We start from the raw sequence: 223,532 nt of genomic DNA on the forward strand, positions 1-223,532 counted from the left end.
ATCGCCACCGTCGTGCTGCTCGTGCTGCAGTGGACGCTGTCGGACGAGGACTTCCTCGGCTGGGGCTGGCGCATCGCCTTCTGGCTCTCGGTCGTGATCGTCGCGATCGGCTACTACATCCGCACGCGCGTCACGGACGCCCCGATCTACCAGCAGGTGCGCGACGAGGTCGCGGAGTCGAAGGCGCAGTCCTACGGCGTCCTCGAGGTCCTCAAGCGCTACCCGAAGGGCGTGCTGACGGCCATGGGCCTGCGCTTCGCCGAGAACGTGCTCTACTACCTCGTCGTCACGTTCTCGATCGTCTACCTGCGCACCTACCTCGAGTACGACGTGTCGCGCATCCTCGGCCTCATGGCGATCGCGCACGTCGCGCACTTCATCTTCGTGCCGATCGTGGGCCGCTTCGTCGACACCGTGGGCCGCAAGCCGATGTACCTCATCGGCGTGCTGCTCGGTGCGACGTGGGGCTTCATCGCGTTCCCGATGTTCGAGACCGGCAACGACATCGTCATCCTCGGCGGGATCATCCTCGGCCTCGCGTTCCACGCGCTCATGTACGCGGGTCAGCCCGCGATCATGGCTGAGCTGTTCCCGACCCGCATGCGCTACTCGGGCGTCTCGCTCGGCTACCAGGTGACGTCGATCGTCGCGGGCTCGCTCGCGCCGATCATCGCCACGGCGCTCCTCGGGCAGTTCGGCAGCTACATCCCGGTCGCGATCTACCTCGTGATCGCGTGCGCCATCACGCTCGTCGCGGTGCTCGCGCTCAAGGAGACCAAGGGCATCTCGCTCCACGACGTCGACGACCTCGACCGCGAGCGACTGCTCGCCGAGAAGGGCAAGCTCTGATCCCCTGACAGGATCCCGACCGCGAGGGGCGGCGAGAGCGATCTCGCCGCCCCTCGCCGTTCCGGGCCGCTAGCGTTGGCCCAAGCACTACGGAAGGAATCGACGATGACGTCAATCGCCTGGATCGGGCTCGGCAACATGGGCAGCCGCATGTCCGCCCACCTCGTGACCGCGGGCCACGAGGTGCGGGGCTTCGACGTGGTGGATGCGCTGCGGCAGTCGGCGGCCGAGCACGGGATCGTGCCGGTCGCCTCGGTCGCGGAGGCCGTCGAGGGCGCCGAGGTCGTCATCCTGAGCCTGCCGAAGGGCGAGCACGTGCGCTCGGTGCTCGCGGGCCCCGACGGCGTCTTCGAGCACGCGGCGCCCGGCACGCTCATCATCGACACCACCACCGTCGACCTCGACACGTCGCGCTGGAGCCACGGCGAGTCGGGCTCGCGCGGCCTCCGCTTCGTCGACTCCCCCGTCTCCGGCGGCATCCAGGGCGCCGCGGCCGGCACCTTGACGTTCATGCTCGGCGGCGAGGAGGACGACGTCGCGCGAGCTCGCGAGATCGTCACGCCCATGGCCGGCAACGTCTTCGCGGTCGGCGGCCCCACGCACGGCATCGCCGCGAAGCTCGTGAACAACATGATGCTCGGCGTCTCGATCCTCGCGATCTCGGAGGGCTCGCAGCTCGCCGAGCAGCTCGGGCTCGACCCCAAGGCGTTCTTCGACGTCGCGCGCGTCTCGTCCGGCGACTCGTGGGCGCTCCGCACCTGGTACCCGGTGCCGGGCGTCGTGCCCGGTGCCGCCGTGAACAGCAACTTCGACGCATCCTTCTCGGCCATGCTGTGCCACAAGGACGTCTCGCTCGCCGTCGAGGGCGCTGAGGCCGCGGGCGTTAAGGTGCCGGCGGCGAGGCTCATCCGCGACCAGCTGCAGCGGCTGCTCGACGACGGCTTCGGGGGCAAGGACTGCACCCTGGTCGTGCGCGAGGCGAGCCCCGACGGCACGGTCGCCGGTTGGGACGGCCGCTGATGCGCGTGCGCGGCGCGGTGCTGCGCCGGATCGGCGCCGAGCGTCCGTTCGCGCAGTCGCGGCCGCTCGAGCTCGTCGACCTCGAGCTCGACGCGCCCCGCGAGGGCGAGCTGCTCATCCGCATCGAGGCAGCGGGCCTGTGCCACAGCGACCTCTCGGTCGTCGACGGCGCGCGCCCGCGGCCGGTGCCGATGCTGCTCGGCCACGAGGCAGCGGGCATCGTCGAGGTGGTCGGCGAGGGCGTCACCGACGTCTCGGTCGGCGACCGCGTCGTGACGACGTTCCTCCCCCGCTGCGGCGAGTGCGCGGCGTGCGCGACCGACGGCCGCCTGCCGTGCGAGCGCGGCTCGGCGGCGAACGGCGCGGGCGAGCTGCTCGGCGGCGGTCGCCGCCTGCACGAGGCGGCGCTCGAGGGCCGCAGCGGCGAGGTGCACCACCACCTCGGGGTCTCGGCGTTCGCGACGCACGCGGTCGTCGACCGCCGCTCGGTCGTGCCGGTCGGCGCCGACGTGCCGCCGCAGGTCGCCGCGGTGCTCGGCTGCGCGATGCTCACGGGCGGCGGCGCGGTCGTCAACGCCGGCAAGCCGCGCGAGGGCGACGAAATCGTCATCGTGGGGCTCGGCGGCGTCGGCATGGCGGCGCTCCTCGCCGCCCGCTCGCTCGGCCTCGGCCGCGTCATCGGGGTGGATGCGGTGCCGGCGAAGCTCGACCGGGCTCGGGAGCTCGGCGCCGACGTCGCACTCTCCCCCGACGACGCGCTCGAGCAGGGGCTCCGCGCGCCGGTCGTGATCGAGGCGGCCGGGCACCCGAAGGCGTTCGAGACGGCGTTCGCCCTCACCGCGCCCGGCGGGACGACCGTGACCGTCGGCCTCCCGCATCCCGACGCCCGCTCGTCGCTCTCGCCGCTCGCGTTCACCGCCGAGGCGCGCACGGTGATCGGCTCGTACCTCGGCTCCGCGGTGCCGTCGCGCGACATCCCGCGCTACGAGCAGCTGTGGCGCGAGGGCCGACTGCCGGTGGAGGAGCTCGTCACGAGCGAGATCGCGCTCGACGACCTCAACGAGGCGCTCGACACGCTCGCCGACGGCCGGGCGATCCGGCAGGTCGTGCGCTTCTAGCCTCCCCGCTCGTCGAGCGGGAGGAGAGGCGGGCTCAGCGGCGGCGGCCCTTGCGGGTCTTCTCGTCGTCGCCGCTCGTGAGCTTCTTGACGATCATGCCGACGAGTGCGGTCGCGACGGTCGTGATGAGCCACCTGCGCATGGTGCGGTCCTTCCCTCGGTGTCCGGCCGTGCCGGCGGACGCCCATCCTGACCGGCGTCGCTGGACGCGCGGTGGACGCGGTGCTCAGGCGAAGGCGCCGAACCGGCGCAGCGGCACGCGCAGCTCGTCCTGCGTGAGCGAGCCGTGCTGGCCCACCATGCCGCGGCCGGGGTCGGCCTCGTCGACGTAGATCGCGAAGCGCTTCCGCGCGGCCACGAACACGTGGCCGAGGCGCGGCTCGACCTCCGCGTCGACCTCGCCGAGCCAGCCGGCGGCGGCCACCTCGGCCCGGGTCGCGACCCACGCCGCATCGCCGAGCCATGCCCGCCAGGCCTCGGCCACCGCATCCGCATCGCCCTCGACCTGCAGCTGGAGGCAGCGCGGCTCCCCCGCGACGTGCGCGACCGGCTCGAGCAGCTCGTGGGGCACGACGAGGTGACCCGTCGGGTCGACGTCGACCATGCCGTGGTCGGCCGTGACGATGAGGCCGACGTCGCGCGGAAGCGCTGCCGCGAGCTGCGTGACCGCGCCGTCGAGCTGCTCGAGCTCGTCGGTCCACTCGGGCGACTGCCAGCCGAGCTCGTGGCCGGCGCGATCGAGCTCGGGCACGTAGAGGTAGACGAGCGACCGCTCGCGCGCCGCGCCGCGAGCGAGCGCGAAGCGGTCGGCGACCGAGCGGCCGCCGCGGTAGTCGGCGCCGCGCAGCACCGCGTGCGTGAACCCGCTCGCGGCGTGCTTCGGCTCGCCGATCGCGATCGCGGGGACGCGCTCGAAGATCGTCGCGGCGCGCTGCCAGGTGGCCGGGTCCATCGCGCCGCCCCAGTCGCGCAGCTGGTTGCGCACGCCCGCGCCCGGCACGAACGCGTCGTAGCCGACGATGCCGTGCGACCCGGCGAGCTCGCCGGTCGTGAGCGACGCGAGCGCCGTCGCGGTCGTCGACGGGAAGCCCGCGTCGATCGAGCCGCCCGGCGCCCCCGCGAGGGTGCGCGCGTGCCCCGCGCGCTGCCCGAGCTGCGCGGCCCCGAGCCCGTCGACGAGCAGCACGATCGCGCCCGCGACGGGCGGCAGGCCGAGCGCGTTCGGCTCGCCGCGCATCGCGAGCGACGAGCTCGCGAGAACGTCGGCAAGGCTCCGGGATCCGGGCGCCCTCGTCGGTAGCATTCCGTCAGCCTATGACTGCCACGCCTCCCCCCGACCCCTCCGCCGCGATCGCCGAGCGGATCGACGACGTCGACGTCGCGAGCGAGATGCAGGACTCGTTCCTCGAGTACGCCTACTCCGTCATCTACGCCCGCGCCCTGCCCGACGCCCGCGACGGCCTCAAGCCCGTGCAGCGCCGCATCCTCTTCCAGATGTCCGAGATGGGGCTGCGGCCCGAGAAGGGGCACGTCAAGAGCGCGCGCGTCGTCGGCGACGTCATGGGCAAGCTGCACCCGCACGGCGACACCGCGATCTACGACGCGCTCGTGCGCCTCGCGCAGCCCTTCAGCCTGCGGCTGCCGCTCGTCGACGGGCACGGCAACTTCGGCTCGCTCGACGACGGCCCCGCCGCTCCCCGCTACACCGAGGCGCGTCTCGCTGCGGCAGGCCTCTCGCTCACCGAGGGCCTCGACGAGGACGTCGTCGACTTCGTCCCCAACTACGACAACTCCTACCAGCAGCCCGACGTGCTGCCGGCCTCGTACCCGAACCTGCTCGTCAACGGCGCGAGCGGCATCGCCGTCGGCATGGCGACGAACATGGCGCCGCACAACCTCGTCGAGGTCGTGCAGGCGGCCAAGCACCTGCTCGCGCACCCCGACGCATCCGTCGCCGACCTCATGCGCCACGTGCCGGGGCCCGACCTCCCCGGCGGCGGCGTCATCGTCGGCCTCGACGGCGTGCGGGATGCGTACGAGAGCGGCCGCGGGTCGTTCAAGACCCGCGCGCGGGCGTCGATCGAGCGCCACGGCCGCAAGACGCAGATCGTCATCACCGAGCTCCCCTACCTCGTCGGCCCCGAGCGCGTGATCGAGAAGATCAAGGACGGCGTGCAGTCGAAGAAGCTGCAGGGCCTCACCGAGGTGCAGGACCTCACCGACCGCAAGCACGGCCTGCGGCTCGTCATCAGCATCAAGACGGGCTTCGACCCCGAGGCCGTGCTGCAGCAGCTCTACCGCTACACGCCGCTCGAGGACGGCTTCTCGATCAACAACGTCGCGCTCGTGCACGGCAAGCCCGAGACGCTCGGGCTCAAGCAGCTGCTGCGCGTCTACCTCGACCACCGCGTCGGCGTCGTGCGGCGGCGCAGCGAGTTCCGGCTGCGCAAGAAGCGCGAGCGGCTGCACCTCGTCGAGGGCCTGCTCATCGCGATCCTCGACATCGACGAGGTCATCCAGGTCATCCGCACGTCCGACGACTCGGAGCAGGCCCGCTCGCGGCTGCAGAGCGTCTTCGACCTCTCCGAGCCGCAAGCGGAGTACATCCTCGAGCTGCGCCTGCGGCGGCTGACGAAGTTCAGCCGCATCGAGCTCGAGGCGGAGCGCGACGAGCTGCTCGCGCAGATCGCCGAGCTCGAGCGCATCCTCGGCTCCGACGCCGCGCTGCACGAGGTGGTCGCGGCCGAGCTCGACGAGGTCGCCGAGCGCTTCGGCACGCCGCGCCGCACGGCGCTCACCGAGGGCAACGGGCAGCCGACGACGGGCCGCGCGAGCGCGAAGGCGGCCGTGAGCCTCGAGATCGCGGATGCGCCCACGCGCGTCGTGATGTCGGCGACCGGCAGGCTCGTGCGCGTCGACGGCGAGGAGCCGATCCCCGTGCCCGCGCGCCGCTCGCGCCACGACGCCATCCGCTCGACGATCGCCACGACGACGCGCGGCGCCTTCGGCCTCGTCACGTCGACGGGGGCCGTGCTGCGCCTCACCCCCGCCGACCTGCCGTCGGTGCCGCCCGCATCCGTCGGCCTCACCGCGGGCGTCAAGGTGCGCGACCTCGGCGCCTTCGAGCGCGGCGAGGAGGCGGTCGCGCTCATCGACCTCGCATCGAGCGAGCCGTGGCTCGTCGCGACCGCGCAGGGCGTCGTCAAGCGCGTGAAGCCCGCGGAGCTGCGCGACCGCGACCGCGAGAGCGTCATCGCGCTCAAGGCCGGCGACCGCGTCGTCGGCGTCGCGCCCGCGCCCGACGAGTCGTGGGTCGTGCTCGTCACGAGCGACGCGCAGCTGCTGCGCTTCCCGGCCGCGGCGATCAACCCGCAGGGACCGGGCGCCGGCGGCATGAAGGGCATCGGGCTCAAGGCGGATGCGTCGGTGCGGTTCGCGGGCGCGGTCGCCGACGGCGCCGAGGTCGTCACCGTCACCGAGGCCGCCGAGACGCTCGCGGGCCTCGACGAGCCGCGCGTGAAGGTCTCGAGCCTCGAGGAGTTCCCCGCGAAGGGTCGCGGCACGGGCGGCGTGCAGGCGCACCGGCTGCTGAAGGGCGAGGTCGGGCTCGCGCTCGCGTGGGCAGGCCCCGCGCCGCTCGCGGTCGGCGCCGACGGCTCGCAGCGGCAGCTGCCGCCGGGCGGCGCGCCCCGCGCGGGCTCGGGCGTCGCGATCGACGGCGCGATCGGGGCGATCGGCGCGCGGCTCGGGACGCCGGTCGACTGACGGCGGCCGGGGCGGCGCTCAGGCGTCGATGCGCTCCCGGTCGACCTGCGAGGTCTGGATGAGCTCGCGGCGCGGGGCGACGTCGTTGCCCATCAGCAGCTCGAAGATCTCGCTCGCGCGCTCCGAGTCCGAGATCGTCACGCGGCGCAGCGTGCGGCGCGAGCGGTCCATCGTCGTCTCGGCGAGCTGGTCGGCGTCCATCTCGCCGAGGCCCTTGTAGCGCTGCGGCGGCTCGACCCAGCTCTTGCCGCTCTTCTTGAGCTTCGCGAGCAGCCGGTGCAGCTCGGCGTCGGAGTACGTGTAGACCGCCTCGTCGGGCTTGCCGCGGTGCTTCACCATCACGCGGTGCAGCGGCGGCACCGCGGCGAAGACGCGGCCCTCCTCGATGAGCGGCCGCATGTAGCGGTGGATGAGCGTCAGCAGCAGGGTGCGGATGTGGGCGCCGTCGACATCGGCGTCCGAGAGCATGATGATCTTCCCGTAGCGGGCGGCAGAGATGTCGAACGAGCGGCCCGAGCCCGCGCCGATCGACTGGATGATCGCCGCGCACTCGGCGTTGCCGAGCATGTCGCCGATCGACGCCTTCTGCACGTTCAGGATCTTGCCGCGGATGGGCAGGATCGCCTGGAACTCGCTGTCGCGCGCGGGCTTCGCGGTGCCGAGCGCGCTGTCGCCCTCGACGATGAAGAGCTCGGTCTGCGCGACGTCGTTCGAGCGGCAGTCGACGAGCTTCACCGGGAGCGACGACGACTCGAGCGCGCTCTTGCGCCGCGCGGTCTCCTTGAGCGAGCGCGCCGACAGGCGCGCCTTCATCTCGCTCACGACCTTCTCGAGCAGCTGCCCCGCCTGCGCCTTGTCGTCGCGCTTCGAGGAGGTGAGGATGCCGCCGAGCTCGCGCGCGACGACCTGCGAGACGATCTGGCGCACGGCGGGGGTGCCGAGCACCTCCTTCGTCTGGCCCTCGAACTGCGGCTCGGGCAGGCGCACGGTGACGACGGCGGTGAGGCCCGCGAGCACGTCGTCCTTCTCGACCTTGTCGTTGCCGGCCTTGAGCTTGCGCGCGTTCGCGGCGACCTGGTCGCGCAGCAGCTTCAGGAGCGACTGCTCGAAGCCGGCGAGGTGCGAGCCGCCCTTCGGCGTCGCGATGATGTTGACGAAGGTCTGCACGACGGTGTCGTAGCCCGTGCCCCAGCGCAGCGCGATGTCGACCTCGCACGTGCGGTCGACCTCGCGCGTGACCATGTGGCCCGTCGCCTCGTCGAGCACCGGGATGGTCTCCTGGAACGCGCCCTCGCCCGTGAGCCGCCACGTCGCGGTGAGCGCCGGGTCGGGCGCGAGGTACTCGGCGAACTCGCTGATGCCGCCGTCGTACTTGAAGTCGTGGACGACGCGCTCGTCGCCGCGCTCGTCGATGATCTGGATCGCGAGCCCCGGCACGAGGAACGCCGTCTGCCGCGCGCGGCGCGCGAGCTCGTCGGCGAGGAAGTCGGCGCCCTTCGTGAACACCTGCGGGTCGGCCCAGTAGCGCACGCGCGTGCCGGTGACGCCCTTCGCGACCTTGCCGACCTTCCGCAGCCTCGACGCATCCGTGAACGGCAGGAACGTCGAGCGCGGCGAGGGCTCTCCCTCGCCGAGGAACTCGCCCGGCTCGCCGCGGTGGAACGACATCGCCCACGTCGCGCCGTCGCGGTCGACCTCGACGTCGAGGCGCTCGGAGAGGGCGTTGACGACGGATGCGCCGACACCGTGGAGGCCGCCGGAGGACTTGTAGGCGCCGCCGCCGAACTTGCCGCCCGCGTGCAGCTTCGTGAAGATGACCTCGACGCCCGTGAGGCCCGTGCGGGGCTCGACGTCGATCGGCAGGCCGCGGGCGCGGTCGCGCACCTCGACGGAGCCGTCGGCGTGCAGCACGACCGCGATCTCGTCGCCGTGGCCGCCGAGCGCCTCGTCGACGGAGTTGTCGATGATCTCCCACAAGCAGTGCATGAGCCCGCGCGAGTCGGTCGAGCCGATGTACATGCCGGGGCGCTTGCGCACCGCCTCGAGCCCCTCGAGCACGGTGAGGTGCCGAGCCGAGTAGTCCGATGCCGCAGTCGCCAACCGATCCCCCTTCGCGTGACACGCCCGGGGTCTGCAGTCATCGGGCGGTCGACGCTCCAGCCTACGGCCGCCGATCCCCGCCCGGCGGCAGGCGGCGCGGCCCGTCGCCGCGTTGCGCCGCTGGCGAACCACGCCCCGCGTGATGCGGTATTGACAGGATGGCGTGCCACGATGGACACCAGACGTGATGAAGGAGGGCACCGTGAACGACACCCAGACCGCGACGCTCGAGACCGACGAGGCGAACGCGCCGCTCAGCGCGCTCGACCGCTGCGACAGCTGCGGCGCCCAGGCATACGTCCGCGCGACGATGGAGAGCGGCACGCTGCTCTTCTGCGCGCACCACGCCGCCAAGCACCGCGAGGCGATGCAGCCGCTCGCCACCGCGTGGCACGACGAGACCGCGAAGCTCACCGAGGCGTAGGCCCCGGCGCGACTTCGACAGCGGCCCGTCCCCGATCGGGGGCGGGCCGCTCCGCTGTCGCTAGGCGAAGGGGCCCTGCAGCCGCTGCAGGAAGCGCTTCGTGCGCTCGTGCCGCGGATCGCCGAAGACCCGCTCGGGCGCGCCGCGCTCGACGACGACGCCCTCGTCGAAGAACGACACCTCGTCGGCGACCTCGCGCGCGAAGCCGAGCTCGTGGGTCACGACCGCCATCGTCCAGCCCTCGGCGGCGAGCTCGGTCATGACCGCGAGCACCTCGCCGACGAGCTCGGGATCGAGCGACGACGTCGGCTCGTCGAACAGCAGCATCGACGGATGCAGCGCGAGCGCGCGCACGATGCCGACGCGCTGCTGCTGGCCGCCCGAGAGCGACGACGGGTAGGCGTCCGCCTTCTCCCGCAGGCCGACGCGCTCGAGGAGCGCGAGCGCATCCGCCCTCGCCTCCTCCTTCCCCCGCCCCTGCACCCGGATCGGGCCGACGGTGACGTTGCCGAGCACGGTCAGGTGCGGGAAGAGGTGGTGCTGCTGGAAGACCATGGCGGATGCGCGGTGCAGGGCCGCGCGCTCGCGTCGCCCGAGCGGGCGGGTGAAGTCGAGCTCGAGCTCGCCGATGCGGAGCGTGCCGGCGTCCGGGGTCTCGAGCCCGTTGAGCGAGCGCAGCACGGTCGTCTTGCCCGAGCCGGACGGGCCGATGAGCGCGTGCACCGTGCCGGGCGCGACGTCGAGGTCGACGCCGCGCAGCACGTGGTTGTCGCCGAACGACTTGTGGAGGCCGCGGGCGGCGAGGAGCGGCGCGGGCGCGATCGGTTCAGACGGCATAGCGGTCGAGCCTCCGCTCGAGGCGGTCCTGGCCGCCGGCGAGGGCCAGGCAGATGACCCAGTAGACGCCGGCCGCGACCGAGTAGATGAGGATGAACTCGCCGCTCGGCGCCGCGATCCGCTGCGCGACGCGGAAGAGCTCGGTGACGAGGATGAGCGACGCGAGCGACGTGTCCTTCACGAGCGAGATGAGCGTGTTCGACAGCGGCGGCACCGAGACGCGCGCGGCTTGCGGCAGCACGATGCGGCCGAGCGCCTGACCCCGCGACATGCCGATCATCGCCGCCGCCTCCCACTGGCCGCGCGGGATCGACAGGATCGCGGCGCGGATGATCTCGGCCGCGTAGCCGCCCACGTTGAGCGAGAGCGCGATGATCGCGCTCGGCCACGGGTCGAGCGTGATGCCGATCTGCGGCATGCCGTAGAAGATCACGAACAGCTGCACGAGCATGGGCGTGCCGCGGATGATCGAGATGTAGGCGCGAGCGAGGCCCGAGAGCCACGCGATGCCGGAGATGCGCGCGAGCGCCATGCCGATCGCGATCACGAGGCCGAGCGAGAACGACGCGAGCGTGAGCGGGATCGTGCCGGTGAGCCCGCCGAGGGCGATGGGCCCGATCGAGTCGAGCACGAGCTGCCAGTCCACGCGCGGAGCCTACGTCGGGAGCCTGCGCGGAAGCGGCCCCGGCACTCGCCGGGGCCGCTCCATCGAGACGCGCGTCACGGCTGGGAGACGTCCTCGCCGAAGTAGACTTGCGAGATCTCGGCGAGCGTGCCGTCGGCGGCGAGCGCGGCGAGCGCCTCGTCGATCGCGGCGAGCAGCGATTCGCTCCCCTGCCGCATCGCGACGGCGCTCTCGCTCACCTCGTCGGTCTCGGCGACGGCCTCGAGGCCCGTCTCGCCGCCCTGCGCCTGCTCGTAGTCGAGGAACGTGAGGGAGTCGTTGATCGTCGCGTCCACGCGGCCCGAGCGCAGCAGCTCGGCCGCCTGGGCGAAGCCCTCGACCTCCTCGACCTCGGCGCCCGCGCCGCGCGCGACCTCGGCCCAGTTGCTCGTGAGCGACTGCGCGCTCACGCGGCCCGCGAGGTCGTCGAGCGAGGCGATGTCGCTGCCCTCGGGCACGACGAGCACGCCGGTCGAGTACGTGTACGGCTCGCTGAAGAGGTAGCGCTCCTGGCGCTCGGGCGTGATCGAGACCTGGTTCGCGATGACGTCGATGCGGCCCGAATCGAGGGCGGCGAAGATCGCGTCCCACTGCGTCTCGACGAACTCGACCTCGACGCCGAGCTGCTCGCCGACCGCGGTGATGACCTCGACGTCGTAGCCGGTCAGCGCACCGGCGCCGCCCTCGTGGAACGAGAACGGCGAGTACGTGCCCTCGGTGCCGACGACGAGCACGCCCGCCTCCTGCACCTGCTCGAGCGTCACGCCCGACGACTCGGCCTCCCCGCTCGCGCCGGGCTCCGCGCTGCTCGAGCACCCGACGAGGACGACGGATGCGGCGGCGACGGCTGCGAGGCCGGCGAGGGTGGAACGACGGGGCATGACTTCTCCTTCTCGGGGACAGAACATCATCTTAGAACGACCGCGGCGCATCCGATCGCATGGAGGAGTGCGAAGGGCCGCCCCTCGCGGGGCGGCCCTGGGTCACGCGTCGATCACTCGAGGTAGTCGCGCAGCTGCTGCGAGCGCGACGGGTGCCGCAGCTTCGCCATCGTCTTCGACTCGATCTGGCGGATGCGCTCGCGCGTCACGCCGAACGTGTCGCCGATTTGGTCGAGTGTCTTCGGCATCCCGTCGCCGAGGCCGAAGCGCATGCGGATGACGCCCGCCTCGCGCTCCGAGAGGGAGTCGAGCAGCGACTCGAGCTGGCGCTGGAGCATCGTGAAGCCCACCGCGTCGGCCGGCACGACCGCCTCGGTGTCCTCGATGAGGTCGCCGAACTCGCTGTCGCCGTCCTCGCCGAGCGGCGTGTGCAGCGAGATCGGCTCGCGGCCGTACTTCTGCACCTCGATGACCTTCTCGGGGGTCATGTCGAGCTCGCGCGCGAGCTCCTCGGGGCTCGGCTCGCGACCGAGATCCTGCAGCATCTGGCGCTGCACGCGGGCGAGCTTGTTGATGACCTCGACCATGTGCACGGGGATGCGGATCGTGCGGGCCTGGTCGGCCATCGCGCGGGTGATCGCCTGGCGGATCCACCACGTCGCGTAGGTCGAGAACTTGAAGCCCTTCGTGTAGTCGAACTTCTCGACCGCACGGATGAGGCCCAGGTTGCCCTCCTGGATGAGGTCGAGGAACTGCATGCCTCGGCCCGTGTAGCGCTTCGCGAGCGAGACCACGAGGCGCAGGTTCGCGCCCAGCAGGTGGCTCTTCGCGCGCTGCCCGTCGCGGGCGATGCGCGTGAGGTCGCGCTTGAGCTGCCAGTCGAGGTCGTCGCCCTCGAGCGAGAGCTTCTCCTCGGCGAACAGGCCCGCCTCGATGCGCATCGCGAGGTCGACCTCCTGCTCGGCGTTGAGCAGCGCGACCTTGCCGATCTGCTTGAGGTAGTCCTTGACCGGGTCGGCCGTCGCGCCGGTGATCTGCGTGGCGGCAGGCTCGTCGTCGTCGCCCGAGAGGCGCAGGGCGCCGGTCGGGAGCTTCTCGACGTGGACCTCCTCCTCTTCCTCCTCGGGGGCCTCGGCGGCGGTCTCCTCCTGCTCCATCACCTCGGCGACGGGATCGGCGGCCTTCCGGCGACCGCCGCGCGCGGGCTTCGCCGGGCCGGTCGACGGCGCGGCGGCCTTCTTCGCGGCAGCGGTCTTCGCTGCGGTCGTCTTCGCCGTCGTCTTGGCGGGGGCCTTCGCGGCCGTCTTGGCGGCGGTCGTCTTCGCGGCCGTCGACTTCGCGGCAGGCGCCTTCGCCGCCGTCGTCTTCGCGGTCGTCGACTTGGCCGCCGTCGACTTCGCGGCGGCGGTCTTCGCGGGTGCGGCCTTGGGCGCGGCAGCGGTCGTGGCGCTCTGCTCAGCGTCGGCGGCCGCCTTCGTCGTTCGGCTCCGCGGGCTCGTGGTCTTGTCAGCTGGCATGCGTCCTCCGGTCGGTCATGCGTCCAGACTCGGTCCAGTCGCGCTGAGGGCAGTCGAATGACCCATGTCAAGTCCGGGCGCTGGCACGATCTCGACTGGGTCGGTCTTGACAGTATAGCGCCGGATGTGGCATGAGCATTCCCAGGTCGTCGGATCGACCGCTCACTCGGGGCGTCGACGCATGCGACGGGCGATGGCCGCCCACAGCGGGCCCACCTCGATGCCCTCCTCCTCGCGCAGCCTCGAGCGGGTGATGCGACGCATCCGCACGACCATGAGGAAGCCGAGCGCGAGCAGCACGAACTGGAACGAGAGCGCGAGCCGGAAGCCCTCCCAGTCGTAGAGGCCGACCGCCTCGCCGCCCGCGACGCGCGCGGAGTGCACGAGGTCGAGGATGATGCCGACGGCCGGCATGGCCGCGAACGTGGCGATGAAGCCGCCGACGTTGACGATGCCGTTCGCCGAGCCGAGCACGCGCAGCGGGTTGGAGGTGCGCGCGAAGTCGAAGCCGACCGTCGAGCCGGGGCCGGCCGCGCCGAGCACGATGAGCAGCAGCACGACGAGCCAGGTCGGCGGTTGCGTCGGCCACGCGAGCACGGCGGCCCACGCGGCGATCACGAGGGTGACGAGGGCGAGCACGAGGGTCGAGCGCCGGAGCGGGAAGCGCGCGGTCGTGATGCCGACGATCGGGCCGACGACCATGCCGGTCACGACGACGACGCTCATGAGCGCGGCGGCCTCGGGCTGCGAGTAGCCGAGCCCGTCGACGAGCATCGGGAAGCCCCACAGCAGCAGGAAGAGGTTCGTGGAGCCGAGGAGCGAGAAGTGCGTCCAGAAGCCGAGCCGCGTGCCGGGCGTGCGGAAGGCGCTGCGCAGCCGCGGCAGCCAGCCCTCGGGCACGTCGATCGACCCGGTCGGCGGCGCGCCGCCCGGGGGCGCGTCGAAGACGATGAGCAGGACGAGCACGAAGGCGACGGCGCCGACCGCCGCGAGCGTGCCGAACGAGAGGGTCCAGCCGGCCGCCGAGAGCAGCCAGACGAACGGCACGGCCGAGAGCAGCTGCCCCACCTGGCCGCTGATCGCGGTGTACTGCGACATCTGCGCGAGGATCGGCCCCCGGAACCAGCCCGACTGCAGCCGGATGACCGAGATGAACGTCGCGGCGTCGCCGATCCCGACGAGGATGCGGCCGAGGATCGCGAGCGGCATGTCCTCGGCGATCGCGACGAGCAGCTGCCCGCCCGCCATGACCGCCGCACCCGAGGCGATGAGCACGCGCGGGCCGAGCCGGTCGAGCAGCACCCCGACCGGGATCTGCATCGCCGCGTAGACGCCCACCTGCACGGCGCCGAGCGTCGAGAGCTCGGTCGCGGCGACCTCGAAGCGCTCGGAGGCCGCGGGCCCCGCGACGCCGAGCGACGAGCGGTGCAGCACCGCCGCGATGTACGCCAGTGCCGCCACGCCCCAGACCAGCCAGGAGCGCGCGCTGTTCATCCGAACGGGTCCGAGCCCGGCTTCCGCCGCTCCTGCAGGTAGCGCTCGAGCTCCTCGGCGATCTCGTCGGCGCTCGGCAGCGAGCCGTCCTCATCGGTGAGCGGCGACTTCACCGAGGCCTGCGCCATGAACGCGTCGTAGCGCGCCTCGAGCGTGCGCACGACGCGCTGGAGCTCCTCGTTCGACTCCATCTGCTGCGCGACGAGCTGCTGGAACTCGCGATCGGCCTGGCGCAGCTCCTCGGTGCGGAACGCGAGCGACGTCGCGCTCGTCACGCCCTCGAGCGCGGCGAGCGCGGGGCCGGCCGAGCCCGACTCGCCGACGTAGTGCGGCACGAGCACGGTGAAGGATGCGACGGGCGACGTGGGGTGCAGGCGGTGCTCGATGCGGTGGATGACCGAGGCGGGGACCGACGAGACGGGCCGCCACGCCGAGTACTGCTCGATGAGCTCGGCGCGATTGCCGGAGACCGTGGAGACGAGCGGCCGCGTGTGCGGCACGGGCATGCCGATCGAGCTGATGATCGTGGTCGACGCGACCTCGAGCTCCTCGTGGAGCTCGAGCAGCGCATCCGTGAACCGCTCCCACATCCAGTCGGGCTCGGGCCCCGTGAGCAGCAGGAACGGCGCGCCGGCGTCGTCCTCGACCTGCAGGAGCGTGAGCGAGTGCGGCAGGTACTCCTCGACGTGGTCCTCGTTGAAGAGCATGCGCGGGCGGCGCGAGCGGTGGTCGATGAGCACGTCGGTGTCGAACGCGACGACCGGTCGGTGCGGGAGCGTGTCGAGGATCGCGGCGGCGGCGGCCTCGGCGGCGGCGCCCGCGTCGACGAAGCCGTGGATCGCGATCACGAGGTCGAGCCCGCGCGGCACCGTCTCGAGGTCCTCGAGGTGCAGGGTCAGCGAGCGCGGATCGAACACGCTCCCAGCCTAGTGACCGTCGCCCCGCCGGTATCCTCGTGACCCATGCCCATCCCCGCACTCTCCATCATCGCCCGCCCCGAGGACGCCACCGCCGAGCTCATCGTGCACGGCGTGCACCCCGGCGAGCAGCCCTCCGCCGAGGGCTTCGACCCCGAGCTCCTCCGCGGCATCGGTGCCACGGGCGAGCGCGAGCAGGTCGTGCGGGCGGTCGTCGACGGGCGCCGCGTCGCCTTCGTCGGCCTCGGCCACGACACCGGCTCGGTGCGCCTGCGGCAGATCGCGGGCGCCGCGGTGCGCGCGCTGCGCGACGTGCCGACGCTCGCGCTCGCGCTCCCGGTGCGGACGACCGACGACGTGCTCGCTGTGCTCGAGGGCGCGGCGCTCGGCGCCTACCGCTTCGACGGCCTCAAGCGCGAGCCGAAGCCCGGCGTCGTCGAGATCGCGGTCGTCGCGGGCGAGGCGGAGGTGACCGAGACGGTCGTCGCGATGGCCAAGGCCGCCTCGGCCGCCGTGTGGCTCACGCGTGACCTCGCGAACACGCCCCCGAACCTCCTGAGTCCCGTGCACTTCGCCGACCGCGTCGCCGCCGAGGCGCAGCAGGCGGGACTGAGCGTCGTCGTGCGCGACGAGGAGCGGCTGCGCCGCGAGGGCTTCGGCGGCATCGTCGGCGTCGGCCAGGGGTCGAGCCGCCCGCCGCGGCTCGTGACGGTCGAGCACGCTCCCGAGAACGCGACGCGCCACGTCGTGCTCGTCGGGAAGGGCATCACCTTCGACTCGGGCGGCCTCTCGCTCAAGCCCGCCGGCTCGATGCAGCACATGAAGTACGACATGACGGGCGCCGCGACCGTCTACGCCGTGACCGCGGCCGCCGCCGCGCTGCAGCTGCCGATCCGCGTGACCGCGCACCTCGCGCTCGCCGAGAACATGGTCTCGTCGACGTCGACCCGGCCCGACGACGTCATCGTCATCCGCGGCGGCACGAGCGTCGAGGTGACGAACACCGACGCCGAGGGCCGGCTCGTGATGGCCGACGCGCTCGTGCTCGCCTCCGAGGCGCAGCCCGACGCGATCATCGACGTCGCGACCCTCACGGGCGCGCAGCAGGTCGCGCTCGGCGACCGCGTGAGCGGCGTGATGGGCAACGACGACGCGTTCGTCGACGCGCTCGTGCGCGCCTCGCGCGAGGTGGGCGAGCTCATCTGGCCCATGCCGATCCCCGAGGAGATGCGCTCGATGCTCGACTCGGAGGTCGCCGACCTCCAGAACGCGAAGGTCGGCAACCGCTCGGGCGGCATGCTGCTCGCCGCCGCCTTCCTCAACGAGTTCGTCGGCGAGCGCGACGGCTCCCCCATCCCGTGGGCGCACATCGACATCGCCGGCCCGTCGACCAACACCGGCAAGCCCTTCGGCCACACGCCGGTCGGCGCGACGGGCGTCGTCGTGCGCGGCGTGCTCCGCATGATCTCGAAGATGTCGCGCTCAGCCGAGTGACACCGATCCGTCAGGGGTGAGCGACTAGGCTGGCTCGGGCAGGAACTGCCGTGCACCGCTGCGCCCACCGGCGCGGCACAAGAGACTCATGAGGAGCAAGTGCGTGTCCGATCAGAGCTTTGACATCGTCGTCCTGGGTGGAGGCAGTGCCGGCTACGCCGTCGCGCTGCGCGCCGTGCAGCTCGGCAAGACCGTCGCGATCGTCGAGAAGGACAAGCTCGGCGGCACGTGCCTCCACCGCGGCTGCGTGCCCACGAAGGCGATGCTGCACTCGGCCGAGGTCGCCGACGAGGTGCGCGACGCCGGCCACGCCGGGGTCGACGCCGAGCTCAAGGGCATCGACATCGAGCGCGTGACCGCCTTCCGCGAGGGCATCGTCTCGAAGAAGTACAAGGGCCTGCAGGGCCTCATCAAGGCCAAGGGCATCGAGGTCGTCGACGGCGAGGGCAAGCTCACCTCCCCCACGACCGTGCAGGTCGGCGACCGCACCCTGACCGGCAAGAACATCGTGCTCGCGACCGGCTCGTACGCGAAGACGCTGCCGGGCCTCGAGATCACCGGCAACGTCATCACGAGCGAGCAGGCGCTCCGCCTGGACTGGATCCCGCAGCGGGTGGCGATCCTCGGCGGCGGCGTCATCGGCGTCGAGTTCGCGAGCGTGTGGCGCGCCTTCGGCGCCGAGGTCACGATCATCGAGGGCCTGCCCCACCTCGTCGCGAACGAGGAGGAGTCGGTCTCGAAGCAGTTCGAACGCGCGTACAAGAAGCGCGGCATCCAGTTCAAGCTCGGCGCGCGCTTCTCGGGCGTGACGCAGGACGACTCGGGCGTGCACGTCTCGCTCGAGACGGGCGAGACGATCGACGCCGATCTCCTGCTCGTCGCGGTCGGCCGCGGCCCGAACACCGCCGGGCTCGGCTACGAGGAGGTCGGCGTGCAGCTCGACCGCGGCTTCGTGACCGTCGACGACCGCCTGCAGACCTCGGTGCCCGGCGTCTACGCCGTCGGCGACATCGTCCCGGGCCTCCAGCTCGCGCACCGCGGCTACCAGCAGGGCATCTTCGTCGCCGAGGAGATCGCCGGCCTCGAGCCGCGCATGGTGCAGGACATCAACATCCCGAAGGTCACCTACTCCGACCCCGAGGTCGCGTCGATCGGCTACTCCGAGGCCAAGGCCAAGGAGCAGTTCGGCGAGGACAGGATCGAGTCGTACGAGTACTCGCTCGGCGGCAACGCGAAGAGCGAGATCGTCGGCACGACCGGCTCGGTCAAGGCGGTGCGGGTCAAGGACGGCCCCGTCGTCGGCGTCCACATGATCGGCCGCCGCGTGAGCGAGCTCATCGGCGAGGCCCAGCTCATCGTGAACTGGGAGGCCTACCCCGAGGACGTCTCGCAGCTCGTCCACGCCCACCCGACGCAGCACGAGGCGCTCGGCGAGACCATGATGAAGCTCGCGGGCACCCCGCTCCACGCACTCTGATCGACAGCCACAGGAGATCCCAGAATGACTGACATCAAGCTCCCCGAGCTCGGCGAGAGCGTCACCGAGGGCACGATCACCCGCTGGCTGAAGGCCGTGGGCGACGAGATCGCCGTCGACGAGCCGCTCGTCGAGATCTCGACCGACAAGGTCGACACCGAGGTGCCGTCGCCGATCGCCGGCACGCTCACCGAGATCCTCGCCGACGAGGACGACACCGTCGAGGTCGGCGCCGTCATCGCGCGCGTGGGCGACGCGGGCGACGCGCCCGCCGAGCAGGCGCCCGAGACCGACGCCGAGGCGGCGACCGAGGGCACCGACGCCGAGCCCGAGCAGGAGGCCGACGACGAGTCGGCCGCCGAGGCGCAGGAGTCGCCCTCGAAGGAGGCCGACGAGCAGCAGGAGGCGGCGCCCGAGCCCGCGCCGCAGGCCGAGGCGCAGCCCTCGAGCGGCGGCGGCACGGACATCAAGCTCCCGGAGCTCGGCGAGAGCGTCACCGAGGGCACGATCATCCGCTGGCTCAAGGCCGTCGGCGACGAGATCGAGGTCGACGAGCCCATCGTCGAGATCTCGACCGACAAGGTCGACACCGAGGTGCCCTCCCCCGTGGCCGGCACGATCTCCGAGCTGCTCGTGGACGAGGACGACACCGTCGAGGTCGGCAGCGTCATCGCGCGCGTCGGCGGCTCGGCGAGCGCGCCCTCGGCCGGCGAGCCGACGACCGACGACGCCGAGACCGACGAGCCGGCCCCGTCATCGAGCTCCGCCGAGGAGCAGGACGCGACGCCGACCGAGCAGCCCGAGCCCGCGAAGCCGTCGACCGAGCAGCCGGAGCCCGCGAAGGCCCCCGAGGCCGAGGAGCAGGAGGCGGCGCCCGCTCCCGAGGCGCCGAAGCAGGAGGCGCCGAAGGCCGAGGCGCCGAAGCAGCCGGCCCCGCCTGCCCCCTCGAAGCCCGCCCCGTCGGACTCCGCAGCGCAGGCACCCGCGGCCCCCTCGGCGTCGGCGTCGCCCGCGCAGCCCGCCGCGCAGTCCGCGCCGGCCGGCGTCTACGTGACCCCGATCGTCCGCAAGCTCGCGAACGAGCGCGGCGTCGACCTCGGCGCGATCACCGGCACGGGCGTCGGCGGCCGCATCCGCAAGGAGGACGTGCTCGCGGCAGCCGAGGCGAAGCCCGCCGAGGCCGCTGCCGCGGCGCCCGCAGCCGCTGCCGCACCGGCGCCCGTCGAGGTCTCGCCGCTGCGCGGCACGACCGCGAAGATGTCGCGCCTGCGGAAGGTCGTCGCGAAGCGCGCGGTCGAGTCGATGCAGGAGCTCGCGCAGCTCACCACGGTCGTCGAGGTCGACGTGACGAAGGTCGCGCAGCTCCGCGAGGCGAAGAAGGCCTCGTTCCAGCAGGAGACCGGCAACAAGCTCACCTTCCTGCCGTTCTTCACGCAGGCGGCGGTCGAGGCGCTCAAGGCGCACCCGCTCATCAACGCGACGGACGACGGCGAGACGATCACCTACCCCGAGACCGAGAACCTCGCGATGGCGGTCGACACCGAGCGCGGCCTGCTCACGCCGGTCATCCGCGACGCGTCGTCGAAGAGCATCCGCGAGCTGACCGCCGAGATCGCCGACCTCGCGCAGCGCACGCGCGACAACCAGCTCAAGCCCGACGAGCTGGCCGGCGGCACCTTCACGCTCACGAACACCGGCTCGCGCGGCGCGCTGTTCGACACCCCCGTGGTGTTTCAGCCCCAGCGCGCGATCCTCGGCGTCGGCACGGTCGTGAAGCGCCCGGTCGTCGTCTCGGTCGACGGCCAGGACTCGATCGCGATCCGCTCGATGGTCTTCCTCGCCCTGTCCTACGACCACCGGATCATCGACGGCGCCGACGCCGCCCGCTACCTCGCGGCGGTCAAGCAGCGCCTCGAGTCGGGCGCGTTCGAGGTCTAGTCCGACCACGCGTCCCTGAGGGTCCAGCCTGCCTCGATGCTCATGACGAGCACCGAGGCAGGCTCGTCTCCGGACACGACGCGCAGCAGCCACGCGTCGCCGAGGTGCTGCACGACCTCGAGCACGCCGTCGTCGGGCATCCGCCACGGCGCGGCGGCGGTGAGCTGCGGGCTGCCGGGCTCGTGCAGACCGACGAGGCATGCCGCGTCGCCCGCGTCGAGGCACGCCTCCCGCTCGGCGAGCAGCGCGGCTGCGCCCGCGACCGGATCGCCCGGCACCCCGATCACCACCGGGGTCTGCGCCGCGGGGCTCGTGGGCGGCGGGACCGCGCCAGCGGTCGGCGTCGGCATCGGCTCGGCGTGGGGCGCACCCGCGTCGGCTGCGCCGGCTCCCGGTGGACCGCTGCCGCCCAGAAGCGTCGCCGCCACGACGAGCGCGACGCCGCCGGCCCCGCCGACCGCCCAGTAGCGCGGCCGCACGGCGCGGGCCGCCTCGAGGAGCCGCGCCGTGACCGGCGCGCCGCGCGGAAGCCGCTCGAGCAGCAGCGCGACGCGCGACCACACCGCCTCGAGCCCGCTCGGCCGCTCGCGCCGACGCATCCGCACCGGCGCGGGCACGGCCGCGGTCTCGGCAGGCGGATCGAGCGCGAGGGGCAGGGCCGGCCACGCGGCGATGAGCGCGGTGCCGGCCGCGGCGAGGTCGCGGCGCTCGAGCGCCGCCTCGACCGCCGCCGGCAGCGGCTCGCCGCTCGCGTCGGCGAGCAGGAGCGCGAGTTCGCGCCAGCCGAGCGCGTCGGCCGCGACGCCCTCGCTCGACTCGCGCCACGCCTCGGTCGGCCGCTCGGTCTCGCGGTGCGCGCCCTCGCCCGCGAGGAGCGGTGCGCCGTCGTCGTCGATGCGCACGTCGTGCGCCGTCACGCCGCCCGCGACCGCCCCGATCGCGTGGAGCGCCCCGAGCGCCGCCGCGATCGGTGCGAGCGCCGTGACGGCCTCCCCCGGCTCTGGCTCGCCGCGCTCGAGCAGCCAGTCGGCGAGGTCGCGCGGCACGAGCTGGCGCACCACGACGACGCCCACGTCGGTCGCGACGTCGACGACGGGCAGCAGGTGCTCGTGCTCGGCGAGCAGGAGCGCCTCGGCCTCGCGCGCGAGCGGCGCGTCAGCGCCTGCGAGGGCGCGGTGCACCTCGACGCCGTGCCCCGACGCATCCGCCACCCAGACCTCGCGCTCGGCCGTGCGCCGCACCGCCCGCACGAGCGGGTAGCCGGCGATCGACGCAGCATCGGGATCCACGCCGCGACGATGCCACGGCGACGGCGCGCCGGGTGCGGATCCCGCACCTCGCTGTGGAGAGCGGAGGGCCCGCGCCCCGGTATCCTGGGGAGCATGGCGCGCGAGACCGAGAAGGAGCCCGGCCGGCTCAAGACGATGTGGTCCATCTTCCAGATGACCCGCAAGAACGACAAGGCGGCGCTGCCGCTCATGCTGCTGGCCTTCTTCGGGCCGATCATCGTCGTCGTCGTGCTCGCGATCGTGACGCAGCAGGACGTGCTGTGGTTCGTCCTCTGGGTGATCTCGGGCGTGCTCATCGGCCTGATGCTCATGATGATGACGCTCACCTGGCGCGCCGAGAAGATCGCGTTCTCGCAGATCGAGGGCCGCCCCGGCGCCGTCGGCGCCGTGCTGAAGAGCGGCCTGCGCGGCAACTGGTCGACGAGCGAGATGCCCGTCGCGGTCAACCCGCGCACGCAGGACGCCGTCTACCGCGCGGTCGGCAAGCCCGGCGTCGTGCTCATCGCCGAGGGCCCGCGCGAGCGCGTCGCGCGACTCGTGGGCGAGGAGCAGCGCAAGCTCAAGCGCATCGTGCCGAACGTGCCGGTCAACGTGCTCGAGATCGGTCCCGACTCGTCGCTCGAGCTGCGCAAGATGACGAAGTCGATGCGCCGCCTGAAGAAGGTGCTCAGCCGCGCCGAGGTGATGGCGGTCGCGAACCGGCTCACCTCGCTCGGGCAGTCGAACCTGCCCATCCCGAAGGGCATCGACCCGAACCGGGTGCGCCCCGGCCGGCCGCGCTGACGTAACACCGCCGAAACATCGGCGTCACGGTCGGGCAACGGCTCCCGCGTAGCGTCGAGGCAAGGCATCCGCTCAACCGAAACGCCAAGTCAGGAGCACCATGTTCAAGGACCCGTCCGAGGCCCTCGCCTTCATCAAGGACGAGGAGGTGAAGTTCCTCGACATCCGGTTCACCGACCTGCCCGGCGTGCAGCAGCACTTCAACATCCCCGCGTCGACGGTGGACGAGGAGTTCTTCTCGGTCGGCCAGCTCTTCGACGGCTCCTCGATCCGCGGCTTCGCGACCATCAACGAGTCCGACATGCAGCTCATCCCTGACGTGTCGACCGCGTACCTCGACCCGTTCCGCGAGCAGAAGACGCTCGTGATGATCTTCGACATCTACAACCCGCGCACGGGCGAGATCTACCACCGCGACCCGCGCCAGGTCGCCCACAAGGCCGAGCAGTACCTCGCCTCGACCGGCATCGCCGACACTGCGTTCTTCGCGCCCGAGGCCGAGTTCTACATCTTCGACGACGTGCGCTACTCGGTCACCCCCAACCAGTCGTTCCACTCGGTCGACTCGGAGGAGGGTGCCTGGAACACCGGGCGCGTCGAGGAGGGCGGCAACCTCGGCTACAAGACGGCCTTCAAGGGCGGCTACTTCCCCGTCTCCCCGGTCGACAAGCAGGCCGACCTGCGCGACGACATCTGCCTCAAGCTCGAGGCGATCGGCCTGCAGGTCGAGCGCAGCCACCACGAGGTCGGCACGGGCGGCCAGGCCGAGATCAACTACCGCTTCAACACGATGGTGAAGGCGGCCGACGAGATCCTCGCCTTCAAGTACATCGTCAAGAACACGGCGCTCGAGTGGGGCAAGACGGCGACGTTCATGCCGAAGCCCCTCTTCGGCGACAACGGCTCGGGCATGCACACGCACCAGTCGCTGTGGCTCGACGGCAAGCCGCTCTTCTTCGACGAGAACGGCTACGGCAACCTCTCCGACACGGCCCGCTGGTACATCGGCGGCCTGCTCGCGCACGCGCCGGCCGTGCTCGCGTTCACGAACCCGTCGATCAACTCCTACCGCCGCCTCGTGAAGGGCTTCGAGGCGCCGGTCAACCTCGTCTACTCGGCGGGCAACCGCTCGGCGGCGATCCGCATCCCGATCACGGGCTCGAACCCGAAGGCGAAGCGCATCGAGTTCCGCGCGCCCGACGCGGCGTCGAACCCGTACCTCGCGTTCGCGGCGCAGATGATGGCGGGCCTCGACGGCATCCGCAACCGCATCGAGCCGATGGACCCGATCGACAAGGACCTCTACGAGCTGCCGCCCGAGGAGGCCAAGGGCATCCCGCAGGTGCCGGGCACGCTCGAGGAGGCGCTCGTCGCGCTCGAGAACGACCACGAGTTCCTGCTCGAGGGCAACGTCTTCACGAAGGACCTCATCGACACGTGGATCTCGCTCAAGCGCGAGACCGAGATCCTGCCGATGGCCCTGCGCCCGCACCCGTACGAGTTCGAGCTCTACTACGGCGTCTGACGCACCCAGCTCGAGAGCCGGTCACCCGCGGGTGGCCGGCTCTCGGCGTTCACGGGCGGATGCGTTCGGTCGCGCTCAGGCGGGGACGGCGTAGCCGCAGATGGGGCACGCCTCGAACTCGCGCTTGCCCCAGCGCGCGATCGGGATGAAGAAGAGGGTGAAGCGCTTCGACTCGCGGATGCGACGCCACACCGCGGTGTTGCCGCAGTTGACGCACGTGCGGGTGAGCCCGGGCCCGAGCTCCTCCTGCTTGGGGCCGAAGCCGAAGATGAAGAACATCGCGCCAGCGTAGGGAGGGAGCCTGCGAGCTTCCCTGGCCACCGGTCGCCTTGGGTGGCACCGAATCGTCGCCTGGCTCCGACACGAGCGACGAATCGGTACCACCCCGCCGAGTGACACGCTCGGGGAGGTACCGGATGGTCGCCTCGGCTCGCGCCAGGCGACCAATCCGCACCACCCGCGAGAGCGCCGGTCAGGCGTCGTAGAAGAGGCGGTCGAAGACTCGGCGCGAGCGGCGCGTGACGGCGAGGTAGTGCTCCTCGAGCGCGAGCGCCGAGTGCGCGGGCATGCCGATGAGCCGCGCGACCGCCTCGAGCTCGGTGCGCTCGTTGGGCAGCACGTCGATCGTGCGCGCGCGAGCGAGCGCGAGCCCGTTGCGGAGGCGCGTCGCGAGGGCCCACGCCTCGCGGAGGATCTCCGCGTCGCGCTCGCCGATGAGGTCGGCGCGCGCGGCGGCGGCGAGCGCCTCGAGCGTCGAGGGCGTGCGCAGGCTCGGCTCGCGACCCGCGTGCTGCAGCTGCAGCAGCTGCACGAGCCACTCGACGTCGCTCAGCGCGCCGTCGCCGAGCTTGAGGTGGCGCCGCCGGTCGGCGCCCTTCGGCAGCCGCTCCGACTCGACGCGCGCCTTGATGCGCCGCACCTCCCGCGCGGCCGACGCCGGCAGCTCCGCCGGATACCGGCGCTCGTCGACGATGGCCATGAGCTCGTCCGCGAGCTCGGCGTCGCCCGCGAACGGCCGCGCACGCAGGAGCGCCTGCGCCTCCCACGGCTCCGACCAGCGCTCGTAGTAGGCGCGGTAGCTCTCGAGGGTGCGCACGATCGGACCCTGGCGTCCCTCGGGCCGGAGCGCCGCATCCAGCTCGAACGGCAGCGTCGGGTCGGCGAGCGTCTCCTGCACCTTGCGGATGACGGTCGTCGCGACCGCGATCGGGTCGCCCTCGCCGGCCGCGACGTGCATGACGTCGATGTCGCTGCCGAAGCCGATCTCGCGACCGCCCGTGCGGCCGAGCGTGATCGTCGCGAGCCGGAGCCCCTCGGGCGTGTGGAGCTCGAGCGCCGCGTCGACGAGCGCCGCCGCGATCGCGGTGAGCGCGACGCCGACGGTCGACTCGTCGATGCGCTGGAGCGCGCTCGCCATCGCGACGCGCAGGTGCTCGCGGCGGCGGAGGGATCGCAGCGCGCTCCGCACGGCATCGGGGTCGCCGCGGTGCCGGCCCAGCACGGCGGCCGCCTCCTCGCGCAGCGACTCCTCGGAGCGCGGCCGCAGCTGCTCGTCGCCGTCGAGCCACGACGCGGCCTCGGGGATGCGCTCCATGAGGGAGCCGATGAGGCGCGACGACGAGAGCAGCCGCGTGAGCCGGCGCGCGGCGACCGGTGAGTCGCGCAGCATGCGGAGGAACCACGGGCTCTCGCCGAGCGCCTCGCTCAGCCGCCGGAACGCGAGCAGCCCCATGTCGGGGTCGACGCCCTCAGCGAACCAGCCGAGCAGCACCGGCAGCAGCAGCCGCTGGATCTGCGCGCGGCGCGTCACGCCGCCCGTGAGCTCGGCGATGTGGCCGAGCGCGCCTCGCGCGTCGGCGTAGCCGGACGCCTCGAGCCGCTTCGCCGCGTGCTCGGGCGTGAGCCGCACGTCGTCGTGGCCGAGCGAGGCGACGGCGCCGAGCAGCGGGCGGTAGAAGAGCCGCTCGTGCAGCGACCGCACCGCGCGCCGCACCGCTTGCCAGCGCTCGGTGAGGGTCGCGGCATCCGGCAGCCCTGCCGAGCGCGCGAGCCGCCGCAGCTCGTCGGGATCGACCGGCATGAGGTGGGTGCGGCGCATGCGCCAGAACTGGATGCGGTGCTCGAGCACGCGCAGGAACCGATAGTGGTCGCTGAACTCGTCCCGGTCAGCGCGGCCGATGATGCCGAGCTCGGCGAGCGCGTCGAGCGCTTCGAGCGTGCCGCGCTGCCGCACCGACTCGTCGTCGGCGCCGTGCACGAGCTGCAGCAGCTGCACCGTGAACTCGATGTCGCGCAGGCCCCCCGGCCCGAGCTTCAGCTGCCGCGCCACCTCGTCGGCCGGGATGTGCTCGCTCACCCGCTCGCGCATCCGCTGCACCGACTCGACGAAGCCCTCGCGGCTCGACGACTCCCACACCTTCGAGCGCACAGCGGCCTCGTAGGCCGCGCCGAGCTCGGCGTCGCCCGCGACGGCGCGCGCCTTGAGCAGCGCCTGGAACTCCCACGACTTCGCCCAGCGCTCGTAGTAGGCGACGTGCGAGGCGAGCGTTCGCGTGAGCGCGCCGTCCTTGCCCTCGGGCCGCAGGTTCGCGTCGACCTCCCACAGCGGCGGTGCCTTCTGGAACTGCGCGCACGCCGCGGTCGTCTCGCGCGCGAGCAGCGTCGCGATCTGGGTCGCCCGCGGGTCGTCGACGCCGTCGGCCTCGTGCACCCAGATGACGTCGACGTCGCTCAGGTAGTTGAGCTCGCGCGCGCCCGTCTTCCCCATCGCGATGACCGCGAGCCGCACGCGGTCGGCGTCCTCGCCGTAGCGCTCGCGCGCGGCGGCGCGGGCGATCGCGAGGCCTGCCTCGAGCGCGGCGGCGGCGAGGTCGGCGAGCGCGGCCGAGACGACGTCGACCGAGGCGCTCGGGTCGTCGAGGCCGAGGTCCCACGCGACGAGCTCGGTGAGGTGGCGGCGGTATCGGCCGCGCATCGCGGCGATCGCCTCGTCCCTGGGCTTCCTCGCCACGCCGGCGGATGCGTCGACCGACTCGAGCAGGCTGTCGACGTAGCGCTCGGCGGGCGCGGGCGGCAGCGGCCGGGCGGCGACGTCGAGGTCCTCGGCGTGCCGCTCGAGGTGTTCGGCGATGCCCATCGAGCCGCCGAGCACCCGCAGGAGCGACTCGCGCGAGCCCGCGTCGGCGAGCGCCTCGTCGAGCGAGACGCCGGCGCGCTCGAGCCGCACGGCCGACTCGAGGGCCGTGTCGGGGTCGGCGGCGCGCGCCGCGGCCTCGACGAGGGCCGTCCTGCCCGTGCCCCGCCACGCATCCGGGAGCTCCTCGAGGCACGCCGCGGCGCGGCTCGGCTCGCGGAACCCGAGCTGCGCCAGTCGAGCGCGCGGCGACGGGATGCGCATGGGCTAGAGCGAGAGCAGGTTCGACTCGAGCTCGACGCGCGTCACCTGGGCGCGGTAGCGCTGCCAGTCCTCGCGCTTGTTGCGCAGGAAGTACTCGAAGACCTGCTCGCCGAGCGTCTCGGCGACGAGCTCCGACTCCTCCATGTGCTGCAGCGCCCGGTCGAGGCTCGCCGGCAGCGGCGTGAAGCCGAGCGCGCGGCGCTCGCGGTCGGAGAGCGCCCAGACGTCGTCGGTCGCCTCCTCGGGCAGCTCGTAGCCCTCCTCGATGCCCTTGAGCCCCGCCGCGAGCAGCACCGAGAAGGCGAGGTAGGGGTTGGCGGCCGAGTCGAGCCCGCGGTACTCGACGCGCGCCGACTGCGCCTTGTTGGGCTTCGAGAGCGGCACGCGCACGAGCGCGGAGCGGTTGTTGTGGCCCCACGAGACGTAGCTCGGCGCCTCGTCGCCCGACCACATGCGCTTGTAGGAGTTGACGAACTGGTTCGTCACCGCGGTGAACTCGGGCGCGTGGTGCAGCAGGCCCGCGACGAACTGCCGGCCGACCTTCGAGAGCTGGTACTGCCCCGCGGGGTCGTGGAACGCGTTCCGCTCCCCCTCGAACAGCGACATGTGGGTGTGCATGCCGCTGCCGGGCTGCCCCTCGAAGGGCTTCGGCATGAACGTCGCGTAGACGCCCTCCTGGATCGCGACCTCCTTCACGACGGTGCGGAAGGTCATGATGTTGTCGGCGGTCGAGAGCGCGTCGGCGTAGCGCAGGTCGATCTCGTTCTGGCCGGGGCCCGCCTCGTGGTGGCTGAACTCGACCGAGATGCCGATGTCCTCGAGCATGCGCACGCTCGCCCGGCGGAAGTCGTGCGCGGTGCCGCCCGGCACGTTGTCGAAGTAGCCGGCGCGGTCGACGGGCTCGGGGTGGTGCACGTCGGCGGACTTCAGCAGGTAGAACTCGCACTCCGGATGCGTGTAGAAGCTGAACCCGAGGTCGGCCGCCTTCGCGAGCGTCCGCTTGAGCACGTGCCGCGGGTCGGCGGCCGCGGGCTGCCCGTCGGGCGTCGCGATGTCGCAGAACATGCGCGCGGTCGGGTCGATCTCGCCTCGCCACGGCAGCACCTGGAACGTCGACGGGTCGGCCTTCGCGATCACGTCGGCCTCGGAGGAGCGCGAGAGCCCCTCGATCGACGAGCCGTCGATGCCGAGCCCCTCGGTGAAGGCGCCCTCGACCTCGGCGGGCGCGATCGCCACCGACTTCAGCGTGCCGAGCACGTCCGTGAACCACAGCCGCACGAACTTGACGCCGCGCTCCTCGATCGTCCGGAGCACGAAGTCCCGCTGCTTGTCCATCCGAGTCCCTCCTGAAGGCCTGCCCTCAGGCTAGTGGGCGCGCGGCTGTCGATAGGCTCGGCCGCATGGCATTCAGCGAGAGCGCGCAGGAGCCCGCAGCGCCCTACGGCGGCGCGGCGTCGAGCCCCAAGCGCGTCAGGATCCGGCACTTCCAGCAGGCGAAGCGCGACGGGGTGAAGATCGTCGGGCTCACGAGCTACGACTACCTCTCCGCCGGCATCTTCGACCGCGCTGGCATCGACTTCCTGCTCGTGGGCGACTCGGCGGGCAACACCGTCTTCGGCTACGACACGACGCTCCCGGTGACGGTCGACGAGCTCATCCCCCTCACCCGCGCCGTCGCGCGCGGCGCGAAGCGGGCGCTCGTCGTCGCCGACCTGCCCTTCGGCTCCTACGAGACGAACCCGCGCGAGGCGGTGCACACCGCGATCCGCTTCATGAAGGAGACGGGCGCGCACGCCGTGAAGCTCGAGGGCGGCGAGCGCTCGGCCGAGCAGATCCGCCACATCGTGGAGGCCGGCATCCCCGTCATGGCGCACGTCGGCTTCACCCCGCAAGCCGAGCACGGGCTCGGCGGCCACGTCATCCAGGGCCGCGGTGAGGAGGGCGCCGAGAAGCTGCTGCGCGACGCGAAGGCCGTCGAGGCGGCCGGCGCGTTCGCGGTCGTGCTCGAGATGGTGCCGTCGGAGTCGGCGCGCGCGGTGACCGAGGCGCTCACGATCCCGACGATCTCGGTCGGCGCGGGCCCGCACTGCGACGGGCAGCTGCTCGTCTGGACCGATTGGGCGGGCTTCACGACCGGGCGCATCCCGCGCTTCGTCAAGCAGTACGCGCAGATCGGCAAGGACCTCGAGGACGCCGCGAACGCCTTCCGCGAGGATGTCTCCTCGGGCGCCTACCCGGCCCCCGAGCACGAGTACGAGTAGCCGGGGCGGCACCGTGCGCATCGCCCTGCTCCTCCGCGGCGTGAACGTCGGCGGCGTCACCGTGCGCTCGGCCGACCTCAAGGCGCTGCTCGAGGACGCGGGGCTCGACGACGTCGTGACGGTGCTCGCGAGCGGCAACGCCGTCGTGACGGCGACGGATGCGTCGGGCGCGGCGCGGGGGGCGGAGGCCGCGCTCGAGGCGCGGTACGGCAGGCGCATCCGGGTGCTCGGCATCGCGATCGACGACCTCGAGCGCATCATCGCCGACTACCCGCACGGCGAGGACGACGACCGCACGCCCTACGTCGTGTTCGAGCTCGAGCCGGGGATCGCGGCGGAGCTCGCCGCGCTCGAGCCGGGCGAGGGCGAGACGATCGCCGCGGGCGACGCGGTCGTCCACTGGTCGAACCCGAAGGGCACGACGCTCTCGAGCCCGTTCGGCAAGGCGCTCGAGCGGCAGGCGAAGGATCGCGTCACGACCCGCAACCTGCGCACGCTGCGCCGCATCGTCGCGGTCGCCTGACGCTGCGCGGCCCGGTCAGCGGGAGTTGCCGCCCCAGTCGTCCTCTGCGGCCTCCTCAGCCGCCCACTTCCGCGAGCGCTCCTTGATGATCTCGGGGGCGCGTGCCGCCTCCTCGCGAGTGGCGAAGGGGCCAGCGCGGTCGTAGCCGGGCGAGACCATGCCCTCCTCGACGACGCCGGTCTCCAGGTTGTACCAGTACTCGGTCATGCGCGCCTCCTCGGGATCCGCCGCGGGTCGGTCTGCCTCGGCCGTCTGCCTCGGCCGTCTGCCTAGGATGGAGCCTATGCCGAAGGACGTGAGAGGTCACCTGATCCCCGGTCGCATCTCTCCCCAGAGGCCCGTGGACGCATCCATCGCCCGCCCGGAGTACGTCGGCAAGCCGCGCCCGGCGAAGCACGTGGGCGGTGACGTCTACGACGAGGCGACGATCGACCGCATCCGCGCCGCCGGCACGATCGCCGCCGACGCGATCGCCGCCGTCGGCGCGGCCGTGCGCCCAGGCATCACGACCGACGAGCTCGACCGCATCGGCCACGACTTCGTGACGAGCCACGGCGCCTACCCCTCGACGCTCGGCTACCGCGGCTTCTCGAAATCGGTGTGCTCGAGCGTCAACGAGGTCGTCTGCCACGGCATCCCCGACGACACGGTGCTCGAGGCCGGCGACATCGTCAACATCGACATCACGGCGTTCAAGGACGGCGTGCACGGCGACTCGAACCGCACCTTCATCGTCGGGCAGGCGGGCGACGAGGTGACGCAGCTCGTCGAGCGCACCGAGGAGGCGCTGCGCCGCGCGATCAGGGTCGCGCTGCCGGGCCGCCGCGTCAACGTCATCGGCCGCACGATCGAGCAGTACGCGAAGCGCTTCGGCTACGGCGTCGTGCGCGACTTCACCGGCCACGGCGTCGGCACGTCGTTCCACTCGGGGCTCATCATCCCCCACTACGACACCGAGCAGTACGACACCGAGATGGTGCCCGGCATGGTCTTCACGATCGAGCCGATGCTCACCCTCGGCACGCACGAGTGGGACGGCTGGGACGACGGCTGGACGATCGTCACGCGCGATCGCTCCATCACCGCCCAGTTCGAGCACACGATCGTCGTGCGCGAGGGCGGCGCCGAGATCCTCACGCTGCCCTCGGCCTGACGGCCAGGGGCGGGAACCGTGGCAGGATCGTCGATCGTGGTGAAGTCCAAGCACAAGGCAGTCGGCGTCGACATCGGCGGCACCGGCGTGAAGGCGGCGCTCGTCGACGTGCGCACCGGCGAGCTGCTGAGCGATCGCGTGAAGGTGCCGACCCCCGCGGGCGGCGAGCCCGACGCGATCCGCGACGCGGTCGTGGGCCTCGTCGGGATGCTCGAGATCGACGACGAGACCCCCATCGGCGTCACCTTCCCGGCGATCGTGCGGCACGGCCGCACGATGAGCGCCGCGAACGTCTCGAAGTCGTGGATCGGGCTCGAGGCCGAGCAGCTGTTCGAGCGCGCGCTCGGACGCGACATCCACTTCGTCAACGACGCGGATGCGGCGGGCTTCGCCGAGGACCACTACGGAGCGGCGAAGGATGCGTCGGGGCTCGTCATCCTGACGACGCTCGGCACGGGCATCGGCGGCGCCCTCATCTACAACGGCACCCTCATCCCCAACGCCGAGCTCGGCCACCTCGAGCTCGACGGCGTCGGCGCCGAGACGCGCGCGTCGAACAAGGCGCGTGAGCGCGAGGAGCTGAGCTGGGAGGACTGGGCGGCACGGCTGCAGCGCTACTACAGCCACCTCGAGTTCCTCTTCTCCCCCGACCTCTTCGTCGTCGGCGGCGGGGTCTCGAAGTCGTCGGAGAAGTTCCTGCCGCTGCTGCGGCTCGAGACGCCGATCGTGCCTGCGGCGCTCCGCAACAACGCGGGGATCATCGGCGCCGCCGCGCTCGCGCGCGGCGTGTGAGCGAGCGCCGCGTGAGCGAGCGGCGGGAGCGGCCCGGTCGCGAGCCTCGCGCCCGGCATCGCAAGCACGCCGACGAGCGCCGCCGCGCGCAGCCGCGCACCGAGTGGCGGATGTTCCGCCGCGCCCCGTGGGGACCGGCGAGGGTCGAGCTCGACGGCGCCCGGGTGCGCGCGAGCGTCGGCGACGCGGTCGTCGAGCTCGACCGCACGGATCGCCGGAACCTCGCGGCGCAGCGCGCGGAGCCGTGGCGGCGGCCGGAGGCCGACGGCGTGCCGGTGCTGCTCGGCGGTGAGCGCGTGGCCACGCTCGTGGACGAGCACGATCGCGGGGGCATCCTGCGCCACGCGTCGATGCGCGTGACGGGTGACGCGGCGCTCGTCGGCACCGGGCTCGAGCTGCGCTACCGGGTGCTGCCGTTCGCGCTGACGCTGCGCTCGGAGCGCGGCGTCCTCGTGGCGACGCGCCCGTGGTTCGCGCCGCTGAACGCGCTCGTGAGCGAGTACTCGCTCGTGCGCGACCACGACCTCGTGCCGCCGAGGGTCTCGCGCGAGGCGAGCGACGCGCACATCGCGCTCTGGCTCGCGGTGCGATGGAGCCTCATCGCCTGACAGCCGTGGGGTGAACCGGCCGGCCGATACGCCGGGTTCTGTCGTGGACGGTCATCTCTCTCGGGGATGCATTGCTGCAGCCCTCCAGCGACCTACCCGCGGACGGGACGAGCAGCCCCATGGTCCGCTGTCTGGTCTTGCTCCGGGCGAGGTTTGCCTAGCCGCCGCGCTCGCACGCGACGCTGGTGGGCTCTTGCCCCACCGTTTCACTCCTGGCCGATCGGTCGCCCGACCGGTGGACCTGCTCTCTGTTGCACTTTCTCGCGGGTTGCCCCGGGTGGACGTTATCCACCGCCCTGCTCTGCGGAGCCCGGACGTTCCTCGGCGCCGCTCCCGAGGGAGCGGCGACGCGACCGCCTGGCCGACCGGTTCACGCCCTCAGGGTACCGCTCGAGCCGACCAGAAGCATCCGCTCGTCACCGCTCGAGCGCCTTGCGGTAGTAGGCGGTCGCGTGCAGCGGCCGGCCGCCGAAGCGCGTGAACTGCCGCACCGAGCCGGGGTTCATCCGGCCGACGAGCGTCGAGCGCAGCGTCGTGCAGCCGAGCTCGGCGAGGTTCGCGTGCAGCCGCCGGCTGAGCAGCGTCACGATGCCCTTGCCCTGCGCGTGCGGCCGCGCCCCCTGCATGACGAGCACGGCCTCGCGCCGCAGCGCGCCGCGGCGGGCGACGAGCTCCCAGCGCTCGCGCATGCCGAGCCTGCCGCCCGAGCGCTGCAGCACGCGCGAGGGGTCGAGCACCGCGAGCACGAACGCGACCGGCTCCTCCTGCTCGTCGCGCGCGATGAGGAAGAGCCCCTCCTCGTGCAGCCACCACAGCCCATCGGTCTGCGCGCGCAGCTCCTCGCGCGAGTAGGGCGTGAAGGTCGGCAGCAGCGCGAACGAGTCGTTGAGCAGCGGCAGGAGCGCCCGCAGGCCACGGCCGAGGCCGAAGCGCGTGACCTCGTCGATGCGGATGCCGGCGCGATCGAGCTCCGCCTCGGTCGGCCCGTCGTCGTCGACGACCTCGACGATCCACGTGTCGGCCTCGTACCAGCGCTCGAAGCCGCGCGCCTCGAGCGCGTCGGGGAGCCACGGCGGGTTCCACGCCGAGTCGAGGAAGCCGCGCTCCTCGAAGCCGCCCGTGATGACCCCGCCCGCCTGGTTCGGCAGCAGCTGCGCGGGGCCGAAGAGCTCGGTCGCACCGGCACCGGCGGCGCGTGCCTCGAACTCGTCGACCAGGGCGTCGACGACGGTCGCATCGGGCGCGACGAGCGCGCCGAAGACGAGCGCGCGCGTGCTGAGCCGGGCGTCGAGCCGGTCGTCGCGATGCACGACGGCGCGGCCGACGGCCTCATGGCCGCGGCGCGCGACGAGCAGCGTGATGGGGTGCGGATGCGGGTGCCAGCCCTTGAACCAGCTGCGCACCGTGCGCTCGGGCAGGGGCACCGCGAGCCCGCCGTGGGTGTCGTGCCCGAGGCGCAGGAAGGCATCCAGGCCCGCCTCGTCGGCGACCTGCTCGACGCGGAGGCCGCTGCCCATGCCCCGCATCGTACGGGGACGGACGAGCGGCTCGCGCTAGATGCCGCTCTCCTCCGTGCGCACGAGGATCGCGGAGGAGTTGGGGTCGAGCAGCACGTCGTCGTCGGCAGCCGACTGGATCGTGTAGAGCTCGGCGGCCGTGAGCTCGACGCCCGAGGCGACCGAGGTGCGCCGCTGCAGGAGCGTCGCGCCGATCCCGTAGCGGGCCCGTTGCCGCTCGTAGAGCGCGAGCAGCTCGGGCGAGATGACGGCGGTGCGCTGCTCGCGCTCGGCTCGGGCCTCCTCGAGCTCGCGCTCGATGCCGGCGGCCTCGGCCGCGCGCTCGGCGTCGACGCGATCGCGCTCGGCGCGAGCCTCGCCCGCGGCTGCGCGAGCCTCCTCGAGCGCCGCTGCGGCATCCTCCTGCGCCTGCATGGCCTCGAGCTCGAGGTCCTCGAGCTCGCTGCGCCGGCGCTCGAGCGTCACGATCTCGTGCTCGGTCGCGGTCGCGACCTTCGCGTCGGTGATCGACGGCAGCCGATCGCGGTTGCGCTGGAGCCGCGCCTCGACGACCTTGACGTCGCTCTCGGTGCGGGCGACCTCGGCGGCCGCGTCGTCGTGCGCGCCGAGGCGCTCGAGCACCTCGCGGTCGAGCTCCGCGAGCCGCGCGTCGAGCTCGGCGATGCGCTTGGCCTGCGGCAGCGCCTTCGCCTTCGCGGTCAGCCGCACGATGCGGGTGTCGACGTCCTGCAGCTCGAGCAGCCGGCGCTGCTCGTGGTTCGAGGCCTTCAGTGCCATGCGTGCTCCTCCTGGGGGACGGCGAAGTCCCATGGGTCGGTCCTGATCTCGCTCACCTCGACGGCGACGCCCGGCAGGGCGGCGCGCAGCTGCTCGGCCGCGGGTCGCAGCCACAGCGATTCGCTCGCCCAGTGCGAGACGTCGATGAGCGCCGGCCCCTCGCCCGCGACGTGCCGCTCGCGCGCGTCGGAGGCCGGGTGGTGGCGCAGGTCGCTCGTGATGTAGACGTCGGCGCCGAGCACCGCGGCCTCGCGCAGCAGCGAGTCGCCCGCGCCGCCGCAGATCGCGACGCGGCGCACCGAGCGCTCGGGATCGCCCGCGACGCGCACGCCGCCGGCGACGGCGGGCAGCAGCCCGGCGATCGTGCGGGCGAGGCCCGAGAGCGCGACGGGCTCGGGCATGTCGCCCACGCGGCCGAGCCCCTTCGCGTCGTCGACGCGGTTCACGACGATGGGCTCGGCGCCTTCGAGGCGCAGCATCGAGGCGAGCTCGCCGCTCGTGCCGCGATCGACGGCGTCGGCGTTCGTGTGCGCGGCGAGCAGCGCGACGCGCTCGCGCACGAGCCGCGTGATGACGCGGCCGGCAGGGGTCGTCGCGGCGACGCTCGAGACGCCGCGCAGCAGCAGCGGGTGGTGCACGAGCAGCAGGTCGGCACCGCGCTCGACGGCCTCGGCGGCGGTCGCCTCGATCGCGTCGACGGCGAGCAGGATGCGCTCCACCCCGTCGGCGGGATCGCCCGCGACGAGCCCGACGGCGTCCCAGTCCTCGGCGGTCGCGGCGGGCCAGAGCGCCTCGACGGCGCGCTGCACATCCGCCACGGTCGTCATGGCCCCATCCTAGGGAAGCGGTGCGGCGTCGGACGCCGACCGGGACGGTGCGATGATGGTCGAGGGCGGTTGGCGCAGCTGGTAGCGCACTTCGCTTACACCGAAGGGGTCGCCGGTTCGAGCCCGGCACCGCCCACGCTGCTGCTCGCGCGACGGTGACGACGACGTCCTGCGAGTCCGGTGCGCAGTGCCCGCCGTATCAGGACGACGTCACAGTGTTTCTCCTTTGACGAGCCCCTTGCGTCGTCGCCCATCCGAGTGAACGCCTCCGGAAAGCCTTCGTTGACTCGCGGAGCTCCACGGTTCAGCGGACATCGTCTTCTATCGCGGCACGTCGGTCGTGCAACAGCGGATCAACGACCTAAGCGGTTTCATAGAGCACTACACCGGCTATCGCAGCACGTCGTGGCGAGTCACGACCACGGGAAGCATCTCAGGCGTCTGGGACGGCTGCGCAGCCGACCCTGCGAGGGTCGCTCCATGACAGGTCCAGACTGGCACCCCATCTTCGAAGCGGCCCTGGCCAACGCTGTGATACCCCCGGTTCGGACCGGCTCGAGGCTTGAGCGGCACGAGCGGGTCGCGAACGTGCTCAGATCGCTCGACATCGATGCCACCGCCCACGAGGCGGGCGTTCGATTCGGGTCAGCCACAACGGAAGAGCAACAGGCGCTGATCTTTGCTGCCCTCGCCCTAGCGGAACGTCGCTTCCCCGCGTAGACCTTGTCCGAGGCAATAGCGCGGGCGCAGGCTCACGTGCAAGTCCAATTCTCGGCCGCCGAGCCGCTTCCGCGGGGTCAGGCGACCTTCGCGAGCGCCTCGCGGTACGCGTCGAGGTCGCGCGACTCCGAGGTCGCGACGCGGAAGTGGTCGGCGATGCGGCCCTCGCGGTCGATGACGTAGGTCGCGCGCGTCGCGACGCCGCGCTCGGGCAGGAACGCGTCGTAGGCCTGCGCGACCGCGCCGTGCGGCCAGAAGTCGCTCAGCAGCCGGAAGGAGAAGCCCTCCTGCTCGGCGAAGACGCCGAGCGACGCTGCCGTGTCGACCGAGATCGCGAGCACCTCCGCCTCCGAGCCCTCGAAGTCGCCGATCTCGTCGCGGATCGAGCACAGCTCGCCCGTGCACCGCCCGGTGAACGCCGCCGGGTAGAAGACGAGCACGACCGGGCGGCCGCGGAGCTCCGAGAGGGTCACCGCTTCCCCCGTGTGATCCGTGAGCGTGAAGTCGGGCGCCTCGTCGCCGATCTGCAGTGCCATGCGGGCCTCCTCAGGTCTCCTCGCGCATCCGCTCGACCATCGTGCCAGAGCGCTCTCGCGCGCGCCCGCCCGGGACCGCCCGGTGGATAGAGTGGGGTGGCTGCGCCCGCCACCCAGGAGCGCACGCGCCCAATCGACGTCAGGAGCTTCGGTGCTGAACGACCAGGACCCGTACTCGCCCCACGTGAACGACCCCGACCCGAGCGAGACCGCCGAGTGGCAGGAGTCGCTCTCGCAGCTCGTCGAGGCGAACGGCCACCAGCGCGGGCGCGAGATCATGCTGAGCCTGCTCAAGCGCTCGAAGGAGCTGCACCTCGGCGTGCCGATGGTGCCGACGACCGACTACCTCAACACGATCGCGCCCGACGCCGAGGCCGAGTTCCCCGGCGACGAGGCGCTCGAGCGCACCTACCGCCGCTGGATCCGCTGGAACGCGGCCATCATGGTGCACCGCGCGCAGGCGCCCGGCATCGGCGTCGGCGGCCACATCTCGACGTACGCCTCGTCGGCGTCGCTCTACGAGGTCGGCCTCAACCACTTCTTCCGCGGCCAGGACGCGCCCGGCGGCGGCGACCAGATCTTCTACCAGGGCCACGCCTCCCCCGGCATGTACGCGCGCGCGTTCCTCGAGGGCCGGCTGAGCGAGGCGCAGATGGACGCCTTCCGCCAGGAGAAGTCGAAGGCGCCCAACGGCATCCCCTCCTATCCGCACCCGCGGATGATGCCCGACTTCTGGCAGTTCCCGACCGTCTCGATGGGCCTCGGCCCCATCAACGCGATCTACCAGGCGCAGGCCAACCGCTACCTCGTCAACCGCGGCATCAAGAGCGAGCTCGACTCGCAGGTGTGGGCGTTCCTCGGCGACGGCGAGATGGACGAGGTCGAGTCGCGCGGCGCGCTGCAGCTCGCCGCGAACGACGGCCTCGACAACCTCAACTTCGTCATCAACGCGAACCTCCAGCGCCTCGACGGGCCGGTGCGCGGCAACGGCAAGATCATCCAGGAGCTCGAGTCGTTCTTCCGCGGCGCGGGCTGGAACGTCATCAAGGTCATCTGGGGCCGAGAGTGGGATGCGCTGCTCGAGCAGGACCACGAGGGCGCGCTCCGCGACCTCATGAACCGCACCCCCGACGGCGACTACCAGACCTACAAGGCGGAGTCCGGCCTGTTCGTGCGCGAGCAGTTCTTCGGCCGCGACCCGCGCACGCTCGAGATGGTCAAGCACCTGACGGACGACGAGATCTGGGCGCTCAAGCGCGGCGGCCACGACTACCGCAAGGTCTACGCGGCATACAAGGCGGCGACCGAGCACAAGGGCCAGCCGACCGTCATCATCGCGAAGACGGTCAAGGGCTACGGCCTCGGCAAGAGCTTCGAGGGCCGCAACGCGACCCACCAGATGAAGAAGCTCACGCTCGACGACCTGAAGTCGTTCCGCGACGCGATGCAGATCGACATCTCCGACAAGCAGCTCGAGAGCGACCCGTACCACCCGCCGTACTGGAACCCCGGGATGGACTCCCCCGAGATCCAGTACATGCTCGAGCGTCGGCGCGAGCTCGGCGGCTTCACGCCCGAGCGCCGCTCGAAGCACACGATCATCCCGCTGCCCGAGGACAAGACCTACGACATGCCCAAGAAGGGCTCGGGCAAGCAGCAGGTCGCGACCACGATGGCCTTCGTGCGGCTCCTCAAGGACCTGCTGCGCGACAAGGGCTGGGGCGACCGCTTCGTGCCGATCATCCCCGACGAGGCGCGCACGTTCGGCATCGACGCGTTCTTCCCGACCGCGAAGATCTACAACCCGCAGGGCCAGAACTACACGTCGGTCGACCGCGACCTGCTGCTGAAGTACCGCGAGGCGCCCGACGGGCAGATCGTGCACGTCGGCATCAACGAGGCCGGCGCGATGGCCGCGTTCACCGCCGCCGCGACGTCGTACTCGACGCACGGCGAGCCGCTCATCCCGATCTACGTCTTCTACTCGATGTTCGGGTTCCAGCGCACCGGCGACTCGATCTGGGCGGCTGCCGACCAGATGGCGCGCGGCTTCCTCATCGGCGCGACCGCGGGGCGCACGACGCTCGCGGGCGAGGGCACGCAGCACGCCGACGGCCACTCGCCGCTCCTCGCGTCGACGAACCCGGCCGTGCTCGCCTACGACCCCGCCTACGGCTACGAGATCGCCCACATCACCCAGATGGGCATCGAGCGCATGTACGGCGAGGAGCCGGAGGACGTCATCGTCTACCTCACGGTCTACAACGAGCCGATGGTGCAGCCGGCCGAGCCCGAGGGCGTCGACGTCGAGGGCATCCGCCGCGGCATCCACCGCGTCTCGACGAGCGACCACCACCCGATCAAGGTGCAGCTGCTCGGCTCGGGCGTCGCGCTGCCGTGGCTCCACCACGCGCAGGAGCTGCTCGGCACCGATTGGGGCATCTCGGCCGACATCTGGTCGGTCACCTCGTGGAGCGAGCTGCGCCGCGACGGCCTCGAGGCCGACGAGCACAACCTGCTCCACCCGCAGGAGCCCGCGAAGGTGCCGTACGTCACCCAGCGCCTGTCGGAGGCCGACGGCCCCTTCATCGCGACGAGCGACTACATGCGCGCGGTGCCCGACCAGATCCGCGAGTGGGTCCCGGGCGACTACGCGACGCTCGGCGCCGATGGCTTCGGCTTCGCCGACACCCGCGCCGCCGCTCGCCGCTTCTTCAAGATCGACAGCCACTCCGTGGTCGTGCGCGCGCTCGACGCGCTCGCGAAGCAGGGCAAGGTGCCGCTCGGCATGGTGCAGCAGGCGATCGCGAAGTACAGCATCCACGACGTGAACGCGGGCGTGTCCGGCACCGTCGGCGGCGACTCCTAGGCGGCCGCCGCTGACCGCTGACGCCGAGCTGAAGGCGCAGCAGCTCGCGTGGCTGCGTCGCACCTCCGGTGACCTCGCGACGCAGGTGATGCGCGCGCTCGACGACCGGCTGCCCTGGTACCGCACGATGCCGCCCTCGCGGCGGAGCGCCGTCGGGCTCGTCGCGCAATCGGGCATCACGTCGTTCATCGCCTGGCACGAGGACCCGGAGGCGCAGCCGTGGATCGCGGCTGACGTCTTCGCGGCCGCCCCGCGCGAGCTGCTGCGGAGCGTGAGCCTGCAGCAGACGCTGCAGCTCATCCGCACCGTCGTGTCGGTCTTCGAGGAGCGCATCGGCGACGCCGACCCGGCGATGCGCGAGCCGATCCTGCGCTACTCGCGAGAGATCGCGTTCGCGGCCGCCGACGTCTACGCGCGCGCCGCCGAGTCGCGCGGGCTGTGGGACGCGCGCCTCGAGGCGCTCGTCGTCGACTCGATCCTCACGGGCGAGCACGACGACGAGCTGCCGAGCCGCTCGGCCGCGCTCGGCTGGCACGGCCGCGGCGAGTGCGCCGTGCTCGTGGGCGTCGCGCCGCGCATGCTCGACGTCGACGTCGTGCGCCGGAAGGCGAGGCATGCGGGATGCGACGTGCTGGTCGGGGTGCAGGGCACCCGGCTCGTCGTCGTCATCGGCCGCGAGGCCGCGCGCGAGGACGAGCGCGAGCCCGAGCCGATCGAGTTCCTCGCGATCGCCGCGCAGCTCGCCGAGGGATTCGGCGAGGGGCACCTCGTGCTCGGCCCCGCGGTGCCCGGCATCACCGACGCGGCCAAGAGCGCGAAGGCCGCGCTCGCGGGCTTCGCCGTCGCCGACGCGTGGCGGCGCACGCCGCGGCCCGTGCGCGCCGACGACCTGCTGCCGGAGCGCGCCCTCGCGGGCGACCCGCTCGCCCGCCAGCAGCTCGTGCGCACCGTCTACCAGCCGCTGCGCGACCACTCCTCCGACCTGCTCGCGACGCTCGCGTGCTACCTCGACACCGGCCGCTCGCTCGAGGCGACCGCGCGCGAGCTCTTCGTGCACCCGAACACCGTGCGCTATCGGCTCAAGCGCATCAGCGAGATCATCGGCTGGGACGCGACGGGCGCCCGCGAGGCGCTCGCGCTGCACACGGCGATCATCCTCGGCGCGATCCACGACGCCTCGCGCGAGCGCGGCCAGCGGCCGCCGCCGCCGAGCCCCCATGCCTCGCCGGGCAAGGGGACGGTGGGAGGATGAGCGACGTGATCGTCATCGTCGCTCCCGGGCAGGGCTCGCAGAAGCCCGGCTTCCTCTCCCCCTGGCTCGAGCAGCCGGGCGCCAGGGCGCGGCTCGCCGCGCTCGGCGAGGCCGCGAGCATCGACCTCGTCGAGCACGGCACCGTGAGCGACGCCGACACCATCCGCGACACGCGCGTCGCCCAGCCGCTCATCGTCGCGGCGGGCATCCTCGCGCTCGACGCCCTCGGCGAGCGCGCGAGCCTCGCGAGCGGCGTCGCGGGCCACTCGGTGGGCGAGATCACGGCTGCCGTCGCCGCGGGCGTCCTCGACGCGGAGGACGCGATGGCGCTCGTCGGCGAGCGCTCGCGCGCGATGGCGGATGCGGCCGCGCAGACGCCGACCGGCATGGCCGCCGTGATCGGCGCCGACGAGACGGAGCTCGAGACGCGGCTCGCGGAGCTCGGCCTCCAGCCGGCGAACTACAACGGCGGCGGCCAGGTCGTCGTCGCCGGCCCGCTCGACGCGCTCGCTGCGCTCGGCGAGGCGCCGCCCGCCCGCGCGCGCGTCATCCCGCTCCAGACTGCCGGCGCCTTCCACACGAGCTACATGGAACCCGCCGTCGAGCGCTTCCGCGCGAAGGCCGCATCCACCCCCACCGCCGACCCGACCACGACGCTGTGGACGAACCGCGACGGCAGCGCCGTCACGAGCGGCGCGGAGTTCCTCGAGCTCATCGTCGGGCAGCTCTCGAGCCCCGTGCGCTGGGACCTGTGCATGGCCGCCTTCCAGGAGGCGGGCGTGACCGGCATCATCGAGCTCGCCCCCGCGGGAGCGCTCGTCGGGCTCGCGAAGCGCGGTCTGCGCGGCGTGCCGGCCGTGGGCGTGAGCTCCCCCGACGACCTGGAGGCAGCCGTCCGGCTGCTGGAGAGCGGAGCCGCAGCATGACGAGCACCACGGGCAAGCCCAACCTGGCGAGCCTCCCCACCCGCGCGGGCGCGCGCATCCTCTCGGTCGGCGCCGCGCGCGGCGACCTCGAGGTGCCGAACGACGACCTCGTGGGCCCGATCGACTCCTCCGACGAGTGGATCCGGCAGCGCACCGGCATCATCAGCCGCGTGCGCGCGTCCGAGGGCGTCGAGGCCGTCGACCTCGCCGAGGCGGCGGCGAAGGAGGCCCTCGAGCGCGCCGGCATCGACGGCGAGACGATCGACGCGGTCATCGTCTCGACCATCAGCAACACCGTGCAGACGCCCTCGATGGCGGCGCTGCTCACCGAGCGCATCGGCGCGACCCCCGCGCCCGCGTTCGACATCTCGGCCGCGTGCGCCGGCTACGCCTACGGCGTCGCCCAGGCCGACGCGCTCGTGCGCAGCGGCATGGCGGAGCACGTGCTCGTCGTCGGCGTCGAGAAGCTCTCCGAGATCGTCGACCCGACCGACCGCTCGATCAGCTTCCTGCTCGGCGACGGCGCGGGCGCCGTCGTCATCGGCCCCTCCGACGAGCCCGGCATCAGCCCCTCGGTGTGGGGCTCCGACGGCGGCCAGTGGGACACCATCCGCATGACGAACACGCTCGGCTCGATGCGCGAGGGCGCCGCGTGGCCGACCCTGCGCCAGGACGGCCAGAAGGTCTTCCGCTGGGCCGTGTGGGAGATGGCGAAGAAGGCGCGCGAAGCGCTCCACGCCGCCGGCATCGAGCCCGGCGACCTCGCCGCGTTCATCCCCCATCAGGCGAACATGCGCATCATCGACGAGTTCGCGAAGCAGCTGAAGCTGCCCGACTCGGTCGTGATCGCCCGCGACATCGCGACGACCGGCAACACCTCTGCCGCGTCGATCCCGCTCGCGATGCACCGCATCCTCGAGGAGAACCCCGAGCTCTCGGGCGGCCTGGCGCTGCAGATCGGCTTCGGCGCCGGTCTCGTGTACGGCGCCCAGGTCGTGGTCCTCCCCTAGACTTCAACCCGTCCGACCGACAGAAGGAGACATCCCGTGGCCTACACCAAGGACGAGGTCCTCGCAGGGCTCGCCGACCTCGTGAACGACGAGACCGGCATCGCTACCGAGAACGTCCAGCTCGAGAAGTCGTTCACCGACGACCTCGACATCGACTCGATCTCGATGATGACCATCGTCGTGAACGCCGAGGAGAAGTTCGACGTCAAGATCCCGGACGACGAGGTCAAGAACCTCAAGACCGTCCAGGACGCGGTCGACTACATCACGAACGCCCAGGCCGCCTGAGGCCTGTGACGACTGCGCGTGCGGCCGGGTGGACCGGCCGCACGCGCGATCTGTGAGGAGAGCCATGACGAAGAAGATCGTCATCACCGGCATCGGCGCCACGTCGCCCATCGGCGGCACCGCTCGCGAGAGCTGGGAGGCGCTGCTCGCCGGCGAGCCCGGCGCGCGCTCGCTCGAGCACGAGTGGGTGCAGGAGCTGCAGCTCCCCGTCACGTTCGCCGCCGAGGCGAAGGTGCGCCCCGACACGGTGCTCGAGCGCCCGGTCGCGAAGCGCCTCGACCCCTCGAGCCAGCTCGCGCTCGTGGCCGCGAAGGAGGCGTTCGCCGACGCGGGCTCCCCCGAGGTCGACCCCGAGCGCCTCGGCGTCGACTTCTCGACCGGCATCGGCGGCCTGTGGACGCTGCTCGACGCATGGGACACGCTGCGCGAGCGCGGCCCCCGGCGCGTGCTGCCCATGACGGTGCCGATGCTCATGCCGAACGCGCCTTCGGCGGCGATCTCGATGCACTTCGAGGCGCGCGCCTACGCCCGCACCGTCGCCGCCGCGTGCGCCTCGAGCACCGAGGCGCTCGTGAACGCCTACGAACACCTGCAGGCGGGCCTCGCCGACGTCGTGCTCGCCGGCGGCAGCGAGTCGGCCATCCACCCGCTCACGCTCGCCGCCTTCTCCTCCATGCAGGCGCTCTCGCGCCGCAACGACGACCCGGCCACCGCATCCCGCCCCTACGACGTCTCGCGCGACGGGTTCGTCATGGGCGAGGGCGCCGCGGTGCTCGTCGTCGAGACCGAGGAGCACGCGCTCGCGCGCGGCGCGAAGATCTACGCGGAGCTCGCGGGCGGCGGCGTCACGGCCGACTCGTACCACATCACCGCGCCCGAGCCCGAGGGCCTCGGCGCGAGCCGGGCCGTGCACATGGCGCTCGAGGCCGCCGGGGCGACGCCCGACGAGGTCACCCACATCAACGCCCACGCGACGTCGACGCCCGTCGGCGACGTCGCCGAGGTGCGCGCGCTCGAGCGCGTGTTCGGCGAGCGCGTGCGCGAGATCCCGGTCTCGGCGACGAAGGCGGCCCACGGCCACCTGCTCGGCGGCACGGGCGCGCTCGAGGCGATCTTCACCGCCCTCGCGGTGCAGGAGCGCCAGGCACCGCCGACGATCAACGTCACGGAGCAGGACCCGGACGCGCCGCTGCGCATCTCGAACGCCCCGATGCCGCTCGGCGACGAGCCGCAGCTCGCGGTGTCGAACTCGTTCGGCTTCGGCGGCCACAACGCCGTCATCGCGATCCGCTCGGTCTGAGCCGCGAAGCACCGAGGCCCCCGCTGTCCGCAGCGGGGGCCTCGGTGGTACTCGGGTGCGTCAGCCGACGCGGTGCAGCCACGCGACGGGCGATGCATCGGAGGCGTGCCGGTAGCCCTCGAGGTCGCGGTCCCACGGGCCGGCCATCGCCTCGTCGAGCTCGGCGAGCAGGGCGCGCGAGTCGGGCCCGGCGGCCTCGATCGCGCTGCGGATGCGGTCCTCCGGCACGAGCAGGGAGCCTGCGGCGTCGATGCGGCGCGCCGCGATGCCGAGCTGCGGCGAGTGCATCCAGCGCATGCCGTCGCTGCCGGGCGTCGGGTCCTCGGTCACCTCGAAGCGCACGTCGCGCCACCCTGCGAGCGCGCTCGCGATCGCGGCGCCCGTGCCCGCGGGGCCGGTCCAGTGCACCTCGGTGCGCTCGGCACCGGGCTCGGCGGGCTGGGGCTGCCAGACGAAGCGCAGCGCGTCGCCGACGGCCTGGCCGATCGCCCACTCGAGGTGGGTGCGCATGGCGCGCTGGGACGCGTGGATCCAGACGACCCCCGCGGTGGTCGCGGGACGTCGCCTGAGCATGTTCGCAGCAGTCATCGTCTCTCCCTCGTTCGATGCGACTTCCCCATCGGTCGAACGAGCCCGAGTCGATGCCTCGAGTGTGGCACACGCCGCTCGCGAACTCCAAGCGTGTGATTCCGCCGCCTACTCAGCCGGCGGAGCGCGCGGCCGCTACTCGGCCGGCGCGGAGTCCGCGAAGATCGGCCGCTGCTCCCCCGCCTCGATCGGGAAGGCGAGGCGGTTGCCCGCGGGCGGCAGCGGGCAGTTGAACTGGTCGCTCATCGCGCACGGCGGCACGATCGCGCGGTTGAAGTCGAGCTCGACCGTGCCGTCGTGCCGCGGCTTGACGAACAGGAAGCGGCCGACGTCGTAGGTCGCCTCCCCCGTCGTCGCGTCGGCGAAGACGATCTGCAGGCTGTCGCCGTCCGGGAGCGCGACGAGCTCGACCTGGGCGCCCTCGTGCTCGAAGCGGATCGTGCCGGGCGAGACGCCCTGCCGCATCGAGCCGCCCTGCGACTTGCCGTACTCGAAGGCGACGCCGCCCTCGACGGGCTCGAACGTGCCCCGCTTCACCCACGCGGGGTCGTAGTCGTAGGTCGAGATGCCATCGAAGCCGCGCTCGTCGCCGGCCTCCGCATCCCACACGCGGAGCGCGAAGCGGCCGTGGAAGTCCGGCCCGATCACGAACGCGGTCCGGCGGTCGTCGAAGCGCACCGAGCTCGGCGTCATCGAGTCGTGGCTGTAGACGATCGCGGCGCCGTCGACCGTCTGGCCGTCGACGACGATCTCGGCCGACGCATCCGCCGTCACTTGCAGCCCGTCACCGGCGGGCGAGGGCGCCCACGTGCCGGGCACGCCCTCGATCTCCGTCGGCTCGGAGACCCACGCGGTCGTGACGAGCGCGACCGCGCCCTGCGGGCCGCGCACGCTCGCGTCGCGCTTGCGGCGGAAGGCGAGGTGCGACTCGGGCACGGTGGCGTCGGGGCTCGTGACGGCGGCGTCGGTCATGGCTCCAGCCTATCGATCGAGGATGCGCGACCGCCTACCGTGGGGCCATGGACGCGATGCCGCAGCTGAGCCTCATCATCCCTCCCGACGTGGCGCCCGAGCGCTTCGTCCCGATCGGCCGCGCCGCGGAGTCGGTCGGCGTCGACGAGCTGTGGGTGTGGGAGGACTGCTTCGCCGAATCGGGCTCCGCGACCGCTGCGGCGCTGCTCGCCGCGACCGAGCGCGTGCGCGTCGGCATCGGGCTCATGCCCGTGCCGCTCCGCGCGGTCGCGCTCACGGCGATGGAGATCGCGACGCTCGAGCGCATCGCGCCCGGTCGCGTGCTGCCGGGCGTCGGCCACGGCGTGCTCGAGTGGATGGGCCAGGCAGGCGTGCGAGCCCAGTCGCCGCTCACGCTGCTGCGCGAGCACGCGGAGGCCCTCCGGCGGCTGCTCGCGGGCGAGGCGGTGAGCGTCGAGGGCCGCTACGTGCAGCTCGACCGCGTGCAGCTGCGCTGGCCGCCCGCGGATCGCCCGCTCCTCTACCTCGGTGCGCAGCGGCCCAAGACGCTCGCGCTCGCCGCCGAGCTCGCCGACGGCGTCATCCTCGCGGGCGATGCGACGCCGGAGTCGACCCGTGCCGCGGTCGACGCGATCCGGTCGGTGCGCGCCGAGCGGGGGCTCGACGCGCCGTTCGAGGTCGTCCAGTTCCGAGGCGTGCGGGCGGATGCGTCGGCGGCCGAGGCGACGGACCTCGCGGCCGCGCTCGCCGACGCGGGCGCGACGAGCGTGCCGATCTTCGCGCTCGATCGCGGCGGCCGCATCGACGCCGGCGACGGCATCCTCCGGCTCGCCGAGACGATCGGCTCGCTCGGCGCGTGAAGGCCTGACCCGAGCCGTCAGTCGTTGCGGCCGCGAGCCGCGACGCGCCAGCGCGTCGATGGCAGCTCGTCGTCGCCGCGGTCGAACACGTGCAGCTCATCGACGAGGTTGACCGCCATGCACACGTGGTTCGGCACGACGCGCACGCGTGAGCCGAGGGGCGGGAGCTCGCCCGGCAGCTCGACGACGGCGTGGTGCTCGCTCAGCTGCACGATGCGTGCCTCGGGATCGTCGAGCAAGCGACCGTGACCGCTCGCCCACGCGGCCCGATCGGGGCCCAGCACCTTCGAGCCGGCATCGAGCACGAGCCGGCCTCCCGCGTGCGAGACAACCGTCGCGTGCGCGGTGAGCGCGATCGCGGCCGGAGGGGTCGCGCCGAGCTCCCACTGCTGCGCGTCGCCGAAGACGCTGACGCCGGGCCGGAGCTCGGTGATCGGCGAGCCGAGCTCGAGCGACGCCGCGAAGCTCGGCGTCGAGCCGCCCGAGACGATCATCGGCTCGACGCCTTCCGCGCGCATCGCGTCCGCGGCGATGCGGAGCCCCGCCGCCTCCTGCCGCGCCGCCTCCGCGCGCGCATCGGGCGCGTACGCGTGCCCCGGGAAGGCGAAGACGCCCTCGACGTCGATGCCCGCCCGCGCGGCGGCGACCGCGACGTCCCCCGCGCGCTCGGGCGCGCATCCGGATCGGTGATGGCCCACGTCGACCTCGACCCGGGCCGCGACCCGACCCGCGAGCCCGGCGCGCGCCATCCGCTCGGCGCCCTCGACCGAGTCGACGCCGATCGAGATCGCGGCGCCGGCGGCGACGAGATGGCTCAAGCGAGCGGCGCGCTCGCCGTCGATCCACAGCGGGAACGCGATGAAGAGGTCGTCGAGCCCGGCGGCGGCGAACGCCTCGGCTTCGCCGATCGTCGCGACCGTGAGCCCGTGCGCCCCCGCCGCGACCTGCATCCGCCCGATCTCGATCGTCTTGTGGGTCTTCGCGTGCGGCCGGAGGGCGATGCCGCGCGCGGTCGCGGCCTCGGCCGCGCGCGCGATGTTCGCCTGCATCCGCTCGAGGTCGACCGCGAGGTAGGGCGTCGAGGGTGCCATGCCTCGGAGCGTATCGGCCGCCGCTCCCGGCGTTCCCGCAGGGGCTCCGACCTAGCCTCTTCCTATGAGCGTGGACGAGCAGACAGCGGCGAGGAACGGCGAGATCAGCACGAAGCTGAAGCGAGGCATCACGGGGCCGCTGCTGTTCCTGTTCATCCTCGGCGACGTGCTGGGCGCCGGCGTCTACGCCCTCACGGGCACGATGGCCGCCGAGGTCGGCGGGGCGCTCTGGGTGCCGCTCATCGTGGCGCTCTTCCTCGCGCTGCTGACGGCCGGCTCCTACGCCGAGCTCGTGACGAAGTACCCGCAGGCGGGCGGCGCGGCGGTCTTCGCGCAGCGCGCCTTCAAGAGCCCCATCGTGTCGTTCCTCGTCGGCTTCAGCATGATGGCCGCGGGCGTCGTGAGCGCCGCGGGGCTCGCGCTCGCGTTCGCGGGCGACTACCTCGCCGAGTTCGTGCCGGTGCCCGCGGTGGTCGCCGCGCCGATCTTCCTGCTGCTCGTCGCGGCGCTCAACGCGCGCGGCATCCGGGAGTCGATGGCGGGCAACGTCGTCATGACGGTCATCGAGCTCTCCGGCCTCCTCATCATCATCATCGCCGTCGGGCTCATGATGGGCGGCGGGGGCGGCGACGTCTCGCGCGTCGGCGAGTTCCCCGATGGCGTCAACCCGGCGCTCGCGACCCTGTCGGCGGCGATCATCGCCTACTACTCCTTCGTCGGCTTCGAGACCTCCGCGAACGTCATCGAGGAGGTGCGGAACCCCCGCCGCGTCTACCCGCGCGCCCTCTTCGGCTCGCTCATCGTCGCGGGCGTCGTCTACGTGCTCGTGGGGCTCGCGAGCTCGATCGCGCTGCCGGCCGACGAGCTCGCCGACTCGAGCGCGCCGCTGCTCGAGGTCTTCGAGGCGACCGGGCTCGCTGTGCCGGGCTGGCTCTTCAGCGCGATCGCGCTCATCGCCGTCGCGAACGGCGCGCTGCTGACGATGATCATGGCGAGCCGGCTCGCGTACGGCATGGCAGAGCAGGGCCTGCTGCCCTCCGTGCTCGGCCGCGTGCTGCCGAAGCGCCGCACGCCGTGGGTCGCGATCCTCGTGACGACCGCGATCGCGATCGGCCTCACCTTCATCGGCGACCTCGGCACGCTCGCCGAGACCGTCGTGCTGCTGCTGCTGTTCGTCTTCCTCAGCACGAACGTCGCGGTGCTCGTGCTGCGCCGCGAGCAGGTCGAGCGCGAGCACTTCCGCGTGTGGACCTTCGTGCCCGTGCTCGGGATCGCCTCGTGCGTGCTGCTGCTCACGCAGCAGGACCCGCACGTGTGGCTCCTCGGTGCGATCGCGATCGCGGTCGGCCTCGTCGCCTACGCGGCGACGCGGTTCGGGATCACGAAGCCGGCGCCGGCTCCCGCTGCCGATCGTGCCGGAGACGAGTGAGCAGGTAGAGCCGGTGGGCGGTGATGACGATCGCGAGCCATGCCGCGCCGAGCAGCCAGCCTGCGACGACGTCGGTCACCCAGTGGTGCCCGAGGTAGACCCGGCTCGCCGCGACGAGCAGTGAGGCGACCACCGCGATGGCGATGATCCCCGCCCGGGCCCACACCGAGCGGCGTCGGAGCACGAGCAGGTAGGCGATGATGCCGAGGATCGCGACCGCGTTGAGCGTGTGCCCGCTCGGGAACGAGGCGGAGACCTCGTAGGGCGGCACGGCGTCGGTGAGCGGCGGGCGGTCGCGGCCGATGAGCACCTTGCCCGCGACCGTCATGAGCAGCGAGCCCGCACCCGCGGCGACGACGAGCACGAGCGGCGTCCACGAGCGGCGGCGGAGGCTCAGGGTCACGAGCGACACGATCGCGATGAGCGGCATGCCGATCGTGCCCGCGAGGTCCGTGAACCCGGTGATGAGCGCATCCGCCTGTGGATCCCGGATGGTGAGGATCGCGTCGAGCAGCGGGCGGTCGATGCCCGCGACGCCGTCCTCGTCGGTGACCGCGTCATAGACGCCGACCGCGCCGAGGGCGAGCGCGAACGCGATGACCGCGCCGATCGCGAGCGTGAGGATGAGCGTGCCGTAGGGGCCGACGAGCTCGCCGAGCCTCGCGGCGAGGCCCGAGATCCCGCGCGCGATCGGCGAGCTCGAGCGCGCGACCGCGACCTCCGGCTGGCCGGCGTCGTGGACCCGCTCTCCCGTGGTGCCGTGCTCGTCCGGCGTGCCCTGCGCTCGCATCGTCGTCTCCTCGCCGTCGCCCGCTCGTGTGCGCCGACGCTAGCGCGCGGGTCCTCCCGGGCCGCTGTGCACGAGAGGCGATTGCGCCGACCGCCATGCTCTGCAAGCGTTGCGGCTGACCGAGGGAGGTCGCATGGACATGCTGTCTGGCGAGGAGATCGCCGCCGCTGACCTGGCCGACTGGCGCAAGCTCGCGCAAGGGCTGCACGCTCGCTACCGCATCGACGGCTTCGGTGCCGGGGCGCGCTTCCTCGTCGCGGTGGGAGACGCGGGGGATGCGCTCGGTCACCATCCGAGCGTCGCCCTCGGCGACGGGCACGTCGACCTCAAGCTCCTCAGCGACGACGCGATCTACCGCGACGACGCCGGCAGCGAGCACGTCGTGCAGTGGGTGACCCAGAAGGATCTCGACCTCGCCCGGCGCATCTCCGAGATCGCGGCCGAGCAGGGACTCACGGCCGACCCGGCTGCGGTCACGGCTATCGAGCTCGGACTCGACGCGGCAGACTCCGCCGCGATCGCACCGGTGTGGGCGGCGCTCCTGACGGGCGACCCGGCGGCGCAGGGCCTCGGCTCTCCGAGCGACGAGATCCGCGACCCCACGGGACGGGTGCCGAACCTGTGGTTCGGGGACGCTGCGGAGCGGAACCAGGAGCGCTTCCACATCGAGGTCTACGTGCCCCCGGAGGTCGGCCCGCAGCGGATCGCGGCCGCGCTCGCCGCCGGCGGGACGGTCGTCGACGACAGCAAGGCTCCGTGGCTCACCGTGATCGCCGACCGAGAGGGCAACCGGGGCGTCGTCTGCGTCGACCCCTCAGCCGTCAAGCAGGGATAGCGAGGATGAGTGACGCGCCCGAAGAGCGACCACGTCAAGCTCGACGAGCTGCTGCACCGCTTGCACCAGTCAGCCCACCAGCAGCGCCGCCCGTGCCCCGTGGGGCCTCGCCGGCGCCCGAGCGCTCGTCGCCCTCGAGGTCCCGATCGCGCTGAGCCGCCGACGCGCACGGCGCGGCCGGACCCGCGACGGCTCGCTCAGCGGAGGTCGTCGTCCACCGAGATGAGCACCTTCCCGGTGACGCCGCCCTCGACCGCGTCGTGGGCAGCTGCCGTCTGCTCGAGCCGGAACCAGGTCAGAGGCAGGCCAGCGGCCTCCCCCACCGGAAGGGCGCCGGCTTCGAGCGCGGCCGTGACGTCCTCCGCGGCGGCCGCGAGCGCCTCCCGACCGACGGTGTAGAGCAGCAGTCCCTGCCAGCGCGCGTTCTTCGCGAAGCTCGCCGCGATCGGGGCAGTGAACTCGTCGCCGTTGTTGTTCGCGTAGTACGCGATGCTGCCGTGGTTGGCGAGCACCTCGACGTCGAGCGCGGCGTTCTGCGCCGGTGCGACCTCGACGACGTGGTCGACGCCGTCCGGAGCGACAGCGCGCACCTTTGCCGCGAGCTCGTCATCCGGGTACTGCAGCACGAGGAGCGCCCCCGCCGCGCGCGCGAGCGCGGCCTTCTCGTCGCTGCTGACCGTCGCGATCACGGTCGCGCCCGCCCAGGCTGCCAGCTGGATCGCCGCGTGGCCCACCGCGCCTGCGCCACCCTGCACGAGCACGACGCGCCCGTCGAGCGCCCCGGGCGCGAGCCGCGCCGGCCCGAGCTCGTGCACGGTGAGCGCGCGGTGGGCGGTCATCGCGGGCACGCCGAGGCTCGCCGCGACGTCGAACCCGATGCCGTCGGGCAGGCGGACGACGCGGTCTGCAGGCACGACCGTGAGCTCCTGCGCGGTCCCCGTCGGTCGCTGATGGGCGGCGAGGTGGATCCAGACGCGATCGCCGACCTGCAGATCCTCGACGTCCGAACCGACGGCATCGACGACGCCGGCGCCGTCCTGGTTCGGGACGACCTCGGCGAACTCGAGCGGCCTGCTGCCCGCGCGCGCCTTCCAGTCGGTCGGATTGACGCCCGACACGGCGACACGGACTCGCACCTCGTCCGGACCCGGCACCCCGGGCTCGCGGTCGGTGAGCCCGAGGACGGACGAGGATCCGTGCTGGGAGTAGACGATGGCTCGCATGAGGGGTGCAAGGTGCGAGCGGCCGCGAGCATTCCCCTGGCCAGTGCCAGGTCGCCGTGGGAGAGGTCCGCCGCTCAGCGCCCGTGCTTCGGGCAGAGGTGCGCGAATGAGGCGCGGCGACAGCGATCGCAGTGCCGACTCAGAATCACATGCCGCACAGCTCGGTCTCCGCGGCCTCGGCGATGACGCGATACTCGTCCGCGGTCCAGCCGTAGAGCTCAGCCTGCTCGGCGTGCTCGTCGGCGTCGCCCCTTCGCTCCTCGTCGATGTAGAGGCGGTCGCACCACTGGTAGCCGGCGCCGATGACGACGTGCCGGAACGCTTCGATCGGCTCGCCCTCGGCGGGCGGCAGCTCCGAGCCGATCAGGCGGAGCTCTTCGGCGACGGAGGCGGCGAAGTCCCGCTCCCACGTGCGGTGCTCCTCCTGGTACATCTCCTCCTCGGCCGGGTCGAACCCGTCGTCGCTCGACGGGTCGTAGGGGCCGTAACCGCCGACGAAGCCGTAGCTGAACGGGTCGGCGAACGGCGGGATGATGACGCAGCCGGTGAGTCCGACCGCTGCGGCGGCGCTGATGGTGAGCGCGGCGAGCGTGCGTCGCATAGACGAGCCTCTCGAGAGGGACGATCGGGCGGCCGCGCTGGGGTGCTCGTCGCTCCGAGGAGAGTGTTGCACGAGGAGCCGCCCATCGCGGACTCTGCCCGAACGCCTCTCGTAGGGCGGACGGGACTTGAACCCGTGACCGAGGGATTATGAGTCCCCTGCTCTGACCAGCTGAGCTACCGCCCCGCGGGCGCGAGGCCCGACCGGTCGAGCCTAGTCGCTGAGCTCGACCCGGGTGTCAGGGTCGCGGATGTCCTCACCCCGGTAGAGGCGCTCGAACGCGGTGATCGTCCGCTCGATGTCGTGCGGCGCGACCATCTCGAGGCTGTGCTGGCGGTACTTGCCGTACTCCTCGTCGCTCAGGCGCAGGATGCGCTCGAGCTTCTCGGCGAGATCCGCGGCGTCGTCCGGCCGGAAGAGCCAGCCGTTCGCACCGTCGCGCACGAGGTGCGGGAGCGCCATGGCGTCGGCGGCGACGACGGGCAGCCCCGTCGCCATCGCCTCCATCGTCGCGATCGACTGCAGCTCGGCCGTCGACGGCATCGCGAAGACCTCGGCGCTGCGCAGGCGCTCGCGCAGCTCCTCGTCGCTCACGTAGCCGGTGAGGGTCACGCGGTCGGCGACGTGCAGGTCGCGCGCGAGCGCCGCGAGCTCGTCGATCTGGTCGCCGCCGCCGACGATGTCGAGGTGCCAGTCGAGGTCGGCCGGCAGCTTGGCGACGGCGCGGACGAGGGTCTCGAGCCGCTTCTCGCTCGTGACGCGGCCGACGAACACGATCCGGCCGTGCTGCCGCTCGGGGTTCGGGCGGTACTCGTCGCCCGGCAGGCCGCACGAGATGGCGTGCACGCCCGTGAGCCCCGTCATCTTCTCGAGGTAGTCGGCGCTGCGTCGCGTCGGCGTCGTGACGACGTCGCAGCGGCCCAGCACCTTCGCCGCGTCGCGCCACGCGACGTCGACGGTCTTCGCCTGGAGGGCCCGCGGGATGTTCGAGTGGTCCATGAGGTTCTCGAACATGAGGTGGTTCGTGCCGATGACGCGGATGCCGCGCTTCTTCGCCTCGATCGAGAACGCCCGGCCGAGCACGATGTGCGACTGGAAGTGCACGACGTCCGGCCGCAGCGCGTCCAGCAGCGACGCCGCGTTCGAGAACATGCGCCACGGCTCGGCGAAGCGCAGCCACTCGTGCCCCGGGTAGAGCAGCGAGCGGAGCCGGTGCACCGTGAACCGCTCCCCCTCGTGCTCCTCGACGTGCGTGCCGTGCCGGCCGCGGCCGAGCGAGGAGGCGACCACGTGCACCTCGTGCCCGCGCCTCGTGAGCCGGGCGGCGAGGCGCGTGGTGAACTTGGCGGCGCCGTTCACGTCAGGCGCGAAGGTGTCCGTCGCGATCAGGACGCGAAGCGGTCGGTCGGTCATGGAGTCTCCTCGGGCGCCTCGGCGAGCGGGCGGATCTGGGGATGGTGCCGCGCGAGCTGCAGCACGCCGGTGACGGCGATCGCTCCCGCGGCGGCGAAGACGATGATGGCCCACGGCGGCGTCGCGGCCGCCTCGCCGAGCACCGTGACGCCGATGAGCACGGCGACGAGCGGGTCGACGACCGTGAGCCCGGCGATGACGAGGTCGGGCGGGCCGGATGCGTGGGCGAGCTGCACGGCGTAGCTGCCGGCCACGAGCGCGATCACGACACCGATGCCGCAGACGATCGTGAGCCACTCGAACTGGCCGGAGATGATCCGGTTGATGACGATCTTCGAGAGCGTGACGACGAATCCGTAGAGCACGCCGGCAGTGACGATGTAGAAGATCGCGTTCGCGCGCTTGCGGTAGAACCACCACGCGACGCCGACGCCCGCGAGGCCCACGACGAGCAGCGCGAGGACCGTGAGCAGCTGCCGGTCGCTGATGGGCCGCTCGACGGCGAATATCGCGGCGACGCCGACGAAGATGCCGATGCCGACGAGGCACAGCGCGATCGCGCGGATCGTGCGGTGATCGAGCTTGATCTTCGCGAGCCGCGCATTCAGGATCGCGGTGACGACGAGCGCGACCGCGCCGAGCGGCTGCACGACGATGAGCGGCGCGAGCGCGAGCGCACCGAGCTGCATGACGACTGCGAGGCCGAGCAGCAGCGTGCCGACGACCCACGCGGGGTTCCGCAGCAGCCGCAGCACGGCCGAGCCGCCGAGGTGCGCGCCGCGCTGGTCGCCGCCCTCGAACTGGTCGACGCCGCGGTGCTGGAACTGGGTGCCGACCGAGAGGAAGACGGCGCCGACGATCGCCACCGGGATCCCGAGGGCCTGCATCGGCGTGAGCGAGATCTCCGCCGCCAGGTCGTCGAGAGAGGTGAACAGCACCTAGCGAACCTACCGTTCTGGCCGCCGATACCCTGGAGGACATGACCGTTCTGCCCATCCGCATCACGGGCGAGCCCGTGCTGCACACCGTCGCCGAGCCCGTCACCGACTTCGACGAGGAGCTCCGCACACTCGTCGCCGACATGTTCGAGACGATGGAGGCCGCGCCCGGCGTCGGCCTCGCGGCCCCGCAGATCGGCATCGGCACGCGGCTGTTCGTCTACGACTGGACCGACTCCGAGGGCGTGCGCACGCGCGGCGTCGCGGCGAACCCCGAGCTGTGGATCTCGCCGCTCCCCATAGGCGTGCCTGAGGAGGACGAGGAGGAGGGCTGCCTCTCCATCCCCGGCGAGCGCTTCGCCCTCAAGCGCGCCGAGCGTGCGATCCTGCGCGCGCAGGACGAGCACGGCGAGCGCTACGAGCTCGAGGCCTCCGGATGGCTCGCGCGCATCCTGCAGCACGAGTACGACCACCTCGACGGCATCCTCTACGCCGACCGATTGGATGCGTTCGGCACGAAGGGCGTGCAGAAGGCGATCAAGCGCAACAAGTGGGGCGTCGAGGGCCTGAGCTGGACGCCGGGGGTCGACGACCTCGACGCCTGAGCGGGAACGCGTCTGCCCGGCGATCCTCCAGGAGGGGGCGCTACGTTCCGTGCACCGACACGAAGGAGCGTGCACGATGAACTTCCTCTCCCAGCTGCGCAACGCCGTCTCCGGACGCCGCTCGAGCGGCTCTGCCCGCGGCAGGCGCTCGACCGGCATGGGCGGCGCGGGCGGCGCTCGCAGACGCGGCTCACTGCTGAGCTCGGCGCTCGGGTGGATCAGCGGCCGCAACCGGCGCCGCTGAGTGCCTCCGGCGCGCACGAAGAAGGCCCTCACCCCGAAGGGTGAGGGCCTGTCGCTCCCCGAGATGGACTCGAACCATCAACCTGCCGGTTAACAGCCGGCTGCTCTGCCAATTGAGCTATCGAGGATCGCTGCGGGAGCGACGACCATCGTAGCATCCCGCGCGGGCCGGGGTCACATCGGCCGACCCCGACCGGCACGCTGGCCGCCAGAAGGAGGGCTCCATGACCGTCACCCAAGTCTCGCCCAAGCTCTACAACTGGGCGTCGATCATCGACGATCAGACGCTCGAGCAGGCGAAGCGGACCTCGGAGATGCCGTTCGTCCAGCCGCACCTCGCCCTCATGCCGGACGCGCACCTCGGGAAGGGCGCGACGGTCGGCTCGGTCATCCCCACGCGCGGCGCGATCATGCCCGCCGCCGTCGGCGTCGACATCGGGTGCGGCATGATCGCTGTGCTCACCTCGCACACCGCGGATGCGCTCCCGGCCGACCGGTCGATCGTGCGGCAGGCGATCGAGCGCGCGGTCCCGCTCTCGGCGGGCCACTACAACAAGCGCCTCACGCCGAGCGCCGCCGATCGCGTCGCCGAGCTCGAGGCGCTCGCGCAGCGCGCCGGCTTCGACCCCGCCGAGTACGCCAAGAACTGGCGCCTGCAGCTCGGCTCGCTCGGCTCGGGCAACCACTTCATCGAGATCAGCCTCGACGAGCAGGACCGCATCTGGCTCTTCCTGCACTCCGGCTCCCGCGGCGTCGGCAACAAGATCGCGCAGCGGCACATCGCCGCCGCGCAGGCCTTCGTCAAGGAGCAGCGGATCGACGTCCCCGACCGAGACCTCGCCTACCTCGAGGAGGGCACGCGCGAGTTCGACCGCTACATCGCCGAGCTCGAGTGGGCGCAGCGCTTCGCGCTCCTCAACCGCGAGGAGATGATGGACCGCGTCATCGCCGCCTTCGAGGCCTGGATCGGCGCCGAGGCGGGCGAGCGCGAGCGCATCAACTGCCACCACAACTACTCGGTGCGCGAGCACCACGCGGGCGCAGACGTCTGGCTCTCCCGCAAGGGCGCGATCGACGCGGCCGAGGGCGTCGCGGGCCTCATCCCCGGGTCGATGGGCACTCGCTCGTACGTCGTCGAGGGGCTCGGCAATCCCACCGCGCTCGACTCGGCGCCGCACGGCGCGGGCCGCGAGTACTCCCGCTCGAAGGCGCGGCGCACCTTCACGCGCGCACAGCTCGAGGAGGCGATGCGAGGCATCGAGTGGCGGCGGACGGATGCGTTCCTCGACGAGATCCCACAGGCCTACAAGGACATCGACACCGTCATGGCCGACGCATCCGACCTCGTGCGCGTGCGGCACACCCTGCGGCAGATCGTGAACGTGAAGGGCGACTGACCGCCGACCTCAGGATTCGATCCGGATTGCGGCAATCGCAGCTCGCCGCCCGACCGCGCGCGAGAGCAGGGCAGCCCACAGAACGAGGGGGCAGGCCGATGAGCGACGAAGACACCGGTTGTCCGGACCTCGAGCCCGGCGAGCTCGAGGCGATCCAGGCGGAGGACCGGCGGAAGGAGCGCGCGGTCTCCGGCGACGCGAAGGGCTGACGGAGCGCGCATCGTCGTCGATGCTCCGCCGAGCCGTCGCGCGATAGCGTTCGACGCACCACCGCCACCGCTCGACTGGAGTCACGATGCCCCGCTCGACAGCCCGCCGCTCGCCGATCGCGCCGCTCGCCCTCGCGGCCGCGGCCCTGCTCTCGGTCACCGGCTGCGTCGTCGGTCCGCCGCCGCCCGTCGAGCACGGCGAGCCGGAGCCCTCGCTCGAGCCCTCCCCCGACGCATCCCCCGACCCGTCGCCGAGCGCCGACGAGCCGCAGCCCGGCGCGCTCCCCGACGTGCTCGAGCTCGGCATGATCGCCGCCGAGGGTGCGCTGCCCGGCTGGGAGACGAGCATCATCACCGACGGCGACTTCGAGCCGCAGCCCGACTCGGACTTCCCGATCGGACCGACGATCAGCGTCGTCGAGACCGCGACCGGATGCACGTTCTGGGCCTACCAGGGCCAGCAGGACAGCGCCGACCCCGACGAGGTCGCCAACACGCAGGCGACGCTCGCCGCGATCACCGGCACGGCGCCGGGCGACTGGGAGGCCGACGAGTTCGTGCTCGAGCCGTCGGCGTCGCAGGGCGTGAGCGTCGTGCTCCTCTCGATCTTCAGCGAGGCGGACGACGGCGCCGTGCAGGCGATCTACGCGCGCAACTTCCAGTCGAGCCAGACGACGAGCGCGATCCGCGCGGAGTGCGGGCCGGACGCGGGCGGGATCGACCACATCGACGACGTCGTCTCGGAGCACTTCCAGATCAACTTCCTGCTCCCCTGACGCTGCCGCGCTACAGCTCCTCGCGCAGCGACCGCCGCTCGCGCTCGAGCTCGAGCAGCTGCTCCTGCAGCCGCTTCGAGCCCTCGGGGTCGGTCGAGCCCAGCCGCTGCAGGCTGCCGAGCATCTCGGCCTTCCGCCGCAGGATGTCGCGATCGACGAGCGAGCCGACGATGCCCTGCACGTAGGCGCGCACCCCCTCGCGCGACGACTGCGGGATGGGCGCCATCGCGAGCGTGCGCACGAGCGGCACGATCTCGGCCGGCACGGTCTGCGCGACGTGCTCCGAGAAGTCGGGCGCCTCGATGCGGTCGAGCGATGCGAGGATGCCGTCGCGCACGACCGCGAGCGAGGGGTTCGCGACGTACGCCGACGCACCGCGCGCGGCGAGGTCGCGCCCGACGACCGCCGGCTGCTGCAGGAGCGCCGCGATCGCGTCGCGCTCGAGCCGCGACGCGGGGTCGCGCTCGAGCTGCTGGAGCGCGACATCGGGGGGCGGATGCGCGGGGCCGGCCTCGGCGGGCCGGTCCCCCGGCGTCGGCGCGGGCCGGGGCGCCGCGTGCCGCACCGCGCGCCGGACCTCGTCGGGACTCACGCCGAGCCACCCCGCGACCGTGCGCACGTAGCCGTCGGCGAGCGCGCGGTCGCGGATCGACAGCAGCACGGGCGCGGCCCGGCGCATCGCCGCGACCCGGCCCTCGACCGTCTCCAGGTCGTGCTCGGCGACGATGCGACGCAGCATGAACTCGAACAGCGGCCGCCGCTGCTGCACGAGCTTGCGCACCGCGTCGTCGCCGCGCTCGAGCCGCAGGTCGCACGGGTCGAGCCCTTGCGGCGGCACCGCGACGAAGGTCTGGGCGGCGAAGCGCTGCTCCTCGGCGAAGGTGCGCGCCGCGGCCTGCTGGCCGGCCTCGTCGGGGTCGAACGTGAAGATGACGCGGCCGAGCGAGCGGGTGTCGGTCGTCGAGACGTCGCCGAGCACGCGCCGCAGCACCTTGATGTGGTCGACGCCGAAGGCGGTGCCGCACGTCGCGACCGCGGTCGTGACGCCCGCGAGGTGGCACGCCATCACATCCGTGTACCCCTCCACGACGACCGCCTCGTGGCCGCGGGCGATGTCGCGCTTGGCGAGGTCGAGGCCGTAGAGCACCTGGCTCTTGCGGAAGATGGGCGTCTCGGGCGAGTTGAGGTACTTCGGGCCCTTGTCGTCGTCGGCGAGCCGGCGCGCGCCGAAGCCGACCGTCGCGCCCGTGACGTCGCGGATCGGCCACACGAGCCGGCCGCGGAAGCGGTCGTAGCTGCCGCGCTGCCCCTCGCTCAGCAGGCCCGCGCCGAGCAGCTCGGCCTCGGTGTAGCCCTTGCCGCGGAGGTGCTGCTTCAGCGCGTCGAACGACTGCGGCGCGAAGCCGACCCCGAAGCGCTCCGCGGCGGCGAGGTCGAAGCCGCGCTCGCCGAGGAATCGCTGCCCGAGCGCGGCGGCGGGCGTGAGCAGCTGCTCGCGGAAGAACGCCTCCGCGTCGCGGCTCGCGGCGAGCAGGCGCACGCGGCCGCTCGTCTCCTCCTGCGGCTTGCCGTCCTCGTAGTGCAGCGTGTAGCCGAGCTGCGCCGCGAAGCGCTCGACCGTCTCCTGGAACGACGTGTGGTCCATCGCCATGACGAACTGGAAGACGTCGCCGTCCTCGCCGCAGCCGAAGCAGTGGTAGCGGCCGACGGCGGGCCGCACGTGGAACGAGGGCGTGCGCTCGTCGTGGAAGGGGCACAGTCCCTTCATGCTGCCGACGCCCGCCGACTTCAGCGTGACGTGCTCCCCGACGACGTCGACGATCGAGATGCGCGATCGCAGCTCGTCGATGTCGCTGCGCCGGATCCTGCCCGCCATGGCCGCTTCAGTCCCCCACGTAGCGCTCGTGCCACGCGAACGCGCCGCGATCGGTGAGGCTCGCGACCTGGTCGACGACCACGCGAGCGCGCGCCGCGTCGTCGGGCGCCGCCGCCCAGTCGTCGGCGTAGGCGCGATCGAGCGCCGACGGCCCGAGCCGCACGAGCGCGTCGCACAGCTCCTGCAGGATGCGCCGCTGGCTCGCGTAGATGGGCTGGCGCCGCTCGGCGAGGATGAAGCTCGCCGCCGTGCCCTTGAGCACCGCGATCTCGGCGCGCACCTCGCGCGGCACCTCGATCGTGCCGCCGAAGCGCGCGAGCGGCCCCTCGTGGGTCTCGCGCGTGAGCCGGATGGCGGCGTTCGCGAAGCGCCCGATGAGCTTCGACGTGAGGTTCTTGAGCCGCGCGTGGTCGGCGCGCGAGCCGTCGAACGAGCGCAGCCACGTCTCGAGGTCGTCGAGCCTGTCGAACGCGGCGAGCAGCTCGTCGCGCGTGTACTCCGGGCCGACCCACGTGAGCATCATCGAGACGAGCTCGTCGTGCCCGACGCGGCTCTGCAGCTTCGCGACGTCGACGTAGCCGCCCACGACCGCATCCTCGAAGTCGTGCACCGAGTAGGCGATGTCGTCGGCGAGGTCCATCGCCTGCGCCTCGATGCTCGGGCGTCCCTCGGGCGCGCCCTCGCGCATCCACTCGAACGCCTCGCGGTCGTCGTCGTAGTAGCCGAACTTGATGCGGCCGGATGCGTCGTGGACGTCGGATGCGGCGGCCCACGGGTACTTGCAGGCCGCGTCGACGCTCGCGCGCGTGAGGTTGAGCCCGTAGGGCTGCTCGCGGATCACCTTCGGCTCGAGCCGCGTGATGACGCGGAGCGTCTGCGCGTTGCCCTCGAAGCCGCCGATGCCGAGCGCCCACTCGTTGAGGCCCTTCTCGCCGTTGTGGCCGAAGGGCGGATGGCCGATGTCGTGCGCGAGGCACGCGGTGTCGACGACGTCGGGGTCGAGCCCGAGCTCGCCCGCGATCTCGCGGCCGATCTGCGCGACCTCGAGCGAGTGCGTCAAGCGCGTGCGCGAGTCGTCGAAGCCCATCGTGGGCGAGAGCACCTGCGTCTTCTGCCCGAGCCGGCGGAACGCGCTCGAGTGCGTGAGCCGCGCGCGGTCGCGCGAGAAGTCGGTGCGCGACGAGGAGTGCGTCTCGGGCAGCCGGCGCTCGACGTCGTGGTCGCCGTAGCCGCGCGCGTCAGCCGCCACGGGTGTCGCTCTCGTCCTCGATGAGCGCCTCGCGCTGGGCGGGCGTGAGCTCGGGGCTGTCGAGCCAGCCGTCCGGCAGGGCGGGCGTGCGGGGGCTCCCGGCGCGCCCGCGCTGCCCCTCGATGCCCTCGGCGACGTAGGGGATGTCGCGGTCGAGCCGGCCGAGCAGCTCGTCCATGTGCGCGAGCGACTCGACCGCCGCGAGCTCGCGGCGCGCGTCGCCGCCGACCGGGTAGCCCTTGAAGTACCACGCGACGTGCTTGCGGATGTCGCGGCACGCGCGATCCTCCTCGCCGAAGAACTCGACGAGCAGCTCGGCGTGGCGGCGGAACGCATCCGCGACCTGGCCGAGCCCAGGGCGGAACCGGGTGTCGGAGCCCGCGAACGCTGCGGCGAGGTCGCCGAAGAGCCACGGCCGGCCGAGGCAGCCGCGGCCGACCACGACGCCGTCGACGCCCGTCTCGTCGACCATGCGCAGCGCATCCTCTGCCTGCCAGATGTCGCCGTTGCCGAGCACGGGGATCGAGGTGACGGCCTGCTTGAGCTTCGCGATCGCCGTCCAGTCGGCCTTGCCCGAGTAGTGCTGGGCGGCGGTGCGGCCGTGGAGCGCGACCGCGGCGACGCCGGCGTCCTCGGCGATGCGGCCCGCGTCGAGGTAGGTGACGTGGCGCTCGTCGATGCCGATGCGCATCTTGACGGTGACGGGGATGTCGCCCGCTCGCTCGACCGCGCGGCGCACGATCGCGCCGAAGAGGTCGCGCTTCCACGGCAGCGCGCTGCCGCCGCCGCGGCGCGTCACCTTCGGCACGGGGCAGCCGAAGTTCAGGTCGATGTGGTCGGCGCGGTCCTCGTCGACGAGGATGCCGACGGCCGCCTCGACCGTCTTCGGGTCGACGCCGTAGAGCTGCACCGAGCGCAGCGACTCCGAGGGATGGTGGCTGATGAGCCGCATCGTCTCGGGCGTGCGCTCGACGAGCGCGCGCGAGGTGATCATCTCGCTCACGTAGAGCCCCGCGCCGTACTCGCGGCACAGCCGCCGGAACGCGGTGTTCGTGATGCCGGCCATGGGCGCGAGCACGACCGGCGAGTCGAGGCCGATGGGCCCGATCGACAGCGCCGGCGTGCTCACGGTGGTCGTCACGCTCCGACGAGCCCCTGCGCGAGGTGCGCCTCGAGGTCGTCGATCGCGACGCGCTGCTGCTTCATCGAGTCGCGCTCGCGCACCGTGACGGCGCCGTCCTCGAGCGAGTCGAAGTCGACGGTGACGCAGAAGGGCGTGCCGACCTCGTCCTGGCGGCGGTAGCGGCGGCCGATCGCGCCGGCGTCGTCGAAGTCGATCGCCCAGTGCTTGCGCAGGCGCGCGGCGATGTCGCGCGCGAGCGGCGAGAGCTGCTCGTTGCGCGAGAGCGGCAGCACCGCGACCTTCACGGGCGCGAGGCGCGGGTCGAGGCGCAGCACCGTGCGGGTGTCGGTGCCGCCCTTCGCGTTCGGCACCTCCTCCTCGACGTAGGCGTCGACGAGGAACGCCATGAGGCTGCGCGTGAGGCCGAACGACGGCTCGATGACGTAGGGCGTGTAGCGCTCGCCGGTCGCCTGGTCGAAGTAGACGAGGTCCTTGCCCGACGCCTCCGAGTGCGACGAGAGGTCGAAGTCGGTGCGGTTCGCGATGCCCATGAGCTCGCCCCACTCGGAACCCTGGAAGCCGAAGCGGTACTCGACGTCGATCGTGCCTGCCGAGTAGTGCGCGCGCTCCTCCTCGGGCACGTCGAAGCGGCGCATGTTCGCCGGGTCGACGCCGAGGTCGACGAACCAGTCCCAGCACGCCTCGACCCAGCGGTCGAACCACGCAGCCGCCTCGTCGGGGTGCGTGAAGAACTCGATCTCCATCTGCTCGAACTCGCGCGTGCGGAAGATGAAGTTGCCGGGCGTGATCTCGTTGCGGAACGCCTTGCCGACCTGGCCGATGCCGAACGGCGGCTTCTTGCGCGAGACGGTCAGCACGTTCGCGAAGTTCACGAAGATGCCCTGCGCGGTCTCGGGGCGCAGGTAGTGCTGGCCGGCCTCGTTGTCGACCGGGCCGAGGAACGTCTTCATGAGGCCCGAGAAGAGCTGCGGCTCGGTCCACTTGCCGGTCGTGCCGCAATCGGGGCACGTGATGTCGGCCATCGACTCGGGCTTGCGGCCCTTCTTCGCCTCGAACGCCTCCTCGAGGTGGTCCTGGCGGTGCCGCTTGTGGCACTGCAGGCACTCGACGAGCGGGTCGGTGAAGGTCGCCACGTGACCGGATGCGTTCCAGACGGCCGAGGGCAGGATGATCGACGAGTCGAGGCCGACCATGTCGTCGCGGCCCTGCACGAACGTCTTCCACCACTGGCGCTTGATGTTCTCCTTGAGCGCGACGCCGAGGGGCCCGTAGTCCCACGCCGAGCGGGAGCCTCCGTAGATCTCGCCCGCCTGGAACACGAAGCCACGGCGCTTCGCGAGGCTGATGACGGCGTCGAGACGGTTCTGGACCACGGATGCTCCTCGAGGATGCGGCTGCGCGCGCCTGCTGGATCGCGGCGCGACACGTGAACCTCGATTCTACCGAGCGCGGCGGGCGCTGCCGCCCGCGCTCGAGGTGGGCTGTGCAGGGTGTCGCCATGCGTCGCTGAGATAGTGTCTTCTCTCGGGGCGCGGGCGCCCCGACGTGTGCGAGGAGGTCGGATGCAGAGCGAGGAAGGCCGCGAGCTCTACGGCGCCTGGGCTGAGCGCTGGCCGTCCGACGTGGCAGAGCTGCTCGACGGCTACTCCGGCTCCTGGTGGATCGGCGGCAGCTGGGCGATCGGCGCCGCGACCGGCGTCGAGCGGCCGCGCACCGACATCGACATCGTCATCCCGCGCAGCGAGCTGAGCCTGCTGCGCGGCTGGCTCGGCGGCCGCTGGCAGCTGTGGTCGGCCTTCCAGGGCGCGCTCAAGCCGCTGCGCCCGCACGACTCCGACGTGCTGCCGATCGGCACCACGAGCATCTGGCTGCGCCGCAGCGCCTACGGCCAGTGGGAGTACGAGATCCTGCTCGACCCGAGCGACACCGAGTCGTGGCGCTTCCGGCGCGACACCGCCGTCACGATGCCGCTCGAGGATGCGCTGTTCGAGAAGGACGGCATCCGCTACGCGAAGCCGCAGATCGTGCTCGCCTACGCCGCTGCCGAGCGGGCCGACGTCTCCTGGCTCGAGGACGCGCTCCCCGCGCTCGACGACGAGGCACGCGCCTGGGTCGTCGACCGCCTCGCCGACGACCACCCGTGGCGGCAGCGGCTCGAGTCGGCGCCCGCCGCCGCCCCCGCCGAGTAGCCGATCCGGCTCATCGAGTAGGCCCGCAGGGCCATATCGAGACGGAGCTGTCGATCGACGGGGCCTCAGCGCGAGGGGGCGTCGACCGCCGCGCCGAAGCGGCGGTCGCGGCCCGTGTACTGGTCGAGCGCGTGCCAGAGGTCCTCGCGGGTGAAGTCGGGCCACAGCCGATCGAGGAAGACCATCTCGGCGTACGCGCCCTGCAGCGTCAGGAAGTTCGAGATGCGCTGCTCGCCCGACGAGCGGATGTAGAGGTCGACGTCGGGGATGTCGGGGTTGTACATGCGCCGGCGCACGAGCTTGTCGTCGATGCCCGACGGCTTGAGGCGCCCGGCCGCGACGTCCTCGGCGATCGAGCGCACCGCATCCGCGATCTCGTGCGTGCCGCCGTAGTTGACGCACATCTGGAGCGTCATCGCGCGGTTGCCGGCGGTGCGGCGCTCGGCCTCCTCGAGCTCGCGGATGACGCTCGGCCACAGCCGCGGGCGCCGGCCGGCCCAGCGCACCCGCACGCCCCACGCATCCAGCTGGTCGCGCTGGCGCCGCAGCACGTCCTTGTTGAAGCCCATGAGGAAGCGCACCTCGTCGGGGCTGCGCTTCCAGTTCTCGGTCGAGAAGGCGTAGACCGAGAGGTGCTGGATGCCGACCTGGAGCGCGCCCGCGACGACGTCGAGCAGCCGCTCCTCCCCCGCCGCGTGGCCCTGCGTGCGCGTGAGGCCGCGCTGGTTGGCCCAGCGGCCGTTGCCGTCCATGATGATCGCGACGTGCGCCGGCAGGCTGCCGTGCGGGTACCGCGGCGGCTGCTGGCCCGTCCAGTCGATCGGCTTGACCTCGCTCACCGCGCTCCCCGGTCGACGTGCTCGAGCGAGCGCAGGCCGCGCTCGAGGTGCCACTGCACGTAGGCCGCGACCGCGCCGGAGGCGCGCGTGCGCACGCCCGGGGGCGACGCCTCCGCGAGCGCCCACTCGCCCGTCAGCAGCGCCCCGAGCAGCTCGAGCGTCGCGGGATCGATGCGGAGCGCGCCCGGCGGGGCCGCCTCGTCGGACACCATGCCGCCGAGCTGCGGCACGAACGCCCGGTGCGGGCCGGGCTCGCCGGTGACGGCGCAATCGCCGAACGACGGCGCCCAACCCGCGATCGACAGCGCCCGCAGCAGGTAGGAGTCGAGCGTGAGCGACGGGTCGTGCTCGGCGCGCGCGAGCGAGCGGAGCGCCCCGACGAGCAGCAGGTACTGCTGGCGGGAGCCGTCCTCGTCGGTCAGCCGGTCGGCCGTCTCGACCATCGCGGTCGCCGCGGTGTAGGAGCGGTAGTCGGCGACGATGACCGGCGCGTACGCCCCGAGCGTCACCGCTTGCGTGATGATGTCGAGGCTGCGCCCGACCGCGAGCTGCAGGTCGGCGACCATGAACGGCTCGAGCCTCGCCCCGAACCGCGACGACGTGCGCCGCACGCCCCGCGCGACGGCCCGCACCTTGCCGTGCTCGCGCGTCAGGAGCGTGACGATGCGGTCGGCCTCCCCCAGCTGGTGGGTGCGGAGGACGACGCCTTCGTCGCGGTAGGTGGGCACGGCTCAGCCGACCGGCTGCGCCCTGCGGTCGTGGATGCGGAGGCCCCGGTTGACGCCCGAGACGATCGCCTTGAGCGCCGCGGAGGTCGAGCTCGGGTCGAGGCCGACGCCCCACACCGCGTTGCCGGCGACGTCGAGCTCGATGTAGCACGCGGCGGTCGCGTCGGAGCCGGCGCTCATCGTGTGCTCGACGTAGTCGGTGAGGGTGACCTCGACGCCCTCCGCGCGCAGCAGCTGGAGCATCGCGTCGATCGGTCCGTTGCCGCTCGCGGCGACGTCGCGCACGCACTCGCCGTCGCGGAGCCGCGCGTGCAGCTGCGCCGACCCCTCGTGCGACGAGGTCGTCTCGAAGGTGACGAGCTCGAAGCGGCCCCACTGGTCGGCGCCCGTGACCGGGTCGCTCGGCAGGTACTCGTCGCCGAAGATCGACCAGATCTCGTCGCTCGAGACCTCGCCGCCCTCGCTGTCGGTGCGCGCCTGCACGACGTTCGAGAACTCGATCTGCAGCCGGCGCGGCAGGTCGAGGCCGTGGTCGGTCTTGAGCAGGTAGGCGACGCCGCCCTTGCCCGACTGCGAGTTGACGCGGATGACCGCCTCGTAGGTGCGGCCGACGTCCTTGGGGTCGATCGGCAGGTACGGCACAGCCCACGGCATGTCGTCGACGTGCTTGCCGGCGGCGGCGGCGTCCTCCGCCATCCGCTCGAAGCCCTTCTTGATCGCGTCCTGGTGCGAGCCCGAGAAGGCGGTGTAGACGAGGTCGCCGGCCCACGGGCTGCGCTCGTGCACGCGCAGCTGGTTGCAGTGCTCGGCGACGCGGCGGATGCCGTCGAGGTCGGAGAAGTCGATCTCGGGGTCGATGCCCTGGGTCAGCAGGTTGAGGCCGAGCGCGACGAGGTCGACGTTGCCAGTGCGCTCGCCGTTGCCGAACAGGCAGCCCTCGATGCGATCGGCGCCGGCCATGTAGCCGAGCTCAGCGGCGGCCACGCCCGTGCCGCGGTCGTTGTGCGGGTGCAGCGAGAGGATGACCGACTCTCGGCGCGCGAGGTGGCGGTGCATCCACTCGATCGAGTCGGCGTAGACATTGGGCGTCGCCATCTCGACCGTCGCGGGGAGGTTGATGATGACCGGCCGCTCGGGGCGCGCGTCGAGCGTCTCGATGATCGCGTTGCAGACCTCGAGCGCGTAGTCGAGCTCGGTGCCCGTGTAGGACTCGGGGCTGTACTCGTAGTAGACCTTCGTCTCGCCGAGCATCCCCTCGAGCTCGAGGCACAGCTTCGCGCCGTCGATCGCGATCTGCTTGACGCCCTCGCGGTCGGAGCGGAAGACGACGTCGCGCTGCAGCACGCTCGTCGAGTTGTAGATGTGCACGATCGCCTGCTTCGCGCCGTCGATCGCCTCGAACGTGCGGCGGATGAGGTGGTCGCGGCACTGCGTGAGCACCTGGATCGTGACGTCATCGGGGATGAGGTCCTCGTCGATGAGCTTCCGCACGAAGTCGAAGTCGAGCTGGCTCGCGGAGGGGAACCCGACCTCGATCTCCTTGTAGCCCATCCGCACGAGCAGCTGGAACATCTGCAGCTTGCGGTCGGGCGTCATAGGGTCGATGAGCGCCTGGTTGCCGTCGCGCAGGTCGACGGCGCACCAGCGGGGCGCGCGCTCGATGCGCTTCGAGGGCCACGTGCGGTCGGGCAGCTCGACCCGGATCTGCTCGTGGTACGGGGTGTAGCGGTGCGCCGGCATCCCAGACGGCTGCTGCATGTTCTTCATCGATCGCTCCTGTCGCTTGCTCCTGAGGTCCGGGCAGGACAGCCTCCGCGACGAGGGAGCCCGGGGTTCAGGCCTCGCCGCGGCGACGAAGGAGCAGCACGCTCTGCATGCGATCAGACTACACCCGGCGCCCGAGCGGCGCCGGGCGCGTCGATCCGGAGCGGCGGGCGCGTCACTCGGCGGCGACCGCGGCGAGCGGCGCGATGCGCGCGGCCCGCTGACCGGCGGGGACGCTCGTCGCGACCGCGACGGCGAGCCCGACGGCCGCGAGCGCGAGCGGCAGCTGCCACGGCAGCGACGGCGCGGTCGAGACGACGCCCTGCACCGACGAGAGCATCGCGTGCGCGCCGATCCAGCCGTAGAGCGTGCCGACCGCGAACCCGGTCGAGACCGCGACGATCGTGACGGCGCCCGCCTCGGCGAGCAGCATCGAGCGCGTCTGGCCGCGACGGAGGCCGAGCGTGCGCAGCAGCCCGATCTCGCGCGTGCGGCGGCGCACCGACAGCAGCATCGAGGCGACGAAGCCGAGCACGCCGAGCAGCGCCGAGAAGCCGACGATGCCCGCGAGCACGCTCGTGACGCCCGTGAGCACGTCGCGCAGCTGCTGCTGGAAGTAGGGGTCGCGCTCGATCGTGTGGGCGGCGGTCGTGAGCGACGAACCGGCCGCGATCATCATCGTGACGACCGCCGTCCCCGCGAAGAGCGAGAGCACGAGGGCCGACGTGCGGCCCGGATGCGTCGCGAGCGTCCCCGCGGCGGCGCGCGCGGGCACGCTCCGGCCGAGCGCCCGCGACGCGAGCGCGACGAGCGGCGGGGCGATCGCCGGCGCGAGGGCGACGATCCCGGCGGTCGCGACGACGCCGCCGGCGAAGCCGACGAGCACCGCGAAGGGCGAGACGGGGCCGAGCAGCACCGCCGCCGCGAGCAGCGCGGCGCCCGAGACGAGCGTCACGACGCCTCCGGTGCGGCGGCGCTCCACCGTCGTCTCGACGTCGACACCTGCACTGCGGAGCGCCTCGAGCGGCGAGACCGAGAGCACCGAGCGCGTCGCGAGCAGCGCTGCGAGCACCGCGGCGGCCGCGACGACCGCGGCGGGCACCGCTGCCCACGGCTCGACGACGGGCAGGCCGCGCAGGTCGAGCCCCTCGGGCAGCGCCGCGAAGGCCTCGCTCGCGAGGACGGCGCCGCCGACCCCGAGCGCCCAGCCCACGGCCGCGCCGCCGATGCCGACGAGCGCGAACCCGCCGAGCAGGCGGCGCCGCTCGGCGCGGGAGGAGGCGCCGAGCAGCCGGCGCAGCGCGATCTCGGCGCGGCGGTCCTCGACCGCGCCGGTGAGCGCCTGGCGGGTGACGATCGCGCCGACGACGACCGAGACGCCGATCAGGAGCGATTGGGCGAGCGCGAGCAGCAGCCGACCGGTCTCGCTGCCCGCGATGAGCGCCTCGCCGTAGAGCACGAGCGCCGCGTGCTCCATCACGGTCGAGAGCGCGGTGCCGAAGCCCGCGGCGAGCGCGGAGACGGCGAACGCGAGCCACAGCCCCGAGCGCGAGGCGCGGCGGTCGGTGCCGCTCATCGGGCGGCCTCGAGCATGCGCTGCGCGACCGTCGCGGCGTCGGTCGCGGGCAGCTCCTCCTCGATGCGGCCGTCGCGTAGCAGCACGATGCGCTCCGCGCGCGCGGCGACGGCGGGGTCGTGGGTGACGACGACGATGGCTTGCCCCGCCGCGGCGCTCGCTACCAGGATGTCCTGCACCTCGCGCGACGTCGCGGAGTCGAGCGCGCCGGTCGGCTCGTCGGCGAGCACGATCGCGGGCCGCTGGGCGAGCGCGCGAGCGATGGCGAAGCGCTGCTGCTGGCCGCCCGAGAGCTCGTGCGGGCGGCGCTCGGCGAGCGCGGCGACGTCGAGGTCGGCGAGCAGCGCCGCGATGCGCTCGTGGTCGGGCGCGCGCCCGGCGAGCCGCGCGGGCAGCTCGACGTTCTCGAGCGCGGTGAGGCTCGGCACGAGGTTGAACGACTGGAAGACGACGCCCACCTCGTCGCGACGCAGCGCCGTGAGCGCGTCGTCGTCGAGGCCGACGACCGATCGGCCGCCGATGACGACGTCGCCCGAGCTCGGTGCGTCGAGGCCGGCGGCGAGGTGCAGGAGCGTGGACTTGCCGGAGCCCGACGGGCCCATCACCGCCGTGATCGAGCCGGGCTCGATCGCGAGGTCGATGCCGTCGAGCGCGGTGACGGCTGCGGCGCCGGCGCCGTAGCGCTTGGTGACGCCGCGCAGGAGGAGGGCGTGCGAGGACGGGGAAGGGTGGCTGTGCATGCTCCCAGTCAAGGCGCGCGGCGCCCGCGCGTCGTCAGCCGCGAGCCGGAACCGCGGTCATCCGCCGGGATGATCCGCCCGGTCGACCGAAGCATCCGCCCGTCACCGATCGAGCCGCGCGAGCCGCTCGTCGAGCATCGCCGCCATGCGCTCCGGGTGCTCGAGCGGCAGCCCGTGCCCGGCGCGCGGGACGACGCGCAGCTCGCTGCCGGGATGCGCGTCGTGCAGGAGCCGGGCCGAGTCGCGCATGACCCGGCGCTCGGCGCCGCCGACGACGACGAGCGCGCTGCCGCTCTCGCCCCAGCCCTCCGGCACCGCGAAGCGCAGGTTCTCCCCCACGCTCGCCAGCAGCGTCTCGCGCGTGATCGCGGCGCTGCCCGCGAGGTACTCGGGCAGCAGCTCGTCGGGCACGAGGAGCTCGCGCGCCTGCAGCCGCGCGAACCAGGGCACGCGCGCGAGCGGGGCGGTGAGCCCGAGCAGCGCGAGCGTCGGCCCGGCGAGCGGCAGCGGCGCCGCTTGCGCGCTCACGACGACCGCGTCGGCGACGAGCTCGGGGCGGCGCGCGGCGAGCAGCACCGCGAGCTGCGCGCCGAGCGAGAAGCCCGCGACCACCGCGCCGCTCGACGCGCGCTCCTCCAGCAGCGCCTCGAGCCCGGCGAGCGTCTCGGCGTGCGAGCGGTAGGGGTCGGATGCGCTGCGCCCGTGCCCGGGCAGGTCGGGCACGAGGGCGCGCACGGGGTGCCGGAGCGCCGCGAGCGTCGGCCGCCACATCCAGCCGCCCACTCCGCCGCCGTGGAGCAGCAGGAGCGGCGGCGCGCCCGCCGGTCCGGTCTCGTCGACGTGCATGCGGCCGGACGCCTCAGCGCGACTCGCCCGCGAGCCCGTGCTCGTAGGCGAAGACGACGAGCTGCACGCGGTCGCGCAGGCTCAGCTTGCCGAGGATGCGCGAGATGTGGGTCTTGACGGTCGCCTCCGAGACGAACTCGCTGCGGGCGATCTCGGTGTTCGAGAGCCCCCTCGCGGCGAGCGCGAAGATCTGCCGCTCCCGCTCGGTGAGCTCGGCGAACGCCGCGGGCGCCGATCGCTGCTGGCGACCGAACGCCTTGAACAGTTCCCGCGTCGCGCTCGCGGCGACGACCTCGTTGCCGGCGTGGACCGTGCGGATCGCGGCGAGCACGAGCTCGGGCTCAGCGTCCTTGAGCACGAAGCCGGATGCCCCGGCCCGGATGGCGCGCGCCGCGGCCTCGTCGAGGTCGAAGGTCGTGAGCACGACGACCCGCACGTCGGGCTGCGCGCGCACGATGCGATCGGTCGCCGAGATGCCGTCGAGCACGGGCATCCGCACGTCCATGAGCACGACGTCGGGCTGCTGCTCCTCGGCGAGGCGCACGGCCTGCGCGCCGTCGGCAGCCTCGCCGACGCACTGCAGGTCGGGCTGCGACTCGATGAGCATGCGGATGCCGCTGCGGAACAGCGCCTGGTCGTCGACGATGAGGACGCGGATCATGCGAGCCCCGCCGGGAACGCCGCGCGCACGCGGAACCACTCGTGCTCGATGCCCGTCCAGACGTCGCCGCCCGCGAGCCGCGCGCGCTCGTGCATGCCGCTCACGCCGTGCCCGGCGGGGCCGGGGGCGGCGACGAGTCGGTTGTGCACGTCGATCACGATGCCAGGCCCCGCGCTCCTGAGCCGCACGTGCACCGGCTGGTCGCGATCGCCGTGGCGCAGCGCGTTCGTGAGGGCCTCCTGCAGGATCCGGTAGGCGGCGATGTCGGCCGTGCGCGGCAGCGGGGGCCGGCCGCCCACCCGCTCGAGCCGCACGTCGAGGCCGCTGCCGCGCATCCGCTCGACGAGCGCGTCGACGTCGTCGAGCGACGCGACGGGGTCGGGCGCCTCGCTGTGGCGGAGCTGCGCGAGCAGCAGCCGCACGTCGCCGAGCGCTTGCTTGGCGGTGCCGGCGATCGTCTCGAGCGTCGCGTCCTTGACGGCGGGGTCTGGCGTGTAGCGCGCGCCGTTCGCCTGCGCGATGACGACGGCGAGCGAGTGGGCGACGACGTCGTGCATGTCGCGCGCGAGGGCGGCGCGCTCCTCCTGCTCGGTCGCGCGCCGGTTCGAGACCTGCGCGACCTCGACGGCCGCCTCGGAGCGCGCGACGGAGGAGACGCCCCAGCCGATGAGGATCGTCATCGAGAACAGCAGCATGGGCGGCACCCAGACGAGCACCACGAACCGCAGCACCTCGTCGACGGGCACGAGCTCGCCGGGCGAGTAGCCCGCGAGGCCGCCGGTCGTCGTGATCCAGTAGCCGGCGAGCACCGAGGCGACGAGCGAGAGCCCGGCGGCCGCGAGCCGGCCGGGCCAGCGGCAGAAGCGGCCGGCGGAGTAGAGCGGCACGAGCACGCCGAACCAGACCGGGAAGAGCGGCGCCGCGAGCACGACGTGCACGGCGGCGAGCGCGACGAGCCCGGCGAGCCCGAGCACGGGCCGGCGGCGGCGCACGACGATCGCGGCGCCGATCGCCGCGGTCTCGATCGCGCACAGCAGCCAGTGCCAGCCCCAGTCGAAGAAGAGCGCGCCGATGAGGAGCGTCGGCACGGCGAGCATCCCGAGCGTGACGGCGGCGATGATCGCGTCGGTGCGGAGCGCGTCGCGATCGAGCGGGGCGCGCGCCGGCACGTCGGCGGGCTGCGCGTCGGGCGCGAGGGTGTCGGCGGTCACGCGAGCCAGCGTATGGCGGCGGGCGGATGCGTCGGCGTGCGCGGGCGCGGAATCATCCGACAGGGGGACAAGGCTGCTGCGGCGCTGCGCTCGCGTGAGCGCTGCGGGCTCAGAACCCGAAGCGGCCCAGCTGCTTCGGATCGCCCTGCCACTCCTTCGCGACCTTCACGCGCAGGTCGAGGTGCACCTGGGTGCCCACGACGCGCTCGATCTCGCGCCGCGCATCCGCCCCCACCTGCCGCAGCCGCGAGCCGCCCCTGCCGATGATGATGCCCTTCTGGCTGTCGCGCTCGACCCACAGGTTCGCGTAGACGTCGGTGAGCTCGCGGTCCTCGCGCTGCACGATGTCGTCGATCGTCACCATGATCGAGTGCGGCAGCTCGTCGCGCACGCCCTCGAGCGCCGCCTCCCGCACGAGCTCGGCGATGCGCACCGAGAGCGGCTCCTCGGTCGTCGTCTCGGCCTCGTAGAGCGGCGGCCCCTCGGGCAGCAGCGCGACGAGCGCGTCGACGAGCACGTCGAGCTGGTGGCCCGCGACCGACGAGAGCGGCACGATCGCGTCCCACTCGCGCAGCTCGCTCACCGCGAGCAGCTGCTGCGCGACGCGCTCCTTCGAGGCGGCGTCGGTCTTCGTCACGACCGCGACCTTCTTCGCGCGCGGGAAGCCCTCGAGCTGCTGGTCGATGAAGCGGTCGCCGGGGCCGAGCGGCTCGTCGGCGGGCACGCACAGGCAGATGACGTCGACGTCGCCGAGCGTCGTCTGCACGACGGCGTTGAGCCGCTTGCCGAGCAGGGTGCGCGGCTTGTGCATGCCGGGGGTGTCGACGATGACGAGCTGCGCGTCGTCGCGGTGCACGACGCCGCGGATCGCGTGCCGGGTCGTCTGCGGCTTCGACGACGTGATCGCGATCTTCTCGCCCACGAGCGCGTTCATGAGCGTCGACTTGCCCGCGTTGGGCCTCCCGACGAAGGTGACGAATCCGCTCCGGTGCTCGGTCATGCCTCGGCCTCCGCCGTCGTCTCGGCCTCGACGATGCGCGAGACCTCCATCTCGCCCGCGCGGCGGCCGCGGCCGTCGAGCGAGCGCACCTCGATGCGCAGTCCCGCGACGTGCACGACGTCGCCGACCTCGGTGATGCGGCCGAGCTCCTTCTGCACGAGCCCGCCGACCGTGTCGACCTGCTCGTCGTCGAGCGAGAGGTCGAACAGGTCGCCGAGCTCGTCGATCTGCAGCCGCGCCGAGACGCGCCACGAGCCGTCGCCGACCTCGACGACCTCGCTGCGGCCGCGGTCGTGCTCGTCGTGGATCTCGCCCACGAGCTCCTCGACGAGGTCCTCGAGCGTCACGAGCCCCGCGATGCCGCCGTACTCGTCGACGACCATCGCGACGTGCACGCGATCGGCCTGCATGAGCGCGAGGGTGTCGTCGGCCTTCTTCGACTCCGGCACGAGCACCGCCGGGCGGGCGAGCTCCTCGGCGGTCTCGGATGCGTCGGGGCGCCACGTGCGGGAGCGCACGACGTCGCGCAGGTAGAGGATCCCGAGGATCTCGTCGGTCGACTCCCCCACGACCGGCATGCGCGAGAGCCCGTTGTCGAGGAACTGCCGCAGCGCGTCCTGCGCCGTGACGTCGCGCTCGACGACGATCATGTCGGGGCGCGGCACCATGACCTCACGCACGAGCGTGTCGTTGAACTCGAAGATCGAGTGGATGAGCTCGCGGTCCTCGTCCTCGAGCACGTCGCTCTCGGCGGCGGCGTCGACCATCGACAGCAGCTGCGCCTCGGTCGTGAACGCCGTCTCGCGCTGGCGGCCGGGCGTGACCTTCTCGCCGACGGTCGCGACGAGCATCGCGATCGGCCCCATGAGCACGCGCCAGAAGCGGAGGAAGCCGGCGGAGGCGCGCAGGAGCGCGACGGCGTGCTGGCGGCCGACCGCGCGCGGGCTCGTGCCGACGAGCACGAACGAGACGACGATCATGACGCCGCCGGCGACGAGCAGCGTGATCCACCACTCGGTGACGAGCGAGTCGACGGCGAGGGCGACGAGCACCGCGGCGATCGTCTCGCACATGATGCGCCCGAACTGGAGCGTCATGACGTGCCCGCGCAGGTCGTCGGCGATCGCGAGCATCTTCCGGCCGCGGCGGGCGGCGACGGCGGCCTCCTGCAGCTCGGCGCGCGAGACGACGCCGAGCGCCGCGTCGCACGCGGCGAGCCAGGCGCCGAAGACGATCAGCAGCCCCGCGACGACGAAGAGGACGACCTCGAACATCAGCGGACGCGGCCGGGCGTGCCGCTGTCGGCCGCCTCGAACGCCGCGAGCAGCGTGTCCTGCAGCTCGAACATCTCGGCGCGCTCCGGGGGCTCGGCGTGGTCGAAGCCGAGCAGGTGGAGGAGCCCGTGGGTCGTGAGGAGCCGCAGCTCCGTCATGAGCGAGTGGCTCGCCTCGAGCGCCTGCTGCTGCGCGACCTCGGGGCACAGCACGATGTCGCCGAGCAGGCCCGCGGGCGCGGGCCGGTCGTGGCTGCCGGGCCGCAGCTCGTCCATCGGGAAGGAGAGCACGTCGGTGGGGCCGGGCTCGTCCATCCACTGCACGTGCAGCTGCTCCATCGCGGCGACGTCGACGAGCGCGATCGACACGTCGGCGTCGGGGTGCACGAAGAGCTTCTCGAGGTGGTGCGCGACGAGCCGCACGAGCTGCGCCTCGTCGACCGACGCATCCGTCTCGTTCAGGAGGTCGATCGACATCAGTGCCTCCCTCGCCGCGCGTGGTGCGACTGCTGGCCCTGGCGGGCCTGCCGCGCCATGACCCGCTGGTCGTGCGCCGTGTAGGCGTCGACGATCTCGCCGACGAGCGTGTGCCGCACGACGTCGGCGCTCGTGAGCATCGCGAAGCGGATGTCGTCGATCTTGCCGAGCACCTGCTGCGCGACCTGCAGGCCCGAGGTGCCCGCGGGCAGGTCGACCTGCGTCGCGTCGCCCGTGACGACCATCTTCGAGCCGAAGCCGAGGCGCGTGAGGAACATCTTCATCTGCTCGGGCGTCGTGTTCTGCGCCTCGTCGAGCACGATGAACGAGTCGTTGAGCGTGCGGCCGCGCATGTAGGCGAGCGGCGCGACCTCGACGACGCCCGTCGCGAGCAGCTTCGGCACGAGCTCGGGATCCATCATCTCGTTGAGCGCGTCGTAGAGCGGCCGGAGGTAGGGGTCGATCTTGTCGGTGAGCGTGCCGGGCAGGAAGCCGAGCCGCTCCCCCGCCTCGACAGCGGGGCGCGTGAGGATGATGCGGTTGACCTCCTTGCGGTGCAGCGCCTGTACCGCCTTCGCCATCGCGAGGTAGGTCTTGCCCGTGCCGGCGGGGCCGATGCCGAAGACGATCGTGTGCGCATCGATCGACTCGACGTAGGCGCGCTGGCCCTCGGTCTTCGCCCGGATCGACTTGCCCTTGCTCGTGAGGATCACCTCGCCGATCGCGTCGGCGAGGCTCCGCGAGGTGTCCTGCCGCAGGATGCGGCTGCCCTCGGCGACCTCCGTCTGGCTGAGGGCCGCGCCCTGCCGGACGAGGTCGACGAGCTCCTGCACGAGCCGGCCGGCGACCTCGACGTCGTGCTCGGGCCCCTCGAGCGTGACGAGGTTGCCGCGCACGGCGACGCGCACGTCGGGGTGCTCGTGCTCGAGGCGCGTGAGGAGCCGGTCCTGCGGCCCCAGCAGCCGCACCATCTCGATGCCGTCGATCTCGATCGAACGGGTTGCGTCAGGCAAGCGATCCCTCTCTGAGTGCGCCGGCGAGCACGTGCGCGTGGACGTGGAAGATGGTCTGGCCGGCGAGCTCGCCGGTGTTGAACACGAGCCGGAAGTCGCCGTCGGCGCGCTCGCGGGCGATCGCCTGCGCGGCCTGCACCATCTCGGCCATGAGGTGGGGGTCGCCGGCAGCGAGCTCGACGACGTCGCGGTACTGCGGCGACTTCGGCACGACCACGACGTGCATCGGCGCTTGCGGCGCGATGTCGGTGAACGCGATGATGCGGTCGGTCTCGAGCACGATCTCCGCCGGGATCTCGCGCGCGACGATCCGTTCGAACACGGTGGGCTCAGCCATGGTCGTCAGCCTACTCGCGCCCGGCTCACCAGCGCCCGAGCCGCAGCGAGAGCGCCGCGAGCCCCGCGAGCCCGGCGGTCGACGTGCGCAGCACGTGGTCGCCCATGCGCGCGCGCACGGCGCCGGCCGCGTCGAGCGCCTCGAGCTCCCCCGGGTCGATGCCGCCCTCTGGCCCCACGACGAGCAGCGCGTCGCGCTCGATCGGCACCTCGGCGATCGAGGCGGGCGCGGTCGGGTCGAGCACGACGAGCTGCCAGTGCGCGCCGAGGCCCGCGAGGCCCGCGCTGTCGACGACCCCGACGACCTCGGGCAGCCGCGCCCGGATCGCCTGCTTGCCCGCCTCGCGCACGATGCGCCGCCAGCGCTCGAGCGCCTTGTCGCCGCGGTCGCCCTTCCACTGCACGACGCTGCGCCTCGCCTGCCACGGCACGATGACGTCGACGCCGAGCTCGGTCGAGGCCTGCACGGCGAGCTCGGCCCGATCGCCCTTCGCGAGCGCCTGGGCGAGCGCGATGCGCGGGCTCGGCTGCGGCACCGCCTCAACGCGCTGCAGCACGACGTCGACGCCGTCGCGCTCGACGCGGTCGATGATCCCCTCGGCGAGCGTGCCAGCGCCGTCGCTCACGAGCACGCGCTCGCCGCGGCGCATGCGCGAGACGACGGCGGCGTGGTGCGCCTCCTCGCCCGCGAGCGTCACGACCGCGCCCGGCTCGGCGCCCGCGAGCGCGTCGTGCCAGTAGCAGTGGGCCATCAGAGCCGGAGGCGGTCGCGCATCTTCGCGAACAGCCCCTGCTTGAACTGGGCGAGCTGCGGCGCGGGCGCCTTCGTGCGGTCGCGGAGCTCGCGCAGCAGCTCCTCCGTGCGCCGGTCGATGCGCTGCGGCGTGACGACCTGCACGCCGAGCTTGAGGTCGCCGCGGCCGGCGCCGCGGAGGCGCGTGACGCCGCGCTCCCCGATCGTGATGACGTCGCCCGACTGCGTGCCGGGGCGCACCTCGACCTCGACGGGGCCGTCGATGCCCTCGACGGTGCTCCGCGCGCCGAGCGCGGCGTCGGAGATCGACACCTCGAGCGTGCCGAGCAGGTCGTCGCCCGAGCGGGAGAAGACGTCGTGGTGGCGCACGTTGATCTCGAGGTAGAGCGTGCCGGCGGGGCCGCCGGCCTCGCCGACCTCGCCCTGGCCGGGCAGCTGGATGCGCAGGCCCGTGTCGACGCCCGCGGGGATGTCGACGGGGATCGTGCGCTCGGCGCGCACGCGGCCGTGGCCCGCGCACGTCGGGCACGGCTCGGGGATGATGCTCCCGTAGCCCTGGCACGCCGCGCACGGCTGCGAGGTGACGACGTTGCCGAGCAGCGACCGCACCTGCCGCTGCACGTGGCCGGAGCCGCCGCACATCGTGCAGCGCTGCGGGCTCGATCCGGGCGCGGTGCACGCGCCGTCGCACGTCTCGCACAGCACGGCCGTCTGCACGCGCAGCTCCCGGTGCACGCCGAAGACGACGTCGGCGAGGTCGAGGTCGAGGCGCAGCAGGCTGTCCTGCCCCGGCTGGCGCCGCGAGCGCGGCCCGGCCGAGCGGCCGCCGCCGAAGAACTGCTCGAAGATGTCGCCGAACCCGAAGCCCCCGGCCCCGCCGAGCGACGGGCCGCGGTCGTACTCCGCGCGCGACTGCGGGTCGCCGAGCACGTCGTACGCGTGCGTGACGTCCTTGAATCGCTCGGCCGCGTCCTCGCTCGGGTTGACGTCGGGGTGCAGCTCTCGCGCGAGCCGGCGGTACGCCTTCTTGATCTCGTCCTGCGTGGCGTCGCGCTCGACGCCGAGTGTCTCGTAGTGGTCGCTCACTCAGTCCTCGCTCAGCAGCCGCGTGAGGTAGCGCGCCACTGCGCGCACCGCGGCCATGTTCCCTGCGTAGTCCATCCGGGTCGGGCCCAGGACGCCGACGTGCCCCTCGCTGCCGTCGGCCGTGTAGGTCGAGGCGACGACCGCCGCCTCGCCGAGCGGCCCCGAGAGCTCGCGGCCGATGCGGGTCGCGACCTCCCCCTCGGAGCCCATCTCGTCGAAGAGGCGCAAGAGGGTCACCTGCTCCTCGATCGCGTCGAGCACGGGCGTCACGGTGCCCTGGAAGTCGCGCTCCTCCCGCACGAGGTTCGCGGCGCCCGCCATCACGATGCGGTCGCCGCCGGCCCCCTGCAGCATCTCGGTCAGCGCCTGCGCGACCGCGCCGGTCGCGGTCGCGATCGAGGCGGGGGCGGATGCGGCTGTCGACGAGAGGCGCTGGACGGCCTCGGCGGGCGCGAGCTCGGCGATCGTCTCGGTGAACGCCCGGCCGAGCACCGATGCCTGCTCGGGCTCGATGCGCTGCCCGACGTCGAGCAGTCGCTGCTCGACGCGGCCCGAGTCGAGGATGAGCACCGCGAGCACCTTCGACTCGGTGACCGCGACGAGCTCGACGCGGCGCACGGCGCCCGGGCGCCGGAGCGGCACCTGCACGAGCGCGACCTGGTTCGTGAGGCTCGAGAGCAGGCGCGCGGTGCGCGCGAGCACGTCGTCGCGATCGACCGACTCGTCGAGGAAGCGCGCGATCGCCTGGCGCTGCGCGGGGGTGAGCGGCTGCATGCGCTGCAGGCGGTCGACGAAGACGCGGTAGCCCTTGTCGGTCGGCACGCGGCCCGACGAGGTGTGGGGCGCGACGATGAGCTCCTCCTCCTCGAGGAGCGCCATGTCATTGCGGATCGTCGCCGCGGAGACGCCGAAGGCGTGCCGCTCGACGATCGACTTCGACCCCACCGGCTCCCGCAGGGCGACGTAGTCCTCGACGATCGCCCGGAGGACCTCGAGACCGCGATCCGAGACCATCCCGCGCTCCTTCCCCCCTGCTGGCACTCTCCAATGCTGACTGCCAATCCTACCGCGCCGCGACGCGCCGCGCCCGATCGCTCACCCGTTCTCCAGCCATCCCGGCGCACAATGGCCGTGCGGAACGTCCGCAGATCCTGCGGACCACTCACGAAAGGCACTCCCCATGTCCGACCCCAACGTGCCCCGCCGAGACGACCAGCACGAGCCGACCGACCCCTCGAGCGAGGGCTTCTCGGTCACCGACGAGCAGCACGCGGCCCCCAGCGCGCCCGCCGCTCCGGCGCTCGGCCAGCCGGCCGAGCCCTTCTCCGCTCCCGCGGGCGGCGCCGTGCCGAGCGCGCCCGGTCAGCCCGCGTTCGACTCCGACGCGAGCCGCGACTGGAGCCAGCCGCAGCCGGGCCAGCAGGGCAGCGCTCCCTTCGACCAGCCCGGGTACGGCCAGGGCGGCTACGCCCAGCCGGGCTACGGCCAGCCGGGGGGCCAGCAGCATGGCGCCCCCCAGTACGGATCGCCGCAGTACGGATCGCCGCAGTACGGATCGCCGCAGTACGGATCCCCGCAGCATGGCGCTCCGCAGTACGGCGCGCCCGGCCAGCCGCAGTACGCGGCCGGCGCCCCCATGTCGCCCGTCGACGAGAAGAACGCCGGCATGTGGGGCCACCTCTCGGGCCTCTCGACGATCGTCACCGGCGGCTGGGGCGGCTGGATCGGCCCGCTCATCGTCTTCCTCATCTACAAGGACCGCAGCGCGTTCGCGCGGCAGGAGTCGAAGGAGGCGCTCAACTTCGGCATCTTCATGACGATCCTGACGATCGGCCTCATCGTCGTCGGGACCATCCTGTCGTTCGTCGGCATCGGGTTCCTGCTGCTGATGATCTGGTGGGTGCCGGGGCTGCTGCAGGTGATCTTCTCGATCATCGGCGGCGTGCGCGTCAACGCCGGCGGCTCCTACCGCTACCCGTTCAACTGGCGGCTGGTGAAGTAGCTCAGGGCAGCAGGCGCCGCACGACGGCGTCGGCGAGCAGCCGCCCTCGCGGCGTCGGGATCACCCGGCCGGCGAGGGCGGCTCTCCCGTCCACGAGGCCGTCGGCGACGAGCCCCGCGACGGCGCGGCGACCCTCGGCGTCGAGCACGTCGATCGCGAGCCCCTCGGCGATGCGCGACTCCAGCAGCACGCGCTCCACGCGCCGCGTCTCGGCGTCGAGCACCTCGCGCGCGAGCGCGGGCGAGGCGCCCGCGACGAGCCGGTCGCGGTAGGCGGCGGGGTGCTTGACGTTCCACCAGCGCACCCCGCCGACGTGGCTGTGGGCGCCGGGCCCGAAGCCCCACCAGTCGTGCCCGCGCCAGTAGGCGAGGTTGTGCCGGGCGACCCGGTCGCCCTTCGCCCAGTTGGAGATCTCGTACCAGGAGTAGCCGGCCCGGCCGAGGGTCGCATCCGCCGCCTCGTACATCGCGGCCTGCAGGTCGTCGTCGGGGGCCGCGAGCTCGCCGCGGCGGATGCGCCGCGCGAGGGCGGTGCCGTCCTCGACGATGAGCGCGTAGGCCGAGACGTGGTCGGGCGCCATCGCGACGGCCGCGTCGAGCGATCGCTGCCAGTCGGCGAGCGACTCCCCCGGCGCCCCGTAGATGAGGTCGAGGCTCACCTCGAGCCCCGCCTCGCGCGCCCACTCGACGACGAGCGGCACGCGCTCGGGGTCATGGGTGCGGTCGAGCGCCGCGAGCACGTGCGGCACCGTCGACTGCATGCCGATCGACACGCGCGTCACGCCGCCCGCGCGCAGCTGCACGAGACCGGCGAGGTCGATCGAATCGGGGTTCGCCTCGACCGAGACCTCCGCGCCCTCGGCGAGCCCGAACGCATCCGTCACGGCCTGCAGCATCGCGACGAGGTCGCCCGACGGCAGGAGCGTCGGCGTGCCGCCGCCGAAGAAGACGGTCTGCATCGGGCGGAGCGGGCCGAGCTCGCCGAGCACCGCGCGCGCGAGGCGGATCTCGGCGGCGACGTCGCCCGGGTAGCCCGCGCGGGTCGCGCCGCGCAGCTCGTCGGCCGTGTAGGTGTTGAAGTCGCAGTAGCCGCACCGCACCGAGCAGAACGGCACGTGGATGTAGACGCCGAAGGGCGCATCGGCCGCGGTGCCCTCGGGCAGCCGGCCGTCGGCGGGAGCCGCCTCGCCGTCGGGCAGGCGACCCACGTCAGCGCACGTCGATCGAGCGCAGCACGTCCATGTAGCGGTCGTGGTACCTCGAGCGCAGCGCCTTGGAGACGGGAGCGCCGAGCTTGGCGTACCACGCGGCGTTGCGGACGATCGCGCGGAAGTGGAGGAAGACGGTCTCGTCCTCGGCGATCTCGACCGTGAAGCGCTCCTCGCCGGCCTCGGGGTGGCCCTCGAGCGAGCCGAGGATCACGCCGTGGCTATTGGGCTCCTCCTCGACCGCGATGACCCGCATCGGGCCGTGGAACTGGATGCCGAGGAAGCGGATGCGCTGGTCGACCGAGTCGCCCGGCTGCAGGAACGGCTCGCCGTCGGGACCGAAGTCCTGCTGCGGCTCGACGCTCGCGGCGCGGGTCGCCTCGCCGTCCTGGAAGCCGACCGGGCGGTAGACGGTGCCCTCCTCGGTGCCGACGACGTCGACCTCGATGCCCGCGAGCCGCTGCACCTTCCACGTGCGCAGCGCCGCGACAGCGGCGTCGAAGCGCGGCCGGCCGTGGCCGATGCGCGAGCGGCGCTGCACGACCTCGAAGCCCTTCGGCGGGAAGCGCGTGAAGTCGAAGTGCGCCGTCGCGCCGACCGCGCCGTAGTTCGTGGCGCGCTCGCGGATGGGCTTCACTTCGCGTCCTTCTTCGACTCGCCGCTCGAGAGGGCGGCGATGAACGCCTCTTGGGGCACCTCGACGCGACCGACCATCTTCATGCGCTTCTTGCCCTCCTTCTGCTTCTCGAGCAGCTTGCGCTTGCGGGAGATGTCGCCGCCGTAGCACTTCGCGAGGACGTCCTTGCGGATCGCGCGGATCGTCTCGCGCGCGATGATGCGCGCCCCGACGGCGGCCTGGATCGGCACCTCGAACTGCTGCCTCGGGATGAGGTCCTTGAGCTTGCCCGCCATGAGCACCCCGTAGGCGTAGGCCTTGTCGCGGTGCACGATCGCGCTGAACGCATCCACCTGCTCGCCCTGGAGCAGGATGTCGACCTTGACGAGGTCGCCCTCCTCCTCGCCGTCGAGCTCGTAGTCGAGCGACGCGTAGCCCTGCGTCTTCGACTTGAGCTGGTCGAAGAAGTCGAAGACGATCTCGCCGAGCGGCAGCCGGTAGCGCAGCTCGACGCGGTCCTCCGAGAGGTACTCCATGCCGCCGAGCGTGCCGCGGCGCGACTGGCACAGCTCCATGATCGCGCCGACGTAGTCCTTGGGCGCCAGGATCGTCGCGCGCACCATCGGCTCGACGATCGAGTGGATCTTGCCCTCGGGGAACTCGCTCGGGTTCGTCACCGTGTGCACGACGCGGTCCTCGGTCTGCACCTCGTAGACGACGCTCGGGGCGGTCGCGATGAGGTCGAGGTTGAACTCGCGCTCGAGCCGCTCGGTGATGATCTCGAGGTGCAGGAGGCCGAGGAAGCCGCAGCGGAAGCCGAAGCCGAGCGCGACCGAGGTCTCCGGCTCGTAGACGAGCGCCGCATCCGACAGCTTGAGCTTGTCGAGCGCCTCGCGCAGCACCGGGTAGTCGCTGCCGTCGATCGGGTAGAGGCCCGAGAAGACCATGGGCTTGGGGTCGGCGTAGCCCTTGAGCGGCTCGGTCGCGGGTGCGCGGTAGGTCGTGACGGTGTCGCCGACCTTCGACTGGCGCACGTCCTTCACGCCCGTGATGAGGTAGCCGACCTCGCCCGCGGCGAGCCCCTTCGCGGGCACTGGCTCGGGGCTCGAGACGCCGATCTCGAGCAGCTCGTGGCGCGCGCCGGTCGACATCATCTGGATCTGCTCGCGCGGCTCGAGCCGGCCGTCGACCATGCGGACGTAGGTGACGACGCCGCGGTAGCTGTCGTAGACCGAGTCGAAGATCATCGCGCGGGCGGGGCCGTCGACGTCGCCCTGCGGCGCGGGGATCGTGCGCACGACGCGGTCGAGCAGCGCGTCGACGCCGACGCCCGTCTTGCCGCTCACGCGCAGCACGTCGTCGGGGTCGCCGCCGATGAGGCCGGCGATCTCGGCCGCGAACTTGTCGGGATCGGCGGCCGGCAGGTCGATCTTGTTGAGCACCGGGATGATCTCGAGGTCGTTGTCCATCGCGAGGTAGAGGTTCGCGAGCGTCTGCGCCTCGATGCCCTGGGCGGCGTCGACGAGCAGGATCGCGCCCTCGCACGCGGCGAGCGACCGGCTCACCTCGTAGGTGAAGTCGACGTGGCCGGGGGTGTCGATCATGTTGAGCGCGAAGGTCTGCCCGTCGACCTCCCACGGCATCCGCACGGCCTGCGACTTGATCGTGATGCCGCGCTCGCGCTCGATGTCCATGCGGTCGAGGTACTGCGCGCGCATCGAGCGGTCGTCGACGACGCCCGTGAGCTGCAGCATCCGGTCGGCGAGGGTCGACTTGCCGTGGTCGATGTGCGCGATGATGCAGAAGTTGCGGATGCTCGCGGGATCGGTCGAGGCAGGCTCGAGTGCCTTGGTCGCTCTGGGGCTCACGGGTCCTTCTCGATGGGGGTCTCGATGGAGTGGTGCGGAATGGTCCATTCTCCCACAGCGGATGCGTCGGGCCGCGTTGCGACCGCGGGCCGCGCGCTGGTAGAGTCGTTCGTTGGCTTCCCCTTCTTCTGCGCGCCCGTCGCGCGAGGGCGGGTCGCGGCGGGGCTCATCGGAGCGCAAGCCGCCGCCAACCATCTTCCGAGCAGAACAGGACCCCACGTGGCGAACATCAAGTCGCAGATCAAGCGCATCCTCACCAACCAGAAGGCGACCGACCGCAACCGCGCCGTCAAGAGCGAGGTCAAGACCGCTGTGCGCGAGGCGCGCAAGGCGATCGCCGCGGGCGACAAGGCCGTGGCGCAGGAGAAGGTCGCCATCGCGGCGCGCAAGCTCGACAAGGCTGCCTCGAAGGGCGTCATCCACAAGAACCAGGCCGCGAACCGCAAGTCGTCGATCGCGAAGCAGGCCGCTGCGCTCTGATCCGAGCCGCACACCTCGAAGGCGGGGGCCCCGACGGGCCCCCGCCTTCGTCGTCCTGCCGGGCGGCCACTGCGCGCCCGAGTGGTCACCCGCGCGCCTGAGTGGTCACTTCTGCGCCTGAGTGGTCACTTCCGCGCCTGAGCGGTCACTTCCGCGTTTGCGCGGTCACTTGCGCGCCCGAGTGGCGCCCGCCAGCCACCTGCGGAACGCGCCACTCACCTACGCTAGGGGCTCAAGTCAGTCGAGGAAGGCGACCGCGCGGACCGGGGCGCCGTCGCCGGCGAGGCGCAGCGGGAAGAACCCGACCCGCACCGTCGCCGGCAGCGCCTCGAGGCCCCGCACGTTCTCGACGATGAGGCCATCGGCGCCGAGCACGACCTCGTGGACCGGGAACGACGCATCCGTCGACCCCGTCGGGTCGGGGCTCAGGGTGTCGACCGCGAGCACCCGCATGCCGCGGCGCACGAGCTCGCGCGCGGCATCCGCGTCGAGGGCGGGGTGGCGCAGCGCGCGCTCGGCGCCGAAGTGCGCGGCCCAACCGGTGTCGACGAGCACGATCGGCGGCACTCGCTCCGGCAGCTGGCCCGCTGCCTCGAGCTCGCGCCAGCCGTACACGTCGCCGTCGGCGAGCCCCGCGACGCGCACGACGAGCGCCGCCCCCACGAGCTCGTCGAGCGCGACGTCGGCCATCGTGCGGCCGCCCTCGATCGAGTGGGAGGGCGCGTCGACGTGGGTGCCGGTGTGCGAGCCCATCCGGATGCTCGCGACGTCGACGCCGTCGGCCGCGACCGTGAGCGCGGGCTCGATGCGCACCGCCGGGTCGCCGGGGTAGACCTGCATCCCGTCGACGACGGGATGGCTCAGGTCGACGAGCGTGCCGCGACCCTCCCCCGTGGTCTCAGCGCGCATCCGCCGTCTCGGCCAGGTGCGGCGCGGGCTCCGGGGCTCCCTTCGCACGGCCGGGCAGCGAGAGCGCGAGGTAGAGCACGAACGTGACGACGAAGCTCGGCACCGTCGCGCCGAACGGCAGCGGCCACACGTACGCCCACGCGTACGCGAGCGCGGCGCCGACGAGCCACGAGCCGACCGCGATCCAGTTGACGCCGCCCGTGTACCAGTAGCGGCCGCCGCGCGCCTTGAGGATGTCGGCGGTGTAGCTGCGGCGCTTGAGCAGGTAGTAGTCGACGATCATGATCGCGAACACCGGTGCGAACAGCGCGCTGATCGTGACGAGGAACGTCGTGAACTGGTCGAGCAGGCCGAAGAAGGTCGCGCCGATGATCGAGATGACGCCGAGGATGAGCGCGCTCGCGAGGAACGGCACGCGCTTGCCCGGCAGCGCGTTCACGACCGTCGTCACCATGCCGTAGACGACCATCGTGTTGGTGGCCATGACCGAGAGGAAGATCGCGACGGCGAAGAGCGCGCCGAAGGGCTCGATGATCGCCGTCGGGTCGAACGCGACGGCCTCGCCGCCGCTCAGCACGACGTAGCCGATCGCGGTCGCGCCGACGGTCATCGCGGTGACGGTCGAGAGCGTGTAGCCGACGCCCGAGCCGATCGCGCCGCCCTTCGTCGTGCGGGCGAAGCGGTTGAAGTCGGCCGACAGGACGGTCCACGAGATCGCGGTCGCGAGCACGACGTCGAACATCAGGCCGGGCGTGTAGAACGGCTCGGCGCTCGCGGGGATCTCGGCGAACTCGGCGGGCGTGAAGGTCGTGAACGCGGTGATGAAGACGTAGGCCGAGATCGCGAGGATGACGGCGGCGAACCACGGCTCGATGCGCGCGACGCCGGCGTGGCCGAAGATCGCCAGGATGACCACGATCGTCTGGCACAGCACGGCGAAGATCACCGGGCTCGAGAAGCCCGTGAGCGCCTCGACGATGTAGTTGAGCGAGATGCCGGCGAGCATCGCCTGCACCCAGCTCCAGCCCATGAGGATCACGAGGTTCGCCGCGGCCGGCAGCAGGCTACCGCGCGTGCCGAAGGGGCCGCGCGTGAGCGCCATCGTCGGCAGGCCCGTGCGCGTGCCGATCGCGCCGATGAGCACGAGCACGCACGCGCCGAGCAGCGTGCCGCCGACGATGAGGCCGAGCACGAGGCCGTAGGGCACGTCGGGCACGAAGAGCGTGCCGGTGAGCAGCGTGGTCACGACGAGGTTCGCCGCGAGCCAGATCATGAGCATGCGGCCGGACGAGTAGGTGCCGCGGACGGGGCCGGCGTCGTCGGCGCCCGCCTCCAGTCGGCGTTCGAGGCGGGAGTAGAGCGACATCGGTCTCCTTCGACGGGTGGGGCTGGGGACGGGACTGGGATTCAGGCGAGCGGTGAGAGGTGCTCGTGCACGGCGACCAGGCGGTCGCCGTCGACGGCGAAGACGATCGACTCGCGCTCGCGGTACGACTCGCGACCCTCGCCGGTCTCGACCGTCGTGTCGACGGTGTGGCTGAAGACGGCGCCGCCGGGCAGCGGCTGCACGAGCCGCTCGCTCGACGCGCACGAGACGACGCGCCAGCCGCTCTCGACCCACGTGCTCCACAGCCGCTCGTACGCCGCGCGGCTGTCGAGCCGGCTCGGCTCGGTGTGGAAGACGAAGGATGCGTCGTCAGCGAAGCGCGCGAAGTAGCGCTCGCCGTCGGTGGCGGCGAAGGCGTCGACGATCGAGGCCGCCGCGGCCTCGACCTCGGCGGCGTCAGGCGTCCGCACTGCCGTCACCGGAGGCATCCGCCGCCGGCGCCATCGCGCTCAGCAGCTCGTAGACGACGTGGCTCGCGGCGATCGCGGTGAGCTGGGCGTGGTCGTAGGCCGGGGCGACCTCGACGACGTCGGCACCGACGATCTGCAGGTCGGAGAGCGCGCGCAGCATGCGCAGCAGCTCGCGGCTCGTGAGGCCCCCCGCCTCGGGCGTGCCCGTGCCGGGCGCGTGCGACGGGTCGAGCACGTCGATGTCGATCGAGATGTAGAGCGGGGCGTCGCCGATGCGGGCGCGCATGCGCTCGATCGCGGCGGCGACGCCGTGCTCCTCGACGAACTCGCTCGTCACGACCGCGAAGCCGAGCCGCTCGTCGTCGACGAGGTCCTGCTTGTCGTAGAGCGGGCCGCGGGTGCCGACGTGCATGCTCGCGGTGAGGTCGATGAGGCCCTCCTCCGACGCGCGGCGGAACGGCGTGCCGTGCGTGATGGGGGCGCCGAAGTAGGTGTCCCACGTGTCGAGGTGCGCGTCGAAGTGCAGCACCGCGACCGGCCCGTGCTTCGCGGCGATGTCGCGCAGCAGCGGCAGCGCGATCGTGTGGTCGCCGCCGATCACGACGATGCGGTCGGCGCTGTCGTGCAGGGCGCGCGAGCCAGCCTCGATGTCGGCGACCGCGGCTTCGAGGTCGAAGGGGTTCGCGACGATGTCGCCGGCGTCGGCGACCTGCTGCGCGCCGAAGGGGAAGACGTCCTGCGCCGGGTTGTAGGGGCGCAGCAGCCGCGAGGCCTCGCGCACGTGCGAGGGGCCGAAGCGCGCGCCCGGGCGGTAGCTCACGCCGCTGTCGAAGGGCACGCCCGCGACGGCGATGTCCGCGCGCCCGACCTCGTCGAGCCGCGGCAGCCGGGCGAAGGTGGCGATGCCGGCGAAGCGCGGCACCGCGCTCGCGTCGATCGGTCCGCGCGGCGCAGAGGGACGATTCTCGGTGGGTTGCATATTGGACAACTTTCGATACGCTTCGTGCAACTAGTGTCGTCACCGTACGCCCGTCCCGAGGCGTCCGTCAAGGCGAGCGAGCGAGAGCGAGGACCGAGATGCGCCCCATCCACCCCGACGCCGACGAGAGCTCGATCGCCCTCGGCGCGAAGCTGCGGTCGGCGCGCACCGCGCAGGGCATGTCGCTCAGCCAGGTCGCCGCGACCTCTGGGCTGTCGAAGGGCTTCCTCAGCCGGCTCGAGCGCGACGAGACCTCGCCGAGCGTCGCGACGCTCGTGCAGCTGTGCCAGGTGCTCTCGCTCCCGGTCGGCGCGCTCTTCGAGGAGCCCGACGTGCAGCTCGTGCAGTGGGCCGATGCGCCGCGCATCAACCTCGGCGGCGTCGGCGCCGACGAGCGCATGCTCTCGCCGCGCGGGCAGGAGCAGCTGCAGGTGCTCCGCTCCGAGCTCGAGCCGGGCGCGCACGGCGGCTCGGAGCTCTACACCATCAGCTGCGAGGTCGAGGTGCTGCACGTCGTCGCGGGTGCGGTCGAGGTGCGCTTCGCGGATCGCGCCGTGCTCGTCGGCGCGGGCGATGCGCTGACGCTACCGGGGCGCGAGCCGCACACGTGGCGCGTCGCGGGCGACGAGCGGGCGGTCGCGATCTGGGTGCTCGCTCCCGCCCCGTGGAGCGGTTCGGCGTAGCCGTCAGGAGCGCGCCGCGAGCTGCCGCACGAGCCGCTCGACCGCGTAGTGCGGATCGCGCTCGGCGCCCTTGACCGCGTGGTCGGCGTGGGCGATCGCCTCGATCGCCTCGCACAGCGTCGCGTCGGTGTAGCCGCGGAGGTCCTTGCGGGCGTTCCGCACCTGCCAGTCCTGCATCCCGAGCTGGCGCGCGGCCTGCGAGTCGCCGCCGCCCGCGCCCGAGACCTTGGCGAGCTGCCGGAAGCGCATCGCGAACGCCGCGACGATCGGCACGGGATCGGCGCCGGTCGCGATCGCGTGCCGCAGCGTCACGAGCGCGGTCGCGACGTCGCCGGCGATCACGGCGTCGACGACGGCGAAGGCGGTCGTCTCGACGCGGCCCGAGTAGTAGGTGCGCACGACCTGCTCGGTCACCTCGCCCTGCGTGTCGAGCGCGACCTGGCGCACCGCGTTCGCGAGCTCCGCGATGTCGGAGTGGAACGCATCCACGAGTGCCGCGATCGCACCGGGCGTCGCCTCGCGCTCGAGCAGCCGCAGCTCGCCGCGCACGAACGGGACGAGCTCGTCGCGCTTGAGCGACTGGCACACGACCTCGATCGCGCCGGGCGTCTTGCGGATCGCGTCGAGCATCTTCTTGCCGCGCACCGTCGAGCCGTCGTGGCGGATGACGAGGGTCGTGCCGTCGACGGGCGACGCGAGGTAGCGGAGCACGTCGGCGATGAGCGCGTCGGTCGCCTTCACGCCGTTCTCGACCCGCACGAGCCGCGGCTCGTCGAAGAGCGAGGGGCTCGCGATGAGCTCGAGCGCGCCGTCGACGTACTGACCGGCGTCGACGTCGTGGATCTCGAGCTCGGGATCCTCCATGAGCAGGAGCGCGCGCAGGCGCTGCATCGCTCGGTCGGCGAGGAACGACTCCTTGCCGAACACGAGCACGACGGGCGCAGGAGACACCTGCTCCCAGCCGATCTTGGGGATGCTCGCTGCCACGCTCCCAGCCTACGGCGGGCCGCCGACGCGCTCCGACCACACGCGGACGCCGCCCTGCGCTCAGACCTCGAGGTGGCGCATCCACGCGAGGTGGTAGGCGGCCGAGTGGTGGCGCGCAGATCCTTCGCCCGCCGCGACCACCCGTCGGTAGAGGGAGACCAAGCCGTCCCACGGTTCCGCATCGAGGATCCGATCCGGAGCGGGCAGCGCGTCTCGCGGCGCATCCGCCTTCCGGGCGTTGCACATCGTGTGGAGCGTCGTCAGGTTGTCCTCGGTGCTCGTGCCTCCTCCGCGGTGCGCGAGGACATGATCGGCTTCCGGTGCGAGCGCCCAGTACACCGGATGGATCCGACCGCGCGCGTAGTTCGGGTGGTAGGCGAGCGCATCGGGGAAGACGTCGCTCATGGCGACCAGGATGCAGCGCGGGACCACGCGCCCGCCGCAGTAGGTGCACCGGAAGCGATCGCGCATGAAGACGCGCGCCCGCGTCGGATCCGGCACGCGCCTCGAGACCCGCTCGCCGCTGGGAGCGCGCGATCCGGTGAAGAGTCGCAGCGTGCCGTTCCAGCGCTCGCCGGCGAACGGCGAGAGGAGCGCCGCCGCGAGCTCCAGGTCGGGCCTTGCCATCGCCTCGGCAGTGCGAGCGACGACATCCGCATACGTCTGGACCGAGTCGTCCGAGAGCTGCGTCACGTCGAGCATCGATGGCCTCTCCTCCATCGGCCTCGTCGGTGAGGCCCCTGCTGGCCGAGCCTATGGTGGCGCCTGGCGCTCCGACCACACGCGCACGCCGCCCTCGTCGACGGCGAGCGCGATCGTCCCCAGCTGATCGGTGCGGAGCGGCTGGCCGCCGGCCTCCCGCACGAGCCGCAGCGACGCATCCGTCGGGTGCCCGTAGTCGTTCTCCCCCACACCCACGAGCCCGACTGCGGCACCGATGCGGCGATAGAGCGCCGGCAGCTGATCCGCGGAGCCGTGGTGCGCAACGACGACGACGGATGCGCTGGGCACGCCCGCGCGCAGGAGCCTCGACTGCGCCTGCGCGCCCAGGTCGCCGAGCACGACGAGCTCGAGCCCGCCGCCCGGCGCATCGATCGCGACGGCGACGCTCGCGTCGTTGCCCGGCTCCTCGTCGCCGCTAGGCCAGAGCGCCTCGACGCGCAGCTCGCCGAGCTCCCACGCGTCGCCGCGACGCGCCTCGTGCGTCATGGCGCCGGCCGCGGCGAGCTCGCCGACGAGCGCCTCCGAGCGCTCGTCGACCGGCCCGTGGACGAGCAGCCCGACGCGTCCGAGCAGCGCGCTCGCGCCGCCCGCGTGGTCGACGTCGAAGTGCGTGAGCACGAGCAGGTCGACACGCCGCACGCCGAGCGTCGTGAGGCAGCCGTCGATGCGCGAGGGCTCGGCGCCGGCGTCGACGAGCACCGTCGCCGCGCCGTGGCGCATGAGCGTCGCGCTCCCCTGCCCCACGTCGCACTGCGCGATGCTCCAGTCGGCGAGCGCGCCGAGCCGCACGCTCGGCCACGCGCCGGTGCCGGCCGCGACGAGCCCGAGCACGCCGGCGATCGCGACGCCGCGGGCGATGTGGCCGCGGGCCTGGCCCACGAGCACCGCGGCGAGCATGGCGGATGCGGTGAGCGCGCCCCAGGGCGCGACCGGCCACGGCACCTGAGCGGCGGGCAGCTGCTGCGCGACCATCGCGACCTGCGCGATCCAGGCGGCCGGCAGCCACGCGATCCACGCGAGACCGGCTGCGACAGCGGGCGCGAGCGGCGACGCGAGGCATGCCGCGAGACCGACGACCGTGACGATCGGTGCCGCCGGTCCGGCGAGCAGGTCGGCGAGCACCGAGACGGCGCTCACGCTCGCGTCGAGCCCGACGAGCACCGGGAGGCACCAGAGCTGGGCGGCGAGCGGTACCGCGACGAGTGCCGCGATGGGCATCGGCAGCGCGCGGGAGAGCACCTCGGCGATCGGGCGCCCGTGCACGATGAGCCCGCACGTCGCGAGCGCCGAGAGCGCGAAGCCCGGGCTCGTCGCGAGGTGCGGCTGCGCCACGAGCACGAGCAGCACGGCGAGCGAGAGCAGCGCGACGGCACCCGCGCGTCGGCCGGTCACCATCCCGACGAGCGCGATCGCCGCCATCGCTCCCGCTCGCACGACCGACGGCTCGGGCGTGACGAGCACGACGAAGCCGCCGAGCGCGGCGGCCGCGACCGCGACGCGGACCCTCCGTCGAGCACCGATCGCAGCCGCGAGCTGGAACGCGGCGCCGACGACGATGACGCAGTTCGCGCCCGAGACCGCCGTCAGGTGGCTGAGGCCGGAATCGAGCATCGCCGTCCGCAGCGTCGCGCTCACGCGTCGCTCGTCGCCGATCGTGAGTCCCGGCAGCAGCTCGCCGCCCATGCCGGGCAGCTGCGCGGACGCCGCGAGCAGCCCGTCGCGCAGCGTCCCTGCCCACGACGCCCAGCCGGCCGGCTCGCCGACCTCGAGCGCGTCGCACACCATCAGCCAGCGCGAGCCGTCGAGCCACGCGTCGCAGCGGCCGATCGCGGTCGCGCCGATCGCGAGCGGCGTGTCGGGCGCGCGCAGCAGCATCGCGCTGCGCGCCGTGCCGGCGCCGTCGCACTCGGTGACGACGACCTCGGTCGGCGCCGTCTCGCCGAGCAGGAGCAGGCCGAGCGCATCGCAGCGGTCGAGGGCGCTCGAGGCCGCCGCGTCGGCGCCGAGCAGCAGCGGGCATGCGAGCCCCGCGCCCACCGCGACCGTCCGCAGCAGCGCGGCCGGCCGCTCGCCTCGACGCGCGACGAGGCGGGCGAGCAGCAGGCCAGCAGCAGCGCTCGCGCCGCTCGCGATCGCTCCGGGCCCGAGCACCGCCGGGTGCGGGCCGAGCGCCGCGAGTGCTGCCCATGCGATCGCGACCGGCAGGGCGAGGCGCAGATCGCGCATCAGAGCGTCACGAGCGGCGTGAGCGTCGCGAGCAGCGCGGGCCCGATGCCGGGCACGTCGTCGAGCTGCGCGAGGTCGGTGAAGGGCCCGTGCTCGTCGCGGTGAGCGATGATCGCGAGCGCGAGCGACGGACCGACGCGCGGCAGCGACTCGAGCGCCGCCTGGTCGGCGCGATTGAGCGACACGAGCCCGTCGGCACCGACGCCGCTGCCGGGCGCGCCGGGCGGCGGAGCTGCCGCCGCCTCCTCGGCGGTCGGCACGATGAGCTGCTCGCCGTCGACGACCGGCCTCGCGAGGTTCAGCGCGCCTGGCGCCGCTTCGGCGCTCGTGCCGCCGGCTCGCGCGAGCGCGTCGAGCACGCGCGAGCCGCTCGGCAGCCGATAGACCCCCGGCCGAGCGACCGCGCCCTGCACGTCGACGACGAGATCCGAGGCGGCGGTCGCGACCGGCTCCGCGACGATCGTCGCGGGTGCGGCGTCCTGCACCATGCGCTGCGCGACGCCGCCGGCGACGGCACCGAGCACGAGCAGCACAGCGGCCCCCGCGCCCAGCCGCCAGCGCGCATCCGTCCCGGCCATCCGGGAACGGTAGGGCGGATGCGTCGGCGCTGGTGCCGGGGCGGGGAGCGTCTGTGGATCAGCGAGGCTTCGACACGGTCAGCGCGCTGCGCGCGCGGACCGGCTCAGCCAGCGGCCGGTCGGGTCAGCCGACGACGAAGTTCACGAGCTTCGGCGCCCGCACGACGACGTGCCGCACGACCCCGTCGCCGATCGAGCGCGCGACGCCCGGCAGCTCCCGGGCGCGGCGCTCGAGCTCGGCATCGGCGATGTCGACGGGCACCTCGGCCCGGTCGCGCACCTTGCCGTTCACCTGCACGATCGCGGTCGTCGACTGCTCGACGAGCAGCGAGCGATCGGGCTTGCGCCATCCCGCGTTCGCGACCGAGGGCTCGTGGCCGAGGTTCGCCCACATGTCCTCCGCCGTGTACGGCGCGAAGAGCGACAGGCCGAGCGCGATCGTCTCGACCGCCTCGCGCACGGCGGGGTCGGCCGCGCCGGCGCCGGAGTCGACGGCCTTGCGCGTCGCGTTCGTGAGCTCCATGAGGCGAGCGACGACGACGTTGAACTTGAGCGACTCGACGAGACCCGGCGCATCCGCCAGGAACCGGTGCGTCTCGCGCCGCAGCCCCCGGTCGCCGCCCTTGGGGTCGGTGCCGCGCTTCGCGAGCGGCTCCTTCGAGAGCCGCCACGCGCGCGCGAGGAACTTCTGCGCGCCCGCGGGGCTCACGTCGCGCCAGTCGATGTCGTCCTCCGGCGGGCCCGCGAAGCTCATCGCGAGCCGCACCGCGTCGACCCCGTGCTTCTCGAGCTCGTCCGAGAGCTCGACGAGGTTGCCCTTCGACTTCGACATCTTGCCGCCGTCGAGGATCACCATGCCCTGGTTGAGCAGCGACTCGAAGGGCTCGGTGAAGGGCACGTGGCCCATGTCGAAGAGCACCTTCGTGATGAAGCGCGCGTAGAGCAGGTGCAGGATCGCGTGCTCGACGCCGCCGACGTAGCGGTCGACGGGCGCCCAGCGCTCGACCTGCTCCTTGTCGAACGGCTGGGTGTCGTCGCTCGGGCTCAGGAACCGCAGGTAGTACCAGGAGGAGTCGACGAACGTGTCCATCGTGTCGGCATCGCGGCGCGCGGGAGTGCCGTCGATCGGCGAGGGCACATTGACCCAGTCCTCGGCGGCGCCGAGCGGGCTCGAGCCCTTCGGCGACAGGTCGAGGCCGTGCGAGTCGGGCAGCGTGACCGGCAGCTGGTCATACGGCACCGGCACCTCCTGCCCGTCGGCCGTGTGGATGATGGGGATGGGCGTGCCCCAGTAGCGCTGGCGGCTCACGAGCCAGTCGCGCAGCCGGAACGACTTCGCCGCGCGGCCGACGCCCTTGCGCTCGAGCAGCTGGATCATGCGGCCGATCGCGTGCTGCTTCGAGAGGCCGTCGAGCTCGCCGGAGTTGATCATGCGGCCCTCGCCGGGCAGCGCGACGCCGGTCGAGGCCGGGTCGAGCGGAGGGAGATCCTCGGGCAGCACCGCGTTGCCGTGCTCGTCGAGCGGGATCGTCGGCATGACGCCCGTGACGGGCGCGAGCGTATCGACGACGACCTTGATCGGCAGGTCGAACGCGCGGGCGAAGTCGAGGTCGCGCTGGTCGTGGGCCGGCACCGCCATGACGGCGCCGTGGCCGTAGTCGGCGAGCACGTAGTCGGCGGCCCACACGGGCATGCGCTCCCCGGTGAGCGGGTGGATCGCGAAGCGGCCGAGGTCGACGCCCGTCTTCGGGCGCTCGGTGCTCTGCCGGTCGATCTCCGTCATCCGCCCGACCGACTCCAGGTAGTCCTGGAACCGCATCCGCACCTCGGGGCTCGCGCCCGCGGCGAGCTCGGCGGCGAGGTCGGAGTCGGGCGCGACGACCATGAACGTCGCGCCGTAGAGCGTGTCGGGGCGCGTCGTGAAGACGGGCACGCGCGAGTGGTGGCCCTCGATCTCGAACTCGACCTCGGCGCCCTCGGAGCGGCCGATCCAGTTGCGCTGCATGCGCAGCACCTTCTCGGGCCAGCGGCCCTCGAGCTGGTTGAGGTCATCGAGCAGCCGGTCGGCGTAGTCGGTGATCTTGAAGTACCACTGGGTGAGCTTCTTCTTGACGACCGGGGTGTCGCAGCGCTCGCACAGCCCGCCGATGACCTGCTCGTTCGCGAGCACGGTCTGGTCCTTCGGGCACCAGTTGACGTTCGAGGGCTTCCGGTAGGCGAGCCCGGCCTTGTACATCTCGAGGAACAGCCACTGGTTCCACTTGTAGTACGAGGGGTCGGAGGTGTGGAGGATGCGGTCCCAGTCGAACGCGGTCGCGTAGAGCCGCATCGAGCGCTTGTGCTGCTCGATGTTGGCCTCGGTCCACTCCTTCGGGTCGGCGCCGCGCTTGATCGCGGCGTTCTCGGCCGGCAGGCCGAACGAGTCCCAGCCGATCGGGTGGAGCACGTTGAAGCCCTGCTGGCGCCAGTAGCGCGCGAGCACGTCGCCGTACGCGTACGACTCGGCGTGCCCCATGTGGAGGTCGCCCGACGGGTAGGGGAACATGTCGAGCACGTACTTGCGCGGCCGGGTGTCGGTCTCGTCGTCGGTCGCGAAGGGGCGCAGCTCGTCCCACACCGGCAGCCATCGCTGCTGGATGCGGGCGAAGTCGTAGGTCTCGTCGGTCACATGGGCTCCTGGGTGTCGTCGGCCGGAGTCGGCACGACGGCTTCCCAGTCTACGGGCGCTCGTGCGGAGGCGCCGCGTGGCACAATCGGGGCAGCCGGAGGGAGGCCCAACGGTGCCGGAGTTCGAGAACCCGCCCGCGACGGTCGATGTGCCAGGCGTGCGCGTGACGCGCATCGTCGCCGTCGACGCGGACCGCGGCACGGTGTGGCGCTGCCTGACCGAGCCCGAGCTGCTCGCGCGCTGGCTCGGCGACATCGCCGCGTTCCCCGACGGCGTCGTCGCCGGGGCGACCGGCCGCTTCGCCTGGACGGGCGAGGTCGTGCTCGCCGCGCGCATCCGCGAGCTCGAGCCCGGCTCGCGCTTCGTCTTCGACTGGGCCGAGGGCATCCTCTCGGACAAGGCGTCGACGGTCGAGATGACGCTCCGCGACGTCGACGGCCAGACGCAGGTGCACCTCGTCGAGTCGGGATTCCCGCTCGAGGGCGACGACGCGTCGAAGCGGGAGTCGCTGCGCGCGCTCGCCGCCGGCTGGACGGTCGAGCTCGACGAGCTCGTGGATCTCGCGGAGCACCTGGAGTCGGCGAGCAACTGATGCAACCCTGTGGTTGCACTTTCTTCCTCGCCGGGCTACCGTGGCCTGCAACCAACCGATTGCAGGAGGAAGCATGCCGCACACGGACCCTGCCGAGCACCGGCACGACGCCCAGGCTGCGATCGACGAGCCGGGCGCGCGCGTGACGCGCACGATCGCCGTCCGCGCGCCGATCGAGGTCGTGTGGGAGTGCCTGACCGACCCCGCCTCGCTCGCCGACTGGTTCGGCGACACCGCTACCTTCCCCGACGGCACCGGCGAGGGCGCCACCGGCTCCTTCGGCTGGAGCGACGCCGACGAGTTCCCCGCCCGCATAGAGCGCGCCGAGGCGCCGCACGTCTGGGCGTTCCGCTGGGGCCGGCGCGGCGAGCCGCTCCGCGACGAGCGCAGCACGCTCGCGACCTTCACCCTCGAGCGCGTCGACGGCGGCACGCGCGTCACCGTGATCGAGACCGGCTTCGAGCGGCTCGGCGACGAGGTCGCCGTGCGCGCGGCGCTCGAGGACAACCGCGAGGGCTGGACCTCCGAGCTCGACGAGCTCATCGCGCTCCTCGCGCGCCGCTGGACGCCCGCCGCCATCGACCCGCTCGCAGGCACGATCACGCGCTCGCTCGACGTCGCCGTTCCCGTCGCGCTCGTGTGGCGCCACCTCACCGACCCCGCCTCGATCGAGGCCTGGTGGGGGCATCCCGCCGTCTTTCCCGGCGGCCTCCGCGAGGGCGTCACCGGCACCTTCGAGCACGAGGGCGAGCGGTGGCCCGTCGCGATCCGCGTGCTGCGGCCCGAGCGCACCTTCGCGTTCCGCTGGGGCGAGATCGGCGAGGCCGAGCCCGGCCCGACCGCGTGCGACGTGCGCTTCGACCTCGAGCCGCTCGGCGACGGCACGCGCGTCACGGTCGTCGAGTCGGGGTGGATGCGCGTGCCCGGCGACGTGCGCGACGACCGGATGCGCGGCAACGCCGGCGGGTGGGAGATGGTGCTCGACGGGCTGCGGCGGCACGTGCTCGAGGCGGCGCGGTGAGCGGATCCGCCCCCGCGCCCACGCAGCAGCTCGCCGCGCTCGCCGACGACACGCGCTGGGCGATCCTCGAGCTGCTCGGCAGCCGCGCGCGATCCGCGAGCGAGCTCGCCGTGGAGCTGCCCGTCTCCCGGCAGGCGATCGCGAAGCACCTCGCGGTGCTCGAGGCGGCGGGCCTCGTCGAGTCGGCGCGCGAGGGCCGCTCGGTGCGGCACCGCGCGATCGGCGCGAGCCTCAGCGCGCTCGCCGACCGGCTCGATGCGATCGGGCGGCAGTGGGAGTCGCGGCTCGAGCGCGTCGCGCGCATGGCCGAGGAGCGCGCGGCGAGCGAGCGCAGCTGAGCCGCGGGCGCGCGATCGTCACGCGGGGACGAGTGACGCGAGCATCGCCGCGGCCTTCACGTGCAGCTCATCGACCTCGAACGCCGGCTCGGAGAGCGCGGTCACGCCCCCGCCGACGCCGATGTGCGCGCCGTCTGCGTCGGCGACGACCGACCGGATGACCATCGCGAGCTGGCACGACTCCCCCGCGACGACCCCGAAGCATCCGCTGTACACGCCCCGCGGCGCGCCCTCGAGGCCCTGCAGCAGCTCGACCGTGCGGCGCTTGGGAGCGCCCGTCATCGAGCCCGCCGGGAAGAGCGCGCGCACCGCGTCGAGCGGGCCGAGGCCCGGCAGCAGCCGCGACCGCACGGTCGAGACGAGCTGGTGCACCGTCGGGTAGGTCTCGACCGCGAGCAGCCCCGCGACCTCGACCGAACCGGGCTCGGAGACGCGCTGCAGGTCGTTGCGGCACAGGTCGACGATCATGACGTTCTCGGCGCGCTCCTTCTCGCTCTCGAAGAGCTCGCGCGCGAGCGCGGCGTCGTCGTCGGCGCCGCGGCGGCGCGTGCCCTTGATGGGGCGAGTGGTCGCGACGCCGCCCTCGACGCGCAGGAAGGTCTCGGGGCTCGCGCTCGAGACGGTGACGCCCCCGATGCGCAGCAGCCCGCCGTGGTGCACGGGGCTCGCGGCCCGCAGCCGCGCGTGCGTCGCGACCATGTCGAGCGGCGGCGCCTCGATCGCGGTCGTGAGGCACAGCACGTACGAGTCGCCGTCGCGGATGTGCTCGCGGCAGCGCTCGACCTTCGCGGCGTAGCCTGCGTCGTCGTCGCGCCAGCGGAGGCTCGACGGGTCGATGCGCGCGTTCGAGGGCACGCGCGGCGCGGGCATCGCCGGGATCGCCCACGGCTCGCCGTCGCGCGACTGCAGCTGCGCCTCGCCGCCCGAGACGACGATCCACCGGTCGAGCAGCAGCCAGGCCGCCTCGGAGAAGCGCCCAGCCGGCGGCTGCAGCCCGAGCATCCGCACGCCGGCCTCGAACCCGAGCCAGCCGACCCACGCGCCGGGCGTCGCGGCGCGCGCGGCCTCGAGCGCCGCGAGCGCGTCGCCGTCCACCGGGCGGCCGTCGAGCGTCGCGCGACCGTCCTCGACGAGCAGCACGTGCCGGCCCGTGCCGATGACGTGGTCGCCGCTCGAGGATGAGTCGAGCCACACGACGTCGCCGCCGGCGGCCTCGAGCGCCGCGAACGCCGACTCGGGCGAGACGTCGACGGGGAGCGACCAGCGAGCGCCGAGGTGCGGCAGCAAGTGCGCAGAGGTCGCTGGCATAGGGTGCATCCTATGAGCGCCGAGCAGCCCGTCCGCGCGTGGTCGGCGGGCGGCTTCGCGCCCGTCGACGAGCCGGTCGGGGCGACGATCGCCGCGGACTCGTGGCTCGTCGCCGACGGCCGCGTGCTCGCGTGGCAGCGGCACCAGCTGCGCTTCGCGGATGCGGTGGCGGAGGTCGGCGGGGATCGGCTCGACGCGATGGCGGCCGTCAGGAGCGCCGTCGAGCTCGCGCCGGGCGAGGGCCGCTGGTCGCCGCGCGTCGACCTCACCCCGGCGGGCATCCGGCTGCGGATGCGCCCGGCCCCCGCGCCGAGCGATCGCGTCGAGGTCGTCACCGCCGCGCGCGACCCGCGGCGCGCGCCGCTGCGAAAGGGTCCCGACCTCGAGGCGCTCCAGGCGCTCCTGGAGGACGAGTCGGCGAGGGCCGGGCGCGAGGTCGAGCCGGTCCTGTGCTCGGACGGCGTCGTCGCCGAGGGCTCGCGGTCGGCGCTCCTGTGGTGGCAGGGCGGCGTCCTGCACGTGCCCGCCCCGCGCATCCCCCACATGGCCTCGGTGACCGCCGCCGTGATCGCCGAGCTCGCCCGCCTCGACGGCATCGAGCTGCGCCAGGTCGCCGCCCGCCCCGACGAGCTCGAGGGCGCCGAGGTGTGGCTCGCGAACGCGCTCCGCGGCATCCGCGGCGTCACGTCGTGGCACGGCGGCCCGGAGCTCGCGACCCCCTCCCGCGTCGACGCGTGGCGCGCGCGCCTCGACGCCCTCCGCGTCCCGGCGACGGCGGCCCGCTCGTGATCGATGACGTCATCGACGTCGTGCTGGAGACCGTCGGATCGATCGACCCGTGGCTGCGCACCCTGCTGGCGTTCATCGCGATGGCGCTCGAGACGAGCGTGCTGCTCGGGCTGCTCGTGCCGGGCGACACCGTCGTCATCATCGCCGCCCTCGCGGTCGAGGAGTGGCCGTGGTGGCTCGCGCTCATCGCCGCGACGGTGCTCGGCGCGATCGCAGGCGAGTCGATCGGCTTCGCGATCGGCCGCTGGCTCGGCCCGCGGATCGATCGCTGGCTCGCGCGCCGCTGGCCGGCGGCGTCGAAGCGCTGGCGCCGCACCGAGCGCTACCTCGCGCGGCGCGGCGGGATCGCCATCTTCCTCTCGCGCTTCCTCCCCGTCGCGCACTCGCTCGTCCCGCTCATCGTCGGCGCCTCCCCCATGCCCTACCGGCGGTTCCTCGCCTGGACCCTCCCCGCGTGCGGGCTCTGGGCGACCGCCTACGCGAGCGCGGGCTGGGCGGCCGGCGGCAGCTACCGCGAGCTCGCCGACGAGCTGCACGGCGCGGGCTACGTGCTCGTCGCCGTGATCGTCGCGTTCGTGCTCGCCGTCTGGGGCGTCAAGCAGCTCGTCTCGCGACTCGAGGCGCGGCACATGCGCGAGGACGACGAGGAGGAGCGCTCGGAGGAGGAGCGATCGGCCCAGGAGCGCTCGGCCCAGGAGCGCTCCGGCGAGGAGCGCTGAGCGCTACGCGCCCTCGGCGAGCTGCGGCAGCGCCGCGACGATGCGCTCGCGCATGACCTGCACGCCGAGCTGCAGGTAGCGCGGGTCGCCGTCGGGGTCGTGCAGGAACGCGTAGGTCACGAGCGCGTCGAGCGCACCGATCGCGAGCTCGAGCGCCTCCCGCTGCTCGTCGTCGAGCTCGATCTCCCAGCGCTCGCGCAAGTGGGCGGCCATGTCGTCGACGAAGGTCGGCGCGACCGGCGGCCGCTCCGACGGCCCGAGGTCGAGCCCCTCGCCGCCGCGCAGCGAGCGGAACGAGGGCACCGTGCGGAAGGTCTCGACCATCGCGTCGACGACCGCCTCGATCGTCGCCATGAGCGAGGGGTGCTCGGCGAGCAGCACGCGCTCGATCGCGAGCCGGATGCGCTCGAGGTTGCGCTCCGCGAGCGCCACGAGCACCGCGACCCGGTCGGGGAAGTAGCGGTAGACGGTGCCGATCGAGGCGCCCGCGCGCTCCGCGACGAGCGCGGTCGTGAGGTGCTCGATGCCGTGGTCGACGACGACCGCCGCCGCGGCGTCGAGGAGCGCCTCGATGCGGAGCGCGGCGCGTGCCTGCACCGGCTCGTGGCGGACCGTGACGGAGGAGCCGCTGGCCTGACGATCGTTCATGGGCCAATGATGACGCACGTCCGCTCCGAGCGGTGCGATCATGTTCGGCATGTGCGGACGCTACGTCATGGCCACGCCCGCGAGCGACCTCGTGGCGCTGTTCGAGATCGACGAGCAGGGCGAGATCCCCGCGGCGAACTGGAACATCCCGCCGACGACGACCGTGCCGATCGTGGTCGAGCCGTCCCCGCGCGACGACTCGCCGCCCATCCGCCGCCTCGAGCCGGCCCGCTGGGGACTCGTGCCGGCGTGGGCCGACGACATCTCGGTCGGCACGCGCGCGTTCAACGCCCGCGCCGAGACCGCGGCCTCGAAGCCGATGTTCCGCGACGCCGTCCGCGAGCGCCGCGCGCTCGTGCCGGCCGACGGCTGGTTCGAGTGGCAGAAGCGCGGCGAGTCGAAGACGCCGTTCTACATCCACGACGACCGCCCCTTGAGCTTCGCGGGCCTCTACGCCTGGTGGAAGCAGCCCGATGGCACGTGGCTGCTCTCGACCACGATCCTCACGACGGCGGCGTCGGGCGCGCTCGCCGACATCCACGAGCGCATGCCGGTCGTCGTCTCCCCCGAGATGCGGGATGCGTGGCTCGACCCCGAGGAGGACGGCGAGGCCGCGCTCGAGGCCGTCGTCGCGGAGGCGGGCGCGGTCGCGGAGTCGCTCGCGATGCACGAGGTGGACCGGCGCGTCGGGAGCGTGCGCGAGGAGGGCCCCTCGCTCATCGAGCCGGCGGCGACTCGGTAGGGTCGATCCCGACGACGACCCGGGAGGAGCCGCCCATGGAAGAGCTGGTGCCGCTCGCCCGCATCCCCGAGCCGATCAAGCACGTCGCGGCGCGCGTCGAGGACTGGGTGCACGAGCACCGCGAGGCCGGGGCGCTGCGCGCGGGTCGCCTGCCCGCGATCGTCACGTACCCCGGCTACGGCGGCGAGGGCTGGGTGCGCGTGCTCGCGCGCGTGCTGCTCGTCGAGCCGGGCGGCGAGCGCGGCGCCCTCTACGAGAACGTGCGGGGCTGGCGCTCCTTCACATCGCTCGCGCTCAACGACATCGACGTGATGATCGAGGCGGGCGGCGAGCGCCACGTCGTGACGGCGGATCGCGGCGGCCTCGTCGATGCCCGCGTGCCGATGCGGCTCGAGCCCGGCTGGCGCGAGGTGACCGTCTCGGTCGCGGGCAGCGCGCCCGTCACCGCTCCCGTGTTCGTGGTCGACCCGGCGACGCGCTTCGGGGTCGTGAGCGACATCGACGACACCGTGATGGTGACGTCGCTCCCGCGGCCGCTGCTCGCAGCGTGGAACGCCTTCGTGCTCGACGAGCACGCGCGCTCCCCCGTGCCCGGCATGGCCGTGCTCTACGAGCGCATCGCGCAGCGGCATCCCGAGAGCCCGTTCATCTACCTCTCGACCGGCGCGTGGAACGCGGCGCCGGCGCTCACGCGCTTCCTCTCCCGCAACCTCTACCCCGCCGGCAGCATGCTGCTGACCGATTGGGGCCCGACGCCCGACCGCTTCTTCCGCTCGGGCAAGGAGCACAAGCGCGCGCAGCTGCGCCGCCTCGCGCGCGAGCTGCCGCACGTGCGGTGGCTGCTCGTCGGCGACGACGGCCAGCACGACGAGGAGCTCTACGGCGAGTTCGCGAGCGCCCACCCCGAGCACGTCCGCGCGGTCGCGATCCGCGAGCTCTCAGCGCAGGAGGCGGTGCTCGCCGGTGGCCGCAAGCACGCCGACACGCGCTCGATGCACCCGTGGGTGTGGTCGTCGAACGGCGGCGGTCTCGCGCAGGAGCTCGGCGCCATCCCCGAGCTCGACATCCTGTGACCGCGGCGCCGCCCGACCGCATCCGCGCGATCGCGATCGCGGTCGTGCGCGATGCTGCCGGGCGCCTGCTCGTGACGAGCACGGTCGATCCCGTCACGGGTCGCACGCTCGCGCGGCCGCCCGGCGGCGGCATCGAGCCGGGCGAGCTCGCCGCCGAGACGATCGTGCGCGAGCTCGACGAGGAGCTCGGCCTCGCGGTCGAGGCTCCGCGGCTGCTCGGCGTGCTCGAGAGCGTCCTCGAGTTCGCCGGCCGCACCCTGCACGAGCACGTCTTCGTCCTCGAGATCGACCTGGCGGCGGATGCGGTGCTCCCCTCGGTCACGGACGCGGGCCACCCGGTGTGGTGGCTCCCCGTCGAGCGCTTCCGCGACCCGGAGCTCGACCTCGTCCCCGCGGGGCTGCTCGAGCTCCTCGACGACGCCGGCGCCTGAGCCAGGGCGGCGAGCGCCGTCGGCAGGGTACGGTGACCGCAGGGCGACGACGCACCGACCGACGACCGGGGCTCCGCTCTCCACCGACCCTCGAGCACCGGAGCCGCCGATGACCGATCACGAGCAGCCCAGCGCTCCGACTCCGGTCGTGCACGTGCCGTGGCGACGCGTCGCTCGCTTCACCGCGGTCGCCTCGGGCGCGCTCATCGTCGCCGCGATCGCCGCGATGCTCCTCGGGGCGGTCGTGCTGGGCCAGCGGACGATCCTCGCCATGCCGTCGCTCGTCATGCTGGCGCTCGGTCTCGGCGGGCTCCTGGCGGTCGCCGCGACGACATCGGCGCTGCGTCGCGTCGAGCGCGTCGGCGTCGACCCGCAGCGCGAGCTCGAGCGGCGGCCCGAGCTGGCGGCGGGATTCGCCGGGGCGACGGGGCTGCTCGCGCTGGCCCTCGCCGGCATGGCCTTCGGCACGGCGATGGTCGCGCTGACGGGCAACCCGCGCTCCGCGCTCCCGCTCGCGCTCGGGGCGGCAGCGGCGCTCGGGGCGCTCATGCTGCTGCGACGGGCGACGCGCTCGCTGCGCGCCGCGTCGACCGCAGCGCTCGGCTAGCGGGCGAGCACCTCGCCGGCGCGCCCCGAAGCGCGCATCCAGCCGCCGGCCGCGGTGACGCGCACCGGCGCATGGCCGAGGAAGCGCATCGCGACGAGCGCGGCCGCCTGGCCCGCGGTGAGCCCGCTCGCATCGACCTGCCGTGCCCACACCGCGCGCTCCGCGCGTCGTCGCACCGCCTCGCCGGGCGATGCGGGCAGCGCCGCCTCCACGTCGGAGGCCGCCTGGACCGCGAGGGCGCGGATCGCCTCAGGCGAGACGTCGCCCGCGTGCGCCCAGCCCGACCGCGGCGGCGAGACCGCGGCCCACGCGGGCCGCGTCACCGCGTCCGGGATCTCCACGTCCGCACCGTCGCGCAGCGCATCCCGCAGCGCCGGCAGCGCCACGACGCCGTCGAAGCGCGCCGGCTCGCGCATGCGCGACGCGCGCGCGACGAGGATCGTGGGGCCCGAGTCGAGCAGCCCGGCGGCCGCCGCCATGGGGGTCGTGAGCAGCGCGACCTCGCCGTCGGCGACGAGCCGCACCGTGCCGTCGCCGAAGACCGCGGCGCGGTCGAGCAGCAGGACGAGGTCGGCGCGCGCCCGTTCGTCGAGGGCGAGGATGCGGTGCATGCGCTCCCTAGACTAGGCGCCAGACCGCGAGAGGAACCGAATGAGCGAGCGCATCCGCATCCTGCTGGAGACCCTGGACCTCGTCGACACCGGCGCTCGCACGGATGAGGACATCTTCACCGGCACGAGCCACCCGATGCCGCTCGGTCGCGTGTTCGGCGGCCAGGTGATGGCGCAGGCCGTGGTCTCGGCGCAGCGGACGATCGCCGCGGATCGGCACATCCACTCGGTGCACGGCTACTTCGTGCGGCCGGGCGACGTCGAGCTGCCCATCACGTTCGCGGTCGACCGCATCCACGACGGCCGCTCCTTCTCGACGCGGCGCGTGCAGGCCTACCAGCACGGGCTGCCGATCATGTCGATGATCTCCTCCTTCCAGGACGTCGACCCGGGCCCGAGCTCGCAGCACCCGATGCCGCAGGGCTTGCCGTCGCCCGAGGAGCTCCCCTCGTCGGACGACGTGCTCGCGCCCTTCGCCGAGCACCCCTCGGCGCGCGCGGTCATCGCGCGGCCGTTCGACATCCGCCACGTCGAGGGCCCCGTCTACGTGCCCGACCCCTCGCGCCCCCGGCACGGCAAGCAGCACGTGTGGATCAAGGCGAAGGACCGCCTGCCCGATGACGACGCGCTGCACCGCGCGGCGCTCGCCTACCTCTCGGACTACGCGATCCTCGAGCCGATCGTGCGGATGCACGGCGCGGCATGGTCGACGCCGGGCCTCAAGGCCGCGAGCCTCGACCACGCCGTGTGGTGGCACCGTCGCGCGCGCGTCGACGAGTGGCTGCTGCTCGAGCTCGAGACGAGCTCGTCCGGCGGCGGCCGGGGGCTCGGGCACGGCCACGTCTACAAGGCCGACGGCACGCACGTCGCGACGATCGCGCAGGAGGGCATGGTGCGCGTGCCGGCCGAGGAGCAGCAGGACTGATGCCGGTGCAGCCGATCGCGCCCGCCGAGGCGATGCGCACGCTCCGCGCGGCGCTGCCGCTGCGCACCGAGCGGCTCGTGCTGCGCACCCTCTCCCCCGACGACCTCGAGGCCGTGCGCGGCTACCGCAACGCTCCGGGCCAGCGCCGCTGGACCTACAACCGCGACCAGACCGAGGCCGAGCTCATGGCGTGGACGGCGGGCGGCGCGCCCGTCTTCCTGCGCGACGGCGACGCGGCGCAGCTCGGCATCGAGCAGGGCGGCGCGCTCGTCGGCGACCTCATGCTCCGCATCACGAGCCTCGGCAGCCGGCAGGCCGAGCTCGGCTGGATGATCGCGGCGGAGCACCAGGGCAGGGGCATCGCGACCGAGGCCGCGCGCGCGGCGCTCGAGCTCGCGTTCGCGATGGGTGCGCATCGCGTCATCGCGCACCTCGACGAGCAGAACGTCGGCTCTCGCAAGGTCGCGGAGCGGCTCGGTATGCAGCTCGAGGCTCGACTCGTCGACGACGAGGTCAACCCGGCGACGGGCGAGCTCGGCACGTCGCTCATCTTCGCGGTGCGGCGGCCGGGGTAGGCGTGCAGGTGAGGCGGAGGCCCGAGAGGGCCTCCGCCTCCAGCTCCAGCGCGCGTCAGTCGTGCTGCGGGAAGCCGAGGTTCAGGCCGCCGTGGCTCGGGTCGAGCCAGCGGCTCGTGACGACCTTCTCGCGCGTGTAGAACTCGAACGCGTGCTTGCCGTAGGCCTTGCCCTGCCCGAAGATCGAGCGCTTCCAGCCGCCGAACGAGTGGTATCCCACCGGCACGGGGATGGGCACGTTGATGCCGACCATGCCGACTTGCACCTCGTTCTGGAAGCGCCGGGCGGCGCCGCCGTCGTTCGTGAAGATCGCCGTGCCGTTGCCGTAGGGGTTCGAGTTGATGAGCTCGAGCCCCTCCTCGTAGCTCGAGACGCGCACGATCGAGAGCACGGGTCCGAAGATCTCGTCCTTGTAGGCGGCGGAGTCGGTCGGCACGTTGTCGATGAGCGTGGGCTTCAGCCAGAAGCCGTTCGGGTCGCCGTCGACCTCCGGGTTCCTGCCGTCGACGACGAGCGAGGCGCCGTCGTCGGCGGCGGTCTGGATGTAGCCGGCGACCTTGTCGCGGTGCTGCCCGGTGATGAGCGGCCCCATGTCGTTGTCGCGCGTGCCGTCGCCCGTGCGGATGCCCGCCATCTTCTCCTTGATCTTGGCGGCGAGCTCGTCGGCGATCGAGTCGATCGCGACGACGACCGAGATCGCCATGCAGCGCTCGCCCGCCGAGCCGAAGCCCGCGTTGACGGCCGCGTCGGCGGTGACGTCGAGGTCGGCGTCGGGCAGCACGAGCATGTGGTTCTTCGCGCCGCCGAGCGCCTGCACGCGCTTGCCGTGCTTCGAGCCCGTCTCGTAGACGTACTCGGCGATCGGCGTCGAGCCGACGAACGAGATGGCCTGCACCTCCGGGTGCGTCAAGAGCGTGTCGACGGCCTCCTTGCCGCCGTGCACGACGTTGAGCACGCCGTCGGGCAGCCCCGCCTCCTGGAAGAGCTCGGCGATGAAGAGCGACGCCGACGGGTCCTTCTCGCTCGGCTTGATGACGACCGCGTTGCCCGCGGCGAGCGCGACCGGCGCGAACCACAGCGGGATCATCGCCGGGAAGTTGAACGGGCTGATGATGCCGACGACGCCGAGCGGCTGCCGCAGCGAGTAGACGTCGACGCCGGTCGAGGCGTTCTCGGAGTACTCGCCCTTCGTCAGCAGCGGGAACGCGGTCGCGAGCTCGACGACCTCGATGCCGCGCGCGATCTCGCCGAGCGCGTCGGAGTGCACCTTGCCGTGCTCGCGCGTGACGATCGCGGCGAGCTCGTCCTTGCGCGAGACGATGAGCTCGCGGAAGCGGAACATGATCGACTGGCGCTTCGCGATCGAGAGGTCGCGCCAGGCCGGGAACGCCGCGCTCGCCGCCGCGATCGCCTCGCCGACCTCGTCGGCGCCGGCGAGCGGCACCTGCGAGACGGGCGTGCCGAGCGCGGGGTTGAAGACGGGCGCGGTCTCGCCGGCGCCCTGCCGACGCTGCCCGTCGATGAAGTGCGGGATGCGGTCGGGACCGCTGGGGTCGTCGTGCACCTCGTCGGTGACCTGCTCCTCGGGCTCGACAGCGGTGTCGGTCATGGCGCTCCTCCTCGGACGGCGACGTTGCCCCGTCAGCCTATCGGCGGCGCCTCAGCGACGGCGGAACTCGATCGGCTCCTCGAGGTAGGGCGCCCACGCCTCGCGCTCGACCGCCGTGAGCCGACGCGGCCGGCCTGTGGACGCATCCAGCATCACGACCGTCGTCGTCGCCCGCGCGTACAGCTCGGCGCGGTCCGGCGAGCGCACCTCGTAGCAGACGAGCATGCTCGCGCCGCCCATGTGGCCGATCCAGGTGTCGACGATGAGCGGCTCGCGGTGGTGCGGGATCTGGCCGAGGTACTCGGCCTCCTGGCGGGCGATGACCGTGATGCTCGTCGCCCCGTGGCCGGCGTCGATGATCGCCGTCGCCGGCGAGCCCTCGGGCCCGCCTGCCCAGAAGGCGGCGACGCGCGCCTCCTCGAGGAGCGTCAGCAGCGATGCGTTGTTGACGTGCCCGTAGGCATCGAGGTCCGACCAGCGGACCGTCACCGGCACCGCGAGGCGCATCAGTCCCTCGTGAGCTTCCGGTAGGCCGAGCGGTGCGGCTTCGCCGCGTCCGGCCCGAGGCGCTCGATCTTGTTCTGCTCGTAGGCCTCGAAGTTGCCCTCGAACCAGTGCCAGTTCGCCGGCTCCTCGTCGGTGCCCTCGTACGCGAGGATGTGCGTGGCGATGCGGTCGAGGAACCACCGGTCGTGCGTGATGACGACGGCGCAGCCGGGGAACTCGAGCAGCGCGTTCTCGAGGCTGCCGAGCGTCTCGATGTCGAGGTCGTTCGTCGGCTCGTCGAGCAGCAGCAGGTTGCCGCCCTGCTTGAGGGTGAGCGCGAGGTTGAGGCGGTTGCGCTCTCCACCGGAGAGCACGCCGGCCTTCTTCTGCTGGTCGGGCCCCTTGAAGCCGAACTGCGAGACGTAGGCGCGCGAGGGGATCTCGACGTTGCCGACCTGGATGTAGTCGAGCCCGTCGGAGACGACCTCCCACAGGTTCTTGTTCGGGTCGATGTTCGCCCGGCCCTGGTCGACGTAGCTGAGCTTGACGGTCTCACCGATCTTGAGCGAGCCGCCGTCGAGCGGCTCGAGCCCGACGATCGTCTTGAACAGCGTCGTCTTGCCCACGCCGTTCGGGCCGATGACGCCGACGATGCCGTTGCGCGGCAGCGTGAACGAGAGCCCGTCGATGAGCGTGCGGTCGTCGAAGCCCTTCTCGAGGTCGTTCGCCTCGAGCACGATCGAGCCGAGGCGCGGGCCCGGCGGGATCTGGATCTCCTCGAAGTCGAGCTTCCTGGTGCGCTCGGCCTCGGCGGCCATCTCCTCGTAGCGGGCGAGGCGCGCCTTCGACTTCGCCTGGCGGCCCTTCGCGTTGGAGCGCACCCAGTCGAGCTCCTCGGAGAGGCGCTTGGCGAGCTTCGCGTCCTTCTTGCCCTGCACCTGCAGGCGCTCGGCCTTCTTCTCGAGGTAGGTCGAGTAGTTGCCCTCGTAGGGGTAGAGGCGGCCGCGGTCGACCTCGCAGATCCAGCCGGCGACGTGGTCGAGGAAGTAGCGGTCGTGCGTGACGGCCATGACGGCGCCGGGGTACTTCGCGAGGTGCTGCTCGAGCCACAGCACGCTCTCGGCGTCGAGGTGGTTCGTCGGCTCGTCGAGCAGCAGCAGGTCGGGCTTCTCGAGCAGGAGCTTGCAGAGCGCGACGCGGCGGCGCTCACCGCCGGAGAGGTTGGTGACGGGCCAGTCGCCCGGCGGGCAGCGCAGCGCATCCATCGCCTGCTCGAGCTGCGAGTCGAGATCCCACGCGTCGGCGGCGTCGATCTCCTCCTGCAGCGTGCCCATCTCGGCCATGAGCGCGTCGAAGTCGGCGTCGGGGTTCGCCATCTCGGCGGAGATCTCGTTGAAGCGCGTGATCTTCGCCGTCAGGTGGCCGAAGGCCTCCTGCACGTTCTCGAGCACCGTCTTCGACTCGTCGAGCTCCGGCTCCTGCATGAGGATGCCGACGGAGTAGCCCGGCGTGAGCTTCGCGTCGCCGTTGGAGGGCGTGTCGAGGCCGGCGATGATCTTCAGGATCGTCGACTTCCCCGCACCGTTGGGTCCGACGACGCCGATCTTCGCGCCCGGCAGGATCGCGGTCGTGACGTCGTCGAGGATCACCTTGTCGCCCACCGTCTTGCGGGCGCGCACCATGGAGAAGATGTACTCGGCCATGCCCTCAGTCTACGGTGACGATCTCGCCCACGAGGCACCGGCCGCCACCGAGGGCGTCGACGCGGAGCGCCGTCGGCTCGCCATCGCCGACCTGGCCGAGGAGGCACGACTCGCCCTGCCGGACGGCGACCTCGAGGAAGGTCACGGGCTCGCCGAGCGAGTCGACCTCGCGCGTGCGCTCGATCGCGGAGCGCTCGAAGCCGGCCGCCTCGACCGCGGCGACGAGCGCCGCTGGATCGGCGGGCGAGTGGCCCTCGAGCGCCGCGCGGAAGGCGTCGAGCTCGGGATCCGTCGCGGCACCGGCCTCCGCGCCGCCGCGCGAGCCGGATGACGACGGCGCGGGTGCCGGCGAGGCCTCTTCGGCTGCGCAGCCGACGAGCGCGAGGACGCCGACGAGCGCGACTGCCGCGAGCTGGCGCACGCGCCCTCCTCCGATGCGTGACGGGACGCATCCAGTCTAGGACGGTGCCGTCTCGCAGCCCCGCTCGCCGGGCGAGCTCAGAGCGCCGAGCTCCTGCCGCGCCGCACGCGGCCGGCGACCGAGACGACGAGCCTCGCGAGCACGGCGCTGACCGCGTCGATCGCGAGCAGGAACGCGGTCGCGATCGCGAAGATCAGCACCAGGAAGACGATCATCAGCCATTCCATCGGTGGACCTCCTCGTCGCTCGGGTCGTCGTCACGGTATCCGGCCGCGGCGCCGCGCACCAGGGGTGCGGGCTCAGAACGGCGTCTCGGGCTCGTCGATCGGAGCACCCCAGTGCTCGACGCGCGCTCCGACGAACGCGGGCTCCGGCGTCTCCGGAGGTGACGCCTCCATCGGGTCGGGCGAGGAGCCGGGCTGCTCGGCCGCGCGCTGCTCGGCATCGTCGCGGGGGCGCCGGTCGCGCGACGTGGGGCTCACCCGCATCGAGTGGCCGATGTGGTCGGCACGGATCTTGACGCTCGTGCCGCGGCGCTCCCCCGACTCCCACTGGTCGACCTTGAGCCTGCCGAGCACCACGACGACGTCGCCCTTCCGGACCGACGTGATGACGTTCCGCGCGAAGCCGCCCCACGCCTCGACGGTGAACCAGTTGGTGTGGGCATCGACCCAGTCGTCGCCGTCCTTGCGGCGCGACTTGCAGGCGATGCGGAACTCGGCGACCTGGTCGCCGGCGACGGACTTCAGGATGGGGTCGGTGCCGATGGACCCGACCACGGAGATTGCTTCGCTCATGCGGGCGAGGATGCACCGGCGCGAGCGGAGCGCGCAGACCTCGGCGGGAGGCCTGTGGAGAACGGCCTCAGCCGCGCAGGTACTCCGCGAAGCCGGCTCGGATCTTGTTGACCTTCGGAGCGGCGACGGCGAGGCAGTAGCCCTGCGTCGGGTTCTTCGCGAAGAAGTCCTGGTGGTGGTCCTCGGCGTCGTAGAACTCGCCGAGCGGCTCGAGCGTCGTGACGATCTCGCCCGGCCACCACTCGCCCGCCCGTGCGATCGCGGCCTCGAAGCGCTCGCGCTCGGCATCGTCGCGGTAGAACATCGCCGAGCGGTACTGCGTGCCGATGTCGTTGCCCTGGCGGTTGAGCTGCCGCGGGTCGTGCATCGTGAAGAACATGTCGAGCACGACCTCGGTCGGCAGCCGTTCCTCGTCGTAGATGACCTTCACGGCCTCGGCGTGGCCCGTCGAGCCCGTGCACACGAGCTCGTAGCTCGGGTGCGGCACCGAGCCGCCCGTGTAGCCCGACACGACGTCGTCGACGCCGTCGACGACGCGGTAGGCGGCGTCGAGGCACCAGAAGCAACCACCGGCGAGCACGATCTCCTGCATGCCGCCAGCGTAGCGGCGCACGCTGTGGGATCCCGATGTGGGCGGCCGCCCCTAGCGTCGCAGGCAGGAAGGAAGGAGCACGCCATGGCCATCATGTCGACCGCCCAGCGGCGCACCGCCCCGCACGCGCCGCACGTGGCGACCAAGCGCGTGCGCGACGACCTCTGGAGGGTGGTCAGCGCATCCGGCCTCGCCCTCGGCTACATCGCGCGCATCGACGGCGCGCACGGTCCCGCCTTCGAGGCGCGCCGGCTCGTGCCCGGCGGCACCGCGATGCTCCCGATCGGCCAGTGCTGGTCGCTCGACGACGCCCTCGCGTGCTTCACCGGTCCCTGACGCGCAGCGACGGCGAAGGGGCGGGGCCGAGGCTCTCGCCCCGACCCCGCCCCCGTTCGAGGCGCGAGCAGCTCAGGCGCTGACGGGCGCCTGCTGGATCGCGGAGATCTCGATCTCGACGTCGACCTCGTCGGAGAGCATGACGCCGCCCGTCTCGATCGCGACGTTCCAGCTGATGCCGAATTCGGAGCGCTTGATGCGCGTGCGGGCCGAGGCGCCGGCGCGGGTGTTGCCCCACGTGTCGGGGCCGATGCCGCCGAACTCGACGAGCAGCGCGACGCGCTTCGTCACGCCGCGGAGCGTCAGGTCGCCGTCGACGTAGAGGTCGTCGCCCTCGATGCGCCCGCCGGTGGAGACGAAGGTCCACTCGGGGTGCTCGTCGATGGCGAAGAAGTCGTTGGACCGCAGGTGCTGGTCGCGGTCGGCGTTCTTGGTGTTGATGGTCGACGGGTCGACGGTCGCGGTGATCGACGACTCCTCCGGCTTCTCGGCGAGCACGATCGTGCCCTCGAGGCCCTCGATCTCGCCGCGGACCTTCGCGACCATCATGTGGCGCACGGAGAACGTGACGTTCGAGTGCGAGCCGTCGATGACGTAGGTGCCGGGCTGGTAGCCGGGGAAGCTGTGCTGCATGGGTGCCTTTCGGGAGCGGTGGTCAGGTCGTACGAATTCGAACAACACGCTCGCGCGCCCGGTCATTCCCGATCCGCGACGACGCTTCCCCGCGAGAGGTCACTCCCCCGACAGCAGCGGCTTCCCCTCCTTGCGGTTCTGCAGCATCCGGTGCACGACGAACCACACGAGCACGACGATGACGAGCCCGATCACGACCCACTGCAGCCAGTCCATGTAGGGCTCGATGACGTGGTAGTTCCGGCCGAGGAAGACGCCGATGAGGATGAAGATGGTGTTCCAGATGGCCGAGCCGACGAGCGTCAGCCCCAGGAACAGCAGCACCGGCATGCGCTCGATCCCCGCGGGGATCGAGATGAGGCTGCGGAAGATCGGCAGGAAGCGGCCGAAGAGCACCGTCTTCCAGCCGTGCTTGGCGAACCAGGCGGTCGTCTTGTCGATGTCGCTCGCTCGCACGAGCGGCATCTTGCGGGCGATCGCGGCGAGCCGGTCGTGGCCGAGCCAGCGGCCGAGCAAGTAGAGCACGAGGGCGCCGACGACCGAGCCGATCGTCGTCCAGATGATCGCCTCGGCGACGGTGAACGTGCCCTGCGCCGCGCTGAAGCCCGCGAGCGGCAGGATGACCTCGCTCGGGATGGGCGGGAACAGGTTCTCGGCGGCGATCGCGACCGCGGCGCCGGGGGCGCCGATCGCGTCCATGAGCCCCACCGCCCAGCCGGCGACGCCGCTCAGCTCGTCGGAGGACTGGGTGGACTGCAGGATCGTCGGGAGCACCACGACAGCCTACGGTCGTCGATCGGGTCAACCCATCAGAGAAGGGCTCCGGATGCGCCCCCGGCGGGAGTCGAACCCGCGACAAAAGGATTAGAAGGCCTCTGCTCTATCCGCTGAGCTACGGGGGCCCGATCAATCTACCGGGAGCTCGTGCGGACCCGATCTCGTTGCGGCGTGGGTGGCAGAGTAGGCCGGTGAGCATCCTCGCCCGAGACCGGAGCACCGCAGCGCGGCTGCGGGATGGCGATCGCGTAGTCGCCGAGCGGATCGGCCCGCTGCACCGAGGCGCCCCGATGCTCGAGTGGGGCTCGATCACGAAGACGGTCACGGCCGCGATCGCCGCGCGGCTCGCCGAGGCCGGCGAGCTCGATCTCGACGCGCCCGTCGCCACGCTGCTGCCGGCGACGCTGCTCCCCGACGCCGTGACCGTGCGCTCGCTCATCGAGCACACGTCCGGGCTCCCCCGCGTGCCCGTCGGCATGACCGACCCGCTCGACCCCTACGCCGCCTTCACGACCCAGCGCTTCGACGCCGAGGTCGTGCCGACGCTCGCGGATCGGCGTCGCGAGCCGAGGCCCACGCCCGAGTACTCGAACCTCGGCTACGCGGTGCTCACGCGCGCCCTCGAGGACCTCACCGATCGGCCGTGGTGGGAGCTCGCGCGCGAGCGCGTGCTCGAGCCGCTCGGGGTGCTCGACGTCGACGTCGACCCTCCTGCCGAGCGACGCCCGGTCGTGCGCGGCTGGAGCGGCGCCCCGCGCGCGCCGTGGACGATGCACACCGGCCCGTTCGTCGGCGTCGGCGGGCTCTGGGGCACGTTCGATGCGCTCGAGCGCTACGCGAGCGCCGCGCTGCGGGATACAGGGGCGGATGCGTGGGCCCCGGGCTGGCAGGTCTCGGGCACGCTGCGCTGGCACAACGGCCACGTGCGCGACTCGGGCTCCTTCGTCGCCGTCGACACCGCATCCGACCGGGTCGTCACGGTGCACACGCTCGGCCGCTTCGTCGGCACGGCCGATCGCGTCGCGCAGCGGCTCGCGCGCCGCCACCGCCGCGACGCTCGCTGAGGCGGTCGGGCGCGCCCCCGCCGCATGCCAGGCTGGAGGCATGCCCGGCGCACTCCTGTTCGACATGGACGGCACGCTCATCGACTCGGAGCCGCTCTGGCACGCGGAGATGCGCCGCTTCGCCCGAGTGCAGGGCATCGAGTGGACCGCCGAGGACGCGCACTGGACGACCGGCAGGCCGATGGTCGAGTGGGCCGACCGGATGCGCGAGCGCGGGGTGACGCTGGAGCGCGCGTCGATCATCGCCACCGTCGCGGGCACCGTCGCCGCAGCGGTGCGCGAGGAGACGCCGTGGCTGCCCGGCAGCCTCGCGCTGCTCGAGCGGGTCGCGGAGGCCGGCGTGCCCGCCGCGCTCGTCACGAACGCGACGCGGGAGAACGCGGAGGCGCTCCTCCAAGCCGCTCCGGAGGGCGCGCTGCGATTCGCCGTCACCTCGGAGGACGTCGAGCGCTCGAAGCCCGACCCCGAGCCCTACGCGCTCGCCGCCCGGCGCCTCGGTGCCGACGCGACCGCGAGCATCGCCTTCGAGGACTCGGGCAGCGGCGCGCGCTCGGCAGCCGCGGCCGGCGCGCGGCTCTGGTTCCTCACGACCCAGCTGACCGCATCGCCCGTGCCCGCCGAGCGCACGATCGCGACGCTCGCCGACATCGACGCCGACGAGCTCTTCGCGCAGCTGGACTGAGCCCCGGCGGCCCGCCCGTAGACTCGGCGTGTGGCTGCCGCTGACCGGATCGTCTGGATCGACTGCGAGATGACGGGCCTCGACCCCACGGTCGACGAGCTCGTCGAGGTGGCGGTCGTCGTCACCGACTTCGAGCTGCAGGTGCTCGACCCCGGCCTGCAGGTCGTCATCAAGCCGTCGGACGCGGCGCTCGAGCAGATGAGCGAGTTCGTGCGCCAGATGCACGCGACGAGCGGGCTCGACGCCGAGCTCGAGCACGGCGTCTCGCTCGCCGAGGCGGAGCTGCTCGTGCTCGAGTACGTGCAGCGCTTCGTGCCGCTCGAGCGCTCGGCGCCCGTCGGCGGCAACACCATCGGCACCGACCGCATGTTCCTCGCGCGCTACATGCCGGCGCTCGACGGCTTCCTGCACTACCGCTCGATCGACGTCTCGAGCATCAAGGAGCTCTCGCGCCGCTGGTTCCCGCGCGCGTACTTCCAGAGCCCCGAGAAGGCGGGCGGCCACCGCGCGCTCGCCGACATCCTCGAGTCGATCCGCGAGCTGCGCTACTACCGGCGCGCGGTGTTCACGGATGCGCCGGGTCGCTCGAGCGAGGAGCTCCAGGCGATCGCGGCCGACGTCGTCGAGGGCTTCGGCGAGTACCTCGGCAGCTGACACACCGCCCCGCCGATGTCGTGCGGGCGCCGCGGATGTCGTATGCTGTCATGGTTGCGCTCGCGCACATGGTGGGTATAGCTCAGTTGGTAGAGCGCCTCGTTGTGGTCGAGGAGGCCGCGGGTTCAAGCCCCGTTACTCACCCCACGCGGAAGGCCCGGAGGATCATGTCCTCCGGGCCTTCACTCGTCCCCGGCTCGTCACGCGGGCTCGTCCGCCGCTCCCGGCGGGCGCACGAGGCGGATGCGGATGGGTCCCCTCGCGCTGTCGAGGTCGACGACGCTGCCGCGCTGGGTCACCTCGACGGCGCCCGCGGCGACGAGCCGCCTCGCGGCGTCGCGCGCCGCGTCCATCTGCGGTCGCCAGCCGGCCTCGTCGCGACCCGCAACGGCCTTCGCCGCGTCGCTCGGGCAGATGGTCGCTCCCTCGCGGCGCTGTGCGAGGAGGTCGAGGATGGCCGACTCCATGAGCTCGTCCTGCGCGCGCGTCATGCGGTCAGTGTGACCGGCTGCGCTGGAGGTCAACTAGGAAGCCGCGTGCTCCGGCGGCAGGATCTGGCCGATGGGCTCGCGCTTCTCGGCCTGGAAGCGGTCCTCCGTGCGGCCAAGCGCCCAGTAGCCCGAGAGCGAGACCTGCGAGCGCTCGAGGCCGCGGCGGACGAGCAGCTCGTCGCGGAGCGCCTTCATCGACTCGCGCTCGCCGTGCGCGAAGACCTGTCCGCGGCCGGCGGGCAGCTCGAGCGCCGCGGTCTGCTCGGCGAGCAGGCCGACGGTGTCCGCGCTCGCCTCGCCGCGGTGCAGCCACCGCACGTCGAAGCCGACGGGAGCCGAGAACGGGATCTCCTCCGACGCATCCCGCACCTCGATGAGCGCGGCGCCGCGAGCCGTCGCGGGGAGCGCCTCGACGCTGCGCGCGATCGCCGGGAGCGACGACTCGTCGCCGAGGAAGAGGTGCCACGCAGCGGTCTCGTCGGGCGCGAAGGCGCCGCCCGGTCCGCCGAACACGACGCGCTCCCCCGGCTGCACGCGCGCGGCCCACGGGCCCGCGAGCCCCTGGTCGCCGTGCACGACGACGTCGATCGCGAACGAGTCGTCGGCGATCGCGCGCACGGTGTAGGTGCGCGTCACCGGCAGGTCGTCGGGCGCGAGCGACTCGCGGAGCGCCGCGACGTCGTAGGGCGGCTCGAGGCCGAGCTCGGGCTTGGCGAACCAGAGCTTGACGTAGGCGTCGGTGAAGGCGTTGGGCGCGAAGCTCGCGAAGCCGTCGCCGCCGATCCAGAGCCGCACCATGCTCGGGGCGATCCGCTCGGTGCGGACGACCTCCATCACGTGCTGCGGACGGTTGGGACGAGGGGGACGACCAGGGTTGCTCATGTCGCTCTCGACGCTATCAGCGAGGGTGCGGACGCTCGGCCTCGGTAGGCTCACGATGAGGATGCAGAGGGAGGCGGTCGCGGTGCTCGAGCTCGACCACGACGCGTTCGAGGCGCTCGTCACCGACGTGCTCGACGAGCTGCCCGACGAGATGGTCGAGGGCCTCGACAACGTCGTCTTCCTCGTCGAGGACGAGCATCCCGAGGAGGACTTGCTCGGCATCTACGAGGGGGTCGCGATCACCGAGCGCGGCCAGTACGGGTTCGGCGAGCTGCCCGATCGGATCATGGTCTACCGGCTCCCGCACCTCGACTCCACGGACTCGCTCGAGGAGCTGCGGGCCGAGGTGCGGACGACGATCGTGCACGAGATCGCGCACTTCTACGGGATCGACGACGAGCAGCTGCACGAGCTCGGCTGGGCCTAGCCGCCTCGGGCGGTCTCGCGGTACAGCTCGAGCAGCAGCCGGTGGCCGAGCTGCTCGAACTTCGCGTCGCCGACGCCGTAGGCCCAGACGGCCGTTCCCACCGCTTCGGCCACGAGGGCGCGCCGCCACTCCTCCGGTTCGCGGGGGTCGCTGTCGTACCCGTCCAGGAACGCCGCCTCCAGCGCCGGATCGCGCGCGAAGTCCTGTCGTGCGAGTCGGACGAAGTCGTCGGCCGCGGGGCGCAGGTCGGCGCGGCCGAAGTCGATGATCCTGACGACGCCGTCGTCGATCAGCCAGTTCCGGGGCTGCCAGTCGCCGTGCGTGGGCACCACGCGAGCCCCGCCGTCGGGCCAGGCGGACAGCTCGGCCCGCACGCGCCGCACGACCTCGGGATCGATCCGGTGCGGCAGCGCGAGGTGCCGCTCGACGCGTCGGAGGATCCGGTCGTTCCACTGCTCGTCGAAGCGCGACGCCTGGCCGTGGAAGGCGGCGAGGAGCGAGCCGGCCTGCCGGTAGACCTCCGGATCGTGCTGCGCCCCGGTCCCCTCCACGAGCGTGCCCGGGAGGTACCGCGTGACCAGCAGCTTCTCGGTGTCGTCGCCGAACAGCAGCTGCGGAGCGCGTCCGGTGGTGACCCAGGGCCGGACCCACTCCCGATGCGCCCGCAGCTCCCTTGCGATGTGGTGGTCGTCGCGGCCGCCTGCCTTCACGATGCATCGCCCCTCCGGGCTGGCCACGTCGAGCACCGTGGTCTCGACGAGCCCCCAGCTGAGATCGGCGAGGACCGTCGCGTCGGGGAGCCAGCGAGCCAGGAGCGCGCGCTGCTGCGGCCTCAACGGGTACGGCTCATCGATCACGAGGAGCGATCCTAGGTGCACGACGGCGCCGTCCGGGATGCCGATGCTCGAGTGGCCGCGTCGCGCTGGCGGAGGTCAGAACGGCGGCGGCGGAGCGTTCGGATCCCCCTGCGCGGCTGGTTCGAGCGGGGCCCCGTGCCACTCGCGCAGCACCGCGGGATCGGGCTCGGTCCAGGTCGTCGGATCGTCCCAGCGGCCGAGCCGCTCGAGCGCTGCGCGCTGGTCGGCTCGCCGCTGCGCGGCCGTGCGCTTCGGCGGCCTCGGCCTCGTGCGAGGCATGTCGGTGAAGACCGGCCCGGCCGGCTCCGGCAGGTCGTCGATCACCTGTCCGAGCGGTGAGGTCCAGCGCAGCACGCCACCGGGCAGCTGCTCGACGGCCCAGCGCGAGTCGTGCTTGAGGCAGTGGTCGCGGCGGCAGATGTGGGCGAGGTTCGACAGGCTCGTCTCGCCACCCTGTGACCACGCGATCGTGTGGTCGAGATCGGCCCGGCGGGCCGGCCGGTCGCAGCCGGGTGCTCGGCAGCGCACGTCGCGGCCGAGCAGGACGTGCCGCTGCGCCGCGGTCGGCGTGTACGAGTCGACCGTGACCGCGACACCGGTCACCGGATGCGTGAACAGCCGCAGCCACGTCGGCGCCTCGCCCGCGAGCCGCCGGGCGGTCTCGAGGTCGACGATCACCTTCCCGTCGAGCATCGCCGGGAACCGGTGACCAGCAGCCTCCGCCTCCGCCGCCGTGCCGTCGAAGCACAGCGCGCCCGCGGGGATCGCGATCATCGGCTTCACCCGGATGCCGGACGTGCCGTGCAGGTCCTCCGGCACCACACCCGACAGCAGCAGCTCCTGGAACGCATCCGCCCGGAACTGGTCGAACGAGCGAGGATCCTCCTTCGGCTTCCCGCGCGCCGCCTGCGTCAGCCGATCGTGCACCGCGTACGCCTCCAGCGCCGGCAGGAACGCGTACAGGTGCGCCATCCCATCACCCGCATCCGACACCTCCACCCGCCGCCGCTGCCGCGCCGAGTCGTGCCGGACCTGCAACGGCGTCGAGAGCGCGTCGTTCACGACCTGCTTCGCCTTCGACCGCAGCCTCGCGGTGCTCGTGCGCTCGGCGACGTCGACGAGCTCGGCGACCACCCGGTCGCGATCGGCCGGAGCGACGTCCGCGTCGTCGCGCAGCGCGCGGGTCTCGGCCTCGATGATCCGCAGGTGGCTCGTGGTGATGCGCCCCTCGGCGGCTGCCTCGTGCGCGGCGGGGAGCTCGCCGACGATGGTCCATGCGTCGGTGATGTGCCGCTCGACGGTCGGGGTCGTCAGACCGAGCTCGACCGCTGCGAACGACGCGAGCTCGCGCAGCATCGCGCCGGTGTCGCCGGCCTGGTCGATCATCCGCTGCATGTGCTCTGCGAGCAGCGCTCGCCGGCGGCCCTCGAGCCGCGCCGACTGCGCCTCGATCGCCACGAGCTCGGAGACGAGCTCCTCGTCGAGCCGCAAGCGCCGTTCCGCCGCCGACTCGGGCGCTCGCGGCAGCGGCGGGATCGGCGCGCCGCGCTCGGCCGCGGCCTCGACCTGCTCCGCCGACATCGCGGCCACCTGCGCCGACAGCTCGGCGAGGAACGCGTCGAGCTCCTCGTCTGCGGCGATCTCGGCCGCCGAGCGCGGCTCGAGCGGGGGCGCCTCGAGCGCCTCCGCTCCGCCACCGGGCTCCGACTCCATGCCCCGATTCTCCCCGGCAGCACCCACACGCGAGGGGCCGGGGCACGCCGCTGTGGAGAGCGCGGCTCAGGTGCGGATGACGTCGTCGGCGAGCGCGGCGGGATCATTCGCGGCGATGTGCGCGTCCTCCTGCTCGCGCCACAGCATCCACCACGAGTCCTCGCCGTCGCGGGCGAGCGCGCGGGCGTGCCGCACCTCCTCCGGCGCCTCGAGCCACAGCGCCCGGTCGGCGTGCTCGCGCGACTGCAGCGTGAGCGAGCCGCAGCCCTCGACGATGAGCGGCTCGCCCGGCTCGGCGCGATCCTCGGCGCCCCAGTCGCCGATCGCCCAGTCCCACCGCCGCCACACCGCCGTGCGGCCGGCGGCGAGCGGCACGAGGATGCCGCGCTCGAGCAGCCTCGAGCCGGTCGCGAGGCCGTGCCAGCCCGCGTAGAGGTCGTCCATGTGGATGACGCGCGCGCCCGACTCGGCCGCGAGCCGCGCGGCGAGCTCGGTCTTGCCCGCGCCGGAGCGCCCATCGACGATCGTCAGCATCACGCCCCCTCCCACACCGGCGAGAACGATCCTGCCGCGAGCGAGACGCCGAGCGCGGTCGCCGTCACGAGGGCGACGAGCAGCACGAGCACCGCGTCGCGCCTGCCGAGCGTCGACGGGCGGGCCCACGTGCGCTCCGGCCCCCCGAAGCCGCGCGCCTCCATCGCGGTCGCGAGCGTGCCGCCCCGCCGCAGCGCGACGACGAGCAGCGCGAACGCCGCTTGCAGCGACCGGCGCACGACGCCCGTGTCGCCGAGCCCCCGCGCCCGCCGCGCGAGCGAGATCTGCCGCCAGTCCTCCCCGAGCACGCCGAACAGCCGCGTGCCCGCGAGCGCGGCGAGCACGAACCGGTGCGGCAGCCGGGCGACTTGCGCGAGCCCGTCGGCGAGCCGCGTCGGATCGACGCCGACGAGCGCGACGAGCGTCGGCACGCCGATGGCGAGCACGCGCAGGCCGATCGCGAGCGCGAGCTCGATCGAGCGGTCGCTGATGACCGCGAGCCAGACCTGGGCGTGGATGCGTCCGGCCGGTTCGGCGTACAGGAGCATGCTGACGGCCGAGAGCGGTGCCGCGATGAGGAGCGGCCACGAGCGGCGCACGACGGTGCGGGGGCCGATCCCGACGCTCGCGAAGACGATCGCCCACGCGGCGAGCGCGACGGCCGCGCTGACGACGTCGATCGTGAGGAGCATCGGGATGGAGTACAGCACCGCCGCGACGATCGGCGTGACGGGGTTCACCCGCTCGAGCGCCCTCACGCGGCGCCCAGCCGGAGCACCCGATCGCCGAGCACGCGCTCGACGTCGGCGTCGTGCGTCACCGCGACGACCGCGCACCCGTCGTCGTCGACGAGCGAGGCGATGAGCCGGACGAGCTCCTGCCACGTGCGGCGGTCCTGCCCGAACGTCGGCTCGTCGAGCACCATGACGCGCGGCGCCGGCGCGAGCACCGTCGCGACCGAGAGCCGCCGCTGCTCGCCGCCCGAGAGCGTGAAGGGATTGACGTCGGCGAGGTGGGCGAGCCGCAGCGCCGCGAGCAGCGCGTCGACGCGCTCGCTCACCGCGGCGTCGCTCCGCCCGAGCGCCCGCAGCCCCGCCGCGACCTCGTCTCGCACGCGCGCCGCGACGAACTGGTGCTCGGGCTGCTGGAACACGGTGCCGATGCGGGTCGCGAGCTGCTTCGGCCGCCAGCGGACGGGTGCCTCGACCGCCACGTCGCCGCGCAGCTCCGGCGTCGCCCGCACCGCTCCCTCGACCGGTGGCAGGAGGCCCGCGAGCGTGAGCGCGAGCGTCGACTTGCCGGCGCCGTTCGGGCCGGTGACGACGAGCGCCTCCCCCGCGCGCACCTCGACGTCGACGGGCTCGTGCACCGCCTCGCCGGCGCGGCCGGAGCGCAGCGTCTCCGCGACGAGCAGCGCCGGCCCGGCCGCGCGGCGCGCGCGATCGACCTCGACCGGGATCCCCGGCACCCACACCCCGCCCGCCGCGAGCGGCTCGGCGTGCACCTCGAGCACCGCGTGGGGCGAGCCGTCGGCCGCGACGCCCGCGCCCGGCTCGAGCACGACGACGCGGTCGACGACCGGGAGCCACGTGTCGACGCGGTGCTCGACGACGACGAGCGTCGCCCCGGTGTCGGCGGCCACGCGAGCCACCGCATCCCGCACCTCGGCGACGCCGACGGGATCGAGGTTCGCGGTCGGCTCGTCGAGCAGGATGAGGCCGGGCCGCATCGCGATGACCCCCGCGAGCGCGAGCCGCTGCCGCTGCCCGCCCGAGAGCGCCGCGGTCGAGCGGTCGAGGTCGACGTCGAGGCCCACCGCGTCGAGCGCGGCCCGCACGCGCGGCCAGATCTCCTCGCGCGGCACGGCGAGGTTCTCGCAGCCGAACGCGACGTCGTCGCCGACGCGCGACATGATCGTGTTGGCCTGCGGGTCCTGCAGCACGAGCCCCGCGAGGCCGCGCCGGCTCGCGGGGTGCGCGCCGTCGACGAGCAGCTCGCCGGTCTCGTCGCCCTCCTCGTCGCCGCCGAGCACGCCCGCGAGCGCGGCGAGCAGCGTCGACTTGCCCGCGCCCGAGGGGCCGAGCAGCAGCACGCGCTCGCCGGGCTCGATGTCGAGGTCGAGCCCGGCGAGCGCGGGCGCAGGGCGGCCGGCGTGCTGCCAGCCCCACCCTCGCGCGCGGATGCGCGAACCGGTCACCGGGAGCGCGAGCGCCCCGAGGCGAACCGGTCGAGCACGCCCGTAGCGGCGAGCGCCCGCGTCAGGAGCCAGCCGACGACGCCGGCGAGGACGGCGCCCGAGACGGCGATGCAGCCGAGGTAGATCGCGAGGAACTCGGCGCTCTTCGCGAGGTTGCCGGAGGTGAACAGCTCGAGCACGTACGCGCCGATCGCCGCGCCGACGCCCGCGAGCATCGCGACGGGCAGGCCGAAGCGGCGGTAGGCGAAGAGCAGGAAGACGAGCTCGGCGCCGAGGCCCTGCGCGATGCCGGCGTAGACGGTCTCGATCGCCCACTGGCTGCCGAGCAGCATCGAGACGGTCGCGGCGAGCAGCTCGACGAAGAGCGCGGCGCCGGGCTTGCGGATGATGAGGCCGCCGAGCACGCCGCCGAGCAGCCAGATGCCGACGGCGAGCCCGCCGAAGCCAGGGGTGAGCGCGTCCATGACGCTGAACCATGCGTAGCCGACGCTGTTCCAGAGGACGAAGATGAGGCCCGTCGCGACGCCGAGGACGGCGGCGACGACGATGTCGACGACGCGCCAGCGGCCGATGCGGCGGCGCCCGGTCGACGAGGCGGATGCGGTGGGTGCAGTGGTCATGCAGTGCCCTTCTCGGTGGAATGGCACGGGTAGGTGTCCTCCCTGCGCTGGCATGATCCAGATCAGGTTTGACGGTCGAAGGCTTCGGCCTTCCTCTCAGCCCGGCGCACCGGACTCCCGTGTCGCGAGCCAGTGTAGCCCGAGGCGCCGCTCGCGGCGCGCGCGTAGGCTCGACGGGTGCAGCACATCGGATCCTTCGTGGCCATCGGCGACAGCTTCACCGAGGGCGTCGGCGACGAGCTGCCCGACGGCTCGGTGCGCGGCTGGGCCGACTTCGTCGCCGCTGGCCTCGCGACCGCCCAGGGCGCGCCCGTGCGCTACGCGAACCTCGCCATCCGCGGCCGCAAGCTCGGCCAGATCCTGCACGAGCAGCTCGACGCGGCCATCGCGCTGCGCCCCGACGCGATCAGCATCAACGGCGGCGGCAACGACATCCTCCGGCCGAAGGTCTCGATCGACCACGTGGGTGAGCGCCTCGCCGATGCCGCGCACCGCATCGCGGCCGCGGGCATCCGCCCCATCATGCTCTCGGGCGGCAACCCCTCGGGCGTCATGCCGATCGGCGCCGTCATGCAGCGCCGCGGCGACGCGCTCGCGCGCGCGGTCGTCTCGCGCGTCGCCGACCTCGACGCGCCCTACGTCGACAACTGGTCGGACGCCGAGCTGCGGAGCCCCCGCTTCTGGTCGCGCGACCGGCTGCACCTCAACGCCGCCGGGCACGCGCACGTCGCCCGCAACGTGCTGCGCGCGCTCGGGCACCCGGCGCCCGAGTCGTGGCGCGACCTCGCCGCGATCTCGACGGCCGAGGGCCGCCGCGACGTCGCCTACTACCGCGAGTTCGTGCTGCCGTGGCTCGGCCGCCGCTTCACGGGCCGCTCCTCCGGTGACGGGCGCGACCCGAAGCTGCCGGGCTTCGTCGAGGTGCCGCCGATCGCCTAGCCGCCCGAGTGGCCCGTCGTCACGAAGTCGATGAGCTCCTCGACGCGGGCGAGCAGGGCCGGCTCGAGGTCGTTCCAGTCGCGCACGCGGCCGCGGATGCGCTGCCACGCGCGCGCGACGTCCTCCTGGGAGCCGTGCGGCATCCCGAGCCGCTTGAGCGTGCCCTGCTTCCAGTCCTCGCTGCGCGGCACGTCGGGCCAGCGCTCGATGCCGAGCCGCGCTGGCTTGACGGCCTGCCAGATGTCGATGAACGGATGCCCCACGATGCGAACGTGCGCGGCGTGCGGGCCGCGCTCGACGGCCTGGGCGATCCGGGTCTCCTTCGAGCCCGGCACGAGGTGGTCGACGAGGATGCCGAGCCGGCGCGTCGCCGTGGGCGCGAACTCCGCGACGATGCCCGCGAGGTCGTCGACGCCGTGCAGCGGCTCGACCACGACGCCCTCGACCCGCAGGTCGTGGCCCCACACCTGCTCGACGAGCTCGGCGTCGTGCGTGCCCTCGACGAGGATGCGGCTCGGGAGCGCCACGCGCGCTTTGAGCCCCTCGACCGCGCGCGAGCCCGACGCCGTGCGGGTCGGCGCGCTCCGGTCGACCGCGGGCGGCACGAGCTCGACCTCGACGCCGTCGACGAGGAAGCCGCGGCCGAGCGGGAAGAGCCGCACCTTGCCGCGCCGGTCCTCGAGCTGCACGTGGCCGGCCTCGATGCCGACGACGGCGCCGACGAAGCCGTCGTGCCGCTCGACGACGAGGTCTCGCTCGGCCGGCACGCGCTTCGGCGGCGCTGGCTTCCTGGCCGTTTTCGCCTCCGGCGAGAGCACGTCGCCGCCCCACGAGTCCCAGTCGATCAGCACTCGATCGATCGTAGAGGCGACCCGGTGGTCAGGCGCGGAGGCTCGCGACCGCCTCGAGGGTGCGGAGGTCGCCCTGCACGAGGATCCGCGTGACGACCGACTCCTCCCAGCGCGCGAGGCCGTCGCGCACGCGCTCGATCGGCCCGACGAGCGCGATCTCGTCGACGAGCCGCGTCGGCACCGCCGCGATCGCCTCGGCCTTGCGCCCGGCGAGGTAGAGCTCCTGCACGCGCACGCACTCCGCCTCGAAGCCGAGCCGCGCGACGGCGTCGAAGTGGAAGTTCGCGCCCTTCGCGCCCATCCCGCCGACGTAGAGCGCGATCATCGGCCGCACGCGGTCGGCCGCGGCCTCGACGTCGTCGTCGACGACGATCGGCACCGGCACCGAGACCTCGAAGCGATCCGCGGGCGGCAGCGCCGGATCGCGCTTCGCGAAGCCCTCCTCGAGTAGCGCGCGCGACGCGGCATCCTGCGCGGGCGAGTAGAGGAACGGCAGCCAGCCGTCGGCGATCTCGGCCGCGAGCGCCGTGTTCTTCGGCCCCTCGGCGGCGAGGTGGATGGGGATGTGCTGCCGCAGCGGATGCAGGGTCGAGATGAGCGGCTTGCCGAGCCCGGTCGTGCCCTCGCCCGTGAGCGGGAGCGGCAGCTGCGGGCCGGGCGCCGTGACGGGCCCCTCGCGCGCCATGATGCTGCGCAGGATCGCGACGTACTCGCGCGTGCGGGCGAGCGGCTTCGGGAACGGCTGCCCGTACCAGCCCTCCACGACCTGCGGCCCGCTCACGCCGAGCCCGAGGATGACCCTCCCGCCCGAGAGGTGGTCGAGCGTCATCGCGGTCATCGCCGTCGAGGCGGCCGTGCGCGCCGAGAGCTGCGCGATGCCGGTCGCGAGCTGCACGCGCGATGTCGCCGCACCCCACCACGCGAGCGGGGTGAACGCATCCGACCCGTACGCCTCCGAGGTCCAGATCGAGTCGAAGCCGAGCCGCTCCGCCGCCTGCACCGCCTCGAGCGCCCCCGCGGGCGGCGCGGCCTTCCAGTAGCCGAGCATGTAGCCGTAGTCCATGGTGCCCATCCTGCCCACCCGGGCCCCGCGCAACCGACCGGTTGTGCCGGATGCACGAGCGGCGCGCCGCTTCCGTAGGCTCGCTCCATGGACTTCCGCATCTTCACCGAGCCCCAGCAGGGCGCCTCCTACGACGAGCTGCTCGCGGTCGCCCTGCGCACCGAGCAGCTGGGCTTCGACGGCTTCTTCCGCTCCGACCACTACCTCCGCATGGGCGACGGCGACCCGGGCTACGGGCCGACGGATGCGTGGACGACGCTCGCGGGCCTGGCGCGCGACACCGAGCGAGTGCGGCTCGGCACGCTCGTCTCGTCCGTCACCTACCGGCTCCCCGGCATCCTCGCCGTGCAGGTCGCGAACGTCGACGCGATGTCGGGCGGCCGCGTCGAGCTCGGCCTCGGCACCGGCTGGTTCGAGCAGGAGCACCGCGCCTTCGGCATCCCCTTCCCCGAGCGCCGCTTCGACCTGCTCGAGGAGCAGCTCGCGATCGTGACGGGGTTCTGGCAGACGCCCGCGGGCGCGCGATTCTCGTTCGACGGCGACCACTACCGCCTCGAGGACTCCCCCGCGCTCCCGAAGCCCGTGCAGGAGCGCATCCCCGTGATCGTCGGCGGGCTGGGCGCGAAGCGCACGCCACGGCTCGCCGCGCAGTTCGGCGACGAGCACAACCTCTCGTTCCCGCCGTTCGAGCGCATCCGGCCGCTGTTCGCCGCGCTCGATGAGGCGATCGAGCGCGAGGAGCGCGAGCGCCCGGTCGTGCGCTCGGTCGCGCTCGTCGCGTGCGTCGGCGACGACGAGGCGACGTTCCGTCGGCGAGCGGATGCGATCGGTCGCGCGCCCGAGGAGCTGCGCGAGCACGGCGTGGCCGGCTCGCGCGCCGAGGTGGAGGACCTGCTCGGCCGCCTCGCCGACGACGGCGTCGAGCGCGTCTACCTGCAGGTGCTCGACATGACCGACCTCGACCACCTGGACGAGCTCGCCTCGTTCGCGGGCGTCGCCGCTCCCGTCGCGGGCTGAGACGCGGCGGCACGCGGAAGGGGGCTGCCAGCAGGCAGCCCCCTCTCGTGCGTCGCGACGGCGGTTATGCCGTGGTGCGACCGCGGTTCTTGGTGATCAGGCCCCAGATGAGGAGCACGATGATCGAGCCGCCGATGGCCAGCAGCCACGTCGACAGGTCCCAGAACTCCTCGATGCCGACGCCGAAGATCATCGAGCCGATCCAGCCGCCGAGCAGCGCGCCGACGACGCCGAGGATCAGCGTGACGATCCAGCCGCCGCCCTGTCGGCCGGGGAGGATCAGCTTGGCGATGGCGCCGGCGATGAGGCCGAGGACGATCCAACCGAGAATGCCCATAGTGTGGTCCCTTCTCTCTGCAGCGGTGCAAGGGTTTCACTCCGCCGAGCCCCGCCTGTGCGGAACTGGAGACAACACTCGCGCAGGTTCCTGGAAGGTTCCTGGGCTGTACCTGACTAATCCATAGCCCGCTGGAGGACGATCTCCCGCACTCGAGCGGCGTCGGCCTGGCCGCGCATCGCCTTCATGACGGCGCCGATGACCGCGCCGGCGGCCTGCACCTTGCCGTCGCGGATCTTCTGCAGCACGTCGGGCTGGCTCGCGAGCGCCTCGTCGACCGCCGCGACGAGCGCCGACTCGTCGGTGACGACCTTGAGCCCGCGCGCCTCGACGACCTCCGCGGGAGCGCCCTCGCCGGCGATGACGCCCTCGAGCACCTGCCGCGCGAGCCTGTCGGTCAGCGCGCCCTCGTCGACGAGCGCCTGGAGCTGCGCGACGTGCTCGGGCTCGACGAGGCTCGACGCCTCGACGCCCTGCTCGTTCGCGAGCCGGGCGATCTCGCCCGTCCACCACTTGCGCGCGGCCTGGGGCGTCGCGCCCGCGACGACCGTCGCCTCGACGAGGTGCAGCATGTCGCCGTTCACGACGTCCTGGAACTCGAGGTCGGTGAAGCCCCACTCGGCCTTGAGCCGGCGGCGGTGCGCGACGGGCTGCTCCGGCAGCTGCGAGCGCAGCTCCTCGACGAGCTCGCGGCTCGGCGCGAGCGGCAGCAGGTCGGGCTCGGGGAAGTACCGGTAGTCGTCGGCGTCCGACTTCGGCCGGCCGGGGCTCGTCGCGCCCGTGTCCTCGTGCCAGTGCCGCGTCTCCTGCACGATCGTGCCGCCTGCGGCGAGGATCGCCGCCTGCCGCTGGATCTCGTAGCGCACGGCGCGCTCGACAGAGCGCAGCGAGTTGACGTTCTTGGTCTCGGTGCGGGTGCCGAGCGCCTCCTGGCCGCGCGGGCGCAGGCTCACGTTCGCGTCGCAGCGCAGGTTGCCGCGCTCCATGCGCGCCTCGGAGATGCCGAGCGAGAGCACGATGTCGCGGATCGCCGCGACGTAGCGCTTCGCGATCTCGGGCGCGTCGTGCTCGGCGCCGAAGATGGGCTTCGTGACGATCTCGACGAGCGGCACCCCGGCGCGGTTGTAGTCGACGAGCGAGTACTCGGCGCCCTGGATGCGGCCGGTCGAGCCGCCCACGTGCGTGAGCTTGCCGGCATCCTCCTCCATGTGCGCGCGCTCGATCGGGATCGAGACCTGCCGTCCGTCGGCGAGCTCGATCTCGACGGCGCCCTCGAACGCGATGGGCTCGTCGTACTGCGAGATCTGGTAGTTCTTCGGCGTGTCCGGGTAGAAGTAGTTCTTCCGCGCGAACCGGCACGACTGCGCGATCTCGCAGCCGAGCGCGAGCCCGAGCGAGATCGAGTAGCGCACGGCCTCGGCGTTCACGACCGGCAGGCTGCCGGGCAGCCCGAGGCTCAGCGGGTCGACGAGCGTGTTGGGCTCGGCGTCGTGGAAGTCCGGATGCGCGGGGTTGGGCGCGGCGGAGAACATCTTCGTGCGCGTGCCGAGCTCGACGTGCACCTCGAAGCCGAGCACGGGCTCGAAGCGCTCGAGCGCCTCGTCGAAGTCCATCAGCTTGTCCTTCATCGGCCCGCTCCGTCCTGCTCGCGGCCGGTCAGGGCCGGCGCCTTCGTGGTGAGGATGCCGCCCCAGCGCTCGGCGAGGAGCGCCTCGATCGCGGCGCCCGCGCGGTAGAGCCGCTCGTCCTGGAACATCGGCGCGAGCAGCTGCAGCCCGACGGGGAGCCCGTCGTCGCCGAGGCCCATCGGCAGGCCCATGCCGGGGATGCCCGCGAGGTTCGCGGGGATGGTCGTGATGTCGTTGACGTACATCGCGAGCGGGTCGTCGAGCTTCTCGCCGAGCTTGAACGCCGTGGTCGGCGCGGCCGGGCTGATGAGGATGTCGGCCTGCTCGAACGCGGCGTCGAAGTCGCGCTGGATGAGCGTGCGCACCTTCTGCGCCGAGCCGTAGTAGGCGTCGTAGTAGCCGGCGGAGAGCGCATAGGTGCCGAGGATGATGCGCCGCTTGACCTCGGCGCCGAAGCCCGCCTCTCGGGTCGCGGCCATGACGTCCTCGACCGTCTGCCCGGCCTGCTCGACCCGCAGGCCGAAGCGCACGGAATCGAAGCGCGCGAGGTTGCTCGACGCCTCCGCGGGGAGGATGAGGTAGTACGCGGCGACCGAGTACGCGAACGACGGGCACGAGACCTCGACGGCCTCCGCCCCCGCATCCGTCAGCACCCGCACGGTCTCCTGGAAGCGCGCCTGCACGTCGGCGGCGATGCCCTCGGAGTCGAGCTCCTTGACGACGCCGACCCTGAGGCCCGCGAGGTCGCCTCGCGACGCGCCCTCGCGAGCGGCGGCGGCGAACGACGGCCACTCGCGCTCGAGGCTCGTCGAGTCGTGCGGGTCGTGGCCGCCGATGACGTCGTGGATGAGCGCGGAGTCGAGCACCGTGCGGGTCACGGGCCCGACCTGGTCGAGGCTCGAGGCGAGGGCGATCGCGCCGTAGCGGCTCACGCCGCCGTAGGTGGGCTTCATGCCGACCGTGCCCGTGACGGCCGCGGGCTGGCGGATCGAGCCGCCGGTGTCGGAGCCGAGCGCGAACGGCGCCTCGAACGCCGCGACCGCTGCCGCCGAGCCGCCGCCCGAGCCGCCCGGGATGCGCTCGAGGTCCCACGGGTTGCGGGTCGGGCCGTACGCCGAGTGCTCGGTCGACGAGCCCATCGCGAACTCGTCCATGTTGGTCTTGCCGAGCGCGACGAGCCCGACCTGCTTGAGGCGGGCGACGACGGTCGCGTCATAGGGCGGGATCCAGCCCTCGAGGATGCGCGAGCCCGAGGTCGAGGGCATGCCGACGGTGCAGAGCACGTCCTTGATCGCGACTGGGGCGCCCGCGAGCTCGTGGAGCTCCTCACCGGCGGCGCGGCGCTCGTCGATCGCCCTCGCCTGCTCGAGCGCGGCCTCGTTGACGTGGAGGAAGGCGTGCACGTCGCCGTCGACCTCGGCGATGCGGTCGAGGTGGGCCTGCGTCGCCTCGACCGACGAGACCTCGCCGCTGCGCAGGAGCGCCGCGAGCTCATGGCCCGCGAGGCGCGTGATGTCGGCGGTCACTGCTCCTCCCCCAGGATCGCCGAGACCCGGAAGCGCTCGCCGTCGTGGCTCGGGGCGCCGGCGAAGACCTGCTCGGCCGAGAGCGTCTCGCCGACCTCGTCGGCGCGCATGACGTTCGAGAGCGGCACGGGGTGGCTCGTGGCCGGCACGTCGGGACCGGCGATCTCGCTCACGGTCGCGATCGCGTCGACGATCGCCGACAGCTCGCTCGTGAGGCTCGTCACCTCGTCGTCGGTGAGCGCGATGCGAGCGAGTCCAGCCAGGTGCTGGACGTCCTCGCGAGTGATCTCGGACATGCGTCTCCTCGTCGGCAGCGGGGGTTCGCCCTCGATCCTACGGCTCGACGACGAGCGCCCAGACCGCGAGCGCCTCGATCACGAGGGCCGCCGCGAGGCACCACCGGCGCGCGTCGGCGGCGATCGCGAGCGCCTCGCGCACGACGGCGCCGGGCCGGTACGAGGGGCGCGTCCACGCGCCGACCACGGCGCCGTCCATGCCGAGCGCGGCGAGCAGCCACGCGGTGCGATAGGCGTGGTAGCCGCTCGTGACGACCGCGAGCGGCGCGCGCTCCCCCGTCGTGAACGGCCGGGAGAGCTCGAGGTTCTCGCGCGTGGAGGTCGACGCCTGCTCGAGGTCGATCGCGCCGGACGGCACGCCGAGCCGCTCGGTGAGGTGCTCGGCCATCGCCGACGCCTCGGTGCGCACCTCGTCGGGCCCCCGGCCGCCGGCGACGACGATGCGGGCGTCGGGCCGGCCGGGCAGCGCTGCGCGCCAGACCTCCGCCCCCCGCTCGACGCGTCGGCGCAGCAGCGGACCGACCTCGCGCCCCCGGAGCCCCGCGCCGAGGATGAGCACGGCGCCGGGCGGCTCGTGCAGCGGCGCTCGCGCGTGCAGCAGCATCGCGCCGACGAGCACCGCGAAGCCGAGGCCCGCCGCCCAGAGCGGCGATGCGAGCAGCAGCGCGGCGCGCGCGAGCGCCGGCTCGATCCCGACCGCGGCGACGATGCCCGCGCCGAGCAGCAGCATGCCGGCTCCGAGCGCCGCGATGAGCCGGTCGACGAGCCGCACGCGCACGAGCCGCGTGAGCACGAGGCCGTGCCACGCCGAAGCGCCGCCGAGCGTGGTGGTCGCGATCGCCGCGGCGACGACGACGGTGCCCCAGAGCGGCTCGCGAGCGTCGGCGTCGAGCCAGCGCGCGACCGGCGCAGCCACGAGGACGCCGGCGATCGCGACGAGCGCGATCACGACCGCACCGGAGACGATCGCGGGAGCCAGCACGCGCATCCGCCCCCGCACCGCCGTCACGCTGCGACCCTAACCGGGCGGCGCGCCGCTTGCGGCGAGATCGAACGTGTGTTCGAATGATGGCCATGCGATGGGAGACGCAAGCCGCGACGCACGTCGACGACGACGCGCTGCCGGGCCTCGAGGAGCGCTCGAGCGTGCTCGAGTCATGGCCGACTCCGGGGTTCGACGGCATGTCGTTCCTCGAGATCACGGCGAAGAGCGCGCTCAACCACGTCGCGGGCGACGGCTTCATGGGCGGCGCGTGGACGATCAACCCCTACCGCGGCTGCCAGCACGCGTGCCGCTACTGCTTCGCGCGCAACACGCACACCTACCTCGAGCTCGACGCGGGCGCCGACTTCGACTCCCGCATCGTCGTGAAGGCCAATCTCGTCGACGTGCTCGAGCGCGAGCTCGCGGGGCCGCGCCGCGACGTCGACGCCGTGCAGCTGGGCACCAACACCGACCCGTACCAGCGCGCGGAGGGCCGCTATCGGCTCATGCCGGGCGTGCTGCGCGCGCTCGCACGGCACGGCGCCTCGATCTCGATCCTCACGAAGGGCACGCTGCTGCGGCGCGACCTGCCGCTGCTGCAGTCGATCGCGCGCGACGTGCCGGTCTCGATCGCGATGTCGATCGCGATCTTCGACGACGAGCTGCAGCAGGAGGTCGAGCCCGGAACCCCGACGACGCGCTCGCGGCTCGAGACGGTGCGCGCCGTCCGCGAGGCGGGGCTCGACTGCGCCGTCTTCGCGATGCCGATCATGCCGGGGCTCACCGACACGCGCGAGCACCTCGAGCGAGCGTTCGCGGCGATCGCCGAGGCGGGCGCGACGAGCGCGATCGCGAGCGCCCTGCACCTGCGACGCGGTGCGCGCGAGTGGTACCTGGAGTGGCTCCGCGCCGAGCATCCCGAGCTGCTGCCGCTCTACGACCGGGTCTACCGAGACGCGCGCGGTCGCTTCGGGTCCTACGCCCACCCCGACTACCGCTCGTGGCTGCGTGACCGCATCCGCCCGCTGCAGCGCCGCTATGGGCTCGGCCGCACCGTCGTCGCCCCCGGCACCGGCATCTCGGCCGTCGCGCCGAGCAACCGCGCGAAGCAGCTGCCGAGCACGTCGGGCGAGCCGATGCTCGCGGCGGCGACGCTCTTCTAGGCGCCAGTCCCCTCGACGCTCGTGACGAAGGCGCGGATGCGCTCCGCGCAGTCGGGGTGATCGGCGACGGCGTGGCCGTGCCCGACGAGCACCTCGTGGGCGGCGCCGAGCTCGACGAGCGCCGCCGCGACCTCCTCGTACTCGGCGTTCCAGCCGCCCGTGAGCACGAGCGTGCGGGTGCGCGCGAGCGCGGCCGGGTCGACGGGATGCCGCCAGGCGCGCCGTGCACTCTCGCGCGGCGGGCGGAGCGCAGCTCCTCGGGCGAGCGCGCGGCGCCGATGTCGTCGCCGGTCAGGGCGAGCATGGGCGCGCGCTCGAACGACTCGTCCGAGGGGCTCGCGTCCCGGTAGACCGACTCGACCCGCTCGATCGCGGCGGCGCACGCGGATCGGTCGCGCGACCTGGTAGAGGGCCGGCTCGATGAGCACGAGCGACCGGATCGGCACGAGGGAACGCCGCGGCCTGCAGCGGGCACGCCGCGGCGCCCGCGCGGCCCGCGCCGTGCGCGAGTGGAGCGCGGGGCCCTCACCGGATCGGGCGCTCATCGCGCCGGCCAGCGCCAGGCGGGCACGTCGAGCGGACCTTCGCGGCCGGCGACGAGCGTCTCGCCGTGCTCCTTCTCGAGCTCGATCCGGAGGCCTGCGAGCGCATCGGCGAGCTGCTGCTGATGCGTGACGACGATGATCTGCGTGCGCTCAGCCGCGCGGCGGATGAGGGCGGCGAGCGGCGCGACGAGCTCGACGTGGAGGCTGCGCTCGGGCTCGTTGAGGACGATGAGCCCGGGCTGCTCGACCGAGGTGAGCGCCGCGACGAGCAGCAGGAACTGCAGCGTGCCGTCCGAGAGCTCGGCAGCCGAGAGCATGCGCAGCACGCCCTGCTGCCGCAGCGCGGGCGTCATGCGACCGTCGGCGGCGACGATCTCTAGCTCCGCGCCGTCGAACGCGTCGGCGATCGCGCGGGCGATCCCGTCGCCGAGACCCGCCTCGATCGAGGTGCGCAGCACCGCCGCGACGTTCGCGCCGTCGTCGTCGAGGCGGGGGCTGCGCGTGCCGATCTGGGGCTGGCGCGCGGGCGCGCCCGCATCGGTGCGGAACGCGTCGTGGAACCGCCACGAGGCCATAGCGCGCCGCACGCCCGCGATCTCGGGCGCATCCGCCGCCCCCTGGTGCTCGTCGAGCACCGACGCCCACGGCGCCATGCTGCGGCTGAGCTCGCGCCAGCCGCCGTCGGCCTGCACCCGGGCGAGCGGGCCGGATCGCTCGACGAGCACGGCGGCCGGGCGCGGCTCGAGGCCCGCGAAGACGTGCTCCTGCTTGATGACGGGGTCGCGATCGAACATGCTCGCGGCCGCGACCGGGATCCCGAGGTCGATCGCATAGCCGAGCCCGTCCGCCGAGCCGAACCCGAGCCGCAGCGCGATGGGTCCCGACCGCACGAGCCCCTGCGTCGGGGCGCCCTCCCGCACCGCGCGCGAGATGCGCTCCGGCCCCGCCCAGCGCACGGCATCCATGCCCCCGTCAGCGGCGAGCTCGCCGACCGCCTGCGCGCGCCCGGCGGCGGCGAGCAGGCGCAGCGCGCGGTAGAGGCTCGACTTGCCCGTACCGTTGCGCCCGGTCACGACCGTGAGCGGCTCGAGGTCGACGACGAGCGAGCGGATCGAGCGGTAGCCCTCGATCGCGAGCCGGTCGATCACGCGCCGAGCTGCCCGCGCGCGTAGCCCGCTTGGCCGACGTGCTGCACGCCGTCGTCGACGATGCTCACGAGCCGCACGCCGAGCGACACCGGCGGGTCGAAGGATGCGTCGACGACGCGGTCGAGGTCGGCCTCGGTGAGCGTGGCGAGATGCGCGCGGGTCGCCTCGACGACCGCGTCGAGGTACTCGAGGAGCGCCTCGGCCGACTCGGGCCGCACGGAGCGGACGTCGTCGGGGCCGTGCCCGTAGCCGGTGTCGTCCGGGTCGGGCGCGCGGCCGAAGCGCGCTGCCCAGTCGCCCGCGAGATAGACCTGCTCGGCGCCGGTGAGGGCCGCGACCTGCGCGTCCTGGCCGCGCCCGATGTGCCACGCGAGCCAGCTGATCGGGTTGGCGCCTTCGGTCGGCGCCGCGACGAGCTGCGCGGGCGAGAGCCCCTCGACCGCGCGCCGGAGCCCGTCGGGAATGCGTGAGAGTGCCTCGGTCAGCACGCCGACCGCATCCATCAGGACTCCTCCGTCGGGCCGAGCGCATCGGGGCCCTCGGTGACGAGCACGTGGAACTGCGCGGCGTCGATGATGCGCACGCCGAGCGACTCGGCCTTCGCGAGCTTCGAGCCCGCGCCGGGGCCGGCTGCGACGAAGTCGGTCTTCTTCGACACGCTCGACGCAGCCTTGCCGCCGGCGGCCATGATCGCCTCCTCGGCGCCCTCGCGCGAGTAGCCCTCGAGCGAGCCGGTCGCGACGACCGTGAGGCCCGCGAGCACGCCGCCGCGCTCGGCTGCCGCGCCGGGGCCCGGGTGCCCGGGGGTCGCGAAGCGCACGCCCGCCGCCCGCCAGGCGTCGACGATCTCGCGGTGCCAGTCGACCGCGAGCCACTCGACGACCGCGTCGGCGATGATCGGGCCGACGCCCTCGACCTCGGCGAGCTCGGCGGGGCTCGCGGCCTCGATCGCCTCGAGCGATCCGAACCAGCCCGCGAGCGCGCGCGCCGCGACGGGGCCGACGTGGCGGATGTTGAGCGAGACGAGCTGGCGCCAGAGGTCCTTCGTCTTCGCCCGCTCGAGCTCGGCGAGGAGCGTCTCGGCCTGCTTCGACGGGTAGGCGACCTCGACCTTCGTGATGCCCGCCTTCCGCCGGTCGGCGGGCGTCATCGACTCGGCCCCCGCCGGGTACTCGCGGCGGACGACCTGGAAGGGGCGGCGCACGACCGGCTCGCCGTCGTCGTCGAGCTTCGGCTGCCCCGTCTCGGCGTCGCGCACGACGACCTCGATCGGCACGAGCTGCTCGAGGGTGAGCGCGAACAGGCCCGCCTCGGTCGGCAGCGGCGGCTCGGCCGGCACGCGCGGCTGCGTGAGCGCCGCGGCGGTGACCTCGCCGAGCGCCTCGATGTCGAGGGCACCGCGGCTGCCGATGTGCTCGACCCTGCCACGCACCTGCGCGGGGCAGTCCTTCGCGTTCGGGCAGCGGAGGTCGATGTCGCCCTCCTTCATCGGCCGCAGGGTCGTGCCGCACTCGGGGCAGCCCTCGGGCATGACGAACTCGCGCTCCGTGCCGTCGCGCAGCTCGACGACGGGGCCGAGCACCTCGGGGATCACGTCGCCGGCCTTCCGCAGCACGACGGTGTCGCCGATGAGCACGCCCTTGTCGCGCACGACGTCCTGGTTGTGAAGCGTCGCCTGCCGCACGACCGAGCCCGCGACCTGCACGGGCGCCATGTTGGCGTAGGGCGTCGCCCGCCCGGTGCGGCCGACGCTCACGACGATGTCGAGCAGCTTCGTGTGCACCTCCTCCGGCGGGTACTTGTAGGCGATCGCCCAGCGCGGCGCGCGGCTCGTGATGCCGAGCTCGGCGTGGAGCGAGAGCTCGTCGACCTTGACGACGATGCCGTCGAGCTGGTGCTCGATCGAGTGCCGCTGCTCGCCGAAGCGCTCGACGTAGCCGACGACCTCGTCGACGCTCGCGAGCACCTCGACGTGCGGGCTCGTCGGCAGCCCCCACGACTCGAGCAGGCCGTAGACCTCGCTCTGCGCCCGCACGGGCGGATCGCCCCACGCGCCGAAGCCGTGCACGTACATCGAGAGCGCCTCGATGCGCGCCTCGCCGGCCTCGCGCTCGAGCCCGGTCTTCTTCTCGAGCTGCTGCCGCAGGCCGCCGGAGGCGGCGTTGCGGGGGTTCGCGAACGCGGGGAAGCGCTTCGCGGCGCGGTCGGCGGCGCGCTCCTCGTCGAAGTCGCCGCGGCTCGCCGCCGATCGCTTCTCCCACTTCGCGCGGTCCTCGGCGATCGAGCGCTCGCGCAGCTCGGCCTGCAGCGCGTTGAGCCGCTCGAACGCGGCGACGGGGATGAAGACCTCGCCGCGCACCTCGACGAGCTCGGGGTGGTCGTCGCCCGCGAGCCGCTCCGGGATGCCGGCCACCCGCAGCGCGTTCGTCGTCACGACCTCGCCGACGCGACCGTCGCCGCGCGTCGCGGCCGAGGTGAGCCTGCCGCGCTCGTAGCGCAGCGCGATCGCGAGTCCGTCGATCTTGAGCTCGGTGAGCCACGCGACCTCGCGGCCGGCGGCGGCCTCGGTCTTGGCGCACCACTCGCGCAGCTCGTCGATCGAGAAGACGTTGTCGAGGCTCAGCATGCGCTCGCGGTGCTCGATCGTGGGGAGCCCGCTCGTCGTGCCGCCCTGCACCGACTGGGTGGGCGAGTCCTGGCTCTGCAGCTCGGGGTGCTCGCGCTCGAGCGCGTCGAGCTCGCGGACGAGCGCGTCGTACTCGGCGTCGGACATGATCGACGCGTCGCGGTCGTAGTAGGCGGCGCTCGCCTCCTCGATCCGCGCCCGCAGCTCCTGCGCGCGGGCGTTCGCGTCGCTCAGAGCGACCTCTCCTCCAGTTCCCACCATGCGCCCATTGTGCACGCCGCGTCCGACAGCGATCCTGACGACGTCCGGGCAATCCGGCAGGGCCCGGGCTCCGAACCCACCACGACCGGCGCCCGCCACCGAGGTGGGCTCGACGCCACCGGCCGGACCTCAAGGAGGAGTCATGTCCCGCTCACCGAACCGCCTCGTCGCCACGATCTTCGGCGCCGTCTACCTGCTCGTCGGCCTCCTGGGCCTCTTCGTCGCCGGCACGAACGTCGTCGGCGAGGAGGGAGCCCTGCTGCTCGGCGTCTTCCAGGTCAACCACCTCCACAACATCGTCCACCTCGCGATCGGCGCGGCGCTCCTGCTCGCGGGACTCCGCAGCACGCCCGCGGCGAAGCGCGTGAACGTCATCGTCGGCGCGGTCTACCTGCTCGTCGGCATCGCCGGCTTCTTCATCGTCGACACGCCGGCGAACATCCTCGCCCTCAACACGCCCGATCACTTCCTCCACCTCGGCTCGGCGATCGTGCTGCTCGGCGTGGGCCTCGCCCTCGACCGCGACGCGGCTCCGCGCCGCGCGGCCGTCTAGGCGCGACGGTGGCGTCGCTGACGCAGCTCTGCGGCGCCATCGCCGCGCTCGGGGCGGCGCTCATCGCTCTCGCGGTGGGCGCCGCCGCTCCGCTGTGGCTCGCCGTGCCGCTCCTCGCAGCCGGCGCCGGCCAAGCGGTCGTCTCGGTGCTCGCGCTCCACGGCGCGCGGCTCCCGCTCGCGGCCGTCGCCGCTCCGCTGCTGCTCCCGACCCTCGCGTGGCTCGCGACGCTGCTCGTCGTGCGCGATGCCGCCGCGACCCTGCCGCTCGGGCCGATGCTCGCCGAGTCGGCGCTCGCGCTCACCGCCGCCGGCCTGCTCGCGCGACGACCGCGCACGGACGACGCCCCGGGGCCGATCGCGGCGCTGCTCGTCCTCGTCGGCGCCGCAGTCGTCGTCGCTCCCGTCGCGACGATCGCGCTCACCGGCACGCACGCGGGCGCCTTCGCGCAGCCGCACGGCGAGCACGGCGCCGTGCTCGAGGTCGAGGAGCACGTCGGGCACTAGCCCGAGCTCGCTCAGCCCTCGACGGGACCGGCGAGCGTCTGCTGGTAGAGCGCGAGCCGCCACTCGCCGTCGACGCGCACGTACGCGCTCGACATGCGGGCGACGAAGTCGGTGCCGTCGCGCCGCGCGACGCCGGTGTAGACGAGCGCAGCCGACTCCGCGCCGAGGGTGACGATGCGCGGCTCGCGGATCTCGAACGTCGCCCACGGCGGCGCCTGCCCGAGCGAGGCGACGACCGCTGCGCGGTCGAGCACCGATCCGTCGACGAGCACCATCAGGCCGTCGTCGGTCATGAGCCGACCGTAGAACCCATCGCCCGACGACTCGCACAGCGAGCGCCAGCCGGCGCGCTCGAGCTCGAGCAGCTCGTCGAGCACGCTCACGCCGCGTCCGCCTCGGCGAGACGCTCGGCAGCGTCCGCCGCCACCGTGCGGTCGATCGTCACCTGCCCCAGCACGCGCGTGCCCTCGTAGAGCACCGCCGACTGCCCGGTCGCGACGCCCGAGAGCGGCTCGGCCGGATCGATGACGAGCTCGTCGCCGACCATCCGCGCGCGAGCCGGCGCGGGGTCGGCGTGGGCGCGGATCTGCACCTCGACGTCGAGGCCGTCGGCGAGCTGCGGATGCGGTGCGCCGGCGTGCGAGATCCGGGTGCCGGCGAGGCGCACGACCGCGAGCGCCTCCTTCGGGCCGACGACGAGCTGTCGCGACTGCGGCTTGACCTCGAGCACGAAGCGCGGGCGGCCGTCGGGCGAGGGCACGCCGAGCGACATGCCGCGCCGCTGGCCGACTGTGTAGCCGTGCACGCCCTCGTGCGAGCCGACGACGCGACCCTCGCGATCGACGATCTCGCCCGGCTCGGCGCCGAGCCGCTCGGCGAGGAAGCCGCGCGTGTCGCCGTCGGGGATGAAGCAGATGTCGTGGCTGTCGGGCTTCTGCGCGAGCAGGAACCCGCGCTCGGCCGCCTCGGCTCGCACCGCCGCCTTCGTCGGGGTGTCGGCGAGCGGGAACCAGCAGCGCTCGAGCTGCGCGCCCGTGAGGACCCCGAGCACGTACGACTGGTCCTTCGCCCAGTCCGCCGCGCGGTGCAGCTCGGGTCCGCGCTCAGTGTGCTCGACGCGCGCGTAGTGGCCCGTGACGACGCGGTCGAAGCCGAGCCCGATCGCGCGGTCGAGGAGCGCCTCGAACTTGATCTTCTCGTTGCAGCGCAAGCACGGGTTGGGCGTGCGGCCCGCGGCGTACTCGTCGACGAAGTCCTGCACGACGTCGTCGTGGAAGCGCTCCGAGAAGTCCCACACGTAGAAGGGGATGCCGAGCCGGTCGGCGACGCGACGCGCATCCATCGCGTCCTCGACGGTGCAGCAGCCGCGGCTGCCCGTGCGGAGCGTGCCGGGCATGCGGCTGAGCGCGAGGTGCACGCCGACGACCTCGTGCCCGGCGTCGACGGCGCGCGCGGCAGCGACGGCGGAGTCGACCCCGCCGGACATCGCGGCCAGCACCTTCATGCCGACAAGGCTACCGAGCACCAGCCATCTCGTAGCCGGAGGTGCCAGGCTGTCAGCGTGACCGCTGCGCCGCCCACGATCTCGGTCGTGATCCCCGTGCTCGACGACGAGCGCGCGCTCGCGCGCTGCCTCGAGCGGCTCGCCGCGCAGACGATCGCGCCGCTCGAGGTCGTGGTCGTCGACAACGGCAGCGCCGACGGCTCGGCCGACGTCGCGCGCACCGCGGGCGCTCGCGTCGTCGACGAACCCGTGCGCGGCATCCCCGCGGCGGCGGCAGCGGGCTACGACGCGGCGGTCGGCGACGTCATCGCGCGCTGCGATGCGGACTCGGTCGTCCCGCCCGACTGGCTCGAGCGCATCCGGGACGCCTTCGCCGCCGATCCCGCGCTCGAGGGCCTCACCGGGCCCGGCCGCTTCATCGACCTGCCGCGCCCGTGGCGCGGCGTCGCGAGCGTCGCCTACGCCGTCGGCACGTTCGGCGCGAGCGGCGCGGCGATCGCGAACGTCCCGCTGTGGGGCTCGAACATGGCGCTGCGCCGCACCGCGTGGGCGGCGGTCTCGGCGGAGGTGGAGCGGCTCGACGCGAGCGTGCACGACGACCTCGACCTCACGATGCGGCTCGGCCCGCGCGCGCGGCTGCGCTTCGAGCCGCGGCTGCAGGTCGGCGCCGAGGGGCGCATGTTCCACAGCCGGGATGCCGCTCGCCGCCGCGTCGCGATGGCGATGCGCACCTTCCGCCGCAACTGGGCGATCGACGGCTCGGCGGGCCGCCGCTGGCTGCACCGCGTCTCGGGCCGCGGGCTGCTCGTCGGGGAGGGGCGGCGATGAGCTGGCTCGAGGGGCAGGACCGCTGGCTGGCGACCGACTGGCTGCGCGTCGCGATCGCCGTCTCGGTGCCGGCCGCCTACCTCGTCGCGGGCGGACCGGCGGCCGCCGCGATGCTGCTCGCGCTCGGCGGCACGATGGCGCTGCGCTTCGCGCGCATGAGCGTGCCCGCCGACGTCGTCGGGCAAGCGGTGCTCGGCGGCTCCGCCTGGTTCGCGGCGATCGGCGCGTACCAGGTCGTGCCGGGCCTCGACGTCGCGTCGCACCTCGCGAGCGGCGCGGTGCTCGCGCTGCTGACCCGCACGATCCTGCTGCGCTCGGGACTGCTGCCGGCGGAGCCGGGCGGCCGGGCGGCCCGCGTGCTCCACGTGACGACGGCCGTCGCGATGCTCGGCCTGCTGTGGGAGCTCGGCGAGTGGGCCGGCCACGCGCTCATCACGCCCGACATCGGCGTCGGCTACGAGGACACGCTCACCGACCTCGTCGCCGACGCGATCGGCGCCCTCATCGCCGTGATCGCGGTCGAGGCGGGTGAGCGGCGCGAGCGCGGCCGGGCGACCGCCGACCCCGCCGGCGAGCTGCGCGAGCGCTGACCCGCGCGCCCTCAGCTGAGCGACCGCGCCCGCTGGATCGCGCCGGGGAGCGCCGCGAGCAGCGCGTCGACCTCGGCCTCCGTCGTCGTGCGGCCGAGCGAGAGCCGCAGCGGCGCCGCGCCCTCGACGCCGCACGCGCGCACGACGTGCGACTCGCGAGCGACGCCCGCCGAGCACGCCGAGCCGTTCGAGACGGCGAAGCCCGCCTCGTCGAGCAGGAACTGCAGCGCCTCGCCGCTCGCGCCCTCGACGACGAGGTGGGCGATGTGCGGCAGCCGCGCCTCGGCCGTGAGGATGCGCACACCCGGCAGGCTCGCGGCGGTCGAGCGGATGCGGTCGGTCATGGCCGAGAGGCGCGTCGCCTCCGCGTCGAGCTCGGCGAGCGCCTCCTCCGCAGCGAGCGCGAAGAGCGAGGCCCCGAGCGCGTCCTGCGTGCCGGAGCGGAGGCCGCGCTGCTGCCCGCCGCCGTGGTGGAGCGCCTCGATCCGCACGTCGCGGCCGACGACGAGCGCGCCGACGCCGTGCGGGCCGCCGATCTTGTGGCTCGCGACGCTCATGAGCGATGCGCCGGAGTCCACGAACCGCAGCGGCACGTGCCCGAAGGCGCCCACGGCGTCGAGGTGGAGGGGCACGCCCGCGCGCGCCGACGCATCCGCCGCCTCGCGCACGGGCTGGAGCGAGCCGACCTCGTTGCTCGCGACGAGCATCGTCGCGACCGCGGCGCCGCCCTGCTCGAGCGCCGCGCGGAAGTCGTCGAGGTCGGTCACCGCCTGCTCGTCGACGCGCACCCAGCGCACGGGCGCGCCGTGCGCCTCGAGCCACGCGACGGCGTCGAGCGTCGCGTGGTGCTCGGCGACGGGCACGACGATCGCGCCTGCGGCCCCGGCGTCGCGAGCCGCCCACCACGCGCCCTTGAGCGCGAGGTTGATCGACTCGGTGCCGCCGGAGGTGAGCACGACCTCGGTCGGGTGGCACCCGAGGGCGATCGCGAGGCGCTCGCGCGCCTCCTCGAGCACCGCCCGGGCGCGCTGGCCCTCGCGGTGCGTCGACGCGGGGTTCGCGAGCGGCGCCGCCGTCGCGAGCGCCTGCCGCACCGACTCGCGCATCGGCGTCGAGGCGGCGTGATCGAACTGGTGCACGCTCCCCTACCCTAGAGCGCGTGAGTGCGGGCGACGAGCGGGTGCGGGGCATCGCGCCCACCGCGATCGGCCACCGGCTCACCGTCTGGTCGCGCCACGCGACGGCGATGGAGCTGCGGGTGTTCGACGCGGGCGACCCCGACTGGCTGCTGCACGCGCTCCCGATGGAGCGCGTCGGCGACGAGTTCACGATCGACACCGAGCTGCTGCAGGTCGGCACGCCGTACGCGATCGGCGTGGAGGGGCCGGTGGGGCCCGGGCACGCCTTCGATCCGGCGCGGAACGCCATCCCGCCGCACGCGCGCGGCATCGTGCGCACGCCCCACGGCCAGCACCGCGCGACGGTCACCGACGACGCCTTCGACTGGGGCGACGCCCCGCGGCCGCGCGTCCGCCGCGACCGGCAGGTGATCTACGAGGCGCACGTCAAGGGCATGACGAAGCTGAGCCCCCACATGCCGCCCGAGCTCCGCGGCACCTACGCGGGCCTCGCGCATCCGTCGACCATCCGGTACCTGCAGGAGCTCGGCGTCACGACCGTGCAGCTGCTGCCGATCCACCTGTTCGTCTCCGAGCAGCGCCTGATCCGCCAGGGCAGGGTCAACCACTGGGGCTACAACTCGCTCAGCTGGTTCGCGCCGCACAGCGCCTACGCCTCGCGGCAAGCGCAGTTCGACGGCACGGGCGGCGTGCTGCGCGAGGTCAAGGGCATGGTGCGCCTGCTGCACGAGGCGGGGCTGCAGGTCTTCCTCGACGTCGTCTACAACCACACGTCGGAGGAGGGCGCCGACGGCCCGCCGTCGAGCCTGCGGCTCATCGACAACGCGTCGTACTACCGCCTCGACGACGAAGGACGGCCCATCGACTGGACCGGCTGCGGCAACACCCTCGACGCCTCCGAGCCCGCCGCGCAGGAGCTCGTGCTCGACTCGCTGCGCTACTGGCACCGCGAGATGCAGATCGACGGCTTCCGCTTCGACCTCGCGGTCACGCTCGGGCGGGGCACCGACGGCGCCTTCGACCCTCGGCACCCGCTGCTGCAGCGCATCCTGGCCGACCCCGCGCTCTCGGGGGCGACGATGATCGCCGAGCCGTGGGACATCGGCCCCGACGGCTGGCAGACCGGCCGCTTCCCCACCGGCTTCTCGGAGTGGAACGACCGCTTCCGCGACACCGCCCGGCAGTTCTGGCTCAGCGACTACCGCTCCTTCCGGCAGGGCGGCGACGGCGCGACGGGCGTCGGCCCGCTCGCGCACGCCGTCTCGGGCTCGGAGGGCCTGTTCGCCTCCGAGCGCGGACCCGTCGAGAGCGTGAGCTTCATCACCGCGCACGACGGGTTCACGCTCGCCGACCTCGTGCGCTACGACCGCAAGCACAACGAGGCCAACGGCGAGGACGGCCGCGACGGCGCCGACGACAACCGCTCCTTCAACCACGGCGTCGAGGGGCCGAGCGACGACATCGGCATCGAGCTCGACCGCCGGAAGTCGATGCGCAACCTGCTCGGCACGCTGCTCGTCTCGGCCGGCCTCCCGATGCTCACGATGGGCGACGAGATCGCGCGCACTCAACGCGGCAACAACAACGCCTACAACCAGGACTCGGCCCTGACGTGGATGCGGTGGGAGCTCGAGGACTGGCAGGTCGCGTTCCTCGAGCAGACGAAGCGCCTGGTGCGGCTGCGGCGCGAGCACCCGGCGCTGCGGCCCCGCGAGTACGGCCAGGGCGGCCAGCGCGTCGCGGGGGCCTCGCGCCTCGACTGGTACAACGCCGACGGCCTGCACATGACGATCGACGACTGGGACCACTCCCACGACCGCACGATGCAGATGCTCGCCGAGTCGACGTCGGTCGACGAGCCCTACTCGCGCGTGCTCGTCGTCTTCCACGGCTCGCCGCGCGAGCGGATCGTCGTCGTGCCGGAGGCCGACGGCGCGACCGGCTTCGAGCTGCTGTGGGACTCGGCGCTCGACGGCGCGGGCGACGAGCTCGTCGCGCCGGGCGGCGAGATCTCGATCACGCCGATGAGCCTCCGCGTCTACGCCGTGCACGGGATGCCCGCGGCCGGAGCGCCGGAGCCGACGGTCGCGCGCTACCGCACGCCGCCGTCGGCCCCGACGACCGAGCAGGGCTCCCCGAGCGGTCAGCCCTTCGCGTAGGCGACGAGGCCGAGCTCGACCTCGGAGTCGAGCATCGGGTGCTGCGGCACGACGCGCACGGTGTAGCCGAAGGTGCCGGCGACCGGGAGCTGCACCTGCACCTCGAAGCGGTGCGCGTCGCCCTCGACCGCGACGGGCTCGAGCGCGTAGCGGCGCGTGCTGCGCAGCTCCCCCTCCTCGGTGATCCTGCCGGCGACGACCTCGACCTTGACGTCCGACTCCGCGATGCCGTCGAGCGCGACGTAGGCGCGCACGAGCACGGTGTCGCCGATGATCGGGGGCGTGTCGACCCCCTCGACCTCGACGTGGCGCACCTCGATGCGCCCGAACGACTCCCGCATCCGCCCCGTGAACGCCGCGAGCTCGCGCCCCGCCCGGTGGCCGTCGGCCGTCGCGAGCGCCGAGGCGCGCGCCGCCGGCGCGTAGAGCCGCGAGACGTACTCGGCGAGCATCCGCTCGGCCGAGAGCTCGGGGCTCAGGGTCGCGAGCGTGTGGCGGATCGACTCGATCCACGCGGTCGGCAGGCCGCGCTCGTCGCGCTCGTAGAAGCGCGGCGCGACCTGGTGCTCGATGATCTCGTAGAGCGCGTTGGCCTCGAACGCGTCGCGCTGCGCCGCATCCATCTGCTCGTGCGCCGACGGGATCGCCCAGCCGTTCTTGCCGTCGAAGTACTCGTCCCACCAGCCGTCGAGGATCGACAGGTTGAGCGAGCCGTTGAGCGCAGCCTTCATGCCCGACGTGCCGCACGCCTCGAGCGGCCGCAGCGGGTTGTTGAGCCACACGTCGCAGCCCGGGTAGAGCGACTTCGCCATCGAGATGTCGTAGTTCTCGAGGAAGACGATGCGGCCGCGCACCTCGGGCTCCTGCGAGAAGCGCACGAGCTCCTGGATGAGGCCCTTGCCAGCCTCGTCGGCCGGGTGCGACTTGCCCGCGATGATGAGCTGCACGGGGCGCTCGGGGTGCGTGAGCAGCGCCCGCAGGCGGTCGCGGTCGTGGAGCATGAGCGTGAGCCGCTTGTAGGTCGGCACGCGGCGCGCGAACCCGATCGTGAGCACGTCGGGGTCGAGCATCGCGTCGATCCAGCGCGGGGCGACGCCCTCGTTGCGCTCGTGCTTGACGCGCGTGCGGGCGCGCGCATCCTCGATCGTCTGCCGGCGCATCTCGTTGCGCGCCGCCCAGATCGTCTCGTCCGAGACGGCGTCGGAGGCCCAGTCGCAGCGCGTCGTGTCGAGCGTGCCGAGCTCGCGCTCGGCGAGGTGCTTGAGCACGGGCGAGGTCCAGGTGGATGCGTGCACGCCGTTGGTCACGGACGTGATCGGCAGCTCGTCGGTGTCGAAGCCGGGCCAGCGGTCCTGGAACATCGAGCGGCTCACGGCGCCGTGGAGCTTCGAGACGCCGTTCGCGCGCTGCGCGATCGAGAAGCCGAGCTGCGCCATGTTGAAGATGTTCGGGTCGCTCTCGCGGCCGAGCGCGAGCACGCGGTCGACGTCGATGCCGGGCACGAGCTCGCCCGTGAGGTGGCTGCGCACGAGCTCGACGTCGAAGCGGTCGATGCCCGCGGGCACGGGCGTGTGGGTCGTGAAGACCGTGCCGGCGCGCACGACCGCGAGCGCCTCGTCGAAGCCGAGGCCCTCGCGCGAGATGAGCTGCGACATGCGCTCGACGCCGAGGAAGCCGGCGTGGCCCTCGTTCGAGTGGAAGACGCCCGGCCGCGGCGCGCCCGTGAGCTCGCTGTAGACGTCGAGGGCGCGCACGCCGCCGATGCCGAGCAGCAGCTCCTGCTGCAGCCGGTGCTCGCCGCCGCCGCCGTAGAGCCGGTCGGCGACGCCGCGCAGGTCGTCGTCGTTCTCGTGGATGTTCGTGTCGAGCAGGAGGAGCGGCACGCGGCCGATCGTGGCCTGCCAGATGCGCGCGTGGAGCGTGCGGCCGCCGGGGAGCGCGATCGACACGGTCGCGTGCTCGCCGTCGGGGCGCCGCAGGATGGTGAGCGGCAGGCCGTCGGGATCGAGCACGGGGTAGGCCTCCTGCTGCCAGCCCTCGCGCGAGATCGCCTGCTTGAAGTAGCCGGCCTGGTAGAAGAGGCCGACGCCGACGATCGGCACCCCGAGGTCGCTCGCGGCCTTGAGGTGGTCGCCCGCGAGGATGCCGAGGCCGCCGGAGTACTGCGGCAGCGCGCTCGTGATGCCGAACTCGGGCGAGAAGTACGCGATCGACTCGGGCACGTCCTCGAGCGACTGGTACCAGCGCGCTTGCGACAGGTAGTCGTCGAGCTCGTCGGCGAGCGCGTCGACGCGGGCGACGAAGGCGTCGTCGGCGGCGAGCTGGCCCAGCCGCTCGGTGCCGACCCAGCCCAGTAGCTGCACCGGGTCGTGCCCGGTCGCGCGCCAGCCCTCGAGCGAGATCTCGCGGAAGAGCTCGCGGGTCGGCTCGTGCCACGACCAGCGCAGGTTCGAGGCCAGCTGCTCGAGGCGGCGCAGGCGCTCGGGGAGGGACGTGCGGACGGTGAACTTGCGAATGGCTCTCACGAGTCCAGAGCCTAGTCGGCGACTGTCCGCGCGCTTGCAGGAGCGATGGGTAGGTTGTGCTCGTGGCGAAGCAGATGGATGTCCTGACCGGCCGGATCCCGGTGCTCGACCTGTACCCGCAGCAGCCCGGGAACACGTTCCCCGCGAAGGCGGTGGAGGGCGACGTGATCCCGTTCCGCGCGGTCGCGTTCCGCGAGGGTCACGACCGCATCGGCGTGACGCTCGTGCTGCGCTCCCCCTCCGGGCGCGAGCGGCGCGTGCCGATGGAGCCGCTCGGCGACGGCTTCGACCGCTGGCAGGCGCTCGCGCAGGTCGACGAGCGCGGCACGTGGCGATGGCACGTCGAGGCCTGGGCCGACGAGTGGGCGACGTGGCACCACAACGCCGAGATCAAGATCCCGGCCGGCATCGACACCGAGCTCATGGCCACGATCGGCGCGCAGCTGCTGAGCCGCGCGGCGAAGGGCGCGACCGGGGCCGACGCGACGCTCCTCGCGGGCGCGGCGAAGGCGCTCGGCGACTCGCGCGCACCCATCCTGCAGCGCTGGGCGTCCGTCAACGACCCCGACATCCTCGACGCGGTCGACCGCCACCGCCCGCGGTCGCTCGAGACCGCATCCGCCGAGCTCGAGCTGCGCGTCGAGCGCACGCGCGCGGCCGTCGGCGCCTGGTACGAGTTCTTCCCGCGCTCCGAGGGCGCCGAGCGGCGCAGCGACGGCTCCTGGCGCTCCGGCACCTTCGAGACGGCCGCCAAGCGCCTGCCGGCCGTTAAGGCCATGGGCTTCGACGTGCTCTACCTGCCGCCCGTGCACCCGATCGGCGAGGTCAACCGCAAGGGCCGCAACAACACCCTCACGCCGCAGCCGGGCGACCCGGGCAGCCCGTGGGCGATCGGCTCGAAGCACGGCGGTCACGACGCGATCCACCCGGACCTCGGCACGATCGACGACTTCCGCGCGTTCGTGGCGAAGGCGGCGGATGCCGGGCTCGAGGTCGCGATGGACCTCGCCCTCCAGGCCGCGCCCGACCACCCGTGGGTCACCGAGCATCCGGAGTGGTTCACGACCCTCCCCGACGGGTCGATCGCGTTCGCCGAGAACCCGCCGAAGAAGTACCAGGACATCTACCCGATCAACTTCGACAACGACCCCGAGGGGATCGTCGCCGAGGTGCGGCGCATCCTCGACCAGTGGATCGCGTGCGGCGTGCGCATCTTCCGCGTCGACAACCCGCACACGAAGCCGCTGTGGTTCTGGGAGCGCATCATCCGCGAGGTGAACGAGGAGCACGGCGACATCGTCTTCCTCGCCGAGGCGTTCACGCGGCCCGCGGTCATGCAGGCGCTCGGCAAGGTCGGCTTCCAGCAGTCGTACACGTACTTCGCGTGGCGGAACACGAAGGCCGAGCTCGAGGAGTACCTGCAGGAGGTCTCGGGCGAGCAGGCCGCGTGGTTCAAGCCCGCGTTTTGGGTCAACACGCCCGACATCCTCACCGAGTACCTGCAGTTCGGCGGCGTGCCGGCGTTCAAGGTGCGGGCGGCGATCGCCTCGACCGCGGTGCCGACGTGGGGCATGTACGCCGGCTACGAGCTCATCGAGGCGGTCGCGCGGCCCGGCGCCGAGGAGGCGATCGACAACGAGAAGTACGAGCTCAAGCCGCGCGACTGGGAGCAGGCGGAGCGCAACGGCACGACGATCGCGCCGTACATCACGCGGCTCAACGAGATCCGCGCGCAGCACCCCGCGATCCGGCAGCTGTGGGCGCTCGACGTGCACTGGTCGGACGACGACGCGATCCTCGTCTACTCGAAGCGCGTCGAGGGCCGCTTCACCGAGTCGGGCGAGGACGACACGATCATCGTCGTCGCGAACGTCGACCCGCACTCCGCCCGCCAGACGACGGTGCACCTCGACCTGACGAAGCTCGGCCTCAAGCCCGGCGACCGGTTCGAGGCGCACGACCTCATCACCGGCGAGACCTGGACGTGGAGCGACCACAACTTCGTGCGGCTCGACGCCTTCGTCGAGCCGGCGCACATCATCCACGTACGACGATCGGAGGCATGATGCTCGACGACGCAACCCTCCGCCGCCTCGCCGAGGGCGCGCATCCGCTGCCCCACGACCTGCTGGGCGCGCACCCGATCGACGGCTCCACGCACCTCGTGCGGGCCGTGCGCCACCTCGCCGACGCCGTCGCGGTCGTGGGCGAGGCCGAGACGCCCATGGAGCACCTCGGGCACGGGGTGTGGGAGGCCACGGTGACCGGGCCCATCCGCCCGTACCGCCTGCGCACGACCTACGGCGACGGCGGCTCGTGGGAGTCGGAGGACCCGTACCGCTTCACGCCGACGCTCGGCGAGCTCGACCTGCACCTGTGGCGCGAGGGCCGGCACGAGCAGGCGTGGAAGGTGCTCGGCTCGCGGCTGCGCGAGCACGAGGGGGTGCGGGGCGCGGCGTTCGCCGTCTGGGCGCCGAACGCGCACGCCGTGCGCATCATCGGCGACTTCAACGACTGGGTGGGCCGCGGTCACGCGATGCGCTCGATGGGCGCGAGCGGCGTGTGGGAGCTGTTCGTGCCGGGTGAGCTCGAGCACGCCGCCTACAAGTACGAGATCCTCACCGACCACGGCTGGGTGACGCGCGCCGACCCGATGGCGCGCTACACCGAGGTGCCGCCCGCGACCGCGTCGAAGGTCGGCATGAGCCGCTTCGCGTGGAGCGACGACGAGTGGATGCGGTCCCGGGCCGCGAGGGACCCCCACAACACCCCGATGTCGGTCTACGAGCTGCACTTCGGCTCCTGGCGGCCGGGCCTCGACTACCGCGAGATGGCCGATGCGCTCATCGAGCACCTCGAGGTGACGGGGTTCACGCACGTCGAGTTCATGCCGCTCGCCGAGCACCCCTTCGGCGGCTCGTGGGGCTACCAGGTGACCGGCTACTACGCGCCGACGAGCCGCTTCGGACACCCCGACGACCTGCGCTACCTCATCGACCGGCTGCACCGCGCGGGCTACGGCGTGATCATGGACTGGGTGCCGGGCCACTTCCCGAAGGACGAGTGGGCGCTCGCGCGCTTCGACGGCCGGCCGCTCTACGAGCACCCCGACCCGCGCCGCGGCGACCAGCCCGACTGGGGCACGCACGTGTTCGACTTCGGCCGGCCGGAGGTGAAGAACTTCCTCGTGGCGAACGCCGTCTACTGGATGGAGGAGTTCCACATCGACGGGCTGCGCGTCGACGCGGTCGCCTCGATGCTCTACCTGGACTACTCGCGCAAGGACGGCGAGTGGCTGCCGAACGTGCACGGCGGGCGCGAGCACCTCGAGGCGATCGCGCTGCTGCAGGAGGTCAACGCGACGGTCTACCGCCGCTGCCCCGGCATCGTCATGATCGCCGAGGAGTCGACCTCGTGGCCGGGCGTCACGAAGCCGACCGACGTCGACGGGCTCGGCTTCGGGCTCAAGTGGAACATGGGCTGGATGCACGACACGCTCCAGTACATGGCGGTCGATCCGCTGTACCGCTCGCACCACCACGGCGACATCACCTTCTCGTTCCTCTACGCGTTCTCGGAGCAGTTCGTGCTGCCGATCAGCCATGACGAGGTCGTGCATGGCAAGGGCTCGCTGCTGAACAAGATGCCGGGCGACCAGTGGCAGAAGCTCGCCTCGGTGCGCGCGTACCTGACCTTCATGTGGGCGCACCCGGGCAAGCAGCTGCTGTTCATGGGGCAGGAGTTCGGGCAGCCGAGCGAGTGGAGCGAGGCGCGCGGCCTCGACTGGTGGATCCTCGACCAGCCGGTGCACCGCGGCCTCATGTCGCTCGTCGGGCAGCTCAACCGCGTGTACCGCGAGACCGAGGCGCTCTGGCTGCGCGACAACGAGCCGGGCGGATTCGAGTGGATCGACGGCGGGAACTCCTCCGACAACGTCGTGGCGTTCCTGCGCTGGGGCGACGACCGCGACCCGGTCGCGGCGATCGTCAACTTCTCGGGTCGCCCGATCGAGGGCTACCGGATGGGGCTGCCGTTCGCGGGCGAGTGGGAGGAGGTCGTGAACTCCGACGCGGTCGAGTTCGGCGGCTCGGGGGTCGGCAACCTCGGCACCGTGCACGCGACCGCCGAGCCGTGGGGCGGCCGCCCCGCGTCGGCGACGATCACGATCCCGCCGCTCGCGGGCCTGCTCCTGAAGCCGAAGGCCGCGCCCACCCCGGCCCCCGCCGCTGCGACGAGCGAGGTGACCGCCTCCCCCGCGAAGTGACCGCCGCCTCCCGCGCCTGAGCGGCCACTTCCGCACGTGAGTGGCGCCTCCCGCGTTCGAGTGGCGCCGCTCGCGTGTGAGTGGCGCCTCCCGCATTCGAGTGGTCACTTCGGCGTCTGAGTGGTCGCTGCCGCGTTTGAGTGGTCATTTCCGCGTCTGGGTGGTCACTCCACGCGTGGACGGCCGAGCGCGAACGACCGCTCAAGTGCAGGCGTGACCGAGCCCATCCCGGACTGACCACTCACATCCCGGGGTGACCACTCACCTGCCGGAGTGACCACTCACCCGCGGGAGTGACCACTCACCTGCCGGAGTGACCACTCACCTGCCGGAGTGACCACTCACCCGCGGGAGTGACCACTCACCTGCCGGAGTGACCACTCACCCGCCGGAGGCGCCACTCACCTGCCGGAGGCGCCACTCACCTGCCGGAGGCGCCACTCACCTGCGGGAGTGACCACTCACCTGCCGGAGGCGCCACTCACCTGCCGGAGGCGCCACTCGAGCCGCAGCGGGCCGCGGCAGGCGTCAGTAGAGGAGGGCCGTGAGGCGCTTGCGGGCCGCGACGACGCGCGGGTCGTCGAGGCCGACGATCTCGAAGTGGTCGAGGAGCCGCAGCCGCACGTCCTGCTTCTCGTCGCCCGAGAGCGTCGCCATGAGCTCGAGCAGCCGCAGGAACGCATCCTCGACGTGCCCGCCCGAGAGGTCGAGATCGGCCGCGAGCATCTGCGCGTCGATGTCGCGCGGGTCCGCGGCCGCGGCCGCGCGCACCTCGTCGGCGCTCCTGCCCTGCAGGCGCGAGAGCAGGCTCACCTGCGCGAGGCCGGCGATCGCCTCGGCGTCGCGCGGGTTCTGCGCGATCGCCTTCTCGAACGCGGCGATCGCGGCCGGCAGGTCGCCGATCTCGAGCGCGTCGTACGCCTCCTGGTGCAGCGGCGGCACCGGCTCGGGCGCGGGCTCCGCGGGAGCCTCCTCGCCGTCGCCGACGGGGACGCGCCCCGTGATGCCCTGCTGCTCGGCGAACGCGAGCACCTGCTCGAGCACGTCCTTCACCTGCTCCTCCGGCAGCGCGCCGGTGAAGAGCGGCGCCGGCCGGCCCCCGATGACAGCCGCGACCGTCGGGATCGACTGCGCGTTGAACGCCTGCACGAGCTGCGGGTTGGTGTCGGCGTCGACCTTCGCGAGCACGAGGCGGCCGCCGTGGCCCTCGATGAGGCGCTCGAGCACGGGCGAGAGCTGCTTGCACGGCCCGCACCACTCGGCCCAGATGTCGATGATGACCGGCACGCGGTTCGAGAGCTCGACGACCTGCGCGAAGTCCGCGTCGGTGACGTCGATGATCGCGCTCGGCACCCCTCCGGGCGCTCCGCCGCTCGCGGGCGCGGCCGCTGGCTGCTCGTGGCGGGCGGCGAGGGCCGACAGGTCGACCGCTCCCCCCATCGACGCTGGCAGTCGAGCCTCCGACATCACTGGACCTCCCTTGCGCTGACGAGCGACTGGCTGTAGCCGACGACCTGGATCTGCGTGCCCTCCGGCGCATCGGCCGGCGGCACCGAGAAGAGCACCTGGATCTGGTAGGTCGTCTCGATCCCGGTGTCGGACTGCTGCACGCCCGCGAGGATGCCTGCGCCGGCCTGCGCCTCGATCTCGACGCCGCTCTCCGTCGGCGTCGTGCGCTGCGTCTCGAGGAACGACGTCGCGAGCAGCGCGCCGCCCTCGTTCGTGACGAGCAGCATCGGCGCCTGCTCGTCCTCGGCGACGCTCCACTCGAGGTTCGAGAGCTCGAACTCGGGCAGCGCGCGCATCGCGTCCTTCGCGGGACGGCCGATCTCGGCGCGGAGCGCATCGCCCTCCTCGCGGAACCACGCGTTGTACTGCGAATCGGTGCCGTTCAGGATGACGTCGGCGTACGCCCCCGTGATCTCGTTCGGCTGGTGCAGGAGCAGCGGGGTGTCGCCCGGCAGGCTCGCGGCGCCGATCGTCGGGCTCGCGACGGCCGGCAGCTGCACGCCCGAGGCGAGCGTCGTCATGTAGACGAGCCGGTAGTTCGAGCGCGCGTCGGGCTGCTGGAACATGAGCGCCGACTGCGCCTGCGCGCCGTCCTGCCAGCCGACGACGGCCATGACCGAGCGCGGCCACACCTCCGTCTGCTGCGGCAGCAGCAGCTCGACGTCGCCGTCCGGGATCCCCGGCGCCTCGGCGAGCTCGGCGTTCTGCGCGCGCACCTGGTAGTTCGTCCTGCGGGCCTCGAGCATCGGCCCCGCGAGCCGGCGCTCCGCGATCGCGGCGTCGAGCGCCGCGTCTGCCTCGGCGACCGTCTCGCGCGTCGACTCGAGCACGCGATCGAACTGGTTCTCGGTGAGCGCGACGGGCGGCAGCGTCTCCTCGAGCGTCGAGGGCGTCGGCGCGTCCGTCGGGGCGGCCTCCGACTCACCGCCCGGCCAGTACTGCGGCCCGCAGCCCGTGAGGCCGACGATCGCGACGACGGGCAGCGCGACGAGGCCGAAGCGGCTGCGGCGCGAGCGCGTCGCGCGGCGCTCGCGCGTGCCCGACTCGCGCCCGGGGGCGTCGGGGGCGGATGCGGTCCCGGGCTCGGGAGCGGATGCCGCGGCATCCGGCTCGGAGGGCGTGGCCGACGCGGCGTCCTCGCCTGCCGGCGCCGACGCATCCGCCTCGATCGCGCCCTGCTCGCCCGCGGGGGTCGTGGGAGCGATGGGCTTCGCGGGCAGCGGCAGCCCCTGCTGCGCCTCGCGGCGCAGCGCGCGGCGCTCGGCGCGCGAGAGCTCGCGGTGGCTGCGGCGCTGCGGGCCGCGACGGCGGCGGTGGTGGCGGAGCGCGAGCAGCAGGAACAGCAGCGCGAGCGCGAGGAAGACGAGCCCGGCCGTGATGAGCGGGCCGAACAGCGGCGTCTTCGCGTCGAACGGCCACGCGACGCCGATCGCGGCGGGCGCGGCCTCGCCGGGCGCGCCGGTGATGGCGACCGCGAAGCCGACCGGCAGGTCGATCGTGAGCTCGAGCGATCCCTCGCCCTGCGCCTCCTCGATCCACATGTCGCTGCCGGCGATCGCGGGCAGCGGCTCCTCGTCGCCGCGCTGCTCGTCGAGCACGAGCGCGTCGGTCTCGTCGACGCTCGCGATGGCGTGGGCGCTCTCGCCCACCCAGCCCTCGACGTCGTGCGCGCGCCCGACGACCGCGGTGATGGGTCCGTCGCCCTCGACGGTGAGCGTCTGCACGCCGTCGTGCGCGTTCATGGCCTCGCCCGGGATGACGACGACCTGCGACTCGGTGGGCTCCTGCAGCTGCGCGACGATCGTCTCCGGCGGCGCCCAGATCGTGCGCTGCCCGATGCCGAGGCCGAGCAGCACGAGCGAGATCACGAGGCTCACGGCCGCGAGGATGTATCGCACGGGTCAGAGGTCCTTTCACGCTCGCCGCGGGATGCGGCGGGCCGTCCGGCCGGACGACGCAGAGCGGGCAAGCCTCCAGGGTACCGACGCACCCTGGGTGCTGCCAAGCCCGCCCCTGCGCCGACCCGGCCGCGCGCCGTGCAGGGAGCGGGCCGGGGCGTCCGCCTAGGATTCGGATGTGAAGATCCGCAACGCCTTCGTGCTCGGCCTGCTCGGCGGCCTCGGCGTGCTCCTCGCCATCGCCATCGGCGCCGCGGTGCAGCAGATCGGCACCGTGCTCGTGTGGGCCTTCGCGGGCATCTTCCTCGCGCTCGGCCTCGAGCCGGTCATCCAGTTCCTCATCCGCCGCCGCGTGCCGCGCTGGGCGGCCGTGCTGCTGATCTTCATCGTGATCGTCGCGGCCCTCGTGGGCGCCGGCTGGCTCATCGTGCCGACGATCATCGCGCAGTTCTCGCTGCTCGTGCAGGCGATCGTGCAGGAGGTCGAGAGCGGGCTGCTCGACAGCGTGCTCGACTGGGTGCGCGAGACGTTCCCGGCCTTCGACGTCGACGGCACGCTCGACCAGCTCGGCGGCGCGCTCACCGACTTCAACACCTGGTCGTCGCTGCCGCCGTGGATGGCGGAGGTGGTCGGCTCGATCGTCGCGAGCATCGGGCAGGTCGCGTTCGCGATCGGTGGCGGGCTCATCGTCGTCGTGCTCATGCTCTACTTCACGGGCTCGCTGCCGGCCATCAAGTCGGGCATGTACCGCCTCGTGCCGGCGTCGTCGCGGCCGAAGTTCATCGAGATCGCCGAGCAGATCATGAAGTCCGTCGGGCGCTTCGTGCTCGGGCAGGGCGCGCTCGGGCTGCTGAACGGCACGCTCTCGCTCATCGTGCTCTCGATCGTCGGCTCCGAGCTCGCGGGCGTCTACGCCTTCATCGCGCTCATCGCCTCGACCATCCCGCTCGTCGGCACCATCACCGCATCCGTCGTCATCTCGTTGCTCGTGCTGCTGCTCGACGGACCGCAGACGGCGCTGCCGGTCGCGATCTGGTACCTCGTCTACATGCAGCTCGAGGCCTACGTCATCAGCCCGCAGGTCATGAACCGCGCGGTGAAGGTGCCGGGCGTCGTGGTCGTGCTCGCGGCCCTCACGGGCGGCACGCTGCTCGGCATCCTCGGCGCGCTCGTCGCGATCCCGGTCGCCGCGGCGATCCAGCTGATCCTGAAGGAAGTCGTGATCCCGAAGCAGGACCTCAAGTAGCTCAGGCGGCGCGCCAGCAGCCGGTGTGCCAGTGGCGCCGATCCTCGATCGCCCGCTCGCCGAAGATCGAGTCGGCGCGCCAGACGACGACGTGCGCGGTGCCGGCCGTGACGGACTGGCCGCAGCCGGGGCACGAGTAGTCCTTCACCGCGGCGTGCGCGGCCATCGGCTGCACGTGCCACTCCCCGCCCGCGCGGCGCTCGACGCGCCGCACGCCCTGCATGAGCCGCTCGACGTCGAGCGGCACATGCTCGGTGGCGCGGCGACGGGACGGCCGCCGCGACGGCATCAGTACCAGCCGACCCGCTGCGAGTGGCCCCAGGCGCCGCACGGGGTGCCGTAGCGGCCCGAGATGTAGCCGAGGCCCCACGTGATCTGCGTCACGGGGTTCGTCTGCCAGTCGGCGCCGGCCGAGGCCATCTTCGATCCGGGCAACGACTGCGGGATGCCGTACGCGCCGCTCGAGCGGTTCTGCGCGTAGACGTTCCAGTTCGACTCCTTCTGCCACAGCGAGTAGAGGCAGGAGTACTGGTCCTCGCCCCAGCCGCGCGCGAGCACCATCTGGCGCGCGATCGCCTGCGCGGAGCCGGGATCGGGCGCAGCGACCGCGGGGATCGGCACCGCGGCGCGCGCCGCCGTGCCGCCGCTCGAGGCGGCAGCGGGTGCGGCCGCGACGGGCGCAGGCTCGGGGGTCGGGGTGGGCGTCGGGGTGTGCACGACGATCGTGTCGCGCACGAGCGACGCGTGCTCGCCCGTGACCTCGCCGAGCTCCTGGCCGGGTCGCGGTTCGCTCAGCAGCGTGGCCGGCTCGGCGGCGACCTGCGCGCCGGGGGTCGCGGCGACGGAGACGAGCACGAAGCCCGCGGCGGCGACGAGCGAGACGCCCGAGAGCATGCCGCGAGTGCGCGTCGAGCGCGCGGAAGCGGTGGCAGATCGGGTGAACACGAGGATCGACGTTATCACGGAATGGTAACGACGCCGAGGGTGCGAGGGTCAGCGCACCGCCAGCATGAGCCCGACGACCGAGTCGAGCATCGCATCCACCTCGTCCTCGTCGTAGCCGCCGAACTGGGCGTCGAACTGGGCGGTGCGCACCTCGCGGGCCGACATGTCGGGCCCGTCCTCGAGGTAGTCGGCGATGCGGAGCGCGAACGCGTCGACCTCCGCGACCCGGTAGCCGCGCGAGATGCGGCTCACGCGCCGGAACCGCTCGCCGTCGGGACGGCGCAGCTGCGCGAGCACCTGCACGGCGCGCTCGCGGATCTGCGCGTACCAGGCCTCCTCGCCGTGCTCGGCGATGCCGCGCTCGTGCTCCCGCCGCGCGAACGCCTCCTCGAGCCGCTCGAGGGCCGCGTCGACGTGCGCGGGCGAGTAGCCGCCCTTCTGCATCGGGAAGCTCGTGCGCCGGATGCTCGACGAGTCGATCGCCGTGGCCGCGCGGGCGTCGGTCGCGTAGGCCCGTCGAGCGTCCTCGAGGAAGTCCTCGACCTGCTCGATGTCGTAGCCGGGCTGCGACCGCTTCGCCCTCGGGAACGTGCTCATCGTCACCATCATGCCAGGGGCGGCTCGCGTCAGGCGTGCACCACCTGGAAGAGCGCCATCATGACGACCGCGCTCGGCAGGATCGAGTCGAGCCGATCGAGGAACCCGCCGTGGCCCGGCAGGAACGACCCGATGTCCTTGATGCCGAGGTCGCGCTTGATGATCGACTCGGCGAGGTCGCCGACCGTCGCGGTGACGACGAGGAGCGCGGCGAGGATGAAGCCGAACCACCACTCCTGCCCCAGCAGCCACACCGAGAGCGCGATGCCGGCGAGCGTCGCGGCGAGCGCGCCGCCCGCGAGGCCCTCCCACGTCTTGCCCGGGCTGATGCGCGGCGCGAGCTTGTGCTTGCCGAGCCACACGCCGGCGGCGAGCGCGCCGGTGTCGATGACGGTCGTCATCGCGATCATCGCGAGCGTCCACCACTGCCCGCCCTCCTGGGCGGTGAGCAGCACGGCGAAGCTGCCGAGCACCGCGATGTAGGCGATGCAGAGCGCGCCGCCCGTGACGTCGGCGAAGACGGCGGATGCGCCGGTGCGGGTGCGCACGTCGGCGAGCTCGAGCACGCGCACGAGCGCGACGAGCGCGATCGCGCCGAGCGTGGACCACCACAGGCCCGCGGCGCCGAAGTACCACGTGATCGGGACGATCGCGCTGCCGAGCAGCACGAGCGGGATGCGCGGCACGTCGCGGCCGGCGAACCGCAGGGCGCTCGCGAGCTCGTAGAGCGCGAAGCCCACCATGACGGTGCCGAGGAGCATGAAGAGGGTCTTGACCCACAGCAGGCTCGCGAGCAGGAGGCCGCCCAGCAGGAGGCCGATGCCGATCGCGGCCGCGAGGTCGCGCCCCGTGCGCTTGTTGACGCGCGCGCGGGCCGCCTCGATCTGATCCCTGGCCGCGTGGATCTGCGCCTGGATCTGGGCGTCGATCTCGGCGGCGCTGCGATGCTCCTTGCGCATCCGTCGCCTCCCGAGCCCTCGATCAGACCTCGAGGAGCTCGGCCTCCTTCTTCTTGAGCGCCTCGTCGACGCCCTCGATCGACTGCTTCGTGATCTGCTCGAGCTCCTTCTCGGCGCGCGCGATCTCGTCGTCGCCGACCTCGCCGGTGAGCTTGTCGAGGTCGGTCATCGCCTGCCGGCGCACGTTGCGGATCGCGACGCGGGCCTGCTCGGCCTTGTCCTTGACGATCTTCACGTAGTCCTTGCGGCGCTCGGCCGTGAGCTCGGGCATCGTGATGCGCACGATCTGGCCGTCGTTCGAGGGCGTGACGCCGAGGTGCGGCGCGTTGACGATCGCGCGCTCGATGTCCTTGAGCGCCGACTTGTCGAAGGGCGTGATGACGAGCACGCGCGCCTCGGGCTGCTGGAACGACGCGAGCTGCATGAGCGGCGTCGGCGTGCCGTAGTACTCGACGTTGAGGCGCTGGAACAGCGCGGGGTTCGCGCGGCCGGCGCTCACCGTCTGGAAGTCGTCCTTCGCGACCTCGATCGACTGCGTCATCTTCTCCTTGGCCGAAGCCAGAACGTCGCTAATCACGTGGTTCCTTCCGTTGCTGTGGATTCTAGTGCGCGGATCGCGCGATCAGGCGCGCACGAGCGTGCCGACCGGCTCGCCGAGGATCGCCTTGGCGAGCGCGCCGTCGCCGTCCATGCCGAAGACGCGCATCGGCATCCGGTTGTCCATGCACAGGCTGAACGCGGTCGAGTCGACGACCTTGAGGCCGCGCACGAGTGCGTCCTGGTACGTGATCTCGTCGAAGCGGGTCGCGCTCGCGTCGAGCTTGGGGTCGGCGCTGTAGACGCCGTCGACGCCGTTCTTGGCGACGAGCACTTGATCGGCGTCGATCTCGAGAGCGCGCTGCGCCGCGACGGTGTCGGTGGAGAAGTAGGGCAGGCCGGCGCCCGCGCCGAAGATCACGACGCGGCCCTTCTCGAGGTGGCGCTCGGCGCGGCGCGGGATGTACGGCTCGGCGACCTGCGTCATCTGGATGGCCGACTGCACGCGCGTCTCGGCGCCCGCCTGCTCGAGGAAGTCCTGCAGCGCGAGCGAGTTCATGACCGTGCCGAGCATGCCCATGTAGTCGGCGCGGCCGCGGTCCATGCCGCGCTGGCTCAGCTCGGCGCCGCGGAAGAAGTTGCCGCCGCCGACGACGATCGCGATCTCGACGGTCTCCGCCGCCTCGGCGATCTGCTTCGCGATCGCGGAGACGACGTCGGGGTTCACGCCGAGGCTGCCGCCGCCGAACGACTCGCCCGAGAGCTTCAGGAGGACTCGGCGGCGCGACTGTGCTGGCATGGACTCCTCCTGGATCGTGACCCCCGGCGGGCCTCCAGAAGCCTACCGCGACCGCCGGAGGGCGAGGTCCGGGCACTGCTCCGTGCCGGGGGACGACGAAGGGCCGGGGTCTCCCCCGGCCCTCCTGTCGAGCGTGCTGCTACGCGCCGACCTTGAAGCGCGCGAAGCCGGTGACCGTGAGGCCGGCGGCCTCGAGGACCTTGCCGACGGTCTGCTTGCTGTCGCGGGCGTAGTCCTGGTCGAGCAGGACGATCTGCTTGAAGAAGCCGTTGAGGCGGCCCTCGATGATCTTCGGCAGGGCGCCCTCGGGCTTGCCCTCGCCGCGAGCGATCTCCGAGACGAGCTCGCGCTCCTTCTCGACCTGCTCGGCCGGCACCTCGTCGCGCGAGACGAAGGTCGGGTCGAACATCGCGATGTGCTGCGCGACGGCGCGCGCCGTCTCCGCGTCGTCGCCCGAGTAGGCGACCACGACGCCGACCTGCGGGGGCAGGTCCTTCGACGTGCGGTGCAGGTAGACGGCGTGCTGCTGGCCCTCGACGCGCGTGACCTTCGTGAGCTCGACCTTCTCGCCGATCGTGGCGGCCTGCTCCTCGATGATCGACTTGACGGTGCCCGACTCGGCCGGAGCGGCGAGCGCCGACTCGAGGTCGGTCGCGCCCGCGGCGGCGACCGCAGCGACGACGCGCTCCGAGAGCGCGATGAACTTCTCGTTCTTCGCGACGAAGTCGGTCTCGCAGCCGAGCGCGATCATCGTGACGGCGCCCTCGCCCTCGGCGACGGCGACGAGGCCCTCGCTCGTGGAGCGGTCGGCGCGCTTCGCGTTGCCCTTCGCGCCCTTGAGGCGGAGGATCTCGGTCGCCTTCTCGACGTCGCCGCCGGCCTCCTCGAGGGCGGCCTTCGTGTCGCTCATGCCGGTGCCGAGCTGCTCGCGCAGCATCTTGAGGTCGGCGATGCTGATGTTGGCCATGCGCTGCTCCTTAGTTCGACTCGGACGCGGTGGCGTCCTCGGTGGTCTCGGCGGCGGGCGCCTCCTCGGCCGGAGCCTCGGCGGCGGCCTCGGCCGGCGCCTCCTCCGCGGCGGGCGCGGCGTCGGCGGCGGGCGCGGCGGCCTGCTCGGCGTTCGCCTGCTCGAGGAGCTCGCGCTCCCACTCGGCCATCGGCTCGACCTCGGCGTCGGCACCGCCGCCGTGGCGCTGCATGAGGCCCTCGGCGGCCGCGTCGGCCACGATCTTCGTCAGCAGCGCGACCGAGCGGATCGCGTCGTCGTTGCCCGGGATCGGGTAGGCGACGTCGTCGGGGTCGCAGTTCGTGTCGAGGATGGCGATGATCGGGATGCCGAGCTTCTTCGCCTCGTCGACCGCGAGGTGCTCCTTGTTCGTGTCGACGATCCACAGCGCGGACGGCGTGCGCTGCAGGTTGCGGATGCCGCCGAGCGACTTCTGCAGCTTGAGGAGCTCGCGCTTCTTGAGCAGCAGCTCCTTCTTCGTGTAGCCCTGCGTCGTGTCGTCGAAGTCGAGCTCCTCGAGCTCCTTCATGCGGCTCAGTCGCTTCGAGACCGTGTTGAAGTTCGTGAGCAGGCCACCGAGCCAGCGCTGGTTGACGTAGGGCTGGCCCACGCGCGTCGCCTGCTCGGCGATCGACTCCTGCGCCTGCTTCTTGGTGCCGACGAAGAGCACGCTGCCGCCGTGGGCGACGGTCTCCTTGACGAAGTCGTACGCCTTGTCGATGTGGGCGAGCGACTGCTGCAGGTCGATGATGTAGATGCCGGAGCGCTCCGTGAAGATGAATCGCTTCATCTTGGGGTTCCAGCGTCGGGTCTGGTGCCCGAAGTGCACGCCGCTGTCGAGCAGCTGGCGAGTCGTGACGACGGCCATGGCCGCCTCCTTTTTCTGTTCTGGTTGCCGGCTCGACCGGTCGGCCGAGCCCCTGGCGCCCTGACGCACCACCACCAGGCGTTCGAGCACGGAGCTTGCAGGCTCTGTGGTCGAGCGCTGGACCAACGGAGGTGTCGTCGCGACGGGCGCGCGTAGTCATCGCCGAGAGGCGACGCCCTCCCATGCTACACGCCGCGGGGCCCGCCGTCGCGGGCGCGTTCTCCACCGGTGCCGCGCGCATCCGCCCCGCCCCGCCGCCCTCCGCGGCACGCTGTCGGGATGCGCGCCCTCGCGATCCTGCTCGCGCTCGCCGTCGCGCCGTGGGCGTGGCCGGTCGAGCCGGCGGTCGTGGCGCGCGCGTTCGACATGGCGGCCGGGCCCTACGGTCCCGGGCATCGCGGCATCGACCTCGAAGCGGCACCGGGGTCGGCGGTCGTCGCGCCGGACGACGGCACGGTGCGCTTCGCCGGCCCGGTCGCCGGCCGGCCGGTCGTCTCGATCGAGCACGCGGGCGGGCTCGTGTCGAGCTTCGAGCCAGTCGAGCCCGCCGTCGTGCGCGGCGATGCCGTGCGCCGGGGCGAGCGGATCGGCACGCTGCTGCCCGGCCACGTGCCGGGCGCGACGAGGCTGCACGTCGGGGCGCGGCTCGCCGGGCAGTACGTCGACCCGCTGCCGCTCCTCGGCGTCGAGCGGCCGGTGCTGCTGCCCATGCGGGGCGGCAAGCGCACCCTGGCACGCGGATGCGCTCGGGCGCGCGGGTGCGCTCAAGCGCGCGGGTGGGCGGTGCGGTAGGCCTCGGCGAGGCGCTCGAGCGAGACGTGCGTGTAGATCTGCGTCGTGCCTAGGCTCGAGTGGCCGAGCATCTCCTGCACCGCGCGGAGGTCGGCGCCCCCGTCGAGGAGGTGCGTCGCCGCGGTGTGGCGGAGGGTGTGCGGCCCGTGCGGGCCCGAGCCCGGCGTCGCCTCGAGCAGCGACGTCACGAGCTCGTGCACGCGCCGCTGCCCGAGGCGCCCGCCCCGCGCGCCGAGGAAGAGCGCCGGCTGCGAGCGCGCGGCGCTCACGAGCCGCGGCCGGCCGCTGCGGAGCCAGTCGACGACCGCGTCGAGCGCGGGCCGGCCGAAGGGGACGACGCGCTCCTTCGAGCCCTTGCCCGTGACGCGCACGGTGAGCCGCTCGAGATCGACGTCGTCGACGTCGAGCCCGACGAGCTCGCTGACCCGCAGCGCGCTCGCGTAGAGCAGCTCGACGACGGCGACGTCGCGGAGCGCCGTCGCGTCGCCCTCGGCAGCCGCTGCGTGGAGCGACGCCAGCACGGCGTCGATCGCTTGCCGGGAGAGCACGCGAGGCAAGTGGCGATCGCGCTTCGGCGTGCGCAGCCGCGCCGCGACGTCGTCGCCGCCGTGCGTGGCGAGCCACCGGCTGAACCCGCGCGCCGCGGCCGAGCGCCGGGCGATCGTCGACTTGCCCATGCCCGACTCCGCGCTCGCGTAGAGCCAGTCGCGGAGCGCGTCGAGGTCGATGTCGGCGGCGTCGCGGATGCCCGAGCGCTCGCAGTGCTCCTCGAGGCTGCGGAGGTCGCCGCGGTAGCCGCGCACGGTGTTGGCCGAATAGCCGCGCTCGCGCTCGAGGTGGGCGAGGTAGGCCTCGATGCCCTCGGCGAGCAGCACTCAGGCCTCGTCGGCGGGGGCGGGCTTGCGGCTGAAGCGGTCGAGCCGCTCGGCGGGCTCGAGCGCGTCGACGGCGCGCGCGAGCTCGGCGGGCACCGTCTCGCGCGAGTCGTGCGGCAGCGCCGGCACGACCGAATGGGCGATCGCGTCGGCGTACACCTCGACGAGGTTGAACGACTGGGTCGCGTCGATGCCGTGCATCGCCGGCGGCGGGCCGGCGAGGTCGTCGGCGTAGCTCGTCGCGCTCGCGAGCACGACGGGCACCTCGGCGAAGGTGCCCGAGCCGCCGATGTGGAGGTGGCCGGAGAGGATCGCGCGCACGTCGGCGCCGTCGACGACCTCGCGGAGTCGCTGCTCGTCGCGGAACTCGAGCAGCCGCATCAGGCGCGTCCGATACGGCAGCGGCGGGTGGTGCATGACGAGCACGCAGCCGAGCGCGGGCGGGTCGGCGAGCGCATCGGCGAGCCACTCCGCCTGGCCCTCGTCGAAGCCGCCGTGGTGCCAGCCGGGCAGGCTCGAGTCGAGCGCGACGATGCGCAGCCCGCCGACCTCGACGATCGAGTCGATCGGGTCGAGGGGCTCCCCGCCGAGGCCGAGCGCCTCGCGCATCGCGGGCCGCTCGTCGTGGTTGCCGGCGGTCCAGACGATCGGTGCGCCGATCTCGGCGGCGACGGGCTCGAGGATCTCGCGCGCGAGCGCGTACGCGCCCGGCTCTCCGAGGTCGGCGACGTCGCCCGAGACGACGATGAGGTCGGCATCCGCCGCCGCGACGCGCAGCCGCGCCGCGCTGTCGCGGAGGTGCGCCTCGGTGTCGACGAGGTCGGCGAGCGGCGCGCCGCCCGCGAGCAGGTGCGTGTCGCTGAGGTGCGCGATGACGACCGCCGCGTCCGGGTGCATGCCGTAGGTCACGCGCTCAGGCTAGTCACGCACGGCGCGCGGCTCCGGCGAACGCGCCGGACGGCACGGCCACCGCCTACCTCGCCGCCTTCACCCAACCACCCGCGCGCTCGACGGCTCGCGCGCCGAGCTCGAGGAGCGAGAGCGACGCGACGACGTCGCCGCGCGCCATGCCGGTGCGCACGGCGAGCTCGTCGACGGCGCGCGCCGCCCTCGCGCTCAGCGCGTCGAGCACCCGCAGCTCGTCGCTCGAGAGCCCGCCGATCGGCGGCTGCTCCTCCCCCGGCCCGTCGACGAGCTCGACGATGTGCTCGGCGCGCTCGATCACCGCCGCGCCGTAGTCGCGCAGCAGCCGGTGGCAGCCGGTGCTCGCGCCCGAGGTGACGGGGCCGGGCACGGCGCCGAGCGGCCGCCCGAGCGCCGCGGCGTGCCCCGCGGTGTTGATCGACCCGGAGCGGCTCCCCGCCTCGACGACGACGGTCGCGCTCGCGAGCGCCGCGATGAGCCGGTTGCGCGCGAGGAACCGCCAGCGGGTGGGCGGCACGCCGCTCGGCGCCTCGGCGATGACGCAACCAGTCGCGGCGACGCGCTGCAGCAGCTCGTCGTGCCCCGCCGGGTAGAAGCGATCGAGTCCGCCGGCGAGCACGGCGACGGTCGTGCCCCCGGCGGCCATCGCGGCGCGATGCGCGGTGCCGTCGATGCCGTACGCGCCGCCGGAGACGACGGCGAACCCGCGGTCGACGAGCCCGGCGGCGAGCTGCCCGGTGACGAGCTCGCCGTAGCCCGACGAGGCGCGCGAGCCGACGAGCGCGGCCGAGCGCGCGCACCGCGCGAGCGTCGCCGGATCGCCGCGGACCCACAGTCCGGCCGGCGCGTGCGGACCGAGGTCGTCGATGGCTGTCGGCCAGCTCGCGTCGGCTCTCGTGAGCAGCAGCTGCCCGAACGCGGCGCCTTGCGTGAACGCCGAGAGGATCCGCTCCGCCTCGAGCCGCGGGCGCCAGCGCTCGACGCCCGCCGAGACCGCTCGTGCCGCCTCGGCGTCGCCGAGCTCGTCCGCCCACGTGCTCGCGCCGGCGCCCTCGACGAGCAGCTCGAGCGCTCGCACGTCGCCGATGAGCTCGCGAGCGACGCCGACGGCGCCGTCGCCGGGCTCGGGCAGCACCGTCCAGGCGCCGGCGGCGAAGCGCGCCACGACCTCGGCGTCGGTCGGCTCGACGCCCGGGGGCATGGTCGGGATCACGGCCGCCCTCAGCCGCTCGAGCGGGATGCGGTACGGCTTCATGCGGGGATCCCCTTCCGGAGCGCGAGCGCTCGACCGATGTGGGTGCGCGACGGCGCGTCGACGCCATCGAGGTCGGCCATCGTCCACGCGACGCGAACGGCGCGATCGAGCCCGCGCATCGTGAGCGCGCCGCGCTCGACGGCCTGCTCGAGCGGCAGCAGCAGCTCGCGGCCGAGCGGCAGGTTCCGCCGCAACCACGGCCCCGGCACGTGGCCCATCGCGCGCCACTCGGTGCCCTCGAGCCGGCGCTCGGCGCGCGCCCTCGCCTCCGCGACCCTCGCGGCGGCCTCGGCACTCGAGCGCCGCGCGCCGTCGGCGCCGGGCAGCACGCGATCGACCCGCACCTGCAGGTCGACGCGGTCGAGCAGCGGCCCGGAGAGGCGGCTCAAGTAGCGGCGCCGCTGCTGCGGCGGGCACGTGCACTCGCCGCTGCCGAAGAGCCCGCACGGGCACGGGTTCGCGGCGAGCAGGAGCTGGAAGCGCGCGGGGAACGTCGCGACGCCCGCCGCGCGGTGGATCGTGATCGTGCCCGACTCGAGCGGCTGGCGCAGCATGTCGAGCACGGTGCGCGGGAACTCCGGCGCCTCGTCCAAGAAGAGCACGCCGTGCGTGGCTCGCGCGGCGGCGCCCGGGCGGATCGTGCCCGACCCACCGCCCACGAGCGAGACAGCCGTCGCGGAGTGGTGCGGGTGCTCGAACGGCGGCAGCACGTCGAGGGTCGAGGGCGGCGGCTCGCCCGCGAGCGAGCGCAGCGACGCGACTTCGAGCGCCTCCTGCTCGGTGAGCGCCGGGAGGATCCCGGGCAGCCGCATCGCGAGCATCGTCTTGCCCGCGCCGGGCGGGCCGACCATGAGCAGGTGGTGGGAGCCGGCGGCCGCGATCTCGAGCGCTTCGACGGCGTCGCGGTTGCCGACGACGTCGGCGAGGTCGAGGTCGGCGTGGGCGCGCGGCACGGGGGCGGCCGCCGGGACAGGCTCGACGGGTTCCGGGTCGAGGTCGGCGCCGAGCAGCGCCGCCGCGTGCGCGAGGCTCGGCGCTCCGAGCACGCGGATGCCCGCGACGAGCGACGCCTCGTCGACGGACGCGGTCGGCACCACGACGCGCGTCATCCCGGCCTCGGCCGCAGCTCGCGCGAGCGGCAGCGTGCCGGCGACGGGTCGCAGGCGGCCGTCGAGCCCGAGCTCGCCGAGCAGCGCCGTCTCGCCGTCGTCGGGCGGTACGACCCGCATGGCGCGCAGCACCGCGACGCCCATCGCGAGGTCGAAGTGCGTGCCGGCCTTCGGCAGCGACGCGGGCGTGAGGTTGATGACCGTCTTCCCGTGCGGCGGGGTGAGCCCGGCTCGAGCGATCGCGCTCCAGGTGCGGTGCTGCGCCTGCTGCACGGCGCGATCAGGCAGCCCGACGATGTGCACGCGCGGCAGCCCGCTCGAGGCGTGCACCTCGATCTGCACGCCGACGCCCGCCAGTCCCTGCAGCGCCACGCACGCCGCCCGCCCGAAGCCGCTCACTCGATGCCCCGCAGGTGCTCGACGCGCCAGCGACCGGAGCGCGGCGCGATGACCGCGACGGCGTCCATGCGGATCGGCCCGCGATGGCGGTGCACGCCGAGCCACACGCCCGCGAGCGTGCGCAGCCGCCGCACCTTCTCGGGCGTGATCGCTTCGAAGGGATGCCCGAACTCGAGCCCGCGGCGCGTCTTCACCTCGACGAAGACGAGCGTCTCGCCGTCGAGCGCGATGATGTCGACCTCTCCGTGCGGGCAGCGCCAGCGCCGGTCGACGATGCGCATCCCCGCGCGCTCGAGGTGCACGCTCGCGGCGGCCTCGCCGTCGAGCCCCAGCTCATCCTTCGCCCGCATGGGGCAGAGGAAAGCGGATGCGGCAGCTCACGCGCTCGACGCGGGCGCGGCGTTGTGGAGAACGAGCGGGCGGCAGCGCCCGCCTGCGTCACTCCTCGATCGCGAGGTCCTTCGGCAGCTCGAGGTCGCGCGAGGCGAGCTCCTCGACGTTGACGTCCTTGAAGGTCAGGATGCGCGCCGACTTGATGAAGCGGTCGGAGCGGTAGATGTCCCACACCCAGACGTCGGTGAGCTCGAGCTCGAAGTAGAAGTCGGTGCCGGCGTCGTGGCGCGTGACCTTGACGTCGTTCGCGAGGTAGAACCGTCGCTCGGTCTCGACGACGTGCTTGAACATGCCGACGACGTCGCGGTACTCCTTGAAGAGGGCCAGCTCGACTTCGCGGTCGTAGTCCTCGATGTCCTCGGGTTCCACGCATCCATCCTATGCCGCCCCGGCGCGCGGGCGGACCGGTGGCCGAGCCCTGCCTAGGATCGGGGCGTGGCTGTGGCATTCGCGGGGCGGTTCGCGCTCGTCGACCCGCTCGCGGAGGGCGGTTCAGGGGTCGTCTGGCGCGCGTGGGACCTGCGCGAGCGGCAGTACGTCGCGGCGAAGGTGCTCCGCCAGGTCGACGCGGCCTCGCTCGTGCGCTTCGCGCGCGAGCAGGCCACGCGCATCCGGCACCCGCACGTGCTCACCCCCACGGGCTGGGCGGGCGAGGACGACCGCGTGCTGCTCGCGATGCCGCTCGTCGACGGCGGCTCGCTCGCGACCCTCGCCGGCGACTTCGCGCCGCTGCCGGCACCGTGGATCGCGCGCATCGCCGACCAGGCGCTGCAGGCGCTCGAGGCGGTCCACGCGGCTGGCGTCGTGCACCGCGACGTCACCCCGGCGAACCTGCTGCTCGACGCGACGGGCACGGGCGAGCCGCGGTTGCGGCTCACCGACTTCGGCATCGCCGCGCGCATCGGCGACCCTCGGCTCACGACCGGGCCGTTCGCCGTCGGCACCGCGGGCTTCCGCGCCCCCGAGGCGCACGACGCCGATCCGCACCCGTCGGCGGACGTCTACGCGCTCGGCATGACCCTGGATGCGCTCGGCCCTGGCGGCGTGCTGCGAGCGCTCGTCGACGAGATGCTCGCCGAGGCGCCCGGCGAGCGCCCGTCGCCCGGGTCGCTGCGCGAGCGGCTCCACGCCACCGGATTGCTCGAGCGCCCGCTCGGCGACGACGTCGAGGTCTTCCGGCAGCTCCCCGAGCTGCCGCCGGGATGGGGTCCTCGTGGCCCGGCTCCGGATGCATCGATGCCGACCGAGAGCGCCCGCCCGGTCCCAGCGGTGGACGACCCTCCGGATCGGGCGTCGTCGCGTCGCGCGGGCGCGCTGCTCGCCGGATCGCTCGCGATGCTCGCCGTGGGAGCCACGAGCATCGTCGCCGCACTGCTGCTCGCATGAGCCTTGACTTCGCGATCGCAAACCCATAGATTCGCAATCGCAAAGATCGCCGGCCCTGCCGCCCCGACCGAGGGAGACCACCTTGCTCCGACGCATCCGCCTCGCGACCGCGCTCGTCGCCGTGCTCGCCGTCGCGAGCTCGCTCAGCGCGGCACCCGCGCTCGCGGCGAGCCCGCGCGACGACGCCTCGCTCATGCTGGTGCTCGACGCGAGCGGCTCGATGGCGATGCCCGACGCGACGGGCGCCCCGCGCATCGACGCCGCCCGTACCGCCATCGACCGCGCCCTCGACGGCCTCGACGACGAGCAGCGCGTGGGCCTGCGGGTCTTCGGCGCGACCGTGCTCGGCCAGGAGTCCCCCGGCGCGTGCACCGACTCGCAGCGCGTCGTGCCGGTCGGCGCCGGGAACCGCGACGCCCTCCGCGCCGCGGCCGTCGCCTACGCGCCCTACGGCGAGACACCCATCGGCTTCGCGCTCCAGGAGGCCGCCGCGGATCTCGGCACCGATGGCCCGCGGTCCATCCTGCTGGTCTCGGACGGCCTCGCGAACTGCGATCCCGACCCGTGCACCGTCGCCGCGGAGCTCGCTGGCGGCGGCATCGACCTCATGATCAACGTCGTCGGCTTCGACGTCGACCCCGCTGCGCGCGAACAGCTGCGGTGCGTCGCCGACGCCGGCCGAGGCGCGTACGTCGACGCCGCCGACGCCGCTGGGCTCGAGCACGCGCTCACGGCGCTCGCGGCCCGCGCCTTCCGACCCTTCTCCGTCGTCGGCACCCCGGTCACCGGCACGCCGGATGCGTCGGACGCGCCCGCCATCCGCGCCGGCACGCAGTGGGTCGACGAGCTCGACGGCTCCGGCGCCGAGCGCCACTACGTCGTCGAGCGCGACATCCCCGGCTCGACGCTGCTCGTCGGCATGCTCGGGGTGCTCCCCGCGAACCACCGCGGCGGTGCCGTGACGATCCGGCTCGAGGCCGAAGGCGCGCTGTGCGGCTACGAGACCGTGTCGGCCGACGGCTCGACCCAGGCGTCGCTCATCGCGCTGAGCGCCGGTGCGCTCGAAGCCGCGGACGACGCGTGCATGACCGCGGACGCGCTCGAGCTCTCGGTCACCGACCTCGGCTCCCCCGCGGGGGCTGTGCCCTTCGAGCTGCGCCTCGTCGAGCAGCCGCTGCCCGCGAACCTCGACGCGCTCCCCGCGGCCGTCTCAGCCGAGCGCGACTGGACGCTCGGCCTCGCGGAGGACGCGGCCGGCGGCGAGCTCGAGCCGGGATCGAGCCTCAACGATCCCGCCGGCATCGAGCCGGGTTCCTACCGGGTCGACATCCTGCCGGGCGAGACGCAGTTCTTCTCCGTCCCGGTCGACTGGGGCCAGTCGGTGCGCGCGGTCGCATCGTTCGAGAACGACACCGATCATCCGTACGAAGCGGGCAGGCTGCACATCCTGGACCCGGTCGGCGGGATCGCGAGCGACCTCCTCGCGCGTGCCGCGGACGGCGCGCGCTGGGCTGACGTGGCTGCGGACACGCGGCTGCGGCTCGCGAACGCCACCCCGCCGATCGCGCTGCCCGCGCGGCGCTCCGGGGAGGCGAGCCTCGCCGGGGAGCACACCGTCGTGGTCTCGCTCGCCCCGATGGAGGAGCCGCGGATCATCCCCTACACGCTCACCGTCGAAGTGGTCGGCGACCCGAGCGGCACCCCGGAGCTCGCCGCCGCGCCCTCGGCGATGCCGACCCCGGGCGCGGCGCCCGTCGAGACCGCCCCCTTGGACGACGGCGCGACGGGCGCCGGCCCGCTCGCCATCGGGCTCGGCGTCGCGGGCGGCCTGCTCGTGGCAACGGGGCTCGTCGGGCTCGCCGTCTGGCTCCGCGCGCGGCGTCGCGCCTAGCGCGGGCCTGCCAGCAGCGCCGCGAGGCCGTCGGCCACTCGCGGGTAGCCGGTCCGGAGCTGCTCGATCGCGGCCTCGAGCTCCGCCCGCGGCGCGATCGCGAGCAGTGCGTCGCGGAGTGCCTCCGCCGGCGCGCCCGCGTGCGTCGAGCGCACGGTCGACGCGGCGATCTCTTGCGCGCGACGCGCGACCTCGGCCGCGGGCAGCCCCGCCCGGGCATCCGCCTCGAGCGCGATGAGCGCATCCATCCGCGCGAGCACGACGGGGTTGCCGATCTTCACCCGCTGGCCCTGCAGCAGCTGCGAGAGCATCGGCGCGGAGAGCCCCATCGCCTGCGCGAGCCGCGCTTGCGTCATCCCGAGCGATTCGCGCACCGGCGCGAGCAGCTCGGCGAGCGGGGCTCCGTAGAGCGCCGCCTGCTCGACGAGGTTGCGCTCCACCTGCGCTCGATCCATGCCCGGCCTCCCTGCCGCGAGCCTAGCCCGCGGCGGGCACGAGCCCGGTCGCGGCCGGCATGCTCGCGTCGGCGGTCGGCCGCTGGAGCGAGCGCAGCCAGGTGCGCCGGTGCAGCGCCGTGGGCCCGAGCTCGGCGATCGCCGCGAGGTGCTCGGCCGAGCCGTAGCCCTTGTTGGACGCCCAGGCATAGCCCGCGTGCACGGCGTCGGCCTCGACCATCCGCTCGTCGCGCTCGACCTTCGCGACGAGCGCGGCGCCCGAGACGGATGCGCAGTCGCGGTCGGCCTTCGCGCGCAGCACCGTGCGCACGGGCACGCGGAGGGCCGGCGCGAGCCAGTCGTGCGTGCCGTCGAGCAGGATCGCGGCGCTCGGCACGTGCACGCCGAGCGCGTGGAGGGCGACGAGCGCGCGGCGGCCGGCGAGGCCGAGCGCGACCTGGATGCCGAAGCGGTCGATCTCGTCGTTCGAGGCGTGCCCGACGGCGCTCACGCCCCACTCGCGCACGAGCGGCGCGGTCGCCGCGCGGCGGAGCGCCGTCATGGCCTTCGAGTCGCGGAGGTGCTCGGGGTGCGGCCCGCAGCCGTCGCGGAGGGCGAGCGCGCCGACGCTCACGGGACCGGCGAGCGCGCCGCGACCCACCTCATCCATGCCGATGACGACGGGCGCATCCGCCCAGAGCTCGCGCTCGTGGTCGAGCGTCGGCGACACGACCGTCATGCCGCGGGCACCGCCCCTGCGCTCACCGGCCCGAGCTCCGCCGCGCCCTGCGGCTCGACGCCCACGAACGTCGACTCGAAGTCGTCGAGCCACGCCCAGCGCTCGAGCGGCCAGGAGACGAGGATCGCGCGGCCGACGAGCGACTGCATCGGCACGAAGCCGCCGCCCGGCGCGTCGATGTGCGCGCGGGAGTCGCCCGAGTGGTTGCGGTTGTCGCCCATCACCCACACGTGGCCCTCGGGCACGGTGACGTCGAAGCCCTGCGCGCTCGCGGGCTGGCCCGCGGCGTCGAGGTGGAGGTAGGGCTCGTCGAGCGGCACACCGTTGACCGTGAGCTGGCCGAAGTCGTTGCAGCACTGCACGCGGTCGCCGGGGAGGCCGATGACGCGCTTGATGAGGTAGCCGTGGTCGTCCTCGGGCGCGAGGCCGACGAAGGTGAGGAACCAGTCGATCGCGCCGACGATGCCGCTCTCCTCCGGCTCGGCCGCCGGCTCGGGGAGCCAGCCGCCCGGGTCCTCGAAGACGACGATCTCGCCGCGGTCGACGGGCACGAGCGTCGGCGTGAGGAGGCTCACGATGATGCGGTCGTCGACCTGCAGGGTGTCGTTCATCGACTCCGACGGGATCCAGAAGGGCCGGATGAGGAACGTCTTGACGAGGAACGAGACGAGCAGCGCGACGAGGAAGATGACGACGATGTCGCGCAGGAACAGCAGCGCGCCGCGTCGTCGGGACGGCCCCGCGGCACGGCTCTCCCCCGTGTCGACCGTGTCCGTCATCCCGCGCCCTTTCGCCTCGGCAAGTCTAGGCGAGCGGGGGTGCCGCCAGCCGCTGGACGCGTCGCGCGAGATCACGATTCCGTGACGAACCGCCCGGCGCGAACGCGGAAGCGGGGCCGGCAAGCCGGCCCCGCTTCGTGCTCAGATCAGGAGAAGTCGCGCTTCTCGCGGATCTTGGCGGCCTTGCCGCGCAGACCGCGGAGGTAGTAGAGCTTCGCGCGGCGCACGTCGCCGCGGCTCACGACCTCGATCTTGTCGATGACCGGCGAGTGCACCGGGAACGTGCGCTCGACGCCGACCTGGAACGAGACCTTGCGGACCGTGAAGGTCTCGCGCACGCCGTGGCCCGAGCGGCCGATGACGACGCCCTGGAAGATCTGCACGCGCGAGCGCGAGCCTTCGATGATGTTGACGTGGACCTTGACGTTGTCGCCGGGGCGGAAGTCGGGGACGTCGGAACGGAGGCTGGCTGCGTCGACCTTGTCGAGGATGTGCATGGCGGTATCGCTCTCTGCAGCCGCCACAGGTCGGCCGCGTCATGGGTTCGGGGTTGCGGTGCTCGCTCTCTCCCCTGTGGCAGAGGCCGCGCTCAGGCGGAAGCCGTGCGAGGCACCAACGAGCAATCTTGCCACAACCGGGGCCCGCGCGCCAACGCCGGCGGCCGGATCAGCGCTTGTCGTCGCCCTCGAGGCCGATGACGCGACCCGACTGCGGCCCCTCGATGCGCTCGAACGACGCGTCCGCCTGCCGCGCCTGCTGCTCGAGCAGCGGCGCCTGCAGGTCGTTCACGGCGCGCTCGACGCGGGCGCGCGTCTCGCGGCCGAGCTCGAGCGCCTGGAGCCAGAAGAGCACCACGCCGCCGATGATCGTCGCCATGATGCCGATCGCGGTGAAGGACTGCGACGCGGTGAGCCAGCCGTCGCCGAACCACGCGGTGAGGGCGCTCCCCGTGCGGCCGCCGCCTGTGTCGACGACCGTGACGCCGAGCAGCGCGATCACGAGCAGCCACGGGCCGAGCAGCTTCACGTCGCGCCACTGCGCCGCGCGGGGCTTCCGCACCTGCTTGCGCGCGATCGTGATGCCGACGACCGCGCCGATGAGGATCGCGAGCCCCGGGCCGAGGAAGGCCTGCAGCAGCAGCGCATCGCCGAGCGGCGCGCCCGCGAGCGCGCGGCCGAACATGATCCACACCGGCAGCACGACGATCGCGCCGATCATCACCAAGAAGAACGCGCGCAGCGCCCAGTGCCGTTGCGCCCGCGGACGCTGCGTGGAGGAGGCGGTGGGGGCCATGGCTCGAATCTACCGACCGGACCCGGGCGACGCTCGCGTGTTCGCTGAGGGCTACGCGTCGGCGCCGTCGGCGGGCAGCAGGTCCGGCCGCACGCGCCGCGTGCGCTCGAGCGCCTGCTCGCGCCGCCAGGCGGCGATCGCGCCGTGGTTGCCGCCGCGCAGCACCTCGGGCACGTCGAGCCCGCGCCACGTGGCGGGCTTCGTGTAGGAGGGGTGCTCGAGCAGCCCGTCCTCATGGCTCTCCTCGACGAGCGAGGCGGGGTTCCCGACGACGCCCGGCACGAGCCGGCCGATGGCCTCGATCATCGCCATCGCGGCGACCTCGCCGCCGTTGAGCACGTAGTCACCGAGGCTCACCTCGATGACGCGCGCCCGGGTGGCGACGTGCTCGGCGACGCGCGCGTCGATCCCCTCGTAGCGGCCGCACGCGAAGATGAGCCGCCGCTCCTCGGCGAGCTCGCGCGCGAGCGACTGCGTGAAGGGCACGCCCGCGGGCGTCGGGAAGACGACCACGGCATCCGCCTCGTCCTCCCCCAGCAGCTCGTCGAACGCCTCGCCCCACGGCTCGGGCCGCATGACCATGCCGGCGCCGCCGCCGTAGGGCGTGTCGTCGACGGTGCGGTGCCGGTCGTGCGTGTGGTCGCGCAGATCGTGCACGTGCAGCTCGAGCAGCTGCTCGCGGCGCGCGCGGCCGAGCAGCGAGACGTCGAGGACGCCGAAGAACTCGGGGAAGATCGTGACGATGTCGACGCGCACGGGCTACGCCCGCTCGTCGTCGGCGGTCTCCGAGGTGTCGGGGGCGGATGCGTCGTCGGCCTCCGCGGGCGCGCTCGGCTCGGCGTCGGCAGCCTCGGGCTCGGTCGCGGCGGGCGCCTCGGTCGGCGCCTCCTCCTCGAGCTCCTCGAGGAGCCCCGGCGGCGGGGTGATGACGATGCGGCCCGCGCGCAGGTCGACCTCGGGCACGATCGCCTTGACGAAGGGGATCATGACCTCGTCGCCGGCGATCTCGACGATGAGCATGTCCTGCGCGGGCATCGCGTCGACGCGCACGACGCGGCCGACGCGCTCGCCCTCGCGCCAGACCTCGAGGCCGGCGAGCTGGTGCACGTACCAGGCGTCGGGCTCGGTCGGCAGCTCGGTCGCGTCCTGCTCGACCCACAGCACGGCCTTGACGAGCGTCTCGGCCTCGGTGCGGTCGCCGATGCCCTTGAAGAAGGCGACGGGGCTGCCGTTGTAGACGCGCAGCTCGGCGAGCTCGATCGACTTGCCGTGCCACTTCGACGACGTCGGCACCTGCAGCGCGAAGCGCGCGCCGGGCACGAACCGTCGGCCGGGGTCGTCGGTGTAGAGCTCGATCTTGAGAGCACCCTTGAGCCCGTGGGCCCTCGCTATCCGTCCGACGCGCAGCTGGGTGCGGGCCGGCACGGCGGGCCTAGCGATCGGTGTCCACCACGTCCACGCGGACGCGGCGTCCTCCGGGGAGCGCACCGATCACGGTGCGCAGGGCGCCGGCGGTGCGACCGCCGCGCCCGATGACGCGGCCGAGGTCCTCGGGGTGCACCCGCACCTCGAGGACCTCGCCGCGCTGCGAGTCGCGCGCGCCGACGCGCACGTCGTCAGGGCGATCGACGATCCCCTTGACCAGGTGCTCGAGAGCGTCGCGCAGCATCTCAGGACTCGGTCGACTCGGCCGAGGCGTCAGCCTCGGTCTCGGCGGCCTCGGCCGCGGGGGCCGCGGCCGGCTTCTCGGCCTTGGGCTTGAGCACCGGCTTCTTGGCCTCGTCGGCGACGAAGGCCTTCTTGCCCTCGGGCTGCTTGACCTGGTTCTCGGTCGAGCCCTCGCCCGTGTGCTTGCCCCAGTCGCCCGTGAGCTTGAGGAGCGCGGCGACCTGCTCGGTCGGCTGCGCGCCGACGCCGAGCCAGTACTGCGCGCGCTCGCTGTCGATCTCGATGAGCGAGGGGTTCTCGGTCGGGTGGTACTTGCCGATCTCCTCGATGACGCGACCGTCGCGCTTGGTGCGCGAGTCGGCCACGACGACGCGGTAGAAGGGCGCGCGGATCTTGCCGAAGCGCTTCAGACGGATCTTGACTGCCACAGTTCTCCTGCTTTGTTCTCTCGTGATTGCACCGCGGCCTGCGCACGTGGGAGATGCGCGACCCGTAGAGCTGGGAGAGCGACGCGCGCCGGATAGAGGGTCGGGCGCGTGCTCGACCCCCCATTCTGTCACATCCTCGATCCGCTCGCGCGCCACTCAGGTTCGCGGTCCTACGCTTCCCGCATGGACTTCGCCTCCTCGAAGCGCTCGACCCTCGGCGTCGAGTGGGAGCTCGCCCTCATCGACCCCTCGACGGGCGACATCGCGCCGCACGCGAAGGAGCTGCTCGCCGCGATCGACGACCCGCGCTTCGACAAGGAGTTCCTGCGCGGCATGATCGAGCTCATCACGGGCGTGCACGAGACGACGGATGCGGCGGTCGACGAGCTGCGCGGCATGCGCGACCGCGCGGTCGCCGAGGCGGATCGCATGGGGCTCGCGCTCGTCGGCACCGGCACGCACCCGACGAGCCGCTGGCGGCAGCAGGAGCAGGCGGACGACCCGCGCTACCGGCGCGTCGTCGAGAAGGCGGGCGACTGGGGCCGCCGGCTCATCATCTTCGGCGTGCACAACCACGTCGGCGTCGAGGATCGCGCGAAGGCCGTGCCGCTCCTGCGCACGATGCTCGACAAGCTGCCGCTCATCCTCGCGCTCTCCGCCTCGAGCCCGTTCTGGCAAGGCGTCGACACGGGATTCGCCTCGCACCGCACGATGCTGTTCCAGCAGCTGCCGACCGGCGGGCTGCCGCCGATGCTCGTCGACTGGCCCGAGTACGAGCGCACGCTCGAGGACATGCTGCGCGCCGGCGTGATCGACGAGCTCGGCGAGCTCCGCTGGGACGTGCGGCCCTCCCCCGAGATCGGCACGATCGAGGTGCGGGTCGCCGACGGCGCGCCGTCGATCGACGACCTCGCCGCCGTCACGGCACTCACCCACTGCCTCATCGAGGAGGCGTCGCGCGACCTCGACGAGGGCAAGGCGCAGCTGCACCTGCCCTATTGGCTCGTGAAGGAGAACAAGTGGCGCGCGGCGCGCGACGGCCTTGAGGCGACCGTCATCGTCGACGAGCAGGGCACGCTGCAGCGCGCCGCCGACGCGATCGCCGAGGCGGCCGACCGGCTCGCGCCGATCGCCGCCGACCTCGGCGCGACGCGCTCGCTCGGCGCCGTCGAGCGCGTGCTCGCGACCGGCGGCTGGCCCGCGCGGCAGCGCGCCGCCTTCGAGCGCGGCGGGCACGCGGCCGTGATGGCCGAGCTCGCCGAGGCGATGCGCGCGTAGCCCTCTAGGCGTCCTTGCCGTCGCGCCAGCGGAGGAACGACTCGACGCGCTCGAGGTCGTAGCCGTCCGGGGTGTCGTCGCCCGAGAGCGGGATCGTGAACAGCCGCGTGCCGACCGCGTGCAGCGCGTCGAGCCGGTCGAAGCCCACGCCGCCGACCCCGTCGCGCACGCTCGCGCCGTTCGAGACCTCGATCTCGGCGATGTCGCGGCCGCGCGCCTCGCACGCGCGCCGCAGCACGTCGAGCTTGTGCGGCAGCTCGTCGGGACCGACGAACGAGTGCCAGATGTCGGCGTGCTCCGCGACCATCGGCAGCGTCTTCTGCTCGCCCTTGCCGCCGATGAGGATCGGCATGGCGCCGACGGGCGGCGGGTTGAGCCTCTCCCAGCGCGCGCGGATGCGCGGGAGCGCCGCGGCGAGGTCGTTGAGCCGCGAGCCCACGGTGCCGAAGTCGTAGCCGTACTCCAGGTAGTCGCGCTCGAACCATCCGCTGCCGATGCCGAAGATGAAGCGGCCGTTCGAGATGTGGTCGATCGTGCGGGCGACGTCGGCGAGCAGGTCGGGGTTGCGGTACGAGTTGCAGAACACGAGCGGGCCGAGCTGCACGCGCTCAGTCGATGCCGCCCACGCCGCGAGCTGCGTCGTCGCCTCGAAGTGCGCGCCGTCGGGGTCCCCCGTGAGCGGGAAGAAGTGATCCCAGCCGAAGACGGCGTCGACGCCCATCTCCTCGAGCCGGCGGGCCGCGTCGATCGTCTGCTGCATCGTGACGTGCTGCGGCGAGAGCTGCACGCCGATCCTCGTGGGTCGATCCGTCATGGACTCGACCCTACGGCCCGTCGCGCCCTACCCTGAGCGGGTGCCTGACCTCTCCCCCATCGCCGAGCGCGCCGAGGCGCCCGAGACCCTGCCCGAGATCACCGCGGGCGAGCTGTCGTGGCGCGCCGCGACGGTCGACGACGCGCAGCTCGTGACCGACTTCAACAACGCGATCGCCGAGGCCGGCGACTTCCCGTTCCGCGAGACGGTCGACGAGGTGCGCGACGAGCTCTCGGCAGCGTGGGTCGACCTCTCGACCCAGTCGATGCTCGGCTTCGACGCCGAGGGGCGGCTGCGCGCGGCGGGCTTCGCGACGACGGCGCCCGGCGACGTCCGCACGGTGCGCGCCTTCGTCTTCGGCGGCGTGCATCCCGAGCGGCGCGGCGAGGGCATCGGCCGCGAGCTGCTCGCGTGGCAGGTCGCGCGCGCCCGGCAGCTGCTCGCGGCTTCCGGCAAGGAGCTCCCCGCTCGCATCGCCGCCTACGCCGAGGACACCGACGCGGTGCGGCACCGCCTCCTCGAGCGCGCCGGCTTCGCCGCGCGCCGCTTCTTCGCCGACCTCAAGCGCCCGCTCGGCGCGGGCGCGCCGCCCATCCCCGAGGTCGAGCTCGCCGGCTCCCTGCGGCTCGCGCCCTTCTCCCCCGAGCTCGACGACGCCACCCGGCTCGCCCACAACGACGCGTTCCGCGACCACTGGGGCAGCGAGCCGCAGACCCTCGAGCAGTGGCAGAGCGGGCGCAGCGAGTTCGCGCCCGAGTGGTCGCACGTCGTCGTCGACGACGCGCCCGACGTCGACGCCCTGCTCGCGGACGAGCGCATGGATGCGTCGACGGCTGAGGCGCTGCGCGCCGGCGAGCCGCTCGTGGTCGCGTACGCGTACAACAGCCGCTACGAGGCCGACTTCCCCGTGCGGGGCTACTCGTTCGGCTACACGGGCCTGCTCGGCACGCGCCGCGCGTACCGCGGGCGGAAGGCCGCGATCGCCGCGCTCGCCGCGAGCATGCGCTCGTTCGAGGACGCGGGCATGGAGGCTGCGGTGCTCGACGTCGACACCGAGAACCCGAGCGGCGCGCACGGCCTCTACGCGAGCCTCGGCTACGTGAAGGAGCACGGCTCGCGGATGTACAGCATCGAGCTGTAGCCCGAGCGGCGGCTCCCGCACCTGAGTGGCGGCTCCCGCACCTGAGTGGCGGCTTCCGCACCTGAGTGGCGGCTTCCGCACCTGAGTGGCGGCTCCCGCACGTGACTGGCGGCTTCCGCACGTGAGTGGCGGCTCCCGCACGTGAGTGGCGGCTCCCGCACGTGAGTGGCGAATCTCCGCGTGCGGCGCCACTCACCCGCCGCAGGCGCCACTCACCCACCGCACGCGCCGCTCGGCGCGGGGGCGCAGGTCAGCTCGGGAGCGACGCGAGCGCCTCGCGCACCGGGGTCTCGCCGCCGTTGCAGCGGATCGTGAGGCCCGAGACGGCCGGATGGGCGACGGTCTCGGCGATGAGGCGCGCGACGGTCGCGCGCGGGATCTCGCCCGACTCGATCGAGCCCTGCGGCTCGTCGAGCTCGATGCCGGACTCCTCGTCGAGCGTCAGGCCCGACGGCTGCAGGATGACCCAGTCGGCGACGCGCTCGCGGATCGCCTCGTCGACGAGCGCCTTGGCCTCGGCGTACGCGTAGAACGGCTCGTCGGGCGAGACGCCGTGCTCGAGGCTCGCGCCGAAGTACGAGACCATCACGAGCCGCGCGCCCGAGCGGGCGACCGCATCCACGACCTTCATCGCCGCGTCGCGGTCGACCGCCCACGTGCGCTCGGGATCGCCGCCGCCGGCGCCGGCCGTCCACACGACGACGTCGAAGCCGTCGAGCAGCGCGTCGACGCCCGCCTGGTCGAGCGACTCGAGGTCGGCGACGACCGGCTCGGCGCCCGCCTGCCGGACGTCGGCGACGTGGTCGGGGTTGCGGATGACCGCGTGGACGGAGTGACCGGCCTCGGCGAGCATCGGCTCCGCGAGGAGCGCGACCTTGCCGTGACCGCCGAGGATCAGGATGCGTGCCATGCCGTCACGCTACGGGCCTCACCTGGACGGAGTCAGGGCGTGAAGACCGCGAAGGGGCGGTCGTCGATGCGGTGCACGCGCACGGGTGTGTCGAAGACGCGCTCGAGCACGGCGTCCTGCATGACCTCGTCGACCGTGCCCTCGACGCAGATCTGCCCGTACTTGAGGGCGAGGATGCGGTCGGCGAAGGCCGCGGCCATGTTGAGGTCGTGGAGCACGATGACGATCGTGCGGCCGAGGTCGTCGGCGGCCGCCCGCAGCTCGCGCATCATCGCGACGGCGTGCTTCGGGTCGAGGCTCGCGAGCGGCTCGTCGAGCAGCACGACCTCGGTGTCCTGCGCGAGCACCATCGCGACGAACGCGCGCTGCCGCTGGCCGCCCGAGAGCGCGTCGAGCTGGCGATCGGCGAGGTCCTCGAGGTGCAGGAAGCGGATCGCGCGGTCGATGTGCTGCTGGTCGCCGAACGTCAAGCGTCCGCCCGACCACGGGAAGCGGCCGAACGCGACGAGCTCGCGCACCGTGAGTCGCGCCTCGAGCCGGTTCTCCTGCCGGAGGATCGAGACGATGCGCGCGAGGTCGGCCGACTTCGTCGCCTGCACGTCGTGACCCATGACGCGCACGGAGCCCGCGGAGGGGTCGAGCAGCCGGCCGATGACCGACAGGAGCGTCGACTTGCCCGCGCCGTTCGGTCCCACGAGCGCGGTGATGCCGCCCGCGGGCACCTCGCTCGAGACGGGCCCGAGCACGACGTGCTCGGCGTAGCGCTTCGAGACCTGCTCGATGGCGATCACTTCGGCCTCCTCCGGCCCAGCAGCAGCGCGAGGAACGCGATGCCGCCGACGACTTCGATGATGACGGTGACGAGCCCCGCGGCGTCGAACACGTGGCGCATGACGAGCTGCGCGCCCGCGAGCGCGAGCACGCCGAGGCCGACGGCCATCGGCAGCACGTGCGCGTGCTTGTGGGAGCCCGCGAGGCGGTACGCGAGCGTCGCGACGAGGAACCCGAAGAACGTCATGGGGCCCGCGAGCGCGGTCGCGAAGGCGACGAGCACCGAGACGCAGATGAGCGCGACGATGAGCTCGCGGCGGTGGTCGACGCCGAGGGCCGTGGCCCCGTCGCGCCCGAGCAGGACGACGTCGAGCCGGCGCCGACGCATCCACACCACCGCCCCGACCGCGCCGCAGACGGCGAGGGCGAGCGGCAGGTGGTCGGGCTGCACCGACGAGAGCCTGCCGAAGAGCTCGAGGCTCAGCAGGTCGTAGTCGGTCGGTGAGAGGATGCGCTGCACGAACGACGAGACGGAGTCGAACGCGAGCCCGATGACGACGCCGACGAGCAGGAGCGTCAGCACGCCGCCGCCCGAGCGGTCGAGCAGCCAGGTGTAGAGCGCGGTCGCGGCGATCACCATGAGCGCCGTCTGCGCGAGCAGCTTCGGCAGTCCGTCGGTCGCCGCGATCGCCGAGCCGCCGAACACGAAGACGGTGAGCGTCTGCATGAGCGTGTACATCGAGTCGAAGCCGATGATCGACGGGGTCAGGATGCGGTTCGACGTCACGGTGTGGAAGATGACGGTCGCGACGGCGTGCGCGAACGAGGCGACGAGGATGCCCCCCACGAGCGTCGCGCGGCGCGGCATCGCGAGCTCGAGCGGGCCGCGCACGTCGACGAGCAGCACCGCGACGAGCGCGGCGAGCGCGAGCGACCAGACGATCGTGAGCCGCAGCGCCGGGCGGGTGCCGGTGGGGGCGCTCGGCGCGCGGTCGCTCAGCGCGCGCGGAGCGGGGGCGCGCGGCGGCAGGGCGTCAGGCACGCTGCCTCCCGCGCAGGAGGAAGGCGACGAAGGCGACGGCGCCGACGGCGCCCATGATGACGGATGCGGGGATCTCCATGGGCGCGACGATCGTGCGGCCGATGAGGTCGCACGCGAGCAGCAGCGCGACGCCGGCGATCGCGATCCACGGGAGGCTGCGGCGCAGGTCGTCGCCGAGCAGGAGGCGCATGACGTTCGGCACGACGAGCCCGAGGAAGGGGATGAAGCCGACGACGACGCTCGTGACGCCCGAGCACAGCGCGACGCCCGAGATGCCGATGAGCGTGATGACGCGGTAGTCGATGCCGAGGTTCGTGGCGATGCCCTCGCCGAGCCCCGCGATCGTGAAGCGGTCGGCCATGATCCACACGACGATCGCGACGAGCGCGGCGGCCCAGAGCGGCTCGTAGAAGCCCTGCACGATGCCGCTGAAGCCGCCCGAGCTCCACGCGGCCATCGACTGCAGCAGGTCGGCGCGAGCGGCGAGGAACTGCGTGACGCCGCCGATGATCGCGCCGAGCATGATGCCGACGAGCGGCACGATGAGCGGCCCGCGCGTGCGCACGCGGCGCAGGATCGCGAGGAAGACGAGGGTGCCGACGAAGGCCGCGGCGGTCGCGAAGACCATCCGCACCATGACCGGGGCGTCCGGCCACGTGATGAGGATGAGCAGCATGCCGAGCCCCGCCCACTGCGAGGTGCCCGCGGTCGTCGGCTCGACGAAGCGGTTCTGCGTGATGAGCTGCATGACGACGCCCGAGACGCTCATCGCGACGCCCGCGAAGATGAGCGCGAGCGTGCGCGGCACGCGCGAGATGAGGAACATCTCGAGCTGCGCGGGATCGGTGAAGAGGCCGCTCAGCGAGATGCCGTAGCCGCCCACGAGGAGCGAGGCGACGACGAGCAGCGCGGTCACGCCAGCGAGCGCCGGCAGCAGCCGGCGCTCGCGAGCGGTCCTGACGGTCACAAGGAGATCAGTCGGCCATCGCCTGGGCGACCTGGTCGAAGGCGCGGGTGTAGGCCTGCACGCCCTCGGTGCGGTAGAAGTCGTCCTCGAGGTAGACGATGTGGCCCTCCTGCACGAAGCGCGTGCCCGCGAGCGCGGGGTTGCCCTCGATGACCTGCTTCGCGGGCTGCGCGTCCTCCGTGCCGGTGCCGGCGTCGCGGTCGAGCACGATCGCCCAGTCGGGGTCGGCCTGCGCGATCGTCTCGGGCGCGAGGCCCGAGTCCTGGTGGATGTCGCCAGCCTCGCCGGCGAAGACGTCGGTCATGTCGATCGCGTCGGAGAGGCGCGAGATGCGCTCCGCGCCGTTGTCGAGCTTGCCGCCGTTGACGATGCCCAGGAAGACGCTCTGGCCGGCCGCCGCCTCGGTGGCCGCCTCGACCGAGGCGTCGAGCTCCTCGATGATCGCGGTCGCCTCGTCCTCGCGCTCGAAGATCGCGCCGAGCGAGGTCGTCTGCTGGCGCAGCGCCTCGACGTAGCCGCCCTCGTACTCGTCGTTCGCGGCGATGTCGATCGTCGGGGCGATCGCCTCGAGGTCCTCGGTGTACTCGCCGAAGCGGTAGCCGCCGATGATGAGGTCGGGCTCGGCCTCGGCGAGCGCCTCGAAGTCGGGCTCGCGGTGCGTGCCGACGTCGGCGATCGACTCGTCCTCGACCCACTCGGCAAAGCGCTCGGGCGCGACGAGCTGCACGGGCAGCGCGACCGGGGTGATGCCCCACGCGAGCAGCGTCTCCATGGCCGTGTTGTCGAGCACCGCGACGCGCTCGGGCAGCACCTCGACCTGCACCTCGCCGAGGTTCGACGGGACGGTGACCGTCTCGGCGGCGGCGTCGGTCTCGGCGGGCGCCGCGTTGGCGCTGCAGCCGGCCAGGAGCGCGATCGCGGCCGCGGCGGCGATCGTCGTGCGGATGGCACGGGACATGGAGGTACTCCGTTTCGGAAGGGTGGGGATCTCGCTGCATCGATGCGCGAGTAAGGCAAGGCTAACCTTGCCCGCGGCGCGCGCGCAAAGCGCGGCCCCGCGCCTCCGCCCTACCGGTTGCCGAGCATGCGCTGGAGCGTCTCCTGCTCCGCGCCCGAGAGCTCGCCGAACGCGCCCTCCGCCTTCGGCTTGCCGAACGCGCTCCCCTGGGCGGGCGCCGCGGGCTGCTCGGTGCGCTTCGCGGGGTTGCCGGAGCGCTTGAGCTGCTTGCCCTGCGGCTTGCCGCCCTTCTTGGGCGCGCGCATGCCCGGCGGCATCGGCCCCATCCCGGGCATGTTGGGCATGCCGCCCTTCGCGACCGTCTTCATCATCTTCGCCGCCTGGTCGAAGCGCGCGATGAGCTGGTTGACGTCGGTGACGGTGACGCCCGCGCCCTTCGCGATGCGCAGCCGCCGCGAGCCGTTGAGGATCTTCGACTGCTTGCGCTCCTGCGGCGTCATCGACTGGATGATCGCCTCGGTGCGCACGAGCTCCTTCTCGTCGAACGAGTCGATCGCCTCGCGCATGCCCTTCGCGCCCGGCAGCATGCCGAGCATCTGCTTGAAGTTGCCGGCCTTCCGCAGCTGCTGCATCTGCTTGAGGAAGTCCTCGAGCGTGAAGCCGTCGGTCGCGATCGCCTCCGCGAGGCGGTGGGCCTCCTCCTCGTCGAAGGCCTTCTGCGCCTGCTCGATGAGCGTGAGGATGTCGCCGAGGTCGAGGATGCGGCTCGCCATGCGGTCGGGGTGGAACGGCTCGAAGTCGTCGAGCGTCTCACCCGTCGAGGCGAAGAGGATGGGCTTGCCCGTCAGTCCGCGGATCGAGAGCGCGGCACCGCCGCGCGCGTCGCCGTCGAGCTTCGTCAGCACGACGCCCGTGAAGTCGACGCCCTCCTGGAACGCCTTCGCGGTCGCGACGGCGTCCTGGCCGATCATCGCGTCGATGACGAAGAGCACCTCGTCGGGCTGCACGGCCTTCCGGATGTTCGCGGCCTGCTTCATCATCTCGGCGTCGACGCCGAGGCGGCCGGCGGTGTCGACGATGACGATGTCGTACTGGCGGCGCTTCGCCTCCGCCACACCGTCGCGCGCGACCTTCACGGGGTCGCCGATGCCGTTGCCCGGCTCGGGCGCGAAGACCTGCACGCCCGCCTGGCTGCCGACGACCTGCAGCTGCGTCACGGCGTTCGGGCGCTGGAGGTCGCTCGCGACGAGCAGCGGCTGGTGGCCCTGCGCGCGCAGGTGCTTCGCGAGCTTGCCCGCGAGCGTCGTCTTGCCCGCGCCCTGGAGCCCCGCGAGCATGATGACGGTCGGCGGGGTCTTCGCGAGCTCGAGCCTGCGGCTGTCGCCGCCGAGGATCGCGATGAGCTCGTCGTTGACGATCTTGACGACCTGTTGGGCGGGGTTGAGCGCCTCGGAGACCTCGGCGCCGAGCGCCCGCTCGCGCACCGCGGCGGTGAACGACTTGACGACGTCGAGCGCGACATCGGCGTCGAGCAGCGCCCGCCGGATCTCGCGGACGGTGCCGTCGACGTCGGCCGCCGAGAGCTTGCCCTTCGTGCGGAGCTTCGCGAGGGTCTCGGTGAGCCGAGTGGAGAGAGAGCCGAAGGTCGCCATGGTGCTCCCGAGTCTACCGGCGGGGCGCGCGCCCGGCTCGGCCTCCCCGAGCGGGCGGGCCTGGCATGCTGGTGCTGCGTTCGCGTCGACACCGGGAGGGGGATCGGATGCGCCTTCGAGGGATGCCGCCGAGCCACGCGCGCTCGCTCGGGCGCAGCGTGCGCGAGCACGGCTTCACGATCACGGCGCTCGCCCGCCACTCCGCGCGCGTGCGCCGCGATCACCTCGCGCTCGTCGTCGACGGCTGGAGCGCGACCTTCGGCGAGCTGTGGGAAGCGGCGGAGGGCGCCGCCTCGGTGCTCTTCCGCGAGCCGCTCGAGCGGCGGCCCCGGCCGGTCGTCATCGCGTGCGACGGACCGGCGATGGTCATCGCGCTCCTCGCCGGCTCCCGGCTCGGGCTCGACGTCATGCCGATCCGCCCCGCCCTGCTCGACGAGCTCCGCGACGCCGTGCCCGCTGACGCCCTGCTCATCCACGACGGCGAGGCGCCGGAGTGGCACCCGGGGCCGACCGTGACGGCCACCAGCATCCTCGAGTGGTCGCGCGCCGACGGTTCGGGGCTCGCGTCGACGCGGCGCCGCGTCCGCATCGCGCTCCCCGCCCTCTCGTCCGCGGGCACCGTGACGACCCACGTGCAAGGGGCGCTCGGCATCCAGGGCCTGCGCCAGCTCGCCGGGCTCCACGACCGCCTCGGCGTCGAGGGCACCGACGTGATCCTCGCGTGCGCGCCGCTGCACCGCGGCAAGGGGCTGCAGCTGCTCGGCATGTCGTTGCTCACTGGCGCGACGCTCGTGAGCGCCGCGAACACGCCCGCGGCCGACCGGCTCCGCATCATCGAGGAGCGGTTCGTCTCGGTGCTCTCGGCCTCGCCCGGCCAGCTCGCAGGCATGCTCGACGAGCTCGACCGCACCGGCCAGGCGCCTCCGCGGCTGCGCCGCATCCTGCTCGCGGGGCAGGACCTCGACGCCGACCTCGTGCGCCGCGTGCACGCGACGTGGGGGCCGATCGTGCTCACCGCGTACGGCACGGTGCAGACCGGCACGGTCGCGATGGCGACGCCCGAGCTGCTCTCGAAGCACCCGGGCACCGTCGGCCTGCCGCTGCCGGGCAGCGAGTTCGGCATCGTCGGCCACAAGGGCTCCGGCGATGCGAGCGGGCTGCTGTGGGTGCGCGGCGCGCACGCGACGGTCATCACCGAGGACCAGGCGCGGATCGAGGGCGGCAGGCTCACGATCACCGGGCCGCTGCAGCATCCCGACACGGCTGAGTAGCAGGCGGAGCCCTCCCGTCTCGATGCGGCCCTGCGGGCCTACTCGACGAGCGGAGGCTGACCGACGAGCTGCTCGACGCGGAGGTCCTGTGGACCTCCTCGCTGACCGGTCGCGAGAGCGGGCCTAACCCACCAGCTGCTCGACGAAGACGTGCGGCGTGAACCCCGTCAGGTCGTCGATGCCCTCGCCCTGCCCGATGAGCTTGATCGGGATGCCGGTGCGCTCCTGCACGGCGAGGATGAAGCCGCCCTTCGCGCTCCCGTCGAGCTTCGTCACGACGAGCCCCGTGATGCCGGCGTGCTCGATGAACGCCATCGCCTGGTTCACGCCGTTCTGCCCCGTCGTCGCGTCCAGCACGAGCAGCACCTCCGCGATCGGCGACTGCTTCTCGATCACGCGCTTGATCTTGCCGAGCTCATCCATGAGCCCGCCCTTCGTGTGCAGGCGGCCTGCGGTGTCGATGATGCACATCGCGTGCCCGTGCGCCTTCGCCGCCTCGACGGTCTGGAAGGCGACGGATGCGGGATCCTGGCCCTCGCGCTCCGGCCGCACGATCGCGCTCCCCGCGCGCTGCGCCCACGTGCCGAGCTGCTCGACCGCCGCGGCGCGGAACGTGTCGGCCGCGCCGACCACGACCGACTGGCCGTTGCGCACGAGGAAGCGCGCGAGCTTGCCGATCGTCGTCGTCTTGCCGACGCCGTTGACGCCCACGACGAGGATGACCGCGGGCCGCTCCTTGAGCGAGAGCGTCGGGTCGAACTCGGCGAAGCGCTCCTCGAGCCGCTCCCGCAGCATGCGCTTGAGGTCCTTCGGGTCGTCGACCATGAGCCGGTCGACGTCGGCCCGCAGCGCCTCGATCAGCTGCTCGGTGATGTCGGGCCCGAAGTCGGCGGTGATGAGGGCCGTCTCGAGGTCGTCCCACGTCTCCTCGGTGATCGTCTCGCGCTGGAACATGCCCTTGAGGGCGCCGGTGAGAGACCACTTCGCTGCCATGGCTCCATGCTAGGCGGGCCGCCCGCTAGACTCGTCCCCTGGCGAAGGGGAGTATCCCGTCACGCCGCGATCGTCATCACGGGGCCCCGGGGCCCCCGGTCGCGGCGGCGCGATCCGCGCGGGAGAGACGTTCGCGCCCTTCCCGTACCCATTGAGAGGCGCAGCCCTTGACCCCGTACCAGATCTTCGAGATCGCCTCCATGGCGGTGCTCGTCGCGATCCTCATCTTCGACCTGCTCATCGTCGTGAAGCGGCCGCACGTGCCCTCGATGAAGGAGGCGACCGGCTGGGTCGCGCTCTACGTGTCGCTCGCGCTCGTGTTCGCCGGCGTGCTGTTCATCTCCGGCGAGCAGCAGAAGGCGGGCGAGTTCGTCACCGGCTGGCTGCTCGAGTACTCGCTGTCGATCGACAACCTCTTCGTCTTCATCATCATCCTCAGCCGCTTCGCGGTGCCGAAGGAGATGCAGCAGCGGGTGCTCATGATCGGCATCCTGATCGCGATCGTGCTGCGCGGCATCTTCATCCTCGTCGGCGTGCAGCTCATCGAGTCGTTCTCGTGGCTCTTCTACATCTTCGGCGCCTACCTCGTCTACGTCGCGTGGCAGCAGGCGTTCGGCCACGACGACGACGCGGGCGAGAAGGACAACTTCGCCGTCCGCCTGCTCAAGAAGCGCTTCAACTTCACCGACACGTGGAACGGCGGCAAGATCCGCCTGAAGTCGGAGGGCGTGACCTACTTCACGCCGTTCCTCATGGTGATCATCGCGCTCGGCACGACCGACCTGCTGTTCGCGATCGACTCGATCCCCGCGATCTTCTCGGTCACGACCGATCCGTTCCTCGTCTTCGCGTGCAACATCTTCGCGCTCATGGGCCTCCGCCAGCTCTACTTCCTGCTCGGCGGCCTGCTCGACCGGCTCGTCTACCTGCACTACGGCATCGCGGCGATCCTCGGCTTCATCGGCGTGAAGCTCGTCTTCCACGCGATGGAGAAGAACGACCTGCCGTTCATCAACGGCGGCGAGCCGATCACGTGGGTGCCGCACATCGAGACGTGGCACTCACTCATCGTCATCCTCGCGTCGATGGTCATCGCGACCGTCGCCTCGCTCATCCGCATCCGCGTGAAGGGCAAGGAGACGGGCGACACGTCGCTCCACATCGGCCCCTCGGAGGCCGAGCTCGGCGCGGACGGGCACTACCACATCGTCGACGCGATGGGCACGACCTTCCACCGGCCGCTGCGCGTCGAGCACAACGACACGGGCACGCTCACGGTCGTCGACGCGCACGGCAAGGAGGCGCCGGTCGCCGACTTCTCGGCCGACGTCGTGCGCGAGGCCGCGCGAGAGGACATGCCGGCCGAGGACCTCGAGGAGCTGCGCCGACGCATCCGCGAGGGCCGCGAGTTCGACGAGCGCGACGACCGCCAGGTCTGACGCATGACCGGGGCGCCGGGCATCCTCGCGTGGCTGCGGCCGCGTGCGGTGCCCGGCGTCGAGGTCGTGGCGGCTGACGGCTACCGCCGCGCGCTCCCCGGGCCGCGCGTCGCGACGGCGACGGTCGAGGGCGAGCTCGCGGCGACCGACGACCCCGACCTCGCCCGCGTGTTCGACCTCCACGGCTCGGATGCGCGACTCGAGGCAGACGCGCGGCTCACCTGGGCGGCGGCGCGGCACGGCGTGGCCGCGCTCGCCGAGGCGATCGCCGCGGCGCCCGCGCTCGCCCAGCCCGGCTGCGCGGACGCGCACGAGATGCTCGTGCGCGCGATCGTCGGACAGCAGATCAGTGTCGTGGCAGCGACGCAGCAGCTCGCGCGCCTCGCCGCCCTCGGCGATCCGCTGCCCCCGGCGCTCGCGGGCGCGGGGATCGAGCGCTGCTTCCCGTCGATGGCGCAAGTCGCCGACGGCGCCGGCGTGCTGCGGGGCCCCGCGGCGAAGACCGCGGCCGTGCGCCGCGCCGCCGAGGCGGTCGCGACGGGCGCGATCGACGTCTCCCCCGCATCCGACCTCGCAGCCATGCGAGCGCATCTGCTCGAGCTCAAGGGCATCGGCCCGTGGACGGTCGGCTACCTCTCGCTGCGGCTCGGCGACCCCGACGTGCTGCTGCTCGGCGACGTCGCGGTGCGGAAGGGCGCGCGGCTGCTCGGCATCGACGACCTCGCCGCGTTCGCCGCCGATTGCGCCGGGCACCGCTCGGCGCTCATGCTGCGCTGCTGGGCCGCGGCGGCGCCGGCTGCACCAGCGGCCGCTCCCCCGGTTCCGTAGCCGTCAGCGCCGTGTCGCGGTGACCGTGAACTTCGGGTTGCGGCTCACCTGCCGCGTGCGGCCGACCGCGTCGAGCGCCGCGCGGTAGCCGAGGTGGCTGTTCCAGACGCACCACAGCTCGCCGCCGGGCGCGAGCGCGCGGCCCGCGTCGGCGATGAGCCGCTCCGCGATGCCGGTGTGCACCGCGGCGCCGATGTGGAACGGCGGGTTGAGCAGGATGAGGCCGGCGCTCCCGTCGGGCACGCCCTCGAGGCCGTCGGCCTGCCGCGCCTCGACGCGCTCGGCTACCCCGTTGGCCGCCGCAGTCGCGCGAGTCGAGGCGATCGCTGCGGCCGAGGCGTCGGTCGCGAGCACCTGCACGTCGGGGCGGCCCTGCGCGAGTGCGACGCCCAGCACCCCCGTGCCGCACGCGAGGTCGATCGCGTGCGACGCATCCGGCATCTCGTCGAGGTGCGCGAGCAGCGTCTCCGCGCCGATGTCGATCGACGTGCCGGCGAACGCGGCGCCGTGGGCGACGACCGTGAGCGGGCCGCGCTCCGTGCGGTGGGTGCGCGAGCGTGGCCAGCTGATGCCGGGCCGCAGCGGCCGCTCGGCGTGCAGCACGCGCGACTTGCGGCGGCCGAGGCTCGCGTGCACGTGCTTGAAGCTGCGGCCGAGCAGCGCGTTCATGCTCATCGACATGTGCTTGACGCGGCCGCCCGCGATGAGCACGACGTCGTCGGCGGCGTGCGTCGCGACGAGCTCGGCGATCTCGTCGAGGGCGTCGAGCGCGCGGGGCAGCTGCAGCAGCACGAGGCGCGCGCCCTTCACGAGGGATGCGTCGAGGTCGTGGTGCGCGAATGCGGTGAGGCCCGTGCGCTCGGCGTTGGCGTCGAGCGCGCGCTCGCCGACGATCGAGTCCTGGTGCACGCGCACGCGGCTCGCACCGGCGGCGAGCGCGCCGAGGGTGAGCGCGCCGTGGCGGTCGCCGATGACGACGACCTCGCCGAGCGGGCCGAGCTTTGCGGCCTCGTCGAGGATGAGCTCGTCCGAGGCGTCGTGCGCCTGGAGCGTCGGGTCCTCCACGTCGGGCCAGCGGCGGAGGCCGGCGAAGAGCGCGTCGCGATCGGTCACCGCTCGATCCTCCCATCCGGGTGCGGCGCTCGGCCGCCGCACGAGCGCCGTACCCGCTGCTGCAGCGCTTCGATCCCTCAGCGGGTGATGTCGATCACGGGCATGCCGGCCGCCCGCCAGGCGTCGAGCAGTGCGCGATCGCCGGCCACGCCGACGCCGCCGACGTCACGCATGACCAGCCCTGTGGCGCAGTGCACCGCGTCGAAGCCGCGCAAGCCGTGCTCCGCTGCGAGCACGGCTGCGCGGCGCGCGAGCTCAGCGGAGAGCGGGCTGATGGAGCAGCGCGCCCACAGTCGCTCGGCGCCGCGCAAGGCGTCGTCGAGCCCGCGGGCATCGATGCGGCCCATGCGCATGGCTTGAGCGAGCGCCGCGGCGGTCTCTGCGATCGTGACCGCAGCGACGTGCACGCGCGCCGCGCTCCGCCACGCGAGCTCGCAGCGCGCCGACGTCGGCTCCTCGACGAGCAGCGGGACGATCGCCGAGGTGTCGAAGCACGCGATCATCGCCGCTGGTCGGCGACCAGCTCGCTCACGCTCCCGCGTGCCGGGACGCGTGCGGGCAGCTCACGACTCGAGTCGAGGGGCAGCTCGATCACGCCCTCGGCGACCAGCCGCTCGATGCTGCTCTCGTGTCGCGCGGGGATGATCAGGGCGATCACGCGCCCGTGCTCGGTCACCTGGATCGTCTCGCCTCGCTTGACCCGCTGCAGCTGTGCGCTGAGTCCGTCGCGGAGCGCACGGATGCCGACGCGACGCTCGCTTGTGGCGCTTGTCATGGGCAGATTGTAGCCACATCCGAGCACGTGCGCCATGAGCCCGATCGCCGCACAGCCGCACAGGAGACCCCTGGCGTGCGTGGGCGGCCGCGAGTAGCGTCCCGCGCGTGACTGCACAGCGGCAGGGCGCCGCGTCAGAGATGACCGCGCCCGATCTCTCCTCGCCCGCCTCCTCCCTCTCCGGCCGCCTCACGCTGCCCGGCGATCCCGCGTTCGACGCCGAGCGCGCCCCCTGGAACCTCTCGATCGACCAGCGGCCGCTCGCGGTCGCGCACCCCGACGGCCTCGACGACCTGCGGGCGATCCTCGCGGCCGCCCGCGACGCGGGCGTCACGATCGCCGTGCAGCCGAGCGGCCACGGCGCCTCCAGCGCGCTCGAGCGCTCGATCCTCGTGCGCACCGCCGCCTTCGACCGCTTCGACATCGACGCCGATGCGCGCGTCGCCACGATCGGCGCGGGCGTCAAGTGGGGTCCCGTGATCGACGCGCTCGACGGCACGGGCCTCGTCATCCCCTCCGGCACGAGCCGCGTCGTGACACCCGCGGGCTACCTCACGGGCGGCGGCCACTCGTGGCTCAGCCGCTGGGCGGGGCTCGGCGCCCAGTCGCTGCGGGCCGCGTGGATCCTCCGACCGGACGGCACGCACGAGCGCGTCGACGACGCATCCGACCCCGACACGATGTGGGCGCTCCGCGGCGCGGGCGGTCTCGTGGGCATCGTCACGCAGCTCGAGGTCGAGCTGCTCGAGGCGCCGGGGATGGTCGGCGGCGTGCTGTCGTTCGACGCGGCCGACGGGCCGACGGTCTTCCGCGTCGTGCGCGACGCGGCGGCGGATGCGCCGGAGGGCCTGGGCGCGTTCGTCTCGTCGATGCGCATGCCCGACGCGCCGATGCTGCCCGAGCACATCCGCGGGCAGAGCTTCGTCACCGTCGAGGTGCTCGCCCGCTCGGAGAGCGACCTCGCGCTGCTCGAGGCGCTGCGGGCCGCCGCGACGCCGACGGAGGAGCGGCTCGGCCCCATCACGCAGGCCGGCATGGCCGCGATGTCGATGGAGCCCGAGGAGCCCTCGCCCGGCGGCGGCAGCTCGCACGCGCTCGACGAGCTGCCCGACGCGGCGATCGACGACTTCTTCGCGTGGCGATCGCGCGAGGAGCAGTGGCCGCTCGTCGGCTTCACGCTCCGCATGCTCGGCGGCGTGCTCGACGAGCCCGCGCGGCCCGCGTTCGCGACGCTCGCCGGGGCGTCGTGGATCTCGCACTCGCTCGTGCCGCAGTTCCCGGGCACACCCGTCGAGCCCGGCCTCGAGTCGCTCGCCGGTCTCGACGCGCTGCTGCGCCCGCACCTCGCCGAGCGCATGGCGCCGACGTTCCTCGGCCCGGGCGAGACGCTCGAGCAGTGCGCGCCGGCGGGTGACATCGAGCGGCTGCGCGCGATCCGCGATGCGGCCGACCCCGACGGCGTGCTGCACGAGGGGCGGCTGCCGCGCTGACGTCCGCCTCGATCGGGGCGTGACGATCGAATCGTCGCGAACGTTGGGCTGTGCTTCGCGCAGCGCCGACCTACCGTGAGGCCATGAGCAGCATCGCTTGCCGCCGCATCCCGATGGGCGGCCTCGCCGCCACCGTCGTCCTCCTCGCCGTCGCAGGCTGCGCGGCGGCTGGTCCCGGCAGCTCCGGCGGGCCGGCCCCGTCTGCGACGTCGGCCCCCGCGGCCCCGGCCCAGCCGGTCGCGACGGGCGCCGACGCGCAGGCCCAGCTGGCCGGCCTGCCGATGCCGAGCGCCACGGAGCCCGTGATGGCGATCGGGCTCGCACTCGACGACGGAGCGCCGATCCTGTGCCTCGGGCCCGTCATGGAGTCGGCGCCGCCGCAGTGCAGCGGACCGGCACTCGCGGGCTTCGACTGGGCGCAGCTCGAGCCCGTCGAGATGGAGGGCGTGCGCTGGGCGCAGGTCGCGATGCAGGTCACCTACGACGCCGCCTCGCACACCGTCACGCAGGCCGGCGAGCTGCTCGACCTCGCGGCGATCACGATGCCGGCGATCGAGTACCCGACGGGCGACCTCGACGAGGCGACGATCGCGGCGGTGCAGGCCGACCTCGACACGCTCGAGCGGGCGGATGTGCTGGGGCACGTCGGCATGGACGGCCTCGTCGTGCTCACGGTCACCTTCGACGACGGCTCCATGCAGGCGGCGCTCGACGAGATCTTCGGCAACGGCGTCGTGTTCGTCGAGTCGGCGCTGCGCTGACGCTGCTCGCCCGCCGCCGCGCGGTCATCTCATCCCCGCTCGCGGCTGCGTCCGAATCACGCAGGGAGTCGATGTCACGAAGGGAGGCGAGCATCGACTCCCGGCCGTTCGATTCGTCGGGGATCGACTCTCTGGGTGCACCCGCGCGAGCCGGTCAGGCGTCGACGGGCTCCCGCTCGCGCGTCGTCCGCTGCCCGACGACCGCCGAGACCCCGTCCTGCCGCATCGAGACGCCGTAGAGCGCATCCGCGATCTCCATCGTGCGCTTCTGGTGCGTGATGATGATGAGCTGCGAGCTCTCCCGCAGCTGCTCGAAGACCGTCAGCAGCCGGCCGAGGTTCGCGTCGTCGAGCGCCGCCTCGACCTCGTCCATGATGTAGAACGGGCTCGGCCGCGCCTTGAAGATCGCGACCATGAGCGCGACCGCCGCGAGCGAGCGCTCGCCGCCCGAGAGCAGCGAGATGCGGTCGATCTTCTTGCCCGCCGGCCGCACCGTCACCTCGACGCCCGTCTCGAGCATGTTCTCGGGATCGGTGAGCGTGAGCGCGCCCGAGCCGCCCGGGAAGAGGATCGGGAAGACCTCGGTGAACGCGGCCTTCGTGTCCTCGAACGCCGCAGCGAAGATCGTCTCCATCGTCACGTCGAGGTCGGCGATGATCTGCTCGAGGTCCTTGCGCGTCTTCGAGAGGTCGGCGAGCTGCTCGGTGAGGAACGTGTGGCGCTGCTCGAGCGCCGCGAACTCCTCGAGCGCGAGCGGGTTGACGCGGCCGAGCCGCGCGAGCTTGCCCTCCGCCTGCTTGAGCCGCGCCTGCTCCGCCTTGCGGTCCCAGTCCTCGCCCGGTGCGTACTCGGCGACGAGCACCGCCTCCTCGAGGCCGAGCTCGCTGCCGGCGCGCTCGAGCAGGTTCGAGAGGTGCAGCTTCTGCTCGTACGCCTCCATCTCGGCGACGTGCACGTGCTCGGTGAGCTCCTGCAGCCGCTCGCGGAGCGCCCCCTCGCTGCGGCGCAGCTTCCCGAGCTCCTCGTTGCGGTCGCGCCGCGCCGCCTCGCGCTCGGCGAGCACGCCGCGCGCCTCGGCGACCGAGCGCTCGGCGACGCCGAGCACCGGCGGGATGGCGTCGAGCACGCGCGAGGCCTGCTCGCGCTGCCGCTCGCGCAGCACCGCGCGGCGGGCCGCCTCCTCGGCGCGCGCGCGCTGCGCCTCGACGTCGCGCGCGAGCGACTCGGCGCGAGCGAGCTCCGCCCGCACGCGCTCCCGGGCGGTCTCGAGCTCGACGCGAAGGTCGGTCTCCGCCTGGCGCGCCGCTTCGAGCTCGGCGAGCACGCCGTCGCGTGCCGACGCGTCGAGGATCGGCCGCGGCTCGGCGAGGAAGCGGTCGAGCGCGCGCTGCGCGGCCTCGACGCCCGCCGACGCATCCGTCACGCCCGTGCGCGCCTCGGCGAGCGCCGCCCGCGCCCGCTCGTGCTCCCCGGTCGCCGACTCGAGCCGCGCGCGCACGCGCGAGCGCTCCTCGCCGCGCGCGGCGGAGGCCGCGTCGTGCGCGCGCAGCTGCTCGAGCGCGTCGGCGGCGGCGCGCTTCGCCTGCTGGTGCGCCTGCCGGGCACGCTCGAGCGCCTCGGCCTCGCGCTCGATGTCGGCGCGCAGCCGCTCGAGCTGCTCGGTCGCCGCATCGCGCTCGGCGAGCAGCTCGAGCCGCGACTGCGCGTCGTCGGAGCCGCCGCGCATGAGGTACTCGGTCACGAAGTCGCCGCGGCGCGTGACGATCGTCACAGGTCCGCCGAGCTCGAGCGCCGCGATCCGCGGGCCCGCCTCCCGAGCGGCGTCGAGCGAATCGACGACGAAGGTGAGCGCGAGCACCCCGAGCACACCGGCGGGCGCATCCACGACCGTTGGCGCGTGCACGGCGCCCTCGATCGGCGGCACGTCGAAGCGCATCGGCGCGGCATCGCCGACGACCGCCTCGATGCGACCGAGCCCCGCCTCGTGCGCGTGCTCGATCGCGGCCGCAGCCGCGCCGCGCGACTCGGCGAGCACGGCCTCGCCGAGCGTGCCGAGCGCCGCCGCGATCGCCGCCTCGAAGCCCTTCCTCACCTTCACGTGCTCGGCCACGAGCCCCGAGAGCCCGTCGATGCCGGCGCCGAGCAGACCCACGGATGCGTTCCCCGCGTCGAGCGCGACCGTGAGCGCCGAGGCGCGGGCCGCGAGGGCGTCGCGCTCCCGCTCGACGCGGTGCAGGGCGTCGCGCCGCTCGTCGAGTTCGCCAGACAGCGCCGCTTGCCGCTCGTCGGCCTCGCGGTAGGCGACCGCGAGCGCCTCGGCGTCGCCCGCCTCCTCCGCATCGCCGAGCCCCTCGGCGGCCTCGGTCGCGTCGGCGAGCCGCTGCTCGGCGTTCGCGAGCGCCGCCTCGCGGCGCGTGACCTCCGCCTCGCGGGCCGCGAGCGTCGACTGCGCGACGTCGACCTTCGAGCGGTGCCCGGCCGCCTCGAGGTCGTGCTTCGAGACGAGCGCCGCCTGCGCGGCGATCTCCTCGTCGAGCGAGTCGAGGTTCGCGCGCGCCACGGCGGTCGCCGAGGCCGCCTTCGCGAGGCGGCGCTCCGCATCCGCCACCCGGTCCTGCAGGGATCGCGCCTCGTCGCGCGCCGCGGCGACCATGTCGGGCGTCACCAGCGGGCCGGCGTCGCCCATCTCGGGCGCCTCCTCGAGGAGCGCGAGCCGCTGCCCGGCGAGGGCGTGGAGCGACTGCAGCCGCGAGAGCTCCCGCTCGAGCGCGTGCGCGACCGTGCGGGCCCGGTCGACGTCGTCGCCCGCCATCGACTCCTCGATGCGGCTCGCGCGGAGCTTCGCCTGCTCGAGCTGCTCCTGCAGCACGATGCGCTCGGACTTCCGCTCCGACTCCGAGCGGGCGGCCGCCTCGAGCTGGCCGCGCAGGCCGATGACCTCGTCGGCGATGAGCCGCGCGCGGGCGTCGCGCACGGTCGCCTGGATGGTCGCGGCCTCCTTCGCGATCTCGGCCTGCTGGCCGAGGGGCTTGAGCTGCCGGCGGATCTCGCCCGTGAGGTCCTGCAGGCGCGTGAGGTTCGCCTGCATCGCGTCGAGCTTGCGGAGCGTCTTCTCCTTGCGGCGGCGGTGCTTGAGGATGCCCGCGGCCTCCTCGATGTAGCCGCGGCGGTCGGCGGGCGTCGCCTGCAGCACGCTGTCGAGCTGCCCCTGCCCGACGATGACGTGCATCTCGCGGCCGAGGCCCGAGTCGCTCAGCAGCTCCTGCACGTCGAGGAGCCGGCACGACTCGCCGTTGATCGCGTACTCCGAGCCGCCGTTGCGGAACAGGGTGCGCGAGATCTGCACCTCGGCGTACTCGATCGGCAGCGCGCCGTCGGCGTTGTCGATCACGAGCTCGACGTGCGCGCGGCCCAGCGGCCCGGTCGTCGCGGTGCCGGCGAAGATGACGTCCTCCATCTTGCCGCCGCGGAGCGTCTTCGCGCCCTGCTCGCCCATCACCCACGCGAGGGCGTCGACGACGTTCGACTTGCCGGAGCCGTTGGGACCGACGACGCACGTGACACCGGGCTCGAACTGGAACGTCGTGGCGCGCGCGAACGACTTGAAGCCCTTGACGGTGAGGGTCTTGAGGTGCATGCGGCTCCCGGTTCGTGCTCGCACCACCGTAGCCGTGCGGACGACCGTCGCGCGGACGGCGCGCGTTGCGAGGGGCGACGCGCGCACCTAGCGTGGGAGCCCCTGATCGGACGCAGGTTCGCCGATCATCAGCCGGAGCCGCCGCCCCGGGACGCGACGGCCGCGCGAGACCAGGAGCGAGTCGATGAGCGAGCATGACCAGAGCAAGGTGCACGACCAGAGCGAGGGCCACGAGGACGGCGGACAGCACGACAGCACGCTCCCCGGCCGCATGAAGCGCATGTATCTGCGCTTCGCTGCGATGATCCTGACCGCGATGGTCGTGATGTATGCGGCGATGTTCGTCGGCTCGTACGAGTGGAGCCACGTGCGATGGAGCGAGAGCCGGGCCTTCATGACGCTGACCATGGGTGGCACGATGGGGCTGATCATGCTCGCGTGGATGCTCAACATGTACAAGAGCGTGAAGGCGAACGTCGCGATCGTGGTGGTGAGCCTGCTCCTGCTCTGCGGCGGGATCTTCCTGGACAGGAGTCAGATGACCGTGCAGGACTCAGGGTTCATGAGCGCCATGATCCCGCACCACTCGATCGCGATCACCCGTTCCGAGCGGGCGGCCCTCACCGACGTGCGGGTCTGCGAGCTCGCCGTCGAGATCAGTGAGGCGCAGCGGCGCGAGATCTTCGAGATGGAGTGGCTGATCGAGGACATCGAGCGCAACGGCGTGGCTGCCACGCAAGGCGACGCAGCAGCCCGGGCCGTCCCCGAGTACCAGGAGTCAGCAGAGCGAGCCTGCACCACCGGCTGACGTCGAACCGTTCCGGCACCGTGTTGCACGGCAGGCGCGCGCGACCCTATCCTGCAATGCTGCCCGCCGGCATGGCGCCGGTGCAGAGCGGCAGGACCCATGCAGATCGACATCCGCCCCGCCGCGCCGCTGCCTGACGACGACGCGGCCGCGCCCGGCGATGAGCTCCAGCTCGCGTACGAGCTCAACGAGCGCGCGAACGCCGCTCGCTTCGGCGAGGGCATCTACGTCAACACCCTCCCCGAGTTCGCCGCGCTGCTGCGCTCGGACGAGACGGAGCGCATCGACCGGCTCGTCGCCTGGCGGGGTGAGCGGCTCGCGGGCGTGCTCACGACGTACACGACGCTCATCGACTCGACCGACGTCGCCGATCTCAGCCTCCAGTTGGATCCCGCCCTCCCTGCCGGCGAGCAGGCCGCGATCGTCGAGGCGCTCGTGGCGCGCGGCATCGACGAGGCGAGCGCGCGCGGCCGCTCGACGATCGTGGCATCGACCGTCGGCGCGCGCACCGGCCCCGTCACCGCCCGCACGGGCCACGGCGCGGCCGACCCGACGCATCCGGAGGTCGCGCCGCTCGTCGCGCGCGGCTTCGAGCTCGAGCAGGTCTACCGCGTGAGCGTCGCCGATCTCGCCCGGCTGACCGACCTCGACGCGCGGCACGCCGCGGGGCTCGAGCGCGCGGCCGGCTACGAGCTCGTGCGCTGGATCGGCGAGACGCCCGCCGAGCACCGCGAGGGCATGCGCATGCTGCACGAGCGGATGTCGGTCGACGCACCCGTCGCGGGGCTCGCGTGGGAGCCCGAGACCTGGGACGACGCGCGGCTGACCGCGTTCGAGCAGGGCAAGCAGGGCGGGGGCCGCTCACTGCTGACGGTCGCGGCGCGCGAGCGCGCGAGCGGGGAGCTCGCGGGCTTCTCGACCCTCATCCTGCCGACGACCGGCGACGTTGCGCGCCAGCACGACACGCTCGTGACGCAGCCGCACCGCGGCTACGGCCTCGGCATGCTGCTGAAGCTCGACAACATGCTGCGGCTGCGGGAGCTCCGGCCCGAGCTCACGCGCATCGTCACCTGGAACGCGGAGGAGAACCGGCCCATGCTCGCGGTGAACGAGCGGTGCGGCTTCGAGCCGATCGCGTACGAGGCGCAGTGGCAGCGGAAGGACGCGCGATGACCGACCTGCAGCTCGAGTGGCTCGAGCTCGACGCGCCCGCCGACGACCTCGACGAGCCGCGGCTGACGCGCATCGCGCGCTACGTCGACGCCGCAAACCGCGTCACGCAGCACCACTGGGGCGACGACTCGCACGACACGACCGTCGACGAGATCGTCGCGAGCCTCCGCCACCCCGACGACGAGGTGACGCGGCGCTTCCTCGTCACCGAGAGCGGCCGCGACGTCGGTCGCGCGATCGCGTCGATCAACGCCGAGGAGGGCTCGCGCATCGCCTACGTCTCGGCGTGGGTCGTGCCCGAGGAGCGCGGTCGCGGCATCGGGCGCGCGATGGCGGGGCGGCTCGAGCAGATCGGCCGCGAGCTCGGCGCGACGACGCTGCAGTCGTGGGTCGACCACCGGCCGCCTGCCGAGGGCGACGAGGCGATGCCGGCGGTGAGCGGCCACGGCGCGATCGCGCTCGACGCGCCCGCGCGGCTCGCGGTGTCGCTCGGCTACACGCTCGAGCAGATCGACCGCATCTCGGAGCTCGACGCCCTGACGGCGCGCGCCGACCTCGAGCGGCACCGGGCGGATGCGCTCGCGCACGCGGGCGAGGACTACGAGACCCGTGCGTGGCAGGGCCCGACGCCGCCGGAGCTGCTCGACGCGATGGCGGCGCTCCACGGCCGCATGGTCACCGACGCGCCGGCCGCAGGCCTCGACGTCGACGACGAGCGGTGGGACGCCGCTCGCGTGCAGCGGCTCGAGGCCGAGCTGACCGAAGCGGGGCAGACGCTCCTGCACGCGGTCGCGATCCACCGCGCGAGCGGCGAGGCCGTCGCATTCACCGTGCTCGTGCTGCCCGCGCCCGGGCGCCCGGCGTTCCAGGAGGACACCCTCGTGCACGCCGAGCACCGCGGCCACCGGCTCGGCATGCTCGTCAAGGCGGAGAACCTGCTGCAGCTCGGCCGCCTCCACCCCGACCGCACGCGGGTCATCACCTGGAACGCGAGCGAGAACCGCCCGATGCTCGCCGTCAACGAGGCGCTCGGCTTCGTCGCGGTCGGCGCGGAGGGCGCGTGGCAGAAGCGGCTGGGCGACGGAGCCAAGCCATAGCCGCACCTGCCAGCATGGGCGCATGAGCGACCGCGCAACGATCGACGCCCGCCCAGAGGCCCGGCCCGACGCATCCATCGACGGCCTCGCCGCCGAGCTGCGCGAGGCGGTCGAGAGCGGGCTCACGCGACCGCGCGAGTACCGCGAGCGGCAGCTCGACGGCCTCACCGCGATGCTGCTGCAGCACACGTCGCGGTGGGAGGCGGCGCTGAAGGCCGACCTCGGCAAGGGCGAGATCGAGGCGCACCTCACCGAGATCGGCTTCCTCGTCGCGGAGGCGCGCGCCACGAAGCGGTCGCTGCGCCGCTGGATGGCGCCGCGACCGGTCGCCGCGCCGCTCGCGCTGCAGCCCGCGGTGGCGAAGACGCTGGCGCAGCCGCTCGGCGCCGCGCTCATCATCGCCCCGTGGAACTACCCGCTGCAGCTCGCGCTCGCCCCGCTCATCGGCGCGATCGCGGCCGGCTGCGCCGCGGTCGTGAAGCCGAGCGAGGTGGCGCCCGCGACCTCGGCGCTGCTCGCCGAGCTCGCGCCGCAGCACCTCGACCCGCGCTCGGTGCGCGTCGTCGAGGGCGCGGTCGACGAGACGACGGCCCTGCTCGAGCAGCGCTGGGACCTCATCTTCTACACCGGCAACGCGAAGATCGCGCGCGTCGTCGCGGCGGCCGCTGCGAAGCACCTGACGCCGACGATCCTCGAGCTCGGCGGCAAGAGCCCCGCCTACGTGCACCGCTCGGCCGACATCCCGGCGACCGCGCGGCGGCTCGCGTGGGGCAAGTGGATCAATGCCGGGCAGACGTGCGTCGCGCCCGACCACATCCGCGTCGACCGCGAGATCGCCGACGAGCTCGTCGAGGAGCTGCGCCGCGCGACCGCCGAGCAGCTCGGCGACGCGCGCACCTCCCCCGACTACGGCCGCATCGTCAACGGCCGCCACCTCGAGCGCCTCACGGGGCTGCTCGGCAGCGGCACGGTCGTGACGGGCGGCGAGGTCGACGAGGCCGATCGCTTCCTGGCGCCGACGATCCTCGTGGGCGTCGACGACGCATCCCCTGTCATGCAGGAGGAGATCTTCGGCCCGATCCTGCCGGTGCTGCCGGTCGACGGCGTCGACGGCTTCATCGAGACGATGCGCGGCGCAGAGAAGCCGCTCGCGCTCTACGTCTTCGCGAGGGACCGGGATGCGGTGCGTCGCGTCGAGCGCGAGACCTCGTCGGGCGCGCTCGGCGTCAACATCGCGGTCGCGCACGTCGGCGCGGCGGGGCTGCCGTTCGGCGGCGTCGGCGAGAGCGGCTCGGGCGCCTACCACGGCAAGCACTCGTTCGACGCGTTCAGCCACCACCGCTCGGTGCTGTCGAAGCCGACCGCGATCGACACGCTGCGGGTCATCTACCCGCCGTTCAGCTCGTGGCGTGGGCGGCTCGCGAAGCGCATCCTCGGCTGACGCAGTCACCGCTCGTCGAGTAGCCGGCGCAGCCGGCGTATCGAGACGACTACCGCTTCGGCGCGACGTTCCGCACGGCCCACTGCACGAGCGGCTGCAGGTCGTCGACGGTGTCGAAGAGCGCGTCGAGCAGCTCCGGCCCGCCCGCTTGCTCGGGCGACAGGTGCCGCCGCGCCGTGAGGAAGCGGTAGCGCAGCAGCTCGATGCGCGGATGCGACGGGTCGACGCCGCGCGGTGCCGTCTTGATGCGCTCGCCGCCGAGCTCGTAGCCGGCCGCCTCGAGCTCGCGCACGATGCCCTCGAGCTCGGTGCCCGCGGCGACCGCCTCGACGGCCGCGCGGTACGCCTTCGTGAACGACGCATCCCCGAAGAACCCACCGCCCATCGAGACGCCCGTCGCGTCGAGGTTGAGGAACCAGCCGATGCCCGGCGCGCGCTGCGCGAAGAGCCCCTGCCGCGTCTTGTACGGCGTCTTGTCGTGGGCGAAGCGCACGTCGCGGTAGGGCCGGTAGACCTTGACGGCGCTCGCGACGGGCTCGAGCTCCTCGGCCAGCGCCTCGAAGGGGGCGCGCACGTGCTCGTCGTAGCGGTGCTTGTGCTCGAGCCACCACGGCCGCTCGTTGTGCGCCTCGAGGTCTGCGTAGAAGGCGAACGCGTCGGGCGAGAATCCGTCGAAGGCCATCGATCCAGTCTAGGAGCGGTGCCTGGCCGAGGGCCGGGCGTCAGACCGCGATGCCGCGCGGCCGCCGCTGGCAGCGCGGGCAGCGCGTCGACGAGCGGTTCGCCCATGGCTCGCGCACCATGATCGCCCCGCAGCGGTGGCACGGCTGCCCGCCGCGGCCGTAGGCGTGCAGCGAGTGCTCGAAGTAGCCGGCCTGCCCATTGACGTTGACGTACTGCGCGTCGAACGACGTGCCGCCCTCGGCGAGCGCCTGCTCGAGCACCGCGCGCACGTCGGCGAGCAGGGCGAGCGCCCGCGCCTGCGTGAGCCGCTCCCCCGGTGTCGCGTAGTGCAGCCGCGACCGCCAGAGCGCCTCGTCGGCGTAGATGTTGCCGATGCCCGAGACGAGTGTCTGGTCGAGCAGCGCGGCCTTCACGCCCTGCCGACGGCGACGCAGGCGGCGGGCGACGGCGGATGCGTCGAAGCCCGGATCGATCGGATCGAGCGCGATGTGCGCGGCCTGGTCGGGCACGGCGCGGCCCCCGTCGGCCGCGACGAGCGGCCGCACCGCGAGCCCGCCGAAGATGCGTTGGTCGGCGAAGCGGATCTCGATCGGGCCGTGCACCGGCTGGTCGAGCAGCAGCCGGATGCGCGTGTGGCGGTCGGGGGCTGCGCCCGGCTCGCGCACGAGCACCTGCCCCGACATCCCCAGGTGCGCGAGCAGCGCATCCGCCCCGTCCCGGATCGGCACCCACAGGAACTTGCCGCGCCGCTCGGGTGCGCCGAGCGTGCGCCCGACGAGCGCAGCCTCGAACGCGGCGGCGTCGCCGTCGTGGCGGGCGATCGAGCGCGCGTCGAGCACCTCGACGCCCTCGACGCGCGCGCCGGTCACGGCCGGCGCGAGTCCCGCGCGCACGACTTCGACCTCGGGCAGCTCCGGCATGTCAGCGCACCGGCAGTCAGCGCACGGCCGGCGCGCTCAGCAGCCGGTGCGCCTCGAGCGCGGCCGCCATCTCGGCGACCTTCTTGCTCGTGCCCGTGCCCGTCGCGACCGCAGCGTCGTCGATGAGCACGGTCGCGGTGAAGGTCCGCGCGTGGTCAGGGCCCTCGGCCTCGATCGCGTAGGCGGGCGCTCCCCTGCCCTGCGCGGCCGCGAGCTCCTGCAGCGCCGTCTTCGGGTCGAGCGCGGCGCCCGCGCGGAGCGGGTCGTCGAGGAGCGGGCCGACGAGCCGCAGGACGAGGGCGGCGGATGCGGTGTGCCCGGCCGAGAGGAACGCGGCACCGAAGACCGCCTCGAGCGTGTCGGAGAGGATCGAGGGCTTGTCGGCGCCGCCGGACGCCGCCTCGCCCTTGCCGAGCAGGATGTGCTCGCCGAGCCCGATGCCGCGCGCGACCTCGGCGAGCGCGTTCATCGAGACGACGCCCGCGCGCCGCTTGGCGAGCTCACCCTCGGGCAGCTCGGGGAAGCGGCGGTAGAGCTCGATCGTGATCGCCTGGCCGAGGATCGAGTCGCCGAGGAACTCGAGGCGCTCGTTGTGCGGCACGCCGCCGTGCTCGTAGGCCCACGAGCGGTGGGTGAGCGCCAACGACAGCAGCTCGGGGTCGATGTCGACCCCGAGCTGCTCGAGCAGTCGGCGCTGCGCCGTTCCGTGCTGGTCCGTCATGCGACGAAGGGTCCCAGCAGGATCAGACGTCGGCGACCTTGCGGCCCTTGTACTCCATGTACAGCGCGGTGCCGGCCGAGTCCTCGACGACCTTCGCGCGGTGCGGGAGGCTGTAGACGGTCTTGCCGCCCTCGACGGTCTTCACGAGCTTGGGCGCGACGGCCTTCCACTGCGAACGGCGGGCGCGGGTGTTCGACCGCGACATCTTCCTCTTGGGAACAGCCATTGCTCACTCCTTCTTCGGCGCCTGCGCGCCCTCTTCCGACTCGTCGTCGGACACGTCTGATGAGAAACCCTGGAGCGCTGCCCACCGTGGATCGATGGTCTCCGTCGGCTCGTGGACCGTGCCAGGCTCGAGCCGCTCCCCTGTCTCAGGATCGAGTCCTGCACAGTCCGGCCTGTCGACCGGTTGGAACGGCAGCGCCAGCACGACCGCGTCCCGAACCACCGGAAGCATGTCGACAGACTCGTCGACCACGAGGTAGTCGGTTTCCGACGCACCATCATACGCGAACAGCTCGACGAAGTCGACATCGAGGTCGAGGTCGAACTCGGTGAGGCAGCGCGAGCAGGTCGCGAGCGCCGTGACGCTCGCCTGCCCGGTCGCGAGGATGCCCTCGTGCACGCTCTCGAGGCGCACGTCGAGCTCGATGGGCTGGTCGGGCAGCACCGCGGCGAGACCCTCGCCGACCTTGTCGCCGAACGGCGCGGTCTCCTCGACCTCGCGCATGCGGCCCGGCTTGTGCACGATGTCGCGCACGGACAGCGTGAACGGATGCGTGGTGGCCATGCGTCCAGTCTACGGCCGCGCCCTCGACGGCCCCTCCACCGCCCCGCTGAGCCGCGCGCTGCGCCGCGCACGCTGCGCCCCTCCACCCGTCGAGCGACTCCGCTCCTGACCGGGAAGAACTCGTTCTCCACAGCCCTGCTCCGGGCTCGCTCGCGTGTCAGTGGCCCGTGGTGGAATGCGTGCATGGATGAGTGGTCGGGGCTCGATGCGGAGGAGTACATCGCGTCGATCCGTGCGGGCGCGATCGACCCGCGCGGGCGCACCGCGGACGAGCTCGAGGAGGAGCTGGCCGCCTACGACCGGGACTGGGCGGAGCGGCTCGCGCGCCTGAGCGACGCGGAGGTCGAGGAGCTCATCGCCGGCCGCATGCAGGTGCCGCCGCTGCCGGGCACGATCGATGATCTCCCCGAGCACGTGCGGGAGGAGGCCGAGCTCGCGGGCCGGATCAAGGCGATCGAGCTGCGCCGCGCGCGGCTGGAGTCCGAAGAGCGTGAGCTGCTCGCGGGCCGGCTGCAGCAGCTGCGCGATCGCGGCGGCGACATCGGCATGGCCGTCAAGGAGAGCGCCTCCAACCTCGCGGCCGAGCTGCGCCTCTCCGACCGCGCCATGGAGCGGAAGCTCACCGGCGCGTGGCTGACCGTCACCGACCTGCCCGCCGCGCACGCGTCCCACAAGGCCGGCCGCATCACCGGCACGCACCTGCGCGCGATCGAGCAGGCCACCGAAGCGCTCCGCACCGACCCGGAGCGGCTGTTCCTCCACCCCGTCACCGGCGTCCCGGTCGCGGTCGACACGTACAAGCCCAACCGGGCCATGCGGCGCTGGCTCCAGCGCCGCGACGGCCGACGCCGCTGGCCCGGCTGCACCAACCGCGTCTCCCGCGCCGACGCCGACCACACCATCGCCCACGCCGAGGGCGGACCCACCACCCTCCGAAACCTCGCCCACCTCTGCCGCCGACACCACCTCATGAAGCACGCCACCGCCTGGACCGTCCGCCAGCTCGACCAAGGCGTCCTCGAATGGACCAGCCCCACAGGGAAGATCTACCTCGACGAGCCAGAGCCCGCCGGACCCGCGTTCGTCGACCGCGGCGTCGACATCTGGGACCTCTCGAGCGACGAACCGGCGCAGTGCACCGCGAGCGACCCGCCATGGGCACACCTCCAGGACTGCACCTGCGACCTCGCCGGTCAAGCCGTCTGACCGCACGCCGCGCCGCGATGCGATGCCGTCTCGCAGGTCGGGACTTCCGGAGCATGCAACTGAGGCATAGCGTGCTGGCATGATCGGCGGCGCGACGGTGCCGGTGCTCGAGTTCAAGGCGATGATGCGGGGCATCCCCGCTCGCATCCTGGTCTTCCGGCACCGCATCGAGTGGAGCTGCAGCACGAGCCTCGGCATCCTCACCAGGGGCGTGCTGGCATCCGCCACCGACGGTGGGGCAGAGGTCGGCGCTCGCACGGGCGATGACGAGACGGGCACCATCCCGCTGCCGCAGCTCTCGTCAGTCACAGCCGAGCGCGTCGGCCTCCACTCCCGGGTCACGCTGCGGGCGCACGCCGCCATCGCGGCCGGGCCCGATGCGGCTGCTCGGCACGCTCAGGCGAGCGAGAGCACGAACGACAGCACGAAGCCCGCGGCCGTGCTCATCGCGACGGCGGGGCCGCCGTGCTCGTACGCCTCGGGCATGAGCGTGTCGGCGAGCGAGGCGATCACCGCGCCGGCGGCGAACGCAAGTGGGAGCGAGATCGTCTCGGCCTCGGCGCTCGCGAGCGGCCCGGCGCCGAGCACGACCGCGCCGACGAGCAGGAGCGCGCAGACCGACCACAGCCCGAGCACCTTGCGGCCCGACATCCCCTGCTCCTTCATCGAGGATGCGCCGACGAGCGCCTCGGGGAGGTTCGAGACGAAGATCGCCGCGAGCAGCGCGAGGCCGCCCGAGCCCTCCGTGAGCGAGACGCCGAGCGCGACGTTCTCGGGGACGCCGTCGAGCGTCACGGCGGCGAGCAGCGCGAGCCCCGCGGTGCCGCGCGTCGAGGCCTTCGAGGCCCGCGCATCCGTCGCCGCCGCATCCGTGTCGAGCTTCGCGCTCCCCGCGACCTCGTCGGCGGGAGCGCCCTTGCCCGGCTGCGCGGCGCGATCGAGCAGTGCGCTCAGCAGCGTGAACACGAGCGCGCCGACGAGGAGGCCGATCGCCGCGCGCCAGATGCCGCCCATCTCGTAGGCGTCCTCGAAGAGCTCGAACGCGAGCGCAGTGACGAGCGCCCCGGCGGCGAACGAGAGCAGGATCGCGAGCACGCGCTTCGGCAGCTCGAATCGCATCCCGACGAGCGCGCCCACGATGAGCGCGCTCGAGGCGACCGCGCCGAACAGCAGAGCCTGCGGCATGCCTCAGGGTACGACCGGCGCCTCGTCGCTGCACAGGCCTGCGGAGGTGCCATGATGCACGCGTGTCGACGTCGCGCGCCGTGCCCCTCGCCCTCATCGGTTGGCTCGTGTGCGTCGAGCTGACGAGCGGGGTGCTGCAGGGCTGGTACGTCACGCTCACGCCCGACATCGCCCGCCACCTCGACGTCACGGACGCCGACGTCAACTGGTTCGAAGCCGGGCAGCTGCTGCTCTCGGCGCTCTTCGTGCCGATCCTCGCGAAGCTCGGCGACATGCACGGCCACAAGCGCATGCTGCTGCTCTCGACCGCGATCACCGCCGCGGCGAGCTGGTGGATCGCCTTCGCGGGCGACTTCACGAGCTACCTCATCGCCTTCTCGCTGCAGGGCGCCTACGCGGTGTGGCTGCCGCTCGAGGTCGCGCTCATCTTCGACCGCGGCCGCCGCACAGGCGTCGCACCGTCGACGACCCGCCGCGCCGCGGGCCTGCTCGTCATCGCCCTCGAAGCGGGAGCGATCCTCGGCGCCCTCGGCTCCGCCGCCGCCCTCGGCGCCTTCGGCGACGCCATCCCGCCGACCCTCATGGTGCCGGCCGCGATGGTGACGCTCACGTTCTTCGCGATCCTCTGGGGCGTGCCGGAGTCGGAGCCGCTCCCCGACCGCCGCCTCGACGCCGGCGGCTTCGTGCTGCTCGCGCTGTCGCTCCTCACCATCACCTCTGGCCTCACGTTCCTCAAGATCGGCGGGCTCGAGGCGTGGTGGGGCTGGGCCGTCATGGCGCTCGGCGTGCTGCTGCTCCTCCCCTTCGGCCGCTGGGTGCTCGGCAAGGCCGATCCCGCGATCGACCTGCGCGTCATGCGGCAGCCGTCGATGTGGCCCGTGCAGCTCACCGCGGGACTCGTCGGCGTGAGCCTGCTCGGCGCGCAGACGCCGCTCGCGACCTACGCCGGCACGGATCCCTCGCTCGGCTACGGCCTGGGGCTCGACGCGACCGGCCGCTCGCTCCTCATCGGCGTCTACCTGCTCGCGCTCATCGTCGGCGCCGGCGCGCTCGCCGCGCTCTCCACGCGCATCCGACCCCGACTGCTCCTCATCATCGCCTCGACGCTCGTCGGCGTCGGCTACCTGCTGCTCGTGCCGTTCCACCTCGAGATCTGGCAGGTCTTCGCCTGCATGGCGGTCGCGGGCATCGGCTCGGGCGCGCTCGTCGGCGCGCTACCGGCCGCGGCTGCGGCGGCCGCACCCCGTGGGCAGACGGGCGTCGCGACCGGCATGACGAACACGACGAAGACGATCGGCGGCTCGTTCGCGTCGTCGATCTTCGCGATCGTGCTCGCGGTCGGCGCCGTCGGCACCGCCGCGAGCCTCGGCGGCTACATCGTCGTGTGGATCATCTGCGGCGTGACGGCGCTCGTCGCCGCGGCGGCGCTCGTCGCCGTGCCGCGGCTCGCGTTCGCCGACCCCGAGCCGGTCGTCGAGGCCGTGCCGGGCGCGACGCCGGCGCCGCGCTCCTAGGCGGCCAGAGGATCAGTCCTTCGCGGTGAGCGGTCCGCGGTGGACGATCCACGGATGCGTCTGCGCCACCGGCTTGATGATCGTCTCGTCGACCGAGACATGGCCGGGCAACGCGAGGATGTCGGTCATGACGCGCGCGACGTCATCCGCCGAGAGGGGGTCCTGCACGTCCTTGTAGACCGCATCCGCCTTCTCCTTGTCGCCCTCGAACCGGACGAGGCTGAACTCCTCGGTCCAGACCATGCCCGGCGCGACCTCCATCACGCGGATCGGCTCGCCCGCGAGCTCGAGCCGCAGCACGTCGACGAGCTGCTTCTCGGCCGACTTCGCCGCGTTATAGCCCGAGCCGCCCGTGTAGGGCACCGTCGCCGCGATCGACGTCACGACCATGATCTCGGCGTAGGAGCCGTCGCGCGTCGATTCGCGCAGGAGCGGCAGCAGCGCGTCGATGACGCGCTTCGTGCCGATGACGTTGGCCTCGAACATCCAGCGCCAGTCGTCGATCGACGTCTCGGCGAGGGGCGCCGCGCCCTTCGCACCGCCCGCGACCTGCACGAGCCCCGTCGGCCGGAACGCCGCCGCCGCCTCCGCGAGCCGCGCGATGTCGGACTCGTCGGTGAGGTCGGCCGCGAGGACCTCGCAGCCGGTGTCGCGCTGCAGCGCCTCGAGCCGCTCCGCGCGGCGCGCGACCGCGAGCACGCGCCAGCCGCGCTGGACCGCCTGGCGCGCGACCGCCTCCCCGATGCCGCTCGATGCCCCCGTGACGACGATCCGCTTCTCGCTCATGCCGCCATGCAAGCAGGCGGCGGCCGATCGGCGCCACTCGGCCCGAGGCCCGAGGAGCCGGAGTGTTACGCCGTGCGACGCGATCGGCTGGCCCGATCGCGCGATCGACCGCACGATGGAGCACGACCCAGCTCGGCATCGACCCGCAAGGAGCACCCCATGAGCGACTGGAAGTTCGAGACCCTCCAGGTCCACGCGGGCGCGCAGCCCGACCCGACGACGAAGGCGCGCATCACGCCCGTCTACCGCACGACCTCCTACGTGTTCGACAGCACCGAGCACGCTGCCCGCCTGTTCGGCCTCGCCGAGCTCGGCAACATCTACTCGCGCATCATGAACCCGACCAACGACGTCGTCGAGCAGCGCCTCGCGGCGCTCGAAGGGGGCAGCGCCGCCCTCCTGCTCGCGTCGGGCCAGGCCGCGAGCACCTACGCCGTGCTCAACATCGCGAGCGCCGGCGACCACATCGTCTCGTCGTCGTCGATCTACGGCGGCACCTACAACCTCTTCAGCTTCACGCTCAAGCGGCTCGGCATCGACGTCACCTTCGTCGAGGACCAGGACGACCTCGACGAGTGGCGCCGCGCCATCCGCCCCGAGACGAAGCTGCTCTTCGCCGAGACGATCGGCAACCCGCGCATCAACCTGCTCGACATCGCGGGCGTCTCGGGCGTCGCGCACGACGCCGGCGTGCCGCTCATCGTCGACAACACGATCGCGACGCCCTACCTCATCCGCCCGCTCGAGCACGGCGCCGACATCGTCATCCACTCGGCGACGAAGTTCCTCGGCGGCCACGGCTCGGTCGTCGCAGGCGCCATCGTCGACGGCGGCCGCTTCGCGTGGTCGGAGTCCGACAAGTTCCCGGGCCTCACGACGCCGGACGAGTCGTACCACGGCGTCACCTACACCGAGGCGCTCGGCGACGCGATCGCCTACATCCTCAAGGCGCGCGTCACGCTCCTCCGCGACGTCGGCGCATCCGCCGCGCCCGACACCGCGTGGCAGCTGCTGCAGGGCATCGAGACGCTCTCGCTGCGCCTCGACCGCCACGTCGAGAACGCGACCGCCGTGGCGCGCTTCCTCGAGGCGCACCCGCAGGTCGCGGCCGTGCACTACGCGGGCCTCGAGTCGAGCCCGTGGCACGAGCGCGGCCGCGAGCTCGCGCCGCGCGGCACCGGCGCCGTGCTCTCGTTCGAGCTGCGCGGCGGCGTCGAGGCCGGCAAGGCGCTCGTCGAGTCGCTCGAGCTCTTCAGCCACCTCGCCAACATCGGCGACGTGCGCTCGCTCGTCATCCACCCCGCGTCGACGACGCACGCGCAGCTCACGCCCGAGCAGCAGCTGAGCGCGGGCGTCACGCCCGGGCTCGTGCGCCTCTCGGTCGGCATCGAGCACGTCGACGACCTCATCGCCGACCTCGGTCGCGGCCTCGACGCCGCCGCCGCGAAGTCGGCGGAGCTCTCGGCGAGCGCCTGAGCGCCGACGGGCACGGGCGGGCACGCGTGGACTGGCAGCTGAGCGACGACGCGCAGCCGGCCTCGCGCGTGCCCGCGGCGCGGCTCGTCGAGGCGCAGCCCGACGCGCGCCCCGTGCCCGTCACGGGCGCGTGGCGACCGGGCGACGACCCCGGCGAGCGGCGCTTCGCCCGCATCGGCGACGTCGAGACCGAGTCGGGCGGCACGATCCCGGATGCGGTGCTCGCGTTCGAGACGTGGGGTCGCCTCGACGAGCGCGCGGAGAACGCCGTGCTCGTGCTGCACGCGCTCACGGGCGACAGCCACGTGCGCGGACCCGCCGGCCCGGGCCACGCGACGGCAGGCTGGTGGGAGGACGTCGTGGGCCCCGGCCGCGCGATCGACACCGACCGCTTCTTCGTCGTGGCCCCCAACATGCTCGGTGGCTGCCAGGGCTCGACGGGGCCGGCCTCGCTCGACCGCGACGGCCGCGAGTGGGGCTCGCGCTTCCCGCGCGTGACCGTGCGCGACCAGGTCGAGGCGCAGCGCCGGCTCGCCGACCAGCTCGGCATCCGCCGCTGGCACGCGGTCGTCGGCGGATCGATGGGCGGCATGCACGCGCTCGAGTGGGCCGTCGCGCTCCCCGAGCGTGTCGGCGCCGCCGCGCTGCTCGCCTCCAACGCCGCGACGAGCGCCGACCAGATCGCCCAGAACACCCTGCAGATCGAGGCCGTCACGACCGATCCCGGCTGGCTCGGCGGCGACTTCTACGACCTGCCCGGCCACGCGGGCCCCGCTCGCGGCCTCGCGCTCGCGCGCCGCATGGCGATGCTCGGCTACCGCTCGCAGCAGGAGCTCAACGAGCGCTTCCGCCGCGAGTGGCAGTCGAGCGTCGACCCGCTGCACGGCGGGCGCTTCCAGGTCGAGTCCTACCTCGACGTGCACGGCAACCGCTTCACGCGCCGCTTCGACGCCGGCTCCTACGTGCGGCTCGTCGACGCGATGTCGACGCACGACGTCGGCCGCGGCCGCGGCGGCGTCGAGGCCGCGCTCGAGCGCGTCACCGCGCCGACGCTCGTCGTCGGCATCTCGAGCGACCGGCTCTTCCCGGTCGCCGACCAGCGGCGGCTCGCGTCAGGGATCCCGACGAGCGTCTCGGGCCCCGAGCCCGTCGTGCTCGAGAGCGGCTTCGGCCACGACGCGTTCCTCATCGAGTCGGGCCGCGTCGGCGAGCTGCTGTCGACGCTCCTCGCCTGATACGCCGACCGGGCCGACGCGCGCGGCCCGCACGAGCATCCACACCGCCCCGACGAGGAGCGCGACGTGGAGCGCGTTCCGCGCCGTCAGCAGCGCGACCGCCGCGGGGTGCGCCGCGACGAGCCAGTCGTAGGTCCACGGGAACTGCAGCTGGGTGAGCGCCGCGACGAGCGCGATCGCGCCGACGCCGATCCAGTGCCGCCGCGCGCCCGCCTCGGCGAGCAGCAGCGCGGGCACGAACAGCCACAGCACGAACTGCGGCGAGCCGACCTTGTTCGTCACGATCATCGCCTCGACGAGCGCGACCGCGAGCCACACGATCGCCTCCCGCCGGTGCGCGCGCCGCACCGCGAGCGCGCCGAGGGCGCCGATCGCGAGCACCGCCGCGACGAGCACCGGGGTCGCGAGCGCCGCGACCGCGCCGACGCCGTCGCCCTCGACCTGGAACGTGTAGATCTGCCGGTCGAAGAGCACGTGCGCCTCGCCCGCGCTCGCGAGCCACAGGTACGGCGTCGCCGCGATCGCCTCGATCTGCAGCCCGCGATCGTCCTGCTCGGTGAGGAACGAGAGCGCGTGCTCCGAGCCGAGGAGCGCGGCGAGCGCGAGCACCGCGGCCGAGACGAGCGCGCCCGCCGCGACCACGCGCATCCGCTCGCGCCGCACGACGAGCAGCGCGAGCCACAGCACGCCCGGCCACACCTTCATCCACGCGCCGATCGTGAACAGGGCCGCCGCGACGCCCGGCCGGTCGCTGCGCAGCGCGACGATCGCGATGACGCACAGCGCGACGACGACCGTGTCGATGCGAGCGATCGCGACGGGGCCGAGCGCGACGAGGAGCGCGAGCCACGTCCACGCCATGACGAGCCCGCGCGGCACGCGCAGCAGCAGCGCGAGCGCGACCGCGTCGAGCGCCGTGACGAGCAGCATCCACACGAGCGGCAGCGCCGCGGTGCCGAAGGCGCTCGAGGCGAGGATCGGCGCCCATGCGAGCAGCGGGTAGACCCACGGCTCGTCGACGCCGAGCCACTGCCCCGGTCTGCCCTCGGCGCCGAGCCCCTGCTCGACCCAGAACGGGTAGACCGTCAGCACGTCGCCGTAGGCATCCGAGACGCTCGGCAGGGCGAGGATCGCGAGCAGCGCGTGCACGCCGCCGAAGGCGAGCCACAGCCATGTTCGAGCCTGGCACGCCCGAGCCTGGCTCAGAAGAGCCTCCTGGTCGCGTCGCGCACCTCGCCGACGAGCTCCTCGATGATGTCCTCGAGGAACAGCAGCCCGGTCGTGTCGCCGTTCGCGTCGAACGAGCGCGCGATGTGCGCGCCGGTCGAGCGCATGAGCGCGAGGGCGTCCTCGAGCTCGGCGTCCTGGTAGATCGAGGCGAGCTGGCGGATGCGCTTGGCCGGCACGGGCACGTCCATCTCGGCGTCGTCGGCCCCCAGCACGTCCTTCACGTGCACGTACCCGCTCGGCATGCCCTCGGCATCCGAGACGACGTAGCGCGAGAAGCCGCGCTCGCGCACGGCGGCCTCGAGGTCGGCCGGCGTCGCGCGCGCGGGCAGCGTGACGATCTCGTCGAGCGGGAGCGCGACGTCGCGCACGCGGCGCTCGGTGAACTCGAAGGTGCGCGAGATCGCGCCCGTCGGGTCGAAGAGCACGCCCTCGCGCTTCGAGGTCTCGACGATCGTCTCGACCTCGTCGATCGTGAAGGCGCTCGCCGCCTCGGCGACCGGCTGCACGCGGAACAGGCGCAGGATGCCGTTCGCGACCTCGTTCATCGCCCAGATGACGGGCTTGAAGATGCGCGAGATGAGCACGAGCGGCGGCGCGAGCAGCAGCACGGCGCGGTCGGGCACCGAGAACGCGGCGTTCTTCGGCACCATCTCGCCGAGCACGACGTGCAGGTAGGTGACGAGCAGCAGCGCGATGACGAACGCGACGACCGAGACGACCTCGGGCGCGAGGCCCGTCCACTCGAGCGGTCCCTCGAGCAGGTGGTGGATCGCCGGCTCGGAGACGTTGAGGATGAGCAGCGAGCAGATCGTGATGCCGAGCTGGCACATCGCGAGCATGAGCGAGACGTGCTCCATCGCCCACAGCGCGAGCTTCGCCGCGCGGTTGCCGCGGTCGGCGAGCGGCTCGATCTGGCTGCGGCGCGCGGAGATGACCGCGAACTCGGCGCCGACGAAGAACGCGTTGGCCGCGAGCAGGATGAACAGCCACATGATGCCGAGCCAGTCGTTCATCGCTCCCCCTCCGCGGCTTCGCGGGCCGGCTCGCTCGCCGGCTCGTCCTCGATGAAGCGCACGCGATCGACGCGCCGCCCGTCGACCCGGTCGACGCGCAGCGTGCCGCCCTCGACGCGCACGGTGTCGCCGACGCTCGGCAGCGTGCCGAGCTCGGCCATGATGAAGCCGCCGATCGTCTCGAACGGGCCCTCCTCCGGCACCGCGACGCGCGCGCGCTCGAGCAGCTCGTCGGGCCGGAAGGAGCCGGGGAACGTCACCCAGCCGGGGCCGCGCACGACCTCGACGTGCATGCGGTCGTGCTCGTCGGAGACCTCGCCGACGACCTCCTCGACGAGGTCCTCGAGGGTCACGATGCCGGCGGTGCCGCCGTACTCGTCGACGACGACCGCCATCTGGTAGCCGCGCTCCTTGAGGTCGCCGAGCAGCGCGTCGAGGTGCACCGACTCGGGCACGCGGTGCGGCTCCTCTGCGATCGCGGCGACCGGCACGTCGGCGCGCCGCTCGCGCGGCACCGAGATCGCCTGCTTGACGTGCGCGATGCCGAGCACCTCGTCGAGGTCGCCGTCGACGACCGGGAACCGGCTGAGGCCCGTCTGGTGCGCGAGCTGCACGAGGTCGGCGACGGATGCGCTGCGCTCGATCGCCTGCACGCGCGGCCTGGGCGTCATGACGTCGCCCGCCGAGAGCTCGGAGAAGCGCAGCGTGCGGGAGAGCAGCGTCGCGGCGCCGACGTCGAGCGCGCCCTCCATGGCGCTGCGGCGCACGAGCGTCGAGAGCTCCTCGGCGGTGCGGGCGCCCGAGAGCTCCTCCTTCGGCTCGAGGCCGATCGAGCGCAGGATGCCGTTGGCCGAGCCGTTGAGGCCGAGCACCGCGGGCCGGAAGACCGCGGTGAACGCGCGCTGGAACGGCGTGACGCCGATCGCGGTGCCGAGCGGCTTCGCGAGCGCGAGGTTCTTGGGCACGAGCTCGCCGACGATCATCGAGAGGATCGTCGCGCCCGTCATGGCGATGACGCTCGAGACGGGGCCGGCGACGCCCTCGGCGAGTCCCCACGAGACGAGCACGGGCGAGAGCTGCCGCGAGATCGCCGGCTCCATCGTGTAGCCCGTCAGGAGCGTCGTGAGCGTGATGCCGAGCTGCGCGCTCGAGAGGTGCGTCGAGGTCTGGCGGAGCGCCTTGATCGTGCCGTCGAGGCGCTTCTCGCCGCGCTCGCGGCGCGCTTCGAGATCCGCGCGATCGAGGTTGACGAGCGCGAACTCGCTCGCGACGAAGAGGCCGGTCCCGACGGTGAGGATGACGCCGATGCCGATGAGCAGCGCATCCATCAACGGGTCGGTTCCGGCCGCGGACTATGACTGTTGTCGTCGTTCACGGCGACATTCTAGACGAGCGGCATCGGTGCATCCCCGCTGTCGGGGCGCCGCTCGTCACCACGAGACCGGGAGGGCCTTGCCCTCCTCGTAGCCGGCCGCCGACTGCACGCCGACGCGCGCCCGCTCGCGGAACGCGGGCACCGAGTCGGCGCCCGCGTACGTGAAGGAGGAGCGCACGCCGGCGGTGATCATGTCGACGAGGTCCTCGACGCTCGGGCGGGCGGGGTCGAGCAGGATCGTCGAGGTCGAGATGCCCTCGGCGAAGAGCTGCTTGCGCGCGAGCTCGTAGGCGTCGAGCTGCCCGAAGCGGCCCACGACCGCGCGCGTCGACGCCATCCCCCACGACTCCTTGAAGAGCCGCCCCTGCGCGTCGCGCTGCAGGCGACCGGGGGCCTCGATCGTGCCCGCGAACCACGAGCCGATCATGACGCTCGAGGCGCCCGCGGCGAGCGCGAGCGCGACGTCGCGCGGGTAGCGCACGCCGCCGTCGGCCCACACGCGCGCGCCGAGCTCGAGCGCCGTCGTCGACGTGTCGAGCACGGCCGAGAACTGGGGGCGGCCGACCGCCGTCATCATCCGGGTCGTGCACATCGCGCCCGGGCCGACGCCGACCTTGAGGATCGAGGCCCCCGCGGCGACGAGGTCGCGCACGCCGTCGGACGAGACGATGTTGCCCGCCGCGATCGGGAGCTCGTCGCCGACGGCCGCGCGCACCTCCTCGAGCGCGCGCAGCATGCCGGCCTGGTGGCCGTGGGCCGTGTCGACGACGATGACGTCGGCGCCCGCCTCGACGAGCGCGGCCGCCTTCGCGCCCGGGTCGCCGTTGATGCCGACCGCCGCGGCGACGCTGAGCCTGCCACCGGCGTCGAGCGCGGGGCGGTAGATGTCGGCGCGCAGCGCGCCGAGCCGCGAGGCGAAGCCGATGAGGCGGCCGTCGTCGACGACGGGCGCGACCGCGACGCCCTCGCGCTCGAGCGCCGCGAACATCGACCGGCCGTCGGCGACGTCGGCGGGCGCGAGCTCGGGCAGGCGCGAGTGGAGCAGGTCGCCGAGCGTCGCGTCGGGCAGCGCGTGGCCGAGCCGCTCGGCCGGGATCGCGCCGAGCAGCGCGCCGTCGGCGTCCTCGACCGCGACCGCGTGGCCCTCGAGCGCCGGGACGCGCTCGAGCACGTCCTGCACGACGTCCCCGGGCGCTGCGCGGTGCGGCGACTCGAGGGCGATGGGCTGCGCCTTGACCCACGCGATCGACGCGACGGTCTGCTCGAGCGGCGGGTCCTGCGTGAGCACGGCGAGCCCGCCGCGGCGCGCGAGCGTCGCCGCCATGCGGGGGCCCGTGACCGAGTTCATGTTCGACGCGACGAGCGGGAGCGTCGCGCTCGTGCCGTCGTCGGGGGCGAGGTCGACCGCCATGCGCGACCCGACGTCGCTGCGACTGGGGACGAGGAAGACGTCGGAGTAGGTGAGGTCGTGCTCCGGGACGTCGTCGATGAAGCGCATGCTCCCAGGGTAGAGCGCCGGATGCGTCAGCCCTTCGCCTGCCCCCAGTCGTCGACGACCGCCGTCTGCACCGGGAACTCGACCGGGAAGTCGCCGAAGAGCAGCCGGCCGGCGAGCGCCGCGGCATCGCGGATCGCCTCGGCCACGGCCTCGGCATCGGCCTCGGGCGCCTGCACGATGACCTCGTCGTGCAGGAAGCACACGAGCGCGGCCCCGTCGACGTCGGCGATCGCGCGCCGCACGCCCGCCATCCACGCGAGCGCCCACTCGGCGGCGGTGCCCTGCACGACGAAGTTGCGCGTGAAGCGGCCCCAGGCTCGCGCTTGCGCCGCACCGCGCTCGTCGCTCGGCCACCGCGGCGGCTCGGGCGAGGTGCGGCCGAGCCACGTGCGCACGCGCTCGCGCCGCTCCCCCGCGCGCGCTGCCGACTCCACCGCCGCCATCGCTCGCGGGTAGGCGCGCGCGAGCCGCGGCAGCACGAGCGCCGCCTGCCCGCGCGTGCCGCCGTAGAGCGCGCCGAGCATGCCGACCTTCGCCTGCTCGCGGCTCGCGACGACGCCGCGATCGACGAGCCCGCGGTAGAGGTCGGCGCCCCTGCCCGCCTCGGCGAGGCCCTCGTCGCGCGCGAGCGCGGCGAGCGCGCGCGGCTCGAGCTGCGCGGCGTCGGCGACGACGAGGCGCATGCCCGGCTCCGCCGCGACCGCGCCGCGGATCTGCCTCGCGATCTGCATCGCGCCCGACCCCTCCGTCGCCCAGCGGCCGGTGACGACGCCGCCGGGCACGTACTCGATGCGCAGCCGGGTGCGGCCCCGCTCGTCGGCGCGCGCCCAGCGCTTCGCCCACGCCCAGCCGTTCGCGGTGTGCAGGCGCGCGAGCCGCTTGTACGCGATGAGCGGCTCGATCGCGGGATGCTCGAGGTCGCGCAGCTCCCACCGCGCGGTCGAGGTCGCGTCGAGGCCCGCGCGGCGGAGCGCCCGCAGCACGTCCTGCGGCGAGTCGGGGTTGAGCGACGGGTCGCCGAGCGCCTCGCGCACGGCGGCCGCGAGCTCGTCCATGCGCGCCGGCCGACCCGCCGAGCGCTCGCCGAGCGCCTCGACGAGGAGCGCGTCGTGCCGCGCGACGTCGAAGGGCAGGCCCTCGCGGCCGAGCTCGACCGCGACGACCGCACCCATCGACTCGGCCGCCGCGAGCATCGCGAGCCCCGCGTCGTCGCCGATCGCCGCCTCCTGCGCGCGCAGCTGCTCGGCCACGGCCGCGACGCCCTCCGCCTCGGGTGCGAGCGAGAAGAGCGCGTCGGCGCCCGCCTCGAGCGGTCGCGACCATCGCTCCTCGAGCGGGAGCCCCCTCGCCTGGACGAGGATGCGGTGCACGAGCCTCAGGTCGCGCACCCGCTCGATCCGCACGCCCGCGTCGAGCAGCGCGGGAGCGATCGCGCGCGCGTCCTGCCACACGAGGCGCGCGCCCGGCGCCGAGAGCCGCTCGTCGTCGGCGACGCGCGCCGCCTCGTGGACCCGAGCATCCGCCGCGCCGCCACGATCTAGCGCGGCCACCGCGATGCGGGCGCCGCGCTCGAGCGGCACGACCGCGAGATCCATGCCTGCACGCTAGTGCGCGCATCCCACATGCGCTTCATAGCCCTCGTGCGGCACGATGGTGCTGGAGATCCGCGATGGCAGCGCAAGTGGTGGTGCTCAACGCGACGCTCGAGCCCATCGGCGTCGCCTCGCTGCAGCGCGCGGTCGCGTTCCTCGTCAAGGAGCGGGCGCAGATCATGCTCGCCGCGGACGGCATGATCCGCTCGAACTCGATCGAGCTGCCCGTGCCGCGCGTCGTGGTCTTCAACGACTACGTGCGGATCCCGCACACGCGGCTGTATGACCGCATGCCGTGGAGCCGGCGCGGCGTGCTCGACCGCGACGGCCGGCGCTGCGCGTACTGCGAGGCGCCCGGCGCGACGATCGACCACATCCACCCCGCTTCGCGCGGCGGCGAGTCGACGTGGCTCAACACCATCACCGCGTGCGTCGCGTGCAACGGGGCGAAGGGCGACCGCACCCCGGCGGAGGCGGGCATGCCGCTGCGCTTCGAGCCGCGCGTCGTGTGGCGCCGCGAGGTGCTGATGCTCGCGGTCGAGGCGACCGGGGTCGACCTCGTCGAGCTCGGCGTGCTCCCTCGGCCCTGACGCGCGGAGCGCCCAGCGCGCGCCACTATGCTGGAGGGCAGTGTCGCCGCGGAGTGCCTGCGGCGTGCCCGCGAGAATCGGAAGAGGCGATCGATACCGTGTCCAGCCCTGCGGACGACAGCGATTTCGGAGCGAACGAGTGGCTCGTCGAGGAGCAGTACCAGCTGTTCATCAAGGACAGGAGCTCCGTCGCCCAGTCGTGGTGGCCCATCCTCGAGCGCTACGCGGCGCAGCGCTCCTCCGGCGAGGCTGAGACGAGCATGAGCGAGACGCCCAAGGCGCCCGCCGCCGAGCCGCCGGCCCCCGCCGCCGCGCCCAAGCAGCCCGCGCCGCCCCGCAAGCCCGTGCGCGCGGAGTCGCGCCCGCCGAAGCCCGTCGACTCGGGCGAGGCGCAGGCGACGCAGGACTCGACGCGCGCCGACGCGATGGGCCCGGCAGAGACGCCCGCGCCCGCGAAGGCCGAGGGCGCGATCGTCGCGAAGACCACCCGCCAGGCCGCCCGCCCGACGCCCGTGCCCGCCGACGCGCCGACCGCGAGCGAGAAGCAGGCGGCGAAGGGCGAGGAGCGGAAGGCCGACGAGCCCGTCGTCACGACGCTCCGCGGCATGCCGAAGACGCTCGCCGCCAACATGGACAAGTCGCTCTCGGTGCCGACCGCCACGAGTGTGCGCACCGTGCCGGCGAAGCTCATGATCGACCAGCGCATCGTGATCAACAACCACTTGCGCCGCACGCGCGGCGGCAAGGTGTCGTTCACGCACATCATCGGCTACGCGCTCGTGCAGGCGCTCAAGGCGTTCCCGAGCCAGAACGTCTACTACGACGAGATCGACGGCAAGCCCGCGATGGTCGCGCCGCCGCACGTCAACCTCGGCATCGCGATCGACATCCCGAAGCCCGACGGCACGCGCGCGCTGCTCGTGCCGAGCATCAAGGGCTGCGAGTCGATGGACTTCTCGGAGTTCGTCGCCGCCTACGAGGCGCTCGTGAAGAAGGCCCGCGCCAACAAGCTCGACGCG

219 protein-coding genes, 5 tRNA genes, 1 other RNA gene, 1 pseudogene and 1 riboswitch (2 of these 227 running past the window's edge) are annotated in these 223,532 nt (G+C 73.1%); of the genes and pseudogenes, 81 read left to right on the top strand and 145 right to left on the bottom strand.

The features are described 5' to 3' along the window. The 3 genes from JQT67_RS01680 to JQT67_RS01690 all read left to right on the top strand — a co-directional run. Positions 1–849, top strand: partial view of an MFS transporter gene (locus JQT67_RS01680; RefSeq protein WP_208063202.1) — the 3' portion only. The gene continues 519 nt to the left of window position 1, outside the view; the window shows 849 of its 1,368 coding nt (coding positions 520–1,368); its start codon lies off the left edge, out of view; its stop codon occupies positions 847–849. A 105-nt stretch (positions 850–954) separates the two neighbouring features. Further along, the gene (locus tag JQT67_RS01685; RefSeq protein WP_208063203.1) at positions 955–1,869 is read left to right on the top strand and encodes an NAD(P)-dependent oxidoreductase; all 915 of its coding nucleotides are present in this window, start codon (positions 955–957) and stop codon (positions 1,867–1,869) included. Then, on the top strand, positions 1,869–2,987 hold the full coding sequence (locus JQT67_RS01690) for a zinc-binding dehydrogenase (RefSeq protein WP_208063409.1): 1,119 nt from the start codon (positions 1,869–1,871) through the stop codon (positions 2,985–2,987). The genes JQT67_RS01685 and JQT67_RS01690 overlap by 1 nt, the downstream gene beginning before the upstream one ends. A gap of 226 nt (positions 2,988–3,213) precedes the next feature. Here JQT67_RS01690 and JQT67_RS01695 read toward each other — a convergent pair whose 3' ends face one another. Then, on the bottom strand, positions 3,214–4,224 hold the full coding sequence (locus JQT67_RS01695) for an alkaline phosphatase family protein (protein ID WP_243755496.1): 1,011 nt from the start codon (positions 4,222–4,224) through the stop codon (positions 3,214–3,216). A 77-nt stretch (positions 4,225–4,301) separates the two neighbouring features. Between JQT67_RS01695 and JQT67_RS01700 the strand changes: the two genes are divergently transcribed. Then, entirely contained in the window at positions 4,302–6,752 is a 2,451-nt protein-coding gene (locus JQT67_RS01700; protein ID WP_208063205.1) for a DNA topoisomerase (ATP-hydrolyzing) subunit A, read from the top strand. 18 nt (positions 6,753–6,770) lie between these two features. Here the strand turns inward: JQT67_RS01700 and JQT67_RS01705 are convergent, their stop codons facing one another. Then, positions 6,771–8,852, bottom strand: a complete 2,082-nt coding sequence (locus JQT67_RS01705; RefSeq protein WP_208063206.1) for a type IIA DNA topoisomerase subunit B — start codon at positions 8,850–8,852, stop codon at positions 6,771–6,773. Between the two features lie 202 nt (positions 8,853–9,054). On the opposite strand from JQT67_RS01705, the gene JQT67_RS01710 reads away from it, so the two are divergent. Next, entirely contained in the window at positions 9,055–9,276 is a 222-nt protein-coding gene (locus JQT67_RS01710; RefSeq protein WP_307864150.1) for a hypothetical protein, read from the top strand. A gap of 60 nt (positions 9,277–9,336) precedes the next feature. Here JQT67_RS01710 and JQT67_RS01715 read toward each other — a convergent pair whose 3' ends face one another. From JQT67_RS01715 to JQT67_RS01740, 6 genes are all read right to left on the bottom strand, one after another. Beyond that, the gene (locus JQT67_RS01715; RefSeq protein ID WP_208063208.1) at positions 9,337–10,113 is read right to left on the bottom strand and encodes an amino acid ABC transporter ATP-binding protein; all 777 of its coding nucleotides are present in this window, start codon (positions 10,111–10,113) and stop codon (positions 9,337–9,339) included. Next, complete coding sequence (locus JQT67_RS01720) at positions 10,103–10,759, bottom strand: amino acid ABC transporter permease (RefSeq protein WP_021011748.1); 657 nt, start codon at positions 10,757–10,759, stop codon at positions 10,103–10,105. The genes JQT67_RS01715 and JQT67_RS01720 overlap by 11 nt, the downstream gene beginning before the upstream one ends. A 74-nt stretch (positions 10,760–10,833) precedes the next feature. After that, a complete protein-coding gene (locus tag JQT67_RS01725; protein ID WP_208063209.1) occupies positions 10,834–11,658 on the bottom strand; it encodes a transporter substrate-binding domain-containing protein in 825 nt (274 codons plus the stop codon). A gap of 113 nt (positions 11,659–11,771) precedes the next feature. After that, a complete protein-coding gene (locus tag JQT67_RS01730) occupies positions 11,772–13,175 on the bottom strand; it encodes an RNA polymerase sigma factor (protein WP_208063210.1) in 1,404 nt (467 codons plus the stop codon). A 162-nt stretch (positions 13,176–13,337) separates the two neighbouring features. Next, positions 13,338–14,636, bottom strand: coding sequence for an MFS transporter (locus tag JQT67_RS01735; RefSeq protein ID WP_307864151.1), 1,299 nt, complete (start codon positions 14,634–14,636; stop codon positions 13,338–13,340). 29 nt (positions 14,637–14,665) lie between these two features. Continuing rightward, complete coding sequence (locus JQT67_RS01740) at positions 14,666–15,586, bottom strand: PAC2 family protein (RefSeq protein WP_208063212.1); 921 nt, start codon at positions 15,584–15,586, stop codon at positions 14,666–14,668. A 45-nt stretch (positions 15,587–15,631) separates the two neighbouring features. On the opposite strand from JQT67_RS01740, the gene JQT67_RS01745 reads away from it, so the two are divergent. The 3 genes from JQT67_RS01745 to sucB all read left to right on the top strand — a co-directional run bounded on the left by JQT67_RS01745 (position 15,632) and on the right by sucB (position 20,495). Next, positions 15,632–17,080: a leucyl aminopeptidase gene (locus JQT67_RS01745; protein ID WP_208063213.1), complete on the top strand. Its 1,449-nt coding sequence runs from the start codon at positions 15,632–15,634 to the stop codon at positions 17,078–17,080. Between the two features lie 88 nt (positions 17,081–17,168). Continuing rightward, positions 17,169–18,557, top strand: coding sequence for a dihydrolipoyl dehydrogenase (gene lpdA / locus JQT67_RS01750; protein WP_243755497.1), 1,389 nt, complete (start codon positions 17,169–17,171; stop codon positions 18,555–18,557). Positions 18,558–18,581: 24 nt separating this feature from the next. Continuing rightward, positions 18,582–20,495, top strand: coding sequence for a 2-oxoglutarate dehydrogenase, E2 component, dihydrolipoamide succinyltransferase (gene sucB / locus JQT67_RS01755; protein ID WP_208063215.1), 1,914 nt, complete (start codon positions 18,582–18,584; stop codon positions 20,493–20,495). Here sucB and JQT67_RS01760 read toward each other — a convergent pair. Then, positions 20,492–21,784, bottom strand: a complete 1,293-nt coding sequence (locus JQT67_RS01760) for a hypothetical protein (protein ID WP_208063216.1) — start codon at positions 21,782–21,784, stop codon at positions 20,492–20,494. The genes sucB and JQT67_RS01760 overlap by 4 nt on opposite strands. 93 nt (positions 21,785–21,877) lie before the next feature. Here JQT67_RS01760 and JQT67_RS01765 point away from each other — a divergent pair, with 93 nt between their 5' ends. Together JQT67_RS01765 and glnA are read left to right on the top strand one after the other, a co-directional pair. Further along, positions 21,878–22,567: a DUF4191 domain-containing protein gene (locus JQT67_RS01765; protein WP_208063217.1), complete on the top strand. Its 690-nt coding sequence runs from the start codon at positions 21,878–21,880 to the stop codon at positions 22,565–22,567. A 100-nt stretch (positions 22,568–22,667) separates the two neighbouring features. After that, positions 22,668–24,092, top strand: a complete 1,425-nt coding sequence (glnA, locus tag JQT67_RS01770; protein WP_208063218.1) for a type I glutamate--ammonia ligase — start codon at positions 22,668–22,670, stop codon at positions 24,090–24,092. 75 nt (positions 24,093–24,167) lie between these two features. On the opposite strand, the gene JQT67_RS01775 is transcribed toward glnA, so the two are convergent. The 3 genes from JQT67_RS01775 to JQT67_RS01785 all read right to left on the bottom strand — a co-directional run bounded on the left by JQT67_RS01775 (position 24,168) and on the right by JQT67_RS01785 (position 28,824). Beyond that, on the bottom strand, positions 24,168–24,371 hold the full coding sequence (locus tag JQT67_RS01775; RefSeq protein WP_208063219.1) for a zinc-ribbon domain-containing protein: 204 nt from the start codon (positions 24,369–24,371) through the stop codon (positions 24,168–24,170). A 193-nt stretch (positions 24,372–24,564) separates the two neighbouring features. Next, on the bottom strand, positions 24,565–27,489 hold the full coding sequence (locus tag JQT67_RS01780; protein WP_208063220.1) for a bifunctional [glutamine synthetase] adenylyltransferase/[glutamine synthetase]-adenylyl-L-tyrosine phosphorylase: 2,925 nt from the start codon (positions 27,487–27,489) through the stop codon (positions 24,565–24,567). A gap of 3 nt (positions 27,490–27,492) precedes the next feature. Continuing rightward, entirely contained in the window at positions 27,493–28,824 is a 1,332-nt protein-coding gene (locus JQT67_RS01785; protein ID WP_021011736.1) for a glutamine synthetase family protein, read from the bottom strand. Positions 28,825–28,889: 65 nt separating this feature from the next. Here JQT67_RS01785 and panB point away from each other — a divergent pair, with 65 nt between their 5' ends. Together panB and JQT67_RS01795 are read left to right on the top strand one after the other, a co-directional pair. Next, positions 28,890–29,750, top strand: coding sequence for a 3-methyl-2-oxobutanoate hydroxymethyltransferase (gene panB / locus JQT67_RS01790; RefSeq protein WP_026373231.1), 861 nt, complete (start codon positions 28,890–28,892; stop codon positions 29,748–29,750). A 13-nt stretch (positions 29,751–29,763) separates the two neighbouring features. Further along, on the top strand, positions 29,764–30,273 hold the full coding sequence (locus tag JQT67_RS01795; RefSeq protein ID WP_208063221.1) for a DUF1697 domain-containing protein: 510 nt from the start codon (positions 29,764–29,766) through the stop codon (positions 30,271–30,273). A 15-nt stretch (positions 30,274–30,288) separates the two neighbouring features. On the opposite strand, the gene JQT67_RS01800 is transcribed toward JQT67_RS01795, so the two are convergent. After that, positions 30,289–30,480: an SPOR domain-containing protein gene (locus tag JQT67_RS01800; protein WP_208063222.1), complete on the bottom strand. Its 192-nt coding sequence runs from the start codon at positions 30,478–30,480 to the stop codon at positions 30,289–30,291. A 76-nt stretch (positions 30,481–30,556) separates the two neighbouring features. On the opposite strand from JQT67_RS01800, the gene map reads away from it, so the two are divergent. From map to JQT67_RS01815, 3 genes are read left to right on the top strand one after another with little or no spacing between them, the layout of a single operon-like run. After that, positions 30,557–31,426 (top strand): type I methionyl aminopeptidase, encoded by an 870-nt coding sequence (map, locus tag JQT67_RS01805; protein ID WP_208063223.1) that lies wholly within the window; start codon positions 30,557–30,559, stop codon positions 31,424–31,426. 36 nt (positions 31,427–31,462) lie between these two features. Further along, a complete protein-coding gene (gene ppgK, locus JQT67_RS01810) occupies positions 31,463–32,218 on the top strand; it encodes a polyphosphate--glucose phosphotransferase (RefSeq protein WP_374222107.1) in 756 nt (251 codons plus the stop codon). 11 nt (positions 32,219–32,229) lie between these two features. After that, positions 32,230–32,826, top strand: coding sequence for a hypothetical protein (locus JQT67_RS01815; protein WP_208063224.1), 597 nt, complete (start codon positions 32,230–32,232; stop codon positions 32,824–32,826). A gap of 11 nt (positions 32,827–32,837) precedes the next feature. Here the strand turns inward: JQT67_RS01815 and rnpB are convergent. The 4 genes from rnpB to JQT67_RS01835 all read right to left on the bottom strand — a co-directional run bounded on the left by rnpB (position 32,838) and on the right by JQT67_RS01835 (position 35,947). After that, positions 32,838–33,195: RNase P RNA component class A (gene rnpB / locus JQT67_RS01820), an RNA gene on the bottom strand. A 47-nt stretch (positions 33,196–33,242) separates the two neighbouring features. Then, positions 33,243–34,343: a hypothetical protein gene (locus JQT67_RS01825; protein WP_208063225.1), complete on the bottom strand. Its 1,101-nt coding sequence runs from the start codon at positions 34,341–34,343 to the stop codon at positions 33,243–33,245. Between the two features lie 36 nt (positions 34,344–34,379). Continuing rightward, positions 34,380–35,120 (bottom strand): zinc ribbon domain-containing protein, encoded by a 741-nt coding sequence (locus tag JQT67_RS01830; RefSeq protein WP_208063226.1) that lies wholly within the window; start codon positions 35,118–35,120, stop codon positions 34,380–34,382. Then, on the bottom strand, positions 35,111–35,947 hold the full coding sequence (locus JQT67_RS01835; protein ID WP_208063227.1) for a Nif3-like dinuclear metal center hexameric protein: 837 nt from the start codon (positions 35,945–35,947) through the stop codon (positions 35,111–35,113). Before JQT67_RS01835 ends, JQT67_RS01830 begins: the two co-directional genes overlap by 10 nt. Positions 35,948–36,010: 63 nt before the next feature. On the opposite strand from JQT67_RS01835, the gene JQT67_RS01840 reads away from it, so the two are divergent. Next, positions 36,011–36,083: transfer RNA gene (locus JQT67_RS01840), tRNA-Val, on the top strand. Positions 36,084–36,744: 661 nt separating this feature from the next. Here JQT67_RS01840 and JQT67_RS01845 read toward each other — a convergent pair. After that, positions 36,745–37,203: a peroxiredoxin gene (locus tag JQT67_RS01845; RefSeq protein ID WP_208063228.1), complete on the bottom strand. Its 459-nt coding sequence runs from the start codon at positions 37,201–37,203 to the stop codon at positions 36,745–36,747. Positions 37,204–37,354: 151 nt separating this feature from the next. Here JQT67_RS01845 and aceE point away from each other — a divergent pair, with 151 nt between their 5' ends. The 6 genes from aceE (at position 37,355) to JQT67_RS01875 (ending at position 44,848) form a co-directional block, all read left to right on the top strand. Further along, positions 37,355–40,072: a pyruvate dehydrogenase (acetyl-transferring), homodimeric type gene (aceE, locus tag JQT67_RS01850; protein ID WP_307864152.1), complete on the top strand. Its 2,718-nt coding sequence runs from the start codon at positions 37,355–37,357 to the stop codon at positions 40,070–40,072. 88 nt (positions 40,073–40,160) lie between these two features. Continuing rightward, positions 40,161–41,324 (top strand): CdaR family transcriptional regulator, encoded by a 1,164-nt coding sequence (locus tag JQT67_RS01855; RefSeq protein ID WP_208063230.1) that lies wholly within the window; start codon positions 40,161–40,163, stop codon positions 41,322–41,324. A gap of 5 nt (positions 41,325–41,329) precedes the next feature. Beyond that, on the top strand, positions 41,330–42,250 hold the full coding sequence (locus JQT67_RS01860) for an ACP S-malonyltransferase (protein ID WP_208063411.1): 921 nt from the start codon (positions 41,330–41,332) through the stop codon (positions 42,248–42,250). Beyond that, positions 42,247–43,260, top strand: a complete 1,014-nt coding sequence (locus JQT67_RS01865) for a beta-ketoacyl-ACP synthase III (RefSeq protein WP_208063231.1) — start codon at positions 42,247–42,249, stop codon at positions 43,258–43,260. Before JQT67_RS01860 ends, JQT67_RS01865 begins: the two co-directional genes overlap by 4 nt. Before the next feature lie 36 nt (positions 43,261–43,296). Further along, positions 43,297–43,548, top strand: a complete 252-nt coding sequence (locus tag JQT67_RS01870) for an acyl carrier protein (protein ID WP_021011716.1) — start codon at positions 43,297–43,299, stop codon at positions 43,546–43,548. A 64-nt stretch (positions 43,549–43,612) separates the two neighbouring features. After that, positions 43,613–44,848: a beta-ketoacyl synthase gene (locus JQT67_RS01875; protein ID WP_208063232.1), complete on the top strand. Its 1,236-nt coding sequence runs from the start codon at positions 43,613–43,615 to the stop codon at positions 44,846–44,848. A 60-nt stretch (positions 44,849–44,908) separates the two neighbouring features. Here JQT67_RS01875 and JQT67_RS01880 read toward each other — a convergent pair whose 3' ends face one another. Together JQT67_RS01880 and JQT67_RS01885 are read right to left on the bottom strand one after the other, a co-directional pair. Then, entirely contained in the window at positions 44,909–45,436 is a 528-nt protein-coding gene (locus JQT67_RS01880) for a DUF3145 family protein (protein ID WP_021011714.1), read from the bottom strand. A 135-nt stretch (positions 45,437–45,571) separates the two neighbouring features. After that, positions 45,572–46,408 (bottom strand): DUF1684 domain-containing protein, encoded by an 837-nt coding sequence (locus JQT67_RS01885; RefSeq protein ID WP_208063233.1) that lies wholly within the window; start codon positions 46,406–46,408, stop codon positions 45,572–45,574. A gap of 47 nt (positions 46,409–46,455) precedes the next feature. Between JQT67_RS01885 and JQT67_RS01890 the strand changes: the two genes are divergently transcribed. Continuing rightward, complete coding sequence (locus tag JQT67_RS01890) at positions 46,456–47,268, top strand: LLM class flavin-dependent oxidoreductase (RefSeq protein WP_243755500.1); 813 nt, start codon at positions 46,456–46,458, stop codon at positions 47,266–47,268. 17 nt (positions 47,269–47,285) lie between these two features. Here JQT67_RS01890 and JQT67_RS01895 read toward each other — a convergent pair whose 3' ends face one another. Next, positions 47,286–48,359 carry an alanine racemase gene (locus JQT67_RS01895; RefSeq protein ID WP_208063234.1) on the bottom strand — a complete coding sequence of 358 codons (1,074 nt, stop codon included), beginning with the start codon at positions 48,357–48,359 and terminating at the stop codon, positions 47,286–47,288. A 64-nt stretch (positions 48,360–48,423) separates the two neighbouring features. On the opposite strand from JQT67_RS01895, the gene JQT67_RS01900 reads away from it, so the two are divergent. Next, complete coding sequence (locus JQT67_RS01900; RefSeq protein ID WP_208063235.1) at positions 48,424–49,788, top strand: APC family permease; 1,365 nt, start codon at positions 48,424–48,426, stop codon at positions 49,786–49,788. Here JQT67_RS01900 and JQT67_RS01905 read toward each other — a convergent pair. Continuing rightward, positions 49,739–50,578, bottom strand: a complete 840-nt coding sequence (locus tag JQT67_RS01905) for a phosphatase PAP2 family protein (RefSeq protein WP_208063236.1) — start codon at positions 50,576–50,578, stop codon at positions 49,739–49,741. The two genes, JQT67_RS01900 and JQT67_RS01905, sit on opposite strands and share 50 nt — an antisense overlap. A gap of 133 nt (positions 50,579–50,711) precedes the next feature. On the opposite strand from JQT67_RS01905, the gene JQT67_RS01910 reads away from it, so the two are divergent. Continuing rightward, positions 50,712–51,413, top strand: coding sequence for a VOC family protein (locus JQT67_RS01910; protein WP_208063237.1), 702 nt, complete (start codon positions 50,712–50,714; stop codon positions 51,411–51,413). Positions 51,414–51,610: 197 nt separating this feature from the next. Here the strand turns inward: JQT67_RS01910 and JQT67_RS01915 are convergent, their stop codons facing one another. The 5 genes from JQT67_RS01915 to JQT67_RS01935 form a co-directional block, all read right to left on the bottom strand. Continuing rightward, complete coding sequence (locus JQT67_RS01915; protein WP_208063238.1) at positions 51,611–52,636, bottom strand: NADPH:quinone reductase; 1,026 nt, start codon at positions 52,634–52,636, stop codon at positions 51,611–51,613. A gap of 145 nt (positions 52,637–52,781) precedes the next feature. Next, complete coding sequence (locus tag JQT67_RS01920) at positions 52,782–53,237, bottom strand: hypothetical protein (protein WP_208063239.1); 456 nt, start codon at positions 53,235–53,237, stop codon at positions 52,782–52,784. Between the two features lie 112 nt (positions 53,238–53,349). Next, positions 53,350–53,423, bottom strand: a tRNA-Ile gene (locus JQT67_RS01925). Positions 53,424–53,450: 27 nt separating this feature from the next. Further along, positions 53,451–54,650: a glycosyltransferase gene (locus JQT67_RS01930; RefSeq protein WP_208063240.1), complete on the bottom strand. Its 1,200-nt coding sequence runs from the start codon at positions 54,648–54,650 to the stop codon at positions 53,451–53,453. Further along, positions 54,647–55,588 (bottom strand): DMT family transporter, encoded by a 942-nt coding sequence (locus tag JQT67_RS01935; protein ID WP_307864153.1) that lies wholly within the window; start codon positions 55,586–55,588, stop codon positions 54,647–54,649. Before JQT67_RS01935 ends, JQT67_RS01930 begins: the two co-directional genes overlap by 4 nt. Before the next feature lie 41 nt (positions 55,589–55,629). On the opposite strand from JQT67_RS01935, the gene def reads away from it, so the two are divergent. Continuing rightward, positions 55,630–56,193, top strand: a complete 564-nt coding sequence (gene def, locus JQT67_RS01940; protein WP_208063241.1) for a peptide deformylase — start codon at positions 55,630–55,632, stop codon at positions 56,191–56,193. 76 nt (positions 56,194–56,269) lie between these two features. Further along, complete coding sequence (locus tag JQT67_RS01945) at positions 56,270–56,437, top strand: hypothetical protein (RefSeq protein WP_208063242.1); 168 nt, start codon at positions 56,270–56,272, stop codon at positions 56,435–56,437. 54 nt (positions 56,438–56,491) lie between these two features. Here the strand turns inward: JQT67_RS01945 and JQT67_RS01950 are convergent. Further along, a tRNA-Asn gene (locus tag JQT67_RS01950) sits at positions 56,492–56,564 on the bottom strand. Between the two features lie 96 nt (positions 56,565–56,660). Between JQT67_RS01950 and JQT67_RS01955 the strand changes: the two genes are divergently transcribed. Next, complete coding sequence (locus JQT67_RS01955) at positions 56,661–57,833, top strand: RtcB family protein (RefSeq protein ID WP_208063243.1); 1,173 nt, start codon at positions 56,661–56,663, stop codon at positions 57,831–57,833. 295 nt (positions 57,834–58,128) lie between these two features. Further along, on the top strand, positions 58,129–58,818 hold the full coding sequence (locus tag JQT67_RS01960; RefSeq protein WP_208063244.1) for a hypothetical protein: 690 nt from the start codon (positions 58,129–58,131) through the stop codon (positions 58,816–58,818). Positions 58,819–58,828: 10 nt separating this feature from the next. Here JQT67_RS01960 and dnaG read toward each other — a convergent pair whose 3' ends face one another. From dnaG to JQT67_RS01975, 4 genes are read right to left on the bottom strand one after another with little or no spacing between them, the layout of a single operon-like run. Then, positions 58,829–60,694, bottom strand: a complete 1,866-nt coding sequence (gene dnaG / locus JQT67_RS01965; RefSeq protein WP_208063245.1) for a DNA primase — start codon at positions 60,692–60,694, stop codon at positions 58,829–58,831. A 7-nt stretch (positions 60,695–60,701) separates the two neighbouring features. After that, positions 60,702–61,943, bottom strand: coding sequence for a deoxyguanosinetriphosphate triphosphohydrolase (locus JQT67_RS01970; RefSeq protein WP_307864154.1), 1,242 nt, complete (start codon positions 61,941–61,943; stop codon positions 60,702–60,704). Further along, positions 61,933–63,084, bottom strand: a complete 1,152-nt coding sequence (dusB, locus tag JQT67_RS13335; protein WP_307864155.1) for a tRNA dihydrouridine synthase DusB — start codon at positions 63,082–63,084, stop codon at positions 61,933–61,935. Before dusB ends, JQT67_RS01970 begins: the two co-directional genes overlap by 11 nt. After that, entirely contained in the window at positions 63,081–64,460 is a 1,380-nt protein-coding gene (locus JQT67_RS01975) for a glycine--tRNA ligase (RefSeq protein WP_208063247.1), read from the bottom strand. Before JQT67_RS01975 ends, dusB begins: the two co-directional genes overlap by 4 nt. A 189-nt stretch (positions 64,461–64,649) precedes the next feature. Between JQT67_RS01975 and JQT67_RS01980 the strand changes: the two genes are divergently transcribed. After that, positions 64,650–65,276 (top strand): hypothetical protein, encoded by a 627-nt coding sequence (locus JQT67_RS01980; protein WP_208063248.1) that lies wholly within the window; start codon positions 64,650–64,652, stop codon positions 65,274–65,276. 65 nt (positions 65,277–65,341) lie between these two features. On the opposite strand, the gene JQT67_RS01985 is transcribed toward JQT67_RS01980, so the two are convergent. From JQT67_RS01985 to hrcA, 16 genes are all read right to left on the bottom strand, one after another. Then, the gene (locus tag JQT67_RS01985) at positions 65,342–66,115 is read right to left on the bottom strand and encodes an isoprenyl transferase (RefSeq protein ID WP_208063249.1); all 774 of its coding nucleotides are present in this window, start codon (positions 66,113–66,115) and stop codon (positions 65,342–65,344) included. Continuing rightward, positions 66,112–66,843 carry a DNA repair protein RecO gene (gene recO, locus JQT67_RS01990; RefSeq protein ID WP_021011320.1) on the bottom strand — a complete coding sequence of 244 codons (732 nt, stop codon included), beginning with the start codon at positions 66,841–66,843 and terminating at the stop codon, positions 66,112–66,114. The genes JQT67_RS01985 and recO overlap by 4 nt, the downstream gene beginning before the upstream one ends. Before the next feature lie 3 nt (positions 66,844–66,846). Next, positions 66,847–68,610 (bottom strand): 2-isopropylmalate synthase, encoded by a 1,764-nt coding sequence (leuA, locus tag JQT67_RS01995; protein ID WP_208063250.1) that lies wholly within the window; start codon positions 68,608–68,610, stop codon positions 66,847–66,849. A 172-nt stretch (positions 68,611–68,782) separates the two neighbouring features. Continuing rightward, positions 68,783–70,183, bottom strand: coding sequence for an ABC transporter permease (locus JQT67_RS02000; protein WP_208063251.1), 1,401 nt, complete (start codon positions 70,181–70,183; stop codon positions 68,783–68,785). Next, on the bottom strand, positions 70,180–70,923 hold the full coding sequence (locus JQT67_RS02005) for an ABC transporter ATP-binding protein (protein ID WP_208063252.1): 744 nt from the start codon (positions 70,921–70,923) through the stop codon (positions 70,180–70,182). The genes JQT67_RS02000 and JQT67_RS02005 overlap by 4 nt, the downstream gene beginning before the upstream one ends. Positions 70,924–71,025: 102 nt before the next feature. After that, positions 71,026–71,769, bottom strand: coding sequence for an alpha/beta fold hydrolase (locus JQT67_RS02010; protein WP_208063253.1), 744 nt, complete (start codon positions 71,767–71,769; stop codon positions 71,026–71,028). Between the two features lie 13 nt (positions 71,770–71,782). Next, the gene (locus JQT67_RS02015) at positions 71,783–72,430 is read right to left on the bottom strand and encodes a response regulator transcription factor (protein WP_208063254.1); all 648 of its coding nucleotides are present in this window, start codon (positions 72,428–72,430) and stop codon (positions 71,783–71,785) included. Beyond that, a complete protein-coding gene (locus JQT67_RS13705; RefSeq protein ID WP_208063255.1) occupies positions 72,427–73,641 on the bottom strand; it encodes a sensor histidine kinase in 1,215 nt (404 codons plus the stop codon). Before JQT67_RS13705 ends, JQT67_RS02015 begins: the two co-directional genes overlap by 4 nt. Before the next feature lie 109 nt (positions 73,642–73,750). Continuing rightward, positions 73,751–74,641 carry a GTPase Era gene (gene era / locus JQT67_RS02025; protein ID WP_208063256.1) on the bottom strand — a complete coding sequence of 297 codons (891 nt, stop codon included), beginning with the start codon at positions 74,639–74,641 and terminating at the stop codon, positions 73,751–73,753. Next, positions 74,638–75,915: a hemolysin family protein gene (locus tag JQT67_RS02030; RefSeq protein ID WP_208063257.1), complete on the bottom strand. Its 1,278-nt coding sequence runs from the start codon at positions 75,913–75,915 to the stop codon at positions 74,638–74,640. The genes era and JQT67_RS02030 overlap by 4 nt, the downstream gene beginning before the upstream one ends. Then, positions 75,915–76,391, bottom strand: coding sequence for an rRNA maturation RNase YbeY (gene ybeY / locus JQT67_RS02035; RefSeq protein WP_208063258.1), 477 nt, complete (start codon positions 76,389–76,391; stop codon positions 75,915–75,917). Before ybeY ends, JQT67_RS02030 begins: the two co-directional genes overlap by 1 nt. Then, complete coding sequence (locus JQT67_RS02040) at positions 76,391–77,362, bottom strand: PhoH family protein (RefSeq protein WP_021065087.1); 972 nt, start codon at positions 77,360–77,362, stop codon at positions 76,391–76,393. The genes ybeY and JQT67_RS02040 overlap by 1 nt, the downstream gene beginning before the upstream one ends. 34 nt (positions 77,363–77,396) lie before the next feature. Next, positions 77,397–77,741, bottom strand: a complete 345-nt coding sequence (locus tag JQT67_RS02045) for a histidine triad nucleotide-binding protein (protein ID WP_208063259.1) — start codon at positions 77,739–77,741, stop codon at positions 77,397–77,399. Positions 77,742–77,766: 25 nt separating this feature from the next. Further along, positions 77,767–78,492: a 16S rRNA (uracil(1498)-N(3))-methyltransferase gene (locus JQT67_RS02050; protein ID WP_208063260.1), complete on the bottom strand. Its 726-nt coding sequence runs from the start codon at positions 78,490–78,492 to the stop codon at positions 77,767–77,769. Next, positions 78,492–79,580 carry a molecular chaperone DnaJ gene (dnaJ, locus tag JQT67_RS02055; protein ID WP_208063261.1) on the bottom strand — a complete coding sequence of 363 codons (1,089 nt, stop codon included), beginning with the start codon at positions 79,578–79,580 and terminating at the stop codon, positions 78,492–78,494. The genes JQT67_RS02050 and dnaJ overlap by 1 nt, the downstream gene beginning before the upstream one ends. Beyond that, positions 79,581–80,594 carry a heat-inducible transcriptional repressor HrcA gene (gene hrcA / locus JQT67_RS02060; protein WP_021011334.1) on the bottom strand — a complete coding sequence of 338 codons (1,014 nt, stop codon included), beginning with the start codon at positions 80,592–80,594 and terminating at the stop codon, positions 79,581–79,583. 166 nt (positions 80,595–80,760) lie between these two features. On the opposite strand from hrcA, the gene JQT67_RS13605 reads away from it, so the two are divergent. Next, positions 80,761–81,582, top strand: coding sequence for a DUF4870 domain-containing protein (locus JQT67_RS13605; RefSeq protein ID WP_208063262.1), 822 nt, complete (start codon positions 80,761–80,763; stop codon positions 81,580–81,582). A 1-nt stretch (position 81,583) separates the two neighbouring features. Here JQT67_RS13605 and hemW read toward each other — a convergent pair whose 3' ends face one another. Genes hemW through lepA form a run of 3 tightly spaced genes read right to left on the bottom strand, consistent with a single transcriptional unit; the run spans position 81,584 to position 85,273 of the window. Further along, on the bottom strand, positions 81,584–82,789 hold the full coding sequence (gene hemW / locus JQT67_RS02070; RefSeq protein ID WP_208063263.1) for a radical SAM family heme chaperone HemW: 1,206 nt from the start codon (positions 82,787–82,789) through the stop codon (positions 81,584–81,586). Position 82,790: 1 nt separating this feature from the next. Then, positions 82,791–83,426 carry a DUF1990 family protein gene (locus JQT67_RS13710; RefSeq protein ID WP_021011337.1) on the bottom strand — a complete coding sequence of 212 codons (636 nt, stop codon included), beginning with the start codon at positions 83,424–83,426 and terminating at the stop codon, positions 82,791–82,793. Further along, entirely contained in the window at positions 83,423–85,273 is a 1,851-nt protein-coding gene (gene lepA, locus JQT67_RS02080; protein WP_021011338.1) for a translation elongation factor 4, read from the bottom strand. The genes JQT67_RS13710 and lepA overlap by 4 nt, the downstream gene beginning before the upstream one ends. A 219-nt stretch (positions 85,274–85,492) precedes the next feature. On the opposite strand from lepA, the gene rpsT reads away from it, so the two are divergent. Beyond that, positions 85,493–85,753: a 30S ribosomal protein S20 gene (gene rpsT, locus JQT67_RS02085; RefSeq protein WP_021011339.1), complete on the top strand. Its 261-nt coding sequence runs from the start codon at positions 85,493–85,495 to the stop codon at positions 85,751–85,753. 237 nt (positions 85,754–85,990) lie between these two features. Here rpsT and JQT67_RS02090 read toward each other — a convergent pair whose 3' ends face one another. Genes JQT67_RS02090 through speB form a run of 4 tightly spaced genes read right to left on the bottom strand, consistent with a single transcriptional unit; the run spans position 85,991 to position 89,438 of the window. Continuing rightward, complete coding sequence (locus JQT67_RS02090; protein ID WP_208063264.1) at positions 85,991–86,662, bottom strand: cyclase family protein; 672 nt, start codon at positions 86,660–86,662, stop codon at positions 85,991–85,993. After that, positions 86,652–88,028, bottom strand: coding sequence for a cytosine permease (locus JQT67_RS02095; protein WP_208063265.1), 1,377 nt, complete (start codon positions 88,026–88,028; stop codon positions 86,652–86,654). The genes JQT67_RS02090 and JQT67_RS02095 overlap by 11 nt, the downstream gene beginning before the upstream one ends. A gap of 41 nt (positions 88,029–88,069) precedes the next feature. Continuing rightward, positions 88,070–88,468, bottom strand: coding sequence for a nuclear transport factor 2 family protein (locus JQT67_RS02100; RefSeq protein WP_307864156.1), 399 nt, complete (start codon positions 88,466–88,468; stop codon positions 88,070–88,072). After that, a complete protein-coding gene (gene speB, locus JQT67_RS02105) occupies positions 88,446–89,438 on the bottom strand; it encodes an agmatinase (protein WP_208063266.1) in 993 nt (330 codons plus the stop codon). The genes JQT67_RS02100 and speB overlap by 23 nt, the downstream gene beginning before the upstream one ends. Positions 89,439–89,536: 98 nt before the next feature. Between speB and JQT67_RS02110 the strand changes: the two genes are divergently transcribed. Beyond that, the gene (locus JQT67_RS02110) at positions 89,537–90,121 is read left to right on the top strand and encodes a helix-turn-helix domain-containing protein (RefSeq protein WP_208063267.1); all 585 of its coding nucleotides are present in this window, start codon (positions 89,537–89,539) and stop codon (positions 90,119–90,121) included. Positions 90,122–90,124: 3 nt separating this feature from the next. Here the strand turns inward: JQT67_RS02110 and holA are convergent, their stop codons facing one another. From holA to leuS, 5 genes are all read right to left on the bottom strand, one after another. Then, complete coding sequence (gene holA, locus JQT67_RS02115) at positions 90,125–91,108, bottom strand: DNA polymerase III subunit delta (RefSeq protein WP_208063268.1); 984 nt, start codon at positions 91,106–91,108, stop codon at positions 90,125–90,127. Between the two features lie 60 nt (positions 91,109–91,168). Next, complete coding sequence (locus JQT67_RS02120; protein ID WP_208063269.1) at positions 91,169–91,828, bottom strand: HNH endonuclease; 660 nt, start codon at positions 91,826–91,828, stop codon at positions 91,169–91,171. Positions 91,829–91,861: 33 nt separating this feature from the next. Further along, positions 91,862–94,057, bottom strand: coding sequence for a ComEC/Rec2 family competence protein (locus tag JQT67_RS02125; protein ID WP_208063270.1), 2,196 nt, complete (start codon positions 94,055–94,057; stop codon positions 91,862–91,864). Beyond that, complete coding sequence (locus JQT67_RS02130) at positions 94,057–94,635, bottom strand: ComEA family DNA-binding protein (protein ID WP_208063271.1); 579 nt, start codon at positions 94,633–94,635, stop codon at positions 94,057–94,059. The genes JQT67_RS02125 and JQT67_RS02130 overlap by 1 nt, the downstream gene beginning before the upstream one ends. Before the next feature lie 124 nt (positions 94,636–94,759). Then, positions 94,760–97,303 (bottom strand): leucine--tRNA ligase, encoded by a 2,544-nt coding sequence (gene leuS, locus JQT67_RS02135; protein WP_307864157.1) that lies wholly within the window; start codon positions 97,301–97,303, stop codon positions 94,760–94,762. A 112-nt stretch (positions 97,304–97,415) separates the two neighbouring features. Here leuS and JQT67_RS02140 point away from each other — a divergent pair, with 112 nt between their 5' ends. The 3 genes from JQT67_RS02140 (at position 97,416) to JQT67_RS02150 (ending at position 99,254) form a co-directional block, all read left to right on the top strand. Then, positions 97,416–97,895, top strand: coding sequence for an SRPBCC domain-containing protein (locus tag JQT67_RS02140; RefSeq protein ID WP_307864158.1), 480 nt, complete (start codon positions 97,416–97,418; stop codon positions 97,893–97,895). A gap of 73 nt (positions 97,896–97,968) precedes the next feature. Further along, complete coding sequence (locus JQT67_RS02145) at positions 97,969–98,916, top strand: SRPBCC domain-containing protein (protein ID WP_208063274.1); 948 nt, start codon at positions 97,969–97,971, stop codon at positions 98,914–98,916. Beyond that, a complete protein-coding gene (locus tag JQT67_RS02150) occupies positions 98,913–99,254 on the top strand; it encodes a metalloregulator ArsR/SmtB family transcription factor (protein WP_021011351.1) in 342 nt (113 codons plus the stop codon). Before JQT67_RS02145 ends, JQT67_RS02150 begins: the two co-directional genes overlap by 4 nt. 18 nt (positions 99,255–99,272) lie before the next feature. On the opposite strand, the gene JQT67_RS02155 is transcribed toward JQT67_RS02150, so the two are convergent. Then, positions 99,273–100,562, bottom strand: coding sequence for an anthranilate synthase component I family protein (locus JQT67_RS02155; RefSeq protein WP_208063275.1), 1,290 nt, complete (start codon positions 100,560–100,562; stop codon positions 99,273–99,275). A gap of 12 nt (positions 100,563–100,574) precedes the next feature. Between JQT67_RS02155 and JQT67_RS02160 the strand changes: the two genes are divergently transcribed. Together JQT67_RS02160 and JQT67_RS02165 are read left to right on the top strand one after the other, a co-directional pair. Then, a complete protein-coding gene (locus tag JQT67_RS02160) occupies positions 100,575–101,351 on the top strand; it encodes an aminotransferase class IV (protein ID WP_208063276.1) in 777 nt (258 codons plus the stop codon). Further along, positions 101,348–102,070 (top strand): DedA family protein, encoded by a 723-nt coding sequence (locus tag JQT67_RS02165; protein ID WP_307864159.1) that lies wholly within the window; start codon positions 101,348–101,350, stop codon positions 102,068–102,070. Before JQT67_RS02160 ends, JQT67_RS02165 begins: the two co-directional genes overlap by 4 nt. A gap of 3 nt (positions 102,071–102,073) precedes the next feature. Here JQT67_RS02165 and JQT67_RS02170 read toward each other — a convergent pair whose 3' ends face one another. Further along, a complete protein-coding gene (locus tag JQT67_RS02170) occupies positions 102,074–102,718 on the bottom strand; it encodes a TetR/AcrR family transcriptional regulator (RefSeq protein WP_208063277.1) in 645 nt (214 codons plus the stop codon). Positions 102,719–102,767: 49 nt separating this feature from the next. On the opposite strand from JQT67_RS02170, the gene JQT67_RS02175 reads away from it, so the two are divergent. From JQT67_RS02175 to JQT67_RS02190, 4 genes are all read left to right on the top strand, one after another. Then, positions 102,768–103,460 carry an SOS response-associated peptidase gene (locus JQT67_RS02175; RefSeq protein WP_208063278.1) on the top strand — a complete coding sequence of 231 codons (693 nt, stop codon included), beginning with the start codon at positions 102,768–102,770 and terminating at the stop codon, positions 103,458–103,460. Between the two features lie 35 nt (positions 103,461–103,495). Beyond that, a complete protein-coding gene (locus JQT67_RS02180; RefSeq protein WP_208063279.1) occupies positions 103,496–104,533 on the top strand; it encodes an App1 family protein in 1,038 nt (345 codons plus the stop codon). Then, entirely contained in the window at positions 104,530–104,964 is a 435-nt protein-coding gene (locus JQT67_RS02185) for an NUDIX domain-containing protein (RefSeq protein WP_208063280.1), read from the top strand. Before JQT67_RS02180 ends, JQT67_RS02185 begins: the two co-directional genes overlap by 4 nt. A 109-nt stretch (positions 104,965–105,073) precedes the next feature. Next, entirely contained in the window at positions 105,074–105,571 is a 498-nt protein-coding gene (locus tag JQT67_RS02190; protein ID WP_208063281.1) for a hypothetical protein, read from the top strand. On the opposite strand, the gene JQT67_RS02195 is transcribed toward JQT67_RS02190, so the two are convergent. Next, positions 105,568–106,182, bottom strand: coding sequence for a hypothetical protein (locus JQT67_RS02195; RefSeq protein WP_208063282.1), 615 nt, complete (start codon positions 106,180–106,182; stop codon positions 105,568–105,570). The genes JQT67_RS02190 and JQT67_RS02195 overlap by 4 nt on opposite strands. A gap of 40 nt (positions 106,183–106,222) precedes the next feature. Between JQT67_RS02195 and JQT67_RS02200 the strand changes: the two genes are divergently transcribed. Continuing rightward, complete coding sequence (locus JQT67_RS02200) at positions 106,223–107,107, top strand: acyl-CoA thioesterase II (RefSeq protein WP_208063283.1); 885 nt, start codon at positions 106,223–106,225, stop codon at positions 107,105–107,107. After that, entirely contained in the window at positions 107,107–107,682 is a 576-nt protein-coding gene (locus tag JQT67_RS02205) for a GNAT family N-acetyltransferase (RefSeq protein WP_208063284.1), read from the top strand. Before JQT67_RS02200 ends, JQT67_RS02205 begins: the two co-directional genes overlap by 1 nt. Before the next feature lie 55 nt (positions 107,683–107,737). Here the strand turns inward: JQT67_RS02205 and JQT67_RS02210 are convergent, their stop codons facing one another. The 7 genes from JQT67_RS02210 to msrA form a co-directional block, all read right to left on the bottom strand. Further along, a complete protein-coding gene (locus JQT67_RS02210) occupies positions 107,738–109,291 on the bottom strand; it encodes a CoA-acylating methylmalonate-semialdehyde dehydrogenase (protein ID WP_208063285.1) in 1,554 nt (517 codons plus the stop codon). Between the two features lie 51 nt (positions 109,292–109,342). After that, positions 109,343–109,798, bottom strand: a complete 456-nt coding sequence (locus JQT67_RS02215; protein WP_208063286.1) for a thioesterase family protein — start codon at positions 109,796–109,798, stop codon at positions 109,343–109,345. Then, positions 109,798–111,480 (bottom strand): energy-dependent translational throttle protein EttA, encoded by a 1,683-nt coding sequence (gene ettA / locus JQT67_RS02220; protein WP_021011365.1) that lies wholly within the window; start codon positions 111,478–111,480, stop codon positions 109,798–109,800. The genes JQT67_RS02215 and ettA overlap by 1 nt, the downstream gene beginning before the upstream one ends. A gap of 4 nt (positions 111,481–111,484) precedes the next feature. Further along, the gene (locus JQT67_RS02225; RefSeq protein WP_208063287.1) at positions 111,485–111,901 is read right to left on the bottom strand and encodes a hypothetical protein; all 417 of its coding nucleotides are present in this window, start codon (positions 111,899–111,901) and stop codon (positions 111,485–111,487) included. 77 nt (positions 111,902–111,978) lie between these two features. Beyond that, entirely contained in the window at positions 111,979–112,128 is a 150-nt protein-coding gene (locus JQT67_RS02230; RefSeq protein ID WP_208063288.1) for a hypothetical protein, read from the bottom strand. Positions 112,129–112,200: 72 nt separating this feature from the next. Continuing rightward, positions 112,201–112,698, bottom strand: coding sequence for a single-stranded DNA-binding protein (locus JQT67_RS02235; RefSeq protein WP_208063289.1), 498 nt, complete (start codon positions 112,696–112,698; stop codon positions 112,201–112,203). A gap of 67 nt (positions 112,699–112,765) precedes the next feature. Next, positions 112,766–113,290: a peptide-methionine (S)-S-oxide reductase MsrA gene (gene msrA / locus JQT67_RS02240; protein ID WP_208063290.1), complete on the bottom strand. Its 525-nt coding sequence runs from the start codon at positions 113,288–113,290 to the stop codon at positions 112,766–112,768. Between the two features lie 84 nt (positions 113,291–113,374). Between msrA and JQT67_RS02245 the strand changes: the two genes are divergently transcribed. Beyond that, on the top strand, positions 113,375–113,626 hold the full coding sequence (locus tag JQT67_RS02245; RefSeq protein WP_021011370.1) for a hypothetical protein: 252 nt from the start codon (positions 113,375–113,377) through the stop codon (positions 113,624–113,626). Between the two features lie 72 nt (positions 113,627–113,698). On the opposite strand, the gene JQT67_RS02250 is transcribed toward JQT67_RS02245, so the two are convergent. From JQT67_RS02250 to JQT67_RS02260, 3 genes are all read right to left on the bottom strand, one after another. Beyond that, positions 113,699–114,259: a YceI family protein gene (locus JQT67_RS02250; protein WP_208063291.1), complete on the bottom strand. Its 561-nt coding sequence runs from the start codon at positions 114,257–114,259 to the stop codon at positions 113,699–113,701. A 99-nt stretch (positions 114,260–114,358) separates the two neighbouring features. Continuing rightward, positions 114,359–115,033, bottom strand: a complete 675-nt coding sequence (locus JQT67_RS02255) for a DedA family protein (RefSeq protein WP_307864160.1) — start codon at positions 115,031–115,033, stop codon at positions 114,359–114,361. A gap of 55 nt (positions 115,034–115,088) precedes the next feature. After that, a tRNA-Arg gene (locus JQT67_RS02260) sits at positions 115,089–115,161 on the bottom strand. A gap of 66 nt (positions 115,162–115,227) precedes the next feature. Here JQT67_RS02260 and JQT67_RS02265 point away from each other — a divergent pair. From JQT67_RS02265 to JQT67_RS02280, 4 genes are all read left to right on the top strand, one after another. Further along, positions 115,228–116,100 (top strand): serine hydrolase, encoded by an 873-nt coding sequence (locus tag JQT67_RS02265; protein WP_208063292.1) that lies wholly within the window; start codon positions 115,228–115,230, stop codon positions 116,098–116,100. A 40-nt stretch (positions 116,101–116,140) separates the two neighbouring features. Further along, positions 116,141–116,782, top strand: a complete 642-nt coding sequence (locus tag JQT67_RS02270; RefSeq protein ID WP_021011374.1) for an HAD family phosphatase — start codon at positions 116,141–116,143, stop codon at positions 116,780–116,782. Between the two features lie 30 nt (positions 116,783–116,812). Further along, positions 116,813–117,436 (top strand): oligoribonuclease, encoded by a 624-nt coding sequence (gene orn / locus JQT67_RS02275; RefSeq protein ID WP_307864161.1) that lies wholly within the window; start codon positions 116,813–116,815, stop codon positions 117,434–117,436. Between the two features lie 71 nt (positions 117,437–117,507). Beyond that, positions 117,508–117,583, top strand: a tRNA-His gene (locus JQT67_RS02280). A gap of 53 nt (positions 117,584–117,636) precedes the next feature. Here JQT67_RS02280 and JQT67_RS02285 read toward each other — a convergent pair. Then, positions 117,637–117,927: a DUF3253 domain-containing protein gene (locus JQT67_RS02285; protein ID WP_208063293.1), complete on the bottom strand. Its 291-nt coding sequence runs from the start codon at positions 117,925–117,927 to the stop codon at positions 117,637–117,639. A gap of 33 nt (positions 117,928–117,960) precedes the next feature. After that, positions 117,961–118,809: a siderophore-interacting protein gene (locus JQT67_RS02290; RefSeq protein ID WP_208063294.1), complete on the bottom strand. Its 849-nt coding sequence runs from the start codon at positions 118,807–118,809 to the stop codon at positions 117,961–117,963. Between the two features lie 55 nt (positions 118,810–118,864). Here JQT67_RS02290 and JQT67_RS02295 point away from each other — a divergent pair, with 55 nt between their 5' ends. Continuing rightward, entirely contained in the window at positions 118,865–119,236 is a 372-nt protein-coding gene (locus tag JQT67_RS02295) for a metallopeptidase family protein (protein WP_243755503.1), read from the top strand. Here JQT67_RS02295 and JQT67_RS02300 read toward each other — a convergent pair. The 6 genes from JQT67_RS02300 to JQT67_RS02325 form a co-directional block, all read right to left on the bottom strand. Continuing rightward, positions 119,233–120,093: a phosphotransferase gene (locus JQT67_RS02300; protein WP_307864162.1), complete on the bottom strand. Its 861-nt coding sequence runs from the start codon at positions 120,091–120,093 to the stop codon at positions 119,233–119,235. The genes JQT67_RS02295 and JQT67_RS02300 overlap by 4 nt on opposite strands. A 75-nt stretch (positions 120,094–120,168) precedes the next feature. Next, on the bottom strand, positions 120,169–121,806 hold the full coding sequence (locus JQT67_RS02305; protein ID WP_208063295.1) for an HNH endonuclease signature motif containing protein: 1,638 nt from the start codon (positions 121,804–121,806) through the stop codon (positions 120,169–120,171). A 66-nt stretch (positions 121,807–121,872) separates the two neighbouring features. Beyond that, positions 121,873–122,340, bottom strand: coding sequence for an ATP-binding protein (locus JQT67_RS02310; RefSeq protein ID WP_208063296.1), 468 nt, complete (start codon positions 122,338–122,340; stop codon positions 121,873–121,875). After that, entirely contained in the window at positions 122,340–123,098 is a 759-nt protein-coding gene (locus JQT67_RS02315) for an energy-coupling factor transporter transmembrane protein EcfT (RefSeq protein WP_208063297.1), read from the bottom strand. Before JQT67_RS02315 ends, JQT67_RS02310 begins: the two co-directional genes overlap by 1 nt. Continuing rightward, a complete protein-coding gene (locus JQT67_RS02320) occupies positions 123,095–124,537 on the bottom strand; it encodes an ABC transporter ATP-binding protein (RefSeq protein WP_208063298.1) in 1,443 nt (480 codons plus the stop codon). Before JQT67_RS02320 ends, JQT67_RS02315 begins: the two co-directional genes overlap by 4 nt. Further along, entirely contained in the window at positions 124,534–125,157 is a 624-nt protein-coding gene (locus tag JQT67_RS02325; protein WP_208063299.1) for an ECF transporter S component, read from the bottom strand. The genes JQT67_RS02320 and JQT67_RS02325 overlap by 4 nt, the downstream gene beginning before the upstream one ends. Before the next feature lie 21 nt (positions 125,158–125,178). Next, a riboswitch (TPP riboswitch) is annotated at positions 125,179–125,288 on the bottom strand. A gap of 46 nt (positions 125,289–125,334) precedes the next feature. Here JQT67_RS02325 and JQT67_RS02330 point away from each other — a divergent pair. After that, entirely contained in the window at positions 125,335–126,096 is a 762-nt protein-coding gene (locus JQT67_RS02330) for an SGNH/GDSL hydrolase family protein (protein ID WP_208063300.1), read from the top strand. Here the strand turns inward: JQT67_RS02330 and JQT67_RS02335 are convergent. After that, positions 126,093–126,947 carry a DUF3097 domain-containing protein gene (locus JQT67_RS02335; protein WP_374222108.1) on the bottom strand — a complete coding sequence of 285 codons (855 nt, stop codon included), beginning with the start codon at positions 126,945–126,947 and terminating at the stop codon, positions 126,093–126,095. The two genes, JQT67_RS02330 and JQT67_RS02335, sit on opposite strands and share 4 nt — an antisense overlap. Before the next feature lie 28 nt (positions 126,948–126,975). Continuing rightward, entirely contained in the window at positions 126,976–128,010 is a 1,035-nt protein-coding gene (locus JQT67_RS02340; RefSeq protein ID WP_208063301.1) for an LLM class F420-dependent oxidoreductase, read from the bottom strand. An 87-nt stretch (positions 128,011–128,097) separates the two neighbouring features. Between JQT67_RS02340 and JQT67_RS02345 the strand changes: the two genes are divergently transcribed. Continuing rightward, complete coding sequence (locus JQT67_RS02345; RefSeq protein ID WP_208063302.1) at positions 128,098–129,027, top strand: LLM class F420-dependent oxidoreductase; 930 nt, start codon at positions 128,098–128,100, stop codon at positions 129,025–129,027. A gap of 64 nt (positions 129,028–129,091) precedes the next feature. Here JQT67_RS02345 and JQT67_RS02350 read toward each other — a convergent pair whose 3' ends face one another. The 5 genes from JQT67_RS02350 to JQT67_RS13715 form a co-directional block, all read right to left on the bottom strand. Continuing rightward, on the bottom strand, positions 129,092–129,364 hold the full coding sequence (locus JQT67_RS02350; protein ID WP_021011387.1) for a GlsB/YeaQ/YmgE family stress response membrane protein: 273 nt from the start codon (positions 129,362–129,364) through the stop codon (positions 129,092–129,094). 116 nt (positions 129,365–129,480) lie between these two features. Beyond that, complete coding sequence (gene gatB / locus JQT67_RS02355) at positions 129,481–130,992, bottom strand: Asp-tRNA(Asn)/Glu-tRNA(Gln) amidotransferase subunit GatB (protein WP_021011388.1); 1,512 nt, start codon at positions 130,990–130,992, stop codon at positions 129,481–129,483. Further along, positions 130,989–132,518: an Asp-tRNA(Asn)/Glu-tRNA(Gln) amidotransferase subunit GatA gene (gatA, locus tag JQT67_RS02360; RefSeq protein ID WP_208063303.1), complete on the bottom strand. Its 1,530-nt coding sequence runs from the start codon at positions 132,516–132,518 to the stop codon at positions 130,989–130,991. Before gatA ends, gatB begins: the two co-directional genes overlap by 4 nt. Then, positions 132,515–132,814, bottom strand: a complete 300-nt coding sequence (gatC, locus tag JQT67_RS02365; RefSeq protein ID WP_021011390.1) for an Asp-tRNA(Asn)/Glu-tRNA(Gln) amidotransferase subunit GatC — start codon at positions 132,812–132,814, stop codon at positions 132,515–132,517. The genes gatA and gatC overlap by 4 nt, the downstream gene beginning before the upstream one ends. Positions 132,815–132,851: 37 nt before the next feature. Next, complete coding sequence (locus JQT67_RS13715; RefSeq protein WP_208063304.1) at positions 132,852–133,823, bottom strand: YdcF family protein; 972 nt, start codon at positions 133,821–133,823, stop codon at positions 132,852–132,854. Between the two features lie 65 nt (positions 133,824–133,888). Here JQT67_RS13715 and JQT67_RS02375 point away from each other — a divergent pair, with 65 nt between their 5' ends. Next, positions 133,889–134,962 (top strand): Rv2578c family radical SAM protein, encoded by a 1,074-nt coding sequence (locus JQT67_RS02375; RefSeq protein WP_208063305.1) that lies wholly within the window; start codon positions 133,889–133,891, stop codon positions 134,960–134,962. On the opposite strand, the gene JQT67_RS02380 is transcribed toward JQT67_RS02375, so the two are convergent. From JQT67_RS02380 to ligA, 4 genes are all read right to left on the bottom strand, one after another. After that, the gene (locus JQT67_RS02380) at positions 134,959–135,129 is read right to left on the bottom strand and encodes a hypothetical protein (protein ID WP_021011393.1); all 171 of its coding nucleotides are present in this window, start codon (positions 135,127–135,129) and stop codon (positions 134,959–134,961) included. The two genes, JQT67_RS02375 and JQT67_RS02380, sit on opposite strands and share 4 nt — an antisense overlap. 374 nt (positions 135,130–135,503) lie before the next feature. Then, complete coding sequence (locus JQT67_RS02385; protein WP_208063306.1) at positions 135,504–136,655, bottom strand: AAA family ATPase; 1,152 nt, start codon at positions 136,653–136,655, stop codon at positions 135,504–135,506. Then, positions 136,652–137,158, bottom strand: coding sequence for a DinB family protein (locus tag JQT67_RS02390; RefSeq protein WP_208063307.1), 507 nt, complete (start codon positions 137,156–137,158; stop codon positions 136,652–136,654). Before JQT67_RS02390 ends, JQT67_RS02385 begins: the two co-directional genes overlap by 4 nt. Beyond that, complete coding sequence (gene ligA, locus JQT67_RS02395; protein WP_208063308.1) at positions 137,158–139,542, bottom strand: NAD-dependent DNA ligase LigA; 2,385 nt, start codon at positions 139,540–139,542, stop codon at positions 137,158–137,160. Before ligA ends, JQT67_RS02390 begins: the two co-directional genes overlap by 1 nt. Before the next feature lie 142 nt (positions 139,543–139,684). Here ligA and JQT67_RS02400 point away from each other — a divergent pair, with 142 nt between their 5' ends. Continuing rightward, a complete protein-coding gene (locus JQT67_RS02400) occupies positions 139,685–140,095 on the top strand; it encodes a DUF4383 domain-containing protein (RefSeq protein WP_208063309.1) in 411 nt (136 codons plus the stop codon). A gap of 8 nt (positions 140,096–140,103) precedes the next feature. Next, positions 140,104–140,601, top strand: a complete 498-nt coding sequence (locus tag JQT67_RS02405; RefSeq protein WP_208063310.1) for a hypothetical protein — start codon at positions 140,104–140,106, stop codon at positions 140,599–140,601. Between the two features lie 11 nt (positions 140,602–140,612). Here JQT67_RS02405 and JQT67_RS02410 read toward each other — a convergent pair whose 3' ends face one another. Continuing rightward, on the bottom strand, positions 140,613–140,984 hold the full coding sequence (locus tag JQT67_RS02410; RefSeq protein WP_021011399.1) for a nuclear transport factor 2 family protein: 372 nt from the start codon (positions 140,982–140,984) through the stop codon (positions 140,613–140,615). Continuing rightward, positions 140,981–142,105, bottom strand: coding sequence for a tRNA 2-thiouridine(34) synthase MnmA (gene mnmA / locus JQT67_RS02415; RefSeq protein ID WP_208063311.1), 1,125 nt, complete (start codon positions 142,103–142,105; stop codon positions 140,981–140,983). The genes JQT67_RS02410 and mnmA overlap by 4 nt, the downstream gene beginning before the upstream one ends. Positions 142,106–142,162: 57 nt before the next feature. Here mnmA and JQT67_RS02420 point away from each other — a divergent pair, with 57 nt between their 5' ends. Together JQT67_RS02420 and JQT67_RS02425 are read left to right on the top strand one after the other, a co-directional pair. Beyond that, complete coding sequence (locus JQT67_RS02420; RefSeq protein ID WP_307864164.1) at positions 142,163–142,933, top strand: glycosyltransferase family 2 protein; 771 nt, start codon at positions 142,163–142,165, stop codon at positions 142,931–142,933. Further along, positions 142,930–143,523 carry a hypothetical protein gene (locus JQT67_RS02425; protein ID WP_208063312.1) on the top strand — a complete coding sequence of 198 codons (594 nt, stop codon included), beginning with the start codon at positions 142,930–142,932 and terminating at the stop codon, positions 143,521–143,523. The genes JQT67_RS02420 and JQT67_RS02425 overlap by 4 nt, the downstream gene beginning before the upstream one ends. Before the next feature lie 11 nt (positions 143,524–143,534). Here JQT67_RS02425 and JQT67_RS02430 read toward each other — a convergent pair whose 3' ends face one another. Beyond that, positions 143,535–144,662 carry a cysteine desulfurase family protein gene (locus tag JQT67_RS02430; protein WP_307864165.1) on the bottom strand — a complete coding sequence of 376 codons (1,128 nt, stop codon included), beginning with the start codon at positions 144,660–144,662 and terminating at the stop codon, positions 143,535–143,537. Between the two features lie 20 nt (positions 144,663–144,682). Here JQT67_RS02430 and JQT67_RS02435 point away from each other — a divergent pair, with 20 nt between their 5' ends. Then, positions 144,683–146,821, top strand: a complete 2,139-nt coding sequence (locus JQT67_RS02435; RefSeq protein ID WP_208063313.1) for a glycogen-debranching protein — start codon at positions 144,683–144,685, stop codon at positions 146,819–146,821. Here the strand turns inward: JQT67_RS02435 and glgP are convergent. Further along, complete coding sequence (glgP, locus tag JQT67_RS02440; protein ID WP_208063314.1) at positions 146,806–149,346, bottom strand: alpha-glucan family phosphorylase; 2,541 nt, start codon at positions 149,344–149,346, stop codon at positions 146,806–146,808. The two genes, JQT67_RS02435 and glgP, sit on opposite strands and share 16 nt — an antisense overlap. Before the next feature lie 74 nt (positions 149,347–149,420). On the opposite strand from glgP, the gene JQT67_RS02445 reads away from it, so the two are divergent. Further along, positions 149,421–151,412: an alpha-1,4-glucan--maltose-1-phosphate maltosyltransferase gene (locus JQT67_RS02445; RefSeq protein WP_208063422.1), complete on the top strand. Its 1,992-nt coding sequence runs from the start codon at positions 149,421–149,423 to the stop codon at positions 151,410–151,412. Next, positions 151,409–153,610, top strand: a complete 2,202-nt coding sequence (gene glgB / locus JQT67_RS02450) for a 1,4-alpha-glucan branching protein GlgB (RefSeq protein ID WP_208063315.1) — start codon at positions 151,409–151,411, stop codon at positions 153,608–153,610. Before JQT67_RS02445 ends, glgB begins: the two co-directional genes overlap by 4 nt. 528 nt (positions 153,611–154,138) lie before the next feature. Here the strand turns inward: glgB and JQT67_RS02455 are convergent. Then, a complete protein-coding gene (locus JQT67_RS02455; RefSeq protein ID WP_208063316.1) occupies positions 154,139–155,077 on the bottom strand; it encodes a tetratricopeptide repeat protein in 939 nt (312 codons plus the stop codon). Then, positions 155,077–156,996 (bottom strand): hypothetical protein, encoded by a 1,920-nt coding sequence (locus JQT67_RS02460; RefSeq protein ID WP_208063317.1) that lies wholly within the window; start codon positions 156,994–156,996, stop codon positions 155,077–155,079. The genes JQT67_RS02455 and JQT67_RS02460 overlap by 1 nt, the downstream gene beginning before the upstream one ends. A 199-nt stretch (positions 156,997–157,195) precedes the next feature. On the opposite strand from JQT67_RS02460, the gene JQT67_RS02465 reads away from it, so the two are divergent. After that, the gene (locus JQT67_RS02465) at positions 157,196–158,263 is read left to right on the top strand and encodes an AI-2E family transporter (protein WP_021011410.1); all 1,068 of its coding nucleotides are present in this window, start codon (positions 157,196–157,198) and stop codon (positions 158,261–158,263) included. A 1-nt stretch (position 158,264) separates the two neighbouring features. On the opposite strand, the gene JQT67_RS02470 is transcribed toward JQT67_RS02465, so the two are convergent. From JQT67_RS02470 to rpsB, 8 genes are all read right to left on the bottom strand, one after another. After that, positions 158,265–158,552, bottom strand: coding sequence for a hypothetical protein (locus JQT67_RS02470; protein ID WP_021011411.1), 288 nt, complete (start codon positions 158,550–158,552; stop codon positions 158,265–158,267). Then, positions 158,552–159,226 carry a transglycosylase SLT domain-containing protein gene (locus JQT67_RS02475; RefSeq protein ID WP_307864166.1) on the bottom strand — a complete coding sequence of 225 codons (675 nt, stop codon included), beginning with the start codon at positions 159,224–159,226 and terminating at the stop codon, positions 158,552–158,554. Before JQT67_RS02475 ends, JQT67_RS02470 begins: the two co-directional genes overlap by 1 nt. Before the next feature lie 30 nt (positions 159,227–159,256). Then, the gene (locus tag JQT67_RS02480; protein ID WP_208063318.1) at positions 159,257–159,805 is read right to left on the bottom strand and encodes a DivIVA domain-containing protein; all 549 of its coding nucleotides are present in this window, start codon (positions 159,803–159,805) and stop codon (positions 159,257–159,259) included. 29 nt (positions 159,806–159,834) lie between these two features. Then, positions 159,835–160,764 (bottom strand): phosphatidate cytidylyltransferase, encoded by a 930-nt coding sequence (locus JQT67_RS02485; RefSeq protein ID WP_021011413.1) that lies wholly within the window; start codon positions 160,762–160,764, stop codon positions 159,835–159,837. Between the two features lie 22 nt (positions 160,765–160,786). Beyond that, a complete protein-coding gene (gene frr / locus JQT67_RS02490) occupies positions 160,787–161,341 on the bottom strand; it encodes a ribosome recycling factor (protein ID WP_021011414.1) in 555 nt (184 codons plus the stop codon). Between the two features lie 45 nt (positions 161,342–161,386). Further along, a complete protein-coding gene (gene pyrH, locus JQT67_RS02495) occupies positions 161,387–162,100 on the bottom strand; it encodes a UMP kinase (RefSeq protein WP_021011415.1) in 714 nt (237 codons plus the stop codon). A 139-nt stretch (positions 162,101–162,239) separates the two neighbouring features. Then, the gene (gene tsf / locus JQT67_RS02500) at positions 162,240–163,067 is read right to left on the bottom strand and encodes a translation elongation factor Ts (protein WP_021011416.1); all 828 of its coding nucleotides are present in this window, start codon (positions 163,065–163,067) and stop codon (positions 162,240–162,242) included. A 10-nt stretch (positions 163,068–163,077) separates the two neighbouring features. After that, positions 163,078–163,974, bottom strand: coding sequence for a 30S ribosomal protein S2 (gene rpsB / locus JQT67_RS02505; RefSeq protein WP_208063319.1), 897 nt, complete (start codon positions 163,972–163,974; stop codon positions 163,078–163,080). Between the two features lie 279 nt (positions 163,975–164,253). On the opposite strand from rpsB, the gene JQT67_RS02510 reads away from it, so the two are divergent. Next, positions 164,254–164,766 carry a murein hydrolase activator EnvC gene (locus tag JQT67_RS02510; RefSeq protein ID WP_208063320.1) on the top strand — a complete coding sequence of 171 codons (513 nt, stop codon included), beginning with the start codon at positions 164,254–164,256 and terminating at the stop codon, positions 164,764–164,766. Here the strand turns inward: JQT67_RS02510 and JQT67_RS02515 are convergent. The 6 genes from JQT67_RS02515 to JQT67_RS02540 all read right to left on the bottom strand — a co-directional run bounded on the left by JQT67_RS02515 (position 164,739) and on the right by JQT67_RS02540 (position 170,090). Next, the gene (locus JQT67_RS02515) at positions 164,739–165,641 is read right to left on the bottom strand and encodes a tyrosine recombinase XerC (protein WP_208063321.1); all 903 of its coding nucleotides are present in this window, start codon (positions 165,639–165,641) and stop codon (positions 164,739–164,741) included. The genes JQT67_RS02510 and JQT67_RS02515 overlap by 28 nt on opposite strands. Further along, positions 165,642–166,550 (bottom strand): metallophosphoesterase, encoded by a 909-nt coding sequence (locus tag JQT67_RS02520; protein ID WP_307864167.1) that lies wholly within the window; start codon positions 166,548–166,550, stop codon positions 165,642–165,644. It lies immediately after the preceding gene. Positions 166,551–166,614: 64 nt separating this feature from the next. Further along, positions 166,615–167,820: a DNA-processing protein DprA gene (dprA, locus tag JQT67_RS02525; RefSeq protein ID WP_243755504.1), complete on the bottom strand. Its 1,206-nt coding sequence runs from the start codon at positions 167,818–167,820 to the stop codon at positions 166,615–166,617. Then, a complete protein-coding gene (locus JQT67_RS02530) occupies positions 167,817–169,301 on the bottom strand; it encodes a YifB family Mg chelatase-like AAA ATPase (protein WP_307864168.1) in 1,485 nt (494 codons plus the stop codon). The genes dprA and JQT67_RS02530 overlap by 4 nt, the downstream gene beginning before the upstream one ends. 23 nt (positions 169,302–169,324) lie before the next feature. Further along, positions 169,325–169,678, bottom strand: coding sequence for a YraN family protein (locus tag JQT67_RS02535; RefSeq protein ID WP_208063323.1), 354 nt, complete (start codon positions 169,676–169,678; stop codon positions 169,325–169,327). Between the two features lie 88 nt (positions 169,679–169,766). Further along, entirely contained in the window at positions 169,767–170,090 is a 324-nt protein-coding gene (locus JQT67_RS02540) for a DUF2469 domain-containing protein (protein ID WP_021011424.1), read from the bottom strand. A gap of 66 nt (positions 170,091–170,156) precedes the next feature. Between JQT67_RS02540 and JQT67_RS02545 the strand changes: the two genes are divergently transcribed. Together JQT67_RS02545 and JQT67_RS02550 are read left to right on the top strand one after the other, a co-directional pair. Then, positions 170,157–171,107, top strand: coding sequence for a serine/threonine-protein kinase (locus JQT67_RS02545; RefSeq protein WP_208063324.1), 951 nt, complete (start codon positions 170,157–170,159; stop codon positions 171,105–171,107). 82 nt (positions 171,108–171,189) lie between these two features. Further along, positions 171,190–172,998, top strand: coding sequence for a VWA domain-containing protein (locus JQT67_RS02550; RefSeq protein WP_208063325.1), 1,809 nt, complete (start codon positions 171,190–171,192; stop codon positions 172,996–172,998). Here JQT67_RS02550 and JQT67_RS02555 read toward each other — a convergent pair. The 9 genes from JQT67_RS02555 to rpsP all read right to left on the bottom strand — a co-directional run bounded on the left by JQT67_RS02555 (position 172,995) and on the right by rpsP (position 178,339). After that, positions 172,995–173,453: a helix-turn-helix transcriptional regulator gene (locus tag JQT67_RS02555; protein ID WP_021011427.1), complete on the bottom strand. Its 459-nt coding sequence runs from the start codon at positions 173,451–173,453 to the stop codon at positions 172,995–172,997. The genes JQT67_RS02550 and JQT67_RS02555 overlap by 4 nt on opposite strands. Positions 173,454–173,475: 22 nt before the next feature. Next, positions 173,476–174,171 (bottom strand): ribonuclease HII, encoded by a 696-nt coding sequence (locus JQT67_RS02560; protein WP_208063326.1) that lies wholly within the window; start codon positions 174,169–174,171, stop codon positions 173,476–173,478. Then, the gene (gene lepB / locus JQT67_RS02565; RefSeq protein ID WP_208063327.1) at positions 174,168–174,950 is read right to left on the bottom strand and encodes a signal peptidase I; all 783 of its coding nucleotides are present in this window, start codon (positions 174,948–174,950) and stop codon (positions 174,168–174,170) included. Before lepB ends, JQT67_RS02560 begins: the two co-directional genes overlap by 4 nt. Before the next feature lie 146 nt (positions 174,951–175,096). Beyond that, the gene (rplS, locus tag JQT67_RS02570; RefSeq protein ID WP_021011430.1) at positions 175,097–175,447 is read right to left on the bottom strand and encodes a 50S ribosomal protein L19; all 351 of its coding nucleotides are present in this window, start codon (positions 175,445–175,447) and stop codon (positions 175,097–175,099) included. Between the two features lie 169 nt (positions 175,448–175,616). Next, a complete protein-coding gene (locus JQT67_RS02575) occupies positions 175,617–176,243 on the bottom strand; it encodes a hypothetical protein (protein WP_208063328.1) in 627 nt (208 codons plus the stop codon). A gap of 51 nt (positions 176,244–176,294) precedes the next feature. After that, entirely contained in the window at positions 176,295–176,999 is a 705-nt protein-coding gene (trmD, locus tag JQT67_RS02580) for a tRNA (guanosine(37)-N1)-methyltransferase TrmD (protein WP_208063329.1), read from the bottom strand. Positions 177,000–177,002: 3 nt separating this feature from the next. Next, entirely contained in the window at positions 177,003–177,668 is a 666-nt protein-coding gene (gene rimM / locus JQT67_RS02585) for a ribosome maturation factor RimM (protein ID WP_307864169.1), read from the bottom strand. 7 nt (positions 177,669–177,675) lie between these two features. Beyond that, on the bottom strand, positions 177,676–177,912 hold the full coding sequence (locus JQT67_RS02590) for an RNA-binding protein (RefSeq protein ID WP_021011434.1): 237 nt from the start codon (positions 177,910–177,912) through the stop codon (positions 177,676–177,678). Position 177,913: 1 nt separating this feature from the next. Next, a complete protein-coding gene (gene rpsP, locus JQT67_RS02595) occupies positions 177,914–178,339 on the bottom strand; it encodes a 30S ribosomal protein S16 (protein WP_021011435.1) in 426 nt (141 codons plus the stop codon). Between the two features lie 183 nt (positions 178,340–178,522). Between rpsP and JQT67_RS02600 the strand changes: the two genes are divergently transcribed. Next, on the top strand, positions 178,523–179,617 hold the full coding sequence (locus JQT67_RS02600) for a glutamate--cysteine ligase (protein WP_208063330.1): 1,095 nt from the start codon (positions 178,523–178,525) through the stop codon (positions 179,615–179,617). A 4-nt stretch (positions 179,618–179,621) separates the two neighbouring features. Here JQT67_RS02600 and JQT67_RS02605 read toward each other — a convergent pair whose 3' ends face one another. Next, on the bottom strand, positions 179,622–180,431 hold the full coding sequence (locus tag JQT67_RS02605) for an LLM class F420-dependent oxidoreductase (protein WP_021011437.1): 810 nt from the start codon (positions 180,429–180,431) through the stop codon (positions 179,622–179,624). A gap of 40 nt (positions 180,432–180,471) precedes the next feature. On the opposite strand from JQT67_RS02605, the gene JQT67_RS02610 reads away from it, so the two are divergent. After that, positions 180,472–181,572: a GNAT family N-acetyltransferase gene (locus tag JQT67_RS02610; protein ID WP_307864171.1), complete on the top strand. Its 1,101-nt coding sequence runs from the start codon at positions 180,472–180,474 to the stop codon at positions 181,570–181,572. 250 nt (positions 181,573–181,822) lie between these two features. Here the strand turns inward: JQT67_RS02610 and JQT67_RS02615 are convergent, their stop codons facing one another. From JQT67_RS02615 to ffh, 6 genes are all read right to left on the bottom strand, one after another. Then, complete coding sequence (locus JQT67_RS02615; protein WP_208063332.1) at positions 181,823–182,482, bottom strand: SDR family oxidoreductase; 660 nt, start codon at positions 182,480–182,482, stop codon at positions 181,823–181,825. A 32-nt stretch (positions 182,483–182,514) separates the two neighbouring features. Beyond that, positions 182,515–183,273, bottom strand: coding sequence for an ABC transporter ATP-binding protein (locus JQT67_RS02620; RefSeq protein WP_208063333.1), 759 nt, complete (start codon positions 183,271–183,273; stop codon positions 182,515–182,517). Further along, complete coding sequence (locus JQT67_RS02625; protein ID WP_307864172.1) at positions 183,270–184,295, bottom strand: iron chelate uptake ABC transporter family permease subunit; 1,026 nt, start codon at positions 184,293–184,295, stop codon at positions 183,270–183,272. The genes JQT67_RS02620 and JQT67_RS02625 overlap by 4 nt, the downstream gene beginning before the upstream one ends. Then, positions 184,288–185,262, bottom strand: coding sequence for an iron chelate uptake ABC transporter family permease subunit (locus JQT67_RS02630; protein WP_307864173.1), 975 nt, complete (start codon positions 185,260–185,262; stop codon positions 184,288–184,290). Before JQT67_RS02630 ends, JQT67_RS02625 begins: the two co-directional genes overlap by 8 nt. A 7-nt stretch (positions 185,263–185,269) precedes the next feature. Further along, a complete protein-coding gene (locus JQT67_RS13365; protein WP_243755505.1) occupies positions 185,270–186,220 on the bottom strand; it encodes a siderophore ABC transporter substrate-binding protein in 951 nt (316 codons plus the stop codon). A gap of 110 nt (positions 186,221–186,330) precedes the next feature. Beyond that, complete coding sequence (ffh, locus tag JQT67_RS02635; RefSeq protein WP_208063334.1) at positions 186,331–187,872, bottom strand: signal recognition particle protein; 1,542 nt, start codon at positions 187,870–187,872, stop codon at positions 186,331–186,333. 122 nt (positions 187,873–187,994) lie between these two features. Between ffh and JQT67_RS02640 the strand changes: the two genes are divergently transcribed. Further along, positions 187,995–189,143, top strand: a complete 1,149-nt coding sequence (locus tag JQT67_RS02640) for an AMP-binding protein (protein WP_208063335.1) — start codon at positions 187,995–187,997, stop codon at positions 189,141–189,143. A gap of 123 nt (positions 189,144–189,266) precedes the next feature. On the opposite strand, the gene ftsY is transcribed toward JQT67_RS02640, so the two are convergent. Beyond that, the gene (ftsY, locus tag JQT67_RS02645) at positions 189,267–190,136 is read right to left on the bottom strand and encodes a signal recognition particle-docking protein FtsY (protein ID WP_208063336.1); all 870 of its coding nucleotides are present in this window, start codon (positions 190,134–190,136) and stop codon (positions 189,267–189,269) included. 167 nt (positions 190,137–190,303) lie between these two features. Here ftsY and JQT67_RS02650 point away from each other — a divergent pair, with 167 nt between their 5' ends. Then, positions 190,304–191,575 (top strand): TerC family protein, encoded by a 1,272-nt coding sequence (locus JQT67_RS02650; RefSeq protein WP_374222109.1) that lies wholly within the window; start codon positions 190,304–190,306, stop codon positions 191,573–191,575. A 3-nt stretch (positions 191,576–191,578) separates the two neighbouring features. Further along, a complete protein-coding gene (locus JQT67_RS02655) occupies positions 191,579–192,403 on the top strand; it encodes a DNA-3-methyladenine glycosylase (protein WP_208063337.1) in 825 nt (274 codons plus the stop codon). A 3-nt stretch (positions 192,404–192,406) separates the two neighbouring features. On the opposite strand, the gene JQT67_RS02660 is transcribed toward JQT67_RS02655, so the two are convergent. The 3 genes from JQT67_RS02660 to JQT67_RS02670 all read right to left on the bottom strand — a co-directional run bounded on the left by JQT67_RS02660 (position 192,407) and on the right by JQT67_RS02670 (position 194,327). Continuing rightward, positions 192,407–193,516 (bottom strand): class I SAM-dependent methyltransferase, encoded by a 1,110-nt coding sequence (locus JQT67_RS02660; RefSeq protein WP_208063338.1) that lies wholly within the window; start codon positions 193,514–193,516, stop codon positions 192,407–192,409. A 77-nt stretch (positions 193,517–193,593) separates the two neighbouring features. After that, positions 193,594–194,019: a type II toxin-antitoxin system VapC family toxin gene (locus JQT67_RS02665; RefSeq protein ID WP_208063339.1), complete on the bottom strand. Its 426-nt coding sequence runs from the start codon at positions 194,017–194,019 to the stop codon at positions 193,594–193,596. Continuing rightward, positions 194,016–194,327 (bottom strand): type II toxin-antitoxin system Phd/YefM family antitoxin, encoded by a 312-nt coding sequence (locus JQT67_RS02670; RefSeq protein ID WP_208063340.1) that lies wholly within the window; start codon positions 194,325–194,327, stop codon positions 194,016–194,018. The genes JQT67_RS02665 and JQT67_RS02670 overlap by 4 nt, the downstream gene beginning before the upstream one ends. 71 nt (positions 194,328–194,398) lie before the next feature. Here JQT67_RS02670 and JQT67_RS02675 point away from each other — a divergent pair, with 71 nt between their 5' ends. Next, a complete protein-coding gene (locus JQT67_RS02675; RefSeq protein WP_208063341.1) occupies positions 194,399–195,781 on the top strand; it encodes an FAD-binding oxidoreductase in 1,383 nt (460 codons plus the stop codon). Positions 195,782–195,864: 83 nt separating this feature from the next. After that, a complete protein-coding gene (locus tag JQT67_RS02680) occupies positions 195,865–196,542 on the top strand; it encodes a hypothetical protein (RefSeq protein ID WP_208063342.1) in 678 nt (225 codons plus the stop codon). A gap of 154 nt (positions 196,543–196,696) precedes the next feature. Here JQT67_RS02680 and smc read toward each other — a convergent pair whose 3' ends face one another. Continuing rightward, positions 196,697–200,179: a chromosome segregation protein SMC gene (gene smc, locus JQT67_RS02685; protein ID WP_208063343.1), complete on the bottom strand. Its 3,483-nt coding sequence runs from the start codon at positions 200,177–200,179 to the stop codon at positions 196,697–196,699. A 184-nt stretch (positions 200,180–200,363) separates the two neighbouring features. Between smc and JQT67_RS02690 the strand changes: the two genes are divergently transcribed. From JQT67_RS02690 to JQT67_RS02705, 4 genes are all read left to right on the top strand, one after another. Beyond that, positions 200,364–200,987, top strand: a complete 624-nt coding sequence (locus tag JQT67_RS02690) for a DUF305 domain-containing protein (RefSeq protein ID WP_243755506.1) — start codon at positions 200,364–200,366, stop codon at positions 200,985–200,987. Positions 200,988–201,086: 99 nt separating this feature from the next. Further along, positions 201,087–202,160, top strand: a complete 1,074-nt coding sequence (locus tag JQT67_RS02695; RefSeq protein ID WP_208063344.1) for a hypothetical protein — start codon at positions 201,087–201,089, stop codon at positions 202,158–202,160. After that, positions 202,157–203,257 (top strand): GNAT family N-acetyltransferase, encoded by a 1,101-nt coding sequence (locus tag JQT67_RS02700; protein WP_208063345.1) that lies wholly within the window; start codon positions 202,157–202,159, stop codon positions 203,255–203,257. Before JQT67_RS02695 ends, JQT67_RS02700 begins: the two co-directional genes overlap by 4 nt. A 22-nt stretch (positions 203,258–203,279) precedes the next feature. Continuing rightward, positions 203,280–204,698, top strand: a complete 1,419-nt coding sequence (locus tag JQT67_RS02705) for an aldehyde dehydrogenase family protein (RefSeq protein ID WP_208063346.1) — start codon at positions 203,280–203,282, stop codon at positions 204,696–204,698. 49 nt (positions 204,699–204,747) lie between these two features. Here JQT67_RS02705 and JQT67_RS02710 read toward each other — a convergent pair whose 3' ends face one another. Genes JQT67_RS02710 through JQT67_RS02730 form a run of 5 tightly spaced genes read right to left on the bottom strand, consistent with a single transcriptional unit; the run spans position 204,748 to position 207,753 of the window. Beyond that, entirely contained in the window at positions 204,748–205,380 is a 633-nt protein-coding gene (locus tag JQT67_RS02710; RefSeq protein WP_208063347.1) for a DUF2461 domain-containing protein, read from the bottom strand. Between the two features lie 40 nt (positions 205,381–205,420). Continuing rightward, positions 205,421–206,302: a bifunctional DNA-formamidopyrimidine glycosylase/DNA-(apurinic or apyrimidinic site) lyase gene (mutM, locus tag JQT67_RS02715; RefSeq protein WP_208063348.1), complete on the bottom strand. Its 882-nt coding sequence runs from the start codon at positions 206,300–206,302 to the stop codon at positions 205,421–205,423. A 16-nt stretch (positions 206,303–206,318) separates the two neighbouring features. Next, positions 206,319–207,023 (bottom strand): ribonuclease III, encoded by a 705-nt coding sequence (rnc, locus tag JQT67_RS02720; protein ID WP_021009301.1) that lies wholly within the window; start codon positions 207,021–207,023, stop codon positions 206,319–206,321. Between the two features lie 22 nt (positions 207,024–207,045). Beyond that, entirely contained in the window at positions 207,046–207,249 is a 204-nt protein-coding gene (rpmF, locus tag JQT67_RS02725; RefSeq protein ID WP_021009302.1) for a 50S ribosomal protein L32, read from the bottom strand. Between the two features lie 3 nt (positions 207,250–207,252). Next, a complete protein-coding gene (locus tag JQT67_RS02730) occupies positions 207,253–207,753 on the bottom strand; it encodes a DUF177 domain-containing protein (protein WP_243755507.1) in 501 nt (166 codons plus the stop codon). A gap of 243 nt (positions 207,754–207,996) precedes the next feature. Here JQT67_RS02730 and JQT67_RS02735 point away from each other — a divergent pair, with 243 nt between their 5' ends. Continuing rightward, entirely contained in the window at positions 207,997–209,019 is a 1,023-nt protein-coding gene (locus tag JQT67_RS02735; RefSeq protein ID WP_208063349.1) for an HNH endonuclease signature motif containing protein, read from the top strand. Between the two features lie 396 nt (positions 209,020–209,415). On the opposite strand, the gene JQT67_RS02740 is transcribed toward JQT67_RS02735, so the two are convergent. Further along, a complete protein-coding gene (locus JQT67_RS02740) occupies positions 209,416–210,204 on the bottom strand; it encodes a ZIP family metal transporter (RefSeq protein WP_208063350.1) in 789 nt (262 codons plus the stop codon). A 62-nt stretch (positions 210,205–210,266) separates the two neighbouring features. On the opposite strand from JQT67_RS02740, the gene JQT67_RS02745 reads away from it, so the two are divergent. After that, positions 210,267–211,718 (top strand): MFS transporter, encoded by a 1,452-nt coding sequence (locus JQT67_RS02745; RefSeq protein ID WP_307864174.1) that lies wholly within the window; start codon positions 210,267–210,269, stop codon positions 211,716–211,718. 12 nt (positions 211,719–211,730) lie between these two features. Here the strand turns inward: JQT67_RS02745 and JQT67_RS02750 are convergent, their stop codons facing one another. Next, positions 211,731–212,504, bottom strand: coding sequence for an SDR family NAD(P)-dependent oxidoreductase (locus tag JQT67_RS02750; protein ID WP_208063351.1), 774 nt, complete (start codon positions 212,502–212,504; stop codon positions 211,731–211,733). A 159-nt stretch (positions 212,505–212,663) separates the two neighbouring features. On the opposite strand from JQT67_RS02750, the gene JQT67_RS02755 reads away from it, so the two are divergent. After that, positions 212,664–213,980, top strand: a complete 1,317-nt coding sequence (locus tag JQT67_RS02755; RefSeq protein ID WP_243755508.1) for a bifunctional o-acetylhomoserine/o-acetylserine sulfhydrylase — start codon at positions 212,664–212,666, stop codon at positions 213,978–213,980. Between the two features lie 26 nt (positions 213,981–214,006). Then, positions 214,007–215,215: a homoserine O-acetyltransferase gene (locus JQT67_RS02760; protein ID WP_208063353.1), complete on the top strand. Its 1,209-nt coding sequence runs from the start codon at positions 214,007–214,009 to the stop codon at positions 215,213–215,215. A gap of 294 nt (positions 215,216–215,509) precedes the next feature. Here the strand turns inward: JQT67_RS02760 and JQT67_RS13370 are convergent. The 5 genes and pseudogenes from JQT67_RS13370 to JQT67_RS02780 all read right to left on the bottom strand — a co-directional run. Then, positions 215,510–216,364, bottom strand: a pseudogene (locus JQT67_RS13370) (glycosyltransferase 87 family protein); the annotation flags it as partial. Positions 216,365–216,417: 53 nt separating this feature from the next. After that, the gene (locus tag JQT67_RS02765; protein ID WP_208063354.1) at positions 216,418–217,458 is read right to left on the bottom strand and encodes a hemolysin family protein; all 1,041 of its coding nucleotides are present in this window, start codon (positions 217,456–217,458) and stop codon (positions 216,418–216,420) included. Continuing rightward, positions 217,455–218,786 (bottom strand): hemolysin family protein, encoded by a 1,332-nt coding sequence (locus JQT67_RS02770; RefSeq protein ID WP_021010271.1) that lies wholly within the window; start codon positions 218,784–218,786, stop codon positions 217,455–217,457. Before JQT67_RS02770 ends, JQT67_RS02765 begins: the two co-directional genes overlap by 4 nt. A 102-nt stretch (positions 218,787–218,888) precedes the next feature. Continuing rightward, positions 218,889–220,331: a GuaB1 family IMP dehydrogenase-related protein gene (locus tag JQT67_RS02775; protein ID WP_208063355.1), complete on the bottom strand. Its 1,443-nt coding sequence runs from the start codon at positions 220,329–220,331 to the stop codon at positions 218,889–218,891. A gap of 26 nt (positions 220,332–220,357) precedes the next feature. Next, complete coding sequence (locus JQT67_RS02780; protein ID WP_208063356.1) at positions 220,358–221,926, bottom strand: bifunctional 3'-5' exonuclease/DNA polymerase; 1,569 nt, start codon at positions 221,924–221,926, stop codon at positions 220,358–220,360. A 74-nt stretch (positions 221,927–222,000) separates the two neighbouring features. On the opposite strand from JQT67_RS02780, the gene JQT67_RS02785 reads away from it, so the two are divergent. Then, the gene (locus JQT67_RS02785; RefSeq protein WP_208063357.1) at positions 222,001–222,513 is read left to right on the top strand and encodes an HNH endonuclease; all 513 of its coding nucleotides are present in this window, start codon (positions 222,001–222,003) and stop codon (positions 222,511–222,513) included. Between the two features lie 98 nt (positions 222,514–222,611). Then, positions 222,612–223,532 carry the start of a multifunctional oxoglutarate decarboxylase/oxoglutarate dehydrogenase thiamine pyrophosphate-binding subunit/dihydrolipoyllysine-residue succinyltransferase subunit gene (locus tag JQT67_RS02790; protein WP_307864176.1) on the top strand. 2,883 nt of this gene lie beyond the right edge of the window, so only the first 921 of its 3,804 coding nucleotides appear in the window; its start codon is at positions 222,612–222,614; the stop codon falls past the right edge of the window.

It is taken from the genome of Agrococcus sp. TF02-05, assembly GCF_017565345.1.
In the GTDB taxonomy this organism is placed as follows: Bacteria; Actinomycetota; Actinomycetes; order Actinomycetales; family Microbacteriaceae; genus Agrococcus; species Agrococcus pavilionensis.

Excerpts from the sequence above, each read along its gene's own strand:
- JQT67_RS02340 (WP_208063301.1), bottom strand. The coding sequence starts at position 128,010 with ATGGACTACGGCTACATGCTCGGCTACTGGAAGGCCGCGCCGCCCGCG.
- JQT67_RS02770 (WP_021010271.1), bottom strand. The coding sequence starts at position 218,786 with ATGGATGCGCTGCTCATCGGCATCGGCGTCATCCTCACCGTCGGGACC.
- msrA (WP_208063290.1), bottom strand. The coding sequence starts at position 113,290 with ATGCAGGAGATCGTGCTCGCCGGTGGTTGCTTCTGGTGCCTCGACGCC.
- hrcA (WP_021011334.1), bottom strand. The coding sequence starts at position 80,594 with ATGGTCTCGGATCGCGGTCTCGAGGTCCTCCGGGCGATCGTCGAGGAC.
- JQT67_RS01725 (WP_208063209.1), bottom strand. The coding sequence starts at position 11,658 with ATGCCCCGTCGTTCCACCCTCGCCGGCCTCGCAGCCGTCGCCGCCGCA.
- JQT67_RS02740 (WP_208063350.1), bottom strand. The coding sequence starts at position 210,204 with ATGCCGCAGGCTCTGCTGTTCGGCGCGGTCGCCTCGAGCGCGCTCATC.
- leuA (WP_208063250.1), bottom strand. The coding sequence starts at position 68,610 with ATGAAGAACATGCAGCAGCCGTCTGGGATGCCGGCGCACCGCTACACC.
- JQT67_RS02600 (WP_208063330.1), top strand. The coding sequence starts at position 178,523 with ATGGACTTCGCCTCCTCGAAGCGCTCGACCCTCGGCGTCGAGTGGGAG.
- JQT67_RS02655 (WP_208063337.1), top strand. The coding sequence starts at position 191,579 with ATGACCGGGGCGCCGGGCATCCTCGCGTGGCTGCGGCCGCGTGCGGTG.
- JQT67_RS02230 (WP_208063288.1), bottom strand. The coding sequence starts at position 112,128 with ATGGAATGGCTGATGATCGTCTTCCTGGTGCTGATCTTCGCGATCGCG.
- JQT67_RS02615 (WP_208063332.1), bottom strand. The coding sequence starts at position 182,482 with ATGGCACGCATCCTGATCCTCGGCGGTCACGGCAAGGTCGCGCTCCTC.
- JQT67_RS02040 (WP_021065087.1), bottom strand. The coding sequence starts at position 77,362 with ATGGTGCGGCTGCTGGGGCCGCAGGACCGGCTCCTCACGCGCCTCGAG.
- JQT67_RS02575 (WP_208063328.1), bottom strand. The coding sequence starts at position 176,243 with ATGGCCCCCACCGCCTCCTCCACGCAGCGTCCGCGGGCGCAACGGCAC.
- JQT67_RS13605 (WP_208063262.1), top strand. The coding sequence starts at position 80,761 with ATGTCCGACCCCAACGTGCCCCGCCGAGACGACCAGCACGAGCCGACC.
- JQT67_RS02695 (WP_208063344.1), top strand. The coding sequence starts at position 201,087 with ATGCAGATCGACATCCGCCCCGCCGCGCCGCTGCCTGACGACGACGCG.
- JQT67_RS02680 (WP_208063342.1), top strand. The coding sequence starts at position 195,865 with ATGAGCAGCATCGCTTGCCGCCGCATCCCGATGGGCGGCCTCGCCGCC.
- dprA (WP_243755504.1), bottom strand. The coding sequence starts at position 167,820 with ATGAAGCCGTACCGCATCCCGCTCGAGCGGCTGAGGGCGGCCGTGATC.
- pyrH (WP_021011415.1), bottom strand. The coding sequence starts at position 162,100 with ATGCCAGCACAGTCGCGCCGCCGAGTCCTCCTGAAGCTCTCGGGCGAG.
- JQT67_RS01745 (WP_208063213.1), top strand. The coding sequence starts at position 15,632 with ATGCCCATCCCCGCACTCTCCATCATCGCCCGCCCCGAGGACGCCACC.
- JQT67_RS02780 (WP_208063356.1), bottom strand. The coding sequence starts at position 221,926 with ATGGATCTCGCGGTCGTGCCGCTCGAGCGCGGCGCCCGCATCGCGGTG.
- JQT67_RS02170 (WP_208063277.1), bottom strand. The coding sequence starts at position 102,718 with ATGAACGATCGTCAGGCCAGCGGCTCCTCCGTCACGGTCCGCCACGAG.
- glgB (WP_208063315.1), top strand. The coding sequence starts at position 151,409 with ATGATGCTCGACGACGCAACCCTCCGCCGCCTCGCCGAGGGCGCGCAT.
- JQT67_RS02730 (WP_243755507.1), bottom strand. The coding sequence starts at position 207,753 with ATGCGCGAGGTCGAGGAGACCGCGCCGTTCGGCGACAAGGTCGGCGAG.
- JQT67_RS01930 (WP_208063240.1), bottom strand. The coding sequence starts at position 54,650 with ATGACCGACCGACCGCTTCGCGTCCTGATCGCGACGGACACCTTCGCG.
- JQT67_RS02095 (WP_208063265.1), bottom strand. The coding sequence starts at position 88,028 with ATGTCGCTCTACTCCCGCCTCGAACGCCGACTGGAGGCGGGCGCCGAC.
- map (WP_208063223.1), top strand. The coding sequence starts at position 30,557 with ATGCCGAAGGACGTGAGAGGTCACCTGATCCCCGGTCGCATCTCTCCC.
- JQT67_RS02295 (WP_243755503.1), top strand. The coding sequence starts at position 118,865 with ATGAGGATGCAGAGGGAGGCGGTCGCGGTGCTCGAGCTCGACCACGAC.
- JQT67_RS01775 (WP_208063219.1), bottom strand. The coding sequence starts at position 24,371 with ATGTTCTTCATCTTCGGCTTCGGCCCCAAGCAGGAGGAGCTCGGGCCC.
- JQT67_RS01715 (WP_208063208.1), bottom strand. The coding sequence starts at position 10,113 with ATGCCGTCTGAACCGATCGCGCCCGCGCCGCTCCTCGCCGCCCGCGGC.
- ligA (WP_208063308.1), bottom strand. The coding sequence starts at position 139,542 with ATGGTGGGAACTGGAGGAGAGGTCGCTCTGAGCGACGCGAACGCCCGC.
- JQT67_RS02195 (WP_208063282.1), bottom strand. The coding sequence starts at position 106,182 with ATGCACCGCATCCTCGCCCTCGACGAACGGGCGCGCGCCGACCTCGTC.
- JQT67_RS02120 (WP_208063269.1), bottom strand. The coding sequence starts at position 91,828 with ATGGAGGAGAGGCCATCGATGCTCGACGTGACGCAGCTCTCGGACGAC.
- JQT67_RS02050 (WP_208063260.1), bottom strand. The coding sequence starts at position 78,492 with ATGGCCCACTGCTACTGGCACGACGCGCTCGCGGGCGCCGAGCCGGGC.
- JQT67_RS01800 (WP_208063222.1), bottom strand. The coding sequence starts at position 30,480 with ATGACCGAGTACTGGTACAACCTGGAGACCGGCGTCGTCGAGGAGGGC.
- JQT67_RS02110 (WP_208063267.1), top strand. The coding sequence starts at position 89,537 with ATGCGCCCCATCCACCCCGACGCCGACGAGAGCTCGATCGCCCTCGGC.
- sucB (WP_208063215.1), top strand. The coding sequence starts at position 18,582 with ATGACTGACATCAAGCTCCCCGAGCTCGGCGAGAGCGTCACCGAGGGC.
- JQT67_RS01945 (WP_208063242.1), top strand. The coding sequence starts at position 56,270 with ATGAACTTCCTCTCCCAGCTGCGCAACGCCGTCTCCGGACGCCGCTCG.
- glnA (WP_208063218.1), top strand. The coding sequence starts at position 22,668 with ATGTTCAAGGACCCGTCCGAGGCCCTCGCCTTCATCAAGGACGAGGAG.
- mnmA (WP_208063311.1), bottom strand. The coding sequence starts at position 142,105 with ATGAAGGTGCTGGCCGCGATGTCCGGCGGGGTCGACTCCGCCGTCGCT.
- JQT67_RS02425 (WP_208063312.1), top strand. The coding sequence starts at position 142,930 with ATGAGCTGGCTCGAGGGGCAGGACCGCTGGCTGGCGACCGACTGGCTG.
- speB (WP_208063266.1), bottom strand. The coding sequence starts at position 89,438 with ATGCAACCCACCGAGAATCGTCCCTCTGCGCCGCGCGGACCGATCGAC.
- JQT67_RS02045 (WP_208063259.1), bottom strand. The coding sequence starts at position 77,741 with ATGGCTGAGCCCACCGTGTTCGAACGGATCGTCGCGCGCGAGATCCCG.
- JQT67_RS01845 (WP_208063228.1), bottom strand. The coding sequence starts at position 37,203 with ATGGCACTGCAGATCGGCGACGAGGCGCCCGACTTCACGCTCACGGAT.
- JQT67_RS02250 (WP_208063291.1), bottom strand. The coding sequence starts at position 114,259 with ATGCAGCACAGCTTCCCCGGCTACCAGCCCGGCACCTACGTCATCGAC.
- rpsB (WP_208063319.1), bottom strand. The coding sequence starts at position 163,974 with ATGGCCGTCGTCACGACTCGCCAGCTGCTCGACAGCGGCGTGCACTTC.
- JQT67_RS02640 (WP_208063335.1), top strand. The coding sequence starts at position 187,995 with ATGCCGCCGAGCCACGCGCGCTCGCTCGGGCGCAGCGTGCGCGAGCAC.
- JQT67_RS02285 (WP_208063293.1), bottom strand. The coding sequence starts at position 117,927 with ATGACGCGCGCGCAGGACGAGCTCATGGAGTCGGCCATCCTCGACCTC.
- JQT67_RS01955 (WP_208063243.1), top strand. The coding sequence starts at position 56,661 with ATGACCGTCACCCAAGTCTCGCCCAAGCTCTACAACTGGGCGTCGATC.
- JQT67_RS02325 (WP_208063299.1), bottom strand. The coding sequence starts at position 125,157 with ATGACCACTGCACCCACCGCATCCGCCTCGTCGACCGGGCGCCGCCGC.
- JQT67_RS01785 (WP_021011736.1), bottom strand. The coding sequence starts at position 28,824 with ATGGACAAGCAGCGGGACTTCGTGCTCCGGACGATCGAGGAGCGCGGC.
- JQT67_RS01875 (WP_208063232.1), top strand. The coding sequence starts at position 43,613 with ATGACGAAGAAGATCGTCATCACCGGCATCGGCGCCACGTCGCCCATC.
- JQT67_RS02755 (WP_243755508.1), top strand. The coding sequence starts at position 212,664 with ATGAGCGACTGGAAGTTCGAGACCCTCCAGGTCCACGCGGGCGCGCAG.
- rpmF (WP_021009302.1), bottom strand. The coding sequence starts at position 207,249 with ATGGCTGTTCCCAAGAGGAAGATGTCGCGGTCGAACACCCGCGCCCGC.
- JQT67_RS01880 (WP_021011714.1), bottom strand. The coding sequence starts at position 45,436 with ATGACTGCTGCGAACATGCTCAGGCGACGTCCCGCGACCACCGCGGGG.
- JQT67_RS01890 (WP_243755500.1), top strand. The coding sequence starts at position 46,456 with ATGGACGCGATGCCGCAGCTGAGCCTCATCATCCCTCCCGACGTGGCG.
- lepB (WP_208063327.1), bottom strand. The coding sequence starts at position 174,950 with ATGACGGACACGGTCGACACGGGGGAGAGCCGTGCCGCGGGGCCGTCC.
- JQT67_RS01695 (WP_243755496.1), bottom strand. The coding sequence starts at position 4,224 with ATGCGCGGCGAGCCGAACGCGCTCGGCCTGCCGCCCGTCGCGGGCGCG.
- JQT67_RS02400 (WP_208063309.1), top strand. The coding sequence starts at position 139,685 with ATGTCCCGCTCACCGAACCGCCTCGTCGCCACGATCTTCGGCGCCGTC.
- ffh (WP_208063334.1), bottom strand. The coding sequence starts at position 187,872 with ATGGCGACCTTCGGCTCTCTCTCCACTCGGCTCACCGAGACCCTCGCG.
- JQT67_RS13365 (WP_243755505.1), bottom strand. The coding sequence starts at position 186,220 with ATGTCCCGTGCCATCCGCACGACGATCGCCGCCGCGGCCGCGATCGCG.
- JQT67_RS01895 (WP_208063234.1), bottom strand. The coding sequence starts at position 48,359 with ATGGCACCCTCGACGCCCTACCTCGCGGTCGACCTCGAGCGGATGCAG.
- JQT67_RS01865 (WP_208063231.1), top strand. The coding sequence starts at position 42,247 with ATGACGAGCACCACGGGCAAGCCCAACCTGGCGAGCCTCCCCACCCGC.
- gatB (WP_021011388.1), bottom strand. The coding sequence starts at position 130,992 with ATGAAGGACAAGCTGATGGACTTCGACGAGGCGCTCGAGCGCTTCGAG.
- JQT67_RS02125 (WP_208063270.1), bottom strand. The coding sequence starts at position 94,057 with ATGCGCGATCTGCGCCTCGCCCTGCCGGTCGCGATCGCATGGGCAGCA.
- JQT67_RS02485 (WP_021011413.1), bottom strand. The coding sequence starts at position 160,764 with ATGCGCAAGGAGCATCGCAGCGCCGCCGAGATCGACGCCCAGATCCAG.
- JQT67_RS02175 (WP_208063278.1), top strand. The coding sequence starts at position 102,768 with ATGTGCGGACGCTACGTCATGGCCACGCCCGCGAGCGACCTCGTGGCG.
- JQT67_RS02290 (WP_208063294.1), bottom strand. The coding sequence starts at position 118,809 with ATGAGCAACCCTGGTCGTCCCCCTCGTCCCAACCGTCCGCAGCACGTG.
- JQT67_RS02390 (WP_208063307.1), bottom strand. The coding sequence starts at position 137,158 with ATGGATGCGGTCGGCGTGCTGACCGAGGCACTCTCACGCATTCCCGAC.
- JQT67_RS01960 (WP_208063244.1), top strand. The coding sequence starts at position 58,129 with ATGCCCCGCTCGACAGCCCGCCGCTCGCCGATCGCGCCGCTCGCCCTC.
- JQT67_RS02480 (WP_208063318.1), bottom strand. The coding sequence starts at position 159,805 with ATGAGCACGTTCCCGAGGGCGAAGCGGTCGCAGCCCGGCTACGACATC.
- rnc (WP_021009301.1), bottom strand. The coding sequence starts at position 207,023 with ATGACGGACCAGCACGGAACGGCGCAGCGCCGACTGCTCGAGCAGCTC.
- JQT67_RS01765 (WP_208063217.1), top strand. The coding sequence starts at position 21,878 with ATGGCGCGCGAGACCGAGAAGGAGCCCGGCCGGCTCAAGACGATGTGG.
- JQT67_RS01690 (WP_208063409.1), top strand. The coding sequence starts at position 1,869 with ATGCGCGTGCGCGGCGCGGTGCTGCGCCGGATCGGCGCCGAGCGTCCG.
- ftsY (WP_208063336.1), bottom strand. The coding sequence starts at position 190,136 with ATGGCAGCGAAGTGGTCTCTCACCGGCGCCCTCAAGGGCATGTTCCAG.
- JQT67_RS01700 (WP_208063205.1), top strand. The coding sequence starts at position 4,302 with ATGACTGCCACGCCTCCCCCCGACCCCTCCGCCGCGATCGCCGAGCGG.
- JQT67_RS01905 (WP_208063236.1), bottom strand. The coding sequence starts at position 50,578 with ATGCGAGCGCAGGGCACGCCGGACGAGCACGGCACCACGGGAGAGCGG.
- JQT67_RS01900 (WP_208063235.1), top strand. The coding sequence starts at position 48,424 with ATGAGCGTGGACGAGCAGACAGCGGCGAGGAACGGCGAGATCAGCACG.
- tsf (WP_021011416.1), bottom strand. The coding sequence starts at position 163,067 with ATGGCCAACATCAGCATCGCCGACCTCAAGATGCTGCGCGAGCAGCTC.
- def (WP_208063241.1), top strand. The coding sequence starts at position 55,630 with ATGACCGTTCTGCCCATCCGCATCACGGGCGAGCCCGTGCTGCACACC.
- JQT67_RS02375 (WP_208063305.1), top strand. The coding sequence starts at position 133,889 with ATGCGATGGGAGACGCAAGCCGCGACGCACGTCGACGACGACGCGCTG.
- JQT67_RS02305 (WP_208063295.1), bottom strand. The coding sequence starts at position 121,806 with ATGGAGTCGGAGCCCGGTGGCGGAGCGGAGGCGCTCGAGGCGCCCCCG.
- JQT67_RS02590 (WP_021011434.1), bottom strand. The coding sequence starts at position 177,912 with ATGCTGCGCGACGCTCTCGAGCACCTGGTCAAGGGGATCGTCGATCGC.
- JQT67_RS01885 (WP_208063233.1), bottom strand. The coding sequence starts at position 46,408 with ATGACCGACGCCGCCGTCACGAGCCCCGACGCCACCGTGCCCGAGTCG.
- JQT67_RS02445 (WP_208063422.1), top strand. The coding sequence starts at position 149,421 with ATGGATGTCCTGACCGGCCGGATCCCGGTGCTCGACCTGTACCCGCAG.
- JQT67_RS01910 (WP_208063237.1), top strand. The coding sequence starts at position 50,712 with ATGGACATGCTGTCTGGCGAGGAGATCGCCGCCGCTGACCTGGCCGAC.
- JQT67_RS01730 (WP_208063210.1), bottom strand. The coding sequence starts at position 13,175 with ATGCCAGCTGACAAGACCACGAGCCCGCGGAGCCGAACGACGAAGGCG.
- JQT67_RS02005 (WP_208063252.1), bottom strand. The coding sequence starts at position 70,923 with ATGCACAGCCACCCTTCCCCGTCCTCGCACGCCCTCCTCCTGCGCGGC.
- JQT67_RS02235 (WP_208063289.1), bottom strand. The coding sequence starts at position 112,698 with ATGAGCGAAGCAATCTCCGTGGTCGGGTCCATCGGCACCGACCCCATC.
- JQT67_RS02245 (WP_021011370.1), top strand. The coding sequence starts at position 113,375 with ATGGCCATCATGTCGACCGCCCAGCGGCGCACCGCCCCGCACGCGCCG.
- dnaG (WP_208063245.1), bottom strand. The coding sequence starts at position 60,694 with ATGGCGGGCAGGATCCGGCGCAGCGACATCGACGAGCTGCGATCGCGC.
- JQT67_RS02350 (WP_021011387.1), bottom strand. The coding sequence starts at position 129,364 with ATGGGCATTCTCGGTTGGATCGTCCTCGGCCTCATCGCCGGCGCCATC.
- JQT67_RS02010 (WP_208063253.1), bottom strand. The coding sequence starts at position 71,769 with ATGCACGTCGACGAGACCGGACCGGCGGGCGCGCCGCCGCTCCTGCTG.
- JQT67_RS02510 (WP_208063320.1), top strand. The coding sequence starts at position 164,254 with ATGCGCGCCCTCGCGATCCTGCTCGCGCTCGCCGTCGCGCCGTGGGCG.
- gatC (WP_021011390.1), bottom strand. The coding sequence starts at position 132,814 with ATGTCCGAGATCACTCGCGAGGACGTCCAGCACCTGGCTGGACTCGCT.
- JQT67_RS02090 (WP_208063264.1), bottom strand. The coding sequence starts at position 86,662 with ATGCGCGCTGAGACCACGGGGGAGGGTCGCGGCACGCTCGTCGACCTG.
- JQT67_RS02555 (WP_021011427.1), bottom strand. The coding sequence starts at position 173,453 with ATGGATCGAGCGCAGGTGGAGCGCAACCTCGTCGAGCAGGCGGCGCTC.
- JQT67_RS02215 (WP_208063286.1), bottom strand. The coding sequence starts at position 109,798 with ATGCGCCTCGCGGTGCCGGTGACGGTCCGCTGGTCGGACCTCGATGCC.
- JQT67_RS01825 (WP_208063225.1), bottom strand. The coding sequence starts at position 34,343 with ATGGGCAGCGGCCTCCGCGTCGAGCAGGTCGCCGACGAGGCGGGCCTG.
- JQT67_RS01835 (WP_208063227.1), bottom strand. The coding sequence starts at position 35,947 with ATGACGACCGTGGCGGATGTGCAGCGCGCCGTCGAGGCGCTCTGGCCC.
- JQT67_RS02535 (WP_208063323.1), bottom strand. The coding sequence starts at position 169,678 with ATGCGGGCGAAGGATGAGCTGGGGCTCGACGGCGAGGCCGCCGCGAGC.
- JQT67_RS02700 (WP_208063345.1), top strand. The coding sequence starts at position 202,157 with ATGACCGACCTGCAGCTCGAGTGGCTCGAGCTCGACGCGCCCGCCGAC.
- JQT67_RS02145 (WP_208063274.1), top strand. The coding sequence starts at position 97,969 with ATGCCGCACACGGACCCTGCCGAGCACCGGCACGACGCCCAGGCTGCG.
- JQT67_RS02270 (WP_021011374.1), top strand. The coding sequence starts at position 116,141 with ATGCCCGGCGCACTCCTGTTCGACATGGACGGCACGCTCATCGACTCG.
- JQT67_RS02690 (WP_243755506.1), top strand. The coding sequence starts at position 200,364 with ATGAGCGAGCATGACCAGAGCAAGGTGCACGACCAGAGCGAGGGCCAC.
- JQT67_RS01855 (WP_208063230.1), top strand. The coding sequence starts at position 40,161 with ATGCGCGCGCTCGACGACCGGCTGCCCTGGTACCGCACGATGCCGCCC.
- ettA (WP_021011365.1), bottom strand. The coding sequence starts at position 111,480 with ATGGCCGAGTACATCTTCTCCATGGTGCGCGCCCGCAAGACGGTGGGC.
- JQT67_RS02000 (WP_208063251.1), bottom strand. The coding sequence starts at position 70,183 with ATGAGCGGCACCGACCGCCGCGCCTCGCGCTCGGGGCTGTGGCTCGCG.
- JQT67_RS02735 (WP_208063349.1), top strand. The coding sequence starts at position 207,997 with ATGGATGAGTGGTCGGGGCTCGATGCGGAGGAGTACATCGCGTCGATC.
- mutM (WP_208063348.1), bottom strand. The coding sequence starts at position 206,302 with ATGCCGGAGCTGCCCGAGGTCGAAGTCGTGCGCGCGGGACTCGCGCCG.
- panB (WP_026373231.1), top strand. The coding sequence starts at position 28,890 with ATGGCATTCAGCGAGAGCGCGCAGGAGCCCGCAGCGCCCTACGGCGGC.
- JQT67_RS01920 (WP_208063239.1), bottom strand. The coding sequence starts at position 53,237 with ATGCGACGCACGCTCGCCGCGCTCACCATCAGCGCCGCCGCAGCGGTC.
- JQT67_RS02190 (WP_208063281.1), top strand. The coding sequence starts at position 105,074 with ATGACCGATCACGAGCAGCCCAGCGCTCCGACTCCGGTCGTGCACGTG.
- JQT67_RS02210 (WP_208063285.1), bottom strand. The coding sequence starts at position 109,291 with ATGACCGACACCGCTGTCGAGCCCGAGGAGCAGGTCACCGACGAGGTG.
- JQT67_RS02455 (WP_208063316.1), bottom strand. The coding sequence starts at position 155,077 with ATGTCGGAGGCTCGACTGCCAGCGTCGATGGGGGGAGCGGTCGACCTG.
- JQT67_RS01980 (WP_208063248.1), top strand. The coding sequence starts at position 64,650 with ATGCAGAGCGAGGAAGGCCGCGAGCTCTACGGCGCCTGGGCTGAGCGC.
- JQT67_RS02205 (WP_208063284.1), top strand. The coding sequence starts at position 107,107 with ATGCCGGTGCAGCCGATCGCGCCCGCCGAGGCGATGCGCACGCTCCGC.
- JQT67_RS02710 (WP_208063347.1), bottom strand. The coding sequence starts at position 205,380 with ATGGCCTTCGACGGATTCTCGCCCGACGCGTTCGCCTTCTACGCAGAC.
- JQT67_RS02345 (WP_208063302.1), top strand. The coding sequence starts at position 128,098 with ATGGACTTCCGCATCTTCACCGAGCCCCAGCAGGGCGCCTCCTACGAC.
- JQT67_RS01685 (WP_208063203.1), top strand. The coding sequence starts at position 955 with ATGACGTCAATCGCCTGGATCGGGCTCGGCAACATGGGCAGCCGCATG.
- lpdA (WP_243755497.1), top strand. The coding sequence starts at position 17,169 with ATGAGGAGCAAGTGCGTGTCCGATCAGAGCTTTGACATCGTCGTCCTG.
- JQT67_RS02785 (WP_208063357.1), top strand. The coding sequence starts at position 222,001 with ATGGCAGCGCAAGTGGTGGTGCTCAACGCGACGCTCGAGCCCATCGGC.
- JQT67_RS02310 (WP_208063296.1), bottom strand. The coding sequence starts at position 122,340 with ATGCTGACGATCGTCGATGGGCGCTCCGGCGCGGGCAAGACCGAGCTC.
- JQT67_RS01830 (WP_208063226.1), bottom strand. The coding sequence starts at position 35,120 with ATGGCACTGAAGGCCTCGAACCACGAGCAGCGCCGGCTGCTCGAGCTG.
- JQT67_RS02605 (WP_021011437.1), bottom strand. The coding sequence starts at position 180,431 with ATGACGGATCGACCCACGAGGATCGGCGTGCAGCTCTCGCCGCAGCAC.
- JQT67_RS02160 (WP_208063276.1), top strand. The coding sequence starts at position 100,575 with ATGAGCGCCGAGCAGCCCGTCCGCGCGTGGTCGGCGGGCGGCTTCGCG.
- JQT67_RS02560 (WP_208063326.1), bottom strand. The coding sequence starts at position 174,171 with ATGACGGTCGTGTCGCCGACGCTCGACCACGAGCGCGAGCTCTGGGCG.
- JQT67_RS02670 (WP_208063340.1), bottom strand. The coding sequence starts at position 194,327 with ATGGCGCACGTGCTCGGATGTGGCTACAATCTGCCCATGACAAGCGCC.
- JQT67_RS02750 (WP_208063351.1), bottom strand. The coding sequence starts at position 212,504 with ATGAGCGAGAAGCGGATCGTCGTCACGGGGGCATCGAGCGGCATCGGG.
- JQT67_RS02775 (WP_208063355.1), bottom strand. The coding sequence starts at position 220,331 with ATGCGCTTCATCGACGACGTCCCGGAGCACGACCTCACCTACTCCGAC.
- JQT67_RS02765 (WP_208063354.1), bottom strand. The coding sequence starts at position 217,458 with ATGAACGACTGGCTCGGCATCATGTGGCTGTTCATCCTGCTCGCGGCC.
- JQT67_RS02705 (WP_208063346.1), top strand. The coding sequence starts at position 203,280 with ATGAGCGACCGCGCAACGATCGACGCCCGCCCAGAGGCCCGGCCCGAC.
- JQT67_RS02200 (WP_208063283.1), top strand. The coding sequence starts at position 106,223 with ATGAGCGAGCGCATCCGCATCCTGCTGGAGACCCTGGACCTCGTCGAC.
- rplS (WP_021011430.1), bottom strand. The coding sequence starts at position 175,447 with ATGCACATCCTCGACAAGGTCGACGCAGCCAGCCTCCGTTCCGACGTC.
- JQT67_RS02030 (WP_208063257.1), bottom strand. The coding sequence starts at position 75,915 with ATGTTCGAGGTCGTCCTCTTCGTCGTCGCGGGGCTGCTGATCGTCTTC.
- ybeY (WP_208063258.1), bottom strand. The coding sequence starts at position 76,391 with ATGTCGATCGACCTCCTGAACGAGACGGATGCGTCGGTCGACGAGGCG.
- JQT67_RS02130 (WP_208063271.1), bottom strand. The coding sequence starts at position 94,635 with ATGGCCGGGACGGATGCGCGCTGGCGGCTGGGCGCGGGGGCCGCTGTG.
- JQT67_RS01780 (WP_208063220.1), bottom strand. The coding sequence starts at position 27,489 with ATGCGCATCCCGTCGCCGCGCGCTCGACTGGCGCAGCTCGGGTTCCGC.
- era (WP_208063256.1), bottom strand. The coding sequence starts at position 74,641 with ATGACCGAGCACCGGAGCGGATTCGTCACCTTCGTCGGGAGGCCCAAC.
- JQT67_RS01915 (WP_208063238.1), bottom strand. The coding sequence starts at position 52,636 with ATGCGAGCCATCGTCTACTCCCAGCACGGATCCTCGTCCGTCCTCGGG.
- JQT67_RS02180 (WP_208063279.1), top strand. The coding sequence starts at position 103,496 with ATGGAAGAGCTGGTGCCGCTCGCCCGCATCCCCGAGCCGATCAAGCAC.
- JQT67_RS02470 (WP_021011411.1), bottom strand. The coding sequence starts at position 158,552 with ATGCCGTCGCGGCGGCCGTCCCGTCGCCGCGCCACCGAGCATGTGCCG.
- smc (WP_208063343.1), bottom strand. The coding sequence starts at position 200,179 with ATGCACCTCAAGACCCTCACCGTCAAGGGCTTCAAGTCGTTCGCGCGC.
- JQT67_RS02155 (WP_208063275.1), bottom strand. The coding sequence starts at position 100,562 with ATGCCAGCGACCTCTGCGCACTTGCTGCCGCACCTCGGCGCTCGCTGG.
- JQT67_RS02015 (WP_208063254.1), bottom strand. The coding sequence starts at position 72,430 with ATGATCCGCGTCCTCATCGTCGACGACCAGGCGCTGTTCCGCAGCGGC.
- JQT67_RS02665 (WP_208063339.1), bottom strand. The coding sequence starts at position 194,019 with ATGATCGCGTGCTTCGACACCTCGGCGATCGTCCCGCTGCTCGTCGAG.